Origin of the sequence: Streptomyces sp. NBC_00620, from assembly GCF_026341825.1 — a bacterium.
In the GTDB taxonomy this organism is placed as follows: domain Bacteria; phylum Actinomycetota; class Actinomycetes; order Streptomycetales; family Streptomycetaceae; genus Streptomyces.
Window position 1 is genome coordinate 1 of record NZ_JAPENY010000003.1, and the last position, 228,818, is coordinate 228,818.

The 228,818-nt window shown below is 69.7% G+C and carries 197 protein-coding genes and 7 pseudogenes (1 of these 204 running past the window's edge); 107 read left to right on the plus strand and 97 right to left on the minus strand.

Translation table 11 applies throughout. From position 1 onward, the window contains the following. The first annotated feature begins 140 nt into the window (after window positions 1–140). Window positions 141–854: an SDR family NAD(P)-dependent oxidoreductase gene (locus tag OG246_RS31330; RefSeq protein WP_266471095.1), complete on the plus strand. Its 714-nt coding sequence runs from the start codon at window positions 141–143 to the stop codon at window positions 852–854. Window positions 855–879: 25 nt separating this feature from the next. Beyond that, window positions 880–1,251 (plus strand): hypothetical protein, encoded by a 372-nt coding sequence (locus OG246_RS31335; protein ID WP_266471098.1) that lies wholly within the window; start codon window positions 880–882, stop codon window positions 1,249–1,251. Window positions 1,252–1,264: 13 nt separating this feature from the next. Here the strand turns inward: OG246_RS31335 and OG246_RS31340 are convergent, their stop codons facing one another. From OG246_RS31340 to paaA (OG246_RS42835), 6 genes are all read right to left on the minus strand, one after another. Beyond that, a complete protein-coding gene (locus OG246_RS31340; protein WP_266471100.1) occupies window positions 1,265–2,491 on the minus strand; it encodes a glycoside hydrolase family 88 protein in 1,227 nt (408 codons plus the stop codon). Between the two features lie 123 nt (window positions 2,492–2,614). Next, entirely contained in the window at window positions 2,615–3,709 is a 1,095-nt protein-coding gene (paaE, locus tag OG246_RS31345; protein WP_266471102.1) for a 1,2-phenylacetyl-CoA epoxidase subunit PaaE, read from the minus strand. Further along, window positions 3,709–4,230, minus strand: coding sequence for a 1,2-phenylacetyl-CoA epoxidase subunit PaaD (paaD, locus tag OG246_RS31350; protein WP_266471104.1), 522 nt, complete (start codon window positions 4,228–4,230; stop codon window positions 3,709–3,711). Before paaD (OG246_RS31350) ends, paaE (OG246_RS31345) begins: the two co-directional genes overlap by 1 nt. Further along, window positions 4,224–5,060, minus strand: a complete 837-nt coding sequence (gene paaC, locus OG246_RS31355; RefSeq protein ID WP_266471112.1) for a 1,2-phenylacetyl-CoA epoxidase subunit PaaC — start codon at window positions 5,058–5,060, stop codon at window positions 4,224–4,226. The genes paaD (OG246_RS31350) and paaC (OG246_RS31355) overlap by 7 nt, the downstream gene beginning before the upstream one ends. Before the next feature lie 14 nt (window positions 5,061–5,074). Continuing rightward, entirely contained in the window at window positions 5,075–5,359 is a 285-nt protein-coding gene (gene paaB / locus OG246_RS31360; protein WP_266471115.1) for a 1,2-phenylacetyl-CoA epoxidase subunit PaaB, read from the minus strand. Next, on the minus strand, window positions 5,356–7,359 hold the full coding sequence (paaA, locus tag OG246_RS42835) for a 1,2-phenylacetyl-CoA epoxidase subunit PaaA (RefSeq protein WP_323178348.1): 2,004 nt from the start codon (window positions 7,357–7,359) through the stop codon (window positions 5,356–5,358). The genes paaB (OG246_RS31360) and paaA (OG246_RS42835) overlap by 4 nt, the downstream gene beginning before the upstream one ends. 244 nt (window positions 7,360–7,603) lie before the next feature. On the opposite strand from paaA (OG246_RS42835), the gene OG246_RS31375 reads away from it, so the two are divergent. Both OG246_RS31375 and OG246_RS31380 read left to right on the plus strand, forming a co-directional pair. Further along, on the plus strand, window positions 7,604–9,595 hold the full coding sequence (locus OG246_RS31375) for a hypothetical protein (RefSeq protein ID WP_266471118.1): 1,992 nt from the start codon (window positions 7,604–7,606) through the stop codon (window positions 9,593–9,595). A 103-nt stretch (window positions 9,596–9,698) separates the two neighbouring features. Then, complete coding sequence (locus OG246_RS31380; protein WP_266471121.1) at window positions 9,699–10,319, plus strand: TetR/AcrR family transcriptional regulator; 621 nt, start codon at window positions 9,699–9,701, stop codon at window positions 10,317–10,319. Between the two features lie 52 nt (window positions 10,320–10,371). Here the strand turns inward: OG246_RS31380 and OG246_RS31385 are convergent, their stop codons facing one another. The 3 genes from OG246_RS31385 to OG246_RS31395 form a co-directional block, all read right to left on the minus strand. Then, on the minus strand, window positions 10,372–10,977 hold the full coding sequence (locus OG246_RS31385) for a GPP34 family phosphoprotein (RefSeq protein WP_266471123.1): 606 nt from the start codon (window positions 10,975–10,977) through the stop codon (window positions 10,372–10,374). Window positions 10,978–11,167: 190 nt separating this feature from the next. Beyond that, window positions 11,168–12,340, minus strand: coding sequence for a YbfB/YjiJ family MFS transporter (locus OG246_RS31390; RefSeq protein WP_266474879.1), 1,173 nt, complete (start codon window positions 12,338–12,340; stop codon window positions 11,168–11,170). Window positions 12,341–12,530: 190 nt separating this feature from the next. Next, the gene (locus tag OG246_RS31395) at window positions 12,531–12,833 is read right to left on the minus strand and encodes a muconolactone Delta-isomerase family protein (RefSeq protein WP_266471125.1); all 303 of its coding nucleotides are present in this window, start codon (window positions 12,831–12,833) and stop codon (window positions 12,531–12,533) included. Window positions 12,834–13,244: 411 nt separating this feature from the next. On the opposite strand from OG246_RS31395, the gene OG246_RS31400 reads away from it, so the two are divergent. Then, the gene (locus OG246_RS31400; RefSeq protein WP_323178349.1) at window positions 13,245–14,168 is read left to right on the plus strand and encodes a LysR family transcriptional regulator; all 924 of its coding nucleotides are present in this window, start codon (window positions 13,245–13,247) and stop codon (window positions 14,166–14,168) included. Window positions 14,169–14,657: 489 nt separating this feature from the next. On the opposite strand, the pseudogene OG246_RS31405 reads toward OG246_RS31400, so the two are convergent. Continuing rightward, a pseudogene (locus OG246_RS31405) lies at window positions 14,658–15,989 on the minus strand (glycoside hydrolase family 71/99-like protein); the annotation flags it as partial. 376 nt (window positions 15,990–16,365) lie between these two features. Between OG246_RS31405 and OG246_RS31410 the strand changes: the two are divergent. The 3 genes from OG246_RS31410 to OG246_RS31420 all read left to right on the plus strand — a co-directional run bounded on the left by OG246_RS31410 (window position 16,366) and on the right by OG246_RS31420 (window position 18,463). Beyond that, the gene (locus OG246_RS31410; protein ID WP_266471127.1) at window positions 16,366–17,031 is read left to right on the plus strand and encodes a hypothetical protein; all 666 of its coding nucleotides are present in this window, start codon (window positions 16,366–16,368) and stop codon (window positions 17,029–17,031) included. A 321-nt stretch (window positions 17,032–17,352) separates the two neighbouring features. Next, window positions 17,353–18,066, plus strand: a complete 714-nt coding sequence (locus OG246_RS31415; protein ID WP_266471095.1) for an SDR family NAD(P)-dependent oxidoreductase — start codon at window positions 17,353–17,355, stop codon at window positions 18,064–18,066. Between the two features lie 25 nt (window positions 18,067–18,091). After that, window positions 18,092–18,463, plus strand: coding sequence for a hypothetical protein (locus tag OG246_RS31420; protein ID WP_266471098.1), 372 nt, complete (start codon window positions 18,092–18,094; stop codon window positions 18,461–18,463). 13 nt (window positions 18,464–18,476) lie between these two features. On the opposite strand, the gene OG246_RS31425 is transcribed toward OG246_RS31420, so the two are convergent. The 6 genes from OG246_RS31425 to paaA (OG246_RS42840) all read right to left on the minus strand — a co-directional run bounded on the left by OG246_RS31425 (window position 18,477) and on the right by paaA (OG246_RS42840) (window position 24,571). After that, window positions 18,477–19,703, minus strand: coding sequence for a glycoside hydrolase family 88 protein (locus tag OG246_RS31425; RefSeq protein ID WP_266471100.1), 1,227 nt, complete (start codon window positions 19,701–19,703; stop codon window positions 18,477–18,479). Between the two features lie 123 nt (window positions 19,704–19,826). Then, window positions 19,827–20,921: a 1,2-phenylacetyl-CoA epoxidase subunit PaaE gene (gene paaE, locus OG246_RS31430; RefSeq protein WP_266471102.1), complete on the minus strand. Its 1,095-nt coding sequence runs from the start codon at window positions 20,919–20,921 to the stop codon at window positions 19,827–19,829. After that, window positions 20,921–21,442 (minus strand): 1,2-phenylacetyl-CoA epoxidase subunit PaaD, encoded by a 522-nt coding sequence (gene paaD / locus OG246_RS31435; protein ID WP_266471104.1) that lies wholly within the window; start codon window positions 21,440–21,442, stop codon window positions 20,921–20,923. The genes paaE (OG246_RS31430) and paaD (OG246_RS31435) overlap by 1 nt, the downstream gene beginning before the upstream one ends. Further along, window positions 21,436–22,272 carry a 1,2-phenylacetyl-CoA epoxidase subunit PaaC gene (gene paaC, locus OG246_RS31440; RefSeq protein WP_266471112.1) on the minus strand — a complete coding sequence of 279 codons (837 nt, stop codon included), beginning with the start codon at window positions 22,270–22,272 and terminating at the stop codon, window positions 21,436–21,438. Before paaC (OG246_RS31440) ends, paaD (OG246_RS31435) begins: the two co-directional genes overlap by 7 nt. A 14-nt stretch (window positions 22,273–22,286) precedes the next feature. Next, on the minus strand, window positions 22,287–22,571 hold the full coding sequence (gene paaB / locus OG246_RS31445) for a 1,2-phenylacetyl-CoA epoxidase subunit PaaB (protein WP_266471115.1): 285 nt from the start codon (window positions 22,569–22,571) through the stop codon (window positions 22,287–22,289). Next, a complete protein-coding gene (gene paaA, locus OG246_RS42840) occupies window positions 22,568–24,571 on the minus strand; it encodes a 1,2-phenylacetyl-CoA epoxidase subunit PaaA (RefSeq protein WP_323178348.1) in 2,004 nt (667 codons plus the stop codon). Before paaA (OG246_RS42840) ends, paaB (OG246_RS31445) begins: the two co-directional genes overlap by 4 nt. 244 nt (window positions 24,572–24,815) lie before the next feature. Between paaA (OG246_RS42840) and OG246_RS31460 the strand changes: the two genes are divergently transcribed. After that, on the plus strand, window positions 24,816–26,807 hold the full coding sequence (locus OG246_RS31460; RefSeq protein ID WP_266471118.1) for a hypothetical protein: 1,992 nt from the start codon (window positions 24,816–24,818) through the stop codon (window positions 26,805–26,807). Window positions 26,808–26,910: 103 nt separating this feature from the next. Then, complete coding sequence (locus OG246_RS31465) at window positions 26,911–27,531, plus strand: TetR/AcrR family transcriptional regulator (protein WP_266471121.1); 621 nt, start codon at window positions 26,911–26,913, stop codon at window positions 27,529–27,531. Window positions 27,532–27,583: 52 nt separating this feature from the next. Here OG246_RS31465 and OG246_RS31470 read toward each other — a convergent pair whose 3' ends face one another. From OG246_RS31470 to OG246_RS31480, 3 genes are all read right to left on the minus strand, one after another. Continuing rightward, window positions 27,584–28,189: a GPP34 family phosphoprotein gene (locus tag OG246_RS31470; RefSeq protein WP_266471123.1), complete on the minus strand. Its 606-nt coding sequence runs from the start codon at window positions 28,187–28,189 to the stop codon at window positions 27,584–27,586. A gap of 190 nt (window positions 28,190–28,379) precedes the next feature. Beyond that, window positions 28,380–29,552: a YbfB/YjiJ family MFS transporter gene (locus OG246_RS31475; protein ID WP_266474879.1), complete on the minus strand. Its 1,173-nt coding sequence runs from the start codon at window positions 29,550–29,552 to the stop codon at window positions 28,380–28,382. A 190-nt stretch (window positions 29,553–29,742) separates the two neighbouring features. After that, complete coding sequence (locus tag OG246_RS31480; protein WP_266471125.1) at window positions 29,743–30,045, minus strand: muconolactone Delta-isomerase family protein; 303 nt, start codon at window positions 30,043–30,045, stop codon at window positions 29,743–29,745. A 411-nt stretch (window positions 30,046–30,456) separates the two neighbouring features. Between OG246_RS31480 and OG246_RS31485 the strand changes: the two genes are divergently transcribed. Then, complete coding sequence (locus OG246_RS31485; RefSeq protein WP_323178349.1) at window positions 30,457–31,380, plus strand: LysR family transcriptional regulator; 924 nt, start codon at window positions 30,457–30,459, stop codon at window positions 31,378–31,380. Window positions 31,381–31,869: 489 nt separating this feature from the next. On the opposite strand, the pseudogene OG246_RS31490 reads toward OG246_RS31485, so the two are convergent. After that, window positions 31,870–33,201, minus strand: a pseudogene (locus OG246_RS31490) (glycoside hydrolase family 71/99-like protein); the annotation flags it as partial. A 376-nt stretch (window positions 33,202–33,577) separates the two neighbouring features. On the opposite strand from OG246_RS31490, the gene OG246_RS31495 reads away from it, so the two are divergent. The 3 genes from OG246_RS31495 (at window position 33,578) to OG246_RS31505 (ending at window position 35,675) form a co-directional block, all read left to right on the plus strand. Beyond that, complete coding sequence (locus OG246_RS31495; RefSeq protein ID WP_266471127.1) at window positions 33,578–34,243, plus strand: hypothetical protein; 666 nt, start codon at window positions 33,578–33,580, stop codon at window positions 34,241–34,243. A 321-nt stretch (window positions 34,244–34,564) separates the two neighbouring features. Next, window positions 34,565–35,278 carry an SDR family NAD(P)-dependent oxidoreductase gene (locus tag OG246_RS31500; RefSeq protein ID WP_266471095.1) on the plus strand — a complete coding sequence of 238 codons (714 nt, stop codon included), beginning with the start codon at window positions 34,565–34,567 and terminating at the stop codon, window positions 35,276–35,278. 25 nt (window positions 35,279–35,303) lie between these two features. Further along, window positions 35,304–35,675: a hypothetical protein gene (locus tag OG246_RS31505; RefSeq protein ID WP_266471098.1), complete on the plus strand. Its 372-nt coding sequence runs from the start codon at window positions 35,304–35,306 to the stop codon at window positions 35,673–35,675. A gap of 13 nt (window positions 35,676–35,688) precedes the next feature. On the opposite strand, the gene OG246_RS31510 is transcribed toward OG246_RS31505, so the two are convergent. The 10 genes from OG246_RS31510 to paaN form a co-directional block, all read right to left on the minus strand. Next, complete coding sequence (locus OG246_RS31510) at window positions 35,689–36,915, minus strand: glycoside hydrolase family 88 protein (RefSeq protein ID WP_266471100.1); 1,227 nt, start codon at window positions 36,913–36,915, stop codon at window positions 35,689–35,691. 123 nt (window positions 36,916–37,038) lie between these two features. After that, on the minus strand, window positions 37,039–38,133 hold the full coding sequence (gene paaE, locus OG246_RS31515; protein WP_266471102.1) for a 1,2-phenylacetyl-CoA epoxidase subunit PaaE: 1,095 nt from the start codon (window positions 38,131–38,133) through the stop codon (window positions 37,039–37,041). After that, window positions 38,133–38,654, minus strand: coding sequence for a 1,2-phenylacetyl-CoA epoxidase subunit PaaD (gene paaD / locus OG246_RS31520; RefSeq protein WP_266471104.1), 522 nt, complete (start codon window positions 38,652–38,654; stop codon window positions 38,133–38,135). The genes paaE (OG246_RS31515) and paaD (OG246_RS31520) overlap by 1 nt, the downstream gene beginning before the upstream one ends. Continuing rightward, window positions 38,648–39,484 (minus strand): 1,2-phenylacetyl-CoA epoxidase subunit PaaC, encoded by an 837-nt coding sequence (gene paaC, locus OG246_RS31525; protein WP_266471112.1) that lies wholly within the window; start codon window positions 39,482–39,484, stop codon window positions 38,648–38,650. Before paaC (OG246_RS31525) ends, paaD (OG246_RS31520) begins: the two co-directional genes overlap by 7 nt. A 14-nt stretch (window positions 39,485–39,498) precedes the next feature. Continuing rightward, window positions 39,499–39,783, minus strand: coding sequence for a 1,2-phenylacetyl-CoA epoxidase subunit PaaB (gene paaB / locus OG246_RS31530; protein ID WP_266471115.1), 285 nt, complete (start codon window positions 39,781–39,783; stop codon window positions 39,499–39,501). Next, window positions 39,780–40,754, minus strand: coding sequence for a 1,2-phenylacetyl-CoA epoxidase subunit PaaA (paaA, locus tag OG246_RS31535; RefSeq protein ID WP_266471130.1), 975 nt, complete (start codon window positions 40,752–40,754; stop codon window positions 39,780–39,782). The genes paaB (OG246_RS31530) and paaA (OG246_RS31535) overlap by 4 nt, the downstream gene beginning before the upstream one ends. A 123-nt stretch (window positions 40,755–40,877) precedes the next feature. Next, a complete protein-coding gene (locus tag OG246_RS31540; protein WP_266471132.1) occupies window positions 40,878–41,744 on the minus strand; it encodes a 3-hydroxyacyl-CoA dehydrogenase family protein in 867 nt (288 codons plus the stop codon). Then, on the minus strand, window positions 41,741–42,493 hold the full coding sequence (locus OG246_RS31545; RefSeq protein WP_266471134.1) for an enoyl-CoA hydratase/isomerase family protein: 753 nt from the start codon (window positions 42,491–42,493) through the stop codon (window positions 41,741–41,743). Before OG246_RS31545 ends, OG246_RS31540 begins: the two co-directional genes overlap by 4 nt. Next, a complete protein-coding gene (locus tag OG246_RS31550) occupies window positions 42,490–43,710 on the minus strand; it encodes a thiolase family protein (RefSeq protein ID WP_266471137.1) in 1,221 nt (406 codons plus the stop codon). The genes OG246_RS31545 and OG246_RS31550 overlap by 4 nt, the downstream gene beginning before the upstream one ends. Then, the gene (gene paaN / locus OG246_RS31555; RefSeq protein ID WP_266471140.1) at window positions 43,703–45,424 is read right to left on the minus strand and encodes a phenylacetic acid degradation protein PaaN; all 1,722 of its coding nucleotides are present in this window, start codon (window positions 45,422–45,424) and stop codon (window positions 43,703–43,705) included. The genes OG246_RS31550 and paaN overlap by 8 nt, the downstream gene beginning before the upstream one ends. A 243-nt stretch (window positions 45,425–45,667) precedes the next feature. On the opposite strand from paaN, the gene paaI reads away from it, so the two are divergent. From paaI to OG246_RS31570, 3 genes are all read left to right on the plus strand, one after another. Continuing rightward, window positions 45,668–46,057 carry a hydroxyphenylacetyl-CoA thioesterase PaaI gene (gene paaI, locus OG246_RS31560; RefSeq protein ID WP_266474882.1) on the plus strand — a complete coding sequence of 130 codons (390 nt, stop codon included), beginning with the start codon at window positions 45,668–45,670 and terminating at the stop codon, window positions 46,055–46,057. Then, complete coding sequence (paaK, locus tag OG246_RS31565; protein ID WP_266471143.1) at window positions 46,054–47,418, plus strand: phenylacetate--CoA ligase PaaK; 1,365 nt, start codon at window positions 46,054–46,056, stop codon at window positions 47,416–47,418. The genes paaI and paaK overlap by 4 nt, the downstream gene beginning before the upstream one ends. 82 nt (window positions 47,419–47,500) lie before the next feature. Then, window positions 47,501–48,106: a TetR/AcrR family transcriptional regulator gene (locus OG246_RS31570; protein WP_323178377.1), complete on the plus strand. Its 606-nt coding sequence runs from the start codon at window positions 47,501–47,503 to the stop codon at window positions 48,104–48,106. 9 nt (window positions 48,107–48,115) lie between these two features. Here the strand turns inward: OG246_RS31570 and pgm are convergent, their stop codons facing one another. The 7 genes from pgm to OG246_RS31605 all read right to left on the minus strand — a co-directional run bounded on the left by pgm (window position 48,116) and on the right by OG246_RS31605 (window position 56,205). Then, window positions 48,116–49,756, minus strand: coding sequence for a phosphoglucomutase (alpha-D-glucose-1,6-bisphosphate-dependent) (gene pgm, locus OG246_RS31575; RefSeq protein ID WP_266471147.1), 1,641 nt, complete (start codon window positions 49,754–49,756; stop codon window positions 48,116–48,118). A gap of 93 nt (window positions 49,757–49,849) precedes the next feature. Next, window positions 49,850–50,857, minus strand: a complete 1,008-nt coding sequence (locus OG246_RS31580) for an MASE1 domain-containing protein (RefSeq protein WP_266471149.1) — start codon at window positions 50,855–50,857, stop codon at window positions 49,850–49,852. 8 nt (window positions 50,858–50,865) lie between these two features. Beyond that, complete coding sequence (locus OG246_RS31585; RefSeq protein WP_266471151.1) at window positions 50,866–51,747, minus strand: PP2C family protein-serine/threonine phosphatase; 882 nt, start codon at window positions 51,745–51,747, stop codon at window positions 50,866–50,868. A gap of 88 nt (window positions 51,748–51,835) precedes the next feature. Then, window positions 51,836–52,207, minus strand: coding sequence for a fic family toxin-antitoxin system, toxin component (locus tag OG246_RS31590; RefSeq protein ID WP_266471152.1), 372 nt, complete (start codon window positions 52,205–52,207; stop codon window positions 51,836–51,838). Then, on the minus strand, window positions 52,204–52,461 hold the full coding sequence (locus tag OG246_RS31595; protein WP_266471154.1) for a hypothetical protein: 258 nt from the start codon (window positions 52,459–52,461) through the stop codon (window positions 52,204–52,206). Before OG246_RS31595 ends, OG246_RS31590 begins: the two co-directional genes overlap by 4 nt. Window positions 52,462–52,574: 113 nt before the next feature. Next, window positions 52,575–54,617: a DUF1996 domain-containing protein gene (locus OG246_RS31600; protein ID WP_266471160.1), complete on the minus strand. Its 2,043-nt coding sequence runs from the start codon at window positions 54,615–54,617 to the stop codon at window positions 52,575–52,577. Window positions 54,618–55,188: 571 nt separating this feature from the next. Further along, a complete protein-coding gene (locus OG246_RS31605; protein ID WP_266471163.1) occupies window positions 55,189–56,205 on the minus strand; it encodes an aldo/keto reductase in 1,017 nt (338 codons plus the stop codon). Window positions 56,206–56,347: 142 nt separating this feature from the next. On the opposite strand from OG246_RS31605, the gene OG246_RS31610 reads away from it, so the two are divergent. Continuing rightward, entirely contained in the window at window positions 56,348–57,232 is an 885-nt protein-coding gene (locus OG246_RS31610; RefSeq protein WP_266471166.1) for a helix-turn-helix domain-containing protein, read from the plus strand. Between the two features lie 258 nt (window positions 57,233–57,490). Here the strand turns inward: OG246_RS31610 and OG246_RS31615 are convergent, their stop codons facing one another. The 5 genes from OG246_RS31615 to OG246_RS31635 form a co-directional block, all read right to left on the minus strand. Next, complete coding sequence (locus tag OG246_RS31615; RefSeq protein ID WP_266471170.1) at window positions 57,491–58,936, minus strand: glyceraldehyde-3-phosphate dehydrogenase; 1,446 nt, start codon at window positions 58,934–58,936, stop codon at window positions 57,491–57,493. Between the two features lie 108 nt (window positions 58,937–59,044). Further along, window positions 59,045–61,225, minus strand: a complete 2,181-nt coding sequence (locus tag OG246_RS31620; RefSeq protein ID WP_266471172.1) for a bifunctional serine/threonine-protein kinase/ABC transporter substrate-binding protein — start codon at window positions 61,223–61,225, stop codon at window positions 59,045–59,047. Between the two features lie 2 nt (window positions 61,226–61,227). Then, a complete protein-coding gene (locus OG246_RS31625) occupies window positions 61,228–63,399 on the minus strand; it encodes a bifunctional serine/threonine-protein kinase/ABC transporter substrate-binding protein (protein ID WP_266471177.1) in 2,172 nt (723 codons plus the stop codon). Next, window positions 63,396–64,175 carry a hypothetical protein gene (locus OG246_RS31630; RefSeq protein ID WP_266471180.1) on the minus strand — a complete coding sequence of 260 codons (780 nt, stop codon included), beginning with the start codon at window positions 64,173–64,175 and terminating at the stop codon, window positions 63,396–63,398. Before OG246_RS31630 ends, OG246_RS31625 begins: the two co-directional genes overlap by 4 nt. A gap of 214 nt (window positions 64,176–64,389) precedes the next feature. Next, complete coding sequence (locus tag OG246_RS31635) at window positions 64,390–64,980, minus strand: TetR/AcrR family transcriptional regulator (protein WP_266471183.1); 591 nt, start codon at window positions 64,978–64,980, stop codon at window positions 64,390–64,392. 146 nt (window positions 64,981–65,126) lie between these two features. Between OG246_RS31635 and OG246_RS31640 the strand changes: the two genes are divergently transcribed. Together OG246_RS31640 and OG246_RS31645 are read left to right on the plus strand one after the other, a co-directional pair. Continuing rightward, window positions 65,127–65,879: an SDR family NAD(P)-dependent oxidoreductase gene (locus tag OG246_RS31640; RefSeq protein ID WP_266471186.1), complete on the plus strand. Its 753-nt coding sequence runs from the start codon at window positions 65,127–65,129 to the stop codon at window positions 65,877–65,879. Window positions 65,880–65,964: 85 nt separating this feature from the next. Beyond that, entirely contained in the window at window positions 65,965–66,354 is a 390-nt protein-coding gene (locus OG246_RS31645; protein WP_266471189.1) for a VOC family protein, read from the plus strand. Window positions 66,355–66,417: 63 nt separating this feature from the next. On the opposite strand, the gene OG246_RS31650 is transcribed toward OG246_RS31645, so the two are convergent. From OG246_RS31650 to asnB, 4 genes are all read right to left on the minus strand, one after another. Then, on the minus strand, window positions 66,418–67,755 hold the full coding sequence (locus OG246_RS31650; RefSeq protein WP_266471192.1) for an FAD-dependent oxidoreductase: 1,338 nt from the start codon (window positions 67,753–67,755) through the stop codon (window positions 66,418–66,420). A gap of 63 nt (window positions 67,756–67,818) precedes the next feature. Beyond that, window positions 67,819–68,358 carry a TetR/AcrR family transcriptional regulator gene (locus OG246_RS31655; protein ID WP_266471195.1) on the minus strand — a complete coding sequence of 180 codons (540 nt, stop codon included), beginning with the start codon at window positions 68,356–68,358 and terminating at the stop codon, window positions 67,819–67,821. Window positions 68,359–68,473: 115 nt separating this feature from the next. After that, window positions 68,474–69,691, minus strand: coding sequence for an acetyl-CoA C-acyltransferase (locus OG246_RS31660; RefSeq protein ID WP_266471199.1), 1,218 nt, complete (start codon window positions 69,689–69,691; stop codon window positions 68,474–68,476). A 65-nt stretch (window positions 69,692–69,756) separates the two neighbouring features. Next, a complete protein-coding gene (gene asnB, locus OG246_RS31665; RefSeq protein ID WP_266471201.1) occupies window positions 69,757–71,583 on the minus strand; it encodes an asparagine synthase (glutamine-hydrolyzing) in 1,827 nt (608 codons plus the stop codon). Between the two features lie 476 nt (window positions 71,584–72,059). On the opposite strand from asnB, the gene OG246_RS31670 reads away from it, so the two are divergent. Further along, window positions 72,060–72,623: a DUF4232 domain-containing protein gene (locus OG246_RS31670; protein ID WP_266471204.1), complete on the plus strand. Its 564-nt coding sequence runs from the start codon at window positions 72,060–72,062 to the stop codon at window positions 72,621–72,623. Between the two features lie 127 nt (window positions 72,624–72,750). On the opposite strand, the gene OG246_RS31675 is transcribed toward OG246_RS31670, so the two are convergent. The 4 genes from OG246_RS31675 to OG246_RS31690 form a co-directional block, all read right to left on the minus strand. Further along, window positions 72,751–74,235: a glycoside hydrolase family 30 beta sandwich domain-containing protein gene (locus OG246_RS31675; protein WP_266471208.1), complete on the minus strand. Its 1,485-nt coding sequence runs from the start codon at window positions 74,233–74,235 to the stop codon at window positions 72,751–72,753. A 139-nt stretch (window positions 74,236–74,374) separates the two neighbouring features. Continuing rightward, a complete protein-coding gene (locus OG246_RS31680; RefSeq protein ID WP_266471210.1) occupies window positions 74,375–75,478 on the minus strand; it encodes a HAMP domain-containing sensor histidine kinase in 1,104 nt (367 codons plus the stop codon). Next, window positions 75,471–76,175 carry a response regulator transcription factor gene (locus OG246_RS31685; protein ID WP_266471214.1) on the minus strand — a complete coding sequence of 235 codons (705 nt, stop codon included), beginning with the start codon at window positions 76,173–76,175 and terminating at the stop codon, window positions 75,471–75,473. The genes OG246_RS31680 and OG246_RS31685 overlap by 8 nt, the downstream gene beginning before the upstream one ends. Before the next feature lie 68 nt (window positions 76,176–76,243). Beyond that, entirely contained in the window at window positions 76,244–76,948 is a 705-nt protein-coding gene (locus tag OG246_RS31690) for a VanZ family protein (RefSeq protein WP_266471217.1), read from the minus strand. A 316-nt stretch (window positions 76,949–77,264) separates the two neighbouring features. On the opposite strand from OG246_RS31690, the gene OG246_RS31695 reads away from it, so the two are divergent. The 11 genes from OG246_RS31695 to fahA all read left to right on the plus strand — a co-directional run bounded on the left by OG246_RS31695 (window position 77,265) and on the right by fahA (window position 89,953). After that, complete coding sequence (locus tag OG246_RS31695; protein ID WP_266471220.1) at window positions 77,265–77,903, plus strand: GntR family transcriptional regulator; 639 nt, start codon at window positions 77,265–77,267, stop codon at window positions 77,901–77,903. A 554-nt stretch (window positions 77,904–78,457) separates the two neighbouring features. Continuing rightward, the gene (locus OG246_RS31700; RefSeq protein ID WP_266471223.1) at window positions 78,458–79,687 is read left to right on the plus strand and encodes an amino acid ABC transporter substrate-binding protein; all 1,230 of its coding nucleotides are present in this window, start codon (window positions 78,458–78,460) and stop codon (window positions 79,685–79,687) included. Next, a complete protein-coding gene (locus tag OG246_RS31705) occupies window positions 79,684–80,568 on the plus strand; it encodes a branched-chain amino acid ABC transporter permease (protein ID WP_266471226.1) in 885 nt (294 codons plus the stop codon). Before OG246_RS31700 ends, OG246_RS31705 begins: the two co-directional genes overlap by 4 nt. Then, window positions 80,565–82,403 carry a branched-chain amino acid ABC transporter ATP-binding protein/permease gene (locus OG246_RS31710; RefSeq protein WP_266471229.1) on the plus strand — a complete coding sequence of 613 codons (1,839 nt, stop codon included), beginning with the start codon at window positions 80,565–80,567 and terminating at the stop codon, window positions 82,401–82,403. Before OG246_RS31705 ends, OG246_RS31710 begins: the two co-directional genes overlap by 4 nt. Beyond that, window positions 82,400–83,131 carry an ABC transporter ATP-binding protein gene (locus tag OG246_RS31715; protein WP_266471232.1) on the plus strand — a complete coding sequence of 244 codons (732 nt, stop codon included), beginning with the start codon at window positions 82,400–82,402 and terminating at the stop codon, window positions 83,129–83,131. The genes OG246_RS31710 and OG246_RS31715 overlap by 4 nt, the downstream gene beginning before the upstream one ends. After that, window positions 83,128–84,228, plus strand: a complete 1,101-nt coding sequence (locus OG246_RS31720; protein ID WP_266471235.1) for a hypothetical protein — start codon at window positions 83,128–83,130, stop codon at window positions 84,226–84,228. Before OG246_RS31715 ends, OG246_RS31720 begins: the two co-directional genes overlap by 4 nt. A 76-nt stretch (window positions 84,229–84,304) precedes the next feature. Further along, on the plus strand, window positions 84,305–85,507 hold the full coding sequence (locus tag OG246_RS31725; protein WP_266471238.1) for a DUF5624 domain-containing protein: 1,203 nt from the start codon (window positions 84,305–84,307) through the stop codon (window positions 85,505–85,507). 18 nt (window positions 85,508–85,525) lie between these two features. Next, the gene (locus tag OG246_RS31730; protein WP_266471241.1) at window positions 85,526–86,323 is read left to right on the plus strand and encodes an HpcH/HpaI aldolase/citrate lyase family protein; all 798 of its coding nucleotides are present in this window, start codon (window positions 85,526–85,528) and stop codon (window positions 86,321–86,323) included. 40 nt (window positions 86,324–86,363) lie between these two features. Next, on the plus strand, window positions 86,364–87,242 hold the full coding sequence (locus OG246_RS31735; RefSeq protein WP_266471244.1) for an amidohydrolase family protein: 879 nt from the start codon (window positions 86,364–86,366) through the stop codon (window positions 87,240–87,242). 235 nt (window positions 87,243–87,477) lie between these two features. Beyond that, window positions 87,478–88,683 (plus strand): 4-hydroxyphenylpyruvate dioxygenase, encoded by a 1,206-nt coding sequence (gene hppD / locus OG246_RS31740; RefSeq protein WP_266471247.1) that lies wholly within the window; start codon window positions 87,478–87,480, stop codon window positions 88,681–88,683. 73 nt (window positions 88,684–88,756) lie between these two features. After that, window positions 88,757–89,953, plus strand: coding sequence for a fumarylacetoacetase (gene fahA / locus OG246_RS31745; protein WP_266471250.1), 1,197 nt, complete (start codon window positions 88,757–88,759; stop codon window positions 89,951–89,953). 164 nt (window positions 89,954–90,117) lie between these two features. On the opposite strand, the gene OG246_RS31750 is transcribed toward fahA, so the two are convergent. Continuing rightward, window positions 90,118–90,678, minus strand: a complete 561-nt coding sequence (locus OG246_RS31750; RefSeq protein WP_266471253.1) for a hypothetical protein — start codon at window positions 90,676–90,678, stop codon at window positions 90,118–90,120. 391 nt (window positions 90,679–91,069) lie between these two features. Here OG246_RS31750 and OG246_RS31755 point away from each other — a divergent pair, with 391 nt between their 5' ends. The 3 genes and pseudogenes from OG246_RS31755 to OG246_RS31765 all read left to right on the plus strand — a co-directional run bounded on the left by OG246_RS31755 (window position 91,070) and on the right by OG246_RS31765 (window position 93,428). Continuing rightward, window positions 91,070–91,294, plus strand: a complete 225-nt coding sequence (locus OG246_RS31755) for a hypothetical protein (RefSeq protein WP_266471256.1) — start codon at window positions 91,070–91,072, stop codon at window positions 91,292–91,294. Window positions 91,295–91,569: 275 nt separating this feature from the next. Continuing rightward, entirely contained in the window at window positions 91,570–92,295 is a 726-nt protein-coding gene (locus tag OG246_RS31760; RefSeq protein WP_266471259.1) for a DUF4839 domain-containing protein, read from the plus strand. A 473-nt stretch (window positions 92,296–92,768) separates the two neighbouring features. Beyond that, window positions 92,769–93,428 (plus strand): annotated as a pseudogene (locus OG246_RS31765) (hypothetical protein). A 1,495-nt stretch (window positions 93,429–94,923) separates the two neighbouring features. On the opposite strand, the gene OG246_RS31770 reads toward OG246_RS31765, so the two are convergent. Then, a complete protein-coding gene (locus OG246_RS31770; RefSeq protein ID WP_323178350.1) occupies window positions 94,924–96,039 on the minus strand; it encodes a WD40 repeat domain-containing protein in 1,116 nt (371 codons plus the stop codon). Between the two features lie 167 nt (window positions 96,040–96,206). Next, window positions 96,207–96,677, minus strand: a complete 471-nt coding sequence (locus OG246_RS31775; protein ID WP_266471265.1) for a hypothetical protein — start codon at window positions 96,675–96,677, stop codon at window positions 96,207–96,209. A 348-nt stretch (window positions 96,678–97,025) separates the two neighbouring features. On the opposite strand from OG246_RS31775, the gene OG246_RS31780 reads away from it, so the two are divergent. From OG246_RS31780 to OG246_RS31795, 4 genes are all read left to right on the plus strand, one after another. Then, window positions 97,026–98,360: a glycoside hydrolase family 18 protein gene (locus OG246_RS31780; RefSeq protein ID WP_266471267.1), complete on the plus strand. Its 1,335-nt coding sequence runs from the start codon at window positions 97,026–97,028 to the stop codon at window positions 98,358–98,360. Window positions 98,361–98,613: 253 nt separating this feature from the next. Next, the gene (locus OG246_RS31785) at window positions 98,614–100,587 is read left to right on the plus strand and encodes a glycosyl hydrolase family 28-related protein (RefSeq protein ID WP_266474884.1); all 1,974 of its coding nucleotides are present in this window, start codon (window positions 98,614–98,616) and stop codon (window positions 100,585–100,587) included. A 614-nt stretch (window positions 100,588–101,201) separates the two neighbouring features. Continuing rightward, complete coding sequence (locus tag OG246_RS31790; protein ID WP_266474885.1) at window positions 101,202–102,023, plus strand: DUF1996 domain-containing protein; 822 nt, start codon at window positions 101,202–101,204, stop codon at window positions 102,021–102,023. Window positions 102,024–102,093: 70 nt separating this feature from the next. Further along, on the plus strand, window positions 102,094–102,717 hold the full coding sequence (locus tag OG246_RS31795; protein ID WP_266471270.1) for a DUF305 domain-containing protein: 624 nt from the start codon (window positions 102,094–102,096) through the stop codon (window positions 102,715–102,717). Between the two features lie 16 nt (window positions 102,718–102,733). Here OG246_RS31795 and OG246_RS31800 read toward each other — a convergent pair whose 3' ends face one another. Together OG246_RS31800 and OG246_RS31805 are read right to left on the minus strand one after the other, a co-directional pair. Next, window positions 102,734–103,270, minus strand: a complete 537-nt coding sequence (locus tag OG246_RS31800; RefSeq protein WP_266471273.1) for a DUF2269 domain-containing protein — start codon at window positions 103,268–103,270, stop codon at window positions 102,734–102,736. A gap of 128 nt (window positions 103,271–103,398) precedes the next feature. Further along, window positions 103,399–103,785: a hypothetical protein gene (locus OG246_RS31805; protein WP_266471276.1), complete on the minus strand. Its 387-nt coding sequence runs from the start codon at window positions 103,783–103,785 to the stop codon at window positions 103,399–103,401. Between the two features lie 259 nt (window positions 103,786–104,044). Between OG246_RS31805 and OG246_RS31810 the strand changes: the two genes are divergently transcribed. Then, a complete protein-coding gene (locus OG246_RS31810; protein ID WP_266471279.1) occupies window positions 104,045–104,347 on the plus strand; it encodes a helix-turn-helix transcriptional regulator in 303 nt (100 codons plus the stop codon). Beyond that, window positions 104,344–104,736 (plus strand): VOC family protein, encoded by a 393-nt coding sequence (locus tag OG246_RS31815; RefSeq protein ID WP_266471281.1) that lies wholly within the window; start codon window positions 104,344–104,346, stop codon window positions 104,734–104,736. The genes OG246_RS31810 and OG246_RS31815 overlap by 4 nt, the downstream gene beginning before the upstream one ends. 102 nt (window positions 104,737–104,838) lie before the next feature. On the opposite strand, the gene OG246_RS31820 is transcribed toward OG246_RS31815, so the two are convergent. Together OG246_RS31820 and OG246_RS31825 are read right to left on the minus strand one after the other, a co-directional pair. Next, a complete protein-coding gene (locus OG246_RS31820; protein WP_266471283.1) occupies window positions 104,839–106,020 on the minus strand; it encodes a M20 family metallopeptidase in 1,182 nt (393 codons plus the stop codon). Window positions 106,021–106,073: 53 nt separating this feature from the next. After that, complete coding sequence (locus tag OG246_RS31825) at window positions 106,074–107,627, minus strand: AbgT family transporter (protein ID WP_266471286.1); 1,554 nt, start codon at window positions 107,625–107,627, stop codon at window positions 106,074–106,076. A 115-nt stretch (window positions 107,628–107,742) separates the two neighbouring features. Between OG246_RS31825 and OG246_RS31830 the strand changes: the two genes are divergently transcribed. Further along, window positions 107,743–108,768 (plus strand): Lrp/AsnC family transcriptional regulator, encoded by a 1,026-nt coding sequence (locus OG246_RS31830; RefSeq protein WP_266471289.1) that lies wholly within the window; start codon window positions 107,743–107,745, stop codon window positions 108,766–108,768. 29 nt (window positions 108,769–108,797) lie between these two features. On the opposite strand, the pseudogene OG246_RS31835 reads toward OG246_RS31830, so the two are convergent. Next, window positions 108,798–109,108, minus strand: a pseudogene (locus tag OG246_RS31835) (DUF5829 family protein); the annotation flags it as partial. A 134-nt stretch (window positions 109,109–109,242) separates the two neighbouring features. Here OG246_RS31835 and OG246_RS31840 point away from each other — a divergent pair. Further along, the gene (locus OG246_RS31840) at window positions 109,243–109,419 is read left to right on the plus strand and encodes a hypothetical protein (protein ID WP_266471293.1); all 177 of its coding nucleotides are present in this window, start codon (window positions 109,243–109,245) and stop codon (window positions 109,417–109,419) included. Window positions 109,420–109,838: 419 nt separating this feature from the next. Here the strand turns inward: OG246_RS31840 and OG246_RS31845 are convergent, their stop codons facing one another. After that, a complete protein-coding gene (locus OG246_RS31845) occupies window positions 109,839–110,594 on the minus strand; it encodes a class E sortase (RefSeq protein WP_266471296.1) in 756 nt (251 codons plus the stop codon). A gap of 261 nt (window positions 110,595–110,855) precedes the next feature. Here OG246_RS31845 and OG246_RS31850 point away from each other — a divergent pair. The 3 genes and pseudogenes from OG246_RS31850 to OG246_RS31860 all read left to right on the plus strand — a co-directional run bounded on the left by OG246_RS31850 (window position 110,856) and on the right by OG246_RS31860 (window position 114,770). Continuing rightward, a pseudogene (locus OG246_RS31850) lies at window positions 110,856–111,853 on the plus strand (LacI family DNA-binding transcriptional regulator). Window positions 111,854–112,307: 454 nt separating this feature from the next. Further along, window positions 112,308–112,871 carry a cysteine hydrolase family protein gene (locus OG246_RS31855; RefSeq protein WP_266471299.1) on the plus strand — a complete coding sequence of 188 codons (564 nt, stop codon included), beginning with the start codon at window positions 112,308–112,310 and terminating at the stop codon, window positions 112,869–112,871. 165 nt (window positions 112,872–113,036) lie between these two features. Next, window positions 113,037–114,770, plus strand: a complete 1,734-nt coding sequence (locus tag OG246_RS31860) for a GAF domain-containing protein (protein ID WP_266471300.1) — start codon at window positions 113,037–113,039, stop codon at window positions 114,768–114,770. A gap of 54 nt (window positions 114,771–114,824) precedes the next feature. On the opposite strand, the gene OG246_RS31865 is transcribed toward OG246_RS31860, so the two are convergent. Together OG246_RS31865 and OG246_RS31870 are read right to left on the minus strand one after the other, a co-directional pair. After that, window positions 114,825–115,526, minus strand: a complete 702-nt coding sequence (locus OG246_RS31865) for a response regulator transcription factor (protein WP_266471302.1) — start codon at window positions 115,524–115,526, stop codon at window positions 114,825–114,827. 155 nt (window positions 115,527–115,681) lie between these two features. Then, window positions 115,682–116,146 (minus strand): cyclic nucleotide-binding domain-containing protein, encoded by a 465-nt coding sequence (locus tag OG246_RS31870; protein WP_266471305.1) that lies wholly within the window; start codon window positions 116,144–116,146, stop codon window positions 115,682–115,684. A gap of 292 nt (window positions 116,147–116,438) precedes the next feature. Between OG246_RS31870 and OG246_RS31875 the strand changes: the two genes are divergently transcribed. From OG246_RS31875 to pflA, 4 genes are all read left to right on the plus strand, one after another. Next, window positions 116,439–117,347 carry a universal stress protein gene (locus OG246_RS31875; RefSeq protein WP_266471308.1) on the plus strand — a complete coding sequence of 303 codons (909 nt, stop codon included), beginning with the start codon at window positions 116,439–116,441 and terminating at the stop codon, window positions 117,345–117,347. Between the two features lie 53 nt (window positions 117,348–117,400). Continuing rightward, window positions 117,401–118,231 carry a universal stress protein gene (locus OG246_RS31880; RefSeq protein WP_266471312.1) on the plus strand — a complete coding sequence of 277 codons (831 nt, stop codon included), beginning with the start codon at window positions 117,401–117,403 and terminating at the stop codon, window positions 118,229–118,231. A gap of 172 nt (window positions 118,232–118,403) precedes the next feature. Continuing rightward, complete coding sequence (gene pflB / locus OG246_RS31885) at window positions 118,404–120,662, plus strand: formate C-acetyltransferase (RefSeq protein ID WP_266471314.1); 2,259 nt, start codon at window positions 118,404–118,406, stop codon at window positions 120,660–120,662. Then, window positions 120,659–121,396, plus strand: coding sequence for a pyruvate formate-lyase-activating protein (gene pflA / locus OG246_RS31890; protein WP_323178351.1), 738 nt, complete (start codon window positions 120,659–120,661; stop codon window positions 121,394–121,396). Before pflB ends, pflA begins: the two co-directional genes overlap by 4 nt. Here pflA and OG246_RS31895 read toward each other — a convergent pair. Continuing rightward, complete coding sequence (locus OG246_RS31895) at window positions 121,390–123,102, minus strand: SulP family inorganic anion transporter (protein ID WP_266471316.1); 1,713 nt, start codon at window positions 123,100–123,102, stop codon at window positions 121,390–121,392. The genes pflA and OG246_RS31895 overlap by 7 nt on opposite strands. A 276-nt stretch (window positions 123,103–123,378) precedes the next feature. Between OG246_RS31895 and OG246_RS31900 the strand changes: the two genes are divergently transcribed. The 4 genes from OG246_RS31900 (at window position 123,379) to OG246_RS31915 (ending at window position 127,010) form a co-directional block, all read left to right on the plus strand. Then, window positions 123,379–124,008: a hypothetical protein gene (locus tag OG246_RS31900; RefSeq protein ID WP_266474889.1), complete on the plus strand. Its 630-nt coding sequence runs from the start codon at window positions 123,379–123,381 to the stop codon at window positions 124,006–124,008. Between the two features lie 152 nt (window positions 124,009–124,160). Next, entirely contained in the window at window positions 124,161–125,066 is a 906-nt protein-coding gene (locus OG246_RS31905) for a universal stress protein (RefSeq protein ID WP_266471319.1), read from the plus strand. A 22-nt stretch (window positions 125,067–125,088) separates the two neighbouring features. Continuing rightward, complete coding sequence (adhP, locus tag OG246_RS31910) at window positions 125,089–126,126, plus strand: alcohol dehydrogenase AdhP (RefSeq protein ID WP_266471321.1); 1,038 nt, start codon at window positions 125,089–125,091, stop codon at window positions 126,124–126,126. A gap of 5 nt (window positions 126,127–126,131) precedes the next feature. Beyond that, a complete protein-coding gene (locus OG246_RS31915) occupies window positions 126,132–127,010 on the plus strand; it encodes a universal stress protein (protein ID WP_266471323.1) in 879 nt (292 codons plus the stop codon). A gap of 14 nt (window positions 127,011–127,024) precedes the next feature. Here the strand turns inward: OG246_RS31915 and ppk2 are convergent, their stop codons facing one another. Further along, on the minus strand, window positions 127,025–127,828 hold the full coding sequence (ppk2, locus tag OG246_RS31920; RefSeq protein WP_266471324.1) for a polyphosphate kinase 2: 804 nt from the start codon (window positions 127,826–127,828) through the stop codon (window positions 127,025–127,027). Window positions 127,829–127,903: 75 nt separating this feature from the next. Here ppk2 and OG246_RS31925 point away from each other — a divergent pair, with 75 nt between their 5' ends. The 7 genes and pseudogenes from OG246_RS31925 (at window position 127,904) to OG246_RS31955 (ending at window position 136,988) form a co-directional block, all read left to right on the plus strand. Then, window positions 127,904–130,285: a phosphoketolase gene (locus OG246_RS31925; protein WP_266471326.1), complete on the plus strand. Its 2,382-nt coding sequence runs from the start codon at window positions 127,904–127,906 to the stop codon at window positions 130,283–130,285. 47 nt (window positions 130,286–130,332) lie between these two features. Continuing rightward, window positions 130,333–131,346 carry a type I glyceraldehyde-3-phosphate dehydrogenase gene (gene gap / locus OG246_RS31930; protein ID WP_266471328.1) on the plus strand — a complete coding sequence of 338 codons (1,014 nt, stop codon included), beginning with the start codon at window positions 130,333–130,335 and terminating at the stop codon, window positions 131,344–131,346. Between the two features lie 111 nt (window positions 131,347–131,457). Next, window positions 131,458–131,748, plus strand: a pseudogene (locus OG246_RS31935) (glycosyl hydrolase family 65 protein); the annotation flags it as partial. 150 nt (window positions 131,749–131,898) lie between these two features. Then, window positions 131,899–134,592 carry a bifunctional GNAT family N-acetyltransferase/acetate--CoA ligase family protein gene (locus OG246_RS31940; RefSeq protein WP_266471330.1) on the plus strand — a complete coding sequence of 898 codons (2,694 nt, stop codon included), beginning with the start codon at window positions 131,899–131,901 and terminating at the stop codon, window positions 134,590–134,592. A 13-nt stretch (window positions 134,593–134,605) separates the two neighbouring features. Then, window positions 134,606–135,337, plus strand: a complete 732-nt coding sequence (locus OG246_RS31945) for a CBS domain-containing protein (RefSeq protein WP_266471332.1) — start codon at window positions 134,606–134,608, stop codon at window positions 135,335–135,337. 16 nt (window positions 135,338–135,353) lie between these two features. Then, entirely contained in the window at window positions 135,354–135,863 is a 510-nt protein-coding gene (locus tag OG246_RS31950; RefSeq protein WP_266471335.1) for a flavodoxin domain-containing protein, read from the plus strand. A gap of 84 nt (window positions 135,864–135,947) precedes the next feature. Next, window positions 135,948–136,988: a zinc-dependent alcohol dehydrogenase family protein gene (locus OG246_RS31955; RefSeq protein WP_266471338.1), complete on the plus strand. Its 1,041-nt coding sequence runs from the start codon at window positions 135,948–135,950 to the stop codon at window positions 136,986–136,988. 71 nt (window positions 136,989–137,059) lie between these two features. On the opposite strand, the gene OG246_RS31960 is transcribed toward OG246_RS31955, so the two are convergent. Then, window positions 137,060–137,926, minus strand: coding sequence for a universal stress protein (locus OG246_RS31960; RefSeq protein ID WP_266471340.1), 867 nt, complete (start codon window positions 137,924–137,926; stop codon window positions 137,060–137,062). A 178-nt stretch (window positions 137,927–138,104) separates the two neighbouring features. On the opposite strand from OG246_RS31960, the gene OG246_RS31965 reads away from it, so the two are divergent. Both OG246_RS31965 and ppdK read left to right on the plus strand, forming a co-directional pair. Next, a complete protein-coding gene (locus OG246_RS31965; RefSeq protein WP_266471343.1) occupies window positions 138,105–139,007 on the plus strand; it encodes a universal stress protein in 903 nt (300 codons plus the stop codon). Window positions 139,008–139,019: 12 nt separating this feature from the next. After that, window positions 139,020–141,707: a pyruvate, phosphate dikinase gene (gene ppdK, locus OG246_RS31970; protein ID WP_266471345.1), complete on the plus strand. Its 2,688-nt coding sequence runs from the start codon at window positions 139,020–139,022 to the stop codon at window positions 141,705–141,707. 32 nt (window positions 141,708–141,739) lie between these two features. Here the strand turns inward: ppdK and OG246_RS31975 are convergent, their stop codons facing one another. Next, window positions 141,740–142,180: an OsmC family protein gene (locus tag OG246_RS31975; RefSeq protein WP_266471347.1), complete on the minus strand. Its 441-nt coding sequence runs from the start codon at window positions 142,178–142,180 to the stop codon at window positions 141,740–141,742. A 469-nt stretch (window positions 142,181–142,649) separates the two neighbouring features. Between OG246_RS31975 and OG246_RS31980 the strand changes: the two genes are divergently transcribed. From OG246_RS31980 to ligA, 3 genes and pseudogenes are all read left to right on the plus strand, one after another. Then, on the plus strand, window positions 142,650–144,299 hold the full coding sequence (locus OG246_RS31980; RefSeq protein WP_266471349.1) for an alkaline phosphatase: 1,650 nt from the start codon (window positions 142,650–142,652) through the stop codon (window positions 144,297–144,299). Window positions 144,300–144,426: 127 nt separating this feature from the next. Continuing rightward, window positions 144,427–144,708: pseudogene (locus OG246_RS31985) on the plus strand (response regulator transcription factor); the annotation flags it as partial. Between the two features lie 57 nt (window positions 144,709–144,765). Continuing rightward, the gene (ligA, locus tag OG246_RS31990) at window positions 144,766–146,847 is read left to right on the plus strand and encodes an NAD-dependent DNA ligase LigA (RefSeq protein WP_266471351.1); all 2,082 of its coding nucleotides are present in this window, start codon (window positions 144,766–144,768) and stop codon (window positions 146,845–146,847) included. Here ligA and OG246_RS31995 read toward each other — a convergent pair. After that, window positions 146,835–147,377, minus strand: a complete 543-nt coding sequence (locus OG246_RS31995; RefSeq protein ID WP_266471354.1) for a hypothetical protein — start codon at window positions 147,375–147,377, stop codon at window positions 146,835–146,837. The two genes, ligA and OG246_RS31995, sit on opposite strands and share 13 nt — an antisense overlap. 435 nt (window positions 147,378–147,812) lie before the next feature. Here OG246_RS31995 and OG246_RS32000 point away from each other — a divergent pair, with 435 nt between their 5' ends. Beyond that, window positions 147,813–148,832, plus strand: coding sequence for an LLM class flavin-dependent oxidoreductase (locus OG246_RS32000; RefSeq protein WP_266471357.1), 1,020 nt, complete (start codon window positions 147,813–147,815; stop codon window positions 148,830–148,832). A 5-nt stretch (window positions 148,833–148,837) separates the two neighbouring features. Here OG246_RS32000 and OG246_RS32005 read toward each other — a convergent pair whose 3' ends face one another. Genes OG246_RS32005 through OG246_RS32015 form a run of 3 tightly spaced genes read right to left on the minus strand, consistent with a single transcriptional unit; the run spans window position 148,838 to window position 151,372 of the window. After that, window positions 148,838–149,464: a TetR/AcrR family transcriptional regulator gene (locus OG246_RS32005; protein WP_266471358.1), complete on the minus strand. Its 627-nt coding sequence runs from the start codon at window positions 149,462–149,464 to the stop codon at window positions 148,838–148,840. Next, entirely contained in the window at window positions 149,454–150,401 is a 948-nt protein-coding gene (locus OG246_RS32010; protein WP_266471364.1) for an NAD(P)-dependent oxidoreductase, read from the minus strand. The genes OG246_RS32005 and OG246_RS32010 overlap by 11 nt, the downstream gene beginning before the upstream one ends. Window positions 150,402–150,406: 5 nt before the next feature. After that, window positions 150,407–151,372, minus strand: coding sequence for an aldo/keto reductase (locus OG246_RS32015; RefSeq protein ID WP_266471366.1), 966 nt, complete (start codon window positions 151,370–151,372; stop codon window positions 150,407–150,409). A gap of 254 nt (window positions 151,373–151,626) precedes the next feature. Between OG246_RS32015 and OG246_RS32020 the strand changes: the two genes are divergently transcribed. Then, the gene (locus OG246_RS32020; protein WP_266471367.1) at window positions 151,627–152,640 is read left to right on the plus strand and encodes an endonuclease/exonuclease/phosphatase family protein; all 1,014 of its coding nucleotides are present in this window, start codon (window positions 151,627–151,629) and stop codon (window positions 152,638–152,640) included. Window positions 152,641–152,680: 40 nt separating this feature from the next. Continuing rightward, window positions 152,681–153,510, plus strand: a protein-coding gene (locus OG246_RS32025) for an IS5 family transposase (protein ID WP_266474891.1) whose coding sequence is annotated in 2 segments (ribosomal slippage) — window positions 152,681–153,020 and window positions 153,020–153,510 — 831 coding nt in all. Because the reading frame shifts where the segments join, the coding sequence is not laid out codon by codon here. A 35-nt stretch (window positions 153,511–153,545) separates the two neighbouring features. On the opposite strand, the gene OG246_RS32030 is transcribed toward OG246_RS32025, so the two are convergent. Further along, a complete protein-coding gene (locus tag OG246_RS32030; protein ID WP_266471373.1) occupies window positions 153,546–154,559 on the minus strand; it encodes an aldo/keto reductase in 1,014 nt (337 codons plus the stop codon). A gap of 87 nt (window positions 154,560–154,646) precedes the next feature. Here OG246_RS32030 and OG246_RS32035 point away from each other — a divergent pair, with 87 nt between their 5' ends. Together OG246_RS32035 and OG246_RS32040 are read left to right on the plus strand one after the other, a co-directional pair. Continuing rightward, window positions 154,647–155,522, plus strand: coding sequence for an AraC family transcriptional regulator (locus OG246_RS32035; RefSeq protein WP_266471376.1), 876 nt, complete (start codon window positions 154,647–154,649; stop codon window positions 155,520–155,522). 105 nt (window positions 155,523–155,627) lie between these two features. Further along, complete coding sequence (locus tag OG246_RS32040; protein WP_266474893.1) at window positions 155,628–156,254, plus strand: GntR family transcriptional regulator; 627 nt, start codon at window positions 155,628–155,630, stop codon at window positions 156,252–156,254. A 15-nt stretch (window positions 156,255–156,269) separates the two neighbouring features. On the opposite strand, the gene OG246_RS32045 is transcribed toward OG246_RS32040, so the two are convergent. The 3 genes from OG246_RS32045 to OG246_RS32055 are packed head-to-tail and all read right to left on the minus strand — an operon-like array spanning window position 156,270 to window position 158,819. Next, a complete protein-coding gene (locus OG246_RS32045; protein WP_266471378.1) occupies window positions 156,270–156,614 on the minus strand; it encodes a cupin domain-containing protein in 345 nt (114 codons plus the stop codon). Next, window positions 156,611–157,414, minus strand: a complete 804-nt coding sequence (locus OG246_RS32050) for a nitrilase-related carbon-nitrogen hydrolase (RefSeq protein WP_266471380.1) — start codon at window positions 157,412–157,414, stop codon at window positions 156,611–156,613. Before OG246_RS32050 ends, OG246_RS32045 begins: the two co-directional genes overlap by 4 nt. 49 nt (window positions 157,415–157,463) lie before the next feature. After that, window positions 157,464–158,819: an MFS transporter gene (locus tag OG246_RS32055; RefSeq protein ID WP_266471383.1), complete on the minus strand. Its 1,356-nt coding sequence runs from the start codon at window positions 158,817–158,819 to the stop codon at window positions 157,464–157,466. A gap of 121 nt (window positions 158,820–158,940) precedes the next feature. Between OG246_RS32055 and OG246_RS32060 the strand changes: the two genes are divergently transcribed. Beyond that, entirely contained in the window at window positions 158,941–159,627 is a 687-nt protein-coding gene (locus OG246_RS32060; protein ID WP_266471386.1) for a DUF2848 domain-containing protein, read from the plus strand. Window positions 159,628–159,664: 37 nt separating this feature from the next. Here OG246_RS32060 and OG246_RS32065 read toward each other — a convergent pair whose 3' ends face one another. Then, the gene (locus OG246_RS32065; protein ID WP_266471388.1) at window positions 159,665–160,120 is read right to left on the minus strand and encodes an RpiB/LacA/LacB family sugar-phosphate isomerase; all 456 of its coding nucleotides are present in this window, start codon (window positions 160,118–160,120) and stop codon (window positions 159,665–159,667) included. Window positions 160,121–160,275: 155 nt separating this feature from the next. Between OG246_RS32065 and OG246_RS32070 the strand changes: the two genes are divergently transcribed. After that, complete coding sequence (locus OG246_RS32070) at window positions 160,276–161,085, plus strand: SAM-dependent methyltransferase (protein ID WP_266471389.1); 810 nt, start codon at window positions 160,276–160,278, stop codon at window positions 161,083–161,085. 49 nt (window positions 161,086–161,134) lie between these two features. Here OG246_RS32070 and OG246_RS32075 read toward each other — a convergent pair whose 3' ends face one another. Continuing rightward, a complete protein-coding gene (locus OG246_RS32075) occupies window positions 161,135–161,731 on the minus strand; it encodes a ferredoxin (RefSeq protein WP_266471392.1) in 597 nt (198 codons plus the stop codon). A 393-nt stretch (window positions 161,732–162,124) separates the two neighbouring features. On the opposite strand from OG246_RS32075, the gene OG246_RS32080 reads away from it, so the two are divergent. Next, the gene (locus OG246_RS32080) at window positions 162,125–163,651 is read left to right on the plus strand and encodes a hypothetical protein (protein WP_266471394.1); all 1,527 of its coding nucleotides are present in this window, start codon (window positions 162,125–162,127) and stop codon (window positions 163,649–163,651) included. A 55-nt stretch (window positions 163,652–163,706) separates the two neighbouring features. Next, complete coding sequence (locus OG246_RS32085) at window positions 163,707–164,036, plus strand: deoxyxylulose-5-phosphate synthase (RefSeq protein WP_266471396.1); 330 nt, start codon at window positions 163,707–163,709, stop codon at window positions 164,034–164,036. Window positions 164,037–164,192: 156 nt separating this feature from the next. On the opposite strand, the gene OG246_RS32090 is transcribed toward OG246_RS32085, so the two are convergent. Then, complete coding sequence (locus OG246_RS32090; protein ID WP_266471398.1) at window positions 164,193–167,510, minus strand: S8 family peptidase; 3,318 nt, start codon at window positions 167,508–167,510, stop codon at window positions 164,193–164,195. 330 nt (window positions 167,511–167,840) lie between these two features. On the opposite strand from OG246_RS32090, the gene OG246_RS32095 reads away from it, so the two are divergent. Further along, window positions 167,841–168,314: a DUF5990 family protein gene (locus tag OG246_RS32095; RefSeq protein ID WP_266471401.1), complete on the plus strand. Its 474-nt coding sequence runs from the start codon at window positions 167,841–167,843 to the stop codon at window positions 168,312–168,314. A gap of 13 nt (window positions 168,315–168,327) precedes the next feature. Here OG246_RS32095 and OG246_RS32100 read toward each other — a convergent pair whose 3' ends face one another. Both OG246_RS32100 and sthA read right to left on the minus strand, forming a co-directional pair. Next, entirely contained in the window at window positions 168,328–169,086 is a 759-nt protein-coding gene (locus OG246_RS32100) for an SDR family oxidoreductase (protein ID WP_266471403.1), read from the minus strand. Window positions 169,087–169,148: 62 nt separating this feature from the next. Further along, on the minus strand, window positions 169,149–170,552 hold the full coding sequence (gene sthA / locus OG246_RS32105; protein WP_266471405.1) for a Si-specific NAD(P)(+) transhydrogenase: 1,404 nt from the start codon (window positions 170,550–170,552) through the stop codon (window positions 169,149–169,151). A gap of 145 nt (window positions 170,553–170,697) precedes the next feature. Here sthA and OG246_RS32110 point away from each other — a divergent pair, with 145 nt between their 5' ends. Next, window positions 170,698–171,399 carry an alpha/beta fold hydrolase gene (locus tag OG246_RS32110; RefSeq protein ID WP_266471407.1) on the plus strand — a complete coding sequence of 234 codons (702 nt, stop codon included), beginning with the start codon at window positions 170,698–170,700 and terminating at the stop codon, window positions 171,397–171,399. A 246-nt stretch (window positions 171,400–171,645) separates the two neighbouring features. Beyond that, complete coding sequence (locus tag OG246_RS32115) at window positions 171,646–173,547, plus strand: long-chain fatty acid--CoA ligase (protein ID WP_266471409.1); 1,902 nt, start codon at window positions 171,646–171,648, stop codon at window positions 173,545–173,547. A gap of 221 nt (window positions 173,548–173,768) precedes the next feature. Here the strand turns inward: OG246_RS32115 and OG246_RS32120 are convergent, their stop codons facing one another. The 3 genes from OG246_RS32120 to OG246_RS32130 all read right to left on the minus strand — a co-directional run bounded on the left by OG246_RS32120 (window position 173,769) and on the right by OG246_RS32130 (window position 176,430). After that, window positions 173,769–175,133, minus strand: a complete 1,365-nt coding sequence (locus OG246_RS32120) for a carotenoid oxygenase family protein (protein WP_266471411.1) — start codon at window positions 175,131–175,133, stop codon at window positions 173,769–173,771. Further along, window positions 175,120–175,782, minus strand: coding sequence for a hypothetical protein (locus OG246_RS32125; RefSeq protein WP_266471413.1), 663 nt, complete (start codon window positions 175,780–175,782; stop codon window positions 175,120–175,122). Before OG246_RS32125 ends, OG246_RS32120 begins: the two co-directional genes overlap by 14 nt. A gap of 117 nt (window positions 175,783–175,899) precedes the next feature. Next, complete coding sequence (locus OG246_RS32130) at window positions 175,900–176,430, minus strand: PadR family transcriptional regulator (protein WP_266471416.1); 531 nt, start codon at window positions 176,428–176,430, stop codon at window positions 175,900–175,902. A 193-nt stretch (window positions 176,431–176,623) separates the two neighbouring features. Here OG246_RS32130 and OG246_RS32135 point away from each other — a divergent pair, with 193 nt between their 5' ends. Then, window positions 176,624–177,124: a DUF6174 domain-containing protein gene (locus OG246_RS32135; RefSeq protein WP_266471419.1), complete on the plus strand. Its 501-nt coding sequence runs from the start codon at window positions 176,624–176,626 to the stop codon at window positions 177,122–177,124. A 35-nt stretch (window positions 177,125–177,159) separates the two neighbouring features. Here OG246_RS32135 and OG246_RS32140 read toward each other — a convergent pair whose 3' ends face one another. Next, the gene (locus tag OG246_RS32140) at window positions 177,160–178,098 is read right to left on the minus strand and encodes an NADP-dependent oxidoreductase (RefSeq protein ID WP_266471421.1); all 939 of its coding nucleotides are present in this window, start codon (window positions 178,096–178,098) and stop codon (window positions 177,160–177,162) included. A 94-nt stretch (window positions 178,099–178,192) separates the two neighbouring features. On the opposite strand from OG246_RS32140, the gene OG246_RS32145 reads away from it, so the two are divergent. Continuing rightward, a complete protein-coding gene (locus OG246_RS32145) occupies window positions 178,193–178,612 on the plus strand; it encodes a helix-turn-helix domain-containing protein (RefSeq protein WP_266471422.1) in 420 nt (139 codons plus the stop codon). 38 nt (window positions 178,613–178,650) lie between these two features. Here OG246_RS32145 and OG246_RS32150 read toward each other — a convergent pair whose 3' ends face one another. Continuing rightward, on the minus strand, window positions 178,651–179,265 hold the full coding sequence (locus OG246_RS32150) for a DUF6629 family protein (protein ID WP_266471424.1): 615 nt from the start codon (window positions 179,263–179,265) through the stop codon (window positions 178,651–178,653). 198 nt (window positions 179,266–179,463) lie between these two features. On the opposite strand from OG246_RS32150, the gene OG246_RS32155 reads away from it, so the two are divergent. Next, window positions 179,464–181,167 (plus strand): ATP-binding cassette domain-containing protein, encoded by a 1,704-nt coding sequence (locus OG246_RS32155; protein ID WP_266471426.1) that lies wholly within the window; start codon window positions 179,464–179,466, stop codon window positions 181,165–181,167. 38 nt (window positions 181,168–181,205) lie between these two features. On the opposite strand, the gene OG246_RS32160 is transcribed toward OG246_RS32155, so the two are convergent. Beyond that, a complete protein-coding gene (locus tag OG246_RS32160; protein WP_266471428.1) occupies window positions 181,206–182,678 on the minus strand; it encodes an aminotransferase class V-fold PLP-dependent enzyme in 1,473 nt (490 codons plus the stop codon). Window positions 182,679–182,807: 129 nt separating this feature from the next. On the opposite strand from OG246_RS32160, the gene OG246_RS32165 reads away from it, so the two are divergent. The 9 genes from OG246_RS32165 (at window position 182,808) to OG246_RS32205 (ending at window position 191,294) form a co-directional block, all read left to right on the plus strand. After that, on the plus strand, window positions 182,808–183,023 hold the full coding sequence (locus tag OG246_RS32165) for a DUF4177 domain-containing protein (RefSeq protein WP_266471430.1): 216 nt from the start codon (window positions 182,808–182,810) through the stop codon (window positions 183,021–183,023). 156 nt (window positions 183,024–183,179) lie between these two features. After that, window positions 183,180–183,980 carry a VOC family protein gene (locus tag OG246_RS32170; RefSeq protein ID WP_266471433.1) on the plus strand — a complete coding sequence of 267 codons (801 nt, stop codon included), beginning with the start codon at window positions 183,180–183,182 and terminating at the stop codon, window positions 183,978–183,980. Window positions 183,981–184,123: 143 nt separating this feature from the next. Next, on the plus strand, window positions 184,124–184,576 hold the full coding sequence (locus tag OG246_RS32175; protein ID WP_266471436.1) for a cyclic nucleotide-binding domain-containing protein: 453 nt from the start codon (window positions 184,124–184,126) through the stop codon (window positions 184,574–184,576). A 45-nt stretch (window positions 184,577–184,621) separates the two neighbouring features. After that, entirely contained in the window at window positions 184,622–185,419 is a 798-nt protein-coding gene (locus OG246_RS32180; protein WP_266471438.1) for an N-formylglutamate amidohydrolase, read from the plus strand. A 72-nt stretch (window positions 185,420–185,491) separates the two neighbouring features. After that, window positions 185,492–186,316 (plus strand): amidohydrolase family protein, encoded by an 825-nt coding sequence (locus OG246_RS32185; RefSeq protein WP_266471440.1) that lies wholly within the window; start codon window positions 185,492–185,494, stop codon window positions 186,314–186,316. A gap of 56 nt (window positions 186,317–186,372) precedes the next feature. Then, the gene (locus OG246_RS32190; RefSeq protein ID WP_266471441.1) at window positions 186,373–187,662 is read left to right on the plus strand and encodes a DUF4032 domain-containing protein; all 1,290 of its coding nucleotides are present in this window, start codon (window positions 186,373–186,375) and stop codon (window positions 187,660–187,662) included. A 118-nt stretch (window positions 187,663–187,780) separates the two neighbouring features. Continuing rightward, window positions 187,781–189,457, plus strand: coding sequence for an FAD-dependent oxidoreductase (locus OG246_RS32195; RefSeq protein WP_266471443.1), 1,677 nt, complete (start codon window positions 187,781–187,783; stop codon window positions 189,455–189,457). Further along, on the plus strand, window positions 189,454–190,947 hold the full coding sequence (locus tag OG246_RS32200; RefSeq protein WP_266471445.1) for an ATP-binding protein: 1,494 nt from the start codon (window positions 189,454–189,456) through the stop codon (window positions 190,945–190,947). The genes OG246_RS32195 and OG246_RS32200 overlap by 4 nt, the downstream gene beginning before the upstream one ends. Beyond that, entirely contained in the window at window positions 190,944–191,294 is a 351-nt protein-coding gene (locus OG246_RS32205; protein WP_266471446.1) for a UBP-type zinc finger domain-containing protein, read from the plus strand. Before OG246_RS32200 ends, OG246_RS32205 begins: the two co-directional genes overlap by 4 nt. Window positions 191,295–191,312: 18 nt before the next feature. Here OG246_RS32205 and OG246_RS32210 read toward each other — a convergent pair whose 3' ends face one another. From OG246_RS32210 to OG246_RS32220, 3 genes are all read right to left on the minus strand, one after another. Beyond that, window positions 191,313–192,107, minus strand: a complete 795-nt coding sequence (locus OG246_RS32210) for an SDR family NAD(P)-dependent oxidoreductase (protein WP_266471448.1) — start codon at window positions 192,105–192,107, stop codon at window positions 191,313–191,315. Window positions 192,108–192,276: 169 nt separating this feature from the next. After that, on the minus strand, window positions 192,277–193,416 hold the full coding sequence (locus tag OG246_RS32215; protein ID WP_266471450.1) for an NAD(P)/FAD-dependent oxidoreductase: 1,140 nt from the start codon (window positions 193,414–193,416) through the stop codon (window positions 192,277–192,279). A gap of 337 nt (window positions 193,417–193,753) precedes the next feature. Beyond that, complete coding sequence (locus tag OG246_RS32220) at window positions 193,754–194,725, minus strand: Clp protease N-terminal domain-containing protein (protein WP_266471452.1); 972 nt, start codon at window positions 194,723–194,725, stop codon at window positions 193,754–193,756. Window positions 194,726–194,793: 68 nt separating this feature from the next. Here OG246_RS32220 and OG246_RS32225 point away from each other — a divergent pair, with 68 nt between their 5' ends. After that, the gene (locus OG246_RS32225; protein WP_266471454.1) at window positions 194,794–195,153 is read left to right on the plus strand and encodes an excisionase; all 360 of its coding nucleotides are present in this window, start codon (window positions 194,794–194,796) and stop codon (window positions 195,151–195,153) included. Between the two features lie 69 nt (window positions 195,154–195,222). On the opposite strand, the gene OG246_RS32230 is transcribed toward OG246_RS32225, so the two are convergent. After that, window positions 195,223–195,984: a DeoR/GlpR family DNA-binding transcription regulator gene (locus OG246_RS32230; protein ID WP_266471456.1), complete on the minus strand. Its 762-nt coding sequence runs from the start codon at window positions 195,982–195,984 to the stop codon at window positions 195,223–195,225. Between the two features lie 89 nt (window positions 195,985–196,073). On the opposite strand from OG246_RS32230, the gene OG246_RS32235 reads away from it, so the two are divergent. The 5 genes from OG246_RS32235 to OG246_RS32255 all read left to right on the plus strand — a co-directional run bounded on the left by OG246_RS32235 (window position 196,074) and on the right by OG246_RS32255 (window position 204,475). Continuing rightward, window positions 196,074–197,276 (plus strand): MFS transporter, encoded by a 1,203-nt coding sequence (locus tag OG246_RS32235; RefSeq protein ID WP_266471459.1) that lies wholly within the window; start codon window positions 196,074–196,076, stop codon window positions 197,274–197,276. Window positions 197,277–197,358: 82 nt separating this feature from the next. Continuing rightward, window positions 197,359–197,979 (plus strand): HAD-IA family hydrolase, encoded by a 621-nt coding sequence (locus OG246_RS32240; protein WP_266471460.1) that lies wholly within the window; start codon window positions 197,359–197,361, stop codon window positions 197,977–197,979. A 142-nt stretch (window positions 197,980–198,121) separates the two neighbouring features. Next, a complete protein-coding gene (locus OG246_RS32245) occupies window positions 198,122–201,400 on the plus strand; it encodes a family 78 glycoside hydrolase catalytic domain (RefSeq protein ID WP_266471462.1) in 3,279 nt (1,092 codons plus the stop codon). Between the two features lie 65 nt (window positions 201,401–201,465). Further along, on the plus strand, window positions 201,466–202,677 hold the full coding sequence (locus OG246_RS32250) for a 4-hydroxybenzoate 3-monooxygenase (RefSeq protein ID WP_266471464.1): 1,212 nt from the start codon (window positions 201,466–201,468) through the stop codon (window positions 202,675–202,677). Window positions 202,678–202,855: 178 nt separating this feature from the next. After that, window positions 202,856–204,475, plus strand: coding sequence for a protein kinase (locus OG246_RS32255; RefSeq protein WP_266471465.1), 1,620 nt, complete (start codon window positions 202,856–202,858; stop codon window positions 204,473–204,475). A gap of 26 nt (window positions 204,476–204,501) precedes the next feature. On the opposite strand, the gene tgmB is transcribed toward OG246_RS32255, so the two are convergent. Together tgmB and tgmA are read right to left on the minus strand one after the other, a co-directional pair. Beyond that, window positions 204,502–205,458 (minus strand): ATP-grasp ribosomal peptide maturase, encoded by a 957-nt coding sequence (gene tgmB / locus OG246_RS32260; protein ID WP_266471467.1) that lies wholly within the window; start codon window positions 205,456–205,458, stop codon window positions 204,502–204,504. Window positions 205,459–205,473: 15 nt separating this feature from the next. Continuing rightward, on the minus strand, window positions 205,474–205,665 hold the full coding sequence (tgmA, locus tag OG246_RS32265) for a putative ATP-grasp-modified RiPP (RefSeq protein ID WP_266471469.1): 192 nt from the start codon (window positions 205,663–205,665) through the stop codon (window positions 205,474–205,476). 265 nt (window positions 205,666–205,930) lie between these two features. Between tgmA and OG246_RS32270 the strand changes: the two genes are divergently transcribed. Next, the gene (locus OG246_RS32270) at window positions 205,931–206,950 is read left to right on the plus strand and encodes a hypothetical protein (protein WP_266474894.1); all 1,020 of its coding nucleotides are present in this window, start codon (window positions 205,931–205,933) and stop codon (window positions 206,948–206,950) included. A gap of 48 nt (window positions 206,951–206,998) precedes the next feature. Here OG246_RS32270 and OG246_RS32275 read toward each other — a convergent pair whose 3' ends face one another. Continuing rightward, on the minus strand, window positions 206,999–209,425 hold the full coding sequence (locus tag OG246_RS32275) for a GH92 family glycosyl hydrolase (protein ID WP_266471470.1): 2,427 nt from the start codon (window positions 209,423–209,425) through the stop codon (window positions 206,999–207,001). 312 nt (window positions 209,426–209,737) lie between these two features. Between OG246_RS32275 and OG246_RS32280 the strand changes: the two genes are divergently transcribed. Further along, on the plus strand, window positions 209,738–210,406 hold the full coding sequence (locus OG246_RS32280; protein WP_266474896.1) for a DUF2238 domain-containing protein: 669 nt from the start codon (window positions 209,738–209,740) through the stop codon (window positions 210,404–210,406). Window positions 210,407–210,455: 49 nt separating this feature from the next. On the opposite strand, the gene OG246_RS32285 is transcribed toward OG246_RS32280, so the two are convergent. Further along, a complete protein-coding gene (locus OG246_RS32285) occupies window positions 210,456–211,439 on the minus strand; it encodes an aldo/keto reductase (protein ID WP_266471472.1) in 984 nt (327 codons plus the stop codon). Between the two features lie 160 nt (window positions 211,440–211,599). Between OG246_RS32285 and OG246_RS32290 the strand changes: the two genes are divergently transcribed. Beyond that, window positions 211,600–213,339, plus strand: a complete 1,740-nt coding sequence (locus tag OG246_RS32290; RefSeq protein ID WP_266471477.1) for a cholesterol oxidase substrate-binding domain-containing protein — start codon at window positions 211,600–211,602, stop codon at window positions 213,337–213,339. Here OG246_RS32290 and OG246_RS32295 read toward each other — a convergent pair. Then, on the minus strand, window positions 213,320–213,982 hold the full coding sequence (locus tag OG246_RS32295) for a TMEM175 family protein (RefSeq protein ID WP_266471478.1): 663 nt from the start codon (window positions 213,980–213,982) through the stop codon (window positions 213,320–213,322). The two genes, OG246_RS32290 and OG246_RS32295, sit on opposite strands and share 20 nt — an antisense overlap. A 387-nt stretch (window positions 213,983–214,369) precedes the next feature. On the opposite strand from OG246_RS32295, the gene OG246_RS32300 reads away from it, so the two are divergent. The 3 genes from OG246_RS32300 to OG246_RS32310 all read left to right on the plus strand — a co-directional run bounded on the left by OG246_RS32300 (window position 214,370) and on the right by OG246_RS32310 (window position 219,295). Then, entirely contained in the window at window positions 214,370–215,704 is a 1,335-nt protein-coding gene (locus OG246_RS32300) for a ricin-type beta-trefoil lectin domain protein (protein WP_266474898.1), read from the plus strand. Window positions 215,705–215,826: 122 nt separating this feature from the next. Then, the gene (locus tag OG246_RS32305) at window positions 215,827–217,965 is read left to right on the plus strand and encodes an RICIN domain-containing protein (protein ID WP_266474900.1); all 2,139 of its coding nucleotides are present in this window, start codon (window positions 215,827–215,829) and stop codon (window positions 217,963–217,965) included. Window positions 217,966–217,984: 19 nt separating this feature from the next. Further along, the gene (locus OG246_RS32310) at window positions 217,985–219,295 is read left to right on the plus strand and encodes an RICIN domain-containing protein (RefSeq protein WP_266471481.1); all 1,311 of its coding nucleotides are present in this window, start codon (window positions 217,985–217,987) and stop codon (window positions 219,293–219,295) included. Window positions 219,296–219,352: 57 nt separating this feature from the next. On the opposite strand, the gene OG246_RS32315 is transcribed toward OG246_RS32310, so the two are convergent. Both OG246_RS32315 and OG246_RS32320 read right to left on the minus strand, forming a co-directional pair. Continuing rightward, window positions 219,353–220,510, minus strand: a complete 1,158-nt coding sequence (locus tag OG246_RS32315) for a glycoside hydrolase family 88 protein (protein WP_266471483.1) — start codon at window positions 220,508–220,510, stop codon at window positions 219,353–219,355. 135 nt (window positions 220,511–220,645) lie between these two features. Next, a complete protein-coding gene (locus tag OG246_RS32320) occupies window positions 220,646–221,479 on the minus strand; it encodes a DUF1206 domain-containing protein (RefSeq protein WP_266471488.1) in 834 nt (277 codons plus the stop codon). A 164-nt stretch (window positions 221,480–221,643) separates the two neighbouring features. On the opposite strand from OG246_RS32320, the gene OG246_RS32325 reads away from it, so the two are divergent. The 5 genes from OG246_RS32325 to OG246_RS32345 all read left to right on the plus strand — a co-directional run bounded on the left by OG246_RS32325 (window position 221,644) and on the right by OG246_RS32345 (window position 226,413). Beyond that, window positions 221,644–222,567 (plus strand): MurR/RpiR family transcriptional regulator, encoded by a 924-nt coding sequence (locus tag OG246_RS32325; RefSeq protein WP_266471491.1) that lies wholly within the window; start codon window positions 221,644–221,646, stop codon window positions 222,565–222,567. Between the two features lie 227 nt (window positions 222,568–222,794). Then, window positions 222,795–223,175: a hypothetical protein gene (locus OG246_RS32330; RefSeq protein WP_266474902.1), complete on the plus strand. Its 381-nt coding sequence runs from the start codon at window positions 222,795–222,797 to the stop codon at window positions 223,173–223,175. 84 nt (window positions 223,176–223,259) lie between these two features. Next, window positions 223,260–223,571 (plus strand): DUF1232 domain-containing protein, encoded by a 312-nt coding sequence (locus tag OG246_RS32335; protein ID WP_266471493.1) that lies wholly within the window; start codon window positions 223,260–223,262, stop codon window positions 223,569–223,571. A 73-nt stretch (window positions 223,572–223,644) separates the two neighbouring features. Continuing rightward, window positions 223,645–225,000 (plus strand): CAP domain-containing protein, encoded by a 1,356-nt coding sequence (locus OG246_RS32340; RefSeq protein ID WP_266471495.1) that lies wholly within the window; start codon window positions 223,645–223,647, stop codon window positions 224,998–225,000. A gap of 168 nt (window positions 225,001–225,168) precedes the next feature. Next, window positions 225,169–226,413, plus strand: a complete 1,245-nt coding sequence (locus OG246_RS32345) for a serine hydrolase (RefSeq protein ID WP_266471498.1) — start codon at window positions 225,169–225,171, stop codon at window positions 226,411–226,413. A gap of 16 nt (window positions 226,414–226,429) precedes the next feature. Here the strand turns inward: OG246_RS32345 and OG246_RS32350 are convergent, their stop codons facing one another. Both OG246_RS32350 and OG246_RS32355 read right to left on the minus strand, forming a co-directional pair. Further along, a complete protein-coding gene (locus OG246_RS32350) occupies window positions 226,430–228,775 on the minus strand; it encodes a glycoside hydrolase family 65 protein (RefSeq protein WP_266471499.1) in 2,346 nt (781 codons plus the stop codon). After that, window positions 228,772–228,818, minus strand: the final stretch of a protein-coding gene (locus tag OG246_RS32355) for an HAD family phosphatase (protein ID WP_266471500.1). It continues 694 nt past the right edge of the window; the window shows 47 of its 741 coding nt (coding positions 695–741); its start codon lies beyond the right edge, outside the window; it ends in the stop codon at window positions 228,772–228,774. Before OG246_RS32355 ends, OG246_RS32350 begins: the two co-directional genes overlap by 4 nt.

Sequence of the window (228,818 nt, forward strand, 5' to 3'; positions counted from 1 at the left end):
GAGGAAGTCAGTCCTGGCCAGAGCCCTGTTGACCTTTGACTTCTCCACCCCGAGCGACCTACCTTCGCATTAGTCGACCGGTCGGCTAGTAGTCGAAGACCCGGTCGAGAAGCCCCACTCCCATCCCGGAAAAGGTCATCATGAGCACTCAGAACCAGAAGGTCGCAGTCATCACCGGTGCCTCGCAGGGCATCGGCGCCGGCCTCGTCGACGCCTACCGCAAGCTCGGCTACGCCGTCGTCGCCACCTCGCGCACGATCGCCCCCTCCAACGACGCGGGCGTCCTGACCGTCCAGGGCGACATCGCCGACCCCGCCACCGCCGAACGTGTCATCGCTGCCGGCGTCGAGCGGTTCGGACGTATCGACACCCTGGTCAACAACGCCGGCCTCTTCGTCGCCAAGCCCTTCACCGACTACACCGGGGACGACTACGCCGCCGTGACCGGTGTGAACCTCGCCGGCTTCTTCCGGATCACTCAGCTGGCCACCGAGCACATGCTCGCCCAGGGCGGCGGCCATATCGTCAACGTCACCACCAGCCTGGTGGACAACGCCAACTCCAACGTCCCCTCCGTGCTGGCCTCGCTGACCAAGGGCGGCCTGCAGTCCGCCACCAAGTCCCTCGCCATCGAGTACGCCACGCGTGGCATCCGCAGCAACGCCGTCTCACCGGGCACCATCAAGACCCCCATGCACCCCGAGGAGACCCACGAGGCCCTCGCCGCCCTGCATCCGGTCGGCCGGATGGGCGAGCAGAGCGACATCGTCGACGCGGTGATCTACCTGGAGAACGCCCCGTTCGTCACCGGCGAGATCCTCCATGTGGACGGCGGAATGAGCGCCGGCCACTGACCCGACTCCGGCAAGGAGAAGCCTGATGAGCAGCACGACAGACAGTGAAGCGATCCTGCGCGGCGTTCTCGACCGGTGGAAGGCGGCCGTCGACGCACACGAACCGCAGCAGGTCGCCGCACAGTTCACCGAGGACGCGATCTTCCAAGGACTGCACCCGTACAGCGTCGGAAGGCCGGGGATCGCCGCCTACTACGACTCCCAGCCCATCGGGATGGCGGCCGCGTACCGGATCCTCGAAACCAGACGCCTCGCCGACGACCTCGTACTCGGTTACCTGGACGTCGACTTCTCGTTCACCGACCGCCCCACCCTCGGCCTCAAGCTCGGCGTACTGGTGAAGCGCCTGGAGGAGGGCTGGTACATCACCCACTACCAGGTCTCCCGCCTCGGCTAGAGACCGCCGGTACTCAGAGTGCGGACAGGTCGATCGCCCGGTCGACGTCCTGCGGCTGCAGCACGCGCAGGATGCCTTCCAGCAGGTAGTAGTCGGCGTAGGGAAGCGAGATCTCGATCCCGTCCTCGGCCGGCCGGTTACGGGTGCAGCGGGCGACGACCGCTTCGGCGCGGGAGGACTTGTCCGTGAGGCAGGTCTGTGACAGTGCGGTGAGTATCCGGAGCGCGACCGAGCGGTAGTCCTGTCTGCCCGTTACGGCGGACAGGTCGAGAAGGCCGCAGGCCATGATCGCGCCGGCTGAGGCGTCCTTGATGTCGTGGGGCTGCTGCGGTGCGCGGTAGTCCCACACAGGGACGTGGTCGGCGCCCAGCGCGTCCACCGCGAAGTCGGCGAGTTTGCGTGCGGTGGCCAGGAACTGCCGGTTCCCGGTCCGGCGGTACATCGTGGTGAATCCGTACAGCCCCCATGCCTGTCCGCGCGACCAGCACGAGGTGGGGCTGTAACCCTGCACGGTGCCCGGGCCGATCTGCGCTCCGGTGGCCGGGTCGAAGTCGAATACGTGCGGGGTCGATCCGTCCGGTCTCGGGAACACCTGCTGAGCGGTCTTCGCGTGCTCCACGGCGATGTCGAGGTATTTGCCGTCGCCGGTCTGCCGGCTGGCGAATGCCAGCAGGTCGAGATTCATCATCGTGTCGATGATGACGCGGCCCGCGTTGTTCGGATCGTTCAGTGCGCCCCACGCCCGGATGAAGCGCCCGCGCGGGTTGTACCGCTGGATCAGCGAATCGGCCGCCTGTAAGGCGCCGGCCCGCCAAGTGTCGTCACCCGTCAGACGCCACGCGGTCACCCAAGACGGTGAGAACAGGAATCCGAGATCGTGCGTGCCGGTGTCGTACTGGCGGGGGGCGAGCTTTTTCGCCGAGTCGAGCGCCATTGAGCGGAAGGCGTCGTCCTTGCTGTAGAGCCACGCCATCCAGAGCGTTCCCGGCCAGAATCCGCCGACCCAGTCACCGTTCTGGGAGTAGGTCCATTTCTCGAACTTCGTCCCGACGGGAAAGGCGCTCACTCCGGGCGCGACGGCACGGATCTTGTCCACCGCGTAGTCGGCCGCCGCGCGCAATGTGCGCGCGGTCGCCGCCGGTGTCCGACCGGCCGCCGCCTGTGCGGCCTGCGGTGCGGAGGCGTACGCCGCCGTAACACCGGCCGCCGAAGCCAGCACAGTTCGCCGGGGAATGCTCACGGTCGCCTGCCTCTCCAACTGGTCAGCCCTGTAAGGGAGTTGGAGGAGTTTTACACGGCAGCCACGCCAACGTACACCCATATGACATGAGTTCAGGTCCGTGAACGCAAGCTCCCGTGTCGCTCAGCTGTCGTAGTCGACGGTCAGCGTGTCGGAGACGGGGAACGTCTGGCAGGTGAGCACATAGCCGGCGTCGACCTCGGCGGGTTCGAGGGCGTAGTTGCGGCGCATGTCCGCGGTGCCGTCGGTGACCAGTGCGCGGCAGGTGCCGCAGACACCGCCCTTGCAGGCGAAGGGCAGGTCGGGGCGGGTCTTCTGGCCGCTGTCGAGGATGACGCGGTCCCGGGGCAGGGCGGAGGTGGTGGAGCGGCCGTCGAGGGTGATGGTGACCTTGCTGACGGGGCCGTCGTAGGCGGTGTCGACATGACGGACGGGTTGTACGGGCTCGTCGTCGGCGTAGAACAGCTCCTGGTGGACGTGTCCCGCGGGAACGCCGAGTCCGGCGAGGAGCTCCTGGGCGTCGCGGACCATGCCGTGCGGGCCGCACAGCCACCAGTGGTCGGCGGCCTTCGCGTCGACCAGGGCGTCGATGAGCGTGGCGAGCCGGTCGGCGTCGAGGCGGCCGGAGAGGATCTCCGCCTCGCGCGGTTCGCGGGACAGCACGTGCGCCAGTTGGAACCGGCCCGGGTAGAGGTCCTTCAGGTCGGCGAGGTCGTCGGCGAACATCACGGTGTCGGTGCGCCGATTGCCGTAGAAGAGCGTGACGCGTGAGCGGCTGTCGGCGGCGAGGACGGACTCCGCGATGGACAGCATCGGGGTGATCCCGGAGCCCGCGGCGATCAGGACGTGGTGGCCGGGTTGCGACAGGTCGGGCGTGAAGGCACCGGTCGGTGCCATCACCTCGACGGTGTCTCCGGGGCGCACGTCGTGCACCAGCCAGGAGGAGAACAGCCCGCCGGGGACGACCCGTACGCCGATGCGCGGTCGCGCACCCACGGGAGAGCAGATGGAGTACGAGCGGCGCTCGTCGCGTCCCTCGACCTCGCGGCGGAGCGTGAGCGACTGGCCGGGCCGGTACGCGAACTCCTCGGCGAGGTGCTCGGGGATGTCGAAGCCGATGGCCGCAGCGTCCTCGCACAGCGGCTGGACCGCGGCGACCCGCAGCGCGTGGAAGGCCGGGCGGCGGCGGGCCTGGTGGGTCGGGGCCGGGGCGGTCATCAGATCTCCTTGACGTACTCGAACGGCTCGCGGCAGGCGCGGCAGCGCCACAGCGCCTTGCAGGAGGTGGCCGCGAAGCGCGAGGTCTCCTCGGTGTCGGCCGATCCGCAGCGGGGGCAGGCCACCGCGCGCCTGAGGGGGGCGAGCGTCAGTGGCACGGGCCCGGGAGCGTGCCGGGGCGCGGCGCCGGGCGGCGCGATGCCGTGCTCGGCGAGCTTGCGGCGGCCGTCGGGGGTGATCCAGTCCGTGGTCCACGCAGGGTCGAGCACGGTCCGGATCTCCACCCGGGCGAACCCGGCATCACGCAGCCGCGCGGCGACCTCGGCGCGCATCTCGGCCATGGCGGGGCAGCCGGAGTAGGTGGGCGTCAGGCTCGCGACGACGGTGCCGTCCGGGCCGACCTCGACATCACGCAGTACGCCCAGGTCGGCGAGGGTGAGCATGGGCATCTCGGGGTCGGGCACCTGCTCGGCGATGCGCCGGGCCCGCCGTGTCTCGGCCGAGGCCAGTACGGTCACCATGTCGCCTCCGGGTGGGCGCGGGCCACGCTCTGGAGCTCGGCGAGCAGCGGGGCCAGATGTTCGGTGCGGTCGCCCTCGCGGCCGTGTCCCGGCACCGGTGCCGCCTCGGGCAGGACGAGTCCGGCGGCGTCGGTGACCTGGCGAAGCACGGCCAGCACTTCGTCCCGTACCTCCGCCGCTCCCGTGAAGAGTTCGTCCGCGTAGGGGGCGACATCGGCAAGCGCGTCGCGCATCCGGCGCCGCGACTCCTCGGTGCCGTCGCCCAGCCGTACCGCCCACTCGGCGGCGTACTGCCGGTGATAGGTCAGTTCCTTGACGCCCTTGGCGGCGATGGCGGCCAGCACCGGGTCCGGCGTGGTGACGGCGAGCCGCTCGAAGACGGCCAGCCGCCAGGAGGACAGCACCAGAAGCCGGGTGATGGTGAACGCGAAGTCACCGCCCGGCAGTTCGGCGAGCCGGACGTTGCGGAAGTCGTCCGCGTCGCGGAAGTAGGCGTACGCGTCCTCGCCCCGGCCCGTGCCGTCCACCTGCCCGGCACGCGCGTACAACAGGCGGGCCTGGCCGAGCAGATCGAGCCCGATGTTGGCCAGCGCGACCTCCTCCTCCAGCTCGGGGGCGCGGGTGCACCACTGCGCCAGCCGCTGTGCGCCGACCAGCGCGTCGTCACCGAGGGCCAGGCAGTACGCGGCCAGCTCCCCGGCGTCGATCCCGTCGGGGACGGTCTGGTCGACGCCGTGCAGCGGATCCTCGAAGCCGGTGCCGAACGCCCAGCGGGCGTCGCTGTCGTCGTGTCCCTCGGCCAGGGACAGGTAGACGTGATCGTCACTCATGTCGTCTCCTGTTCCTAGATGTGCGGGACGTCGTCGGGGATGTCGTAGAACGTGGGGTGCCGGTAGACCTTGTCGGCGCTGGGGGCGAAGAACGGGTCCTTCTCGTCGCGCGTCGAGGCGGCGATGTGTTCCGAGCGCACCACCCAGATGGACACACCCTCGTTGCGCCGGGTGTACAGGTCGCGGGCGTGGGTGAGGGCCATGCGGTCGTCGGCGGCGTGCAGTGAGCCGACGTGGACGTGGTTCAGGCCGCGCTTGCCGCGTACGAAGACCTCGTACAGGGGCCAGTCCTGCGTCATGCCGCCGCTCCTTCTGCCGCTGTTGCCTGTGCGCGCGCTGCCTGCTTCGCCGCGTACGCGGTCGCCGCCTCCCGTACCCAGGCGCCCTCCTCATGGGCGGCCCGGCGCCGGCCGACCCGCTCGGTGTTGCACGGCCCGTCGCCCTTGATCACGCGCTGCAGTTCGGACCAGTCGGGGGTGCCGAAGTCGTGGTGGCCGCGTTCCTCGTTCCAGCGCAGCTCCGGGTCGGGGAGCCGCACGCCGAGCTTCTCGGCCTGCGGGACGGTCATGTCCACGAAGCGCTGGCGCAGTTCGTCGTTCGAGTGCCGCTTGATCTTCCAGGCCATGGAACGGGCCGAGTTGGGCGAGTCGTCGTCGGGCGGGCCGAACATCATCAGCGACGGCCACCACCAGCGGTCGACGGCTTCCTGGACCATCTCCCGCTGGGCCTGCGTGCCGCGCATCATCGTGAGCAACAGCTCGTACCCCTGGCGCTGGTGGAAGGACTCCTCCTTGCACACCCGCACCATGGCCCGCGCGTACGGCCCGTACGAACAGCGGCACAGCGGCACCTGGTTGCAGATCGCCGCCCCGTCCACGAACCAGCCGATCACCCCGACGTCGGCGAAGCTCGGCGTCGGGTAGTTGAAGATCGACGAGTACTTCTGCCGGCCCTCGATCAGCGCCTCCGTCAGCTCCGCCCGGTCCGCGCCCAGGGTCTCGGCGGCCGAGTACAGATAGAGCCCGTGCCCGGCCTCGTCCTGTACCTTCGCGAAGAGGATCGCCTTGCGGCGCAGCGACGGCGCCCGGGTGATCCAGTCGCCCTCCGGCTGCATGCCGATGATCTCCGAGTGGGCGTGCTGCGCGATCTGCCGGATCAGGGTCCTGCCGGGGGCGATGCCCTTGCTGCGGTAGATGGCCTCCTGCGACTCCGGCCTGGTCAGGATGTACTCGACGAAGGCCCAGGCGGCGGCCTGGTGCATGCTGGAGCCCGCGACGGCGAGATGGGTGGAGTTGACGGTCGCCGCCGTGGTGCCGCCGGGCTTCACCGCTGGTGGCAGGCGGACCTTCCACTTTCCGGATTCCTTGGGCACCAGGCCCTCGATGATGCTGCCGAACCAGGTCGGCCAGGGCAGTACGGCCGCGGTGCCGGACTTGATGGAGTTCTCCAACGCGGTCCAGCCGCCCGCCAGATCGCTGACCAGGCCGGCGTCGTTCATCTCCTTGATGAGGGTCATCGCGGTGACGGCCTCGGGAGAGCTGAGGGTGATCCGGCCCGCGGCGTCGAAGTAGAACGTGCCCTGGAGCTGGAGCAGCATCTGGAAGAAGTTGGCGGCGTCCGGCTGCGAGGCGGGCTTGTCGATGCCCAGGAGATGGACCCCGGTCGCCTTCTTGATCTTCTTCCCGGCGTCGATGGCGTCGTCCCATGTCGCCAGCGCCTCGCCGTCGACACCGGCGGCCTCGAAGAGGTCGGCCCGATAGTAGAACCCCGCCGAATTGGCCTCCCAGGGAAGGGCGTTGACCTTGCCCTTGCGGGTGACGGTCTGCCACATGCCGTCGGCGAAGGCGTCGCGGTAGCGGTCGGCGCCGAGCGGGCCGAGGTCGGCGAGACCGTCGGGGAACTTCTCGGTGTAGGCGGGGAGGTAGTCGACGCCGATGTGCAGGACGTCCGCGAGGCCTTGTCCGCCGGCTGCCATCGCTGTGGTGATCTTGTCCCAGATCGCCGGGTTCCCGATGTCCTGGACGGTGACGTCGATCCCGGGATGCTGCGTTTGGAAGGCGGGGACCAGCGCTTTCATGGCGGCTGCGGGGCCCTGCCAGCTCCAGACGGCGATCGCGGCCCGGTCCGGATCGCCGAGGCTCCCGGCCTTGGTTGCGCCGGTCACCGAGCAGGCGCCGAGCAGCGGGGTCCCTGCCCCGGCGGCGAGGAGCGAACCGCCGATCCCCAGCAGGCGCCGTCGGTCCAGACCGCCTCGTGGAGGGTCGTCCGGCGGTGGCTGATTCACGGGCGAGGCATCCATGGCTGCTCCGGGGTTCCGGCGGGTGCGCGGCTCTTGTGGCGCGGCTGGAAGCTAGCAAGCGATGGATCCGACTTGCAATAGATGCGTGAAAGCTTTCTGTCTGACATCTCGGCTGAGAGAGCATTCAGACTGCATGTCTTGCATGTTTCTTGCGCATGACCGTTGAATCTCCTCTTCGGCCCCTGCTAGCTTTCCGCCACCACTCGGCCCCCCAACCCGCCGTCACCGAAGACCGGGAGACCCGATGAAGCCCTCAAGGCTCATGCTGCTTACCGCTGTTGCCCTGCTCACTCCCATGGCCCCCGCACTGACGGCCACGGCAGCTCCGGGAGACGGCGCGGCTCCCTCGTCGGACACCACCGCCGCCCCGCCCCAACTCGCCCTCCCCGACCCGGGTTTCGAGAACGGCGGCACCGGCTGGACCTTCGGCGCGGGCACCGGGGTCGGCACCGGCAACTCCCACGGCGGCGCCCGCTTCCTCTACCTGGACGCCGGGGCCGGCAAGAGCGCGCAACTGAGCCTTGTCGCACCCCGGAACGGCAGTTACGACTTCTCCGCGTGGATCGGGAGCGCCGGCGACGGCGGCACATACACGGTCCGGCGCAACGGCGAGACCGTCGAGACGATCACCCTGCCGCAGCGTCGCGCCTACGCCCGGTACACCATCAGCCGCGTCGAGCTGAAGACCGGCGACCGGCTGGAGATCGCCTTCGGCTCCGGCAGCGCCTGGGTCAACGCCGACGATCTGATGATCTCCCCCGCCGCGCCCGCCGACCCCAAGGTCACCTCGTCCGACCCCGAGGTCGTCGAGATGTTCGGCTGGGCCAAGAAGAAGGCCAACAGCTGGGCTCAACTGCCCGGCACGACCGGCCCGATCAACGTCGACGAGTACCAGACCGGCGGCACCGGCACCGCGCAGTACGCGGCCACCTACTGGGCCGGATACGCCAACCGCAGCGCCTATTACTCCCGCGACATGACCCACCAGCTCGCCGGCGCCCACATCCTCGGCCTCGACGTCGCGAACAGGACGATGCTCCGCTCGTACGCGTCTTCGGCCACCGCCGAGCACAAGTACTTCCCGGTGTGGGCCCTCAACTTCGACGCCCAGACCTATCTGAGCATCGACTACAAGAGCCCGGACAACTACGTGCGTGAGGTGCCGGCCGTCTTCGAACTCGTCGAGAAGGCCGGACAGGCCTACCGGTGGACCGGCGACCAGAGTTACGTCGACGACCCGGCGCTGTGGGACTTCTATCTGCACTCCACCGATGAGTTCATCGACCTGCACAACGCCGCCAAGCCCAACGGCAAGGTCAAGGTCGCCGAGGGCACGGGCAACGGCATCTTCGCCGGCGCCGCCAGCTACAACGAGCAGGACGGCGACGGCCTCGCCGAGGCCGGGGACGGCATCGCCTCGCAGTACCAGGCGTATCTCGCGATGGCCACGCTCGCACGCGGCAAGGGCGACACCGCACTGGCCAAGACGTTCGACCGGCGTGCCGCAGACCTGAAGGCGTACTTCAACGACGAATGGAGCGGCAGCGGAAGCGGAGCCGACATGGTCCGCGCGTACACCACGTCCGGCGCCCCGGTCACCGGCTGGGGCAAGGAGAACAGCGTGTTCGTGCCGATGAAGCAGATCCTCGATCCCGGCCCGCGCAACGACGCCTATCTCGACTACATCCAGACGCAGGAGTTGGGTCCTGAGGGGTCGCCCAACATCGAGTCGACGACGTACCTGCCCGACATGTTCTTCAAGAACAACCGCAACGACACCGCCTGGACGTGGATGAAGAAGATCTACGGCCAGCGGGAGATCCAGCACATCAACTCCAGCCAGGGCCCCAACGGTGACTACCCCGAGGTGTCGTTCACTCTGGTCAGTCAGACCGTCGAGGGCCTGATGGGCATCACACCGGACGCGGCGAACCGCACGGTGACCACGCAGTCGCGGCTGCCGTCCGGCATGAAGTGGCTCCAGACCGCCGACATACCCATCGGCACCAGCACCATCACCGTGCGGCACGACGGCGCGACGAAGTCCACGCTGACGAACAACGCGCGCAGCGGCGCCTACCACTGGGAGGCCCGCTTCCAGGGCGTCCACAAGAAGATCACGGTCAACGGTGTCCCCCAGCGCGTACGGACCAAGACGGTCGACGGCGTGACGTACACGTACGCGACGCCGACGGTTCGGGCGGGGGCGACAGCGGTGGTGAAGGTGGCCGACTGACGCGAACGCCGCCTCTTGGTCAGCGCTCACTCGTTCTCCGGGCGGCCCGCTCGCTAGCCGACCGGTCTAGTAAGTAATAGTCGACCGGTCGTACACTCGACTCATGGGACGAACCAGCGACGCCAGGGAGAAGATCCTCAGTGCCGCGCAGACACTCATCGAGCTGCGCGGCTACTCGGCTCTGGGTGTGGCCGAGATCTGCAAGACGGCCGGTGTACCCAAGGGCAGCTTCTACTACTTCTTCGAATCGAAGGAAGCTCTCGCGCTGGCCGTGATCGACGAGCACTGGGCCGGCCAGAAGGCCGACTGGACGCGCATCCTGAATGAAGACGCAGTACCACTGGACCGGCTACGTCGGCTCTTCGAGGAGACGGAGGCCGGGCAGCGCGCCGGCCAGCAGAGCTGCGGCACCGTCTCGGGCTGCCTGTTCGGGAACCTCACTCTGGAGCTGAGCAACCAGACGGAGGCCATCCGCATGCGGCTGCAGGAGATCTTCGAGGCCCAGGTCGAGATGGTCGACTCGGTCATCGCCGAGGCTCTGGAGCGCCACGAGGTCACCGTGACCGATACCCGGGAGGCCGCGCGGTCGGTGGTGGCCCAATTGGAGGGGCAGGTCCTCTTCGCCAAGCTCTACAACAACACGCAACGCCTCGGCTCACTGTGGGGGAACTCCCTGGCGCTGCTCGGTGGCCGCGCGGCGGACGGGGTCGCGGCCAGCGTCTGATGCCGGTCCGCCGCTGACGAAGGACACAGCTCGTTGCCCGCCGGTGTCTTCGTCACGGGCCGCGCCAGATGTTGTCGAAGGCCGCGTTTTCGATGCTTCGCCGTTGCCGTACGGCTTCCAGTTCCGTCACCGCGTCGTGGACAGCGGCCAGTACGGTCACGACCGCTTCGTCGGCGAGGCCGGTGACCTCTTCCGTGGGCTCGTCGCGGATGCCCGCGGCGGCCGCGAGGCCGGCGAGGACGGGCTCGCCCGACGTCCAGCGGTCGGACGCCCGGCGACGTGCCGAGGTGTCGCCCCACACGGCCGGGCCCGTACGAATTGGATTCCAGCGGTGGCGTGGCCGGGCCACTTGCCCTTCCGCCTCCAGGGCGGCCAGGTAGGCCGCGGCCAGGTCACGGCCCCGGCGCCACAGCCAGTCCTCGATGGGCTCGTACGGCGCCTGGCGGGTGAGCGACGCCGCCGCCTCGTCCAGCAGCCGGTCACCCATGGTCCGCGGCGCTGCGGGCACGATGCCGTCGCCGTCCAGGGTGAGCGCCTGGGCGTCGATGAGGTCGATCAGTTCGGCTCCCGCGAGCGCCAGCGACAGGTTGCCCTGCTCGACGGAACGACCGGACGAGACATCCATGGTGATGATCAACAGGTCGCGCGGTGTGGTCATGACGGGCTCCACATCAGAGGCAGGTGGCGATACGCCAGAGGCATGGGTGACGATACGTCGCCGGTGCCCGACCACGCCCCGGGGGGCAAGGCCGGACGCCGCGGCGGACAAGCGGTTGCTTTGGACGGGCGCCTCGGACGGAAACCGACGACCGGACGGTGAACGGTCGGCCGACCGCGGCTCGGCTCCATCAGGCGCCGAGTCTGCCCGTGTCCGGGGCGGTTTCCGCAGGAGCCGACCGTCGTACCGGGATGGCGTGTCGCCCTTCCACCATGTCGTGCGGGAAGCCGATGCGCAGCACGGCGGCGGCTGCGGCAGCCGCGAGGACCACGACGGCGGCCAGGATCAGCGCCTGGCGGTAGCCGTGGTCGAGCAGCGGAGCGACGACCAGGGGACCGAGGATCTGGCCGACGGAGTATCCGGCGGTCAGCAGCGCGACCGAGCGCGGGACCCGGAGATGGGCCCCGGTTGCGAGGGCAAGGGTGCTGATGCCGATGAAAGTCGCGCCGAACAGGACCGCGGAGACCAGGGCGGCTGCTACTCCGCCGATCAGGGCGGGCAGGGCGATGCCGGCCGCCTGGACGAGGAGCGCGGCCAGCAGCAGATCGGGGCGGGACCAACGGCGCCCGAGCCAGGCCCACAGCGCCGAGGAAGGCACCGCCGCCAGACCGACCAACACCCAGGCGCCGCTGCCGATCCACCCCGGGGAGCTCTGCTCGATCGCGGCGACCAGGAAGGTGCCGGCGACGATGTAGCCGACGCCCTCCAGCGTGTAGGAGGCGAAGAGGGCGGTGAACCAGCGGTGCGTGCGCATCTCCGGTCCGTCGGCCGGGGCCCTGCCGGATTCGGGGGTTGGCGTGGGATATGCCTCCGGGCGGAGGTTCCACGAGACGGCGGCGAGGACCGCGGCAAGTGCGGCCGAGGCCCACCAGGCGGCCCGCCAGTCGGCAGCGGAACGAAGAACGAGGACGAGCAGGCCGGACAGTGCGATGCCTGCGCCGACGCCGCCGAAGGCCCAGCCGGGCAGGTGGGCCGGGTGCTCCCGCAGGTGGCTGAGAAGGGAACTGACCGCGATGACGAAGATCAGCGCGCTCATCACTCCGGCCAGTAGCCGCAGCGCGATCCATACGGCTGTGCTGTGTGTGGCGGGCATGGCAGCCAGACTGGCGGTCAGCACGATCAGGGCGGTGCGCAGGAGAGCGGGTGAGCGGACCAGCGCGGGGCCCGCGATGCCGGCGAGCGCGCCCACGAAGTAGCCGATGTAGTTGGCGGTGGCCAGATTCGCGCCGGCACCCGCGGACAGCCCCGCCTGAGCATGCATCAGGGGGAGGATCGGGGTGTAGACGAACCGGCCGACCCCCATGCCCGCGGCGAGCGCCGCGGCGGCTTGGACGACGTGCCCCCAGGGCGAGTGGAGCGCCGCGCTTCCTCGTGCCCGGGCGTCGCGCAGGGCTCGTACGCTCATGACGAAGTCCTTGTGAGATCGCGCGGGCCTCCGGGCGGCCACGACTCACCGCCGTGAACTCGGCGGTGAACGGACGGGGAATGTGACGTCACTGCGTGGCGTCGGTCCGGCCCGGGTCGTTGGGGTGGGACTCGAGGGCGGTGACGGTGAAAGTCATCCACGGGCTCAGTGGCAGCGTGCCGAGCACCTTCTCATGGAGCTCGTCCTCGTCGGCGGCCCGCCAGACGCCGATGCTGCGCAGCTCTCCGACCGGGCGCCACAGCCGCGCCAGGTTGCCGGTGCCGGCCAGTTCCCGGGCACGGACGGATTCGGCGGCGCGGCGCCGGTCGACCTCGTCCTGGCTGGTGCCCTCGGGGACGGTGGTGGTGATCTCGACCAGGAACTCTCGCATCGTCCTGCTCCGTTCGGTCGGGCGTCCGGCGACGGCCGGGGCGTATGGGTGGTGGGAGGCCTGTGTTTTCAGAGGGTCGGCTGCCGCGGTGTTTTCAGCGAGGCGGCCGTCGCGGTGTGATCGGACGGCGGCCGGCGTACCGGGGGGCGGCAGGTTCAGCCTGTCTGCCGGGGGCGTCGAAGGACGTCCAGCTGAGCGTCGAAGCGGGCGGCCGATCGTCGGCGAACTCCGAGCCCGTCGGTCCTGCCGGGTCGGCGACCGGCCGCACCGCTTCAACCCGCCGGATACCGGCGGGGACCACTGCGCTCGCATGCCGTCGGGTTGTCATACGCTCATCGTCCGCCTGCGGCAGGGGCGCCGCCACGACGGGCTTGCTCCCTGCTGGGAGGCGTGGCCTCTCACCGACGTAGCATGACAGGCGTGGAACTGCGCCAACTGCGGTATTTCGTTGCGGTCGCCGAGGAACTGAACTTCGGCCGGGCCGCCGCGCGGCTGCTGATCGCGGGCCCCTCCCTGTCGCAGCAGATCAAGGCGCTCGAACGCGACCTAGGGGTGCAGTTGTTCGTTCGTGACCGCCGTTCGGTGTCCCTCACCCCGGCCGGTTCGGCCCTGCTCCCGCACACCCGCGCACTGCTGGAACGGGCGGAGGACCTCCAGCGGCGCGCCAGCCGGCTGTCCGGTTCGGAACCGGTACGGCTCGGCTACGTCAACTGGCTCCCGCCCGACCTGACCACCCGCGCCGCCGGGGTGGCCCAACTCCACATCGACGCGTGGATCGCGCCCTCGCACACCCAGGCCGCCCGGGTCGCCGACGGCAGCCTGGACCTCGCCGTGTGCTGGGTACGGACCGAGGACCTGGAAAAGCGCGGCCTGCACGCCCGGCTCATCGGCGCCGACCGGCTGTACGCCGTTGCAACCGGCGACGACACGAGCGACGTGGCCGCCCGGGACACCATCGTCCTCCTCGACGACGACACCACCTCCTGGTCGTCCTGGAACATCTATGCCGAACAACTGGCCCGGGACACCGGAGCCGGCGCGGTACACATCGCCGACAATGGCATCACCGGACCCGCGTTCTTCGACCACGTCCGCCGCAGCAACCGTCCGGTCATCAACTCCCCCAAGGGCCAGACCACTCCCCTGCCGCCCGACCTGGTCCAACGCCCGATCGTCGCACCGGAGGTGCACTGGACCTGGTCCCTGGTCCGGCGCGAGAGCGAGAACCGCCCCGCGGTCCTCGCCCTCGTCGACGCCCTCTGCAACAGGGTGGGCGACCTCGGCATCCACGCCCCGGACGCCTGGCTGCCCGAGGGCGACCCGCACCGGAACTAGCCGCCTGAACCAGTGACTAGGACCCGCACCGGCACTAGCCGCCTGGGTCAGTGACTAGACCGTCGCGAGGTCGAACTGCTCCCACGTCCCGATCGCCGTGCGGTTGGCGATGAGCGGGTCGGCTCCGCCGTTGTCGGCCGTCACGTACTTGCCGTTGGCGGAGGCGAGCAGGCTGACCGTGCCGTTGGAGTTGTCCACCAGTTGGAAGGTCTCCCAGGTGCCGATGGCGGTGCGGTCCGCGATCAGGGCGGAGGCGCCCGCGTCGACCGCGCTGACGATACGGCCGTTGGCGCGGGCGCGCACGGCGATGCTGCCGTTGCCCAGGTCGATCTGGTCGAACCGTTCCCACAGGCCGACCGAGTCGCGGTTGGCGATCAGGGACTTGGCGCCGGCGCTCTCCGCGGTGACGAACCTGCTGTTGGCCCGCGCCTTGAGGGTGATCGTGACGGTGGCCGGGGTGCCGGCGGAGGTGCCGTTGACGAAGGGCTGGGTGGGGCGGGTGGCGGTCAGGGCGAGTTCACCCTTGAGCATGCGGCCGCCGTCACCGGTCAGGCGCAGGTAGTAGTCCGAGGAGCAGGCCGTGCCGTCCTCGTCGAGGGCGAGCAGTCCCGAGTCCGTGGGCACCCACTCCTGCGACTCGGCCGTCTTGGCGATCTGGTTCCCCTCGTTGTACTCGTCGTACATGGAGATGTAGATGCCCTGCGCACTCCTGCCCTGACCATGTTGTAGACCTGCCGCCACATGAAGTCCCCGTGGGCGCGCTGGCGTTCGGCGACGTCGCCGGGCAGGACGCACGGCTGCTAGTCGATGCCGTGGGCGGCGCAGTCGGCCAGGTCCGGCACGGTTGCCTGGGTGTAGAAGTTGTCGGCTTCGGAGGCGTTGCCGATCCGGCCCACCATCCACGGCGAGATCATGTTGAGGGCGTGGTAGACGTCTGAGCAGCCTGAACGCGAGTCGCCGGTGCCGGTGCGCCACCATGTCGGCACGCCGCCGATCACGTAACAGCCCTGGCCCTTGAACCAGTTGATGACGTCGAGGCAGGCCTCCGCGCTGAACGCGTGCTTGTCGTCGTTGAATCCGAAGCCCCAGATGCACACGACGGGCTTGCCGTTCTGGAGCGCGTACGCCGAACTCTACGTGTGGGCGGACATCTTGTTCGTCCAGTCGGTCTTGATCTCCGACTGCATGGCGGTCCAGCCGCTGACGTCGTACATGACGTAGAACTTCCGCCCGTACGCCTCGGCGGCGCCGCGCACCTTCTGGGCCATGGCGTCCCGCGTCGGGCCCTCGCTGTCGTTGGGGTTGAACCTCTGGAGCGCGGCGGTGTCGATGCCGTACTGCTGCATCCACAGGAAGTGGGCGTCCACGGTCTGCTGGTCGTACGAGGAGAACAGCGAGGCCGTGCGGCCGTTGCCGAGGCTGCCGAACGCCGTCGGGTACGTCTTCGTGATGTCGCGGACGTCGGGCCAGGCCTTGATGCCGTTGTTGGAAGGGGACGGGGTCTGGGCGCTGTTGGGGGCCCAGTGCCACCAGGCGTTGATCGGCGCACCGTCGCCCTTGCAGGCGAACCAGCCCTGGTAGCCGACGGTGATCTTGCCGACGACGTCGCCAGGAGCGCTGGCGGTGGCGCTCGTGGTGGCCGCCGAGGCGGCCCGCGCGACGCCGACCGCGCCGACCGCGCCGAGTGCGGCGGCCGCGGTGCCGCCGGCCGTCGCGCCGAGGACCCTGCGGCGCGTCCAGGTCGGTGTGCGGTGGGACTTGGGCATATGAGGCTCCGAGAGGCGCGGGGGGATGACCTGGGCGGGGGCCCGGGCGAGGCATCTGGGGGTGCGAGAGCGGAAATCTCAAGACGTGAGTTAAGTCGTGAGGGCGGTGGAGCGTCAAGGCGCGTGCCCTGCATGGGGGCAATGCAGGGAACGGTCGCAAAGGTGAACCGTGCGGATGGACAACTTGCCCGCCACGAGGGGCTGGTGGGGTGCGGCGGCACATTTATTAGGAGTTCTTAAGGGCTCCATGAGCGTCCTCATATGAACGGCGACCAGGCTGGGAAGCAGTTGCCCCAGCGAAGGGAACCCCCACCATGTATGACCACGACCCGACACATGACTCTTCGCCCGAGCCCACCCCCACGGTCAGGACCGGACGAGCCTCCCAGCCCTTCCCGCGGCGGATGCTGTCACGGAGAAGTGTGTGGACCATGGCTGCCGGGCTGGCGTGTGCGGTAGCCGGAGCCACCCTCGGCGGTACGTCCGCCGCCGCGGATTCCTCGTCGTCTCCTTCCATCGCGGCCACGACCTCGCCGACCCCGACGCCCACCGGGCCCGCAGGCGGCGGCCCCGCGGCCGACCCGTCCGACGGCGGTGCGACCGGCATCGTCGACACCGTGTCCACCTCGGGCTTCACCATGACGACGGCGACGGGCGTGGAGGTGACGGTGACCGAGACCTCCGCCACGAAGACCACTGGAGCCTCCGCCAAAGCCGTGAAGGAGGGTGCGAGCGTCCTCGTCATCGGGGTGGTGGACAGCGCGAACATCGCCGCGACGCAGGTCGCCGTCCAGCGCGGAGGCGACGGCGGAGCAGCGGCCGCCGAAGCGGCAGGGGTGATCGCCTTCCAGCAGGGGACCCCGTCACCGGACAAGTCGGTCGGTCAGATCCCTGACTACACCGAGGGCGAAGGGACGATCGTCAACGGTACGACCGCGTACAAGGCGGTCAAGGCCGCGCAGGCCGTCGTCCCCGGAGGCATCAGCGACCGCGTGGTCGAACTGAGCGGCGGTGAGTACGAGGTCCACAACATCAGCGTCAACTGGCCGCACCACGTCTTCGTCGACAGGAACTTCAAGGTCGTCGGCTGGGAGTAGACACCGCCGCCACCGCAAGGGGTCGCGGGATCGAATCCTGCCGCCCCTCACTCCACCGCAGGCCGAAGGCCGTCTCCTCAGGATGAGGAGACGGCCTTCGCCGTTGCCCAAGCCACGTCGGGCAGGAACACTCCGGCGCCCTACCGCTGACATGCGCTGGAAGGCTGCGCCTTCCAACTGCGAGGAAGTCAGTCCTGGCCAGAGCCCTGTTGACCTTTGACTTCTCCACCCCGAGCGACCTACCTTCGCATTAGTCGACCGGTCGGCTAGTAGTCGAAGACCCGGTCGAGAAGCCCCACTCCCATCCCGGAAAAGGTCATCATGAGCACTCAGAACCAGAAGGTCGCAGTCATCACCGGTGCCTCGCAGGGCATCGGCGCCGGCCTCGTCGACGCCTACCGCAAGCTCGGCTACGCCGTCGTCGCCACCTCGCGCACGATCGCCCCCTCCAACGACGCGGGCGTCCTGACCGTCCAGGGCGACATCGCCGACCCCGCCACCGCCGAACGTGTCATCGCTGCCGGCGTCGAGCGGTTCGGACGTATCGACACCCTGGTCAACAACGCCGGCCTCTTCGTCGCCAAGCCCTTCACCGACTACACCGGGGACGACTACGCCGCCGTGACCGGTGTGAACCTCGCCGGCTTCTTCCGGATCACTCAGCTGGCCACCGAGCACATGCTCGCCCAGGGCGGCGGCCATATCGTCAACGTCACCACCAGCCTGGTGGACAACGCCAACTCCAACGTCCCCTCCGTGCTGGCCTCGCTGACCAAGGGCGGCCTGCAGTCCGCCACCAAGTCCCTCGCCATCGAGTACGCCACGCGTGGCATCCGCAGCAACGCCGTCTCACCGGGCACCATCAAGACCCCCATGCACCCCGAGGAGACCCACGAGGCCCTCGCCGCCCTGCATCCGGTCGGCCGGATGGGCGAGCAGAGCGACATCGTCGACGCGGTGATCTACCTGGAGAACGCCCCGTTCGTCACCGGCGAGATCCTCCATGTGGACGGCGGAATGAGCGCCGGCCACTGACCCGACTCCGGCAAGGAGAAGCCTGATGAGCAGCACGACAGACAGTGAAGCGATCCTGCGCGGCGTTCTCGACCGGTGGAAGGCGGCCGTCGACGCACACGAACCGCAGCAGGTCGCCGCACAGTTCACCGAGGACGCGATCTTCCAAGGACTGCACCCGTACAGCGTCGGAAGGCCGGGGATCGCCGCCTACTACGACTCCCAGCCCATCGGGATGGCGGCCGCGTACCGGATCCTCGAAACCAGACGCCTCGCCGACGACCTCGTACTCGGTTACCTGGACGTCGACTTCTCGTTCACCGACCGCCCCACCCTCGGCCTCAAGCTCGGCGTACTGGTGAAGCGCCTGGAGGAGGGCTGGTACATCACCCACTACCAGGTCTCCCGCCTCGGCTAGAGACCGCCGGTACTCAGAGTGCGGACAGGTCGATCGCCCGGTCGACGTCCTGCGGCTGCAGCACGCGCAGGATGCCTTCCAGCAGGTAGTAGTCGGCGTAGGGAAGCGAGATCTCGATCCCGTCCTCGGCCGGCCGGTTACGGGTGCAGCGGGCGACGACCGCTTCGGCGCGGGAGGACTTGTCCGTGAGGCAGGTCTGTGACAGTGCGGTGAGTATCCGGAGCGCGACCGAGCGGTAGTCCTGTCTGCCCGTTACGGCGGACAGGTCGAGAAGGCCGCAGGCCATGATCGCGCCGGCTGAGGCGTCCTTGATGTCGTGGGGCTGCTGCGGTGCGCGGTAGTCCCACACAGGGACGTGGTCGGCGCCCAGCGCGTCCACCGCGAAGTCGGCGAGTTTGCGTGCGGTGGCCAGGAACTGCCGGTTCCCGGTCCGGCGGTACATCGTGGTGAATCCGTACAGCCCCCATGCCTGTCCGCGCGACCAGCACGAGGTGGGGCTGTAACCCTGCACGGTGCCCGGGCCGATCTGCGCTCCGGTGGCCGGGTCGAAGTCGAATACGTGCGGGGTCGATCCGTCCGGTCTCGGGAACACCTGCTGAGCGGTCTTCGCGTGCTCCACGGCGATGTCGAGGTATTTGCCGTCGCCGGTCTGCCGGCTGGCGAATGCCAGCAGGTCGAGATTCATCATCGTGTCGATGATGACGCGGCCCGCGTTGTTCGGATCGTTCAGTGCGCCCCACGCCCGGATGAAGCGCCCGCGCGGGTTGTACCGCTGGATCAGCGAATCGGCCGCCTGTAAGGCGCCGGCCCGCCAAGTGTCGTCACCCGTCAGACGCCACGCGGTCACCCAAGACGGTGAGAACAGGAATCCGAGATCGTGCGTGCCGGTGTCGTACTGGCGGGGGGCGAGCTTTTTCGCCGAGTCGAGCGCCATTGAGCGGAAGGCGTCGTCCTTGCTGTAGAGCCACGCCATCCAGAGCGTTCCCGGCCAGAATCCGCCGACCCAGTCACCGTTCTGGGAGTAGGTCCATTTCTCGAACTTCGTCCCGACGGGAAAGGCGCTCACTCCGGGCGCGACGGCACGGATCTTGTCCACCGCGTAGTCGGCCGCCGCGCGCAATGTGCGCGCGGTCGCCGCCGGTGTCCGACCGGCCGCCGCCTGTGCGGCCTGCGGTGCGGAGGCGTACGCCGCCGTAACACCGGCCGCCGAAGCCAGCACAGTTCGCCGGGGAATGCTCACGGTCGCCTGCCTCTCCAACTGGTCAGCCCTGTAAGGGAGTTGGAGGAGTTTTACACGGCAGCCACGCCAACGTACACCCATATGACATGAGTTCAGGTCCGTGAACGCAAGCTCCCGTGTCGCTCAGCTGTCGTAGTCGACGGTCAGCGTGTCGGAGACGGGGAACGTCTGGCAGGTGAGCACATAGCCGGCGTCGACCTCGGCGGGTTCGAGGGCGTAGTTGCGGCGCATGTCCGCGGTGCCGTCGGTGACCAGTGCGCGGCAGGTGCCGCAGACACCGCCCTTGCAGGCGAAGGGCAGGTCGGGGCGGGTCTTCTGGCCGCTGTCGAGGATGACGCGGTCCCGGGGCAGGGCGGAGGTGGTGGAGCGGCCGTCGAGGGTGATGGTGACCTTGCTGACGGGGCCGTCGTAGGCGGTGTCGACATGACGGACGGGTTGTACGGGCTCGTCGTCGGCGTAGAACAGCTCCTGGTGGACGTGTCCCGCGGGAACGCCGAGTCCGGCGAGGAGCTCCTGGGCGTCGCGGACCATGCCGTGCGGGCCGCACAGCCACCAGTGGTCGGCGGCCTTCGCGTCGACCAGGGCGTCGATGAGCGTGGCGAGCCGGTCGGCGTCGAGGCGGCCGGAGAGGATCTCCGCCTCGCGCGGTTCGCGGGACAGCACGTGCGCCAGTTGGAACCGGCCCGGGTAGAGGTCCTTCAGGTCGGCGAGGTCGTCGGCGAACATCACGGTGTCGGTGCGCCGATTGCCGTAGAAGAGCGTGACGCGTGAGCGGCTGTCGGCGGCGAGGACGGACTCCGCGATGGACAGCATCGGGGTGATCCCGGAGCCCGCGGCGATCAGGACGTGGTGGCCGGGTTGCGACAGGTCGGGCGTGAAGGCACCGGTCGGTGCCATCACCTCGACGGTGTCTCCGGGGCGCACGTCGTGCACCAGCCAGGAGGAGAACAGCCCGCCGGGGACGACCCGTACGCCGATGCGCGGTCGCGCACCCACGGGAGAGCAGATGGAGTACGAGCGGCGCTCGTCGCGTCCCTCGACCTCGCGGCGGAGCGTGAGCGACTGGCCGGGCCGGTACGCGAACTCCTCGGCGAGGTGCTCGGGGATGTCGAAGCCGATGGCCGCAGCGTCCTCGCACAGCGGCTGGACCGCGGCGACCCGCAGCGCGTGGAAGGCCGGGCGGCGGCGGGCCTGGTGGGTCGGGGCCGGGGCGGTCATCAGATCTCCTTGACGTACTCGAACGGCTCGCGGCAGGCGCGGCAGCGCCACAGCGCCTTGCAGGAGGTGGCCGCGAAGCGCGAGGTCTCCTCGGTGTCGGCCGATCCGCAGCGGGGGCAGGCCACCGCGCGCCTGAGGGGGGCGAGCGTCAGTGGCACGGGCCCGGGAGCGTGCCGGGGCGCGGCGCCGGGCGGCGCGATGCCGTGCTCGGCGAGCTTGCGGCGGCCGTCGGGGGTGATCCAGTCCGTGGTCCACGCAGGGTCGAGCACGGTCCGGATCTCCACCCGGGCGAACCCGGCATCACGCAGCCGCGCGGCGACCTCGGCGCGCATCTCGGCCATGGCGGGGCAGCCGGAGTAGGTGGGCGTCAGGCTCGCGACGACGGTGCCGTCCGGGCCGACCTCGACATCACGCAGTACGCCCAGGTCGGCGAGGGTGAGCATGGGCATCTCGGGGTCGGGCACCTGCTCGGCGATGCGCCGGGCCCGCCGTGTCTCGGCCGAGGCCAGTACGGTCACCATGTCGCCTCCGGGTGGGCGCGGGCCACGCTCTGGAGCTCGGCGAGCAGCGGGGCCAGATGTTCGGTGCGGTCGCCCTCGCGGCCGTGTCCCGGCACCGGTGCCGCCTCGGGCAGGACGAGTCCGGCGGCGTCGGTGACCTGGCGAAGCACGGCCAGCACTTCGTCCCGTACCTCCGCCGCTCCCGTGAAGAGTTCGTCCGCGTAGGGGGCGACATCGGCAAGCGCGTCGCGCATCCGGCGCCGCGACTCCTCGGTGCCGTCGCCCAGCCGTACCGCCCACTCGGCGGCGTACTGCCGGTGATAGGTCAGTTCCTTGACGCCCTTGGCGGCGATGGCGGCCAGCACCGGGTCCGGCGTGGTGACGGCGAGCCGCTCGAAGACGGCCAGCCGCCAGGAGGACAGCACCAGAAGCCGGGTGATGGTGAACGCGAAGTCACCGCCCGGCAGTTCGGCGAGCCGGACGTTGCGGAAGTCGTCCGCGTCGCGGAAGTAGGCGTACGCGTCCTCGCCCCGGCCCGTGCCGTCCACCTGCCCGGCACGCGCGTACAACAGGCGGGCCTGGCCGAGCAGATCGAGCCCGATGTTGGCCAGCGCGACCTCCTCCTCCAGCTCGGGGGCGCGGGTGCACCACTGCGCCAGCCGCTGTGCGCCGACCAGCGCGTCGTCACCGAGGGCCAGGCAGTACGCGGCCAGCTCCCCGGCGTCGATCCCGTCGGGGACGGTCTGGTCGACGCCGTGCAGCGGATCCTCGAAGCCGGTGCCGAACGCCCAGCGGGCGTCGCTGTCGTCGTGTCCCTCGGCCAGGGACAGGTAGACGTGATCGTCACTCATGTCGTCTCCTGTTCCTAGATGTGCGGGACGTCGTCGGGGATGTCGTAGAACGTGGGGTGCCGGTAGACCTTGTCGGCGCTGGGGGCGAAGAACGGGTCCTTCTCGTCGCGCGTCGAGGCGGCGATGTGTTCCGAGCGCACCACCCAGATGGACACACCCTCGTTGCGCCGGGTGTACAGGTCGCGGGCGTGGGTGAGGGCCATGCGGTCGTCGGCGGCGTGCAGTGAGCCGACGTGGACGTGGTTCAGGCCGCGCTTGCCGCGTACGAAGACCTCGTACAGGGGCCAGTCCTGCGTCATGCCGCCGCTCCTTCTGCCGCTGTTGCCTGTGCGCGCGCTGCCTGCTTCGCCGCGTACGCGGTCGCCGCCTCCCGTACCCAGGCGCCCTCCTCATGGGCGGCCCGGCGCCGGCCGACCCGCTCGGTGTTGCACGGCCCGTCGCCCTTGATCACGCGCTGCAGTTCGGACCAGTCGGGGGTGCCGAAGTCGTGGTGGCCGCGTTCCTCGTTCCAGCGCAGCTCCGGGTCGGGGAGCCGCACGCCGAGCTTCTCGGCCTGCGGGACGGTCATGTCCACGAAGCGCTGGCGCAGTTCGTCGTTCGAGTGCCGCTTGATCTTCCAGGCCATGGAACGGGCCGAGTTGGGCGAGTCGTCGTCGGGCGGGCCGAACATCATCAGCGACGGCCACCACCAGCGGTCGACGGCTTCCTGGACCATCTCCCGCTGGGCCTGCGTGCCGCGCATCATCGTGAGCAACAGCTCGTACCCCTGGCGCTGGTGGAAGGACTCCTCCTTGCACACCCGCACCATGGCCCGCGCGTACGGCCCGTACGAACAGCGGCACAGCGGCACCTGGTTGCAGATCGCCGCCCCGTCCACGAACCAGCCGATCACCCCGACGTCGGCGAAGCTCGGCGTCGGGTAGTTGAAGATCGACGAGTACTTCTGCCGGCCCTCGATCAGCGCCTCCGTCAGCTCCGCCCGGTCCGCGCCCAGGGTCTCGGCGGCCGAGTACAGATAGAGCCCGTGCCCGGCCTCGTCCTGTACCTTCGCGAAGAGGATCGCCTTGCGGCGCAGCGACGGCGCCCGGGTGATCCAGTCGCCCTCCGGCTGCATGCCGATGATCTCCGAGTGGGCGTGCTGCGCGATCTGCCGGATCAGGGTCCTGCCGGGGGCGATGCCCTTGCTGCGGTAGATGGCCTCCTGCGACTCCGGCCTGGTCAGGATGTACTCGACGAAGGCCCAGGCGGCGGCCTGGTGCATGCTGGAGCCCGCGACGGCGAGATGGGTGGAGTTGACGGTCGCCGCCGTGGTGCCGCCGGGCTTCACCGCTGGTGGCAGGCGGACCTTCCACTTTCCGGATTCCTTGGGCACCAGGCCCTCGATGATGCTGCCGAACCAGGTCGGCCAGGGCAGTACGGCCGCGGTGCCGGACTTGATGGAGTTCTCCAACGCGGTCCAGCCGCCCGCCAGATCGCTGACCAGGCCGGCGTCGTTCATCTCCTTGATGAGGGTCATCGCGGTGACGGCCTCGGGAGAGCTGAGGGTGATCCGGCCCGCGGCGTCGAAGTAGAACGTGCCCTGGAGCTGGAGCAGCATCTGGAAGAAGTTGGCGGCGTCCGGCTGCGAGGCGGGCTTGTCGATGCCCAGGAGATGGACCCCGGTCGCCTTCTTGATCTTCTTCCCGGCGTCGATGGCGTCGTCCCATGTCGCCAGCGCCTCGCCGTCGACACCGGCGGCCTCGAAGAGGTCGGCCCGATAGTAGAACCCCGCCGAATTGGCCTCCCAGGGAAGGGCGTTGACCTTGCCCTTGCGGGTGACGGTCTGCCACATGCCGTCGGCGAAGGCGTCGCGGTAGCGGTCGGCGCCGAGCGGGCCGAGGTCGGCGAGACCGTCGGGGAACTTCTCGGTGTAGGCGGGGAGGTAGTCGACGCCGATGTGCAGGACGTCCGCGAGGCCTTGTCCGCCGGCTGCCATCGCTGTGGTGATCTTGTCCCAGATCGCCGGGTTCCCGATGTCCTGGACGGTGACGTCGATCCCGGGATGCTGCGTTTGGAAGGCGGGGACCAGCGCTTTCATGGCGGCTGCGGGGCCCTGCCAGCTCCAGACGGCGATCGCGGCCCGGTCCGGATCGCCGAGGCTCCCGGCCTTGGTTGCGCCGGTCACCGAGCAGGCGCCGAGCAGCGGGGTCCCTGCCCCGGCGGCGAGGAGCGAACCGCCGATCCCCAGCAGGCGCCGTCGGTCCAGACCGCCTCGTGGAGGGTCGTCCGGCGGTGGCTGATTCACGGGCGAGGCATCCATGGCTGCTCCGGGGTTCCGGCGGGTGCGCGGCTCTTGTGGCGCGGCTGGAAGCTAGCAAGCGATGGATCCGACTTGCAATAGATGCGTGAAAGCTTTCTGTCTGACATCTCGGCTGAGAGAGCATTCAGACTGCATGTCTTGCATGTTTCTTGCGCATGACCGTTGAATCTCCTCTTCGGCCCCTGCTAGCTTTCCGCCACCACTCGGCCCCCCAACCCGCCGTCACCGAAGACCGGGAGACCCGATGAAGCCCTCAAGGCTCATGCTGCTTACCGCTGTTGCCCTGCTCACTCCCATGGCCCCCGCACTGACGGCCACGGCAGCTCCGGGAGACGGCGCGGCTCCCTCGTCGGACACCACCGCCGCCCCGCCCCAACTCGCCCTCCCCGACCCGGGTTTCGAGAACGGCGGCACCGGCTGGACCTTCGGCGCGGGCACCGGGGTCGGCACCGGCAACTCCCACGGCGGCGCCCGCTTCCTCTACCTGGACGCCGGGGCCGGCAAGAGCGCGCAACTGAGCCTTGTCGCACCCCGGAACGGCAGTTACGACTTCTCCGCGTGGATCGGGAGCGCCGGCGACGGCGGCACATACACGGTCCGGCGCAACGGCGAGACCGTCGAGACGATCACCCTGCCGCAGCGTCGCGCCTACGCCCGGTACACCATCAGCCGCGTCGAGCTGAAGACCGGCGACCGGCTGGAGATCGCCTTCGGCTCCGGCAGCGCCTGGGTCAACGCCGACGATCTGATGATCTCCCCCGCCGCGCCCGCCGACCCCAAGGTCACCTCGTCCGACCCCGAGGTCGTCGAGATGTTCGGCTGGGCCAAGAAGAAGGCCAACAGCTGGGCTCAACTGCCCGGCACGACCGGCCCGATCAACGTCGACGAGTACCAGACCGGCGGCACCGGCACCGCGCAGTACGCGGCCACCTACTGGGCCGGATACGCCAACCGCAGCGCCTATTACTCCCGCGACATGACCCACCAGCTCGCCGGCGCCCACATCCTCGGCCTCGACGTCGCGAACAGGACGATGCTCCGCTCGTACGCGTCTTCGGCCACCGCCGAGCACAAGTACTTCCCGGTGTGGGCCCTCAACTTCGACGCCCAGACCTATCTGAGCATCGACTACAAGAGCCCGGACAACTACGTGCGTGAGGTGCCGGCCGTCTTCGAACTCGTCGAGAAGGCCGGACAGGCCTACCGGTGGACCGGCGACCAGAGTTACGTCGACGACCCGGCGCTGTGGGACTTCTATCTGCACTCCACCGATGAGTTCATCGACCTGCACAACGCCGCCAAGCCCAACGGCAAGGTCAAGGTCGCCGAGGGCACGGGCAACGGCATCTTCGCCGGCGCCGCCAGCTACAACGAGCAGGACGGCGACGGCCTCGCCGAGGCCGGGGACGGCATCGCCTCGCAGTACCAGGCGTATCTCGCGATGGCCACGCTCGCACGCGGCAAGGGCGACACCGCACTGGCCAAGACGTTCGACCGGCGTGCCGCAGACCTGAAGGCGTACTTCAACGACGAATGGAGCGGCAGCGGAAGCGGAGCCGACATGGTCCGCGCGTACACCACGTCCGGCGCCCCGGTCACCGGCTGGGGCAAGGAGAACAGCGTGTTCGTGCCGATGAAGCAGATCCTCGATCCCGGCCCGCGCAACGACGCCTATCTCGACTACATCCAGACGCAGGAGTTGGGTCCTGAGGGGTCGCCCAACATCGAGTCGACGACGTACCTGCCCGACATGTTCTTCAAGAACAACCGCAACGACACCGCCTGGACGTGGATGAAGAAGATCTACGGCCAGCGGGAGATCCAGCACATCAACTCCAGCCAGGGCCCCAACGGTGACTACCCCGAGGTGTCGTTCACTCTGGTCAGTCAGACCGTCGAGGGCCTGATGGGCATCACACCGGACGCGGCGAACCGCACGGTGACCACGCAGTCGCGGCTGCCGTCCGGCATGAAGTGGCTCCAGACCGCCGACATACCCATCGGCACCAGCACCATCACCGTGCGGCACGACGGCGCGACGAAGTCCACGCTGACGAACAACGCGCGCAGCGGCGCCTACCACTGGGAGGCCCGCTTCCAGGGCGTCCACAAGAAGATCACGGTCAACGGTGTCCCCCAGCGCGTACGGACCAAGACGGTCGACGGCGTGACGTACACGTACGCGACGCCGACGGTTCGGGCGGGGGCGACAGCGGTGGTGAAGGTGGCCGACTGACGCGAACGCCGCCTCTTGGTCAGCGCTCACTCGTTCTCCGGGCGGCCCGCTCGCTAGCCGACCGGTCTAGTAAGTAATAGTCGACCGGTCGTACACTCGACTCATGGGACGAACCAGCGACGCCAGGGAGAAGATCCTCAGTGCCGCGCAGACACTCATCGAGCTGCGCGGCTACTCGGCTCTGGGTGTGGCCGAGATCTGCAAGACGGCCGGTGTACCCAAGGGCAGCTTCTACTACTTCTTCGAATCGAAGGAAGCTCTCGCGCTGGCCGTGATCGACGAGCACTGGGCCGGCCAGAAGGCCGACTGGACGCGCATCCTGAATGAAGACGCAGTACCACTGGACCGGCTACGTCGGCTCTTCGAGGAGACGGAGGCCGGGCAGCGCGCCGGCCAGCAGAGCTGCGGCACCGTCTCGGGCTGCCTGTTCGGGAACCTCACTCTGGAGCTGAGCAACCAGACGGAGGCCATCCGCATGCGGCTGCAGGAGATCTTCGAGGCCCAGGTCGAGATGGTCGACTCGGTCATCGCCGAGGCTCTGGAGCGCCACGAGGTCACCGTGACCGATACCCGGGAGGCCGCGCGGTCGGTGGTGGCCCAATTGGAGGGGCAGGTCCTCTTCGCCAAGCTCTACAACAACACGCAACGCCTCGGCTCACTGTGGGGGAACTCCCTGGCGCTGCTCGGTGGCCGCGCGGCGGACGGGGTCGCGGCCAGCGTCTGATGCCGGTCCGCCGCTGACGAAGGACACAGCTCGTTGCCCGCCGGTGTCTTCGTCACGGGCCGCGCCAGATGTTGTCGAAGGCCGCGTTTTCGATGCTTCGCCGTTGCCGTACGGCTTCCAGTTCCGTCACCGCGTCGTGGACAGCGGCCAGTACGGTCACGACCGCTTCGTCGGCGAGGCCGGTGACCTCTTCCGTGGGCTCGTCGCGGATGCCCGCGGCGGCCGCGAGGCCGGCGAGGACGGGCTCGCCCGACGTCCAGCGGTCGGACGCCCGGCGACGTGCCGAGGTGTCGCCCCACACGGCCGGGCCCGTACGAATTGGATTCCAGCGGTGGCGTGGCCGGGCCACTTGCCCTTCCGCCTCCAGGGCGGCCAGGTAGGCCGCGGCCAGGTCACGGCCCCGGCGCCACAGCCAGTCCTCGATGGGCTCGTACGGCGCCTGGCGGGTGAGCGACGCCGCCGCCTCGTCCAGCAGCCGGTCACCCATGGTCCGCGGCGCTGCGGGCACGATGCCGTCGCCGTCCAGGGTGAGCGCCTGGGCGTCGATGAGGTCGATCAGTTCGGCTCCCGCGAGCGCCAGCGACAGGTTGCCCTGCTCGACGGAACGACCGGACGAGACATCCATGGTGATGATCAACAGGTCGCGCGGTGTGGTCATGACGGGCTCCACATCAGAGGCAGGTGGCGATACGCCAGAGGCATGGGTGACGATACGTCGCCGGTGCCCGACCACGCCCCGGGGGGCAAGGCCGGACGCCGCGGCGGACAAGCGGTTGCTTTGGACGGGCGCCTCGGACGGAAACCGACGACCGGACGGTGAACGGTCGGCCGACCGCGGCTCGGCTCCATCAGGCGCCGAGTCTGCCCGTGTCCGGGGCGGTTTCCGCAGGAGCCGACCGTCGTACCGGGATGGCGTGTCGCCCTTCCACCATGTCGTGCGGGAAGCCGATGCGCAGCACGGCGGCGGCTGCGGCAGCCGCGAGGACCACGACGGCGGCCAGGATCAGCGCCTGGCGGTAGCCGTGGTCGAGCAGCGGAGCGACGACCAGGGGACCGAGGATCTGGCCGACGGAGTATCCGGCGGTCAGCAGCGCGACCGAGCGCGGGACCCGGAGATGGGCCCCGGTTGCGAGGGCAAGGGTGCTGATGCCGATGAAAGTCGCGCCGAACAGGACCGCGGAGACCAGGGCGGCTGCTACTCCGCCGATCAGGGCGGGCAGGGCGATGCCGGCCGCCTGGACGAGGAGCGCGGCCAGCAGCAGATCGGGGCGGGACCAACGGCGCCCGAGCCAGGCCCACAGCGCCGAGGAAGGCACCGCCGCCAGACCGACCAACACCCAGGCGCCGCTGCCGATCCACCCCGGGGAGCTCTGCTCGATCGCGGCGACCAGGAAGGTGCCGGCGACGATGTAGCCGACGCCCTCCAGCGTGTAGGAGGCGAAGAGGGCGGTGAACCAGCGGTGCGTGCGCATCTCCGGTCCGTCGGCCGGGGCCCTGCCGGATTCGGGGGTTGGCGTGGGATATGCCTCCGGGCGGAGGTTCCACGAGACGGCGGCGAGGACCGCGGCAAGTGCGGCCGAGGCCCACCAGGCGGCCCGCCAGTCGGCAGCGGAACGAAGAACGAGGACGAGCAGGCCGGACAGTGCGATGCCTGCGCCGACGCCGCCGAAGGCCCAGCCGGGCAGGTGGGCCGGGTGCTCCCGCAGGTGGCTGAGAAGGGAACTGACCGCGATGACGAAGATCAGCGCGCTCATCACTCCGGCCAGTAGCCGCAGCGCGATCCATACGGCTGTGCTGTGTGTGGCGGGCATGGCAGCCAGACTGGCGGTCAGCACGATCAGGGCGGTGCGCAGGAGAGCGGGTGAGCGGACCAGCGCGGGGCCCGCGATGCCGGCGAGCGCGCCCACGAAGTAGCCGATGTAGTTGGCGGTGGCCAGATTCGCGCCGGCACCCGCGGACAGCCCCGCCTGAGCATGCATCAGGGGGAGGATCGGGGTGTAGACGAACCGGCCGACCCCCATGCCCGCGGCGAGCGCCGCGGCGGCTTGGACGACGTGCCCCCAGGGCGAGTGGAGCGCCGCGCTTCCTCGTGCCCGGGCGTCGCGCAGGGCTCGTACGCTCATGACGAAGTCCTTGTGAGATCGCGCGGGCCTCCGGGCGGCCACGACTCACCGCCGTGAACTCGGCGGTGAACGGACGGGGAATGTGACGTCACTGCGTGGCGTCGGTCCGGCCCGGGTCGTTGGGGTGGGACTCGAGGGCGGTGACGGTGAAAGTCATCCACGGGCTCAGTGGCAGCGTGCCGAGCACCTTCTCATGGAGCTCGTCCTCGTCGGCGGCCCGCCAGACGCCGATGCTGCGCAGCTCTCCGACCGGGCGCCACAGCCGCGCCAGGTTGCCGGTGCCGGCCAGTTCCCGGGCACGGACGGATTCGGCGGCGCGGCGCCGGTCGACCTCGTCCTGGCTGGTGCCCTCGGGGACGGTGGTGGTGATCTCGACCAGGAACTCTCGCATCGTCCTGCTCCGTTCGGTCGGGCGTCCGGCGACGGCCGGGGCGTATGGGTGGTGGGAGGCCTGTGTTTTCAGAGGGTCGGCTGCCGCGGTGTTTTCAGCGAGGCGGCCGTCGCGGTGTGATCGGACGGCGGCCGGCGTACCGGGGGGCGGCAGGTTCAGCCTGTCTGCCGGGGGCGTCGAAGGACGTCCAGCTGAGCGTCGAAGCGGGCGGCCGATCGTCGGCGAACTCCGAGCCCGTCGGTCCTGCCGGGTCGGCGACCGGCCGCACCGCTTCAACCCGCCGGATACCGGCGGGGACCACTGCGCTCGCATGCCGTCGGGTTGTCATACGCTCATCGTCCGCCTGCGGCAGGGGCGCCGCCACGACGGGCTTGCTCCCTGCTGGGAGGCGTGGCCTCTCACCGACGTAGCATGACAGGCGTGGAACTGCGCCAACTGCGGTATTTCGTTGCGGTCGCCGAGGAACTGAACTTCGGCCGGGCCGCCGCGCGGCTGCTGATCGCGGGCCCCTCCCTGTCGCAGCAGATCAAGGCGCTCGAACGCGACCTAGGGGTGCAGTTGTTCGTTCGTGACCGCCGTTCGGTGTCCCTCACCCCGGCCGGTTCGGCCCTGCTCCCGCACACCCGCGCACTGCTGGAACGGGCGGAGGACCTCCAGCGGCGCGCCAGCCGGCTGTCCGGTTCGGAACCGGTACGGCTCGGCTACGTCAACTGGCTCCCGCCCGACCTGACCACCCGCGCCGCCGGGGTGGCCCAACTCCACATCGACGCGTGGATCGCGCCCTCGCACACCCAGGCCGCCCGGGTCGCCGACGGCAGCCTGGACCTCGCCGTGTGCTGGGTACGGACCGAGGACCTGGAAAAGCGCGGCCTGCACGCCCGGCTCATCGGCGCCGACCGGCTGTACGCCGTTGCAACCGGCGACGACACGAGCGACGTGGCCGCCCGGGACACCATCGTCCTCCTCGACGACGACACCACCTCCTGGTCGTCCTGGAACATCTATGCCGAACAACTGGCCCGGGACACCGGAGCCGGCGCGGTACACATCGCCGACAATGGCATCACCGGACCCGCGTTCTTCGACCACGTCCGCCGCAGCAACCGTCCGGTCATCAACTCCCCCAAGGGCCAGACCACTCCCCTGCCGCCCGACCTGGTCCAACGCCCGATCGTCGCACCGGAGGTGCACTGGACCTGGTCCCTGGTCCGGCGCGAGAGCGAGAACCGCCCCGCGGTCCTCGCCCTCGTCGACGCCCTCTGCAACAGGGTGGGCGACCTCGGCATCCACGCCCCGGACGCCTGGCTGCCCGAGGGCGACCCGCACCGGAACTAGCCGCCTGAACCAGTGACTAGGACCCGCACCGGCACTAGCCGCCTGGGTCAGTGACTAGACCGTCGCGAGGTCGAACTGCTCCCACGTCCCGATCGCCGTGCGGTTGGCGATGAGCGGGTCGGCTCCGCCGTTGTCGGCCGTCACGTACTTGCCGTTGGCGGAGGCGAGCAGGCTGACCGTGCCGTTGGAGTTGTCCACCAGTTGGAAGGTCTCCCAGGTGCCGATGGCGGTGCGGTCCGCGATCAGGGCGGAGGCGCCCGCGTCGACCGCGCTGACGATACGGCCGTTGGCGCGGGCGCGCACGGCGATGCTGCCGTTGCCCAGGTCGATCTGGTCGAACCGTTCCCACAGGCCGACCGAGTCGCGGTTGGCGATCAGGGACTTGGCGCCGGCGCTCTCCGCGGTGACGAACCTGCTGTTGGCCCGCGCCTTGAGGGTGATCGTGACGGTGGCCGGGGTGCCGGCGGAGGTGCCGTTGACGAAGGGCTGGGTGGGGCGGGTGGCGGTCAGGGCGAGTTCACCCTTGAGCATGCGGCCGCCGTCACCGGTCAGGCGCAGGTAGTAGTCCGAGGAGCAGGCCGTGCCGTCCTCGTCGAGGGCGAGCAGTCCCGAGTCCGTGGGCACCCACTCCTGCGACTCGGCCGTCTTGGCGATCTGGTTCCCCTCGTTGTACTCGTCGTACATGGAGATGTAGATGCCCTGCGCACTCCTGCCCTGACCATGTTGTAGACCTGCCGCCACATGAAGTCCCCGTGGGCGCGCTGGCGTTCGGCGACGTCGCCGGGCAGGACGCACGGCTGCTAGTCGATGCCGTGGGCGGCGCAGTCGGCCAGGTCCGGCACGGTTGCCTGGGTGTAGAAGTTGTCGGCTTCGGAGGCGTTGCCGATCCGGCCCACCATCCACGGCGAGATCATGTTGAGGGCGTGGTAGACGTCTGAGCAGCCTGAACGCGAGTCGCCGGTGCCGGTGCGCCACCATGTCGGCACGCCGCCGATCACGTAACAGCCCTGGCCCTTGAACCAGTTGATGACGTCGAGGCAGGCCTCCGCGCTGAACGCGTGCTTGTCGTCGTTGAATCCGAAGCCCCAGATGCACACGACGGGCTTGCCGTTCTGGAGCGCGTACGCCGAACTCTACGTGTGGGCGGACATCTTGTTCGTCCAGTCGGTCTTGATCTCCGACTGCATGGCGGTCCAGCCGCTGACGTCGTACATGACGTAGAACTTCCGCCCGTACGCCTCGGCGGCGCCGCGCACCTTCTGGGCCATGGCGTCCCGCGTCGGGCCCTCGCTGTCGTTGGGGTTGAACCTCTGGAGCGCGGCGGTGTCGATGCCGTACTGCTGCATCCACAGGAAGTGGGCGTCCACGGTCTGCTGGTCGTACGAGGAGAACAGCGAGGCCGTGCGGCCGTTGCCGAGGCTGCCGAACGCCGTCGGGTACGTCTTCGTGATGTCGCGGACGTCGGGCCAGGCCTTGATGCCGTTGTTGGAAGGGGACGGGGTCTGGGCGCTGTTGGGGGCCCAGTGCCACCAGGCGTTGATCGGCGCACCGTCGCCCTTGCAGGCGAACCAGCCCTGGTAGCCGACGGTGATCTTGCCGACGACGTCGCCAGGAGCGCTGGCGGTGGCGCTCGTGGTGGCCGCCGAGGCGGCCCGCGCGACGCCGACCGCGCCGACCGCGCCGAGTGCGGCGGCCGCGGTGCCGCCGGCCGTCGCGCCGAGGACCCTGCGGCGCGTCCAGGTCGGTGTGCGGTGGGACTTGGGCATATGAGGCTCCGAGAGGCGCGGGGGGATGACCTGGGCGGGGGCCCGGGCGAGGCATCTGGGGGTGCGAGAGCGGAAATCTCAAGACGTGAGTTAAGTCGTGAGGGCGGTGGAGCGTCAAGGCGCGTGCCCTGCATGGGGGCAATGCAGGGAACGGTCGCAAAGGTGAACCGTGCGGATGGACAACTTGCCCGCCACGAGGGGCTGGTGGGGTGCGGCGGCACATTTATTAGGAGTTCTTAAGGGCTCCATGAGCGTCCTCATATGAACGGCGACCAGGCTGGGAAGCAGTTGCCCCAGCGAAGGGAACCCCCACCATGTATGACCACGACCCGACACATGACTCTTCGCCCGAGCCCACCCCCACGGTCAGGACCGGACGAGCCTCCCAGCCCTTCCCGCGGCGGATGCTGTCACGGAGAAGTGTGTGGACCATGGCTGCCGGGCTGGCGTGTGCGGTAGCCGGAGCCACCCTCGGCGGTACGTCCGCCGCCGCGGATTCCTCGTCGTCTCCTTCCATCGCGGCCACGACCTCGCCGACCCCGACGCCCACCGGGCCCGCAGGCGGCGGCCCCGCGGCCGACCCGTCCGACGGCGGTGCGACCGGCATCGTCGACACCGTGTCCACCTCGGGCTTCACCATGACGACGGCGACGGGCGTGGAGGTGACGGTGACCGAGACCTCCGCCACGAAGACCACTGGAGCCTCCGCCAAAGCCGTGAAGGAGGGTGCGAGCGTCCTCGTCATCGGGGTGGTGGACAGCGCGAACATCGCCGCGACGCAGGTCGCCGTCCAGCGCGGAGGCGACGGCGGAGCAGCGGCCGCCGAAGCGGCAGGGGTGATCGCCTTCCAGCAGGGGACCCCGTCACCGGACAAGTCGGTCGGTCAGATCCCTGACTACACCGAGGGCGAAGGGACGATCGTCAACGGTACGACCGCGTACAAGGCGGTCAAGGCCGCGCAGGCCGTCGTCCCCGGAGGCATCAGCGACCGCGTGGTCGAACTGAGCGGCGGTGAGTACGAGGTCCACAACATCAGCGTCAACTGGCCGCACCACGTCTTCGTCGACAGGAACTTCAAGGTCGTCGGCTGGGAGTAGACACCGCCGCCACCGCAAGGGGTCGCGGGATCGAATCCTGCCGCCCCTCACTCCACCGCAGGCCGAAGGCCGTCTCCTCAGGATGAGGAGACGGCCTTCGCCGTTGCCCAAGCCACGTCGGGCAGGAACACTCCGGCGCCCTACCGCTGACATGCGCTGGAAGGCTGCGCCTTCCAACTGCGAGGAAGTCAGTCCTGGCCAGAGCCCTGTTGACCTTTGACTTCTCCACCCCGAGCGACCTACCTTCGCATTAGTCGACCGGTCGGCTAGTAGTCGAAGACCCGGTCGAGAAGCCCCACTCCCATCCCGGAAAAGGTCATCATGAGCACTCAGAACCAGAAGGTCGCAGTCATCACCGGTGCCTCGCAGGGCATCGGCGCCGGCCTCGTCGACGCCTACCGCAAGCTCGGCTACGCCGTCGTCGCCACCTCGCGCACGATCGCCCCCTCCAACGACGCGGGCGTCCTGACCGTCCAGGGCGACATCGCCGACCCCGCCACCGCCGAACGTGTCATCGCTGCCGGCGTCGAGCGGTTCGGACGTATCGACACCCTGGTCAACAACGCCGGCCTCTTCGTCGCCAAGCCCTTCACCGACTACACCGGGGACGACTACGCCGCCGTGACCGGTGTGAACCTCGCCGGCTTCTTCCGGATCACTCAGCTGGCCACCGAGCACATGCTCGCCCAGGGCGGCGGCCATATCGTCAACGTCACCACCAGCCTGGTGGACAACGCCAACTCCAACGTCCCCTCCGTGCTGGCCTCGCTGACCAAGGGCGGCCTGCAGTCCGCCACCAAGTCCCTCGCCATCGAGTACGCCACGCGTGGCATCCGCAGCAACGCCGTCTCACCGGGCACCATCAAGACCCCCATGCACCCCGAGGAGACCCACGAGGCCCTCGCCGCCCTGCATCCGGTCGGCCGGATGGGCGAGCAGAGCGACATCGTCGACGCGGTGATCTACCTGGAGAACGCCCCGTTCGTCACCGGCGAGATCCTCCATGTGGACGGCGGAATGAGCGCCGGCCACTGACCCGACTCCGGCAAGGAGAAGCCTGATGAGCAGCACGACAGACAGTGAAGCGATCCTGCGCGGCGTTCTCGACCGGTGGAAGGCGGCCGTCGACGCACACGAACCGCAGCAGGTCGCCGCACAGTTCACCGAGGACGCGATCTTCCAAGGACTGCACCCGTACAGCGTCGGAAGGCCGGGGATCGCCGCCTACTACGACTCCCAGCCCATCGGGATGGCGGCCGCGTACCGGATCCTCGAAACCAGACGCCTCGCCGACGACCTCGTACTCGGTTACCTGGACGTCGACTTCTCGTTCACCGACCGCCCCACCCTCGGCCTCAAGCTCGGCGTACTGGTGAAGCGCCTGGAGGAGGGCTGGTACATCACCCACTACCAGGTCTCCCGCCTCGGCTAGAGACCGCCGGTACTCAGAGTGCGGACAGGTCGATCGCCCGGTCGACGTCCTGCGGCTGCAGCACGCGCAGGATGCCTTCCAGCAGGTAGTAGTCGGCGTAGGGAAGCGAGATCTCGATCCCGTCCTCGGCCGGCCGGTTACGGGTGCAGCGGGCGACGACCGCTTCGGCGCGGGAGGACTTGTCCGTGAGGCAGGTCTGTGACAGTGCGGTGAGTATCCGGAGCGCGACCGAGCGGTAGTCCTGTCTGCCCGTTACGGCGGACAGGTCGAGAAGGCCGCAGGCCATGATCGCGCCGGCTGAGGCGTCCTTGATGTCGTGGGGCTGCTGCGGTGCGCGGTAGTCCCACACAGGGACGTGGTCGGCGCCCAGCGCGTCCACCGCGAAGTCGGCGAGTTTGCGTGCGGTGGCCAGGAACTGCCGGTTCCCGGTCCGGCGGTACATCGTGGTGAATCCGTACAGCCCCCATGCCTGTCCGCGCGACCAGCACGAGGTGGGGCTGTAACCCTGCACGGTGCCCGGGCCGATCTGCGCTCCGGTGGCCGGGTCGAAGTCGAATACGTGCGGGGTCGATCCGTCCGGTCTCGGGAACACCTGCTGAGCGGTCTTCGCGTGCTCCACGGCGATGTCGAGGTATTTGCCGTCGCCGGTCTGCCGGCTGGCGAATGCCAGCAGGTCGAGATTCATCATCGTGTCGATGATGACGCGGCCCGCGTTGTTCGGATCGTTCAGTGCGCCCCACGCCCGGATGAAGCGCCCGCGCGGGTTGTACCGCTGGATCAGCGAATCGGCCGCCTGTAAGGCGCCGGCCCGCCAAGTGTCGTCACCCGTCAGACGCCACGCGGTCACCCAAGACGGTGAGAACAGGAATCCGAGATCGTGCGTGCCGGTGTCGTACTGGCGGGGGGCGAGCTTTTTCGCCGAGTCGAGCGCCATTGAGCGGAAGGCGTCGTCCTTGCTGTAGAGCCACGCCATCCAGAGCGTTCCCGGCCAGAATCCGCCGACCCAGTCACCGTTCTGGGAGTAGGTCCATTTCTCGAACTTCGTCCCGACGGGAAAGGCGCTCACTCCGGGCGCGACGGCACGGATCTTGTCCACCGCGTAGTCGGCCGCCGCGCGCAATGTGCGCGCGGTCGCCGCCGGTGTCCGACCGGCCGCCGCCTGTGCGGCCTGCGGTGCGGAGGCGTACGCCGCCGTAACACCGGCCGCCGAAGCCAGCACAGTTCGCCGGGGAATGCTCACGGTCGCCTGCCTCTCCAACTGGTCAGCCCTGTAAGGGAGTTGGAGGAGTTTTACACGGCAGCCACGCCAACGTACACCCATATGACATGAGTTCAGGTCCGTGAACGCAAGCTCCCGTGTCGCTCAGCTGTCGTAGTCGACGGTCAGCGTGTCGGAGACGGGGAACGTCTGGCAGGTGAGCACATAGCCGGCGTCGACCTCGGCGGGTTCGAGGGCGTAGTTGCGGCGCATGTCCGCGGTGCCGTCGGTGACCAGTGCGCGGCAGGTGCCGCAGACACCGCCCTTGCAGGCGAAGGGCAGGTCGGGGCGGGTCTTCTGGCCGCTGTCGAGGATGACGCGGTCCCGGGGCAGGGCGGAGGTGGTGGAGCGGCCGTCGAGGGTGATGGTGACCTTGCTGACGGGGCCGTCGTAGGCGGTGTCGACATGACGGACGGGTTGTACGGGCTCGTCGTCGGCGTAGAACAGCTCCTGGTGGACGTGTCCCGCGGGAACGCCGAGTCCGGCGAGGAGCTCCTGGGCGTCGCGGACCATGCCGTGCGGGCCGCACAGCCACCAGTGGTCGGCGGCCTTCGCGTCGACCAGGGCGTCGATGAGCGTGGCGAGCCGGTCGGCGTCGAGGCGGCCGGAGAGGATCTCCGCCTCGCGCGGTTCGCGGGACAGCACGTGCGCCAGTTGGAACCGGCCCGGGTAGAGGTCCTTCAGGTCGGCGAGGTCGTCGGCGAACATCACGGTGTCGGTGCGCCGATTGCCGTAGAAGAGCGTGACGCGTGAGCGGCTGTCGGCGGCGAGGACGGACTCCGCGATGGACAGCATCGGGGTGATCCCGGAGCCCGCGGCGATCAGGACGTGGTGGCCGGGTTGCGACAGGTCGGGCGTGAAGGCACCGGTCGGTGCCATCACCTCGACGGTGTCTCCGGGGCGCACGTCGTGCACCAGCCAGGAGGAGAACAGCCCGCCGGGGACGACCCGTACGCCGATGCGCGGTCGCGCACCCACGGGAGAGCAGATGGAGTACGAGCGGCGCTCGTCGCGTCCCTCGACCTCGCGGCGGAGCGTGAGCGACTGGCCGGGCCGGTACGCGAACTCCTCGGCGAGGTGCTCGGGGATGTCGAAGCCGATGGCCGCAGCGTCCTCGCACAGCGGCTGGACCGCGGCGACCCGCAGCGCGTGGAAGGCCGGGCGGCGGCGGGCCTGGTGGGTCGGGGCCGGGGCGGTCATCAGATCTCCTTGACGTACTCGAACGGCTCGCGGCAGGCGCGGCAGCGCCACAGCGCCTTGCAGGAGGTGGCCGCGAAGCGCGAGGTCTCCTCGGTGTCGGCCGATCCGCAGCGGGGGCAGGCCACCGCGCGCCTGAGGGGGGCGAGCGTCAGTGGCACGGGCCCGGGAGCGTGCCGGGGCGCGGCGCCGGGCGGCGCGATGCCGTGCTCGGCGAGCTTGCGGCGGCCGTCGGGGGTGATCCAGTCCGTGGTCCACGCAGGGTCGAGCACGGTCCGGATCTCCACCCGGGCGAACCCGGCATCACGCAGCCGCGCGGCGACCTCGGCGCGCATCTCGGCCATGGCGGGGCAGCCGGAGTAGGTGGGCGTCAGGCTCGCGACGACGGTGCCGTCCGGGCCGACCTCGACATCACGCAGTACGCCCAGGTCGGCGAGGGTGAGCATGGGCATCTCGGGGTCGGGCACCTGCTCGGCGATGCGCCGGGCCCGCCGTGTCTCGGCCGAGGCCAGTACGGTCACCATGTCGCCTCCGGGTGGGCGCGGGCCACGCTCTGGAGCTCGGCGAGCAGCGGGGCCAGATGTTCGGTGCGGTCGCCCTCGCGGCCGTGTCCCGGCACCGGTGCCGCCTCGGGCAGGACGAGTCCGGCGGCGTCGGTGACCTGGCGAAGCACGGCCAGCACTTCGTCCCGTACCTCCGCCGCTCCCGTGAAGAGTTCGTCCGCGTAGGGGGCGACATCGGCAAGCGCGTCGCGCATCCGGCGCCGCGACTCCTCGGTGCCGTCGCCCAGCCGTACCGCCCACTCGGCGGCGTACTGCCGGTGATAGGTCAGTTCCTTGACGCCCTTGGCGGCGATGGCGGCCAGCACCGGGTCCGGCGTGGTGACGGCGAGCCGCTCGAAGACGGCCAGCCGCCAGGAGGACAGCACCAGAAGCCGGGTGATGGTGAACGCGAAGTCACCGCCCGGCAGTTCGGCGAGCCGGACGTTGCGGAAGTCGTCCGCGTCGCGGAAGTAGGCGTACGCGTCCTCGCCCCGGCCCGTGCCGTCCACCTGCCCGGCACGCGCGTACAACAGGCGGGCCTGGCCGAGCAGATCGAGCCCGATGTTGGCCAGCGCGACCTCCTCCTCCAGCTCGGGGGCGCGGGTGCACCACTGCGCCAGCCGCTGTGCGCCGACCAGCGCGTCGTCACCGAGGGCCAGGCAGTACGCGGCCAGCTCCCCGGCGTCGATCCCGTCGGGGACGGTCTGGTCGACGCCGTGCAGCGGATCCTCGAAGCCGGTGCCGAACGCCCAGCGGGCGTCGCTGTCGTCGTGTCCCTCGGCCAGGGACAGGTAGACGTGATCGTCACTCATGTCGTCTCCTGTTCCTAGATGTGCGGGACGTCGTCGGGGATGTCGTAGAACGTGGGGTGCCGGTAGACCTTGTCGGCGCTGGGGGCGAAGAACGGGTCCTTCTCGTCGCGCGTCGAGGCGGCGATGTGTTCCGAGCGCACCACCCAGATGGACACACCCTCGTTGCGCCGGGTGTACAGGTCGCGGGCGTGGGTGAGGGCCATGCGGTCGTCGGCGGCGTGCAGTGAGCCGACGTGGACGTGGTTCAGGCCGCGCTTGCCGCGTACGAAGACCTCGTACAGGGGCCAGTCCTGCGTCATGCCGCCGCTCCTTCTGCCGCTGTTGCCTGTGCGCGCGCTGCCTGCTTCGCCGCGTACGCGGTCGCCGCCTCCCGTACCCAGGCGCCCTCCTCATGGGCGGCCCGGCGCCGGCCGACCCGCTCGGTGTTGCACGGCCCGTCGCCCTTGATCACGCGCTGCAGTTCGGACCAGTCGGGGGTGCCGAAGTCGTGGTGGCCGCGTTCCTCGTTCCAGCGCAGCTCCGGGTCGGGGAGCCGCACGCCGAGCTTCTCGGCCTGCGGGACGGTCATGTCCACGAAGCGCTGGCGCAGTTCGTCGTTCGAGTGCCGCTTGATCTTCCAGGCCATGGAACGGGCCGAGTTGGGCGAGTCGTCGTCGGGCGGGCCGAACATCATCAGCGACGGCCACCACCAGCGGTCGACGGCTTCCTGGACCATCTCCCGCTGGGCCTGCGTGCCGCGCATCATCGTGAGCAACAGCTCGTACCCCTGGCGCTGGTGGAAGGACTCCTCCTTGCACACCCGCACCATGGCCCGCGCGTACGGCCCGTACGAACAGCGGCACAGCGGCACCTGGTTGCAGATCGCCGCCCCGTCCACGAACCAGCCGATCACCCCGACGTCGGCGAAGCTCGGCGTCGGGTAGTTGAAGATCGACGAGTACTTCTGCCGGCCCTCGATCAGCGCCTCCGTCAGCTCCGCCCGGTCCGCGCCCAGGGTCTCGGCGGCCGAGTACAGATAGAGCCCGTGCCCGGCCTCGTCCTGTACCTTCGCGAAGAGGATCGCCTTGCGGCGCAGCGACGGCGCCCGGGTGATCCAGTCGCCCTCCGGCTGCATGCCGATGATCTCCGAGTGGGCGTGCTGCGCGATCTGCCGGATCAGGGTCCTGCGGTAGCCGTCGGGCATCCAGTCACGGGGCTCGATCCGCTGGTCCTTCTCGATCGTGGCGTCGAATTCTTCTTCCAGGCTCGTCGCCTGTGTGCTGCTGGTCATCGACATCCCCACTCCCCTACCGACCATTCGTTCGGTTCCTAGTCTGATGCCTTTTCCCCTGCTGGGCAAGCCCTCTCATCGCCATGGTCTCCTCATGGCCCTTCCCGATGCCTTGTCCGTCGGTCAATCCCACGTGTAGAACCCCTGCCCCGTCTTGCGGCCCAGCTCGCCGCGGGCGACCTTGTCGCGCAGCAGCCGGGGCGGTGCGAAGCGTTCGCCGAGGGTGCTGTGCAGGTACTCGGCGATGGCCAGGCGGACATCGAGTCCGACCAGGTCGGTGAGCCGCAGTGGTCCCATCGGGTGCTTGTAGCCGAGGCGCATGGCGTCGTCGATGGCCTCCGGCTCGGCGACACCCTCCTCGACCATGCGGATCGCCTCCAGGCCAAGGGCCAGGCCGAGGCGGCTGCTGGCGAAGCCGGGTGAGTCGTTGACGACGACGTCCTTCTTGCCGAGGGCGTGGGTCCAGTCCAGGGCGGCGCGGACGACGCCGGCCTCGGTCTGCGGTGCGACGACGATCTCGACCAGTTCGGAGGCGGGCACCGGGTTGAAGAAGTGCATGCCCAGGAAGCGTCCGGGCCGGGTGAGGACGGAGGCGAGTTCGGCAACCGACAGGGAACTGGTGTTGGTGGCCAGCACGGTCGTCGGGCTCACCGCCTTTTCGGCCAGGGCGAGGAGCCGGGCCTTGAGCGCGGGGTCCTCGGGAACGGCCTCGATGACCAGCTCTGCCCCTGCGGGCAGGCCCTCCACCGAGTCAGCCGTCGTCACGCGGGCGAGTATCTCCTCGGCGGGCTCTGCGAGCTTTCCCCGCTCGGCGGCCCGTTTCAGGCCGGTGGCGACACGGTCCAGCGCGGCGGCCGCGGCTGGCCCGCCGCTCTCCACGACGGTCACGGACGACCCGGCCGCGGCGAAGGACTGCGCGATACCCGCGCCCATGCGGCCGCCGCCGATGACGCCGACGACCGCGGGTGCGGAAGGGGGTGCGGTGGTCATGCCCGGCTCCTCTTCTCGATGAAGCGTGTCATCCGGTCCTTCTTGTCCTGGCCCTCGAAGAGCACGGCCTGCGCGAGGTCGTCGGCCACCGGGTGGGCGCCGGGCGAGTCGACGACCAGCTTGGTCAGCCGCAGGGCCGTGGCCGATGAGCGGGCCATGCGGTCGAGCAGCGCGTGCGCCTCGTCCAGCAGCCTGTCCGCCGGTACGACATCGATGACCAGCCCTGCGGCCAGTGCCGCCGGTGCGTCGAGGTTCCGTCCGGCGAGCAGCACCTGCTTGGCGACCGACTCGCCGACCAGTTCGGGCAGCCGCCAGCAGGCGCCTGCCGCGGCGAGGATGCCGAGCCCGGGTTCCGGGTTGCCGAAGACGGCGTCCGGTCCGGCGATACGGATGTCGCAGGCGTACGACAGTTCCGCACCGCCGCCCAGCGCCCAGCCGTCGACGGCGGCGAGGGTGGGCATCGGCAGTCGGCGTACCCGCTCGAACAGGCGGCTGTTGATGCCCTGCAGTGCCTCGTCCCGTCCGCGCCGCAGCAGCTCCGCGATGTCGGCGCCGCCTGCGAAGACGCCGCCGTGGCCGGTGAGCAGCAGCAGTTTCGGGTGCTGCTCCAACAGGTCGCAGACGGTGTGCAGTTCGCGGATCATCAGGCCGCTGATCGCGTTGCGGGCCTCGGGGCGGTGCAGGGTGACGACGACGCGGTCCTCGCGGTCCTCGACGATGAGCGTCTCGTACTCGTACGTGGTGGTCATACGCGTTCCACCAGCATCGCGACGCCCTGTCCGACGCCGACGCACAGCGTGGCCAGGCCCCTTCGGGCGTCTTCGCGCTCCAGCCGCCCGAGCAGGGTGAGCAGGATGCGGGCGCCGGAGCAGCCCAGCGGATGGCCCAGGGCGATGGCGCCGCCGTCGGCGTTGACCTTTGCCTCGTCGAGCTTGAGGCGGCGGACGACCGCCAGTGCCTGGGCGGCGAAGGCTTCGTTCAGCTCGACCGCGTCCAGGTCACCGGTCCCCCATCCGGCGCGGGCGAGCGCCTTCTCGGTGGCGGGCACCGGGCCCAGGCCCATGACGTGGGGCTGCACCCCGGCCGAGGCGGAGGTGACGATCCGGGCCCGTGGGGTGAGCCCGTACCGCTCGACGGCCGCCGCGCTCGCCACCACCAGGGCGGCGGCGCCGTCGGACAGCGGCGAGGCGGAGCCTGCGGTGACGATGCCGTCCTTGCGGAAGATCGTGCGCAGGGAGCCGAGCTTCTCCAGTGTCGTGGAGGGGCGCGGGCCCTCGTCACGGGTCACCTCGCCGTCCTTCACCGGCACCGGCACGATCTCGCGGTCGAAGCGGCCCGCATCCTGAGCGGCGACCGCCCGTTGATGGCTGCGCAGCGCGAAGGCGTCGGACTCGGCGCGGGTGATGCCGTCGAGCGCGGCGACCTCCTCGGCCGTCTCGCCCATCGACAGGGTCGTCTTCCCCGCCTCCCCTGTGGAGAGCTTGTCCGCGGCGGTGAAGCGCGGATTGGTGAAGCGCCAGCCCAGCGAGGTGTCGTGCACCTCCCCCGGCTTCGCCCACGGAGTGCCGGGCTTGGCCATCACCCAGGGCGCGCGGGTCATCGACTCCACGCCGCCCGCGACGACCAGGTCGGCCTCCCCGGCCCGTATCGCCTGGGCGGCCGAGGCCACGGCGGTGAGTCCCGAGGCGCACAGCCGGTTGACGGTGTAGCCGGGCACGGTGTGCGGCAGTCCGGCCAGCAGCACGGCCATCCGCGCCACGTCCCGGTTGTCCTCACCGGCCTGGTTGGCGGCACCGAGGATCACCTCGTCCACCGCCTCCCCGGGAATTCCGGCGCGGCGGACCGCCTCACCGACCACCAGGGCCGCCAGGTCGTCGGGGCGTACGGAGGCCAGGGCGCCGCCGTAGCGGCCCTGGGGGGTGCGGGCGCCGTCGATCAGATAGACCGCGTCACGGAGTTCAGGCATCGGCGCTCTCCTCGGCAGCGACCGGGGCGACGGGCCGGCGCGACTGAAGCGTCGCGAAGCGGCCCGTCACGAACGCGGGATCGGACAGGGTGGCACTGGCCGCCGGGTTGGCGGCGCTGCCGTGGAAGTCGCTGAACGCGGCGGACTGGTTGACGAAGACACCGCCGGTGAGGTTCTCCGAGAGATGCACTCCGGCGTCCAGGGCCGCCAGCTCGGCGTCGTCCAGCACCTCTTCGCTGGTGGAGTGGACGGCGGCGGTCAGCGCACCATGGGCGCTCACCGTCTCGCGCAGGATTCGCAGACTGTGCTCGGTGGAGTCGGTGCCGATGACGAAGGAGACAGGGCCGAACCACTCACGGGTGTACGTCTCCCGGTCGGCCTCCGCGTCCAGCCGGGCCACCAGCGGCGTACGGATGACGGCCTTGGGGTGCTCGGGGTGTTCGACGGGCGCCGACGCACGCACCGTACGGCCGACCGCCGCGGCCCGGTCCAGGCGCTCGCGTACGCCGTCGTTGACGATCGCGCCGAGGGTACCGGCGGCGCGGGCCGGGTCGCCGAGCAGCTTGTCCAGTGCGGCGGAAAGGTCAGCGGCGAACTCGTCGGCGGTCCGTACGCCCTGGTCGGTGGTGATGCCGTCGCGCGGGATCAGGAGGTTCTGCGGGGTGGTGCACATCTGCCCGCTGTAGAGAGACAGCGAGAAGGCCAGGTTGCCCAGCAGCCCGCGGTAGTCGTCGGTGGAGTCCAGGACGACGGTGTTGAGGCCTGCCTTCTCGGTGTACACGGCGGCCTGGCGGGCGTTGCTCTCCAGCCAGTCGCCGAACTCCGTCGAGCCGGTGAAGTCGATGATCCGGACGTCGGGGTGCAGCGCGAGGCAGCCGGCGCTCCGGTCCCCGGCCTCCTCGGCGGCGAGGAGCACCACGTTCGGGTCGAAGCCCGCCTCGCCCAGCACCTCGCGGGCGATCCGCACGGTGACGGCGAGCGGCAGGACGGCGCCCGGGTGGGGCTTGACCACGACCGGGTTGCCGGTGACCAGGCTGGCGAAGAGGCCCGGATAGCCGTTCCAGGTCGGGAAGGTGTTGCAGGCGATCAGCACCGCCACCCCACGCCCCACCGGCGTGAACTTCTTGTCCAGCACGAGGGGGCCGCCCTTGCGCTGCGGCTTGCTCCAGCGGGCCGCGCCCGGGTGCCGCTTCTGTTCCGCCCAGGCGTACGCGACCGCTTCCAGACCGCGGTCCTGGGCGTGCGGGCCACCTGCCTGGAAGGCCATGACGAAGGCCTGGCCGGTGGTGTGCTGCACGGCGTGCGCGATCTCGAAGCTCGCCGCGTTCAGCCGGGCGAGGATCTCGGCGGCGACACCGGCACGGGTGTCGGGGTCCGCCGCGCGCCAGGGGCCGGAGGCCGCCTTCCCCGCGGCCACGGCCTCGTCGACCGTGACACGGGGGTAGGTGATGCCGAGAGCGAAGCCGTACGGAGAGGTCTCGGTGGCCGGCACGCGCCTCTCGCCGGGGTGGCCGGCCAGCTCGAAGTGCCCGTCGAGCTGGTCCTGGAAGGCGGCTTCCCCGTTCTTCGCGGCGTCCTCGCCGTAGACCGACTTGCTGGGTGACTCCGGATAGGGCGTCCAGTGGTCCCGGGCCGCCGTCGCGGCGACCGCCTCTTCCAGCAGCGCGCGGTGGCGTGCGAAGAAGTCGGGGCGCTCGGGGCTGTTCTGGGGCATGCGTTCCACCTCTTGACAGGCAGTGGTGATGCTGGATTACTTGGCCGTGCCGAACGCTAACCGAATGTTCGGTCGGTCCACAAGGTGGTGGAAAAGGTGACGCAGACCACTGAGACGGCTTCGAGCCCGACGGAGGGTCCGCCGACGAAGGCCTCAAGCACGGCGGAGGCTTCAGATCCCTCGGCGGCCTCAAGTCCCGCGGAGGCTTCAGGACCCGCGGAGGCTTCGAGCCCGACCGAGAAGATGTTCGCCGCGGACGAGGCGTCCAGGGCTCTCGGCATCGAGCTCCTCGAGCACGGCGAAGGGACCGCCGTACTCCGGATGACCGTGACCCCGTCGATGGTCAACGGGCACAGGATCGCTCACGGCGGTTATCTGTTCCTGTTCGCCGACACCGCCTTCGCCTGTGCCTGCAACAGCCACGGCCCGGTCACCGTCGCGGCCGGGGCCGACATCGACTTCGTCGCCCCGGCGCACGAGGGCGACGTACTGGTGGCGACCGCACGGGAGCGGACCCGGTTCGGCCGCAGCGGCATCTACGACGTGAGCGTTCTGCGCGGCGACGAGGTGATCGCGGAGTTCCGCGGGCGCAGCCGCAGTATCAGAAGCACGAAGACGAAGGAGTCTCCATGAGCAGCGAACAGACGGCTTCGGCGGCCCCGCCGGTTTCGGCGCCCGTAGGAGTGCGCCTGGGAGAGCCGCTCCCCGAAGAGCTGCTGGACGCCGCCGAGCGGCTGACCCGCGAGGAGCTTCGGGAGCATCAACTCCGGTTGCTCCAGGGCACATTGCGGCATGCGTACGACAATGTCGAGCTGTACCGGAAGAAGTTCGACGCGGCCGGGGTCAAGCCCGGGGACTGTCACACCCTTGCGGACCTGGCCCGGTTCCCCTTCACCACCAAGGCGGATCTGCGGGACACCTACCCCTTCGGCATGTTCGCCGTCCCCATGGACCAGGTCCGCCGCATCCACGCCTCCAGCGGCACCACCGGCCGCCCCACCGTCGTCGGTTACACCGAGAACGACGTGTCGATGTGGGCCGATGTCGTCGCCCGCTCCATCCGTGCCGCCGGCGGCCGCCCGGGCCACAAGGTCCATATCTCGTACGGCTACGGCCTGTTCACCGGCGGCCTTGGTGCGCACTACGGCGCCGAGCGCGCGGGATGCACAGTGATTCCCGCCTCCGGTGGCATGACCGCCCGCCAGGTGCAGATCATCCAGGACTTCAAGCCCGAGATCATCATGGTCACCCCCTCGTACATGCTCACCCTCCTCGACGAGTTCGAACGGCAGGGCATCGACCCGCGCACCAGCTCCCTCAAGGTGGGCATCTTCGGCGCCGAGCCGTGGACGGAGGAGATGCGCCGCGAGATCGAGGAGCGCATGGACATCCACGCCGTCGACATCTACGGCCTGTCCGAGGTGATCGGCCCCGGCGTGGCCCAGGAGTGTGTGGAGACCAAGGACGGCCTGCACGTGTGGGAGGACCACTTCTACCCGGAGGTCGTCGACCCGTTCACCGCCGAGGTGCTTGCGGACGGAGAGGAGGGCGAACTCGTCTTCACCTCCCTCACGAAGGAGGCGCTGCCGATCATCCGCTATCGCACCCGCGACCTGACCCGGCTGCTGCCCGGCACCGCCCGCCCCGCCTTCCGCCGCATCGAGAAGATCACCGGCCGCAGCGACGACATGATCATCCTGCGCGGGGTGAACGTCTTCCCCAGCCAGATCGAGGAGATCCTGCTGCGCACTCCCGGTGTCGCCCCGCACTTCCAGATCGAGCTCAGCCGGCGCGGGCGGATGGATCACATGACCGTCCGCGCCGAGGCCCGCCCCGGCGCCGGTACCGAGCAACGGGATGCCGCCTCCGCGGCGATCGGCAAGGGCATCAAGGACGGTGTGGGGGTGACCGTCGACGTGACGATCGTCGATCCGGAGACGCTGGAGCGCTCCGTCGGCAAGATCCGCCGGGTCAGGGATCTGAGGGAGCAGTGATTCCCGTGAGGAGCACCATGATTTCCGTCATTGGCACCACGATCTCCGTCGTTGTCACAATGGCCGAGTGACCAGGACACCCGTGCAGAGCCCAGCCGGCCGCAACGGCCGCCCCGCCTACGACCGCGACTCTCTCCTTGAGGTCGCCGTCGTGGTCTTCAACGAGCGCGGCTACGACGGCACCGGCATGGAAGAGCTGGCCAGGCGCCTGGGCCTCAGCAAGTCGAGCATCTACCACCATGTGTCCGGCAAGGAGGAACTGCTCGAGCTCGCGGTCGGCCGGGCCCTGGACGCCCTCTTCGCCGTACTCGACGAGGACCAGGCCCCGGGCACGACGGCGACCGACCGGATGAAGCGCATCGTGCACCGCAGCGTCGAAGTCCTCGCCGCCGAGCTGCCCTACGTCACCCTGCTGCTGCGCCTGCACGGCAACAGCGAGGTCGAACAGCGGGCGCTCGCGAGACGCCGCGAGTTCGACCACCGGGTCGCCGAGCTGATGGCCCGAGCGGCAGCCGAAGGCGGCATACGGGCCGACATCGACCCGCACCTCGCCAGTCGGCTGCTGTTCGGCACCGTCAACTCCCTCGTGGAGTGGTACCGCCCCGACCGCGGCCTGTCGGTGAAGACGCTGGCCGACGCGCTGACCGCCATCCTCTTCGACGGACTGCACGGTCGGCCCGCGAGCTGACCGGCGGTGTCAGCCGCCCAACGCCGCCGACACCACGGCCTTCGCCTCCTCCTGAACCTGGCGGAGGTGATCGGTGCCGAGGAACGACTCGGCGTAGATCTTGTAGACGTCCTCGGTGCCCGACGGACGGGCCGCGAACCAGGCGTTGGCGGTGGTCACCTTGATGCCGCCGATGGGCGCACCGTTGCCCGGTGCTTCGGTGAGTACCGCGGTGACCGCCTCTCCGGCCAAGGTGTCCGCGCTGACCTGTGCGGGCGAGAGCTTGGCGAGGAGGGCCTTCTCCTCGCGGGTCGCCGGGGCGTCGATGCGCTCGTACGCGGGCTCACCGAAACGTGCGGTGAGTGCGGCGTAGTGCTCCGACGGAGTCTTCCCGGTCACCGCCGTGATCTCGGAGGCGAGCAGGGCCAGGATGATGCCGTCCTTGTCGGTGGTCCACACCGAGCCGTCGCGGCGCAGGAAGGACGCGCCGGCCGACTCCTCCCCGCCGAACCCGAGCGAGCCGCTGACCAGCCCGTCCACGAACCACTTGAACCCCACCGGCACCTCGACCAGTTGACGGCCCAGGTCGGCGGCGACCCGGTCGATCATCCCGGACGACACCAGCGTCTTGCCGATCCCCGCGTCCGCGGGCCACTGCTCACGGTGGGAGTACAGGTAGAGGATCGCGGCGGTGAGGTAGTGGTTGGGGTTCATGAGTCCGGCGTCCGGGGTGACGATCCCGTGACGGTCGGCGTCGGCGTCGTTGCCCGTGGCGATCTGGAAGCGGTCGCGCTGCTCGATGAGCGAGGCCATGGCGTAGGGCGACGAGCAGTCCATGCGGATCTTGCCGTCCCAGTCCAGCGTCATGAATCGCCAGGTGGGGTCGGTGAGCGGGTTGACCACGGTGAGGTCGAGCGCGTGCTGTTCGGCGATGCGTCCCCAGTAGGCGACCGAGGCCCCGCCCAGCGGGTCCGCGCCGATGCGCACGCCGGCCGCCCGGATCGCGTCGAGGTCCAGCACCTGCGGCAGGTCTGCCACGTAGGTGCCGAGGAAGTCGTAGCGGCCGGTGCCGGGGGCGGCCAGCGCCCTGGCGTACGGGATGCGCCGTACGCCCTTCAGGCCTTCCGCGATGAGTTCGTTGGCCCGGTCCTGGATCCAGGCGGTCGCCTCGGAAGCCGCCGGGCCGCCGTTCGGGGGGTTGTACTTGAAGCCGCCGTCGGCGGGCGGATTGTGCGAGGGGGTGACCACGACCCCGTCCGCGAAGCCCGCGGACCGGCCGCGGTTGTGGGTGAGAATGGCGTGCGAGACCGCCGGTGTGGGCGTGTAGCCGTCCGCACTGTCGAGGAGCACCGACACCTCGTTGGCCGCGAACACCTCCAGGGCGGTGACCTTGGCGGGCTCCGACAGCGCGTGGGAGTCGGCGCCCAGGAAGAGCGGACCGTCGGTTCCCTGGCTCTCGCGGTACTCGCAGATCGCCTGGCTCGTCGCGGCGATGTGGTCCTCGTTGAACGCGGTCGTCAGTGAGGACCCGCGGTGCCCGGACGTGCCGAACGCGACGCGCTGGCCGGGCTCCGCGGGGTCGGGGTGCAGCGAGTAGTACGCGGTGACCAACCGGGCCACGTCGACGAGGTCCTCGGGGCCGGCCGGATCGCCCGCTCGCTCGTGCAGCATGGGCCCGCACCTCCACATCGGTAGTTCTCCGTTGGTGGTCCCATCTTTCCTCACCGGACTGCGCGGTCGCACCGTGCTGCGACGACCGGTGGCTCACGGGGCTCCCAGCTGTCGGCCATCGCCGTCCGCCGTCGGCGGCCTGGGCGAGGAGTTCCCGGCGGTGAGGTGTTCCAGTACTTGCACCAGTTCCTGGCAGGCCAGTTCCACGGACCGTCTCGTGTTGCGCTGCTCAGTGATCACGGCGGACAGCAGCAGAGCGGTCAGGGCCATGGATCCGTTGAACGCCTGGAGCTTGATCATCAGCTCGGTGTCACTCAGGCCTGCGAACGGGCCGACCCCGTCGGTGGCCGCGACGGTGGCCATGACGGAGGCGAAGAGGGCGCACAGCACGCTGCCCCCGTGCTGGAAACGCAGCGCCGCCCAGACCAGCAGCGGATAGACGAGGAACAGCAGGCTGATTGGGCTGTGCGTGGCGAGCGGCACGAGGACGCAGGCGGCGAGAACCAGTAGCGCGGCTTCCTTCCATCGCATCGGGCGCAGGGGCGGGCGAATCCCGTACAGCATGAGAAGGACCGGGGTGACGATCAGGACACCCATCGCGTCGCCCACCCACCACGCCAGCCAGACCTGCCCGAAGCTGTCAGCGGCGATCTTGTCCGTGAGGACCAGAAGGCCGACGTCGACAGTCGCGCTGATCAGCATGGAGCCGAGGGCCGCCAGAAACACCAGCGCGAGGCCGTCGCGCAAACGGCTGACGTCGATCCGGAAACCCAGTCTGCGCAGCATGAGGTACGCGCAGACCGGGGCGACGGTGTTGCCCACCACGATGCCGAAGGCAGAGGGCTGGAAGGAGGAGAAGGAAGAGATGGACAGGACGACCAGGAGGGCGCCGAGCGCGATCCCGAGCCAGGCACGGATCCCGAAGATCAACAGGCCGGCCACCGCCACACCCGTGGGCGGCCAGATGGGCGTGAAGATCGCGCCCTCGACAGTGAGCCGCCGCACGAGCCCCAGCCGTCCTGCCCCGAAGTAGCAGGCAGCCACTGCCAGCGTCTGGAGAGCGACGACGACCGGTCGACGCAGCTCGCGTGTACCCACCACAGCAGCTATCAGACACCGCCGCCGCCCCGTCGGCGAGGCGAGGCAGTGGCGCCGCGTCCCATGGACGTAGCGGCGGGCGCCTCGTGGCCGACCACCAGTACGGCCGCGTCGTCCTCGTGCCCCACGCGCTCGGCACCCTTGATCACCGCGGCGGCGAGCGAACCGGCCGACAGGCCGGCGACGGCGGCGATGCCCGCGAGCCGTACGACCTGATCGAGCCCCTCGTCGACGCTCATCGACGGGCCCTCGACGACACCGTCGGTCAGCAGCACGAACACTCCGCCGGTAGTGAGCCGGTACCGGGTCACCGGGTACTCCGTGCCCACCTGTATGCCGAGCGGTGGGCCCCCTTCGTCCTCGGTGACGCCGGATTTTCCGTCCGCCGTCGCCCAGACGCACGGTATGTGCCCGGCGCGTGCGCTCTCCAGTACTCCGGTGGACGGGTCGAGCCGCATGAATGTGCAGGTGGCGAAGAGGTCGGCGCCGATGGACAGGAGGAGGTCGTTCGTCCGGGCGAGGAGTTCTCCCGGCTCGCTGGTGACGGAGGCGAGCGCCCGCAGACCGACCCGGACCTGGCCCATGAACGCGGCCGCCTCGATGTTGTGACCCTGAACGTCACCGATGGAGAGCCCGATGCGGTCGTCGGGCAAGGTGAAGGCGTCGTACCAGTCTCCGCCCACGTTGAGGCCGTAGCAGGCGGGCGCGTACTCGACTGCCACGTCGAATCCGGGGGCGGTCGGCATGTCTCCCGGGAGCATGCCGCGTTGCAGCGCGATGGCCAGCTCGACCTGTGAGCGCTGGAACTCCGCGCGTTCACGCGCCTGGGCGGTCAGCGACCCGAGTCTGGTAAGCAGCTCGTCGCTGTCGTCCGTTGGTCGCTTGCGGGACATCGACCACCCCAGGAGGGAGCTGCGCCATCAAGACAAAAGGCCGTATTGCCAATCTATCGGATGATAACGACACAGCTGACCTGGCACCTCAGGGTTTCCAGGTGCGCAGGAACGCGGCGATCCTGGCTGCCGTGCAGCGCGGATCGTTCAGTTCGTGCGCGAGCGCGGTGAGCTGCTCGCGGGTGGGGTCGACGGGGATGTTGCTCGCCTCGAGGTACATGACGGCGACCGCGCAGGCGACGGTGAGGTTCGAGCGCTCCAGCCAGCGACAGCGGCCCAGCGTGTGCACCAGGGCGGCCGCCCGGGCATAGGGGCCGTCGTAGACGGGGTGGTCGAGGAGTTCGCCACGGTGGCGGGCGACGGCGGCGACGGGCACGCCGTAGTCGTCCACGCCCGGGTCACGGCGGCCCGCCCGCTCGGCGACCTCCAGGATCCACGACTCGTCGATGTGCACGATCACGCGGCAGCGCCCGGCTCCGACCGGGCGTACGGCGCGTCGAACTGTCGCTCCAGATCGTCGAGGAAGCCGCCGTGTTCCTCGATGAAGCGCTGCGCGGCAGCCATACCGGCGGCGCGGGCACCCGTGGTGTCCTCGACGATGAGGCGCTCGACGTACCGGTTGAAGTCGAGTCCACGGGCGGCCGCGGCGTCCTTGCCCGCGGCGAGCACGTCGGGTTCCAGTCGGACCTGCGTCTGCTTCTTCGCGGTAGCCATGCGCCAAAGGTAGCAGGGTGGTAGCACCGATGGGGGCAGAACGCCCATGGAAACGGTGGCGGGGCCTGCCTGGGCAGACCCCGCCACCGTCCTTACGCCCTCCTGGGGCTGTGTCAGTACTGCCTGCGCCTCATGCGGAGAAGAAGTACGACACCTGCGAGCACGAAGACGCCGCCCAGCGCTGCCGGCCACAGTTGCGTGCCTGTGGCAGCCAGGCCGCCCTGGCCGCCCGCCTGAGGTTCGGTCTGCGAGGCTGCGGACGGGTCGTTCCCGGCGGTCGGCGGTGTCTGCACGGGGCTGCCGACCTCACTGCCGTGCTCGTTGTCCGAGCCGGAGTGGGACGACGGTGCCGCGGAAGGCGTCTCGACCTTGGGTTCCGCGTTGACGGGGGCGTCGGACGAGGCTTCGTCGGCCGGCTCCGAGCCCTGGTCACCGCCGTTGTCGCCGCCGCTGTTGTCACCGCCGTTGTTGCCGGGCTCCTCGTTCCCCTGCCCGTCGGACGGGTCGTCCGCGCTGGGCGTCGGGGACTGCGGGGGTTCTTCGGAGGCGGGGGGCTGCTGCGGCTCCTCGGAGGCCGGGGGTTCCTGCGGCTCCTCGGAGGCGGGGGGCTCCTGCGGCTCCTCGGAACCGTTGCCCGGGTCGGCACCCGCACCGCACTGACGGCCGCTGTTGATGCAGTCGACCATCTCCTGCATGAGGCCCTCGTCGAAGACGTTGATGAAGTCGCCGTGGTCGGTGACCGGCTTGTGCTGCTGCTCGGGGAAGGAGTCCAGCGCGAACAACGGTGTCGTCCGGCCCCCGTCGTCCAGACTCGGCGCGTCGACGTCGTAGACGATGCGCTGCACCAGCTGCGGAATGGCACGGAACCCGCTGGGGCAGTTGCCCTGGGCGTCCGCGAAGGCCACGTGGGTGCGGTGGTTGGCGCTGTCGATGTTCGCGCCGTCCCAGCAGCTCTGGAACTTGAAGGTGCGGACCACATCGCTGCCCTGCGGGCAGATCGGGTACTTGTCCTTCAGCTGCCGGTCCTCGAACCCGGTGCAGCTCCATGACGCGTTGGCGTTGGCGTTGCCGTTGACGAACGCCTTGGCGTCACCGGTGATGATGCGCAGCAGCCGCGGCATGGCGGTGACCTCGCCCTGCGGGCTGCCGACGAACGTCAGCGTGACCTGCTTGGGCGTGACGATCTCACCGGCGTTGCCTTCGATCCCGCCCCCGGGGGTGGCGGCGTCCTGTTCCTGAGTTCCGTTCTGCAGCCTCACCACGGGCCAGTAGTAGGTCGACTTGTCGCCCGGGTCCTCACAGGTCGTGTCGCCGTTGGCCAGGTCGTCATCGCTGGCGAAGGCGTTGTTGGCCTGGTTGCCGACGTAGTCGTGCATGTGGTGGGCGCCGTTGGTGACGCCGGGGGCCACGATCACGTTGTCCGAGTTGAACAGGCCGTTGGCATTCACGCCGCAGCTGGTGACGAACTCGCCGCGGGAGGCGTTGTCCTGGTCCTGCGGGCTCTGCCCGCTCGGCTGGACCGAGTTGATGTCCGCGAAGTCCGCGGCCACGGGCCCGTTGCCGATCTGGCCGCCGTTGCCGCCCTGTTGGTCGCCCGCTCCGGCGTCGCCACCCTGGTTCTGGTCCTCACCGCCCTGACCGTCGCCGCCCGCGTCACCGTTCTCACCGCTGCCGGTCTCGTTGGCGGGAGCGAGCAGTGTGCAGGTCGCAAGGGCTTCGAGTCCTTCCGGACGTTCCCCCGCGGCATCGATGGCGACCACGATGCGGTCGATCACCGCCGTCCGCTTCTCCGCCAGCGGATTCAGAATCTCGCTGTCGGCGACGTCGGCACCCTGCTCGACGGCCTGCGCCTGGCCCTGCAGTTGCTGATAGGCCTCGGTGATCTGCTGGTCCAGGAGAGCGAGTTCCTTGTCGACGCTTTCCCTGGCCGCGTCCGGAACGGTGGTCAACTGACTGCCGACGTCAGGGCAGTCGATCGTGGCACCCGCCGAGGAGAGGACCTGATTGTTCTGGTCCGGCTCGCTGCCCGAACCGCTTTCGGTCGCCGAGGCGTAGACGTTGACCGTTACCAGCCCGGCTCCCCCCAGTATCAGCGCGACTGCGGCAGAGGTCGCGCGCCGTGCGCCTGTCGGGCGTCTGCGCGTGTTGCGTCTCAAGGAAGGGCTCCTACGCGTGATGGTCGGATCGGTATGGAAATCCCCCGCCCCAATACGCAGCCGCGCCCCGGTGTGTTCAAACAACTCATGGATTCATAGAAATCTCGTAGGGAGCAGCCGAAACCCCTGTCCCTGGCGCCACCGGCGGCGGACGGCGGGTGGCAGTGGGAGAGCAACTCGACGCCGATCGGCATCGGTTGGCGACCCACTGCCCCCGCGCCCGCCGGGACGCCGGATCGGACAGTCCGCCGGGAACAGCGGCATGGTGGCGGGACGGGGCTTCTGAGGTGCGGAAATGTTCCCAACGACCAGCCGCGGTGCACATCCCGTACACATCAGCCGGGACAAGGCTCGGCTCCATGGCGACAGATGTGCCGCGGTCAGTGATGGTTCGGTCGGGCCAATCGGGCTGCCGTTTGATGCCGGCTCAGGTCGCTTCATCGCGTCCCCCCATAGGTCGGCGCCCCCTCCGGACCGGCACCTGCCATGAGCGCGACAGATCATTCAGAAGGACGCGCACGCTATAGGAGCGGGGCCGGCTTGTGCCTGCGGGCATGGAGGCGAGCGGGCTTCAGCGGCGGCGCAGGCGTTTGTCGGTGATCGGCGGGGTGGGGTCGATGTAGAAGTCGCCGGGATTCACGTCGACGCCGGGCGGGACGATCTCGTCGATGCGGTCGAGGATGTCGTCGCCGAGTTCTACGTCCGCCGCGGCGAGGAGGTCGGTCAGCTGTTCGGGCCGGCGCGGGCCGATGAGTACGGCGGTGACCGCCGGATGGGCGCGGACGAAAGCAGTGGCCAGATGAGGCAGCGGCAGCCCGGCCTCGGCGGCCAGCGCGGTCAGTTCGCGCACGGCGTCGGCCTTGGCCTTTACGCCTGGCTGGGTCAGGTCGAACATCTTCGCCCCCGCGCCGGCGCTGCGGTGCCCGGTGGTGGGATCCGCGCGGCCCGAGAGCCAGCCGGAGTTGAGCGGGCCGAAGGTCAGCACGCCCATGCCGTAGCGCTGGGCGGTGGGCAGCACCCGGCTCTCCACACCGCGAGTGAGGATCGAGTACGGCGGCTGCTCGGTGCGCAAACGGTGGTGGCCGCGGCGTTCGGCCGTCCACTGGGCCTCGACGATCTCCTCGGGGGAGAAGAACGAGCCGCCGATGGCACGGACCTTCCCGGCCCGGACCAGGTCCGACAGGGCGCCGAGGGTCTCGTCGATGTCGGTGTGCGGGTCCGGGCGGTGCATCTGGTACAGGTCGATGTGGTCGGTGTCCAGGCGGCGCAGGCTGTCCTCCACCGCGCGGCGGATCCAGCGGGCCGAGCCGCCACCCCGGTTGGGGTCCTGGCCCATCGCCAGCCCGAACTTGGTGGCCAGGACGATGTCGTCGCGGCGGCCCTTCAGTGCCTTGCCCACAATCAGCTCCGACTCGCCGCCGGAGTACACGTCGGCGGTGTCGACGAGGTTGATCCCGGCGTCCAGCGCCGTGTGGATCATGCGGACCGACTCCTCGTGGTCGGTGTTGCCCATCGCGCCGAACATCATCGTGCCGAGTGCGTACTCGCTCACCGACATGCCGGTGCCGCCGAGAATCCTGCGCTTCATGAGGGGTACCTCCAGGTGCGTGCTTGCCTTCCACCAGACGAGCACCGCTCACGGCCGGGGTGGGAGACCCGCTCTGACCGGAGGTCCAGCAAACCCCCTTTGGCGCAGCCACTCACCAGGTCACCCGGTCTACGGTGGTGACATGGCGCAGGAACCGAACAGCGAGCTGCGGGACTTTCTCCGCTCGCGCCGCGCGAGGATCACCCCCGAGGAGGCGGGCCTGGCACCCCACCCCGGCACCCGCCGCGTTCCGGGCCTACGGCGCGAGGAGGTCGCCCAGCTCGCCGGCGTCAGCGTCGACTACTACGTCCGCCTGGAGCGCGGACGCCACCTCAACGTCTCCGCGTCCGTCCTGGACGCGATCGCCCGCGCCCTGCGCCTCGACGATCTGGAGCGCGGCCACCTGTTCCGGATCGCCAAACCGGCCCGCACCCGTCCTCGCCCGCTGCCCCTGCAGCGCGTCCGCCCCGGTCTGCGCCTGCTGCTCGACAGCCTCACCGACGTCCCCGCCCTCGTCTACGGCCGCCGCATGGACGTCCTGGCCGCCAACGACCTCGCCCGCGCCCTGTACACGGACTTCGAGGCCCTGCCCGCCCGCGGCCGCAACATGGCCCGCCTGGTCTTCCTCGACGACCACTTCCGGACCCTGTACGCCGATTGGGAAGACGCCGCCCGCTCCATCGTCGCCTCACTCCGCCTGTACGCGGGACGTCACCCGCACGACCCCGCCCTGGCCGAGCTCATCGGCGAACTCTCCGTCCAGGACGCCGATTTCCGCCACTGGTGGGCCGACCACGACGTGTTCCAGCGCACCCACGGCACGAAGCACTACCACCATCCCGTGGTCGGCGAACTCGTCCTGGGCTACGAAGCCTTCTCCCCCGCCGACGACCCCGAGCAGACCCTGGGCGTCTCCACCGCCGAACCAGGGTCCCCCTCCGCGGAACGCCTGAAGCTGCTGGCCAGCTGGTCCCGGTCCCCGGAGCACCCGGCACCAGCCGCACAACCGGACGCCCCACGGCCCTGAAGCCGCTCGCCGCATACCGGGCCCAGGACCGCGCCGAGCAGGGCCCGGGTACCGGTCTCGACCAGGGCCATGACCGACAACAGCCGCTACGTCTTTGGTTCATTCGCCCGATTACGGCGACCATGGCCAGGAGCAGGAGCCCGTCCACGGACAGCGGCCACGACGAGAGCGCACAGAGGCCGAGCCCAAAGGGCTCCAACCGGCCAATAAGGCCAGGTCAGAGCCCTACCGGCAGACGAGTCGGGCGGTACGCCGAGATCAGGCCACCGGAACCGGATAGGTCGGGTACTCCACCCCGGACACGTGCTGGACGACGCGGATGACCTGGCAGGAGTAGCCGAACTCGTTGTCGTACCAGAGGTAGAGGATCGCGTCGTCGCCCTCGACCTTGAGTGCCCCGGCGTCGATGATCGAGGAGTGGCGCGAGCCGATGAAGTCGCTCGAGACCGCGTCGGGGGCGCTGATGAAGTCGATCTGGCGCTTGAGCGGCGAGGTCAGCGACACGTCACGGAGGTAGTCGAGGACCTCCTCGCGGGTGGTCTCGCGCGCGAGCCGCAGGTTGAGGATCGCGATCGAGACGTTGGGCACCGGGACGCGGATGGAGCTGCCGGTGATCCTTGCCTCGAGGTCGGGCAGCGCCTTGGCGACAGCGGAGGCGGCACCGGTCTCCGTGATGACCATGTTGAGCGGCGCCGAGCGGCCGCGCCGGTCGGAATCATGGTAATTGTCCAGCAGGTTCTGGTCGTTGGTGAACGAGTGGACGGTCTCCACGTGGCCACGCAGGACGCCGTACTCGTCCGCCATCGCCTTCAGCGGCGGGACGATCGCGTTGGTGGTGCACGACGCGCAGGACAGGATCTGCTCGTCCGGCTTGATCATGTCGTGGTTCACGCCATGGACGACGTTGGGGACATCACCCTTGCCCGGCGCGGTCAGGACGACCTTGGCGATTCCGGGGCGGAGGTGCTTCGACAGGCCCTCGCGGTCGCGCCACCTGCCGGTGTTGTCGATGAGGATGGCGTCGTTGATGCCGTACGCCGTGTAGTCCACCGACGTCGGGTCGTCGGAGTAGATCACCTTGATCTCGTTGCCATTGGCGATGATCTTGCTGTTGGCCTCGTCGACGGTGATCGTGCCGTGGAACTGGCCATGGATGGAGTCACGGCGCAGCAGTGAGGCGCGCTTGACGATGTCCTGGCCGCCACCCTTGCGGACGACGATGGCGCGCAGCCGCAGGCCGTTGCCGGAGCCGGCCTTCTCGATGAGCAGGCGGGCAAGGAGGCGGCCGATGCGGCCGAAGCCGTAGAGGACGACGTCGCGCGGCTCGCAGCGGTCGGTCTTGTTGGCACCGGTGGCGCCGGCGACGGCCTGCGCGGTGAACTCCTCCACCGAGAGGCCGCTGTCGTCGGTCCGGTAGGTCGCGGCGAGCATGCCGATGTCGATCTGGGAAGGGCCGAGATCGAGCGTGGTGAGAGCCTGCAGGAACGGCAGCGTCTCGGTGACCGAGAGCTCCTCACCGGCGATCTGCCGGGCGAATCGGTGGGTCTTGAGGATGCTGACCACCGACCTGTTCACCAAGGAGCGGCTGTGCAGCAGGACCGTGACGTCCCGCTCCCGGTGCAGCTTCCCGATGACGGGGATCATCGATTCCGCGATCTCCTCGCGGTTTTTCCAGTTGGTGAACGAGTCGTCATTGACAGTCACAGGTTCATCTTTCGAGCTAGGAGGCGCTCATATGCTAATCCCCCGCCGCTTCGAACTTTCAGGCGGTGTCACCTGAGCGGTACGCCGCGAGCTGCGCCTTTGCCGGGATCAGGTCTTCTTGACCTTGTCGTAGCGGCCGAGGAAGCGTGGGGTGCCGTTCTCCACACGGTGGAGGAACAGGCCGTCGATCCAGTGGAACGCACCGGTCACCGCCTCGAATTGGATGGTCTTGGCGAGCCCCTTGTAGGTGGTCGCACGGAGCCTGCGCACCATGGCGCCCCGCTCGGCCTCGACGCTGCCCAGCTCGCGCAGGCCCTGAGCGACGAAGAGCAGTGCGTCGTACGCCTCCACCGCGAAACGCCCGACGGTGCTCACCCCGAAGCGCTTCCGGTAGGCCGTCACAAAACGCGCCGCGGCCGGCAGCGCGGCCGGGTCGACGTAGGTCGTGCTGATGATCCAGCCCTCGGCCGCCGGGCCCGCCTCCGTGAGGAACGCCGCCTCCAGGACCGGTTCCGGCGCCATGCGCGTGCCCCGGAAACCGGCCTCTTCCAACGCGCGGGCGCACCGGGCGGCCCGGTGCGGTGAGACTCCCCCGTACACCACTGCCTCCGCCTCGGCGGCGAGCACGGCGGCGGCGACCGGGCCGAAGTCCTCGCTGTCCGCGGGGACGACATGGGTGGTGGTGGTGCCATCGGCGGGCGGGAACGCGGCCAGGTCCTTGACGATCTGCCAACTCGTGCGGCTTGCCGCCCTGTCGTCGATGAGGGCGGTCCTACGGCTCTTCTCGACGTGGGTGAGGTAGTGGATGAAGGGCGTGGACAGAACACTGTCGCCGGCCCTGATCTGGAAGAACGCGCGGGTGGAGGTCTTGGAGTACACATCGTTGCCGGACGACACGGTCACGATGGGCAGCAGGGCCTTCTCATAGCGGGCAATGGTCGCCTCCATCGCGGCATCGCCGGTCGGGCCGATGACGGCGCACACGTCGTGGTCCGCAACGAACCTTGCGGCCACGTCCTCGGCCCGCTTCGCCTCCCCCGCGTCGTCAAGGACCTTCAGCGCCAGGTCGAACGTGCGGCCGTCACGGGAGCGGGAGTTGAAGTCCTCCACGGCCAGCCGCGCTCCCCGCTCCTGTGCCCGGCCGATCGCCTTGCCCGTTCCCGACAGGTCCGCGTGCAGCCCGATGACGTACCGGGGCAGTGGTCCGGAGCCCGTCGCACCTTCGCTGCCGGTCGTGGGCCTGGAGGCGGCCCAGGCCGCCAGTCCTCCGCCGGTCAGGACCACTCCCGCCGCCGAGCTCAGCATCAGCAGGCGCCGCCGTGAGAGGGCGGGCCGCTCCGGCGGCAGCATGAGCGTGACCGGCCCGGGGTCGGGCAGGGCAAGGACGGCGGCCGAGCGTTCCGCGATCAGCCGGGGCAGCGTGGCCGGCAGCCAGTCGCCGTCGGGTTCGCCCCCACCGGCAAGGGTGTCTCCCACCTCCTGCGCGGTGGGTCTGGCCCGCGGGTCCTTGGCCAGGCAGTCGGTCAGCAGCGGGACCAGGGCCCACGGTACGGCGTCCAGGTCCGGTTCCTCGTGGACCGTACGGAAGATGATGGCGGCCGGAGTGCCGGTCCCGAACGGGCGGCGGCCGGTCGCCGCGTACGCCAGGACACAGCCCAGCGAGAAGATGTCGCTCGGCGGGCCGATGTCACGGCCCTGCCCCCGCGCCTGCTCAGGCGAGAGATAGCCGGGCGAGCCGATCACCACGTCACTCGCGGTCAGCGCTGTGGCACCGGTGGAACGAGCGATACCGAAATCGATCAACCGAGGCCCGTCCAGGGCGAGTAGAACGTTGCCCGGCTTGACGTCCCGGTGCACCAGGCCCGCGGCGTGCACCTCGGTCAGCGCCTCGGCCAGCCGGGCTCCCAGGGCGCATACCGAGTGGTGCGGCAACGGCCCGTGCAGCGTGACGGCCTCGGCCAGCGACGGGCCCGGCACGAAGGCGGTCGCCAGCCAGGGCTCGCGGGCCGCCGGTTCCGCCGCGGTGACCGGTACCACCCACCGGCCGGTGAGCCCGCTCGCCGCCTCGGCCTCGCGCCGGAACCGGGTCCGGAAGTTATGGTCGGCCGCGTACTCGGCGCGGATCACCTTCAGCGCGACCAGCGCCCCGCCCGTCGAACGGGCCAGGTAGACCACGCCCATGCCGCCCGCGCCGAGCCGGCCGAGCAGCCGGTAGCCGCCGACGAAGGGCGGGTCGCCCGGCTTGAGCGCGTGCACTGCTGCGTGCCCCTCCGAGTGGATCCCGCTCACAGTCAGACCTCGGAGGGGGCTTCACCGAGGAAGCGGAACCGGCCGCCCTCGACCTGGTGGAGAAATATGCCCCAGCCGCTGAACTGGCCATCCGTCGCCCTGAAGGCGAACTGCTTGGTGATGCCTTTGTAGGTGCTCTTGCGCAGCAGGCCCACCAACTCACTGCGCCCCGGCGGACGTCCGCCCTTCGTGGCCTTCACCAGCTCCTGGACGACAAGGTTGACGGTGTCGTACGCCTCGGCGGCGTAGTAGCCGGGCGCGGCACCGTAGCGCTTGCGGAAGGCGGCGGTGAAGGCCGCCGCCGCGGGCACGGCGGAGGGGTCGACGAAGGAGGCGGTCAGCACCCATCCCTCGGCCGCGTCCCCGGCCAGCTCCAGGAACTCCGGGTCGACAACGGCCTGCGAGGCGAGTCTCGGCCTGTCGAAGCCGACCGCCGCAAGTTCCCGGGCCACCCGGGCCGCTCCCTGGGCGTAGCCGGCGTAGACGAAGGAGCCGATCCCCGCCCTCAGCATGTCGGCGATGACGGGTCCCACGTCGTCCGTGCCCGCCGGGATCACCCGGGGGTAGGCCGGCCGGCCCAGGTGGCGCAGCATGGTGGCGGTGATCGAGGCGGACTCCTGGGCGTACGTCTGCGCGGTGCGGTCCTGGAGCAGGCCGGCGCGCTGCGTCCCTTTCTGTCCCATCAGGTAGATGCCGACCGGGAGGGCGAGGGCGGCGTCGCTGGGGCGGCAGTGCACGAAGGACCGGTACTCCTCCGAACTCAGGATCAGGCCTCCGGCCGAGACGTTCAGCAGCGGCAGCAAGGCCTCGTCGTACGCGCCGAGGACCGCGTAGGCCGTCTCGTCGTTGGTCGGGCCGAGTACGGCGAGGACATCGGCGTCCTGGATCAGCTTCTTGGCCGCGGCCGGTGCCTTCGCCGCGCTGCCGCCGTCGTCCACGGTCTTCAGAGTGAGCTCGAAGGGCTTGTCCTTGCGGGAGTTGAACTGCTCGACCGCCAGCCGTGCGCCCCGCTCCTGTGCCTCTCCCGCCGTCCGCTGCGCGCCGCTCAGATCGGCCTGCACTCCGAGGGCCCAGCGGCGGGCCTGCGGCGCGGAGGTTCCCGAGTCGTCCTCGTCACGCAGTGCGGCCCAGGCCGCGGCTCCGCCGGCCGCCATGAGTACCGCCGCGCCGGAGGCCAGTACGAGCAGGCGTCGCCGGCTCGGCTTTGCCTGCTCCGTGTCCTCGGGTGTTCCGGCCGCGGTCGGCTCGATGTCCGGGAGCGCGAGCATTTCGGCGGAGCGGTCGGCGATTGCCCGTACGACGTCCTCGGGCAGCCAGTCGAGCTGTCCGCCTTGCGGGACGGCGTCCTCGACCAGCAGCACCGCGCCGATCTGGTCGGCCGTCGGACGGTCCGCCGGGTCCTTCGCGAGGCACAGGCGCAGCAGTGTCAGCAGCTCGGTGCCTTCAGTGTCCTCCTCGACTTCGATACCGTCCAGGTCGGGTTCGTCGTGGACCGTGCGGTAGAGCAGCGCGTCCGCCGTGCCGATGCCGAACGGCGGACGGCCACTCGCCGCGTACGCCAGCAGGCAGCCCAGCGAGAAGATGTCACTCGCCGGGCCGACGGCCGCGCCGCGTGCCTCGGCCTGCTCGGGTGAGAGGAAGCCGGGCGTGCCGACGACCAGGTCGGGCGAGGTGATCGCGGTCTCGTCGGTCGCGCGGGCGATCCCGAAGTCGATCAGGCGCGGACCGTCCACGGCGAGCAGGACGTTGGCGGGCTTGACGTCGCGGTGGACCAGCCCGGCGGCGTGCACCTCGCGCAGTGCGGCGGCGAGCATCCTGGCCAGGACTTCCACGCTCCGGGTAGGCAGCGGGCCGTGACCGGTGACCGCTTCCTCAAGGGAGGGGCCGGGCACGAAGGCGGTGGCCAGCCAGGGCGCCGCCGCGTCCGGGTCCGCGCCGGTGACCGGCACCGCCCAGGGGCTGGTCACCCGGCGGGCCGTCTCGACCTCACGGCGGAACCGGGCGCGGAAGTCCGGCTCGTCCGCGTACTCGGCCTGGATGACCTTGACGGCGGCCAGCGTCCCGGCCTCCGTACGGCCGAGGTAGACCACGCCCATGCCGCCCGCGCCGAGCCGGGCCAGCAGCCGGTGTCCACCGATCGATGCGGGGTCGGTGGGGAGCAGCGGCCCGCTCATTCCGGCGCCTCCAGTTCGCTCTCGACGAGGCTCAGCATCTGGCCCGTTCCCTGGTTCAAGGCGGCGTCGACCTCGTCCTCGGTCCTGCCCTCGGCGCCCCTGCCGACGACGGCCACGGTGACCTGGGCCACCCGGCTCTGCACCCAGTAGTAGTAGTGGGGGCCGCCGAGTTCGTCGCTGTAGTACTTGCCGCTCTCTGTGAGCGTGTCCTCGGAGTTGAAGTTGCCCAGCGCGCCGTAGCCCGCCCCCTGGGAGAGTAGATCGCTGATTCGCTCGCCCTGGCGCAGCTGCTGGTCGGGGCAGCGCAGCGCCTCTTCGAGGGTCTCGGCCATCTCCCAGTCGGCGTCCTTCGCGGTGCGGTGCACGGTGACGACGGCGGCGACGCGGATCGGGCCCTTGCCGTCCTCCGCGGGCAGTTCGCTGTAGCGGGTGAGGGTCGCGAGCACCGTCGCGGGCAGCGGCTCACGCTCCCAGACGCAGTTCGCGTCGAGCACGGGCCACTTGCCGGGTTCACTCTCGTACGGGCTGCGTCTGACGAAGCCGGGGCCCCAGTTGACAGGCGCCGCCGCGACGGCTCGGGCCAGGCGCAGGGCCTCCGCGGGGGTTTTCGGCGCACGGCCGGGATCGGGGGTGAAGTCCAGACCTGTGGGGCTGGGGCTCGGGGCCGGGCTGGAGCGTGTGCTACTGCTCGCGGTCGGGTCCTTGGAACCGTCGGATCCGGCGGTCCCCCCGTCCCCCGTCCCCGAACAGCCCGCCAGCAACAGCGCGCCGGTCAAAGCGCCGCAGCATAACCACACGGGTCTCCCGTTCACCATCAACTCCCCCCACCCGTACGCCAGTTCCCCCGCAGGGAGCGTATCGACTATGCCGCTGGCGCACTACGACGATGGCGGAGTCCGTCACCCTTGAACGGGCTTGGGCGGGAGCTATTGACTCGGTGTATGACCTGCGCGCCTTCCCCGACCCGACCTCTTGCGGACCCTGGCCGTCCTACGGCACGGGCAGGAGAGCCAAAGCCGTTTCGGCGATCGCGCGCAGCGACTCGGGGCTGCTTCCACCTTTGCCCAGTGCTTCGATCCCGCGCAGCACGGCCAGGAGGAGTCCGGCGAGCCGGGTGGGGTCCGCGTCCTGCTTGATGTCGCCCGCCCGCTGCGCTGCCGCGATGCAGGAGGAGAACAGTTCCTCGATGGCCCCGAACGTCCGGCGGGCCGTCGCCGCGATGGCCGGATCCTGCTCCGACAGCTCGGCCGTGCCCTTGGCGAGCAGACAGCCGCGCAGGCAGACATCGGAGGCGGTGGCGTCCGCCACCTTCAGCACATGCGCCCGCAGCCGTTCGTAGGCGCCGTCGTCCGGGCCGTCGAGCGCCCGCCGCACGGCCACGATCAACCCGGCGCAGTAGTCGTCGAAGGTGCGCAGGAAGAGTTGGCGCTTGTCGCCGAAGGCGCCGTAGAGGCTGCCCTTGCCCAGACCGGTGGCCGCGGCGATGTCGTCGATCCTCGTCGCCGCGTAACCGGTCGACCAGAACTGGTCCCTGGCGGCGCGCAGGACCTCACCTTCATCGAAGCTTCGGGGTCGTGCCATGACCTCACGATACCCATTCTTGACCGACCCGTCCAGAATGCACTAGGTTCTGGACGAGGCGGTCAAGAATGCGTCGACCGCCGTCCGGTCGTGCAGCGGATACGAACAGCGCAAGCGACAGAGCGATCTCGAAAGGAATGGGTGCCATGCGCCCCATGAACGGAAAGACAGCACTGGTGACCGGCGCCTCCAGCGGCATCGGTCGGGCGATCGCCCAGCGCTTCGCCGATGACGGCGCCCGCGTCTACCTGACCGGCCGACGCAAGGACGAACTCGAAGCCGCGGCCAAGGACATCGGCCCCGACGCGATCCCCGTGCCCTGCGACGTCTCACAGGCCGCGGACCTCGACCATGTCATGGACGTCATCCGCGGCGACGGGCGGCAGTTGGACATCGTCGTGGCCAATGCCGGACTGGGCGACGGGTCCCGCCTCCAGGACGTCACGGAGGAGCAGTTCGACTTCGTCTTCGGCGTGAACACCAAGGGCAGCCTGCTGACCGTGCAGAAATCACTGCCGCTGCTCGCCCAGCCCGCGTCGGTGATCCTGCTGGCCTCCTCCACCATCCACCAAGGCGCCGACCGCATGGGCGTCTACGCCGCGTCCAAGGCCGCCGTACGCAGCCTGGGCCGCACCTGGGCCGCGGAGCTGGCCCCGCGCGGCGTCCGCGTCAACGTCATCACCCCGGGCCCCATCGCCACACCCGCGATCGCCAACCTGGCCGACCGGCTCGGCCAGAGCACCGAAGCCTTCCACCAAGCCCTGTCCTCGCAACTCCCGCTCGGGCGCGTGGGCCGTCCCGAGGAGGTCGCCGCCCTGGCCGCCTTCCTTGCCGGGCCGGAGAGTTCGTTCATCACCGGCGCCGAGCACTTCGTCGACGGCGGACAGGTCCAGGTCTGATCGGCCGTGCGGAGGTGTCACTCGCGCCACAAGAGGCCTTTGAATTCTGGTGACACCGCCTCCCTTCGCGGCGCACGATGAGCGAATGGCGCGCCTTCGTGACATCGTCGTCGACTCGGCCCACCCCGCTACGGCGGCCCGTTTCTGGGCTGCCGTGCTCGACGGGTACGCCGTCGCACCGTACGACGATGCCGAACTCGCGCGCCTCCGTGCGCTGGGGATCGCCGGCCCTGAGGACGACCCGACCGTGCTCCTCGAGCCGCAGGACGGCGGCCCCCGTCTGTTCTTCCAATTGGTGCCGGAGCCCAAGCGCGTGAAGAACCGCGTGCACATGGACTTGGTCGCCGACGACTTGGATGCCGAGACCGCCCGCCTTGCCGAACTCGGCGCAGTGCTTCTCGCACGTCACGAGAAGCACATCCTGTTCGCCGATCCCGAAGGCAACGAGTTCTGCCTGGCCCAGCTCGGCTCGTAGCGAGCGTCCGAGCGAACGCACATCTCGCCCGCCGTCGACGAAGGCTCGTCAGTGGTGGTGGGGTCAGGCGTGCATGCGGCGCAGCGCGTCCATGGCGCTGTCCACGACTTGGCGGTCGGTGAGGTGGGCGTGGTCGTGAGCGGGGCGGCCTGCGTTGAAGCCGAGGAGGACGGGCTTGCCGAAGGCCCGGTGTCCGTTGACCCACAAGGACCAGCGGCCGGGGTCGGTGGGGTCGAACCATTCGATGGCGTCGGCCTTCTTGTCCCAGAAGACGGACGGGAATTGGAGCCAGAGCTTGTCGAGGAGTCCGGATCCGAGGTCTTCGACGGCCTCGCGTTTCCGGGTGGGCAGAGCGGGTTCGAAGGTGATCTTCCCGGCTTTGAGAACACCGATCGGGACGGTGACGACACACCGGTCCGCGCGCAGGATCTCACCGCTGTCGAGGGTGACTGCCACGCCGTCGGCGTCGCGGGCGATGCGGGTGACGACGGCGCCGGTCCGTACGGGGATGCTGCCGCGGACGTGGGCGAGAAGGCGGTCGTAGCCGTCGGGCAGGAGGAAGTCACTGCCTTCGCCGGCGGTGCCTTCCTCGTCGGCGGAGACGGCGAGGTCCTCGGGTTCCGCGCCGTACTCCTGCACCAGGACGGAGTTGACCGCATAGCGCAGCGCCGGTGACATCTTGCGGGGCAGAAGGGCGGAGTAAGAGGTGGTGTCGGGGGCTTCCACGTCCTCGGCCTTCGCCAGGTACGTGTCGAGTTCGGCCACCGCGTTCTCGTCACCGCCGACGACGTTGTCGTAGTCGAACGAGTAGGAGCGTCCGCCCGTTTCGCGCAGGAGTGTGGTGAGGGGGTTCCCCTGGTGCCCGTGGATCCAGGAGGCGCCCATCTCGGCCGGGATGCCGTCGAGGCGTTCCGTCCAGGTCCGGCCTCCGACGCGTTCGCGGCCCTCCAGGACGGTGACACGCAGGCCGGCGTCGGTCAGGTCGCGTGCGCAGCCGAGGCCGGAGAACCCGGAGCCGACCACGATCACTTGTTCGCCGGGGCGTGCCGCCTCGATGATCTCGGCGGCTGCCCTCCGGCCGCTGAGCAGGGCCCCGGCCTGAGTGGCCGGCGCTTCGCCGGAGGTTGCCTCTCCGGCGAAGTGCAGGCGCCCGACGGGGGCGGCGAGTATCTCGCGTACGGACACACCGAGCGGGCTGGGGGCGAGATAGGAGTAGGAGCCGAGCGCGAACGGGTCGGTCGACCAGGAGGTGCGCAGGAACGCGACCGGCTCGGGCAGGGAGCTCGCGTGCGGCATCGTCGGGCTGCTTCCGGTGGCGGTTGTGTCGCAGGCGGATGCCGCGCCGGCCGCCGCGACCGCGCCGGTGGCGGTCAGGAACCAGCGCCTGGTCATTCCGGTCATGTCCTGCACTCCTTCGGGGGCGTCGGTGGTGGTGTACGTCGCAGTCGGCGGGTCGGCCGGAAGTCAGGGGCGTGCACCGTCGAGGAGCAGCTTGGTGAGGTAGTCCGGGGCCTGGCGTTCGCCCATGCCGCCCTCGCCGACGAGTTCCCAGGCGCACTCGGCCAGGGAGCACAGGGTGGAGGCGAGCCACATCGCGGGCATGTCCGTGCGGAACAGGCCCTCTCGCTGGCCGCGTACGACGAAGGCGGTGATCCGTTCCACCACCGCGTCGGCGGCATCACTCAGCTCGGCCACGCCGAGCACGTCCGCCTCCACGTAGACCACGCTCCACAGCTGCGCGAGCACGTCGTAGTTCCGCACCAGCACGGCCAGGGCCTCGTCGACCGGCGCCTCGTCGAGGCGGGCCTCTTCGAGGACCTCCTCGCAGTGGGCGAGGATCCTGCGGCCCATCGCGTCGATCATCCCCTCGCGGGTCGAGAACAGGCGCGTCAGAGTCGCCCGCGACACCCCCACCCGCGCGGCGATGTCCCCCATGGACGCCCCCCGGTCCTCCGCGATCACCCGGATCGCCCGCTCCAGCACCGCATCCATGTCTGTACGCACCGGCACACCACCTCTTCCACTGACGCAATCATGCATCAGTTGACGCAAAAATGCATCAGCAAAGGGTGGTGCGGTCATGTGGGGCAACGCGGCCGTATGACCGAGCCTGCGTCTACTAGGTGCGTTCGAGGACCATCGCCATGCCCTGTCCGCCGGCTGCGACCACGGTGACCAGGGCGGCGGTGAGGTCGTCGTGGCGCAGGGTGCTGAGGGCTGTGGTGGTGAGGCGGGCGCCGGCGGCTCCGTAGGGTTCGCCGAGGGCGATGGAGCCGCCGTGGGGATTCATGCGGTCGGGGTCCAGGCCCAATTCGGCGCAGTAGGCGAGAACTTGGGCGGCGAAGGGTTCATTGCCGGCGACCGTGTCGATGTCCGCCAGCGTCAGGCCGGCCCGGGTGAGGGCGCTGCGGGTCGCGGAGACGGGGACCGGGCCTTCTGTTTCGGGGGTGCCCGCCGAGACGGCGGTGGCCAGGACGCGGGCCAGCGGCGTGTGGCCGTGGGCGCGGGCGTGGCTTTCGGACATGACGACGACCGCTGCGGCCCCGTCGGACAGTGGGGCGCTGTTGCCCGCGGTGACCCGGCCGTCGGGACGGAAGCGCGGGGGCAGGGCGGCGAGGCTCTGCACCGTGACTCCCGTACGCGGGCAGTCGTCGGAGGTGACGGTGGTGCCGTCGGGGACCTTCACCGGGACGATGTCGCCGAAGTGGAAGCCCTCGGCGAGGGCGGCTTGGGTGAGGCGGTGGGAGCGGGCGGCGTACGCGTCCATGGCGGTGCGGGTGATGCCGTAGAGGTCGGCGGTGTTCTCGGCGGCCAGGCCGACCGGGATGTAGGGGTCGGGCAGGGCATTGCCGGTGCGCGGGTCGCTCCAGGGCCCGGCCGCCGGCCCCGAACGCCGGGCGGTGCGCCGCCTGGCCTCCCGGAAGGACGGGTTCTCGGTGTCGGGCCAGCTGTCGGAACTGCCGTGGGCCAGCCGGGACTGCGACTCGACGCCCGCCGCGACGACGACATCGGCGTCGCCGCAGCGCACCGCTTGGGCGGCCATCCGGATGGCCTGCAGGGAGGAGGTGCAGAAGCGGTTGACGGTGACGCCCGGCACGCGGTCCCAGCCGAGCAGCACGGCGGCGATCCGGGCGATGTTGAAGCCCTGTTCGCCGCCGGGCAGGGCGCAGCCGACGATCAGGTCGTCCACTCGGCCGGATTCGAGGCCGGGGACGCGGGCGAGGGCCTCGGCGACGGTGCCCGCGAGCAGATCGTCGGGGCGCAGCGTGGCCAGGGCGCCTTTGTGGGCGCGGCCGATGGGGGTGCGGACGGCGGAGGTGATCACGGCATGCTGCATGGCGGGTTCTGTCCTGTGCGGTCTGGTGACGGTGACGGGTGGTCGCGAAGGGCGGAGGCGGGCTGTCAGAGGTCGAGGGTGGGGCGGTGGGTGCGCAGCCATTGGTCGAGGTCCAGGACCAGTTCCAGACCCTCGCGCGGGAAGCGGTCCGTGCCGGAGGATTCCAGCAGCAGACTGCGTACGGCCCGCAGGTCGAGGAGGTCGGCGGCGGGGCTGCCGGTGGTGATCAGGTGGTCGGCCTGGCGAGTGAGGGCGGTCCGGTAGGCGGGGTCGCGGGTCATCGGGTAGGGGCTCTTGCGGCGGTCCCGTACCGGTTCGGGAAGCAGGTCGGCGACGGCGGCGCGCAGCAGGCTCTTCTCCCGGCCGTCGAAAGTCTTGAAATCCCAGGGGGTGTTGAAGACGTACTCGACGAGGCGGTGGTCCAGGAAGGGCACGCGGACTTCCAGGCCGACGCCCATGCTGAGGCGGTCGGCGCGGTCGAGCAGGCAGGGCAGGAAGCGGGTCAGGTTGAGGTAGCTGTCCAGGCGCAGCGCCGCCTCGGCGGGCGCGGTTCCCGGCAGGTGCTCGATCTCGGCGGCCGCGACGGCGTGGAGGTCGGCGCGGTGCGCGGGCAGGTCCAGTGCGGCGGCCAGGGCGGGGTCCAGGAGCCGGGTGAGATCGGCGCGGTCCAGCACGGTGTCCCAGGGAAAGGATTCGGCTGCCGCGGCTTGGGGCGTGAACCAGCGGTATCCGCCGAACAGTTCGTCGGAGCCGTCGCCGGCCAGGGTGACCGGGAAGTGCTCGCGTACCGCGCGGAACAGCTGGAGCAGTGAGGTGTCGAAGTCCCCCATGGTCAGTCCGTCTCGCAGGCGCCCGGCCTGGGCGCGAAGGGCGGGGTCGGCCAGGCTTCGGGCGTCCAGTCGTACCCGGCGGTGCGAAGAGCCCAGGTGGCGCACCATCAGCTCGGCGTAGGGGCCGTCCAGATCGCGTCCCATGGCGTCGTCCTGCCCGGGGGCGCTCGTGCCCAGGTCCACCGAGAGCGTGTGCAGCGTCTCGGCCGCGGGGCGGGCCAGGGCTGCGATGGCGCTCGAGTCGAGTCCGCCCGACAGCAGGACGCTCACCGGGACGTCAGCCGCGAGCTGCCCGGTGACGGCCTCCTCCAGCAGGGAGCGCACCCGCGCCACCGTGGTGGGCAGATCGTCGTGGTGTTCCGTCGGGGGGAGCGACCAGTAGCGGTGACTGCGCACACCTGCGGGGGTGAAAACGGTGAGTGTGCCGGGCTCGACCTCGTGCAGTCCGGCGAAGGCGCTGCGTCCCGGTGTCTTGATCATCGGGTGGGCGGACAGCAGGAGTTCCCGCAGGCCGTCCAGGTCCAGCCGGGCTTCCACCGCGGGGTGGGCCAGCACCGCCTTGGGCTCGGAGCCGAACACCACCCCGTCACCGCCCCGCGCGTAGCACAGCGGTTTGATCCCGAGCCGGTCCCGCACCAGCGTGAGCCGTTGGGCTCCGGGTTCCCACGCCGCGTAGGCGAACATGCCCTCCAGTCGTGCGGGCGCCTGCTCGCCCCAGGCGTCGACGGCCCGCAGCACCACCTCGCCGTCGCCGCGGGTCGCGAACCGGTGCCCGCGGGCGGTCAGTTCCGTCCGCAACTGGGCGTGGTTGTAGACCTCTCCGGTGAAGACCACCGCCAGGTCGGTACGTCCGCCGCGTGTCACCACCATCGGCTGGCGTCCTCCTGCCGGGTCCACGACGGCCAGACGCGTGTGTCCCAAACCCGCCGAGTCCTCGTGCCAGGTCGCGGAAGCGTCCGGCCCCCGGCACGCGAGCGTCCCGGTCATCTCCTTGAGGGAGGTGTCCTCGGTCCCCTGTGGCACGTAGCCCGTGAACCCCGCATAGCCGGCCAGCCCACACATCGTCGAAACTCCCCAGCCCCGGCACGCGGGGCACACGACACGCTCCAGGACCCCCTCGCACATCAGGCGCCGTACACCGGGTGGAGGCCCGCGGCCGGACTCAATGCGCCGACCGCCAAGACTGAAACGATCACACCTCGACCGGGTCACCGCTCCGCGCACGGAAACCCCGGATCAATCCCCCGGTCGGCACCGCACGGCCCTTCCCGAACCCGGGCGAGCCCTCAGCTCCGAGACCATTGCGGCAGGACGTTTTTCGAACCGCTCCCGAATTCAGACGTTCTCCGGGGTTCGTCGAAATAGCGCTCCCGGAGTGAGCGACGCCACTGCTTCACCATGCAAGAAAGCATCAATCAAGAGTCAACAGAGCATCCCGCACGGTAAAGATCGTGAATTCCGCGAACCGCCCACTCCTCGCCGCACTCCTATTCCATAGCGGTGCCCCAAACGAGGAGGCACCCAGAAGGGGAACGATCATGCGAAACAACAAGCGAATCGGGCGCCGTGTCACCGGTGGTGCGATCGCCGCGGTGTCCACCCTGGCTCTTGTCGGGCTGACCGCCGGTACCTCCCAAGCGGCCGCGGTGTCACCATCACGGACCGCGGCGGCTCGGCCCGCATGGGCGGACACCAACTCCCTGAGCGTCCGGATCCACGCCCTCAGCCCCGGGGCGGGCCAGCGCTACGCGTCGGTCGTACTCACCAACAAGACCCACAAGACCGTACGCACCCAGGGGTACACCGGCCTTCAGCTCCTCAACTCCCACGGCAAGAACGTCACCACCCACGTCGTCCGCGACCCCGGCCACACCCCCTTGCTCACTCTCAAGCCGGGGCAGAGCGTCCACACCACGCTGCACTGGACCGTCGTCGGCGCCAAGGGCGAGCCCACCAAGGCCGAGAAGAACCCGACCGCACTCGAGGTGACCCCGCCCGATTCCCGTCACCATCTGACGACAGCCTGGAAGCTCGGCGACGTCCTACAGAAGGGCCGGATCGACATCACTCCGCTGGCCAAGGGCACCGGACCCAAGAACTGACAAGCCCTGGTACGCCGCCTGCCTGCGCGACGTATGGCCCACTGAGGCCAGGCACGTCACGCAGGCAGCCTGTGAACGCTTGCGCTCTGCGACGCCGACTGGTCGCCGGCGCAGGGGTCGTGTGCGTCTACCAGGTGAAGGTCGCGGTGGTTCGGGCCGGCAGCGTGTAGACGAAGGACTGGCTGCCCCAGTTGACGCGCACGGACTGGGTGCTGGTGCCGCCGTTGTGCGCGATGAGCGCCTTGGAGCCGTCGGGGTTGCGCCAGGCGACGTTCTGCACGGTGCTGTTGGCCGTGGAGGCGATGCGGTACGCACCCGGCTTGACGAACTTGGTGAGGTGGCCGGTGGTGTAGTACTCGATGGTGTAGTCGACCTGGCCGGCCCGCGAGCCGCCCTCCTGCACGGTGATCAGTCCGGTGCAGGTGCCGCAACCGCCGTTGTGCGGCCCCATGTTCTGGTTCAGCGCCAGGCTCCACTTGACCAGGCTGCTGCTCCAGTTGCGGGCGTAGTTGACGATGTCGGCGAGGTCCTCGTTGTGCTGGTTGGAGATCCAGGTGCCGCCCGAGTGCTCCGTGCTGAACTGCTTGACGGTCGGGTACTGGTTGTGGACCTGGGTGCCGACCGCAGGGTCACCGAAATAGCCGTGCCAGGCGATTCCGCCGAACAACGGGTCATTGCGGACGCCGGAGTCGGCGAGGACCGCGGAGCCGAAGTTGGCGTAGTCACCATAGTTCCAGTCGTGGACGAGGACCTTGGTGGTGATACCGGCGGCGCGGAAGGCCGGATAGACGTGGTTCTTGGTGAACTCCACGAGTCCCGAGGGATTCCAGCTCATGCCCGGGTAGTTCATCGCCGTCGGATTGCTCGCCTGACAGCAGTTGGGCTCGTTCTGCACCGAGATGTAATTCACGGGAATTCCGGCGGCCTGATAGCTCTGGATGTACTTGACCAAGTACTGGGCGTACATGGGGTAGTACTCCCACTTCAGCCAGCCCATCTGGTCCATGCGCCCGTTGTCCTTCATCCAGCCCGGCGAGCTCCACGGCACGCCCTTCACCCGCAGCGCCGGGTTGAGCTGCTTGGCCTGGCCGGTCAGGAGGCGGACGTTGGTGTCGTATCCGTTGGCCCCGAAGTCGTTGAGGTTGCAGCACGTGTCGTCGAGCGAGACATTGCCCGGCCGGGACAGGTCGGAGGCTCCGATGGGGTTGCGGACGAAGGACAGCCCGATGCCCGCAGTCGGGGAGAACAGCTTCTGCATGACCGTGTCGCGGGTGGCAGCACTGATCGGGCCGCCGCGCAGCAGGTAGGCGGTGGTGTCCGTGATCGAGGCGCCACCGCCCTCGAACTGCTGGTACGTCGTGTTCTCGTCGATGTTGATCGTGTGCTGGGCGGTTCCGCCGGCCGGGCCGAAGCGCAGCGCCGTCTGCTGCGCCAGACCACGCGTCACGTTACGTCCGGCGGAGTCGGATGTGGTCGTCAGCCAGACGTTGACCGGCTCGTTCACCGCCTCAGCGGTGCCACTGGTCGCGGCGAGCGTCGCCGCCGCGACAACACCGGCGAGAAGGAAGCGAGTTGCCCGGGACAGACGGGTTAAGGAACGGATTGGTCTCATGCTGTCGCCCTTCGCAATGGTGGGGGCAGTGCAAGGCATTCAGATACGTGACCAGACGGCCAGTGTGGGATTAATTCACGGGAAAAGTAAAGGTCTGAACCAGACACGTCAAGAGCTCGAACACGCTCGGGGACGATGCCTACGCCGTGCCGGGGAGCCGCACCGTGACGAGGAGACCGCCGGCGGGGCCGGGGATGAGGTCGAGCGTCCCGTCGTGGGCGCGGACGATGCTGTGCACGATGGCCAGGCCGAGGCCGGCGCCGGCGTGCTCGTCGGTGCGTACGCGTTCCATTCCTCGCTGGAAGGGTTCGGTGAGGGTCGGTACCTGTTCCGGTGGGAGCCGACGGCCCGTGTTCTCGACCCGCAGCACGCTCGTGTCGCCGTACGCCTCGGTGTGGACCGTCACGGTGCCACCGGCCGGGAGATTGTGGACGACGGCGTTCTGGACGAGGTTCGTCACCATCCGCAACAGAAGCTCCGCGGAGCCGCTGGTCCGGGCCGCCTCACCGGTGACGTCGAGCGTGATCCGGCGCTGTTCGGCGAGAGGAAGCAGCGTTTCGGCGGCTTCTTCGGCGAGGAGGGAGAGGTCGACGCTCTCGCGGGTGAAGTTCCCGGAGTCGCCGCGGCTGAGCAGCAGCAGGGCCTCGGTGAGGTCGATCGCCCGCGCATTGACAGTGTGCAGGCGTTCGATGAGTTCGTCCCGGTCGCGCGTGGGGTCCTTGCGGGCGACGTCGAGGAGTGTCCGCGAGATGGCCAGGGGCGTGCGCAGTTCGTGGGAGGCGTTCGCGGCGAACCGCTGCTGCTCGGCGACATGGGACTCGAGTTGTTCGAGCATCGAGTCGAACACGTCGGAGAGTTCACGGAATTCGTCCTGGCGGCCCTTCATGCGGATCCGGTGGGACAGCGATCCGTTCCCGGCCATCCGTGCCGCATCCGTGATCCGTGTGAGGGGTGCGAGCATCCGGCCGGCGAGGATCCACCCTCCCAGGAGGCCGAACACGAGGAGGGAGCCCAGCGCTGTGGCCGCGGCGGGTGCGAAGCCGCGCAGGAGGTCGGAGCGGTTGGGCCCGACGATGATCACGGCGCCGAACGTCTCCTGGAGGGCTCTGGGGTCGTTGGCCGGTAGCCAGCGCAGCACGAACACCCACATGACGGCCAGCAGGAGAGTGCCGGCGACGAAGAGGAATCCGGCGTAGCTGAGGGTGAGTTTCAGGCGGGCGCTGCGCCCTGGGCGTCTATTCATGAGTGCCGCCGGGGTCTGTCGTGCCCCTCGTGTCCCTGCCGGTGTCGATCCGGTAGCCGACGCCGGGCACCGTGGTGATGATCCACGGTTCGCCAAGTCGTTTGCGCAGTGCGGAGACGGTGATGCGCACGGCGTTGGTGAGGGGGTCGGCGTTCTCGTCCCAGGCCCGTTCCAGCAGCTGTTCGGCGCTGACGACTCCGCCCTCCGCGGCGACGAGGACTTCAAGGACGGCGAACTGCTTGCGGGTCAGCGCGACATAGCGTCCGTCGCGGAAGACCTCCCGGCGGAAGGGGTCGAGCCGCAGGCCCGCGATCTCGCGGACCGGGGGCCGGGCGTACGCGCGTCGGCGGTCGAGCGCCCTCAGCCGCAGGACGAGCTCCCGCAGCTCGAACGGTTTGGTGAGGTAGTCGTCGGCGCCCAGCCCGAACCCGGAAGCCTTGTCGTCGATACGGTCGGCCGCGGTGAGCATGAGGATCGGGATGCCACTGCCGGAGGCGACGATGCGCCGGGCGACCTCGTCGCCGGAGGGGCCGGGAATGTCTCGGTCGAGGACCGCGAGGTCGTAGGAGTTGACGCTGAGCAGTTCCAGGGCGGAGTCGCCGTCGCCGGCGATGTCGGCCGCGATCGCCTCGAGGCGCAGACCGTCACGGACGGCTTCGGCCAGGTAGGGCTCGTCCTCCACGATCAGTACGCGCATGTCTGAAGCCTAAGCAGCACAACTTATCGCCGGCGTATGCAAAGACGTGTGCGCACCGGACACGCGGCTCAGCCTGCCGGTGCCGGCACGGGGCGAGGCTGGTCCGACGGCGCTTCCACCGTAGTGCGCCACCATCGGCGCGAAGCCAGCCCGGCCAGCATGGCGCCGGTGGCGTTGACCAGTACGTCGTCCACGGAGGACACCCGGTCGAGGCGCAGGACGTACTGTGCGGTTTCGACCAGGACCGAGCAGCCCGCCCCGAGCGCCAGGATCCGCGGCACGGATGCCAGCGCCGCGAACCGCATCGGGGCGAAGAACCCCAGCGACGCGAAGACCAACAGGTTGCCGACGATGCCGAGCGGCCCCATCGTGACCAGGTCCCGAAGCGGTACGAGGCTCACCACGCCAGAGACGGTGCCGGGCGCGGCGCCCGGCATCATGGTCAGCCACAGGAACGGCACCGTCCCGTGGACCATGCCCACCTCGGCCAGCGATGTCCGCCACGCCGATGTGACACCGGCGGCACGCCGCCGCCACGCCAGAGCCCACGTCACCAGCGCGGCCAGCGGCAGCGCGACCAACGTCATGAGCACCACACCGTTGAACGTGTCGAAGCAGCCGTGCCACCGCCCCGCCATGCACCTCGGAGCCGACATCATGAGCGGCCCCCGCACGAGGAACACGGCGCTCGCCATCCCGAGGATCACCAGGCAGAGGAGCACGATCCTGTGCGTGCGGAGGAGCGGTGCCACCGGAGATGCATTGCGGTTCATGCCCTCATTGGAGACGGCGGACCGTTGCGGCGGCGTATGCGATTTTCGATACACCCGCGATACCCGGAATCCCCGGGATCAAGGGGCTGCTCGACGCGGGCGCGTGCTTTGCAGGAAACCTTGTTCTCGCCGTCGCCGCGCGTCACGTGGCCCGGCCGGAGGGGGCGGTCGTCAGCGGGCCCGTTCCCCGGAGCGGGGAGTCGCAGGGGGCGTAACATCCGGGCAGGAGCCAGGTCAGGCATTGCACTCGGTCTTGAATGCAATGTATACGTTGTGCATGCTTTCATCCGGTGACCGTTCCGAAGAACGTCCAGGGATGCACAACCAGGCCGAAATCGCCTACCGGCGGCTGCGCGAGCGGCTGTTGGACGGGCATTACACCCCCGGTGTCCGGCTCACCGAGCTCGGTATCTGCGAGGACCTGGGCATGAGCCGGACCCCGGTCCGCGAGGCGCTGCGCCGACTGCAGAGCGACGGTCTGGTGAGTTCAACAGGCCGGGGTGTGGTGGTCAGTTCGCTGTCCCCCCAGGAGATGCTGCACGCCATGCAGCTGCACGGCGCCCTGGACGCGCTGGCCGCCAAGCTCGCCGCGACCGCGCAGCGCGAGGGGCAGCTGTCCCCCGCGCAGCTCAGCGGGCTGAAGGAGGCTTCTCGCCATGTCGAGGAGCGGGCCGAGGCGGGCGATCCGGCAGGGGCCTGGCGCGCGAATCTCGACTTCCACATGATGCTGGCGCGCCTCTCGGGCAATCCTCTGCTGGAGGACGCGCTCGACCGCATCTGGGCCCGGTTCGCCATCGTGAGCCTGAGCAACATCAACCGCCGCAGCGACCTGACGCCTCGCCAGCACGACGCGATCGTGAGCGCCATCGTCGACGGCGACCCTCAACGGGCCGAGGCCGCGGCGGCCGATCACGTCCGGGAAGCGGCGGCTATGTACGGAGAAGGCCGCCACTGACCAAGCGGTCAGCCGCCTGCGGATCCAGCTCACCCGGGCGGGTGTCCGCATGCTCGATTCCTTCTGCCGCACCCGGCCCCTGACCTGAGTGCCGCCGGCCGCGGCAAGGCGCCGCCGACGCCCCGGCCGATCTCATCAGCTCGGGCATCCTGCCGCCGCGGCATGGCCCCCTCGCGCGCCCTGGAGCGGCGCTCACACCAGGCGGCCCATACAGCCGGGCCATAGCGCTACCCGCGAGTAGCACCTTTTTGCCGCAAGCCTTGTCCGATCCCTTGTCGAGCCTTGATGTGCAATGTATACATTGCACATCAACGGCAAGGGCGCCCGCGGACGCCCCGGCCGACACCACTCACCACCGGGCGTTCCACACGCCCGGGGAGACGTTCCACGCGCAAGGGACAAGCGCCAACGGTCGCCTCCGGAACCGCATTTGACGAGCCGTCACCACTTCCGGTCGCCGCCTTCCACCCCGGTCCGAGCCACCCGGCACGGCACCGGTCCGCGGGGCTGTCCCTACGAACCGCCATCACGATCACCAACTTGAGGTGAATCTCATGCCAGGATTCGGCCGAAGCGGACGACACACGGCCCTGCTCAGTGCGACAGCGGCAGTGCTGCTGGTCGCCACAGCGTGCGGCTCGGGGTCGGGTTCGAGCAGCAGCGGAGCAATCAAGATCGGCGCCTCGCTGCCGCTGTCGGGCCCGGTCGCCGACGCCTCCAAGCCCGCCTACGAGGGCTACAAGGTGTGGCTCGACCAGCTGAACAAGAACGGCGGGCTGCTGGGCCGCGAGGTCGAGCTGAAGGTGCTCGACGACGGCTTCGACCAGAACACCGTCGTCACCAACTACAACCGCCTCATCAGCCAGGAGCGCTCCGACCTGCTGCTCGGCACCTTCTCCTCCAGGCTCAACCTGCCCGCCTCGGCCGTGGCCGAGCGCAACAAGATGCTCTACGTCGAACCCTCCGGCGGCGCCGAGGAGATATTCAGCCGCGGTTACGACTACCTGTTCTTCGCCCAGCCCAGCACCTCGCTGGACCTCCCGGAGCAGTTCGTCCAGTACATCAAGTCGCTGCCGGCCGACCAGCGGCCGAAGACCGCCGCCTATCCCACGCAGGACGACCCCAACACCGACGTCACCATCAACGAGTTCCGCAAGGAACTCACCGAGCTCGGCGTGAAGACGGTCTACAGCGAGAAGTACGCCCCGGACACCGTCAACTTCGACCCCATCGCCAGCGCCGTCGCCCGCGCCAAGCCCGACCTGGTCATCCACGGCGCGGTCGCCGCCAACGACGGCGCGGGCCTCGTCAAGGCGCTGCAGAAGCAGCAGTTCAGCCCCAAGATGATGTTCCAGACGAACGCCCCGAGCCTCATCGGCTCCTATCCCAAGGCGATCGGCGCGAAGAACACCGAGGGCATCTTCACCTCGGCCGCCTGGAGTCCGAACGCCGACTACAAGGGCAACGCCGAGTTCGTGAAGGCGTACACGCAGGCCTACGGATCGGCGCCCGGCGACGACGCCGCCAACGCGTACACCGCGGGCCAGGTGCTGGAGGCCGCCGTCAAGGGCGTGGGCAGCCTCGACCAGGACAAGCTCGCGGACTGGCTGCACTCGCACACCGTGCAGACCATCGTGGGCCCGCTGAAGTGGGACTCTCGCGGGGTCCCGGACGGCGACATGCTGCTCGCGCAGTGGCAGAGCGGGAAGTTCGAGTTCGTCGCCCCGGCCGCGCAGAAGACCGTCGACAAGGCGGTCAACCCCAAGCCCGGGTGGTCGTCGTGAGCCAGTTTCTGCAGACCGTGATCCTGGGGCTCCTGGTCGGCGGCGTGTACGCCCTGGTCGCCTCCGGGATGAACCTCATCTTCGGCGTGATGAAGATCGTCAACCTCGCCCAGGGCGGCATGCTCATCCTCAGCGCGTATCTGACGTACACGCTGTGGAACGCCACCGGCATCGACCCGCTGCTCCTGGTGTTCATCACGACGCCCTGTCTGCTGGTCGTCGGCTGGGCCACGTACTACGTCTTCATCGAGCGCTCGCGGACCACCGATCCCTCGATGGCGCTGGTGACGACCTTCGGGCTCACCCTCGTCACCAAAGGTGTCATCGCGCTGGTCTGGGGCAATGAACCGCAGGCGGTCACCCCCGGCTACGCGAACCGCTCCTTCTCGGTGCTCGGGCTGCGCTTCCCGCAGGCCCAGGTGTACGCCTGCCTCGTCGCCGCGGTGGTTCTCACCGGCCTGTATCTGCTGCTGCGCCACACCTGGCTCGGCCGGTCCATCCAGGCCACGGCGTCCAGTTCGGAGGGCGCCCGGCTCATCGGCATCGAGGTGCGTTCCGTCTGGGCGGCCGCGTACGCCCTCGGGGTGGCGGCGGCCGGCGCGGGAGGAACGCTGCTGAGCGTCCTGTACCCGTTCATGCCGAGCTCGGCCGACCACTGGATCGGGCTGATGCTCTCGATCATCGTGCTCGGCGGCATGGGGAGTCTGCCCGGCAGTGTGCTCGGCGCGCTGGTCATCGCCCTCGCCGAGTCCCTGACCTCGACGTACATCGCCCCCGACTGGGCCGCCGCGGTCCCGTATCTGGCCATCATCCTGGTGCTCGTGGCCCGCCCGCAGGGCCTGCTCGGCGCCCGGCTGCGAGAGGACATGAGCCGCGCATGAGCATTGCGAGCCTGAGCAACAGCCGACTACGGGCGTACGGCATCGGCCTGGCCGCCGTCGCCCTCGCCGTCCTGCCGCTCGTCAACGACAACGCCTATCTGCAGAACATGGCGATCATGGCGTTCCTGCTCGCCGTCATGGCCTCCGGCTGGAACATCATCTCCGGCTACACCGGCTACGTCTCCCTCGGGCAGAGCGCCTTCCTCGGCGTCGGTGCCTACACCACCGCGCTGATCTCGATCCACACCGGCGTCTCCCCACTGCTCGCCGCCCCCGCCGGGGGTGTCGTCGCCGCGGCCTCCGCCGTCGTACTGGGGCTCGTCGGACGGCGTACGCGCGGTATCGCCTTCGTCATCGTCAGCTTCGCCTTTCTGGAGTTCACCGCCCTGCTGGTGTCCAACTGGGGGTCACTGACGAACGGCAACCACGGGCTCGCGCTGCCGCTGCCCACCTGGGACCGTGCGTATCTCAACTGGCCGTTCTACTACTATCTGTTGGTCCTGCTCGCGCTGACCGTGTGGGGTTCGTGGGCGATCCGCCGCTCCAAGTTCGGCATCGGGCTGATGGCGATCCGGGACGACGAGTCGAAGGCCGAGGGCATCGGGCTGCGCACCGACCGCTACAAGATGCTCGCGTTCGCGGCGAGCGCCTTCCCGATCGGCATCGCCGGCGGCGTCTACGCGTACTACATCGCCTACCTCGAGCCGGCCTCGATGTTCGACATCGTCATCGCCATGCAGATCGTGCTCGCCGCGCACCTCGGCGGCGTGGGCACGCTGTGGGGGCCGGTTCTGGGCGCCTTCCTCCTCGAGCCGCTCAACCAGTTCACCAACCAGAACCTCAGCGGGCCCGACGCCGGTTCATGGCGGATGATCATCTACGGAGCGCTGCTTGCCGCGATCGTGCTGTTCTTCCCCAAGGGCGTGCTCACCGAGGGCGCGGCCTGGCTGGCACGCCGGCGCCGCACCGAGCCTCAAGCGACGGCCGGCATCCGCCTGACCGAGGTTCCCGACCAGCTGCCCCCTGTCTCGCCGGCCCGTGAGCGCGCATCGGGCGGACCGCTGCTGCGGGTGGACGGGCTGGCCAAGTCGTTCGGCGGGGTACGTGCGGTCGACGGCTGCTCGTTCACCGTCGAGCGGGGTTCGATCACCGGGCTCATCGGGCCCAACGGGTCGGGCAAGACAACGGTGTTCAACCTCCTCGACGGCAGTCTCACCGCCGACGGCGGCAGCGTCCACCTCGGCGAGCGGCGCATCGACCACCTGCCGCGCTGGCAGCGGGCGCACTCCGGGCTGGCCCGCACCTTCCAGTCCACCAGGGTCTTCCCGCAGCTCACCGCGCTGGAGAACCTCGCCGTGCCCAGCCGCTCGTTCTCCACGGCGGGGCTGAGGACCTCCGCGATCAGTGGCAAGGAAGCGGCACAGGCTCGCGAATGGCTCGCCTTCGTCGGCATGGACGCCTACGCCGACCACCACGCGGGCGGGCTGTCGTACGGGCAGCAGAAGCTCATCGAACTCGCGCAGGCGCTGATGCTGGAGCCGGAGATCCTGCTGCTCGACGAACCGGCCGCGGGCATCAACCCGACGCTCGTGGAACGGCTCGCGGGCATCGTCCGCAGGCTCAACGAGGCCGGCACGACCGTGGTCGTCGTCGAGCACAACATGCCGCTGGTGCTGTCGCTCTGCGACCACATCCACGTCCTGGCCCAGGGCCGCGTCATCGCGAGCGGACCGCCCGGACGGATCGAGCACGACCCCGCCGTGCTGGACGCCTACCTCGGTGACCACACGCCGAGCCCGGGCAACGACCCGGCGACCTCGGGAGCCACCGCATGATCACCTTCCAGAACCTGGTGGCCGGATACGGCCGCGCCGGAGACATCCTGCGCGGCGTCGACTTCAGCGCCGCCGAAGCCGCGATCACCTGCATAGTCGGCCCCAACGGCGCGGGCAAGTCCACGGTGCTCAAGGCGTGCAGCGGGCTCCTGCGCCCACGCGGCGGACAGGTGATGCTCGGCGACGAGGACATCGGCGGGCGCTCCCCGGCGCAGATCCTGCGCCGCGGGGTGGTCCAAGTACCCCAGCACAACGGGCTGTTCCCGTCCCTGACGGTGCGCGAGAACGTCATGCTCGGCGCGTACGTCAACCGCCGGGAGCGCGAGCGCAACCGACGCCGCTACACGGAGATCGCCGAGCTGTACCCGCTGATCGCCGAGCGCGCCGACGACAAGGCCGCATCCCTGTCCGGCGGGCAGCGGCGCACCGTCGAGTTCGCGCGCGCCCTGATGCTGACCCCGCGCGTCGTACTCCTCGACGAGCCGACGCTCGGCCTGGACCCCAAGGCGAGCAAGCAGCTCGCCGACTCCATCACCACCCTCAAGCAGGAGGGGGTGACCGTCCTGATGGTCGAGCAGAACGTCCGTTTCGGCCTCACCCTCGCCGACCACGCCGTCGTCATGGAAGGCGGCCGCGTCCTGCACACCGGCTCCGCCGGCGCCCTGCTCGCCGACCCGGACATGGGCCGGCTCTTCTTCGGCGCCGCTCCCCCACAGGAGACATCATGAACAGCGCATATCTGAGCCTGGTCCAGGCACTTCCGGGTTCGGGTGCCAGGGCCGCCGAGCCGTTCCTCGTCGGCGGTCTGGAACTGCTCGCGATCCCGCAACTCGCTTACGACATCCCCGGTCGGCCCGCCCATATGAACGGCGGCGACAGCGAGACCGAGGTGCTGCTGCTGCGCCGGGACGGGGACCGGTTCGAGCCCTGGGGAAGCCTTGCGGCGCCGGGCGGCGAGGACGCCGAGTTCTTCCGCATCGGGGAGCGGGCGTTCCTGGCGGTGGCGAGCATTCGTACCGGCGCAGGCCCGTACGAATACGCCATCCCCTCCACGCTCTTCGAATGGGACGGCACACGGTTCGTGCCCTTCCAGGCCTTCGACGGCTTCGCCGCGAAGGAGTGGCGGCACTTCACCGTCGACGGCCGGCACTTCCTCGCACTCGCCCAGGGGGTGGCCCTCCCCGGACTCGCCGAACAGAACCGGCCCTCCGTCATCCACGCCTGGGACGGCACACGCTTCGCCCGCTTCCAGGACATCCCCTCCCAATGGGCGTACAACTGGCACGCGTTCACGGTGGGCGGGCACGAGTGGCTCGCCCATGCAGACCATGCCGGGCCCAGCGTCCTGTACCGGTGGCACGGGGGACGGTTCGTCCCGCACCAGGAGCTGGCCACGGCAGCGGGCCGGGCCTTCGCCACGTTCGACGACCCGGACGGCAGCGGTACGTACCTGATGATCGCCTGCATCGACGACGGTTCACGGGTGCTGCGCTGGGACGCGACGGCCGACCGGTTCGTCGAGCACCAGAAGCTCATCGGGGCGGGCGCGCGCGAACTCGCCGTCGTACGCACCGACCGCGGGCTCTACGTGATCCGGGTCAACTTCATCGAGGGCACTCCGGCCCATCCCACGGCCGCGCTGATGTCGCAGGTCTACCGGTGGGACGAGGGCCGGCTCGATGTCGTCGACGAGTTCCCGACGACGGGCGGCACCGACATCGCCGTCCTGGACAGCGCGGCGGGCCCACTGATCGTGCAGACCAACGCGCTGAGCGCCGACCTGCGGTTCGCCGCCGAGAGCCGCGTCTACCGCTTCCTGGGCTGAAGCCTCGATCCGGTACGGCCACACGCGGTTCGAGCGGTTGCCGTACCGACCCATGCCTTGTGAAAGAGAGATCCACGTGTCCGAGCACGAAAGTCCCGAGCTCATCGACCTGTTCACCGCGTACACCGCCGGGCCGGGCTCCATCGGCGCGCATCTGCGCGTCTCGGCCGCCCGGGCACACGCCCGCGACCCCCTTCTGGTGGTGACCGGGGCCGACATGGCGCTCTATCCGGGCGACGGGCGGCCGCTGACGGTCCTCCCCTACCGGCTGAGCAATCGCGGCTTCAAGGAACTGGCCGCCGTCTCTCATCTGGGTACGGCACTTGCCTCGCTCGTCGAGTTGTACCGCCACGACCCCGGCGGTGTGTGGCGGGCCGATGCCGAGAACCTGCTGCTCCAGGTGCGGCGTTCCCGTGCGGCGAACAGCACGGCTCTGTGGCGTGACCGGATCGCGGCCGTCTCCCACCGGGGCCGGGAGGAGGCCATCGCGACGATGGTCGACTACGCCTGCGCCGTGACCGAGCGGTATCTCCTGCGCGCGCTGGCCGACACCTCCCTCCTCAACCACCGGACGCTGCGCGAGGAGTACCTGGAGGACGGTCATCCGGACCTTCCGGTGTCCTTCAACCGGATCATGGTCGCCACGTTCTTCCTCGTCGGAATGGACAACGCGCACCGGCTCATCGCCTGGTGCGACGCCCAGGACATCGACTGGGCACGCGCCATGGTGGTGGTCGTCGGGCAGATAGGGCGCCCCACCGCCGGGGTGACCTGGCGTACGAACGGTGTCGCCGGCACCGTACTGGCCGCCTCGCGGCACACCCTGCCGCTGGACCGCCTCTACATCGCCCCGCACGCACGGGGATTCGCCACGCCCGTCGGCGGAGACCTCAGCGAGGTCGAGGAACTGGAGCCGGTGCTGCGGCAGTTGTGGGCGGGCACCAGGGTCACGGTCGAGCTCGGCGGGGCGATGTTCGAGGGCTATCCGGCGTTCTCCCCCGGCGACGACCGCCCCGGGCTCCTGGGCGAGCGGACGGTCACCCGGGCCGACGAGGTCATCACCGAACAGCCCCGCATCCGCTCACCCAAGGACTGGTTCACGCTCGTCACCCGGCTGCGCCTGGTCATGGAGGACCCCCGCCAACTGCTGTCCGGCGCCGTCACCGACTACGCGGCCCAGCAGCTCATCGAGCACGGCAACGATCCACTCGCCGTGACCGTCCCCGGCCTCGATGACGAGCCCTACCCCGCCTACGGCTCCATCTCCGCCGCGGCCTGACCCGAAAGCGACTCCGCCATGACCCAACACCCCTTCTCCGGCGGGTTCCTGGAGCGTCTGCACTCAGGCGAACCCACCCTCATGCTCACCGTCCGCACCAGCCGCACCACGGACGTCGTCCACATCGCCCGCTCGACCGGCCACCACAGCATCCTCGTCGACCTCGAACACTCCACCATGTCGACCGATGTCGCCGCCCAGCTGTGCGCGGCGGCCGACAGCCTCGGGCTCACGGCGCTGGTGCGCGTCCCCGAGCGCGAGTACGGGATGATCGGCCGGATGCTGGACGGCGGCGCCCACGGGATCATCGCGCCGCGCATCGAAACGGTGGAGGAGGCGCGCGACATCGCCCGCGCCTGCCGCTTCGCACCACGCGGCCAGCGTTCCCAGACCAACATGGTCCCCCAGCTCGGGATGCGCCCCATCGCCGCACAGGAGCTCAACCCCGCCCTGGACGACGCCACGATCGTGCAGATCCTCCTGGAGACACCCGCCGGCATCGCGAACGCGGACGAGATCGCCGCCCTGGACGGCGTGGACATGCTGTCCCTCGGCGCGAACGACTTCACCGCGGAACTCGGTGTGCCAGGGCAGTTCGGCGATCCGCGTGTCCGCGACGCCGTCGAGAGGCTGGCGGACGCCTGCCACAAGCACGGAAAACTCATGGTCCTCGGCGGCATCGGCGACCCGGCGATCCTCGACACGCTCGTCCCCCTGGGGGTGTGCCCGCTGCGCATCACCGGAACCGACAGCGCCTTTCTCTTCGAGGGCGCGCAGGCACGCGCCCGGCAGGCGCTCTCCACCTGCCTCCCCTAGCCCCCACCCGGATGCGCAGTTGCGCCAAGAATCAGGACGGATGATGACCGCAGACCTTCCCCAGCCGACCCCCATGCGCCCCGCGGAGAGCAACACCAAGCCTCGCTTCGAGGTGCCCCCGGGCAGTTGCGACACCCACTTCCACGTCTTCGAGCCCGGTTTCACCGCGGTGCCGAACCCGCTGTACGGGTTCCCCGACGGCACTCTCCAGCAGTATCTGCGGATGACCGAATGGCTCGGCATCGAGCGCATGGTCCTCGTGCAGCCCACGTACTACGGCACCGACAACAGCCTGCTCACCGACGTCCTGAGGAAGGCCGGCCCGCGCTGCCGTGGCGTCGTACGCATCGAGGAGGACACCCCCGACAAGGAGCTCGACGAGTTCCACGAGCTGGGTGTGCGGGCGATCCGCCTGGACCTGTTCGCCCGGGCGTCCCAGCCGACCGCCGACATCATCGCGTACGTCCGCAGGATGGCGGACCGTGCCCGTCCGCGCGGCTGGCACCTGCAGTTCTACACGCCGGGGACCGTCGTACGGGATCTGCTGCCGTTCTTCGCTGACCTCGAGGACACCTTCGTCATCGACCACATGGGATACATGAAGGAATCGGACGGGCTGACGCAGGCGGACTTCGACCGTCTGGTGCGGGTCCTCGACGGAGGCAGCTGCCACATCAAGCTCTCCGGGGCTTACCGCATCGCGAAGGACAAACCGCTGTCCACCGTCGAGCCCCTGGGCCGGGCGCTGGTCGCGGCCCGGCCCGACCGCCTCGTGTGGGGATCGGACTGGCCGCATCTGACCGACGGTCAGCGGGACACCGGCGAACTGCTCAACCTGCTGGCCGACTGGGCTCCCGACGCGTCCGACCGCCACCGGATCCTGGTCGACTCCCCCGCCAGGCTGTTCTACACGGACTGACCGCTGTCGGGAGAAGCGCCGCGGAAATCGCCGTACAAATTGCGCAACGTATTCGGGGTATTGCTGAGCAGATTGAACAGTCTGCTCAGATTTCACTGGACCTCTTGCACAGGCCGCGTCGAGCGTCTGTGCTGGTCCTGGCCAGGCGCTGCGGCAGCGGCGCGTTCCGGCCCACTTCACGTTCCTCCGTGGCGGCTCGCGCCATGGGCCTGATCCATGCAAGGAGAACTCCGTCATGAGCATCGAGCAGACCCTCACCAGCCAGGAGCGCCTGGCCGAGCTCGACCTGACGCAGCTGCAGCAGCTGGTCGGCCTGGTGGACTACGACCCCTCCAGCGACCCATTTCCGGTGACCGGCTGGGACGCGGTGGAGTGGGTGGTCGGCAACGCCACGCAGACCGCGCACTTCTACCAGTCGGCGTTCGGCATGCAGTTGATCGCCTACTCCGGGCCGGAGACGGGCAACCGCGACCACCAGGCGTACGTCCTGCGCAGCGGTGCGATCCGCTTCGTCTTCAAGGGTGCGGTGGATCCGAGCAGTCCTCTGACCGACGCCCATCGCGAGCACGGCGACGGAGTGATCGACATCGCGCTGGAGGTACCGGACGTCGACCGGTGCGTCGCGCACGCGCGGGCGCAGGGAGCCACCGTGGTGGAGGAGCCGCACGATGTCGGCGACGAGCACGGCACCGTCCGCCGGGCGGCGATCGCCGCGTACGGCAAGACCCGGCACACGCTGATCGACCGCTCCCGCTACAACGGGCCCTACCTGCCCGGATATGTGGCTCGCACGTCCTCGTACGTGAAGCGGCCCGGCGCACCGCGGCGCATCTTCCAGGCTCTGGACCACGTGGTGGGCAATGTCGAGCTCGGCAAGATGGACGAGTGGGTGGACTTCTACAACCGGGTCATGGGCTTCACGAACATGGCCGAGTTCATCGGGGACGACATCGCCACCGAGTACTCGGCGCTGATGAGCAAGGTGGTGGCCAACGGCAACCACCGGGTGAAGTTCCCGCTGAACGAGCCGGCGGTGGCGAAGAAGAAGTCGCAGATCGACGAGTTCCTGGAGTTCTACCAGGGCCCCGGAGCACAGCATCTGGCGCTGGCCACCAACGACATCATCGCCTCGGTCGACGCCCTGCGCGCCGAGGGAGTGGACTTTCTGGCGACCCCCGATTCGTACTACGAGGACCCGGAGTTGCGTGCCCGGATCGGCGAAGTGCGGGTCCCGGTGGAGGAGTTGCAGCGGCGGGGCATCCTCGTCGACCGGGACGAAGACGGCTATCTGCTGCAGATCTTCACCAAGCCGCTCGGCGACCGCCCGACCGTCTTCTTCGAACTCATCGAGCGGCACGGCTCGCTCGGGTTCGGCAAGGGCAACTTCCAGGCCCTGTTCGAGGCGATCGAGCGCGAGCAGGCCAAGCGCGGCAACTTCTGAAGCCGGGAGCACCGACCCTGGCCCACCATCGACAAGTAGGCCAAGTGCCTTACTCTGCAACGGAGTTGACTCCATGACCTGGCTCGACCTGCCACCCGACAACCTGTTCGGAATCGACAATCTGCCCTACGGAGTGTTCTCACCAGCCGGTGGCGCGCCCCGTGTCGGAGTCCGGGTCGGCGAGCAGGTGCTCGATCTGGCGGCCGCCCTCGACGATCCGGTCTTCGCCAGGCCGTCGCTGAACGCCTTCATGGCACAGGGCCGCACGCGCTGGACGCAGGTCCGGGCACGGGTGACCGAATTGTTGAGGGACAACCGCCACCAGCGGGCCACCGCTCCGCATCTGCACCGGCTCGAGGACATACGGCTGCATCTGCCCTTCCAGGTGGCCGATTACGTCGACTTCTACGCGAGCGAGCACCACGCGACGAACCTGGGACGCCTCTTCCGTCCTGGAAGCGACCCGCTCACCCCCAACTGGAAGCATCTGCCCATCGGTTACCACGGCCGGGCCGGCACGGTCGTCGTGTCGGGTACCCCGGTCGTGCGCCCGCGGGGACAGCGCAAGAGCCCCGAGGCGGCCTCGCCGGAATTCGGTCCCACCCGGCGCCTGGACATCGAGGCCGAGGTGGGATTCGTCGTCGGCACCGGCTCACGGCAGGGAGAGCCGGTGTCCGTGGCCGACTTCCGCGAACGGGTCTTCGGGGTCTGCCTCGTCAACGACTGGTCCGCGCGTGACCTGCAGGCATGGGAGTACGTTCCTCTCGGACCGTTTCTGGGCAAGTCGTTCGCGACCTCCGTCTCGCCCTGGGTCGTTCCCCTGGACGCTCTGGACGCCGCCTGGACCAGCCCGCCCGAGCGAGACCCCGAACCGCTTCCCTATCTCACCGACACCGGCAAGCAGGGCCTGGACCTGAACCTGGACGTCCACCTCAACGGCCACCTCATCTCCTCGCCCCCGTTCGCCTCGATGTACTGGACCGGCGCGCAGATGCTGGCCCACATGACGGCCAACGGAGCCTCCACCCGCACCGGTGACCTCTACGCCTCGGGCACCGTCAGCGGACCCCATGCCGACGAGTGCGGGTCCCTCATCGAACTCACGGCCGCAGGCGCCAACCCGCTGGTCTTGCCGGACGGATCGACCCGCGCCTTCCTGCAGGACGGTGACGAGGTGACCGTCAGCGGAACCGCGCCCGGCCCGCGAGGCGGACGGATCGGACTTGGGGACGTCACCGGCCGGATCCTGCCCGTCGGAGACGAATCCTGACGGCCCAGGTCAGCGTGAGCGCTGCCGAGAGGGAGGACGTGTCGTTTCTCCTCTTCGACCGCCGCAGCGGCCGGGGCAGCGAGAAAGGCGTGAGCAAGCATGGCCGGGGCGATGTGGCGATACCAGGCGGTACAGCGGCAGACCTCGTACTCGTCCAGGCCGGGTCAGCTCCTTTCGAGCTTCCCTTCAACCGTTGGCGAATCGACCAAATACGCTAGACCGTCACCCTCGACGGTAACCGTAACGGATACGTCCAAACACCCGTCACCGGGTTCAATAATCTCATCTACGGTCAGCGAATCCTCCGTCGAAGTATAGAGACGCCAGGTCCCTCTGCATTTCAAATCCACATACTCAACCTGAGCCACGGTGTCCCCGACATCGCCCTGGTTGATCACAAGTTCCACGATGTAGTGCTGTCCGCCTTGCGTAAGCAGTCCACGCCAGGAACCAATGAACGGCTGAGGAATTTCCCCCTCAACCGTCTCGGGCGAGATTTTCGCATCCACTGGGGAAGAAGCCGTTCCAGTGAGTCCCGCCGAACTCGCTGAAGCTGAGGCCGCACCCGAAGGGGCAATCGGCGATGGAACCACCGTCACGCCATTGGGACTTGGAGAGATAACCTTGTTACCCTCTGTAGATTTTTCACCATCCCGTGGGAATAGATACGGAAGCAATGCAACTATCAATCCAAGGACGGGCAAAACGATGCTACCGATTATCACAGCTCTTGAGTGACCGCCACTTGATCCAGGGCCACCACTGGCTCCTCCTGTCACACCCCACCCCCGTGTCACACATTTGCCCTACGCGAATCTTCACCTCACGGCATGCGCCCTGCCACGTGAAATCGCTACTCCCACCACGACGAGCAGACAGCAGGGTACGAACGTAGCCCCCCTGTCCTTATTTCAGGGCACTACATGCGAAACACGCCCACCCCGCATGACTTCGGCTACTCTCAGGGGATCTCGCAACGCGCCGGGGGCATTCCGCGGTGGTCCCAGGCGGACAAGGTGTACCGCGCCATCTGCCCCATGGGCAGCGGAAAGACCCTGCGGTTCTTCGCGTCGACCGTCCACAACTGGGCAGGCCCGGTCGCTGCTACCTCGCCCAATGCCCGACGACATCGCGATCCCGTCGGAAGCGATTGCCCAGGCCACCGTGTTCGCCGTCGAAGATGAGCCGGCCGACCTGCGGGCCGCAGAGAAGGACGCACGGCGAGTTCTTCGCCGACTTGCCTCGAAGGCCTTGCTGGTGAAGACCGATCCGGTCCGGGCCATCTACAGATCAGCCGTCCAAGGCGGAGAGCCAACGGCCGGACGCTCTGACCGTGCGTAACGAGACCTCACGACCCTGCTCCCCGGGCCAAGGTCGAAGCAGTGCCAACCAGCGCCAACCCGGTTGGGTGGCGAGTGCGGGATCGACGGTGTCCGGCGCCACGACCGTCGCACATTAGCGTTCGACCTGGCGAGCCCCCTTGCCTCCGACGTCCTCCTTAGTCCGGATCGAGCTTGAGACCGAGGGGGAAATCGGTGAAGCCGAGTTCCTCGCGAAGTCCCATATGCTCACGGGGCAGTTGGTATGAACAGTCCATTCAGGGGGCGCGGAACCACATGGCCGACGAGATCAAGTACGAGTACAAGATCGTGCGGACAGTTCGCGGCACCGACGGCTTGGTGATTTCGAAGATGCAGAAGGATGGGTGGGAGCTTGCGGATCAGGCCCAGGGCACGCTTCGCTCCACCCTCAGCTTCCGTCGGCCGAAGAAGCCGCAGCCGTGGCTCCTGATCGGCGCGGCGGCGGCCGTCCTTGTGATCCTGGCCATCGTCATCGGCGTTGCCTCCGCACTCAGCGGCGGAGGCGAGAAGAAGGACGAGTCAGACAAGTCGACGACCGCTGCGAGCAAGAAGCCTTCCGCTACGCCGACTCCGACCGCAGCCGAGTCGGCTGCCACTGAGGTGATCACGCCTCAGAACAGCCCGGAGTTCGCGGCGCTGCTGCAGGCGGACTACTGCGACGACGCGAACCTGGACTTCGCGACCAGGCACAAGGGCGAGACGGTCGCGTTCAACGGCTCCATCGTGAACATGGCGCCCCACGGTGACGACGACACCCGCTACGACTTCCTCCTGGGTCCAGGCGACAAGGGACCGAACACGACGGTCGGCCCGGCCTTCAAGTACGAGGACGTCAACGTCTTTGATCTGAAACTGACCGGCAAGAAGATCCCCGTCGCCGTCGACGCAGGCGACAAGTTCCGCTTCGTCGCCGAGGTGCGCGATTTCAACGCGGACTCGTGCCTCTTCTTCCTCGACCCGGTCTCGACGGAAGTCCGGTAGTCAGATGGGCAGCCGCGGACAGTAGCACCCGTCGATCCACAGGTCTTGATTATCCGAGACCCGGACCGTTAGGTGAACTGGCGATTTCGTGTCATTCGTGCCCCACGTCGGCCGTCCACGAGCCTTTTCCAGGCCGCCATTGGCGCGGGGCCGACGAGGCGGACCTCGTTGGCGTTCCACACGCCGCTCCTGTCGAGCCCGTTGAGCGCTGCCGACTACATCAGAGGAAGGGGCGGATTCGGAAGACATCTACCCTCCAACGGTCAGCGTCAGCGGAGAGGACCCGTAACAACAGCCAGCGCGGATTCCCCAGTTGCGGTCGAGGGTCCAGGGCCGGCGCACACGGCTTTGGACGCACTCCCTGCGAGCCGTGGCCGTGCTGCACAGTCCGGGACAGAACCCGCGCTGAAGGCCGCGGTGGACCGGGGGCATCTTTGGGGCCGGCTTGCCAGGGCGTGGATCATGGTCCCGTGATGAAGTGGACGAAGGAGACGCCCCCGGTCGGGCAGTCCGAGCATGAGCCGGAACTCTCGGCCTACCAGCGGGCAATGCGGAAGCGGCTTCTCGCGGCCCCTGTGGTGCCCGCGCCCGGACCCTGGCGGCCCATCTTCGAGTACGAGTATGGCGTCCCTGTCGGCGGGCTGCTCGGGATCGGCTTCGCGACGGACCCCGATACCGGCCACGATCTGGTGATGGTCGTCTCGCACGACGGGCACGGTCTCTTCGACGCCGTCACCGGCGAGAAGATCGCCAGGAACCGCGACCCCGCTCCCGAGGACAGCACCCCCGACGCAGTCGCCGACCTGTCCTGCCCCGGGCTGGGGCCGATCGCTGGAAGCCGCGTACGCATCGCCGGACTCTTCGGCGGCGGGCTGCACACCACCACCGAGGACGGCTGGACCCTGGAAGTCGTCACCCCGGCCTGGCTGAACGAACAAGTGCTGCTGTCCAGCGACGGCGGGCTCCCGCATTCGGGCCCGCACGGAGCGGAATGATGGCACATCTTCCACTCGAACTACTCCACATTCCGTACAGCCGGCTTCTCACCCTCCGGCCGAACGATCGCCGTAGCAACGAGCAGCGACCTCTCCCTGTGGACCCGCAGTACGGACGACCGTCACGCCGACGTCTGAGACATGGCCGAGTTCGGTGGAAGAACGAAAGGAGGCGGAGTTGAGCGGCACAGGTGTGTGGATCGTCGGCTCGTTGCCTGACCAGGAGGTACGGAATCTGCAGAGCGCTTCGGTTCAGAACTCGGCGCCGGCACCGGTCCGCTGTAACGAGCCTCGGGAGCTGGCCTGGTGGCGAAGCAAGGCGCAGGCGGCGTCCATGTTCACTCCGTCGACGAGTTCCCCCGGCGATTGGAGCGCCGACGAGGACGCCGTCCGGCTGAGCGCATTCCTGGACGCCTGCCGCGACGACTCCGCCCGACGGCCGAATCCCGCGTCGGTGCCGCTACCTCATCGGAAACAAGGATGCGCCGACAGCGCTTGGCGGCTACAACGGCATGTATGACGGTCTTCTACTGCACGAAGTGCGGAGTTGAACTCACGCCGGACTTGGTGAAGCAGCCCTCCGTCCCGGAAGTCTCGGACCGTGACAAAGATCGGGACAAGGAAACGGGACTGGGCCCCTCCACTGTGCCGCGAGGGCTCTATGCCGTTGATCCCGAGCCGTGGGGCGCACCGTTCACCCCGCCGGCCGACGAACCTCGGCCACACCATCCGCGGCAACTACTCATGCCACCCGCGCTTACCGACTGGGCCCCGGCCGGTCCGAGGAACAGCTTCGTCGTGCATCCACAAGACGTACCCGCTCTGAGGCTGCTGGATCAGGTTGGCTCGCACGGGGGTTGTTGCGGCCCGCTCGGCACCGGGGGCCGCAACATGTCCTGTGGATGCGGGGTCCTTGTCGCCACCCTCGCTGCCGACTGCATGGGTCCGTACGAACTCCACCTGGATCCTGCGCAAGTGTGGGCGTTCGATACCAAAGGGTCGGAGGGATGAACGGCCGTCCTGTGGCAGCGCATGCTGCTGAACTGGAACCACTCAGGTGTCACCTCCGTCACTCCTCGTTCGACTTCGATGTGGGGCCCGGGTGGCGTGCCCTTGTACTGCGGTGCCACGAGGCGGTTGTCGCGGCGTTTCCCGAGTACGAGCTTCTGGCGGTGAAGCAGAAGTGGGCGGCCCTAGCCTTCCAGGCATTTCCTCGACCGTGGAAGCCGGGTGGAAACTGGACGTCCGACGAGGCGGCCAGGCTCGACTCACTGGTGGCCGAGTTCACGGCCGCCAGCGAGCACATCTGCGAGCGTTGCGGCAACGCTGGAACGCTGCGCGAAACCCGGCCGATCGAGTTGACTCTCTGTGATGCGTGCGAGTCCTGCGTGGGACCGGACGGCCGCATATAGGCGAATCTTGCTTCAAGCCAACCAAAGGTTTGTGAGCGCGGCTTGACATGGGTCATCAAGCAGCGTTCGCAGACCCTAGGGGCACGCATGTGACGCTTTGTCTGGCCAACTGCCTTGGGCGTCCGCTGGAGTGTGGATCGTGGTCATGAACCCTTGGCAGAGTGCCGGTCGGGCCACAAGTCCTGCTCTGGCCCTCGAGGCACGGGAAACGGCGCGCACCGTCAGCTCGTTTCCCACAGCCTCACCGTTGTGTCGACGCCGCAGCCGGCGAGCATCCGTCCGTCCGGGCTGAACGCCAGACCCCGTACGGCCTTGCGGTGGCCGGCGAGATGGGCGGCCGGGGTCAGGTGCGTGGGGTCGGTGACATCCCACAGGGTCACGGCCGCGTTCTCGCACCCGGAGGCCAGCAACCGGCCGCCCGGACTGAACGCCACCGCATACATCTGCCCCGTGTCCCCAAGTCTGGCCAGGGGGAGGGTGCCTGTGCCCGTCTTCACGGGATGTGCCGGGTCGGTGGCGTCCCACACCGTGACGGCTCCTTGCCGCCACGACCCGTAGGTGCCGGAGACAACACCCAGATCCCCGCTGCCGGTGGCCAGTAGCCGCCCGTCATGACTGAATCCCACCGAATGGACGGCAGGCGCCCCGCCCGAGGACAACGCCTTGGGCCAATCGCGGGCCTGCGGTCGGACGACGGCGGTTCGGACCGGATGCGTCGGCTCGTTGACATCCCACAGGACCCCGGTGTTCTTGTCGCCGTCGGAACCCGAGGCCAGTAACCGTCCGTCGGGGCTGAACATCACCGATACGACGGGACCTGACCGCCAGACATGCCGATGGTGGGTGACACGGGCGCACCGGCTCGGCCGTGCCGGGTCGGAGACATCCCAGACGATCACGGCGCGGTCGCTGGCACAGGCGATGAACCGTCCGTCCGGGCTGAAACTCACCGCGTGGACACCACCTTGCCGCCAGCCGTCGCGAAACAACCAACCGGGGCGTTCATGGACAAGGACCGCCGACCGGGTCGGGTTCGCCAGGTCCGTGACGTCCCAGAGAATCACGCTCCAGTCGGTGCTCCCGGACGCCAGTAGCCGTCCGTCAGGGCTGAACGCCACCGCGTTCACCGCTCTGTGATGGCCGGTGAGGCCGACGGCCCGGGTCGGGTGGGATGCATCCGTGACATGCCAGAGAACCACGGTCCTGTCGCTGCTCCCGGACGCCAGCAGCCGTCCGTCAGGGCTGAACGCCACCGCGTTCACCGCTCTGCCGTGCCCGCTGAGGGTAGCGGCCGGTCCCCGCGGCGGAGGTGGCGACGGCCGTCCCAGGAATGCCATGGTGCAGTCTCGCGCGACCCGGCATCCCGCGGAAGGCGGAGCGCTGGCTTCCGCTGCCCGGCCGTGCAACGGTGCCGACGGATCTGCGCGCCCGGCCCGTGAACACAACGATGTCCGTGTGTGTCGCCGACAGGAGCGCCCTGGGAGGCGAGCCTGCGCTGAACGGGTCAGAACGGAGGCTCATCCATGAAGCCCCCGGTCCAGTCGCCGCCACGGACATGTTGCGTCCGCGCGGCAATGTCGGCGGCGGTCTCCAGTGCGGTGGTCTCGTATCTCCAGTTCCTGAGTGCGTCCAGGCAGCGGCTACGGCTGTAGCGGTCGGTGCTGTCAGTCAGGAGGCGACGGACGTGGCGTCCAACTTCGTCCCGGAGGCAGGTGAGGTCGGGATGCTCGATCAAGGGGACGGCGGCAGTGACGGCGGCATCACGCACGTCTGTGTCTTCGTCACCCAGGAAGGAGGAAACGGCCCGATAGAACGCGGGGCGGTGGTCCCGAAAGGCGCGCATTTCGGGATAGTCGGCGAGGCAGTCGCCGTTGAAGCCGCGTCCGCCGATGGCAAGGCACTCGTCATCGGCATCGTAGGCAAGCGATCCGAGCCAGTTCAACGCGAGACAGGGCGGCGGGGAGGAATCCGCCATCACCTCTGGCCGTGCCGAGTGACGCCCAATCCGTGCCGTCCAACAACGCCTGGTGGTGGGGTAGTCCATCGGAGGTGTAGCCGCCACTCTCCGGATTCTCGCTGGTCACGAGGCAAAGATTACGACGCTTGGCGCATCGCCCGGGCGTGCCTTGCGGCCGGCCACTGGGCAGTCTGGGCTCTGGTGCAAATGGTCTGTGAGCGCGCCTTGACGTGAGTCATCAATCCGCATTGGCAGGCTCTTACCCCTCGCCCATGGGTGAGGCTGCGGACGGGTGGGCGCACCACCGACGGACCAACCCCAGCCTCACCCTTGACCACAGATGGTACAGACCAATAGCTTCCGGGCATGCGTCGAAGACTCCTCAGCAGGCTGGCACTTGTCGCCTGCGCCGCGTCCCTTCCGGTCACTCTCCTCGCCACGGCGCCCGCGTCGGCCGATGGCCCTCGGACTTCCCACTCCCCCGCGTACAAGAGCGTCGGCTACTTCACCCAATGGGGTGTCTACGGCCGCGACTTCCAGGTCGCCGACCTCGAGGCGAGCGGAGCGGCGTCTCGTCTCACTCACATCAACTACGCGTTCGGCAACGTCAGTTCGGACGGCAAGTGCTTCACGGGGAACATCCCCGGGGAGGCCGACGCCTGGGCGGACTACGTGCGCCCGCTGGACGCCGAGAACTCCGTGGACGGCGTCGCCGACACCGACACGCAGCCGCTGGCGGGCAACTTCAACCAGCTTCGGGAGCTCAAGGCGGAAAATCCCGGACTGAAGGTGATGATCTCCCTCGGCGGCTGGAGCTGGTCCACCCACTTCTCCGACGCGGCGCGAACGGCCGCCTCCCGCAAGGCTTTTGTGGCCTCGTGCCTCGACCTGTACATCAAGGGCAACCTTCCTGTCGACGGAGCACGCGGCGGCCAGGGCGCCGCCGCCGGACTGTTCGACGGTGTGGATCTGGACTGGGAGTGGCCGGGCTCCGCCGGTGACACCGACACCGTCTACCGCCCCGAAGACAAGCAGAACTTCACCGCGCTCGTACGCGAGTTCCGGCGGCAGCTCGACGCCTACGCGACCACCCAGAAGAAGGGCAGGCACTACGAGCTCTCGGCGTTCGTACCGACCGCCCCCGCGAAGATCGACGCAGGATTCGAGGTACCCCGCATCATGCGGGACCTGGACTTCGTCAACCTTCAGGGCTACGACTTCCACGTCTCCGGCGAGGCGACCACGAACCAGCAGTCCGCGCTGTACGCCAAGGACGACTTCAGCGTCGACCAGACCGTCGACGCATGGCTCCAACGGGGCGCACCGGCCCGCAAGTTGGTCGTGGGCATGCCCTTCTACGGGCAGGGCTGGACCGGCGTGACCGGGGGCGGCGACGGCCTCAACCAGCCCGCGACGGCCCCCGCGCCGGCGACCTGGCAGGCGGGGTACGAGGACTACGAGGCGCTCAAGAAGCTCGCGGACTCGGGGACGTACACCGTTCATCGGGACCGCAGAAACGGCCATGCCTGGCTCTTCGACGGCACGACCCTGTGGACCTACGACGATCCGCAGGTCCTCAAGACCAAAACCGCCTACATCCGCCACCACCGACTCGGCGGGGCGATGTTCTGGTCGCTCGACGGGGACACCCCTGACGGCGAGTTGATCCGCGCCGTGGACACGGGGCTCACCCAGCGCTGAGCCGCGCTCTTCCCAACTACGCAGTCAACTCCGGGCTCCGAGGGTGAGGCGGTGGCAGACCACCGCCTCACCCTTGCGCGGGGCGGGGTGAGTTCGGATCTGTTGGGTGCCGGGGCACGGGCGCGGCCTGGAGTCCGTAAAACTTTTGAAAGTGGGGGAAGCTGTTCTGTTTCGTGGGTTCCTGCGGCAGGATGACGCCAACACGCCCCCCAGCGTGTCCATGCCAGTACAAGGAGCCGCAACCTTGAACACCGTGCAGCGACACTGGACTCCCAGCAGATCTCGCCCCCTTGTCGGACTACTGGTTCTCGCCGTTCTCTCCGCCTGCCTCGGCCTGCTCGGCGCACCGGCCGCAACCGCGCAGGCGGTGGGCGCGGCGAGATCCACGGTCGTGGACGTCACGGACTTCGGCGCCGATCCCGGCGGGCACTCCGACTCGGCGCCCGCGGTGAAGGCGGCACTCCGGCACGCCAAGACCATGAAGGGGCCGGTCAGAGTGGTGTTCCCGCGGGGCACCTACCAGGTGTACCCGGAGAGCGCCGAGGTGCGCGAGCTGTATGTGTCGAACACCGTCGGCGCGGATCAGCGGTACCGCGACAAGTCGATCGGGCTGCTCATCGAGGACATGCGCGATGTGGTGGTGGACGGCCGCGGGTCGACACTGCTGTTCCACGGACTGCAGACGGCGTTCGCGAGCATCCGCTCGCACAACGTCACCTTCACCGGCTTCACCTTCGACTACGTCGCGCCGAAGGTCATCGACGCCACGGTCCGCACGGCCGGGGTGGAGAACGGACACGCCTACCGGATCCTGAGCGTGCCGGCCGACAGCCCGTACACCGTGGCGGACAACAAGGTGACCTGGCTCGGAGAGACCAGCCCGGTGACCGGACAGCCGTACTGGTCCGGCGTGAACGGCCTTGAGTACACCCAGATCACGGATCCGGTCGCGCAGCGGTCCTGGCGGGGTGACAACCCGCTGTTCAGCGACGTGACATCGATGTCCGACCTGGGCGGGCAGCGCATACGGATCGACTACGCGACCTCCTCCAAGCCCTCGGACCAGGGGCTGGTGTACCAGATGCGGCAGATCGAGCGGGAGCAGCCCGGAGCGTTCATCTGGGAGTCCTCCAACGTCACGGTCCGCAATCTGGTCGCCCGCGAGCTCCAGACCTTCGGCCTGGTCGGGCAGTTCAGCGAGAACATCACCATCGACCGGGTCGACTTCTCGCCGGACCCGGACTCCGGGCGTGCCACCGCCGGGTTCGCCGACTTCATCCAGATGTCCGGGATCAAGGGCAAGGTGTCGATCACCAATTGCGTCTTCGACGGTCCGCACGACGACCCGATCAATATCCACGGCACCTATCTGCAGGTCGCGGCGCAGCCCTCGGCGAACAGTCTGACGGTGAGTTACAAGCATCCGCAGACTGCCGGGTTCCCGCAGTTCTACGTCGGTGACACGGTCGAGCTGGTCGACAGCGCGACGATGCGCCCGGTTCCCGGCGGCACGGCGAAGGTGACCGCCGTCGACGGGCCGAGCGGGCAGGACCACGACACCTCGCTGACGGACATGACGATCACTCTGGACCGGCCGGTGCCCGACGGGGTCAAGATCGGCGGCACGGTCGTGGAGAACACGACGTACACGCCGAGCGTACGAATCGCCGGCAACATTTTCCGCAACGTGCCGACGCGCGGGATCCTCGTGACCACCCGCAAGCCCGTCGTGATCGAGAACAACCGCTTCGAGCGGACGACGATGGCGGCCATCTACATCTCCGCCGACGCCTACCAGTGGTACGAGTCGGGAGCGGTCTCGGATGTCCTCATCCGCCGCAACACCTTTGTGAGTTCGACCGGTCCGGTCATCTTCGTGGAGCCGACCAATCAGGTGCTGAACGCCGCGGAGCCGGTGCACCGCGGCATCCGGATCGAGCGGAACACGTTCGAAGTCGGCGATGTCACCGTGGTCGACGCCAAGAGCGTCGGCGGGCTGTCGTTCACGGACAACGTGATCCGGCGCGCCGCGGGCGCCACGACGCCGTACTCCTCCCGGCTGTACGTCTTCCGGGGCTCGGACGACGTGCTCATCGAGGGCAACAGGTACGCCGGTGGGCTCAACGCGCGTGCCGACACGGTGTCCATGGACGCCTCGTCGGTGACCGTTCGCGCGGACGCGGCCCGGGTCAACGCGGACAACGTGCTGCCGGTGCGCGACCGCTAGCGGACCCTGCTCGTCACGTTCGGCCGGGACGGCGGTTCGGGCAGCGGACGGCGGAGCTCGATGTCGATCGAGCTCCGCCGCTCGTGCTCACCGCCGTCCCTTGGCGTATCCAGCCGCGCCGGCCTGTCTCAGCGTGGCGTAAAGATGCTTCAACCTCCTGAAGCCGTGGCGCAGTTCGCGACAGCTGCGGCAGGCCCTTCCATCCCGCACCGAGCGCCGCTGCCCTTCGCGTCACGACGGAGCAAGTCGGGCGCGTAGTCCCTGTGCAGGCCGTTCCCCAACGTCTCGCGGCGACACCAGGGGAGACCCTCCGCGGGCGAGACTGAAAGCCCTTTCCCCCTCCGGCGGTCTTGAAGTCTTGAAGCCAACAGGGCGCGCGGGCGTACTAATGCCGACGAGAACCATTGACATCGCCATGACATGTGGCTTCACTCCCGAGGCAGGATCCCGGAACCGGTACCGGAACCGCTACCGGTACCGGTTCCGCTCACCCCCACCACTCCCCAAGGAGGAGTGCCGTGTTAGCAGATTTCCCCCGCACCACCGCAGACCGAGGGCGCATACGCCCTGGCTGGACGGCCGTGTTGGCGGCGTTCACCCTGGTCATCGCCGCGCTGTACGCCGCTTCGACACCGACCGGCGCGGACCGTTCGTCCCCCGCAGGAGCCCAAGTCGTCCGTGTGGCGGAGTTCCTGGCCGAGTGCCCCTACAGCCACCGTCTCCCGGACGATCCGATCGTCGCCCCCGGGCTGCCCGGCGCTTCCCACATGCACAGCTTCTTCGGCAGCCGGGTGACCAACGCCCACACCACGGTGACGAATCTGCTGGGTTCGGCCAGCACCTGCAGCCCGACCGTCGACACCTCGGCCTACTGGGTGCCGACCCTGTACCGCAACGACCAGGCGGTCGAGCCCACCGGAACCACTTTCTACTACCTCGGCGAGGGCGTGCGCGACGACATCATCCAGCGCACCCAGCCCCTCCCCCAGGGTCTGCGGATCGTCGCCGGCAACGCGAAGGCGACGGGTACGACCGACCCCACGTCCATCGCCCGCTGGTCGTGCCTGCACCACGGCGAGGTCAATCCTTCCAAGGACTTCGTGACCTGCCCGGCAGACTCGATGCTGGAGTCCTATCTCGACTTCCCGCAGTGCTGGAACGGCAGGGATCTGGACTCCGCGGACCACAAGAGCCACATGGCCTACCCGGTGAACGCCGAGTGCCCCGCCAGCCACCCGGTCCCCGTGCCGAAGCTGCGCCAGGTACTGCGCTACCCCGTCACAGGCAGCACCACCGGACTCCGTCTGGCATCCGGAGCCGGCTTCACCATGCACGCGGACTTCTTCAACGCCTGGCCCACGGCCGAGATGGCACGCAGGACCACGAACTGCATCAACGCCATCGTCAAGTGCGGTGCTGACGGCAATCCCTCCTGATCGGCGCGACCCACCTGCTCCGCACACGCGGGACACCTCACGCGTCACGGCCCCGAGACGGGAGACGAGCATGGCGGAACCCTCAGCACAGACGGGCCGTGGGGGCAGGGCACAGTTCGTAGCGACACTGCTGTGCGTTCTGTTGATCGTGTCCGGGTGTGCCGGCTCCCAGCAACGGGCCGGCACACCCGCCGAACCGACCATCACCAACAGCTCCCCAACGGGCGCTTCCGGAACGGCAGTCGGAGGCACGGGCACCTTCAGCACCACGGACATCGCATGGCTCCAGCTGCTGATAGCCATGGACGACCAGACCCAGTACGTCCTCGAACTCGCGCCACGCCACGGCGGCGAACCCGCGCTCCAGCACTGGGCCGCCGGTGTCGCCCGCGACAACCGGACCCACCTGACAGCCCTTCGCAAGCTCCTCACCACCACCGGCGTCCCGGACAACAACCCGCACGAGGGCCATGACATGCCGGGAATGGTCAACGCCGAGGAACTGCAGGCGCTCAGCAATGCGACGGGTTCGCCATTCGACCGACTGCTGCGATCCGCACTGCGCGAGCACTTCACCCACGCCGAGCAACTGTCGGACGAGCTGCGGAAGAACGGGGCCGACCCGCGGGTGAAGAAGCTCGCGACCACCGTGAAGAACTCGGCCGCGGCGCACCGGCAGAGCATGCCGTTGTAGGTGCCTCCCAGCGGGGTCAGGCAGCCTGACGGGCGCGCCCGGCATCCACCGGCTTGCGGGCTGCCGCGCGCAGATTCCGGCCTCGCCGGGTCAGTCCCCAGGGCTTGACGACCGAGATCACCGTCATGAAGAGGTAGGCGGACAGGGAGACGACCGGCCCGAACAGGACGTCTCCGGCGTCGGGCAGTGGATTGCCCGCGGCAACGGCGGTGACCGCGGAGTTCACCGCCGGGCGCAGCGCGAAGACGGTTGCGGTGGTGGTGGCCAGGGTCAGCCAGAACTTCGCATAGACCCATCGGTACCTCGCCAGTCCCCACGGCGTACCCAGGGACAGCAGCAGCCCGCTGAGGAGCGTAAGGAACGCGACCGGGAGCAGAAGCCAGTCGGCGAAGAGCTTCATGGCTCGGACGGATGCCTCCACCGTCACCGCGGACCCGGTGGTGGCCGCGGTGATCCCGAGCGCGAGCAGCCCGAGCGTGAGCCCGAGCCAGCTCGCGGAAGCGACTACGTGGACGACCAGGGAAGCCCGGCGTGCGGGGCGGCTCAGTTTCACCTGACACACGGTGCCGGGCGGAGGCGGCGAGCACGTCTGACAGCGGGAGTAACCCCGCGTACTGGCCTCGGCGTACGGGGCGGGACCGCAACTGGTCTGCTACGTCATGGAGCCCAGCGGGCCGCAGGTCAGTCGGTGATGGTGACGCACGGGAGGCCGACGCTGGCGCCCCCGCGGAAGCCTTCCGCGCAGAGCCGGGTGCCCGCAGGGAAGTGCCGTTGCGGGTAGGCCTGATCCCGGTACGTCCTGAACGCGGCGACGTCCTCGACCTTGGTGTTCGCGCTCCAGCCGTTGGTGGTCCACACCCGGGCGCTGATGCGGTGCGGCTGGTTGGTGTTGGTGACCGACACCTCGACCCTGCCCAGGTAGGTGCCGATGTCGTAGGTCTCGATACAGACCGAGTTGTTGCACCACTTGCCGGCAGCCGCCGCGGGCGGTCCTGCGGCGATGACGCAGCCGAGAGTCGCGGCTGCCACGCCGATTCCCGAGGCGATCTTCTTGGTGATGGAGTGCATGGAGAGCGACCTCAGCATTCTGTCCGGCCCGTGACGGAGCACGAGTCCTGTCGGCACATGTTCCGGGGGGCCGGTCGGATCGGCGTCGGCAGATGCGTGAGGCCCGAGCGGACCAACGCCGGACAAGATCATGAGTTACGCCGGTCCACTCCCCCTGCGCCACGTCCTCGCTGCCCGCCAGCCCGCGGACGGCAGACCGACTGAGGGCGCGCCGCACCCCGACTTGATAGGCAAGTCATTACTTGCCTATCCTGTGGTCGTGGCCGACGACCTCTTCAAAGCCTTGGCCGACCCCACCCGCCGTACCATCCTCGACGAGCTCACGGAGAAGTCCGGACAGACACTGTTCGAGATCTGCGCGCGACTGAGCATGAAGCATCAGCTCGGCATCTCACGCCAGGGGGTCTCCCAGCACCTCGCCGTACTGGAGGCCGCCGGGCTCGTCGAGACCAGGCGGGAGGGCCGCTACAAGTTCCACGACCTGAACACGGCCCCGCTGCGGCAGATAACCGAGCGATGGCCCGCGCCCGACCCATCCGGACCAACGGAGAGCACCCCATGAAGATCCATCTGACCAGCGTCTTCGTCGACGACCAGGCCAAGGCTCTGCACTTCTACACCGAGATCCTCGGCTTCGTGAAGAAGTACGACGTCCCGGTGGGCGAGAAGGACCGGTGGCTGACCGTCGTCTCACCCGACGAGCCCGGCGGCACCGAGCTCCTCCTGGAGCCCGCCGGCCACCCGGCCGTCAAGCCCTACCGCGACGCACTCGTCCAGGACGGCATCCCGCTCGCCCAGTTCGCCGTCGACGACGTGCAGGCGGAGTACGAGCGCCTGCGCGGCCTCGGCGTCCGCTTCACCCAGGAGCCCCTGGAGATGGGCCCCGTCACCACCGCCGTCTTCGACGACACCTGCGGCAACCTGATCCAGATCGCGACACAGCCGCAGTAGACGGTCGGCCGCGTACGGAGCTCGGCCTCGCCGGCGACTGATCCCTCGCCCTGGAATTCGCCGACGGCGTGGCCACGCGTGTTCAGGACAGGACACCACGGCTCAGCCCCGCAGCGGTTCCGCCAGTCGCACCAGCAGACCCGCGACCAGGGCGGTCTGGGCGGGCACGGTGTCCGGGTAGATGAACTCGCCCTGGGCATGGGCGCCGTCGCCGACAGCGCCCATGCCGCACAGCACGGGCAGGCCGAGGGCGGAGACGAAGTTGGCATCGCTGGCACCGCCGACGGCGGCGTCGGGCAACTCGTCGCGGCCCTGCTCGCGGGCGACCTCGCGAGCGAGGCCGAGGAGAGGGGCGGAGGCGGCGTTGAGGGTCATCGGCGGCCGGTTCCAGGCGTGGTCGATCTCGATGCGGACGCGCGGGTCGCCGACCTTGATGGCGTCCAACTCGGCGTCGACCCGGGCCTGTTCGGCCTCGCTGCTGACCCGGATGTCGACGCCCGCGGTGGCCTGCCCGGCGACGACGTTGATGGCGGAACCGCCCTTGATGAGCCCGGGGTTGATCGTGGTGCCCTTGTCGGGGGCGGCGACCGCCGCGGCGGCAACCACGAACTCGCAGAGCGCGGTGATCGCGCTCGCCCCGTCCTGAGGCGCGAGCCCGGCATGCGCCTTGATGCCGGTGGCCGTGACCCGGAAGATCCCGGAGCCCTTGCGGGCGGTCTTGACCGCGCCGTGGGCGGTCGGCTCCAGCACCAGGGTGACGTCGACCTTCTGCGCGACCTCCTCGATCACCCGCCGCGAGGACAGGGAGCCGATCTCCTCGTCGCCGTTGAAGAGGAAGGTGACGGTGGGCACGGGTACGCCGCTCTCCCGGGCCAGCTTCAGGGCCCAAATGCCTTGCGCAAGGCCGGTCTTCATGTCGAAGATGCCCGGCCCGCCGAGCTTGTCCCGACCGTCGCCCGACGGCTGCGGCTGCTCCCATCCGGCAAGGGTGCCGGTCGGCCATACGGTGTCGTAGTGGCCGACGAGCGCGACGTGCCCGGCGCCCGTGCCGGTGTAGGTCAACGTGAGCGTGTCGCCGCACTCGCCACCGGGGTGACGCTCTTCGCGGTCGGGTCGGCCGAGGTGGCGGACGGTCAGCTCGCGCAGGAGGTCCAGGCCCGCCGCGAGGCCGGGCAGATCGTAGCTGCCGGTCTCCTGGCGGACGAGGGTCAGGATGTCGGTGACGATCTCCGACGAGACGTCCTGGGCGCGGGCGGTGAGGGCGGCGGCGGGCGATGCGGTCATGGTCTGCTTTCTCGTACGAAGCCGGGGTGGCGCTTCTTGGCGGAGGGGCGGGCTCAGCCGATGCCGAACGGGATGCCCAGCAGGTACCAGGCCACGAAGAACGCGACCCAGACGACCCAGAGGACGGCGGCGATCGGGATGGTGAAGGAGGCCAGGGTGCCGATGCCCGCGGACTTGCGGTACTGCTGGATGAAGCCCAGGGCCATCACGAAGTACGGGCTCATCGGGGTGACGCAGTTGGTGACCGAGTCGGCGACGCGGTAGACGGCCTGGGTGGTCTCGGGCTCGATGCCGATGAGCATCAGCATGGGTACGAGCACCGGCGCGGCAAGCGCCCACAGCGCGGAGCCGCTGGTGATGAGGAGGTTCATGAACGTGATCAGTACAGCGATGCCGACCAGCACGGTCCAGCCGCTCATGTCCAGGTCGCGCAGCGTCTCGGCGCCCTTGACGGCGAGGATGTCGCCGATGTTCGTCCACTTGAAGTAGGCGAGGAACTGGGCGATCGCGAAGAACAGGACGAGGATCGGCGCCATCGAACGGGTGCCGTCGACCATCGCGGCGATGCTGTCGCGGGCGGCGGAGAAGGTGCCGGTCATCCGGCCGTAGACGGTGCCGAGTACGGCGAAGAACACGCCCAGGACGAGCGCCATCCCGCTGATCAGCGGGGAGTTGACGATGCCGCCTCCCTCGCCGCGCAGCGGTGAGGACGAGGGGACCATGGCCACCACCAGGAACGCGAGGAAGCCGATGGCGACCAGCCCGGTGGCACGCAGCGCACGCTGCTGCTGCTCGGTGACCTCGATCTCCGCCAGCTCAGCGGCGTTCGGCGCGGCGACCGGCTCGTCGGGCTCCAGGTCCGAGCGGCGGGCAAGGACCTTGTCGACGACGAGAGTGATCACGAGGGCCACCAGGACCGAGGAGCCGAGCCCGAAGAAGTAGTTGGCCACCGGCGTGACGACGTAGTCCGCGTCGATGGTGTGGGCGGCGGCGGTCGAGATCCCCGACAGCAGGACGTCGGTGGTGGTGAGCGACGGGGAGGCGTCGTAGCCGGCGGCGATCGAGACGTAGGCGACGACGCAGCCGAGCACCGGGCTGCGGCCGGCCGCGCGGAAGACCAGTGCGCCGAGCGGGATGAGGGTGACGTACGCGGCGTCGCCGGCGACATGGCTGACCATGGCCGTCATCGACAGGACGAAGGTGAGGTACCTGCCCGGCACCCGCGCGACCATGCGGCGCAGCAGGGCGGAGAACAGTCCGCTCTTCTCGGCGACGGCGATGCCGAACATCACGGTGAGGATGGTGGCCAGCGGCGGGAAGGCCGCGTAGTTGTCGACGGCCCCCTCGACGGCCATGGTGAGGCCGTCCTTGCTGAGCAGGTTCCGCACCTCGATGGTCTCGTGCGTGCCGGGGTGCAAGGCGCTGGCGCCGACCGCCGCCAACACCGCGCTGAGGACGGCGACGATCCCCGCGAGGATCCAGAACAGCCAGAAGGGGTTGGGGAGTTTGTTACCGACCTTCTCGATCGCCGTCAGACTCCGGAACGCGGTGCGCAGGGCCCTCGACTGTGGCTCGGTCGGCTGAGGCTGAGCGGAGGTGACACTCATCGGTACCTCTTGATGCATTGGGGGGACGTTCCTGCGAACAATGGCATCCGAGTGAGAGATTCTCTATCCCCTGGATGTAACATTGGGATTAATCGGCAGTCTAAGGTGGGGCACCATGACCCGTCCTCTCCTCGACGAGCTCGACCGGCGCCTCATCGGCGCGCTGCACCTGGCACCCCGGGCCACCTGGGACGACATCGGCGAGATCCTCGCCGCCGACGCCAGCACGCTCAAACGCCGGTACGACCGGTTGCACGAGGCGCGGATGGTCCGCGTGATCGGGCAGTCCGACTGGGGCATGCACTCCACGGCGATGCCCGTCCACGTCTTCCTGGACATCACCGGCGAGACCCCGCTCGCCGTCCTCCACCGCCTCCGCGACCTGCCCCACCTCCAGCTCCTGGCACAGATCTCCGGCGACTACCCGCTCTACGCCGTCGTGCACGCCCCGTCCGAGGCCGCCACCAGCGAGGCGATCGACCGGATGTTCTCCGTCCCCGGCGTCCGCCGCGTCAACGCCCTGCCCGCCCTCAGCACCCTGCGCCGGGGTATCAACTGGGACCCCCAGTTCCTCACCGACACCGAACGCGCCGGCCTGCTGAAACTCACCGGCGCCCGCCCCGAGGGCACCGCGACCGCGACACCCCCCGCGAAACCACTCAGCGAGGCTGAACGCACCGTCGTCGCCCAGCTGATCCAGGACAGCCGCGCATCAGCGGCGAGCATCGCCCGAGCCGCCGGCCTGGCCACCTCCACCGCGCATCGCGTCGTCCGCCGGGTCCTCGACGAGGGATGGGTCAAACCGCGCCTGGAGATCGTGTCCGAATGGCTCGGCTTCCGGACCGCATTCATCCTCCGCCTGCGCGTGGCTCCGGGTGAAACCCCCGACGTCATGCGCCGTATCGACCAGCTCCCCCAGACCCGGCTCGCCGCCCACGTGGCCAGCGACATGTCCGTCCTCGCCACCGGCCTGGTCGCCGACCGCTCCGCCCTGGCGCTCTTCGTCGACAACGAACTGGCCCGGATCCCCGGCCTCATGGCTGTCAGCGTCGACGTCATGCTCGCCGAACCGCGCCGCTACTGGCTGGACCGGGACCTGGCCTCCGGTCTCGGCGAATTCCACGCGCCGACGCTGCTGTAGGTCCCGATGACGCCGGCCATCATGGCCCCTTACTCCGTGGCGTCGAAGTTCCAGACAGCTCGGGCGCCCGGGCCCACGGTGAGCGTCGACCGGCCGATCCGTTCCTCGTGCCGGTACTCCACGGGCCGGTTGAGCGACAGTCCGATCTGCCGCAGGCCGGCTCGGTGTTGCTGCACGGGTCGGCGATGCCCTGGTCCCGCAGCCGCTCCGTCACCGTCACGAGGTCGCCGGCACGCTCGGCCGAGATCCCCATCCCGGTGGAGCCGAAGGTGCCGTCCTGGCCGGGCAAATCACCGACGCCGAACAGTTCGAGGTAGGTCTCGCGGCCCATCAGATAGCGCAATCGCCCCGATAAGGCACTCCTGCCTCCATCGCCCACCTTGGGCGGCACCGGCCGGGCCGCGGTGTCGAGGGTCTGACGACGGGATTCGGGGGCACTCGTAGCGCACCACAACGAAAAGAGGGAGCGTCTCCATGCTTGGTATAGCGGCGGCAGTGCTGTTCTTCATCGCCTTTTTGATCAACGCTGCCGAGATCGACACGAACGACACGTTCACGTCGGTGAATGTCATGCTCCTCGGCCTCACCGTACTGGCGCTGCATGTGGCGGGTATCGGCAGCGGGTGGGGCAGCCGGGCACGCAGGCGCTGACGGACCCCGGGGCCGCCAATTGCCCGTCTGAGCACCGTGGTTCGTTGGAGAGACCGCGCGGGGGTACCTAGTACAGAACTCCGATTGCGCGAGGGCTGGCCAGAAGCCCGTGCATGAGGCCACTATCTGGCTTGATACCGCGGAGCGGACCGCGCACTCAAGTCGAGCGTGTCCGCCCGCCATTGACCACAACGTCCAGCCCGTCCGCCCCACATCGGCACAGCGCAGAGAGAAAGACCACCATGGCCGAGACCACGCCTTCAAGCGTCTCGTCTCCCGTCGGGGGCGCCCAGTGACGGCCGCCCGAATCCCCGGCCTGATCCTGCCGGTCGCCTTTCTCCTCGCTGCTGTGATCGGCGCCGTGTGGTACTGGCGGCACCGGGGCGAGTAGGCCGGTTTCGGACACCGGCTCCCCCGGCCTAACCCAGCGTCGGCTGCTGTGTTGAAGTCGAAGTCAGGACGCCGATTTTGTCGATGCGGTGCTCGGGGTTCCCTCTGTCGTCGCGCCAGTGGTTTCCGGCCGCGTTGTCCTCGAGTGTCGCGCAGGTGGAGATGGTGATCATGGCTTGAGCGGGGCGCTTGCCCGGGAAGCCCGGGACCGCTGCCCGCTGTTCGGCGAGCGAGCGGTCGGAGCGGAAGGAGGTGGTTCTGCTCTCGGTGATCTCGTACTCGTAGACCGTGCCGCCCGAGGTGACGAAGACCGAGTCGCCTTCATCCAGGGCGGGGAGCTCGCGCAGCGGACCGCCGGCGGAGAGGCGGTGGGCCGTGACGAGGTAGTTGCCGACCTCGCCGGGGCCGACACCGCCACGGCTGCCGTACGGGCTGGCGGCGACGCCGCGGTTCTGGATCCGCGTGCCTGGCCAGTCGTCGGTCGTCCCCTCGTAGGAGACGACGCGCAGGTCCTCGAGGGCGATCGCGGGTATGGCGAGCAAGGCGGTCCGGGCCTGGGTGTTGGTCCCGCCGGGGGCCGGCTTCGCAGTAGTGGTGGCGGGGGTCGGCTCGACGGTCGACGCTGCCGGGGAGGTGTCCGAGGAGGGCGTGGCGGGCGTGGCCGCCGACGTGGTCCTGGTGGCCGCGGCGGTTTCCTCGGCGGCGCCATCGGTGGAGCAGCCCAGGAGTACGAGGATGATGCCGCCACTGCTGAGCGCGGCGGGAAAAGCTCCGGAACGGGGCATGGCACTCGGGATCGGTAGCCGGGGTCGTGTCGCGCCACACTGCGTGGAGAGTGGCTGCCTCAAGAAGAAGAACGGCATGCTCAGGTCGGGAGTTCCCGTACCGGGCACTGACGGAAGCCCCGTGCCACCTCCCACCGGCGGAGGGCCGCCCTCACAACCCGGCCTGGCCAGTGGATCATCTCGCGCCGCAGAACCCGGCACAGGCATACTCGGACCTCGCAGGCGCACCGGCATCCACCGGTATCGGAGGTACGTGTAGTGGTGTCGCCGGGAGCGGAGCCTCGGAGGGTGACGATCCACGATGTCGCCCGTTCCGCGGGTGTGTCCCGGCAGACCGTGTCGCGGGCACTCAACGACCAGGACGGGATCGACGGCTCCACCAAACAGCGCGTACTGGACGCCGCTCTCGAACTCGGCTACCGGCCGAGCAGGTCCGCCCGCGGGCTGGTCCGGCAGGACACCACCACCGTCGGCCTTGTGATCCCGGACCTGCTCAACCCGTACTTCTCCGAGAGCGCCGCGGCCGCCCTGGAAGCGGCGCGGGCCCGCGGCTGACACGTGGTCGTCTACGACACCGCGGACAGCGCCGAGGAGGAGCTCGCACGCTGCAGGTGATCGGTTCCCAAGTCGACGCGGTCGTCGGCTACTTCAGTCGGCCCGAGCAGGAGATCGACTTACTCACCCGCGGCATCCCGGTGGTACTCATCGGGCGTGCGCACAAGACCGCGCGGTTCAGCTCGATCCGGATAGACGGGCGGGACGGCGTCCACGCGGCGGTCGCGCACCTCGTCGCGCGCGGGCATGAGCGGATCGGCATGCTCGACCACGACGGCCCCGTCGAACCGAGCGTCCGGCGCGAGTGGTTCGGGGCGGCCGCCGAGGCCCTCGGGATCGAGGCCGACGCGGTGCTCGGTTCGACCCAGTCGGCCGACGGTGGCGGGGAGGCGCTCGAGGCCTTGCTCACCCTCCGTCCCGACATCACCGCGGTGTTCACCTTCAACGACATCATCGCGATGGGCGCGCTGCGCGAGTCGCGCCGCCTGGGCAGGCGCGTCCCGGAGGACCTCGCGGTGATCGGCTTCGACGGTCTGCAACTGGGCAAGATGGTTGAGCCTCCGCTCTCCACGGTCGCCCTCGACACGCGCAGAGTGGGCGCACTGGCCCTCGAGCAGGCCGCCCGGCTGCTGACCGGGGCCGACCTGCTCGATGGCGAAGACCTCGTCGTCCGGGCGGAGTTGCTGCTGCGCGGATCCGCGTAGCCGGCTCCGACTCCCTCGTCGCCAGGGCTGAACTGCCGCTGCGCGCGGCCCGGTCGAGCCGCCGTCGGACGGCTCCGCCGAACCGGATCCGAGCGTCTCCGCCGTACGAATGGCTTCACACCGAAAACCCCGGCGGCGCAGACTTCCCGCCAACCCCGTCATCGCAGGTCGAAAGGCACTTCTTCGTTTTCGGAGAAACTATCCACAGGCATCAGGTCTGTGGATCCGGGCTCGGGTTGCGGCCCGCTCGGTGTCAGCCGCCACAGCAGCAACGGGGTCACCCGCCGATAGGCCGCGGGATTGACCGCGCCCAGCCAGTGCGAGGCTCGGACCGTGGCGCCGTGTCCGTGGGCACCGCGGCCCGACGCCGATGAAGATCTCCGAAACCTCCACCGCGGATCGGTCGATCACCCAGACTTCGTCTTGTTTCCCCAGTGACGAAGGGACGGTGAGCATGGCGAACAGCGCTCTTCTCGTGATGGACGTCCAACGGGACATCGTGGGCATCGCCGACGACGGCTCCGGATACCTGCCGCGCCTGCGCAGGGCGATCGACGGCGCCCGCGTGGCGGGCATTCCCGTGATCTACGTGGTCATCGCGTTACGGCCGGGCGATCCGGAAGTCAGCCCCCGCAACAGGGTGATCACCAACGCCGTGCGGGCCGGCCTCTTCACCGAGGGCGCCCCCGGCACCGGGATCCACCCCGACATCGCGCCCCAGCAGGGCGACGTCGTGGTCACCAAGAGACGGGGAAGCGCGTTCTCCGGCAGCGACTTCGACCTGGTCCTCAGGGCTCGCGACATCGACAGCCTTGTCCTCACCGGGATCGCCACCAGCGGCGTGGTGCTGTCCACCCTGTGCCGCGCCATCGACCTGGATTTCGGCCTCACCGTCCTGCCGGACGCCTGCCTCGACACCGACCCCGAGGTGCACCGGTTCCTGACCGAGAAGCTGTTCCCGCAGTGGGCAGATGTCATCGCCGTCGAGGACTGGCTCAAAGCCATCGCACCGCAATAGCGGGAGGCTGTCCGGGGACAGGCCCTGATACTCGACCCCTCACGTCCTGGCCATGACGTCACTGTCTGCACGTACGGCCTCGACATGCGTCCTCTGCCAGTACGGTGAAGGCGAGGTCTATCGGTTGAGGTGCACCTTGTCTGCGCGAGTCGGTCGGAGGAAGCGATGAGCGGGGAAGGTCGCGGGGGCTCCAAGCAGCATCTGCCCAAGCTGCGGCTGGATGAGCTGCTGGATGAGTTGCAGGCGCGGATCGACGCGGCGCGGGGGACGCAGGACCGGGTGCACAACCTGCTGGAGGCGGTGCTGTCGGTCGGCGGGGAGCTGGATCTGCCGCAGGTGCTGCGGCGCATCGTCGAGGCCGCAGTAGTGCTGGTGGACGCCGAGTACGGGGCGCTGGGCGTGATCGGTGACGACCTTCGGCTGTCGGAGTTCCTGACGGTGGGCATGGGCGATGAACAACGCGCGGAGATCGGTGACCTGCCCAGCGGCCACGGCATCCTCGGCGAGCTGATCCGGCACCCCGAGCCGCTGCGGCTCCCGGAACTCTCCCAGCACCCGTCCTCGTACGGCTTTCCGGCCCATCACCCGCCGATGCACTCGTTCCTGGGTGTGCCCATCCGGGTGCGCGACAGGGTGTTCGGGAACATCTACCTCACCGAGAAGCGCGGTGCTGAAGAGTTCGACGCCGAGGACGAGTCGGTGCTTTCCACGCTCGCCGTGGCGGCCGGGGTGGCCATCGAGAACGCGCGGCTGTACGAGGAGACCCGGCTGCGTGAGCGCTGGATGCGGGCCAGTGGCGAGGTCACGAGCACGCTGCTGTCGGGCGCTCCCAGTGCCGAGGTACTTGAACTGATCGTCGAGCAGGCCCGGGAGATCGCCTCGGCCGACATCGGGATGATCGCGGAATACGTGTCCGGAGCGGCGGAGCTGCGGCCGGTGCTCGCGGTCGGGTCGGACGCCGAGCGGCGCAGCGGGCTGGTCCTTTCCGCCGAGGAGGGTTTCGTCGGGGCCGCGCTCACTGCGGCGGAGCCGGTGGTCAGCGCCGACATCGAGCACGACGTCCGCACCGGTGAGGGAGAGTCGCACTGGGCCGGGCTCGGCCCAGTGGTCGCGGTGCCCCTCGGCGCCGGAGGGAAAGCCCGCGGGGTGTTGCTGCTGGGGCGTCTGGCGGGCCGTACGCCGTTCTCGGACGACGACACCGGGCCGCTGCTCGGCTTCGCCGGCCAGGCGGCGCTGGCACTGGAGCTGGCTGAACGCCGCCGGGACGCGGAACAGATCACGCTGCTCCAGGACCGCGACCGGATCGCGCGCGATCTGCACGACCTGGCGATCCAGCGGCTCTTCGCGGCCGGCATGACCCTGCAGAGCACCCAGCGGTTCATGGACCACCCCGAGGGCACGGAACGGCTGTCGCGGACCGTCGACGACCTCGACGACACCATCAAGATCATTCGGTCCACCATCTTCGGGCTGCGTGCGCACGGCGGCCGGACCAAGGAGGACAGCGGTCTGCGCGCCCGGGTGTCCGACGCCGTGAAGGCCGCCGCCACGTCGTTCGGCTTCACTCCCGCGTTGCGGATCGAGGGCCTTGTCGACACCGATGTCCCCGGCGGCGTAGCGGATCACGCGCTCGCCGTGCTCGGCGAGGCGCTCAGCAACGCGGCTCGGCACTCGGGCGCGCGCTCCGTCGACGTCCATCTGCGGTACGCCAAGGGCGAGTTGGCACTCACGGTGACGGACGACGGCTGCGGAGTACCCGACGGGGTGACGCGCAGCGGGCTGAAGAACATCGAGGAACGGGCTCGCGCACTTGGCGGCACGCTCACACTCGGCGAACGGCCGCAGGGCGGCGGTACCCAGCTGGTGTGGCGCGTGCCGACGGGCTCACAAGGGGGCTGAGGTGACCAGGGGGCTCGTACGGCCCCATGCCATCCCCGACGACCCGGGTGTGCGTCACCTCGCAGGGCGTCCACCGGAGTCGGGATGTTCGAGGTGGGAGGCGAGGACCGCTGCCTGGACCCGGCGTTGGACGCCCAGTTTGGCCAGCAGGCGGGAGATGTGGTTCTTGACGGTCTTCTCCGAGAGATAGAGCTTCTTGCCGATCTCACGGTTGGTGAGCCCGTCCCCGATGAGCGCGAGGATGTCCCGCTCGCGCGGCGAGAGGCTGGCCAGTTCGGGGGCGATGGCCGGGGTGTCTGCGGGGTCCGCACGCAGGGAGCGCATCAGCCGGGCGGTCGTCGCGGGGTCGAGCATGGACTGGCCCGAGGCGACGGTGCGTACCGCCGAGACCAGGTCGGAGCCCCTGATCTGCTTGAGCACGTAGCCCGAGGCCCCGGCCATGATCGCGTCGAGCAGCGCGTCCTCGTCGTCGAACGACGTCAGCATCAGCACGGCCAGCTCCGGCATCTGGCTGCGCAGCTCGCGGCAGACGGTGATCCCGTCGCCGTCGGGGAGGCGTACGTCGAGGACGGCGACGTCCGGACGAAGGGCCGGGCCGCGCAGGAGTGCATGCTCGACGTTCTCGGCGTCGCCGACCACCGAGATGTCCGGTTCGGCGTCCAGGAGGTCGGACAGGCCGCGTCGTACGACCTCGTGGTCGTCCAGCAGGAAGACACGGATCGGGTTCTGCTCCGTGAAGGTGCGTGCCTCGGCCATGACGACCCCTTGTTCCCCGGTGACTGACGGACTGCGGGCTGTCCGTCAGGACGATCATCACTCGCCGGGACCGGATGCACTAGGGCCGACCGGCCCCACTCGTACCCACATTGCGCCCTCGCCGGCCCGGGGTCGCGTCGGATTCGGGGGTGCGCTCACAGGCGGCTGCCGCTGCCGTACGGCGCGTACAGGTCCAGCAGCCGGGTACGGGCCGAGCGCAGGCGATGGGCGAGGATGTCACCCACCCATTGGGCGACCGTGCGGCCCAGGACTGGGTCGTCCTGGCACATGGCCCGTACGGCCACGGCGTCGAACTCGTACGCCCGTACAGGCGTCGTGGTCTCGGCACCAAGATGCCAGGCGTGCGGCGCGAACAGCCAGGACCATCCGACCAGTTCGTTGTGTCCGAGGGTCTCGATGACGGCCGCCCGGCGGCCGGGCACGTGCATGTCGAGGTCGATCGTGCCGGTGCGGATGATCCAGAACCGGTCGGCGCGGCGGCCCTCCTCGAAGAGGCGGATTCCCTGGGGGAACGACACCTCGCGGGCAATGCGCATGAGCCGTTCCCGGTGCTCGGCGGGCAGTGCCCGCAGCATGCTGGAAGTGGGCGAAGCGTTCATGACGGGCCTCCAAGACGGGCGTACTCACCTGCCGCTTCCAGCGTGTGCCGGTGCCGCGGTGCGAACCATGGGCCACCCGGCCCCACGACCGGGCCACCCGGCACCACACGAGAGGCCTTCGGCTCCCTTTGCCGCCCCCTGCCCCGATCCGATCGTTGGACCGCGCGGGTGACCAACGGGTCCTGGGCCGAAGGGTCCCCTGCAGGGGCTGTACGGCCCCTGCGCACGGGCGCGTTCCTGCATAAGGCTCAGTACGAGATCGGGCAGGACCGGACACAGGAGGTTGCCCACCATGCTTCGGCACATCACCACGGGAATCGACGGATCCGCCGAGAGTCTCGCCGCCGCGCACTGGGCGGCCCGTGCGGCCGCGCGTCGCGGCGTCTCGCTGAGTCTCGTGCACGCCTGGAAGTGGCACCCACGTCCCGCCCCCTCCGTCCCCGCGGACCGGAGCGAGCGTGACTGGGCCGAAGAGACCCTGGACCGGGCCGCGAGCAGCATCCGTGCGGCGCACCCCGGGCTACGGGTCGTCGAGCGGCTGGTGCCCGACTCTGCGGCAGCCGCCCTCCTTGCGGCGGCCGGGGACGCGGAGCTGCTGGTGCTCGGGTCGCGCGGTCTGAGCGGCGTCGCGGGATTCATGGTCGGCTCGGTGTCCCAGCGGGTCGTCGCCAGGTCCTCCCGCCCCGTGGTGCTCGTACGCGCGGGCGAAAGCTCCGCCGACGAACACCTCCCCGCCCTGGACGGCATCTCGCCCGAGGAGATACCCGAGACCCCGTATCGCGATGTCGTCCTCGGCCTGGACACCCAGCGCCCCTGTGACGAGCTGATCGAATTCGCCTTCGAGTCCGCTCGGCGCTGTGGCGCCACGCTGCACGTGATCCACGCCTTCGGTACGGCGCGGGTAGAGCCGGCCGACGGACCGTGGGCCCCGGTGTCCGGGCCGGAGCTGCTTGCGGCACGGGAACGCACCGTGGCCGCGACGCTGCGCCCGTGGTGCGAGAAGTTCCCGGGAGTCTCCGTGATCGAGACCGTCTCCGAAGGGCGGGCCGCCACCGCGCTGGTACGCGCGTCGGCCGGAGCCTCCCTCGTCGTCGTGGGGCGCCGGACACGGGAGGGCCACCTCGGCACGCACGTCGGCGCCGTCACTCACGCGGTGCTGCACCACGTCGGCTGTCCCGTGGCCGTCGTCCCGCACGACTGAACCAACGCCGTGACGGTGCTCCGGGCACCCAACGGCCCCAGGGAGGAAAAGTCATGACCACGCGTCACGTCATCGTCGGTGTGGACGGCTCAGTCATCGCCGTACGAGCACTGGACCTGGCCGCCGACGAGGCGGCCCTGCACGCGACCGCTCTGGAGATCGTGTACGCCGTGCCCGACCTCGACGAGGCCGGACCGGTGCTGGCATCCGCCGCCTCGCGGGTGGGCTACCGCCACCCGGACCTGCCGGTCGTCACCGTCCCTGTCGAGGGACACTCGGCGGCCGTACTGGCGGAACGCGGACGGGAGGCCGCGCTGACCGTCGTCGGCTGCCGGAGCCTCGGCGGGTTCGCTGGCACGCTGTTCGGCTCGGTGAGCCGGCGCCTGGCCGCGCACGCTCATGGCCCGCTGCTGGTCGTACGAGGCGACTCTCCGCCGCACCTGCACAACGAGGTCCTGCTCGTCCTCGACGCCGAGGACGACGTGGACACGGCCGCGTACGCCATGCAGGAAGCGGAACGCCGCAGCGCCGGACTGCGAATCCTTCGGTCCTCGGCGCATCGGCACCCCGCTCCGGCGCCGGTGCCGCAGCGCCGACGCGAAGGGACCGCGTCGCACTTCCGGACCGCCGGCGACGTTCTGGTGGAACTGGGCGAGCAGCACCCTCGCGTCCACGTGGAGACCCAGGACACCGCCCCCGCTTCGACGCAGACGCTGCTGGAGGCCACACGTACGGCCGACCTCGTAGTGATCGGTTGCCGAGCCAGTCTGGGCGGGTATGGCCGCCAACTCGGTTCAGTGGCTCGTACGTTGCTGCATCGCGCGCACTGCCCGGTGCTGGTCGTTCCCGCCGGGCAGGAGAGCGGCACGCCCTCCCCCTCGTGAAGGGATGCGCACCGGCTTCACCGGGCGCACGTACCGACATGGGCCGAACGGCCCCACGGACCGGGTCGGACGGCGAGGTCTCTGTGCGCTGACCGGCCCTCCCGGCGCCCGGCGCGCGTCACGAGTATCGGAAGCGAGGCATTCCAGTGCGGAGCAAGGGAGAGAACCGGCGATGACTGCAACGGTGACAGCTGGGACCCGGGCGCCCCAGGCATGGCATGGCTTCGCCGGGACGCGGTGGCGCGAGCGCATCGACGTACGCGACTTCATCCAGGCCAACTACACGCCGTACGAGGGCGATTCCGCCTTCCTGACGGGTCCGACGGACCGCACCCGAGCCGTGTGGGAGAAGGTCAGCGCCCTGTTCCCGGAGGAGCGGCGCAGGGGCATCCTCGACGTCGACACCGCGACTCCGTCGACGATCACTTCGCACGCACCCGGATACATCGACCGCGAGAGGGAGTTGATCGTCGGCCTGCAGACCGACGCCCCGCTGAAACGCGCGATCATGCCGAACGGCGGCCTGCGGATGGTCGAGAGCGGGCTGAAGGCGTACGGGTACGAGCCCGACCCCTTTGTCACGCGCGTGTTCGGGACCTACCGAAAGACCCACAACGACGGTGTCTTCGACGCATACACCCACGAAATGCGGGCCGCCCGCAAGGCCGGGATCATCACCGGACTGCCGGATGCCTACGGACGCGGCCGGATCATCGGCGACTACCGGAGGGTGGCGCTGTACGGAACCGCCCGGCTCATGGAGGCCAAGCGGGCCGAACGTGCCCTGCTGGATGCTCAGTCCTCGACGGAGCACATCATCCGGGACCGCGAGGAACTCGCCGAGCAGATACGTGCGTTGGGTGAGCTGACCGAGATGGCGGCCTCGTACGGCTGCGATGTCTCCCGCCCGGCCACCAACGCCCACGAGGCCGTGCAGTGGCTCTACCTCGGCTACCTCGCCGCCGTGAAGGAGCAGAACGGTGCCGCGATGTCGCTGGGCCGCACCTCCACCTTCCTGGACGTCTACCTCCAGCGGGACCTGGACGAGGGGGTCCTCGACGAGTCCCGTGCCCAGGAGCTGATCGACGACTTCGTGATCAAGCTGCGGATCGTACGGTTCCTGCGCACCCCCGAGTACGACGCGCTGTTCTCCGGCGACCCGACCTGGGTGACGGAGTCCATCGGCGGCATCGGCGAGGACGGCCGATCGCTGGTCACCCGCACCTCCTTCCGCTTCCTCCAGACGCTCTACAACCTCGGCCCCGCGCCGGAACCCAACCTGACCGTGCTGTGGTCGCCCCGACTGCCGCCGGGCTTCAAGGAGTTCTGCGCCCAGGTGTCGATCGACACCAGCGCCGTCCAGTACGAGTCCGACGACCTGATGCGTCCGAACACCGGCGACGACACCGCGATCGCCTGCTGTGTGTCGGCGATGGCGGTCGGGAAGCAGATGCAGTTCTTCGGCGCCCGGGTCAACCTCGCCAAAGCGCTGCTCTACGCGATCAACGGCGGCCGGGACGAGATGAACGGCGAGCAGATCGCGCCCAACACGCCCGCGCTGACCGGCGAGTACCTGGAGTACGAGGAGCTGACGGCGGCGTACGACCGGGTGCTCGACTGGCTGGCGGCGACGTACGTCAACACGCTCAACGTCATCCACTTCATGCACGACAAGTACGCCTACGAGCGTGTGGAGATGGCGCTGCACGACCACCCCGTCCACCGCTTCATGGCCTGCGGCATCGCCGGTCTGTCCGTCGCCGCCGACAGCCTTTCCGCGGTCAAGTACGCACGGGTGAAGGTGATCCGGGACGAGACGGGGCTGGCGGTGGACTTCGAGACCGAGGGCGGCTGGCCGGCGTACGGCAACAACGACGACCGGGCGGACGACATCGCGGTCGGCCTGGTCGAGTCCTTCATGGCCAAGGTTCGCGAGCACCCCACCCACCGGGACGCGGAGCACACGCAGTCGGTGCTGACGATCACGTCCAACGTCGTCTACGGCAAGCACACCGGCAACACGCCCGACGGCCGGCGCGCCGGACAGCCCTTCGCGCCCGGCGCCAACCCCATGAACGGCCGTGACCGCCACGGGGTGGCCGCCTCCGCGCTCTCGGTCGCCAAGCTGCCGTACGAGCAGGCCCGCGACGGCATCTCACTGACCACGACGATCACACCCGAGGGTCTGGGCCACCACCCGAGCGAACGCGCGGGCAACCTGGTCGGCATCCTCGACGCGTACACGGCCTCCGGCGGCTTCCACATGAACGTCAACGTGCTGGACCGGGCCACGCTGGAGGACGCGATGGAACACCCGGAGAAATACCCGGAGTTGACCATCCGGGTCTCCGGATACGCCGTCAACTTCGTCCGCCTGACCCGCGAGCAGCAGCTCGACGTGATCAGCCGCACCTTCCACGGATCGCTGTGAAGACCACGGTGGCGGGCCGGATCCACTCCTGGGACCTGTCCACCGGCGTGGACGGTCCCGGGACCCGGTTCGTCCTCTTCGTCAGCGGCTGCCCGCTGCGCTGCCTGTACTGCGCCAACCCTGACACCTGGCACATGCGGGACGGGCGGGACGTCACGGTCGACGAGGTGATGGCGGAGATCGAGAAGTGCCAGGGCTTCGTCACCACGGCCGGCGGAGGGGTGACGCTCACGGGCGGCGAGCCGCTGCTCCAACCCGCCTTCAGCGCCGAGATCCTGCGCCGTTGCAAGGAAGCCGGACTGCACACGGCGCTCGACACCTCCGGCTTCCTGGGCACCCGCGCGACCGACGAACTCCTCGCCGACACCGACCTGGTGCTCCTGGACATCAAGTCCTTCGACGTCAACACGTATCGGAAACTGACCGGCGGCGAACTGGCGCCCACCCTCAAATTCGCCACCCGCCTCGATCGCCTGGGTACTGCGGTGTGGATTCGCTATGTCCTCGTCCCCGGCTGGACCGACGACCGGGAGGCCGTCGACGGCCTGGCCCGGTTCGTCGCCGGCCTCGGCAATGTCGAGCGGGTCGACGTCCTGCCCTTCCACAAACTCGGTGCCGCCAAGTACGAGGCTCTCGGCCTTCCCTTCCCGCTGCGGGACAACCCGGGTCCCGACCCGAGGCTGATCGAGCGGGTCCGCGACCAGTTCGGTGCGTACGGGCTGGCGGCCTACTGAGCGCGGCTCCACTCGCGGTAGGCGGCCAGGGCGGTCGGCAGGGTGGGGAAGATCAGGTCGGGGCCGACCGACTTCGTCAGGCCGTACGCCTCCAGGTCGTCCATGAGGTCCTGCTTCACCCGGGCGAGGGCGAAGACCACGCCCCGCCGGGTCAGTTCGTGGCGCAGGGCGTCCACGGCGTCCAGGGCGGTGATGTCGACCTCCACATTGGCCTCGGTGTTGAGGACGAACCAGCGGACCGGTTCGGTCTGTTCCTCGACGGCGGCCAGGGCCCGGCGGTGGAAGTTCTCCGCGTTGGCGAAGAAGAGCGGCGAGTCGTAGCGGTAGACCACCAGGCCGGGGATCGTACGGGCCTGGGGGTAGTCGTCCACGTCGTGCATGCCGGCCACGCCGGGCACCACCCCCTCGACGGCGTCGTGCGGGCGGGCCACGCGGGTCAGCAACTCCGCGACGGACAGGCCGACGGCGACGATCACGCCGTACAGGATGTCCAGGGCCAGGACGCCGACCAGGCAGCCGAGCGCCAGCAGCAGCTCCCGGCGGCGGAAGGATGCCAGTCGTCGGAAGCCCGCCAGGTCGATCATGCGGACGGCGGCGTACACGACGAGCGCGCCCAGGACGGCCGACGGGGTGCGGGACAGCAGTGGGCTGAGGAAGAGCAGGACGGCGAGGATCGCCGCGCCGGCGACCAGCGAGTACGCCTGGCTGCGGGCGCCCGCCGAAGCAGCGAGCGCGGTCCGGCTGGCGCTGCTGCTCACGGGAAAGCCGTGCACGGTGCCCGCGCCGAGGTTGGCCGCGCCCAGGGCCAGCAGTTCCTGATTGGGGTCCAGCGCTGTGCCCTCCTCCTCGCGGTCACGGAAGGCCCGCGCGGTGAGGATGAAGTCGGTGTAGCCGACGAGGAGAACACCGAGGGCGGGCAACAGCAGGTGCGACAGCTCGGTCAGGTCCGGCACGGCGAAGCCGGGCAGCCCCGACGGGACCTCGCCGATCACCTTGATGCCGTGCCGGTCGTCGAGGTCGAAGACGGCCACGGCCGCGGTGCCCAGCACCACTGCCAGCAGGGGGCCGGGCACCGCGGGGAAGAATCGCGCCACCGTGAACAGGAACGCGAGTACGGCGGCGGCGAACACCAGCGTGGGCGCATGGGTCTCCGACAGGTGTCGTACGAAGGACCAGAGCTTGGAGAAGAAGGCCGAGCCCGTCGTCGCTACGCCGGTGAGCTTGGGCAACTGGTCCACCATCATGATCAGCGCTACGCCCGCGAGATAGCCGATCAGCACCGGCCGGGAGAGCAGGTCCGCGACGAAGCCCAGCCGCACCGCCCACGCCAACAGGCACAGCAGCCCGACGGTCACCGCGAGGGCGGCCGCCAGCACGGCGTACCGGTCCGGATCCCCGGCGGCGAGCGGCCCCACCACGGTGGCCGTCATGAGCGCGGTCGTCGACTCGGGGCCCACCGACAGCAGGCGCGAGGAACCGAGCACGGCGTACAGCGCGAGTGCGGGCAGGATCGCCCAGAGCCCGGCGACCGGCGGCAGGCCTGCCACGCCCGCGTACGCCATGACCTGCGGCACGAGATACGCGGCCACCGTCACGCCGGCCAGCAGGTCGCCCTTCAGCCATGAGCGCCGGTAGCCCAGGAGAGTGGCGAGTCCGGGCGTCAGGTGGCGCCACCCCGGAACGTGTCCGCCCGAGCTCTGGGACATGAGCCTCCTTCTGCCGAGTGACCTCGGGATCAACCGGCCGGACGACGTGTGTGCGACCTCAGGATCCACCGGCCGGCCGACGTCCGCGAGACGCCGGCCGGTACGGGGAAGGACCGTACGCCGCCCCGCCCCCGTACCGGCGGCCCAACAGGCCCTACCGAAAGGGCCGTTCAGCCCCATGGTCACGGACCTTCGGCATCCGGCGACACCTGCCCGGCGCGACAAGAGTGTGCGGTGTCAGGCATCGACCGGATCGTTCCCGAAGGGATCACCACCATGGCCGTACACGAGCACCCTCACCGGAGCCCGGGGTTCCACCTGCCGTCGCTCCGCAGGAACTGGAACACCTCCGCCCCGGAGTCCGCCGTGTCGGCTCGCACCGGCACGCACACCGCGCGGGCCTACGCCTTCGCCTCTCTGCGCCTGCTCACCGGGTTCGCCTTCCTGTGGGCCTTCCTCGACAAGACCTTCGGCTTCGGCTACGCCACTCCGTCGGGCAAGGGCTGGATCGACGGCGGTTCGCCGACCATGGGGTTCCTCAGCGGCGTGGCCGCCGGGCCGATGGAGTCGACCTTCCACTCCTGGGCCGGTGACACCTGGGCGAACTGGCTGTTCATGGCCGGACTGCTCGGCGTCGGCCTGGCCCTCGTCGGCGGTTTCGCGCTCCGGCTCGCGGCCGTCGCGGGCACCGCTCTGATGGCGCTGATGTGGATCGCCGAGTGGCCGCCCGCCAGGCACCTCTCCGACGGCTCGGCAAGCATGTCCTCGAACCCCTTCGTCGACTACCACCTGATCTACGCCATCGTCCTGATCGCCCTCGCGCTGGCCTCCGCCGGCGACACCCTCGGTGCCGGGAAGCTCTGGGCCAAGCTGCCGTTCGTCCGCACCAACGGCTGGCTCCGCTGACCACGGCAGGACGCGGCGGGACCCGACACGGGCCCGCCGCGTCCGCCGGGCATAGGGCCGAACGGCCCCGGCCGGGTACCTCCGGCCCCTGCACCACGCTTCCATTCGACACGACGCTGGAATCGGAAACCCCGATTCAGGAGGTGGAGACCATGGCACGCACCGTCATCGTGGGCCTCGACGGCTCGCCCGAGAGCCGGGCGGCCGCGGAATGGGCGGCACGTGAGGCCAAGCTGCGCGGACTGCCGCTGAAGCTGGTCCACGTCTGGGAGCCCGTTCCGGAGCCCATGGCGCAGGCGCCGCTCCTCGGTGCCGAGACGCAGCAGCACTGGAGCGAGCGGATTCCGCGCGAGTCCGCCGAGGGTCTCCGGCTGCGGCACCCCGGTGTGGAGATCACCGCCGAGCAGTTCTCCGGCCGGCCCGCCGACGTGCTGACCAGCCAGGCGAAGGACGCCGCACTGCTCGTCCTGGGCTCCCGCGGGATGAGCGGGATCGGCGGGTTCCTGGTGGGTTCGGTCGGCCAGGGCGTCCTGGCGCACGCGGAGCGGCCCGTGGTCCTGGTCCGCGCCGGGGAACAGGCCGCGGACGAGCACCTGGCGGACCCGGCGGGCATCGCGTCCGCCGCCGGCCCGTACCGGCCGGTGGTCCTGGGGCTGGCCACCGACGACCCGGATCCCTCGCTCGTCGAGTTCGCCTTCGATGCGGCGGACCGCCGCGCCACCTCCCTGCGGGTCGTCCACGGCTGGAACCCGCCGCCCTACTACGCGTACGGCCTCGCCGCAGACATCGAACTCCACGACCAGCTGTCCCGGCAGGAGGCCACCACCCTGAGCGACGTCCTGCGCCCGTGGCGGCAGAAGTTCCCCTCGGTCGAGGTCGTCGAGGAGCCCCGGTACGGAACGGCCGCGAACCACCTGGTCGACGCCTCTCGCGAAGCCTCCCTGGTCGTGGTGGGCCGTCGGATCCGGCGCAATCCCCTGGGCTCCCACATCGGCCCGGTCACGCACGCCGTCCTGCACCACTCCACCGCCCCCGTCGCCGTCGTCGCGCACGGCTGACGTGCCCTGAGGAGAGAACATCATGAAGGCAGCGGTCGTACGGGCGTTCGGTGAGCCCCTGGTCATCGAGGAACGCCCCGACCCCGAACCCGGCCCCGGCCAGGTCCGTGTCCGCGTCGAGGCATGCGGGCTGTGCCACACCGACATCCACGCCGCCCGCGGCGACTGGCCCGTCAAACCCACTCCGCCGTTCGTCCCCGGCCACGAGGGCGTCGGCCTCGTCGAGAAGCTCGGCGACGGCGTCACCCACCTCGCCCTCGGCCAGCGGGTCGCCGTGCCCTGGCTGGGCAAGGCCTGCGGTCGGTGCGAGCACTGCCTGTCCGGCTGGGAGACGCTGTGCGAGCAGCAGATCAACACCGGGTACGGCTGCGACGGCGGGTACGCCGAGAAGATGCTGGCCTGGGCCGACTTCGCCCAGCCGGTGCCCCAGGGCATCAGCGCACTTGAGGCCGCCCCGCTGACCTGCGCCGGCGTCACCACGTACAAGGCCCTCAAGGTCGCGGACGTCCGGCCCACCCAGCTCGTCGCCATCTCCGGTGTCGGCGGACTCGGCCACCTGGCGGTGCAGTACGCGAAGATCGCCGGGGCGCAGGTGGCGGCGATCGACGTCACGGACGAGAAGCTCGAACTCGCCGCGGAACTCGGCGCCGACCTCGTCATCGACGCCCGCAAACACGATGTGGGCGAGGTGCTCCAGCGGTACGGCGGCGCGCACGCGGCCATCGCGCTCGCGGTGAACGAGGCCGCGTTCGCCGCGGCCAACTCCGGGCTGCGGCGCGGCGGCAAACTGGTGATGGTGGCCCTACCGGCGCACGGCACCGTCCAGGTCCCGATCTTCGACACCGTTCTCAGAGGCACCTCGGTGATCGGCTCGATCGTGGGTACCCGGCAGGACCTGGCCGAGGTCTTCCAGCTCCACGCGGCCGGCCGTACCAAGGTCATCTACGAGTCGCGGCCCCTCGCGACGGTCAACGAGTCCATCGACGACGTGCTGCGCGGCGAGATCAAGGCCAGGATCGTCTTCGATCTCGGTGCAGGAAGGTTCGGTGCAGGAGGGTGAGGACGATGGAGCTTCCGCTGGTCGTGGGCGTCGACGGTTCCGAGCCCGGCATGCGTGCCGTCGACTGGGCGGCGGACGAGGCCGCCCTGCGCGGGGTGCCGCTGCGGCTGGTGTACGCCTCGCTGTGGGAGCGGTACGAAGGTGCCGCGCTCGCCCCCGACCTCGGCAGGTCCTCGGAACAGGTGATGGCCGACAAGATCGTCGAGGCTGCCGCCAAGCGTGCACACCGCCGCCAGACGGACGTGAAGATCTCCACCGAGGTACTCCCCGAGGAGCCGGTGCCCGCCCTGCTGCGCGAGGGCCGCAACGCTTGCGCACTGGTCATGGGCTCGCACGGCCGCAGCGGAATCGCCGAGCTGCTGCTCGGCTCGGTCAGCCTCGCGGTCGCCGCCCGCGCCCACTGCCCGGTGATCGTGCTGCGCGGCAACCACGACAACCAGGCCAGGCCGGGGATCGATCAGCGCATCGTACTGGGCGTCGGCGAGGAGCCGGCGGACTCGGAGGTCGTGCGCTTCGCCTTCGAGGAGGCGGCGGACCACTACGCCACTCTGCACGCCGTACGAGCCTGGAGATGTCCCGCGCACGAGACCATCGAGCATCCGCTACTGGCCGGAGACCCCGCCCACCACCACGAGCAGCGGGCCACGGAGATCCTGGAAGCCGCGCTGCGTGACGCCGCTCGGGATCACCCCTCGGTGCAGGTGCGCCGGCGGACCGTCGAGGGTCCCGCCCGCAAGGTGCTGCTGGAGGCCTCGGCCACCGCCGACCTGCTCGTCGTCGGCGCCCGGCGGCACGGGCACTCCGGACTCCAGCTCGGCCGGGTCGCGCACGCGGTCCTGCACCACTCCGCCTGCCCGGTCGCCGTCGTCCCGCAGCGGGCGTGAGCACCGTGACCGGCTCAGAGGCTCGCCGCGTGGTCGGGGACGTATGTCTGCAGGTCACGCGGCGGGCGCTGGTAACCGGTCGACGGCGGCCGGGGCGGCAGCTCCAGCACCGGCGGTGGCACCTCGTGATACGGAAGGGAGCCGAGCAGGTGAGCGATCATGTTCAGCCGGGCCCGGCGCTTGTCGTCACTCTCGACGACGAACCACGGCGCCTCCGAGATGTCGGTGTGCACCAGCATCTCGTCCTTCGCCCGGGAGTACGCCTCCCAGCGGGTGATCGACTCCAGGTCCATCGGCGAGAGCTTCCAGCGCCGCGTCGGATCCTTCAACCGGCGCCGGAACCGTTCCTGCTGTACCGCGTCGCTCACCGAGAACCAGTACTTGCGCAGCAGGATGCCTTCCTCCACGAGCATCCGCTCGAAGATCGGGCACTGGCGCAGGAACAGCTGATGCTCCTCCTTCGTGCAGAAGCCCATGACGTGCTCGACACCGGCCCGGTTGTACCAGGAGCGGTCGAAGAGCGCGATCTCCCCGGCCGCCGGCAGATGCTCGACGTACCGCTGGAAGTACCACTGGGTGCGCTCACGCTCGGTCGGCTTGGGCAGCGCCACGGTCCGCGCGACACGCGGGTTCAGGTGCTCCGAGACCCGCTTGATCGTGCCGCCCTTACCCGCCGCGTCCCGTCCCTCGAACACCACGACCAGCCGCTTGCCCTCGGTCCGCACCCACTCCTGGACCTTCACCAGTTCGGTCTGCAGACGCAGCAGCTCCCGCTCGTACGCCGCACGCGGCAGCGTTGCCGACTTCTTCTCGGCCATGCCACCTCCTCCGCTCGATGACGTAACTCGAATGACGTACCTCAATGACGTGCCTCGATGACTTACGGAGTCACCATGACCAAGGTCGAACACCAGGACAGCACCGTACTGACCGACGAGGAACTGCGCACCCTGGACGCCCACTGGCGAGCCGCCAACTACCTTGCGGTGGGCCAGATCTACCTGCTGGCCAACCCGCTGCTGACCGAGCCCCTGGCGCCCGAGCACATCAAGCCGCGGCTGCTCGGCCACTGGGGCACCTCGCCCGGCCTCAACCTCGTGTACACCCACCTCAACCGGGTGATCAAGGCCCGGGGTCTGGACGCGCTGTGCGTGTGGGGGCCGGGCCACGGCGGCCCCGCGGTGCTCGCGAACTCCTGGCTGGAGGGCAGCTACAGCGACACCTACCCGGACGTCTCACGTGACCTGGCGGGCATGGACCGGCTCTTCCGGCAGTTCTCGTTCCCGGGCGGAGTGCCCAGCCATGTCGCGCCCGAGACGCCGGGCTCGATCCACGAGGGCGGCGAGCTCGGCTACTCGCTCGCACACGCGTACGGCGCCGCCTTCGACAACCCGGACCTGCTCGTCGCCTGTGTGATCGGCGACGGCGAGGCGGAGACCGGGCCGCTGGCCGCCTCCTGGCACTCGAACAAGTTCCTCGACCCGGTCCACGACGGCGCGGTCCTGCCGATCCTGCACCTCAACGGCTACAAGATCGCCAACCCGACGGTGCTGTCCCGGCTCCCGGAGTCCGAACTCGACGAACTGCTGCGCGGATACGGGCACGAGCCGATCCACGTCACCAGCGATGACCCGCACCAGGTCCACCGCGCCATGGCCGACGCCTTCGACCAGGCCCTGGACCGCATCGCGGTGATGCAGCGCACGGCCCGCGAGGACGGTGTGAGCGAGCGCGTGCACTGGCCGATGATCGTGCTGCGCACGCCGAAGGGCTGGACGGGCCCCGCCGAGGTCGACGGCGTCCCGGTCGCGGGCACCTGGCGCGCCCACCAGGTCCCCCTGTCCGGCGTACGCGAAAACCCGGACCACCTGCGCCAGTTGGAGACCTGGCTGCGCTCGTACCGTCCCGAGGAACTCTTCGACGCCGACGGCCGGCCCAGCGCCGACGTCCTCGCCTGTCTGCCCGAAGGCGCCAAGCGTCTGGGCTCCAGCCCGTACGCCAACGGCGGCCTCCTCGTACACGATCTGCCGATCCCGTCCCTGGACCGCTTCGCCGTGCCCGTCGACAAGCCGGGCGCGACCCTGCACGAGCCCACCCGGATCCTCGGCGACCTTCTCGAACAGGTCATGAAGGACACGTCGGAACGCCGCGACTTCCGCCTCGTGGGCCCCGACGAGACGGCCTCCAACCGGCTGGAAGCCGTCTTCAACGCCAGCGGCAAGGCCTGGCAGGCCCAGACCCTCCAGGTGGACGAGCACCTGGACCGGCACGGCCGGGTCATGGAGATCCTCTCCGAACACCTCTGCCAGGGCTGGCTGGAGGGCTATCTCCTCACCGGCAGGCACGGACTGTTCTCCTGCTACGAGGCGTTCGTGCACATCGTCGACTCGATGGTCAACCAGCACATCAAGTGGCTGAAGACCTCGAGGGAGTTGCCGTGGCGGGCCCCCATCGCCTCCCTCAACTACCTGCTCACCTCGCACGTCTGGCGCCAGGACCACAACGGCTTCTCGCACCAGGACCCCGGCTTCGTCGACCACGTCCTCAACAAGAGCCCCGAGGTCGTACGGGTCTACCTGCCGCCGGACGCCAACACCCTGCTGTCCGTGGCGGACCACGCCCTGCGCAGCCGCGACTATGTCAACGTGATCGTCGCGGGCAAGCAGCCCTGCTTCGACTGGCTGTCCATGGACCAGGCCCGCGCCCACTGCGCACGCGGCGCCGGGATCTGGGAGTGGGCGGGCAGCGAGAACGGCGTCGAGCCCGATGTGGTGCTCGCCTGCGCGGGAGACGTGCCGACACTGGAGATCCTCGCCGCCTCGGCCCTACTCAGGCGCCATCTGCCGGAGCTGGCCGTGCGGGTCGTCAACGTCGTCGACATGACCCGGCTGCTGCCCCGTGAGGAACACCCGCACGGAATGAGCGACTTCGAGTACGACGGCCTCTTCACCACCGACAAGCCGGTGATCTTCGCCTACCACGGCTATCCCTGGCTGATCCACCGCCTCGCCTACCGCCGTACCGGCCACGCCAATCTCCATGTCCGCGGCTACAAGGAGATGGGCACCACGACCACACCGTTCGACATGGTCGTCCGCAACGACCTCGACCGCTACCGCCTCGTCATGGACGTCATCGACCGCGTACCCGGCCTCGCTGTCCGCGCCGCCGCCGTACGCCAGCAGATGGCCGACGCCCGCACCCGGCACCACGCCTGGATCCGCGAACACGGCACCGACCTGCCCGAAGTCGCCGACTGGACCTGGAACGCCTGAACGCCCCGACCCTGCAAGTCCCCTGCGCTGCAAAGGAGTTCGCCGCCATGACCGTACGCGTCGGCATCAACGGCTTCGGCCGGATAGGCCGCACCTATCTGCGCGCGGCACTCGACCGCGCCGAAGCGGGCACCCAGGACGTCGAGGTCGTCGCCGTCAACGACATCGCGCCGCCCGCCACCCTGGCCCACCTGCTGGAGTACGACTCGACCTTCGGCCGTATCGGCCGGGAGGTCAGCCACGACGACAGCTCGATCACCGTCGACGGCCGGCGCATCGCCGTCACCGCCGAGCGCGACCCGGCGGCCCTGCACTGGGCGGACTACGGCGCCGGCATCGTGATCGAGTCCACCGGCCGCTTCCGCGACCGCGACGCCGCCGCCCTGCACCTGAAGGCCGGCGCGCACACGGTCCTGCTGTCCGCGCCCGGCAAGAACGCGGACGCCACCATCGTGATGGGCGTCAACGACACGACGTACGACCGCAGGCAGGACCGGATCGTGTCGGCCGCCTCCTGCACCACCAACTGTGTCGCCCCCATGGTCAAGGTGCTGAACGACGCCTTCGGCATCGAGCGCGGCATGATGACCACCATCCACGGCTACACCAACGACCAGTCCCTGCTGGACGGCCCGCACAAGGACCTGCGCCGGGCACGCTCGGCGGCGCTGAGCATCATCCCCACCAGCACCGGGGCCGCCCGCGCCGTCGGTCTGGTGCTGCCGGAGATGGCGGGTGCGCTGGACGGCATCGCGGTACGCGTCCCCGTCGAGGACGGCTCGCTCACCGACCTCGCGGTCGTGTTGCGGCGCGAGGCAACGGTGGAGGAAGTCAACGCGGTCTTCGACGAGGCCGCGGAGGGCCCGTTGAACGGCATCCTCCGCGTCTCGAAGGCGCCCATCGTCTCCCGCGACGTCATCGGCGACCCCGCGTCCTGCATCTTCGACCCGGCCCTCACCCAGGCGAACGGCACGCTGGTCAAGGTCTTCGGCTGGTACGACAACGAGTGGGGCTACACCAACCGGCTCCTGGACCTCACGGCGCTGGTGGCCGACGACTGACGAGCACCGACCGGAGCGGCACACGGCGCTTCGGCGTGGACCGGGCCCGCACCCCGGGTACCCGTGCTGCAGGGTGCACAGGGACTCGCGCAGGCGCTCCTGTGCCGGGTCGTACCCCTGGGTGCCATGGCGGGCACGCTCGATCTCGTACAGCGGGGCCTGACGGGCCTGGAGACCCGGGGCGGTGCGCTGCGGTTCGACCCCGTACCGCTGCCGGAGCTGGCCGAGTACGGGTTCTCGATCCGCTGTCCGGGCCACTGAGGTGTACAACTGCGCCTGCAGTCCCGGCAGTTGCACATCATCGTGCCTGACTCCGGTCGCGATCCGATCTCTGTCGCCTTCGCCGACCGCACGGTGTCGGTGACTCCCGGGGAGTCCTGCACGCTCGCCCTGCCGAGCTGACCGACCACCGACGCCGAGGGGCACACCGGCCCCCATCACGGGCATCGGGCTTAGGGCCGACCGGCCCCCATGTAGCCCCGGACAGCCCATGGGATCACCCTCCGATCCGCTGGATGCTCGAAGTATCAAGAGGCATGGAGGAGACCCGCGATGACGGACGACACGCTCAGTCGACCCACAGTCCACGCCCTGCTCTCGGACGGCACCACCGTGTGCATCCGTCCGACCACGCCAGGCGATCACAAGCAGTTGCGGGGGTTCTACGAGGGGATGTCCCCGGAGAACCTCCGGCTGCGGTTCTTCGCGGCGAGCCGCCGTTCCGCCGCGATGGCCGCCGACCGGGCCTGCGCGCCGCCGCGACCCGGATACCGTGCCCTCCTCGCCGAGACGAAGGACCACGTGATCGGCCTGGCCGAGTACGAGACCGGCGAGGACACCAAATCGGCCGAGATCTCCATCGCCGTGGCCGACGGGCTGCATCACCGGGGCGTCGGCACACTCCTTCTCGAACACCTGGTCTCGGCCGCCCGCGCTGCGGGCATCACCACGTTCAGCGCCGACGCGCTCAGCGAGAACCACGAGATCCTGCGGCTCTTCGCCGACCTGGGACTGCGTACGGCTCGCCGCTTCGAGGGCCCGGAGGTGCGCTGCACCGTCGAACTCGGCGAGGACGACACCTATCTGACGGCCGTCGAGGCACGCGGCCGGGCCGCCGGCGTGGCCAGCCTGGAGCCGCTGCTGCGACCGGACGCGATCGCCGTGATCGGCGCCGGACGCAGGCCCGGGTCGGTGGGGCGGGCCATCCTGCACCATCTGCACACGGGAGGCTTCACCCGGCGCCTCTTCGCGGTGAACCCGAGCGTCACCTCGATACTCGGGGTGCCCTCCTACCCGTCGGTCGGCGCCCTGCCCAAGATCCCCGACCTCGCGGTCGTCGCCGTGCCCGCCGCCGCGGTCCCCGCCATCGCCGAGGAGTGCGGCAAGGCCGGTGTGCGGGCACTCCTCGTCGTGTCCGCCGGACTCGACAGCGCTCAGGCGGAGTCCTTGATGGCGGCGTGCCGGACGTACGGTATGCGGCTCGTCGGTCCCAACTGCCTCGGCATCTCCAACACCGACCCGCACTTCTCCCTCGACGCCACCTTCGCCGCCGACCACCCGCGCCCCGGCACGGCGGGCGTCGCGGTGCAGTCGGGAGGCGTCGGCATCGCCCTGCTGGACGGGCTGTCCCGGCTCGGCATCGGTGTCTCGTCCTTCGCATCGCTGGGCGACAAGTACGACGTCAGCGGCAACGACATGCTCCAGTGGTGGGAGAGTGACGGCCGCACCGAACTCGCCCTGTTGCATCTGGAGTCGTTCGGCAACCCGCGGGCGTTCTCCCGCACCGCTCGGCGCGTGACCCGCCGTATGCCCGTCCTGACCGTCGACGCGGGGCGCACCGACGCGGGCCGCCGCGCGGCTGCCTCGCACACCGCAGCAGCGGCGACGCGCACCATGACCCGGCAGGCACTGTTCACCCAGGCGGGGATCACCGCGACCCGGTCGGTGGGCGAACTCCTGGAAACCGCGGCTCTGTTGCACTCCCAGCCACTCCCGACGGGCACCCGCGTCGCGATCGTCACCAACGCGGGCGGTGCGGGTGTGCTCAGCGCCGACGCCTGCGCGGAGGCGGGACTCTCCCTCCCGCCGCTCACCCCGGAGGTGGTCGACGACCTGCTCGCCGTGCTGCCCGACGGTGCCGCGGTCGGCAACCCGATCGACGCCACCGCCGCCGTCACGGAGGAGCAGCTCAGGGACTGTGTGGACCGGATCATGCGGTATCAGGGCATCGATGCCGTACTGCTGGCCCTCGTCCCCACCGCGGTCGCCGCGGCTACCGGCGACGACCTGATCCGGTCCCTCACCCGCGCTCCCGGACGCCGGGAACGGCCGGTCGCCGCGGTGCGACTCGAGCAGGATCTGCCGGTCCGGCTGCTGCCCGCCACGGACGGCAGCACCGTCCCCTCGTACGCGGAACCCCAGGCGGCGGCACGGGCGTTGGCCCACGCGGCCCGGCGTGCGGCGTGGCTGAGCCGACCCGACGGGACGATCCCTGAGCTCGCCGGAGTCGACACCCCTCGCGCCCAGGCCGTCGCCGAAACCTACCTCGCCGCGCACCCGAACGGCGGCTGGCTCGACCCGCGCACCTGCGCCGAACTCCTCGCCTGCTACGGCATTCCCCAGCTCCCATGGGCCTGGGCGGAGACCGAGGACGAAGCCGTCATCGCCGCCGAACGGCTGCGCGGCGCCGACGGCCGGGTGGTCATGAAGGCCCACTGGCCGGGCCTGTTGCACAAGAGTCAACAGCACGCCGTCCACCTCGATCTCCAAGGCGACTCCCAAGTGCGCGCGGCCTTCCGGGACTTCGAGACCCGGTTCGCGGGGCTGCTCACCGGCGTGGTGGTGCAGCCACTCGCCGCCCGCGGTACGGAACTGTTCGCCGGAGTGGTCCAGGACGAGGTCTTCGGCCCGCTCGTCCTGTTCGGGCTCGGCGGTACGGCGACGGAGGTACTGGCCGACCACGCGGCCCGGCTCGCCCCACTGACCGACCACGACGTACACGACCTGATCACCGCCCCGCGCTGCGCACCGCTCCTGTTCGGCTCGGAGGGCGGCGGGCCCGTCGACCTCCAGGGTCTGGAGCAACTACTGCTGCGGCTGTCCCGCATGGCGGGCGACCTGCCGCAACTCGCCGAGGCCGACTTCAACCCCGTTCTCGCGACACCGGGCGGAGTCTCCGTCCTCGATGCGCGCGTACGCCTGCTGCCCCGCAGGCCCCAGGACCCGTATCTGCGCCGACTCCGCTGAGGAAGGAACACTCATGAAGCACAACAAGGTCGGCTCCGTGATGACCACGGAGGTCGTCCGCGCCGAGTACGGCACCCCGTTCAAGGAGGTGGCGCGGCTGCTCGCCGGCCACCGGATCAGCGGGCTGCCGGTGGTCGACGACGACGAGAAGGTCGTCGGGGTGATCTCCGAGACCGACCTGCTGGTCCGGCAGGCAGAGACGCCTGACCCGTACGCGCCGAGGCGCCGCCTCCGGCTCGCCGCGCTGACCCGTGGCGCCAGGAAGCAGGCCGCGAAGGCGAAGGCCCGCACCGCCGGCCGGCTGATGACCGAACCGCCCGTCACCGTGCATGCCGACGACACCATCGTCGAGGCCGCCCGGGCCATGGCACAGCACCGCGTGGAGCGGCTGCCCGTCCTCGACGAGGAGGAACGGCTCGTCGGCATCGTCACGCGCCGCGATCTGCTCCAGGTCTTTCTGCGGCCCGACGCGGACATCCGTGACGAGGTGATCGCGGAAGTGCTGGTGCGCACGTTGTGGCTGGCGCCCAGGACCGTCGAGGTCTCCGTGATCGAAGGCGTCGTCACGCTCGACGGACACATGGAGCGCAGGAGCGAGACGGAGATCGCCGTCTCCATGACGCGTCAGATCGACGGCGTCGTCGCGGTGGTCGCCAAGCTCACCCACCGGCTGGACGACTCACGCCTCCAGCCGGACGGGCAGGCACTGCACGGCGTCACCGACGACTGGCTGCGAAAGCTGTGAGAGGAGGCGGACCGCCATGCCCAGGAGCGTGTTGGTCGCTTACGGAACGACGAACGGATCAACCGCGCGGATCGCCGAGACCATCGCCGAGGTGCTGCGCAAGGAGGGAATGCCGGCCGAGGCGGTGCCCGCCCGGTCCGTGACGGATGTGAGCTCGTACGACGCCGTGGTGGTGGGCGGCGGACTGTACGCCGGGCGCTGGCACAAGGATGCCCGTCGCTTCGTCCGTCGTCATGGCCGCGAGTTGGCCGAGCGACCGCTGTGGTTGTTCAGCAGCGGTCCGCTCGACGCCTCGGCCTCGGAGCGGAACCTCCCGCCCGTACCCGGCGTGAAGCGGGCCATGGTCCGGCTCGACGTCACTGAACACGTCACGTTCGGGGGGTGCCTCGAAGAGGGTGCGAAGGGCTTCATCGCCCGGAAGATCGTTTCCTCCGGCAAGGGCGGAGACTTCCGCGATTTCGCGGAGATCGAGGCGTGGGCAGGTCGGATCGCGACCGGCTTGACGGGCGAACCGAAATCAGGCTGAACCGTCCGCATCGTGTGGCGGGCGGGCAAGCCGTCCGCCACACGATGCGGGGCAGAAGCAGCGCAACGCCTCAAGGAGGCAGTCATGAAGGCTCTGATCTTCCACGGCCCCGGCAAGCGATCCTGGGACGACGTTCCCGACCCGGCCATCCAGGACCCGGGCGACGCGATCGTGCGGATCGACGCGGTCACCATCTGCGGCACCGATCTGCACATCCTGAAGGGTGACGTGCCTGCCGTCGAGTCGGGCCGGGTCCTCGGGCACGAAGCCGTCGGCACCGTGCACGAGGTCGGACCGTCCGTCACCACGGTGCGTCCCGGCGATCGGGTACTGATCTCCTGCATCAGCGCCTGCGGCCGCTGCCGCTTCTGCCGGGAATCCCAGTACGGCCAGTGCCTGGGCGGCGGAGGCTGGATCCTGGGCCACCGGATCGACGGCGTCCAGGCCGAGTACGCCCGCGTGCCCTTCGCCGACACCTCGACGCACGTGCTGCCCGAGCAGGTCGGCAACGAGGCGGCGCTCATGCTCGCGGACATCCTGCCGACGTCGTACGAAGTGGGCGTCCTCAACGGTGAGGTGACGCCGGGCGATGTGGTGGTCGTCGTGGGCGCCGGCCCGATCGGCCTGGCCGCGATCCTCACGGCCCGGCTCTTCAGCCCCAGCCGCGTCATCGCCGTCGATCCCGCTCCGCGGCGACGCGAAATGGCCGCGCTTTACGGCGCGCACCTGACACTCGACCCGGCGTCCGACGTCGTCGGCCGGATCACCGAGCTCACCGACGGACTCGGCGCGGACGTGGCGATCGAAGCGGTTGGCCTTCCGGACACCTTCGAACTCTGCACCCGCCTGATCCGCCCCGGCGGACGAGTCGCCAACGTCGGCGTGCACGGCCGCCCCGCCACGCTCCACCTGGAGGACCTCTGGATCCGCAACATCAAGATCACCACCGGCCTCGTGGACACGTACTCCACACCGACGCTGCTGCGGATGGTGGCCGCGAAGCAGCTGGACGTCGACGGGTTCGTCACCCACCGCTTCGGCCTGCAGGAGATGCAGGAGGCGTACGACGTCTTCAGCCGGCCGGAGGAGAGCGGCGCGCTCAAGGTGGCGCTGTTCGCCTCGTGACGTACGCCCTTGCCCGAGCGGGTCTGCCGGTCGACGGAACGGCGGACCCGCTCGGGCAATTCGCCTGTGGATCAGGAAGGCACCACGGCCACGGGGCACTTGGTGTGCCGGAGGAGAGCGTGCGCGACAGAGCCCAGACCGGAGCTGTCGACCCCGTCGGCCCTGTCGTCACCACTGGCTTGTCGCCCGAGCACGATCAGTTCGGCGTTGCCGGAGGATCGGATCAGACCCTCGGCAGGGGTGAACAGGACGACGTCCTCCAGAACGCGGACGTCCGGGTACTTCTCGCGCCACGGCCGCAGCGCGTCGGACAGCAGCTGCACCTCGTGGTCCTCCCAGGTGGCACGCTCCTCCCCCGGCACGCCAAAGGGCCACTCGGCGGCGCTGGGGGGAAGCTTCCAGGCATGTAACGCGTGCAGCCGCACGCCGCGGCGGCCTGCCGCGTCAAAGGCGAAGTCGATGGCCGCGTCCGCCGGGTCGCGGGCGTCGACACCGAGTGTGACCTTGTCGGGTCGGCTCACCGGGCCGTCGCAGGCGAGCCCGCTGGGCACCAGCACCACCGGGCAGGCGGCGGCCCCGGCGACCGCCAGAGCGGTCGATCCCAGGGGGAGCCCGGCGTGGCCTCCCTCCCCGCGCAGGCCGAGCACAATCATCTCCGCTTCCCTGCTCTGCGAGTGCAGCGCCCGTGAGGCCGTTCCGGTGAGCCGGACGCTCTCGGCCCGCAGAGCCGGGTGCCGGGCCATGACCCGGTCCAGTCCTTGGTCCGCCACGATCTCCGGCCGGTACGGCCATCGTTCCGCCGCATCCAACCCGTTCAGGGGCGAGACGTGGACCACGTGCAGTGAGCACCCGCGCAGTAGCGCCTCGTGTGCGGCCCAGTCGGCTGCGACACGGCTGCGCGCCGACCGGTCGACGCCAGCAACGATCACTCGCTCCATGACAGTCCGCCTCCCCTGGAGGGAGAAGAAGCCCTCCGAGTCTCCACCCTGGCCGCGGATCGGGGGCGCGTGCATGGGCCGGATGGACCTGGGCGGGTGCCGTACGGCCTCTCCAACCCGCGCCGTCGCGGACGGACTCTGGAATGGAGGAGCAGACCTAGCGCAGGAGGTGCGCATCATGCTCGCGCCCGTCATTTCCGGAGTCGATGGATCCGCCGAGAGCCTGGCCGCCGCCGAGTGGGCGGCCCGCGAGGCCGTCCGCCGTGAGCGTCCGCTGCGTCTCGTGCACGCCTGGAACGGACACCCCCGCAAGGCGGAAGGCGAGCCGGCGAACGCCACTCAGCGGCATCTGGCCCGGCGTGCCCTGCGCCAGGCGGAAGCCCGTGTCCGCGGCGCCTGCCGTGGCGTAGGCCTTGACGACAAGCAGGTGGAGGGCCCCGCGACCGCCGCGCTGCTCCACGCTGCCGAGCAGGCCGACCTGCTGGTGCTGGGCTCGCGAGGGCTGAGCGGCTTCACCGGATTCCTGGTGGGTTCCGTCGCCCTGGGCGTGGTGGCGAAGGCGACTCGTCCCGTCGTCCTCGTACGCGCGGGTGAGGAAGCGGAGGACGAGCATCTCCCGGCGGAGGACGGCAGCGCGTCCACGCGCACCGGATACCGGGACGTGGTGCTGGGCATCGACCTGAGCGATGCGCACGACGAGGTGATCGAGTTCGCCTTCGAGGCCGCCCGGCTGCGTGGCGCCCGCCTGCGGGTCGTCCACGCGTGGCAGCCGCCTTCCGCCCTCGACCTCGGCCCCGGGGACATCGCTCTGGTGAGTGAACCGAGGCGTGCGGAGGAGTGGCAGGGATTCCTGTCCGCCGTACTCCAGTTGTGGCGCGACAAGTACCCGGACGTCGATGTCCTGGAGTCGGTGGTGGCGGACAAGGCCTCGACCGCGCTGCTCCGGGCCGCCTCCGGGGCGAGCCTGCTCGTCATCGGACACCGTCTGGCCGATCGGCCGGTGGGCCCGCGCACCGGTCCCGTCACCCATGCCGCCATCCACCACGCCGGCTGCCCCGTGGCCGTCGTCCCCCACGAGTGAAAGGCCTCAGCCATGACCAGCGCACCCACGCAGTACGTGTACGGATTCGCTGAAGGCAACCGCGAGATGGCCGGCCTGCTCGGCGGCAAGGGGGCCGGCCTCGCGGAGATGACCCGGCTCGGGCTGCCCGTACCGCCGGGCTTCACGGTCACGACCGAGGCCTGCAAGGTCTACCTGGCGACCGGTGACGAACCGTCCGAGCTGGGCATCGAGACGGCCCGGGCCCTGGCCGCGCTGGAGCGCACCATGGGCCGCACGCTCGGTCAACCGGACGACCCGCTGCTCGTGTCGGTTCGGTCGGGTGCCCGGTTCTCGATGCCCGGGATGATGGAGACGATCCTCGACATCGGCCTGAACGACGACTCGGTCATCGGACTCGCCAAGACGTCCGGGCAGGAGAGGTTCGCCTGGGACTCCTACCGGCGGCTCGTGCAGATGTTCGGCCGGACCGTGCTGGGCGTGGACGGCGACCTGTTCGAGCAGGCCATCGCCGAGCACCGGGCCCAGCGGGCGGTGACCGACGACCACGGCCTCGACGCGAGCGAACTCGCCCTCCTCACCGAGGAGTTCAAAGCAATCATCCACCGCGAAACGGGCGAGGAATTCCCACAGGACCCCGTCGAGCAGTTGTACCGCGCGATCCGGGCGGTCTTCGACTCCTGGAACGGCGACCGGGCCCGGATCTACCGCCACCGCGAGCGCATCCCCGACGACCTCGGCACCGCCGTCAACATCCAGGCGATGGTCTTCGGAAACCTCGGCCCCGACTCCGGCACCGGCGTCGCCTTCACCCGCGATCCGGCCACCGGCGCCCCCGGCATCTATGGCGACTATCTGTCCGACGCCCAGGGCGAGGACGTCGTCGCCGGCGTGCGCGACGCCGAACCCCTGGACCGGCTGAAGATCCTCGACCCCCGCTCGTACGACCGACTCGGCGAGCACCTGCGCACCCTGGAGGGCCACTACCGCGACCTGTGCGACGTCGAATTCACCGTCGAGCGTGGCCGGTTGTGGATCCTCCAGACCAGGGTCGGCCAGCGCACCGCAGAGGCCGCCTTCCGCATTGCCCACGACCTGCGTGAGGAGCGAGCGATCACGGCGGACGAGGCGCTGATACGCGTGGACGGCACCGAGCTGACCAGACTGATGTTCCCCCGCTTCGAGGCACACCCCACAGATGTGCCCCTCGCACTGGGCGTCCCCGCCTCGCCGGGCGCTGCGGTCGGCGCCGTCGTATTCGACTCGGAAACGGCCGTACGGCGGGCCGCGACCGGCGAGAGCGTCGTCCTCGTACGCCGTGAGACCACCCCCGACGACTTGCCCGGCATGATCGCCGCACAGGCGGTCCTGACCAGCCGCGGAGGCAAGACCAGCCACGCCGCAGTCGTCGCGCGCGGTATGGGCAAGGTCTGCGTCTGCGGTTCCGAGTCGCTCACCGTCGACACCGTCGCGCGCCAGCTCACCGCCTCCTCGGGTGTCGTGGTCCGCGAGGGTGACACGGTCTCGGTCGACGGCACCGCGGGCACCGTCCACCTGGGCGCGCTGCCGCTCACGGCATCCGACGTGGGATGTGCGCTGGAGACCGGAACGGGCACCGCACCGCTGATTGAAGCAGTGCTGGGCGCTCTCGCTCAGGCCGACTCCGTGCGCCGCCTCGAAGTTCGGGCCAACGCAGACACGCCCGAGGACGCCGAACGCGCCCGCAGGCTCGGCGCGCAGGGCATCGGCCTGTGCCGGACGGAGCACATGTTCCTCGGCACACGCAGGGTGCTCGTCGAGGCGATGATCCTGGCCCGCGACGACACCGCCCGCGCGCAGGCCCTGGATGCCCTGCTGCCGCCTCAGCGGACGGACTTCACCGGCATCCTCAAGGCAATGGACGGGCTGCCGGTGACGATCCGGCTCCTGGACCCGCCGCTGCATGAGTTCCTGCCCGACCGGACGGAACTGGCCGTCCGGGTCGCGAGCGCCGTGCACCCGGACGTGCACGACCGCGAACTGCTCGCCGCCGTCGAGCGGATGCACGAGCAGAACCCGATGCTCGGCCTGCGCGGCGTGCGCCTGGGCCTGGCCGTGCCCGGGCTGGTCGCCATGCAGGTACGGGCCGTCGCCGAAGCGGTCGTCCAGCGGCTGCGGGACGGCGGCCGGCCGCGTGCCGAGATCATGATCCCCCTGGTCGGCACGGTCGAGGAACTGCGGCTGGCCCGCGCGGAGGCGGAGCGCGTGCTCGCCGACGTCGCCACGGAGTCGGGCCAAGTCGTGGACTGCCCGATAGGCACGATGATCGAGCTGCCGCGGGCGGCGCTCACCGCCGGACGCATCGCCGAAGTCGCGGACTTCTTCTCCTTCGGCACCAACGACCTAACGCAAACAACCTGGGGACTGTCCCGGGACGACGCGGAGGCGTCCTTCTTCCCGCTGTACCTGAAGAAGGGAATCTTCGCCGTGTCGCCCTTCGAAACCCTCGACCAGGAGGGCGTCGGCAGGCTCGTGGAGCTCGCTGTCGAAGCAGGACGTGCCGTCAAGCCGCAACTGGAGACCGGGGTGTGCGGCGAACACGGCGGCGACCCCGAGTCCATCCACTTCTTCCACCGGGCGGGCCTCGACTACGTCTCCTGCTCGCCCTTCAGGATCCCGGCCGCCCGGTTGGAGGCGGGGCGAGCGGCCCTCACCGCCACCGAGACCAGCGACAGCAGATGACCACGAGGGCTTGAGCCCAAGTCTCCGAGGGGTCAGGCGTCCGCCACCGTCGCGGTGACGGGCGTACCGATCTCGACCGTGCGGCTGACCGTGCAGAGCCGGTCGTGGGAGGTCTTGACCGCACGAGGGAGGATCGCGCGAGCACGGTCGCCGGTTTCACCGTCCGGGAAGGCTACGGAGAAGGTGACCGCGAGGTCCGTCATTCGGTTGCCGAGCGCGTCACTGATCTTGTTGCCGGTCACCGTGACGGTGAACCCGGTGGGCTCCGCGTGACGGGCGGTGGCGACATCGACGTCGGCCGCGGTGCAGCCCCCGATCGCGGCGAGCAGCAGCTCGACCGGGGTGAAGTCCGTGCCGCCGTCGGGGTCGGAGCTGGTGCCGAAGCTGATCGTGCCGCCTCGCGCGTTCGTGGCCTTGAAGTGCCCGGTGGCGGTCCGCTCGATGGTGACGGTGCGCAGGGTGTTATCGGTCATACCGACGACATTAGTGTCGCGCTGCGCCGACCGCCCGGGATGCCGGCCCCGCAACGGCGCGCACGCTAGATCTTCCCTTCGACCACGCGTCCGGTGCCCAAGCACGCGGCCCACTTCGGAGATGGGCGAGCTGTCGAAACCCAGCGGGCCGAAGAACGCGGTACGGCCGGTGACCACGGCCGGCCCGTCGGACTCCAGGTAGCGTCGCTCGCGCGTCACCTGTGACCATCGCGCCCCCGGCAAGTACACCGGCCGCCCTCCGTACCTGCAGTCCACGCGCTCTGCGAGCACGATCCCCTCGGCGACCAGCCACGCCACCGTGTGCTCCGATCGCGCTCCGGCGTCCTCGGCCGTCGCCCCCCCAACTGCCGCTCACAAGTCGGCACTTGTTCTTGGCTGGTCCTTCACAATGTGCTTGGCTCACCCCGATCCTTGGCTCGGCCCATGTATCGGCATACGGAGGCCTGTGGTGTCACCTACGAACGAACCGTCCTCGTCCCCCGCCAGACCCCGGCCCCGCCCCGCCGCCCTCAGTCGGCGCGGTCTGCTGGTCGGCTCCGCGGTCGTCGCGGGTGCGCAGGCGCTGAATATCCGTACCGCGCACGCGGAGCCGGTGCACCAGGATCCCTTCAAGCTCGGTGTGGCCAGCGGCGATCCGCTGCCGGACGGGGTCGTTCTGTGGACCCGTCTGGTGGCCGACCCCTACGACGCCGCGTCCATGGGGACGCGTCCGGTGCGCGTGGAGTGGGAGGTCGCCACCGACGAGCGGTTCCGCAAGGTCGTCCGGCGCGGCACGGAGACCGCCGTGGCCGCGCACGCGCACAGCGTCCACGCGGATGTACGGGGCCTGGCGCCGGGCCGCGACTACTGGTTCCGGTTCCGTACGGGCCGTCAGATCGGCCCGGCGGCCCGGACCCGTACCGCCCCCGCGCCCCACTCCCGCCCCCGCGGGCTGCGGATCGGTCTGGTCAACTGCCAGGACTGGCAGAACGGTTACTGGCCCGCGTACACCGCGCTGGCCGAGGAGGACCTCGATGTGGTCGTGCACGTGGGCGACTACATCTACGAGTACGACCCCAGCAGCGTCTACGCGGACCGATTGCACACCGCCCCACAGACTTCCGGCCTCGACCAGCTGGCCACGCTCGCCGACTACCGTGCCCGGCACGCCCAGTACAAGACGGATCCGGCTCTGCAGGCGGCCCATGCCGCCTTCCCCTGGATCGTCACCTGGGACGACCACGAGGTGGAGAACAACTACGCCGGTGTCATCGACGAGATCGACGACACCGGCGCGCGACACCAGGACCCCGCCGCCTTCGCCCGCCAGCGCTCCGCCGGTTACCAGGCCTACTACGAGCACATGCCGCTGCGGCGCAGGTTCGTCAACGGCTCCTCGGACTACCGGCTCTACCGCCGCTTCGACTTCGGCGACCTGCTCCGGCTGAACGTCCTCGACACCCGCCAGTACCGCACCGACCAGCCCGGCGGCTTCTTCTCCGACTTCGGCACCGTCGCGGCGGGACTCGGCAACACCGACGGCACCCTCACCGGCGCGACGCAGGAGAAGTGGCTGCGGCAGGGGCTGAGCCGCTCCCCGGCGCGCTGGAACGTCATCGCCCAGCAGGTGATGATGAGCCAGATCAGGTTCCCCAACTTCCTCGACCCGACGCACCCGCTGCCGCCCATCGCGAACCTCGACCAGTGGGACGGCTACGACCCGGCCCGGGCCCGCTTCCTGCGCTTCCTGCGGGACGCCCAGGTGGCCAATCCGGTCGTGCTCGCCGGGGACATCCACTCGTCGTGGTTCAGCGATCTGCGGATCGACCGCGACGACCTGGACAGCGACCCGGTAGCCGTCGAGTTCACCGCGACCAGCGTCAGTTCCGACTTCCCCATCGCCTTCGACGCCCCGCTGAAGGCCTACAACCCGATCCTCAATCCGCACGTCCGCTACTTCGACGGCTCGCGCCGCGGATACCTTCGACTCAACGTCGACCGGCAGCAGTTGACCACCGACGCCCGGACCGTCGACAGCATCGCGGTCCGCCAGTCACCGGTGAGCACCACCGCTTCCTGGGCGGTGGCGGCGGGCGAGCCGGGGCTCACCGCCGTGTGACCCACCGGAACCGGCAGGAGCCGGACAGCAGCAACAACATGGTGGAGAGCGCCCCAGGAGGCCGAGGGGCGCTCTCTGCTCGCTTTCTCGTTCAACCGTTGGGTTGAACGCGGCGTCCACCTCCTGCCTCCGCGCCGCGGCCACCGGCTCGGTGGGGCTGGCTGCGGAGATCGTCGGTGAACTCGTCGGCCAAGTGGTCAGCCCCGACCATGAGTTGAGCGGGCGTGAGATCGAGGTCGTCCGGCTGTTGACCGAGGGCCGCAGCAACCGGGCGATCGCCGAGGCCCTGTTCCTCAGCGAGGCCACGGTCAAGACCCACCTCGTCCGCATCTATCGCAAGCTGAGGGTGTCCAACAGGCCGGCGGCCGTCTCGGAAGCCGTTCGCAGAGGGCTTCTCGAACTCACCTGACCCGCGCTCGGATCAAGCTCACGGCCATTGTCAGTGGTGGCGGGCAAGATGACGGACATGACCACACCAGTTGCAGTGATCGTGGATGCCACCGCCTATGCGCAGGCAGTCGAGGACGCAGTGAAAGCGTCGGCCGCCTATTACACGGGCGGCACGTCGGTGCTGGACGACGACGCGTACGACCGGCTGGTGCGTGGCATCGCGGCGTGGGAGGCCGACCATCCCGATCAGGTGCTGCCGGACTCGCCGACCGGGAAGGTCGCGGGCGGCGCCGTTGAGGGGGATGTGCCGCACACGGTGGCGATGCTGAGCCTGGACAACGTGTTCTCGCCGGAGGAGTTCACCGCCTGGACGGCGTCACTGGCCCGGCGGATCGGCCACGACGTCGGACAGTTCAGCGTCGAGCCGAAGCTGGACGGGCTCGCGATCGCCGCCCGCTACACCGGTGGTCGCCTGACCCGGCTGATCACGCGCGGCGACGGGACGGCAGGGGAGGACGTCTCGCACGCGATCGGCACCATCGAAGGCCTGCCGGACGTACTGGCCGAGCCGGTCACGGTGGAGGTGCGCGGCGAAATCCTGATGACCACCGCGCAGTTCGAGCACGCCAACGAGGTACGGACCGTGCACGGCGGGCAGCCGTTCGCGAACCCGCGCGGTGCCTCGGCGGGCTCCCTGCGCGCCAAGGAGCGTGCCTACACCGTGCCGATGACGTTCTTTTGCTACGGCCTGCTGCCGCTGCCCGAGACGGAGCCGGCGCTCGCGGCCCGGCTGGGTGAGCTCGCTCACAGCGAACTCATGGCCCAGGCCGCCGGGTTCGGGGTGAACACCACGGCGACCACCGCCGTGCCCGGCACCACCACCGACACGGTCGAGCAGGTCCTGGCCCGGGTCCAGGAGATCGCCGCGCTGCGCGCCCAGTTGCCCTTCGGGATCGACGGGATCGTCATCAAGGCCGATCTGGCCGCCGACCAGCAGGCCGCGGGATCAGGTTCACGCGCCCCGCGCTGGGCGATCGCGTACAAGCTGCCGGCCGTGGAGAAGATCACCCGGCTGCTGGCGGTGGAGTGGAACGTGGGCCGCACCGGCATCATCGCCCCGCGCGGCGTCCTGGAACCCGTCGAGATCGACGGGGCCACCATCACGTACGCCACCCTGCACAACCCGGCCGACATCACCCGCCGCGACCTCCGCCTGGGCGACCACGTCATGGTCCACCGGGCCGGCGATGTCATCCCTCGCATCGAAGCCCCCGTCGCCCATCTGCGCACCGGCGAGGAACAGCCCATCGAGTTCCCCGAGGTGTGCCCGCGGTGCGGATCCGCCATCGACACCACCGAACAGCGCTGGCGCTGTGAGAACGGCCGCAACTGCCACCTGGTCGCCGCTCTCTCCTACGCCGTCGGCCGCGACCAGCTCGACATCGAGGGCCTCGGCACGACGCGCGTCGTCCAGCTCGTCGAAGCCGGCCTGGTCGCCGACCTGGCCGACCTGTTCGCCCTCACCCGCGAGCAGTTGCTGAGCCTGGAGCGGATGGGCGAGACCAGCACCGACAACCTCCTCGCGGCGATCGCCACGGCGAAGACGCGGCCACTGTCGCGGGTGCTGTGCGCGCTCGGCGTCCGCGGCACCGGCCGCTCCATGTCCCGTCGGATCGCCCGGTATTTCGCCACCATGGACAACCTCCGTGCCGCCGATGCCGAAACGATGGAGCAGGTCGAGGGCATCGGCACCGAGAAGGCCCCCTCCATCGTCGCCGAACTCGTCGAACTGGCCCCACTCATCGACAAACTCACCGAGGCCGGGGTGAACATGACCGAGCCGGGCGCCACCCCTCCCGACCCTGCCGCCGTCGACGCGGAAAGCGACTCCGCGGAGCCGTCGGGCGGACCGCTGGCCGGGATGACGGTCGTCGTCACCGGTGCGATGACCGGCCCACTGGAGAAGCTCAGCCGCAACCAGATGAACGAACTGATCGAGCGCGCCGGCGGCCGCTCCTCCTCCACCGTCTCCAAGAAGACCAGCCTGGTCGTCGCCGGGGACAACGCGGGCTCCAAACGCGCCAAGGCCGAGTCCCTCGGCATCCAACTGACCGCCCCCGACGAATTCGCGACCCTCATCGCCGACTACCTCGACTGATCCCGCCCCACGAGGCGGAAGCCGTTCCTCACCAGCCGACGGATGATCTCCGAGTCCAACGCCGGGTTCGCGGCGGCCGCATGGGCCAGTTCGTCGTCGTCGAGGAGTTCCGCCAGTCGGGACCGCGGAAGATTCGGGTGACGCGCCAGCGCGGCCCGTACGGCAGGGTCCGGGTCCCGGGTGAGCCGCTCCGCGGTTGCCGGTTCGGTCCCGGGGTCACGGGCGGCCAATGCCCGGACCTCGGGATCCTCGTGGTCGGCGAAGGCGGCCAGCCCGGCGGTGGGGAAGTTCGGGCGCGTGATGAGGTGCGCGCGTTCGCGGCCGGTGTACTCCAGGAAGCTGCGGAGCAGGAGCGGCGCCGGAGCGTGCGGATGGTTCTGGGCCAGCAGGACGCGTACGCCGAGGTCGTCGTCGACGGCAAGGAGTCCCACGAGCTCCGGTGGCAGAGCATGGTCGACGGCCGCCTCCCGGCGCAGCAGCGGATGGCCGGAGTGTGCGTGCCGGCGGACGGTCTCGGGGTCGCGGGGCACCTCGGGCGCGTACCGGAGGACGAAGTCCTGGGCCGTACCCGCTGGGCCGGATCGGCATGAGGATTACGCGCGAAGAAGCTGCGGGTGTACCTGTCGGGGTGCTCGACCACGGCGTCGACGACAGCGTCGGGGAGAACCCGATCCCGGCACAGCACCATGCGTACCGCCAAAGGCCCGTCGGCGAGCAGCCGCAACAGGGCATCCTCCGGGGCGGACGGATTGAGAGCCAGCCCCGCAAGGCGACGCGTGGGCAGATCGGCGTCAGCCCAGATGTCCTCAGGTGTAGGCATGCGTCGCGCCCCCGTGTATCAACCGGCCCCCATGGAGCACCCGGTCGACGACCCTAGCCGAACCGTCGCCTCACGATGCCCGCCTGCGACAATGGCGTTAGCGCTGGTGTTCGGCGGAACCCGCCGTGGACGATGGAGGAGCCCTGTGCCACTGCCCTCAAACCCGTTGCGGAAGCTGGGCTTCCTGACCATCGGGCTGTTCGACGGGGAGAACCCCGGCCAAGGCCACGAGTCGACGCTCGAAATCATCGAGCTGGGTGAGCGGCTCGGATTCGACAGCGCGTGGGTGCGGCACCGCCATCTGCAGTACGGCATCTCCTCCCCGGTCGCCGTGCTGGCGGCGGCCTCACAGCGCACCAGCCGCATCGAGCTGGGCACCGCGGTCATCCCCCTGGGCTGGGAGAATCCGCTCCGGCTGGCCGAAGACCTGGCGACGGTCGACATCCTGTCCCGGGGCCGCCTCAATCCCGGCCTCAGCGTCGGCCCGCCGATGCACTACGACCGGGTCAAGAGCGCGCTCTACCCCGACACCGCCGAGGTGGAGGACTTCAGCTACGACCGCATGGAACGGCTGCTGGACTTCGTGCGCGGCGAACCGGCCACGGACTCCAGCCGCATCGAGGGCTTCGAGGTGTTCTCCGACCGCGTCCAGCCCCACTCCCCCGGCCTGGGCCGACGCATGTGGTACGGCGGCGGAAGCCTGCGGTCGGCCCAGTGGGCCGGCGAGCACGGCATGAACTTCCTGACCAGCAGTGTGGTGAAGGCGGAGGAGTCCGAGGACTTCGCGGAGATCCAGCTCTCGCACATCCGGGCCTTCCGCGCCCGCCATCCCGACGGGGACCGTGCCCGCGTCTCCCAGGGTCTCGTCGTCATCCCCACGGACAGTGCCACGGAGGAGCAGCGCACGAAGTACGAGGAGTACGCCCGCAAGCGGACGCCGCGTACCGCCACTCCGCAGGGACCCGCGCGCATGATGTTCGCCCCCGATCTCGTCGGCACCTGCGACCAGATCGCCGAACAGCTCTACGCGCACGCGGCGTTCCGGGAGATCGACGAGGTCGCGTTCGCGCTGCCCTTCACCTTCGACCACGCCGACTACGTCCAGATCCTCACCGACATCGCCACCAAGCTCGGCCCCCGACTCGGCTGGCAGGCGGCCGTCTGAACCGATCAGTCCGCGGGGGCCGCCGGAGGCCGGGGTGGCGCTACGCCGTCCAGGACGGCGTCGATGACATCGCAGACGAACCGGTCGCTGAGCGGGGCATGGCCGTGCAGGAGCCGGTGGTAGACCGGGCCGTAGAGCAGGTCGAGTACGACTTCGATTTTGGTGTCCGCGGAGATCTCGCCGCGTTCGATCGCGCGCTGGAAGATCGCGCGGGCCTGCTCACGGCGGGGCTCGACAAAGCGTGTGCGGTATTCCTCGGCGAACTGCGGATCCGTCTGCGCCTGGGTGAGCAGCGCGGCAATCACGCGCCCGTACGGACGCCGGTCGGCGAGCCGTACCCAGGGGCGCAGGAGGCTGCGCAGGTCGCCGCGGAGCGATCGGGTGTCGCGGGCCGGCGGGACATCTGCCCATTCGTGATAGAGCGCGTCCGCCGCGAGGGTCTCCTTGGTGGGCCACCAGCGGTAGATCGTCGCCTTGCTGACGCCGGCCCGAGCGGCGACGGTATCCATGCTCACGGCGGACAGGCCGCGCTCGAGGAGGAGTTCCGCCGCCGCGTCGAGGATTGCCTCCCGCGCCTTCTCGCTGCGCGGCCGTCCGCGCTGGGGGGCGGCCTCCGGCTGGTCAGGGTTCACGCACGGCTCCCGCTGGTGCTCGCTTCGGCACGCCGACGGGGCTCCGACCTGCCGGACCCTGGTGGGGTGTCGCGGCCGTGTGGTCGAGGACCTCGTAGAGGGAGGCGATGTCGCGGTGCGCGTATCCCAGCTGTTCCGCCCTGGTCAGCATGGTGTCGATGACCGAGGCCGAGGGGACCGGGAGGCCCAGGTCGTCGGCGGCTTCCAGGGCGAGCCCGATGTCTTTGTGCATGAGCTGCACATCGAACCATGCCTGGTCGGGCAGATCGAGTATGAGCGGGGCGCGTGCCTGCAGGGTCGGCGATCCGATGGCGCTGGTGACCATCACCTGCGCTGCCAGTGCCGGGTCGATTCCGCCGCGTTCGGCCAGCAGTACGCCCTCGCTGAAGGCCAGGATCTGCGACGCGAGGCTGATGTTGATGGCCAGCTTGAGCAGCAGTGCCTGACCGTTCGCGCCGACATGCGTGACCGTACGGCCGAACTGGCGCAGCAGCGGCTCGACCGCGCGGAAGGCGGCCTCCGGGCCGCCGACCATGACGGCGAGAGTGCCGTCCGCCGCGGCGGTGACGCTGCCGGAGACGGGGGCGTCGAGCAGGGTGGCGCCGAGCGCCTGCACACGATGTGCCAGCTCGCGGCTGGCCTGCGGGCTGACCGTGCTCATGTCGACGTAGACGGTGCCCGGGGCCAGTCCGGCGAGAATCCCGTCCGGGCCGGAGGTGACCGCCCGCAGCGCCGCGTCGTCGGTGACCATACTGAAGATCACCTCGGCCTCCGCGGCGGCCTCGCGCGGTGTTGCGCGCCAGGCCATTCCCCGGCCGATCAGTTCACTGGCCCTCGCCGCGGTGCGGTTCGTGCCGTACACCTGGTTGTCGTCCAGCAGGCGGCCCGCGATCCGGCTGCCCATGGCGCCCAGTCCGACGAATCCGATCGTGGTCATGGCCGTCACCTTCCTTCGCTTGCTTCGATCTCGCTGATGTCCTGCTCGGTGAGTTCCAGGCCCGCCGCGGCGACGACTGGGTCCACCTGGGCGGGCCGACGGAATCCGGTGATCGCGCCGTCCACCGCGCGGTTGTGCAAGGTCCACGCGACCGCGACGGCCCCCGGCGTCACGCCGTACCGGTCCGCGACCGCCTGCAGCCGCGCGACCAGCGCCAGGTGCTTCGACAGCTGCGGCTCGGCGAAGCGCGGGTCGCGGGCGCGCCAGTCGTCCGCCGGAAGCCGCTCGATCCGCTCGCGTGTCATCGCGCCGGTCAGCAGGCCGGAGCCCATCGGGGAGTAGACGATGACGCCGATCCCCTCGTGTTCGGCGAAGGGCAGGATCTCCTCCTCCACGCCACGGTCGACCAGCGAGTACGGCGGCTGGAGAGTCTCCACGGGCGCGATCGCCTGGATCCGGCGCAGTTGCCCGGCGTCGAAGTTGGACACGCCGATGTGCCGGACCAGCCCCTGCTCCTTCAGCTCGGCCAGGGCCGACCAGCCCTCCTCGATGTCCTCCTCGGGGATCGGCCAGTGGATCTGATAGAGGTCGATCGCCTCGACGCCGAGCCGCGTCAGGCTCGCCTCGGCCTCCCGCAGGATCGAGTCCCGCTTGAGGCTGTGGCGGACGCGGCCGGTGCCGTCGTCGAGGAGCGACGCCTTGGTGAACACGTACGGCCGCCGCGCCAGGCCCGCTATCGCCCGGCCGACCACCTGCTCGGACCGGCCGAAGCCGTACGCGGCAGCGGTGTCGATCCAGTTGATCCCGACCTCCAGCGCCCGCTGGATCGCCGCGACCGACTCCTCGTCCTCCTGCGGCCCCCACCCGAACTCCCAGCCGCCTCCGCCGATCGCCCACGCGCCGACACCGACCCGGGTGATCTCCATGCCGGTGGCGCCCAGCTTGCTTGTCCTGAGTTGCGTCGAGTACATCGCTCCTCCAGTACGCCGGGGAGACCGGACCCCTACGGGTCCTGGGCAACCTCCCCACATAACAAAACTAAACGACCAGTTTCGAAACTGCAAGACGAAGTCGGACATTTCTCCTTTCCGGCCGATCCACTGCGGCCCATTGCGGCACCCGCGGCCGTCGGCAGCCGGAACCGTACGCACCCGTACTGTCGTCCCCGTCCCGGGAGACCGGTGATCACCACCGTCTCGCCGGCACGACTCCAAGGTGGAGACGGATGACAGGCACGGTGACCGGCGCCCCGCGCGCCGCCGACCGGCGGCGCACAGGCAGTCGGCGCGTGCGCAGGTGGGGGCTGCTGGGCTGCGGGCTCACGCTGGCCGCACCCGCCGCGCTGCTTCTCGTACGGCTGACGGGACTTGACGCGGGAACGCCTCTCGCGGTGCCCATGGTGCTCTTCCCCTACTCAGCCGTTCTCAGCGTGCTGGTGCTGGGCGTCGTGGTCGCCGTTCCCGCTCTGCGCTCGCGATGGACGGTGGCCGTCGTCGCGGTTCTGGTGGCCGTCCAGGTGGGGGCGCTGATACCGCGGTTCGTGCCCGCGGGCCGGCATGTTCCGTCGGGATCAGCGGAGTTGCGTGTCGCCACCCTCAACACCGATGTCGGCGGTGCCGATCCGCGCGCCGTGGTGGAGTTGGTCCGCACGGAGCGGATCGACGTGCTGGCCCTGGAGCAGCTGCCGCCCGCCGGGGTGGCCGCGCTGGACAAGGCGGGTCTGGGCGCGCTGATGCCGTACCAGGAGCTCCACCCGGAGTACGACTCCTCGATCTACTCGCGGCGCCCGCTGTCCCACGGCGGTACGACGGACTCCGGCACCGCGTGGCCCCAGACCACCGCCGAGATCAGCGTCGGTGGACGCACGGTGAAGCTCGTGGCCGTGCACACCTACTACCCCCTCGGAGACGCGGAGCGCTGGACGCGGGACATGACCGCCCTCGCCTCACTGGCCCGGCGCAGCGGCTCCGACGCCGTGTTCCTGGGCGACTTCAACGCCACTCTCGACCACACACCGATGCGCAGGCTGCTGGCGGCCGGGCTCACCGACACCCACGCCGAACTCGGCCAGGGATGGGCCCGCACCTGGCCGGTCGGCCTTCCGCTCCTGCCGCCGATGGTCCAGCTGGACCACGTCCTGCACGGCTCCGGCCTGGCGGCGGTCTCCGTGGGCGAGCGCACCTTGCCGGGTACGGACCATCGGGCTGTCGTGGCGGTACTGGCGGTGCTGCCGACCTAGGTCGTGTCCGCAGAGTGGGTTGGTCGTTGGTCTGTTCGTGGTGCGTCGTCATGAGTTGACTGATGAGTCGTGGGCGGTGATCGGGCCGTTGCTCGCTCCGCCGCGGATGGGCCGTCCGGTGCGGGACCGCCGTCAGGTGGTCAACGGCATCCTGTGGAAGCTGTCGACCGGGGCGGCCTGGCGGGACCTGCCCGAACGGTACGGGCCGTGGAAAACGGTCTACGAACGCTTCCGCCGCTGGTCCGCCGACGGCACATGGGACCGGCTGCTGGCTCACGTCCAGCAGCATTCCGACGCCGTCGGCGCGGTCGACTGGACGATCGTGTGCCTGGACTCCACGACCGTGCGGGCCCACCAGCACGCCGCCGGGGCCCGAAAAGGGGGCCGTGGCCGGGCGAGGCGATCGGCCGTTCCCGCGGCGGACTGACCACGAAGATCCACCTGGCCTGCGACGGCCGGGGCCGGCCGCTGGCCTTCACCCTCACCGGCGGGAACGTCAACGACTGCACCCAGTTCGAAGCAGTGATGGCCCGGATCCGGGTGCCGGGATGCGGGCCGGGGCGACCCCGGACCCGGCCCGAGCGGGTCGCCGCCGACAAGGGCTACTCGTCCACGAAGATCCGCACCTACCTGCGCCGACGCGGGATCAAGGCAGCGATCCCGGAACGCATCGACCAGATCAACGGCCGCATCCGCCGCGGCGAGAGCCTCTGCCGGCTCGACAAAGCGGCCTACCGGCGCCGCAACCTCGTCGAACGCTGCTTCAACAAGCTCAAGCACAACAAAGCCCTCGCCACCCGCTACGACAAACGCGCCCGCCACTACCAAGCCCTGGTCACCATCGCCTGCCTACGACTCTGGCTCCCCTGACATTGCGGACACGACCTAGGGCCGGCCGACCGCGGTCACCAGGCCGGCATCATGGCCTCGGGATAGCGGGAGCCGGCGGCGCCCTGCGGCAGGATCCGCTGGATGTCGGCGAGGTCCTCGGGGGTGAGCCTGACCTGCGCAGACGCTGCGTTCAGGGCGACGCGGTCGGGGCTGCGGGTGCCGGGGATGGGCACGATGTCGTCGCCCTGGGCGAGCAGCCAGGCCAGGGCCAGCTGTGTGACGGCGATGCCTTTGGAGTCCGCGAGCTCGGTCAGCCGCCGCACGGCGGCGAGGTTTTTCTCGTAGTTCCCGGGCTGCCAGCGGTCGTCCCAGCTGCGCATGTCGTCGGCGGCGTACTCGGCGGCGGGTCGCACCGCTCCGGTGAGGAAGCCGCGGCCCAGCGGCGAGTACGGCACGAAGCCGATGCCCAGCTCGCGCACCACCGGCAGCACGTCCGCCTCCACGGCACGCTCGAACACCGAGTACTCGGTCTGCAGTACGGAGACCGGGTGGACGGCGTGGGCGCGCCGGATGACGTCGGGGCCGGCCTCGCTGAGGCCGAAGTAGCGCACCTTGCCTGCGGCGATCAGCTCGCCGACCGCGCCTGCCACATCCTCGATGGGGACGTCCGGGTCGACACGGTGCTGGTAGAGCACGTCGATGTGGTCGGTGCCAAGGTGGCGCAGGCTGTTCTCGGTGACCTCGCGGATGTGCTCGGGCCAGCTGTTCAGCGCGGTTCCGATCTTGTTCGGGTCGGTCAGGTCGAAGCCGAACTTGGTGGCGATGACGATGTCGTCGCGGAAGGTGCGCACGGCGCGGCCCAGCAGCTGCTCGTTGCTGCCGGTACCCATGCCGTACAGCTCTGCCGTGTCGAAGAGGGTGACGCCCAGTTCGTGGGCTCGGCGGATGGTGGCGATGCCACCCGGCTCGTCGGCGGCGCCGTAGGCCATGGTCATGCCCATCGTGCCGAGGCCGATTGCACCGGCCCGGAGCCCCTGGGTGCCGAGTTCGCGCTGGGGCAGGCCCTTGTTCGTGTCGTCCTGAGTCATGCCGTCCACGCTAGGCGGGCGGCCACCGCGGGTCATGTGGCGCTGATCGCATAGGATTGCCCAATCCTCTCACCAAGGGAGTGCGTCGTGCTTGACCAGCTTGCCGCCGCCATCGCCCGGCACACGGACGGCTGGTGGTCCGCCACCTCGGTGCCCCGCCTGACGGTGGTCGCACTCGACGAACTCATCTCCGCCACCGACCTGTTGTACGAGCCGATGATCTGCTTCGTCGCCGACGGTGCCAAGCGCACCCTCGCGGGCGACCGGAGCTGGGTGGCCGGCCGTGGGGAGATGTTCCTGAGCTCGGTCGTGCTACCGGTCACCGCCACCTTCGAGCGGGCGCCGTACCGTTCAGCGGTACTGCACCTCGACAGCCGGGTGCTGACGGACCTGTTGCTGGAACTGGACGAAACAAGCCCGCGCGCCCTTCCCGGCCCAGGCGGGCAGATCACCGCGCCGATGACGCCGGAACTCGTCGACGTGGTCACTCGGTGGGTGCGGCTGCTCGACACCCCGGAGGACATCCGCCCCCTGGCGGCCCGCACCGAGAGCGAGATCCTCTACCGGCTCCTCAGCAGTCCGCTCGGCCCGGTCCTGCGCCAGTTCGCGATGGTCGACTCCGGCGCGTCCCGGATCCGGGACGCCGCCGCATGGATCAGCACGCACTACAGCGCACCGCTCACCGTGGAGGAGATCGCGGCGGCGGCGCACATGAGCACGGCCACCCTGCATCGCCATTTCAAGGCCGCGACCGGCATGAGCCCGATGCGCTTCCAAAAGCACCTCCGCCTGCAGGAGGCACGGCGCCTACTGGTCGGCGGGGACACCACCGCGGCCCAGGCCGCCGAAGCCGTCGGATACGCGAGCGCCACCCAGTTCAACAGGGAGTACCGACGCGCCTACGGCCTCCCGCCGGCCCAGGACGCGGCCCGCCTGCGCGGCTGGCTGACGACTGCCGGGTGAGGGATCGGCGCGAGGCTTCGGATCGGGTGTAGCGAGGCCGCCGCGCTGCCGGGGACCGCGTGGTAGCTTCCGTATACAAGGTGTATGCGATCTCTGGGGGTAGTGGTGGCGTCCGGTCGGGAGAAGGCGTACGCGTACCTCAAGGACACGGTGCTGACGGATCCGGCGATGCAGGGAGAGTTTCTCTCGGAGCAGGACATCGCCGACCGGATCGGGGTGTCGCGCACGCCCATCCGAGAAGCACTGCTGCTGCTCGCGGCCGAGGATCTCGTCGAGCTGGTGCCCAAGCGCGGCGCGCGTGTGTCGCCGCTGACGGGCCGGGAGATCTCCGAGCTGATGGAGCTGCGCGGGATCGTCGAACGGTACGCGGCCCAGCAGGTCATCGGAGCGGAGCGGGCTCCACTGCGGGAGCTGGGCGAACTCCTGCAGCGGCAGCGGGAGTTGAACGGCCCCGACCAGGCCAAGGAGTTCATCGCCGTTGATCACCTCTTCCACTCCACCCTCGTGTCCGCCGTGGGCAACAGGCTGCTCGAACGGCACTACGACGGGCTGCGCAGCCGTCAGGTCAGGGCAGGGGTGGTGGCGCTCTACAACCAGCACGGCCGCCAGGAGGCGGTGCTCCACGAACACCAGGACATCCTCACCGCGCTCGCGGCCGGTGACGCGACGGCCGCGTGCGCCGCGATCGACAGTCATCTGCAATCGACACTGAAGGTGCTGCTCGCCGGTTAGGCAGAGGCGACCGAGTCACCCCTGCGGGTAGGTGAAGACGAGCATGGTGACGCCTTCGGCCGTCGTCCAGGGGCCATGGGGCATTCCAGGTGGGCGGCAGGCGTACGAGCCCTGCGGGAACGTCTCGTCAAGGGTGAGGTCGTGCAGATCGCCCTGGAGGATCCAGACCTCTTCCCAGAAGTCGTGCCGGGTCACGCCGTCGGCGGACGTGTCGGTGCCCGGCGCCCACCGGACGAGCGTGGTGCGGTGTGCGCCGGTCGGGTCCTCGGCGAGGACGCGCTCTTCGATCCCCTCGGCGGCCCGGGCCGGCGCTGTCCAGGGCCCCGCGGGCAGGTGGAACTCGAGCTCCGGTTTGTTCATGAGTCCCGCCCCAGGCGACGGTTGGCCAGCACCGACGTCTTCTTGCGGACCGCCGCGACCTCGTCGACATCGAGGTCGGCGATCAGCAGGCCCGGCTCCGCATCCAAGCCCGCGCGTACGGTCCCGTCCGGGCCGACCACCAAGCTGTGCCCGATGCCTGTCGGCGCCGAGGAGTGCGCTGCCACTCCCCCGGCCGCCGGGTCGGCCTGGTCCACGGCCGCGACCCAGAGCGTGGCGTCGAGGGCGCGGGCACGGACCAGCAGTTCCCACTGTTCACGCTTGCCCGGCCCGGCTCCCCAGGACGCGGCAAGGAGCGTCGCTACGGCACCCGCGTCGGCGTGCGCCCGGAACAGTTCGGGGAAGCGGACGTCGTAGCAGGTGGCCAGTCCCATGCGTACGCCGTCGATGTCGATCGTGACGATCCGCGAGCCCGCGGCGACCGTGTCCGACTCGGCGTAGCCGAAGGCGTCGTACAGATGGATCTTGTCGTACGCCGCCTCGACACCCGGGCCGGTGGCCAGCAGGGTGTTGGCCACCCGTCCGCGCGGAGCCGGGGTGAACATGCCCGCCACCACGACGGTGCCGGCCGCGGCTGCGATGGCGCGCACCGCATCCGCCCAGGGGCCGTCGAGGGGCTGTGCGATCGGCGCCAAGGGGGTATCGAAGCAGGCCATCGACGCCTCGGGGAACACGACGACGCGCGCTCCGGCCGCCGCGGCGCGATGGGTGTCGTCCTCGATGAGTGCGAGGTTCTTGTCGGGTTCGGGTCCGCTGGTGAACTGGCTCAGGGCGATACGCACGGGCGGCCTTTCTGCGTCGGGATGGATGCGGGCGGGGATCGGCGCGGGATCAGGAAACCTCGGCGGCGGGTTCGGAGGAGTGTGCGACGCGTGGCATCTCCTCGTCCGTGGCGTCGTCCGCGTCCCGGCCCAGCGACAGGCCGGCGATGGTGACGGCCGCGGCGACGGCGATGTACAGCGCCAGCGGAACCCAGCTGTCGTACGAGCTCAGCAGAGCGGTGAACAGCAGCGGTGCGACCGCGCCGCCGATGAGGCCGGCGAGCGTGTAGGCGAGCGAGGAGCCCGTGTAGCGCAGCCGTGGCGAGAACTGCTCGGCGATGAAGGCCGCCTGCGGCCCGTACATGACGGAGTGGATGGCCAGGCCCACGACGACGCCGAACGCGAGAAGAGGCCAGCTGCCGCCGTCGGCCATCAGGAAGAACACGAACGGCCATACGCCCGCCGCCACGGCCGCACAGCCGTACAGCAGACGCCGGTTGACCCGGTCGGACAGGGCTCCGGCGAGCGGGATGAGGAAGACCTGGAGCGAGGAGCCGATGAGTACGGCGGCCAGGGCGGAGCCGCGCGCCATGCCCAGTTCGCCGGTGGCGTAGGTGAGGACGAAGACGGTGAACATCGCGTAGAGCACGTCGGGTCCGACGCGGCACAGGATGGCCGCGCACAGGGCGCGGGGCTGGGTGGTGAACACCTCGCGGATCGGCGCCTCGGGCCGACTCTGTTCGGCCTGCATCGCCTTGAACACCGGTGTCTCCTCCAGCTTGGCCCGGATCCACAGGCCGAAGCCGACCAGCACGCCGGACAGCAGGAACGCCACGCGCCAGCCCCAGGACAGGAACTGATCCTCCGTCAAGAGTGCGCCGAGGGCGGCCAGGACGCCGTTCGCGAGGAGGTTGCCCGCGGGCGGGCCGACCTGTGCGGCGGAGGCGTAGAAGCCGCGGCGGCGCGGGTCGCCGAACTCGCTGGACAGCAGGACTGCGCCGCCCCACTCGCCGCCCACGCCGACGCCCTGGGCGAAGCGCAGCACGACCAGGGCGATGGGAGCGGCGACACCGACAGTGCCGTACGAGGGCAGCAGGCCGATGAGGAAGGTGGCCACGCCGATGAGGATCAGCGTGGCGATGAGGACCTTCTTGCGGCCGATGACATCGCCGAGCCTGCCGAAGACGAAGCCGCCGAGCGGACGGGAGAGATAGCCCACCGCGTAGGTGGAGAACGCCAGGAGCGTGCCGGTGAGGGGGTCCTCGGAGGGGAAGAAGAGGTCGCCGAAGACCAGGGCGGCGGCGGCCGAGTAGACCGCGAAGTCGTACCACTCCAGGGCGGTGCCGGTGAGGCTGGCGAAGAAGGCGCGGCGGATGCCGGAGCGGCCCGGCGGCGGCGCCTCCGTGGCCTGCTGGGTGTGCTGCATGCTGCCTGTTCCTTGCGTCGGGGGACGTCGACCTTTCGGCATACTTCTTGTATACAGGTCGTATGCGCAACCCCTGCGCCGGAAGTTAACCGCTTCGAAACCGATCCCTCCAGGAGTTCCCGTGGCCGTGCTGACCTTCGAACTGCCCGACGGTTCTGTCCGTGACGTCGATGTACGGCAGGTACTCAACGCCGGATACGCCGGGCGCAGCCAGCAGGATGTCGCCGCGCACGTCGCCGAGCTGGCCGAACTCGGCGTGCCCGCGCCGTCGGTGACCCCGGCGCTCTATCCCGTCTCCCCCTATCTCGCCCAGCAGACCGACACGGTCGCCGCCCAGCACGCCCGCACCTCCGGCGAGGCCGAGTGGGCCCTGATCGTCGCCGCGGACGGAGAACTGCTGCTCACCGCCGCCTGCGACCACACCGACCGGGATCTCGAGGTGCACGGGGTCGCCTGGAGCAAGAACGCGGGCCCGGACGTCCTCGCCCGCCGCGCCTGGCGGCTGGCCGACGTCGAGGCGCGCCTCGACGAGCTCACCCTGCGGGCCTGGGTCACCCACGACGGCAAGGAGTCCGAGATCCAGAGCGGCACGCTCGCCGAGTTGCTCACTCCGGGCTACTGGGCCGAAGTCCTGCGCTCCCGGGGCGACTTGGTCCCCGGCACCGTCCTCATCTCCGGGACCATCCCGATGGCCGAGGACGTGGACCAGTTCGCCGAGACCTGGCGCGTGGAGCTGGGCGACCCGGCGACCGGAGACACGATCCGCCTGGCCTACGACGTGATTCCGATGCCCGAACCGATCGGCTGAGGGCGCCGGAGGTCCCCGTAGCGGTGGCTGGGCTCCGCTACGGGCCGGTCCTGCCGAGGTCCAGGCGTCCGACGTGTGCCACGTTCTTCTGGTCGTCGGCGTCGTCGCCGGCCTGGGCGGCGAACCAGGCGTCGAGGATCTCCCTGAGCAGCGGCTCGGAGGTCAACCGCAGGCTCAGCGCCAGCACATTGGCGTCGTTCCAGCGGCGTGCGCCGTCCGCCGTGTACGCGTCCGTGCACAGGGCCGCTCGTACCCCCGCCACCTTGTTCGCGGCGATCGACGCGCCCGTGCCGGTCCAGCAGCAGACGACCGCCTGGTCCGAGGTCCCGGCGGCGACCTCTCGGGCCGCCGCCTCCGAGCAGAACGCCCACTGGGTGTTGTCGCCGGGCTTGAGCGCTCCGTGCGTCAGCACTTCGTGTCCGCGGCTGCGCAACTCCGTGACGAGGGAGCGGGCCACGGGTTCGTCCATGTCCGAGGAAACGGAGATCCGCATGCCTCGAAGACTACGCAGCGGATGAGCCGGATGTCTTCGGGCCTCTGCCGCCGACGCTCCTCGGCGTGATCAACTGGCAGCACAGCGGCGGCGACGGCCCGCTGCCGCCGCAGGTTCGCCAAGAGCACTTCGCGGGTGTACGGAGAGGGGAAAGCGTGAGTGAGAGCCAGCGCCCGGACGGATCGGCAAGGCTGAACACCTCGGTGGCACACAATGCCCGGGTCTGGAACTACTGGATCGGCGGCAAGGACAATTACGAGGTCGACCAGCGGGTGGGCGACCAGGTCGCCGCCATGTTCCCGGTCATCCGGGACGTGGCCCGCGCCGACCGCGAGTTCCTGGGGCGTGCGGTCACGTACCTGGCCGCCGACTGCGGGGTACGGCAGTTCCTCGACATCGGCACCGGACTGCCGACGATGGACAACACCCACCAGATCGCCCAGCGCATCGCGCCCGAGTCGCGGATCGTGTACGTCGACAACGACCCCATCGTGCTCGTCCACGCCCGTTCCCTGCTCACCGGCACCCTGGAGGGCACCACCGACTACATCGACGCCGACGTCCACCAACCGGACACCATCGTCCAGGGCGCCGCGGCGGCCCTCGACCTCGACCGGCCCGTCGCGGTCATGATGCTCGGCATCCTGAACTTCGTCCTCGACACCGGCCAGGCCCAGGACATCGTGCGCCGTGTCATGGCCGCGGTGCCCTCCGGCAGCTACCTCGCGCTGACCCACCCCACCACGCACGCCGACCTGGGCGGCGAGGGCAACGTCGAGGCCATGGCCTTCTGGAACAAGAACGCCACCCCGCCGATCACCGCCCGCAGCCGAGCGGAGATCACCGCCTTCTTCGACGGCCTGGACCTGATCACCCCGGGAATCGTCTCCTGCTCGCAATGGCACGCCGAGACCGAATCCCCCGCCGCGCTCCCGCAGTTCGGCGCCGTCGCCCGGAAGCCCTGACCGACGAGGGTGGAACCCACGCGTCGGATGTGGAAGCAAGCCTCCGCGGCTAGAGGACCGGGAGAGCCTCCCACCGGCGCGGTGCGCGGCGTTTGTCCAACCAGAAGACATAGCCGCGGAGGTACGTCTCCAGCCCGTCGTCGATGTAGGCGACGAAGTCCAAGTGGCCCTGGGCGGCGTCGTGGTAGTGGGGGCGGTACTGGGCGGAGCCGTTGATGCCCCAGTCGAGGTGGGTGTCGGCGCCCCAGTCGGCCGCGATGGCCAGGGCCCAGTCGCGGACCCGTCCCCGGTCGCGCCACCAGGCGCGGACGGTGGCAGGGGTCCAGTGGTCGTCGCCGTCCCAGCCGTATCCGCTGTACAGCTCCAGTTGAGCGGCCCCGACCATGGCCTCGGTCTCCGCGTCGCTCCCGGGCTGGCGGTAGACGAACTCCGTTCCGAAGCCGTCGCCGAGGTCGTCGTCGTAGGCGATGTGGTGCGGCGCATCCACCCTGCCCAGCATCATGGAGTCGGTGGCCGCGCCGTAGAACGGGCCCGGGACGTTGCGCCAGTTCCGTTCCGCCCATACGCCCGAGAAGACTTCCCTCGTCGACTCCACAGCGGCGACGAGCCGCCGGGCCGTGGGCAGAGAGTCCCAGTAACCGCGCACAGCGAGTCCTCCCTCGTTCGATGACACCGGAGAGGATCATCCTCGACGCGGCCATGAGTCCCCGGCGGGGGGACCTTCAGCTCCCCGCCTGGACGTACGCCGCCCAGACATAAGGGCGGGCCGATATCCGGCGCCGTAGCTCTCGGACGGTGGTGGAGGGCGTGGGCGGAGGTGTCGGCGGTGTCGCCCGAGGTGCGGCGGTAGAAGTCCCGGGTGACGTGGTCGGCGTGGGTGCTGTCGATCTCCCAGAGTGTTCCGACCGCTGGGGGGGAACCCGGCGAGGAGGAAGGCGCTGGTGATGTGGGTGATCCCCGACAAGCCCTCAACTCGGCGTTCGCCTGCCCGCCCCATAATCCAGGGGCGGTTCGACCAGGTCCCGGGCAGGATGCCTCTGTGCACCCTGTCCTGTGCGGGCTCGCCGCCAATGCCTCCCTTCCCTCCCTGCTGATCGACCAGTTGATCGCGCTCGCGGACGACGCCGTCGACTCGAAGCTCGCTCTTCGCCCGGATCTCAGCCACGCGCAGGTGGTTGCGCTTGCCTCGCAGACCGACGCGACCGCTGTGCAACTCGTTTACGAGGGGCGGCTGACCGCCTCCGACATCGACCCGGTGACACAGCCTCGAGCCGCGCTCGCTCTGCTCGACGAGCAGGCCGGAAGGCCGGAGTGGGCACGCCTCTTCGCCGCCGATCCCGTCGTCGAGCACCGGGAGAAGCTGGCCGCGTGCCCCGGCCTTCCGCCCGATGTGGTGGACACACTCGCCGCCGACCCGGACGTACGAGTCGTCGCCGAACTCGCGCTGTGGACCACGCCGGAGATGGCGACCGGGCTTGCGCGCCATCCGCATGCCGAGGTCCGCCGTGCGGTGGCCGCGAACGAGGCGACGCCACCGGCCGTACTGGCGATGCTGGTCACCGGCGAGGGGCTGCCTCCGGCTCAGTGGTGCCTGGTCTGCGACCGTGAACGGACGCCGTTCGTGCACGATCCGCGCTGCCCGCAGCCCGACTGCGACCTGCTGCCGGGTGCCTCCTGCGACGGCTCCCACGAGTCCACCGTGCACGACATGCGGGCGTTGGCGCTGCGGAACCCGGCCACGCCCGTCGAAGCCGTCGTCGGCTTGGCCGACCATCCCTCGATGGTGCTGCGCTGGCAACTTGCCGCCCGACCCGACCTGCCACCGGATCTCTGGGAACGGCTCGCCCGCGACCCCGCTCCGGGTGTACGAGCCGACCTCGCCGAGAACCCTACGATCGGCGATGCTCAGATCCGCGCGCTGGCCACCGACCTCGACCAAGGCGTACGGCGCAGTCTCGCGCACAACCCGAGTGTGCCGCTCGACGTGCTCGGCCGGTTGGCCGCCGTGACCAAGACCGGTCCAACCCTGCTGCCCCGGATCGCCGCCGCGTCTCCGGCCGAGGTCGAGGACATGGCCAGGTCGACGAATCCGGCCCTGCGGATGCTCGTCGCGCAACGACGCGACCTGCCGGCCGGGATCCGCGATCAGCTGGCCCTCGACCCCGACGCGAAGGTGGTCAAGTCCGTCGCACCGCATCCGGGCCTCTCCGAAGCCCAACTGCGGGCCATGGTCGACCGGCACGGAGTCCGCGTCCTCGCCAAGGTGGCAACCAACCCCGCCGCGTCACCGGCACTGCTTGAGTACCTGGCCCGGCACGAACCGCCGGTTCAGAAGGCCTTCCGCGAGATCGCCCGGCACCCCAACGCCACGGCCCCGTCCCTCCTCGCCTGCCTGACGGACGACCAAGCCCGGCCCATAGCCGCCGGCCACCCCGCCCTGCCTCCGCACGTCATGGTCGAACTGCTCTCGGACGACAACTGGCAAGTGGCGGAAGCCGCGGCGGCCAATCCGTCTCTGCCACAGGCCGTCATGCCGGAGCTGATCCCTGCCGGATCGGAGCCATAGGTCCGGTCACGAAATTCTGTCGAATTCGTCCTGGGGGCATGCGTACGCTCCCCACATGGCCCATGCGAAGACCTCGTACGTCTGCCTGCCTTGCCGGGCCTCCTACAAGCAGCCTTTCGGCGCGGAGCGGCAGCGGGTCTGTCCGCGCTGCGCGGAGCCGTTGATTCATGTCGGCTCGGCCTTCGCCGCGCCCCGGCGGCGGGACGTCGCGGCATGGCGGACGCTCACCGTTCTCCTCAACGCGGGCGTGCGCTTCCACAAAAGCTGCTGCGGTGGCCCCGGATTCCGGCCCCGCACGCTGCGCGAGGTCCGCGAGCGGATGAATTACGCGCGGCGCACCGGAGAGCCCATCGCGAGAGCGCTCGTACGGCCCGATGTGCCCTGACAGTTCACGAGATCGCCGCACACGGGGCATCCGTCCCGCCTTGGGAAACGGTCACGCAGGAGGAGAGGCCGACTCGACTGTCGGCTCATCGAACCCAGCTGCTCAAGGCCGCTCCCGCGCAGGCCGCAGCACTGCGCGGGAGCGGCTGGCAGTGGGCTACCGGGCGGTGTACGCGCGGACGATCGTCTGATCGACCGCGTTGCCCCGGTTGTCGACCGCTTTGGCACGCAGCGACACGCTGCCGCCCGCCTCCGGGGTCTTGACCGTGACCTTGCCGGCGACGACGGGCCGCAGAGTCCAGTGCAGGCCCTCGTCGTACGAGACGTACACGCGCAGCGCGGCGAGACGCTTCCCGGCGGCCGCGCCCTGCACGGTCACCGGGATCTTCAGAGTCGAGCCCGCGGTGGCCGTACTGTCCGCCGCCAGCCCCGGGGCGAAGCGGACCACCGACACCGGCAGCGCCGTCTTCTCGGCAACGTTCTGCGAGCGGAACGTCCAGCTGGCGGTGACCTTGCTGGAGACGGGGGTGCCTGCGGCCCTGGTGGCCGTAGTGGTCAGCCGGTATGCGGCGGGCCGGGCCGGGACCGTGAAGGAGGCGGTGCCGGTGAGCGGATCGTCGCTCGTGCCGACCTCGGTGCCGTTCCTGGCGAGCGAGGTCCGCGCCGAGGTGTACGTCAGCGGGATGGAGTTGCCGTCGCTGTCGGCGAACAGCGGAACCGTGCCGGTGATCGTGTCACCGGTGCGTGAGAGCCCCTGCCCGGTGCCGAGGTTCGGCCCGAACACACCGATGCCGAAGGCTCGTTGATAACTCTTGCCCGGCTCGTACGCCGTGTACGGAGCCAGGTACTGGGCTTCGAAAAGGTTGGTCGCGATGTCGTACCGCCGGAAGTCCAACTGCCATCTGGTGGCGTTGTCGGTGTTGACGTAGACCGTGGGCTCGTACGGCAGGTTGCGGCTGACGATGTACTCGGCCCCGGTCGGCCCCTTGCCGGTGTCGGCCTGGATCAGCAGATAGCCGCGCTTGTTCGGGACGGCCGAGCCGAGCCGGGTGGAGATCTTCGCCAGTTCCTCGGACCGGGGGCTGCGGACGAAGCCGTCGGTGTATCGGGTACCCGCCGCCTGGTACGCCAGGTGGTACTCGGACGCGGTCGCGTCGTGCAGGAAGGTCGCCTGGATGCGCTGCTGGAGCTCGCCGGGGGCGGCGTCGGGCCCGAGGTGCGCGGTGCCGAACGTGAAGGTCTTGAAGCTGCTGAGCAGCCAGGAGGCACTGGTCCAGTACTCGGACGTGGTGATCTCCGCGCCGACATAGCCGGAGAGCGGTGTCGCCTGCGGATCTGGCGGGGTGATGTCGACGGGCTTTGCGGTGCGTTCGTCGATGGTCGCCTTCGTGTCGTGGTCGAGCTGCAGGTTGGACTGGTTGATGACGTCCACGCCTGTCCAGGTGGAGCCGGTGAAGACGTAGAAGGAGGTGCTGACGAAGTAGCGCCCCTTGGGCAGCCGGATGGTGTCGGTGCCGGTCACGTTGCCCAGATCGCCCCAACGGCCCTTGCCGAGTCCGCCGACGCCCACGAAGTGGCTCTTGTAGCTGGTGGCGGGCGCGCCGTTCCGGGCGATGTGCTCGAAGGTCAGGTCGTACGACTCGATCTCGCGCTCCACGACTGCCGCCGTACGTATGGTCTGGCCGCCGCCGCTCGCCGTGACGTACGCGCTGTAGATGCCGTCGAGCGTGCCCGCGCGGGTGTCGGCGCTGACGGTGGTGGACGCCTCGCCGCCTGCGGGGACGGTCAGTTGCGGGTGTTCCACGGTGAACACGCCTGCCGGCGCGGGCTTTCCGTCGGGTCCGGTGGCCGTCAGGGCCAGGTCGAGGGTGACCGGTTCGGTGCCGTCGTTCCGGTAGGTGAGGCGCTCGGTGAGGAGTTCGTCGTCGGTGTGCGGCCACGCCTGCCTGCCGAAGGAGAGCGAGTTCGGCTCGGCGCTGACGGTCTGGTCGACGGCCCGGGCGAGGTCGATGCGGCCGGAGCCCTGCTGGTACGGCGTGTAGCCGCCGGAGACCGTGGAGCCGGTGAGCGTGGACTTGATCCGCTCTCCGGTCCAGTCCGGGTGTTCCTGGGCCAGGATGGCGGCGGCGCCTGCGACATGCGGCGTGGCCATGGACGTACCGGAGATGGCCACATAGCCGTCCGCGACGGGCGTACCGATCCGCGCGATGTAGCTGTCGGCTGCCGCGGCGGCACCGATGTTCACGCCGGGCGCGGTCACGTCGGGCTTGATCGCGCCGTCGCCGGTCCGTGGGCCACGGCTGGACAGGCCGGCGAGCTTGTCGCTCTTGTCGACGGCACCGACGGTCAGGGCGGCGTCGGCGCTGCCGGGCGAGTTGATCGTGCCCGCGCCGGCACCGATACCGGAGTTTCCGGCGGCGATGACGAACAGGGTGTCGGTCTCGGCCGAGAGCCGGTTGACCGCCTCCTCCAGCGGGTCGATGCCCGGGGTGTCGAGGCCGCCCAGGCTCAGGTTGACAACGTTGGCACCCTGCGCGACGGCCCACTCCATACCGGCGATGATCGCGGAGGTGGTGCCCGAGCCGCTGTCGTTGAGGACCTTGCCGTCGAGGATCTTCGCGCCCGGTGCGACGCCTGTGTACTTGCCCGCGGACTTGGCTCCCGTACCGGCGGCGATGGACGCGACGTGGGTGCCGTGGCCGAAGCGGTCCTTGGCGTCCGCGGAGGTGGTGAAGTTCTTCTCGGCGATCTCCTGACCGGCCAGGTCGGGGTGGCTCTGGTCCACTCCGGTGTCCAGGACGGCGATGGTCGTGTCGGTGCCGTCGTAGCCTGCTGCCCAGGCCGTGGGGGCGCCGATCTGCGGCACGCTCGTGTCCAGGTCGGCCTTGCGAATGTCGTCCAGCCAGACGGTGTCGACGCCGGAGGCGGCCGTACGGTACGGGGCGGCGCCGGCGGGATCACTGGTGAGCGCGTCCCAGGTGGCCGTGGCGTCCGCGCGCAGGGTGGTCACCGCGTCGGCGTCCAGTGAGCCGAAGGAACGCCGCAGTTCGTTGTCGCCCGCGGTGCGTACGTCCTGCCGTGCTGCGGGGCGGGCGCCCTGGTAGGTGACGATGAGCTGGAGGCCGTCGCGCTGCTGGGCCAGATACGCGGGCTCGCTGAGCGTGGTGAGGTCGAAGAGCCGCCGGTCGACGCGGCCTTCCTGAACCAGGCGCTCGGCGTCGACGGGCACGGCGTAGGTGTGGCCCTCGACCTGCTGGATCTGGATGGGGATGTCCTCGCGGCCTGCCGGGCGCTCCACGGAGACAGGCTCGCCCTCGTCGTCGACCGCGATGCGGTCACCGGTGACAAGGGTGATCCAGTTCCGCGCGGTGCTCGCGTCCGTCGCGGCCGGTGTGGACGAAGCACCACTCCCCGCCGCGGCGGCCGGGGTCACGGCAAGTCCGGCGACGAGTGCCGTGACCGAAGCCGCGGCCACCGAAATGACCCATAAACGGCGCGGTCCGCTGCTCGACTGTCTATTCAATTCGGTTCCCCTGACAACGTCAAAGCGAAAGAAAACTCCAATTGAGCTCCCAGCCAAACAGTATGGACATGACAAGGGCTTTCCCTCAACAGGCCTCTGACCATGGGCAGTTGAGATCAACGGTCGCTTTCAGTAAACCTCTTGAAGCGTTTCCAGTGTGTGAAAGAATTCCGCCGCCGATAAAGGCGATCGCTTTCTTCGCGAAGAAGCAGAAAAGGGCCATGTCGGCGAGTACCTGATCCCGTGCACCGCGTTGCGGGCGTGGGGAGGAATGATGGGGCCATGCGCATCCGTATCGAGGCTGTCGATCTGCCCGGCCTGAACTGCTCCCCCGGGGCCTCCGCCGACGGCAAGGCGGTGACCTACGGCAATGTCCACGTCGCCGTGCAGCGCCGCGACAGACCGGCCGAACTCCTCGACCCGCAGCCCGGCGACGCCGCTTCGGCGACCTGGACGCTGGAGTGCACAACGGCCGACTCGCCGACCGGCACCGAGGTGAAGGGCCCCTACGTGCAGGACCGTCTGGGGCGCCGGTTCATCTACCTGTCCTGGGGCACGGTCGACGAGTCCGGCGTCTTCTCGATGTTCCGCCGCGCCAAGCTGATGATCGACGCCATCCCCGCCGAAGTGCTCGCCACCGCCGCACGTGATGGCCGGCTGGTCGGACGCCTCGGCCTGACGGATGCGCAAGGCGCACCCGTGTGCGCGCGGGTCGAGCCCCCACGCATCACCTGGACCGCCGAGCCGGCTGCCTAGGAGTGGCGGCTGTCTAGGAGTGGCGGCTGCCCGCCCCGGCGGACAGCCGGGCGTTGAGTCGGCGGGGCAGCAGGCGGCCGAGCCCGGCGAGGGCCTTGTAGCGCGCGTCGGGGATGCTCACCGGAACGCCGCGGCGGAAGTCGCGGATCGCGGCGGCAACCAGGTCGTCCGCGTCCAGCCACAGGGAGTCGGGGATGCCCGAGGTGTCCATCCGCGACCGCTCGTGGAACTCGGTACGCACCCAGCCCGGGCAAAGGGCCATCACATGGGCCCCGCTGCCACTCACCTCCTGGCGGAGGCTCTCGCTGAAGGTGACGACCCACGCCTTGGAGGCGCTGTAGGTGCCGCGGGGGAAGAACGCCGCCACGGACGCCACGTTCACCACACCCCCGCGCCCCTGCTCCACCATGCCGGGCAGTGCGGCACGCGTCAGGCGCAGTACGGCTTCGCAGTGCACCCGCAGCATCGCGAGTTCCTCGGACAGATCGGTGCCGAGGAAGGCGCCGCGCTGCCCGAAGCCGGCGTTGTTGACGAGCAGGTCGACGCCCTGACCGGCCCGTTGCTCCGCCACGGCGAGTCCGTCCTCGGTGGCGAGGTCGGCGGAGAGGATCTCCACGACGACCCCGTGGGCGGCGCGGTACTCCTCCGCCGCCCGCTGGAGCCGTTCGGTGTCACGGGCGAGCAGGACAAGACCGAAGCCGTCCGCGGCCAGCCGCCGGGCGAAGGCCGCGCCGATTCCCGCTGTCGCTCCTGTGACCATGGCTGTAGGCATGCCCACGAGCCTAGCCACTAGCCGCGCTCTCCTCCCGCCGACCCCTTCACGGTGCTACCGGTTCAGTCCCTGAGCCGGTCGATCTGCCGGATCTTGTTGGTCGCGTCCAGGGCGGCGACCTTGTACGACTCCGCCAGCGTCGGGTAGTTGAACACCGCGTCGACCAGGTAGTCGACCGTGCCGCCGCAGCCCATGACGGACTGCCCGATGTGGATGAGCTCGGTGGCGCCGGTGCCGAAGCAGTGCACGCCCAGCAGTTTGCGGTCGTCCGGGGAGACCAGCAGTTTGAGCATGCCGTGCGAGTCGCCGATGATCTGGCCCCGGGCCAGTTCGCGGTAGCGGGAGATGCCGACCTCGAACGGCACGCAGTCCTCGGTGAGTTGGTCCTCGGTCTTGCCGATGAAGCTGATCTCCGGAATGGTGTAGATGCCGATCGGCTGAAGGTCATGCATCCGGTTCACCGGCTCGCCACAGGCGTGGTAGGCCGCCGTACGGCCCTGCTCCATCGAGGTCGCGGCCAGCGCGGGGAAGCCGATGACATCGCCCACGGCGTAGATGTGCGGCACCTCGGTGCGGTAGTGCTCGTCGACCGTGATCCGGCCGCGCCGGTCGGCCGACAAGCCCGCCTTGTCCAGGTCGAGTTCGTCGGTGAGGCCCTGCCGGCCCGCCGAGTACATCACCGCGTCCGCGGGGATCTTCTTGCCGCTCTCCAGGATCGTGAGGGTGCCCCGGGGGTGACGCTCGACCGCGGCGACGGTCTCCCCGAACCGGAACGTGACGGCCAGGTCCCGCAGGTGGTACTTCAGCGACTCGATCACCTCGACGTCGCAGAAGTCGAGCATCCCGGGCCGCTGTTCCACCACCGTGATCTTGCTGCCGAGGGCGGCGAACATGGAGGCGTACTCCATGCCGATCACACCGGCCCCGACGATGACCATGGAACGCGGGACCCGTTCCAGGTTCAGGACGTTGTCGGAGTCCAGGATGGTCTGCTCGTCGAACTCGACGGTCGCCGGCCGGGCCGGACGCGTACCCGTGGCGATCACGATGTGCTCGGCGGTCAACTCCCGTTCATGGCCGTTCACTTCGCGCAGGCCGATGGTGTGGTCGTCCAGGAAGCGGCCGGTGCCCGCGAAGAGGGACACGTGGTTGCGGGACAGCTGGCTGCGGATGACATCGACCTCGCGGCTGACCACGTGCTGGGTGCGCGCGGTCAGGTCGGCGACGGTGATGTCCTCCTTGAGGCGGTAGCTCTGGCCGTACAAATCGCGCTGGGTCAGTCCCGTGAGGTACAGGACCGCCTCGCGCAGCGTCTTGGAGGGGATGGTTCCGGTATGGATGGAAACCCCGCCGACCATGTCCGGACGGTCGATGACGGCGGCCCTGCGGCCGAGTTTGGCGGCGGCGATGGCAGCCTTCTGGCCGCCCGGACCGGAACCGATGACAAGCATGTCGAAGTCAGGCACCCTCCGGAGTCTGACAGCCCGAAGCCCTCTCCCGAAAGGGTGAACGAGTGACGGTTCACCGAGCGTGCGAGTAACTCCGGCTCCCGCTGAGGCCCCACACCGTCTCCGGGACGGATTGTCAGACCCCTCGGCTACGTTGCCGAGCATGACTGAATTCGTACTCGTGGCGGGCGCGTGGCTGGGATCGTGGGCGTGGGACGAGGTGGTGCCGGAGCTGCGTGCGGCGGGGCACGGCACTCACGCGGTGACGCTTTCCGGGCTCGCCGACAGACAGAACGTCCGGGTCGGCCGGCAGACGCACGTGGAAGACATCGTGAACGAGGTCGAACGCCTCGGTCTGCGAGACGTCGTCCTGGTCGGGCACAGCTACGCCGGCATCCCGGTGGGGCAGGCCGCCGAGCGGATCGGAGACCGGCTGTCCCACGTGGTCTTCGTGGACTCCGAAGTCCCGCTGAACGGCGGGTCGTTCGCCTCCGGCTGGTGGCAGGGCCAGGCCGCGTTCGAGGCGGCACTCGCCGGGAACGGCGGCTTCTGGGCGCCGCTCACCGCGGCGGACTGCGAGGGCCAGGGGCTCACCGACGAGCAGATCGCACGGTTCGTGGGCGGCTCCACCCCGCACCCGGGAGCCACGCTGACCGACCCGGCAGTGCTGACGCGCCCACTCGGCGAGCTTCCGGCGACGTACATCAAGTGCCTGCTCGACGGCCCGGAGCCGAACGACGTCGTGGCCGGACTGCTGAAGAGCGAGCACTGGCGGCTGGTCGAGCTGGACACCGGCCACTGGCCGATGTTCTCCCGGCCGCGCGAACTGGCACGGATTCTGCACGAGACAACCGGGGGGTCCTGAGCGGCGGTTCACCCCGTGGAACCGCTCTGCCCCGGCGGCTTCGACGCCGCCGCGAAGGCGGTTCGCGGCGGCTCCGCCCCGGCCGGACTGCCTGCGAGAACCCCCGCCCACCACACGGAAACCCGGCGGCGGACGGACTGCTCTGTGAATCCCGGCACGATGGTCGTCCGGGTGGGCTAGATTCGGGAATCCTCGGCCCCAGCGCCTCTCGGTGAGGCCGTGTCGAGGAGAATCCCGGAGCGGCGAATGCACCAGTCCGAACTTCCTCCACCGGCTGCGGCCGTGATGCAGGGAGGACTCGCCGACAGCCTCTTCGAAACGGCTCGCCACAACCCGGGGCTCGCGCAGATCGCGCGCCGTCCTGATGCCTCGTCCTCGACGTGGACACCGGTGACGGCCGCCGAGCTGTGGGACGAAGTGGTCGATCTGGCAAGGGGACTCGTCACCTCCGGAATCCGCCCGGGCGACCGCGTGGCCATCATGGCGCGCACGCGTTACGAGTGGACCGTGCTCGGTTATGCGCTGTGGTCGGTGGGCGCCGAAGTGGTGCCGATCTACCCGACTTCCTCGCACGAGCAGGTCGAGTGGATCCTCAAGGACGCCCACTGCGTCGGCGTGGTGGTCGAGGACGAACAGGGTGTGATGACCGTCGGCTCGGCGTGTGCCGCGCTCCCGTTCCTGCGCCACGTCTGGCAGTTGGACACGGGGGCACTGTCACAGCTGGTCGAGCGGGGCCGCGGGATACCGGCGACGACGGTCGACTCGCTGCGCCGGATCGTGCTGCCCGACTCCACGGCGGTCGTCGCCTACACCTCCGGCACGACGGGACGCCCCAGGGGCTGCGCCCTGACGCATCGCAGCCTGGCGAGCACCGCCGACACACTGCTCGCGGGCTGGAAACACACGACGGCTCCTCCCGGACAGCAGACCGCCGTCCTCGCCTTCCTCCCGCTCTCCCACGTGTACGGCCTCATGATCCAGGGGCTCTGCATGCGCGGTGGCCTCCTGATGGGCCATGAACCCGATCTGCACGAGGAAGCCCTCTCCGCGGCGATCCTTTCCTTCCGGCCCACCTACCTGTACGCGGTCCCCTTCATCTTCGAGAAGATCTACAAGAACTTCATGCACTCGGCCCAACGGGCGGGCCGCGGAGCGCTGTTCGAGCGGGCCGTCCGCACCGCGCAGGACTTCGCCAAGGCCGAGGAACGCCAACGGCTGGGCACAGGCCCAGGCCCCGGTTTCGACCTGAAACTGCAACACTCCCTCTACGACAAGGCGGTGTACAGAAAGCTGCGGACCGCGCTGGGCGGAAGGGTGTGCGGCGGGGTCTCCGCCGGCTCGCCCCTGAACCGTGAACTGGCCCTCTTCTACGCCGGAATCGGCATCTTCATCCACGACGGATACGGACTCACCGAGACCAGCGGCGGCATCACCGCGCAGCCGGTGGGACGGGAGAAGTTCGGAACCGTGGGGCGTCCGCTGCCGGGCACGGACATCCACGTGGCCGAGGACGGCGAGATTCTGGTGTGGGGGCCCTCGGTGTTCCAGGGTTACATCAACGACGCCCAGGCCACCGAGTCCACGTTCCAGAACGGCTGGCTGGCCACCGGCGACATCGGCCGTCTCGACAGCGAGGGCTATCTGACCATCACCGGGCGCAAGAAGGACATCATCATCACGAGCGGCGGCAAGAGCGTTGCTCCTGCCGCCCTCGAGGAGCGTCTGCGCGTGCATCCGCTGATCCATCAGGCGGTGGTCGTGGGTGACAACCGGCCTTGCGTGGGGGCTCTGATCACGCTGGATCCCGAATTCGTCACGCACTGGCGGGCGGCCCGGGCCAAGGGTGAGACCCCGGTCCGGGACGCCCGCGAGGAGAACGAACTGCGCGAGGAGGTGAGACGTGCCGTCGCCGCCGCCAACACCACGGTGTCCCGTTCGGAATCGATCCGGGTGTTCCGCGTTCTCCCGGAATCCTTCGACATGACCAACGGGTTGCTGACACCCTCGATGAAACTGCGCCGGGATGCGATCACACGGCGTTTCGCCGCCGAGATCGACGCGATGTATCAGACGTCCTCGCGCGTTCCACGGGAGTACACGCAGGGCGAGCCGTCGACCTGGGACGACTCCGACAACGTATTCCGGTGAACCGGACGTGCGCCGCCCCGGCGCGGGACGTAGGTGCTTCCCAGAAGTGACCGCAGTGGGGTCACGCGGCTCCTGAATTCCGGCTGCCTGATCGTGGTGTTCATGGGACAACTCTGCGCCGAGGGACGCAAGGTAACCAGGTCCCTCCGGTTCACAGGACTACTGGTCCTGGTACTGATTCCACCACTGTCGGCGGGAATGCGCCGACGTGCCGGTCGCGGTCAGGCGTCGGCCAGCCAGTTGCCGTGGAATCCGGCGGGGACGCGCCTGGGCAGATGGACGGTGGCGACCGGCGGGCGGGAGAGGTCGTCGGCGTCCAGGATCACCAGGTCGCTGCGGTCGGTGGCCGAGTCGTAAACGTACGTCATCAGCCAGCCGGGGCCGCCGGGCCGGTCGTCGGCGGGGACGAACGCCGCCTCGCCCGGGAAGCGTCCGGTCGCGAAGTAGTGGCTGTCCACCGATCCGTCGCGGAGGTCGTAGCGGTGCAGGGCCGCGCGCTGCCGGGTGTCCTCGGGGCCGTCCGCCGAGGGCAGCGGCGCCGAGGTGGCGTGCCCCAGACGGGCGGGGAGTCCAGCGAGGCGGTCGTCGATACGGGGGAACTCGGCCTGCCTGTCGTCGAGTTGCTCCTCTTTCACCACACCCGTGGCGAGGTCGAGCGCCCAGCGCCACAGCGTGGACGGCTTGTCGACCAACACGCCGTCACCCAGCGAGGGGTAGCGCATGCCGTGCAGGACGATGCGCTGTCCCTCGTTCTCCTCATGGGCGTTGAGGGTGTGGAGCACGTAGCAGGGGTCGATGTCGAACCAGCGCACCGTGCCGTACGGGTCGTCCCGTCGCAGCACACCGAGACGGGCACCGTTCTCGGGCCGCCAGGAGTACGGCATGCCTCCGCGGGGATCGACGGCCCGGGCGAGGTCGAAGACGGCCGGCAGGTCCATGAAGACGACATGACCGGCCGTCAGGAAGAAGTCGTGCATCATCGTGTGCGCGGGCACATCGACCGGCCGGCTCACCGTCAACTCGCCTTGTGCGTCGGCACGGTGGTAGGTGAGGTACGGCGCCGACAGGCCTCCGTATCCGAAGAAGTGCAGCTCGCCCGTGACGGGGCAGGTCTTCGGGTGCGCCGTCATGGCGGTGTGGAGCCTGCCCGCGAAGTCGAAGGGGCCCACGGTGTCCAGCTCATGGCCCGGGGCGCAGCTCAGCTCGTAGGGGAACGACGTCTCCACGAGGGCGAGCGTGCGTCCCGCGTGCCGGACCACATGGGTGTTGGCGACGCCCGCGGTGTGGTCGACGCCCGACTCGCCGTAGACGGGCGAGTGGTCGGTGAAGGTCTTGGTACGGACCCAGCGGTTGCGGTACGACACGGCCCGGCCGCCCTCGATACGGACGCCGTGGACCATGCCGTCGCCGATGAACCAGTGGGCGGAGTCGGCCTCTTGAGGGTTGGGGCCGTTGCGCAGGTACCAGCCGGTCAGTTCCGGGGGTATGGCGCCGGTGACATCGAGCGCGTGGGCGGTGATCTCGTCAGGAACCGGGGCGAAGTTGCCGGCCAGGTGAGGTGCGGAGGTGTCGCTAGTGCTGTGCATGACGGCCTCGGGGGGTGGCTTGCGGGAGGAGCGAGTCAGGAGACTGCGCAGCGGCGGCGGCTTCCATGCGGGCCTGGACGCGGGCGGGGTAGCGGGAGGTGAAGATCATGGGGGCGACGAGGCCGACGACATGCGCCGTGATGCCCACCCAGGCGGGCGCCTCGGTGAAGTGGGCGATGAGCAGGGCGGCGAAGATGAACGTGAATCCGGCTCCCCACGCAGCCGTGATGGCGGCGTTGACCTGGTAGAACCCGGGGAGGTTCCAGACTTCCGGCGGGGTCTGGCGGCGCGCGATGCCCAGCGTGAAGGGCCGACGGATCGCGAGTGTCCCCCAGGCGGTCATGGCGAGCCAGGTGAAGGAGATCGCGTCCTGGTAGGTCTCAAGGGCCGAGTGCGGGAAGAGGACCGCGAGGACGCCCACCACCGCGAAGTAGCAGATGCTGCTGATCTCCAGGATCAGCGAGTCCGCCTCGACGCGCCTGCGAAGGTCCTGCACCAGCAGTAACACTCCGGTCAGGAAGCCCGCGAGGGCACCCCAGCGCAGGTCGAAGGATGAAACGACGCCCGATGCGATCCAGGGGATGAATCCGCGCAAGTAGCCCACGATTGAGTCACTCTCCATGACGTACTGACACTCGAGATCCGACATGTCGAAACTAGAAGGTCTGCTCGCGACATGTCAATCGTGGAATGTGAAAGTCTCGGAGATGGCGGGACGCCCCGGGCAGAGACACTTCCGCGGTTCGTCCGGAGGCACCTCCACGATTCATTCGCTGGTCGTGGCGGCGATCTGCTGGGCCGCCCACTTGGCCCACTCCTCCTGCATGGCGAAGAAGCGAAGGCCGTATTCGAGGGCGATCCGGCCGTTGGCGGTGAGCATGCCCTCCTCGCTCCAGTCGACCGAGTCCTGCACCTCCACCAGCTGGGCATGGTCGGCCGCGGCCTGCCGGGTCACCTTGCCGAGGCTTTCCAGTGCCTCTTCAGGAGTGAGCACGCCCATGAAGAACACCCTCAGCAGGGCTTCGCTGTGTCGCACCTGCTTGGGCTCGACCTCGGTCAGCCAGTGGCGCAGTTCCGCCAGGCCCGCGTCCGTGAGCGCGTATTCCTTGCGTCCGCGCGGGCCTTCGGCGGAGACGTCGATCAGCCCGCCGGTGGTGAGGCGGGCGAGTTCTCCGTAGACCTGGCTCTGGTTGGCGGGCCATACGTTGGCCAGCGATGTGTTGAACAGTTTCATCAGGTCGTAGCCGCTGGCGGGCTTGCCGACGAGGAGGCCCAGAACTGCGTGACGAAGGCTCATGCCACCCATCCTATGATCCATAATTGACAGGTCACTCCGCGATGGTCCTTGCACAACCTGTCGTTCCCGTCACGTCTGCCGCGGCCCTCGCGGAGCGGGTACGGGAGTAACGCCTCGCCCGACCACAGTCCACCCGAACGTTCCCCGCCGGGCCGACGTCATAGCAGTAGCCGCCTTCGAAGGGACTGCCGCCATGACCCACCTGCGCATCACCCCGCGCTCCCTGCCCGCCGCCGCACTGATCGGGGGGCTCTTGCTCGCGACCGCCGCCTGCGGCACCGAGGCGTCGACATCCTCCGGTTCCGGCGGGAAGGCCGCGGCCAAGTCCTCCCCCGAGCTGACCACGACCACCTGGGAGGAGCCCGCCTCGTACGTCTACACCCTGACGTCGAGCGAAGGGGAACGAAGTCTGATCGGAAAGTTCCGGGTTACGGTCCGTTTCGGCAAGGTGGCAAAGGCCGTTGGCCTCGACGACAACGCTCGGCGGGTGGTTCGGCAGTCACTCGACCAAATACCCACCATCGGCGGGCTGCTGGAGGAACTCGAGCAGGCCCGCCGTGACAACGCGGACGAGGCCGAAGCGGAGTACGCGCCGGACGGACACCCGGTCCGGATCTCCCTCGACTGGGAGAAGAACGCAATCGACGACGAAGCTCTGTACGTCATCAGCGCCTACGCCCCGGCCGGCGGCTAGGCCGTTGAGCAGCCGGGAGCTGGACCGCCCCGGGGTCACGGAACCAGGATGATCTTTCCGGTGGTGCGCTTCTCCTCGATCGCCCGGTGGGCCGCGGCGGCTTCGGCCAGCGGGTAGGTGCGTTGGACGGTGACCCTCAGCCGGCCCGTCTCGATGCGTTCGGTGATCCGCTCCAGGACTTCCCCGGAGGGCTCGGCCGTGACCCAGACATAGCGCAGGCCTCGGGCGGCGGCCTGCTGCTCGTCCGTTCCCGGGTCGATCGACGCGCCGATGAGCAGACCGCCCGGCCGGAGCACATCGAGGGAGCGTGGCCCGTAGGAACCGCCGACCAGGTCCAGCACGGTGTCCACCGGGGTCACGGCGATCCGGAAGTCGGTGGCGGTGTAGTCGATCAGTTCGTCGGCGCCCATGTCGCGCAGGAAGTCGTGGTTGGCCGCCCGGGCGGTGCCGATGACGTGTGCCCCGAGTTCCTTGGCGAGCTGCACCGCGACGTGTCCGACGCCGCCTGCCGCCGCATGGACGAGTACCCGGTCGCCGGGGCGGACCCGGGCCAGGACGGTCAACGCCTGCCAGGCGGTGAAAGCGACCAGGGGCACGGCCGCGGCGCTCACCAGGTCGAGATTCTTGGGCTTGAGGGCCAGCGCGGCGGCTGGAACCGCGGTGTATTCCGCGTACGCGCCGCGCCGGGTGACTGCGAGCATGCCGTACACCTCGTCGCCCGGCGCGAACCGCGTCACGCCCTGGCCGAGCCGCTCGACGACGCCGGCCACGTCGTTGCCCGGCGTCCACGGCAGGGTGACCAGCCCCGGCACGCGGCCGGACCGGAGAACCGCGTCACCCGGATTGACTCCGGCACCGGCGACCCGCAGCAGCACCTCCCCCGGGCCCGGTTCCGGGACATCGGCCTCCTGGTAGGTGAGGACCTCCGGACCGCCGAACGCGGATTGGACAATGGCGTGCATACGGGCGGACATCAGGACTCCTCGTCGGCGGGTCTCGGTGCCTCCCATGATCCGCCCGGGCAATAACCGTGCGGAAGAAGGCACTTGTCTGATATCGAGGTTCCTCATGGATACCGGCTTCGACCTGAGGAAACACGGTGGCGTGGACGTCTTTCTGCGCGACTGCCCCACCCGTGCCGTGCTGGAGCTGATCGCCGGCAAGTGGACCATGCTGGTGCTCGTGGCGCTGGAGGACGGCAGGCCCATGCGGTTCGGCGAGCTGCGCCGGCGGCTGGACGGCGTGACACCGAAGGTGCTGACGCAGACTCTGCGCGCACTGGAGCGCGAGGGACTGCTGACCCGCATCGTGTACCCGACCGTGCCGCCACGCGTGGAGTACCGGCTCACCGGGCTGGGCCAGGAGGTGGGCGGGCTGGTGCAGCGCATCACCGACTGGTCGCAGGCGAACATCACCGCGATCCGGGCCGCACGGGAGGAGTTCGACGAGCGCGCCGCCTGCCAACCCCCGGAGGCCGCCTCCCGGTAGCTCCTCCGACGCACGCGTACGAGGAACTCGTCGGCAGGTCAGGGCGGCGGGCGTCGGCGCACCCACCCGAACAGGACCACCGAACACAGCGCCGCGAACGCGCACCAGGTCGAGACGAACTCTATCTGCCACATCGCCCAGGTGATCAGCGCGCCCACGGCGACCAGGACACCGAACAGCGTCAGTCCTCGATCGCCGGAGAGCAGCAGGGATCCGATGGTGGCGAGGAGGTAGCCGGCGATGAGGAGTTCCGGCTGGGACAGGTCGACGAAGTAGCCGACGGTGTGGCCACGGATCTCGGCTCTGACGGGACGAGCGGCGAGCGCGTACGCGAGCGCGGTGGCGGTCACGAGGCCGACGGCCAGCGGGATCAGCAACCGGCGTCTGGCGTGTCGCGGCGCGGCGCACAGCACGCCCACCGGCACCCACACCGCCAGCAGCGGAAGTGCGATGACGGCCCAGGCGACGGTGGCGGGGCCCGTTCCTCCGCCGGCGTCCCACACCGCGGCCTCGACGATCTGGTGAGCCCCGAGGAGCAACGGCAGTGCGGCCAGCGGGAGATCACCGGGCCTGCGCACACGTGCCACGCAGGCCACGCCGACCGCGGCGATACCGGCACCGGCCACCAGGTCGGCCGTCGCACTCCAACACATCGCGTCACCATCGGTCCGCCGTCACAGGAACCCGCCTTTACGGTGCGTAACGCTACGGTGCGTTGACCGGTGTGCCTCGCTGACACGACAGCCCCGCGGGGTTTCCTTCCTCGCGCGTCCCACCCGGCGAGCGAGCCGCGCACCGGGAGCATGGGGCCGAGGGCACGCAGGCAGACACTCCCCTGGCATGCTGCATCCATGTCGACGCCCATGCACCCACGCGCCTCCATCGATGCTCGCGTCCCGTCGGTCAACGGCCTGCGTATCCAGGCGCGTCGGGTGGGCCGGCAGGTACGCGGGGCAGGGCAGGTGCTGCGTGACGTGTCGTTCGACGTCACTCCCGGGCGGCTCACCGTGATCGCCGGGAGCAGCGGTGCGGGCAAGACGGTTCTGTTGCAGACCCTGGCGGGGCTGAGCGCGCCGAGCGAGGGCGAGGTGCTGCACGACGGGGCTCAACCCGGGCCCCCGGGGCCTGAGTTCGGGTTCGTGCCGCAGGAGGACATCATCCACCGCGAGCTGCCGCTGCACCGGACGCTGGTCTACGCGGCGGGTCTGCGCATGCCCCCGGGCACACCGACCGAGACCGTCACGGCGAGTGTGGACCGCGTCCTGGACGCCCTCGGCCTCTCGCACCGGGCCGCGACGCCGGTGCGCGCGCTGAGTGGCGGTGAACGCAAACGGGCCTGTATCGCGGCCGAGTTGCTCACCCGGCCGAGGGTGCTCTTCCTCGACGAGCCGACCTCCGGCCTCGACCCGGTCACCGGGGCCGCCCTGCTGCGGACCTTGCGCGGGCTGGCCGAGGACGGCACCACCGTCGTGCTCACCACCCATGTCCTCGCCGATCTGCTCCGCTGCGACCAGGTCGTGTTCCTCTCCCCCGGCGGCGAGGTCGCGTACACGGGTGAACCGGCCGCTCTGTGCGGGGCGTTCGGGGTCGGCACGGTCGAGGAGGTGTACGAGGCGGTGGCCGACGGTGCACGCGTCGAGCGCGCCGCTCCCGAGGACGTCCACCAGCCTGAGTCCCCGTCACCGTCCCCCAAAGTGCCGCGTGTTGGTGCCGTGCGGCAGTGGGCGCTGCTGACGCGTCGCGGTACCGCGCTGCTGCTGCACAACCGGCTCTCGGTCGCGGTCCTGGCGGGGTCGCCGGTGATGATCGTGGCGATGTTCGCGGTGCTGTTCCGCTCGGGGGCGTTCGATCCCGCGTCGTCCGATCCGGGGTCCACGGCCATGATCATGTTCTGGATCGCGTTCGGCGCGTTCTTCTTCGGGCTGACCTACGGGCTGCTGCAGATCTGCACCGAGCTGCCCGTACTGCGTCGCGAATGGCTGGCCGGGCTGCGGATCGGCCCGTATGTCGCCTCGAAGCTCACGACCATGCTTCCCGTGCTCGCGGTGGCGGACGCGCTGCTGCTGGTCGCCCTGCGCGCCCTGGACCGGCTGCCCGCGGCGGGATGGGGCACCTACGGATCGCTGTTCGCGTCGAGCGTGCTGGCCTCGGCGGCCGCGCTCGCGCTGGGACTGCTCGCGTCGGCCGCGGTGTCGGAGCCCGCGCAGGCGACGCTGATGCTGCCGCTGCTGTGCTTTCCCCAGGTGCTGTTCTCGGGCGCCTTCGTGCCGGTCCCGAGGATGACGGAGGCCGGGGAGGCGATCAGCTGGGCGATGACCAATCGCTGGGCGTTCGAGGCGCTCGGCAGCGGGGTCGGCCTGGAGTCGCTGTGGCGCGGGGGCGGCTCTCCGCTGGGGCCGCCGCTGCTCGATTCGTACGGCGACTCCTTCGGGCATCCGGCGAGCCGGGGGTGGTTCATCCTGGCGGGCTTCGCCCTGCTGTTCATGGCGGCGACGTGGGTGGTTCTGGTGCGCAAGTGCCGGGAGGGGGCGGCGCGGAGCCGGGCGGGGCGATGAACCCCCTCCCGGAAAGCTCCCCTTGGACACCCGCGGGCTCAGCAGCCCACCCGCGCCGCCAGCCCCGCCGCCCCCGGCACCCGGTCCCGATAGGTCTGCTTCACGAACGTCAGGAACGTCTCGATGTCCCTTGCCTGTGACGACACCCCCAGCGAGATACGGACGGCGCCGGCGGACGGCAACTGGAGGAGCTCCAAGTAGTCCTCCAGGGAACCGAGTTGCTTGCCCGCCGCCGAGCGCAGCCGGCGCAGCGGCAGGGCGAAGGCCGCCTCTCCGGCGCCCGGGTTGCAGAAGCAGCCCGTGCGCAGGGAGATACCGCGCGAGGCGCTGTCGCGGGTGACGATCCGTTCGTCGACGATCCGGCTGTCCGCTCCGAGCAGGTTCAGCGCGACGGTGCCGCCACGGGCCGCGTCGGCGCGGTCGGGGCCGTACACCCGGACCATCGGGGAGCCGTCACTGTGCTGCAACGCCCGTAGGCCCGCGAGCAGTTGGCCGGTCAGTTCGGTGACGTGGGCGTGCACGCGGTCGATGCCGATGCGGTCGATCCACGCGAGTCCGGCGGTGATGTCCGGTATGGACAGGAAGTTCACCGTGCCGTCCTCGAAGGCGGCCTCGTCGTCAGCGAGGACGTGCCACTGCGCCTGGGCGCTGACCGCGTAGATCGTGCCGCCGGAGAACCAGGGGCGGCGCAGCTTCGCGAGGGCGTCCCGGCGGGCGATCAGGCTGCCGATGCCGGTGGGGTGGCCGAAGACCTTGTACCAGCTGACAACGGTGAAGTCGGGGTGGTACCGGCTCAGGTCCAGCGGGTTGGCCGGTACGAAGGCCGCCGCGTCGAGGAGTACGTCGTAGCCGTAGGCCTGGGCGCCCGCTATCCACTCCAGCGGGTGCTGTACGCCGGTGAAGTTGCTCTGCGCCGGGTAGGCCAGCAGTCCGCGCGAGCGGCCACCGCCGTCACGCCTCCCCGGCAGACCGATTCCCCGGCCGCGCGCGGACAGCGCGGACCGCAGCCGCTTCTCGTCGATATGCAGTCCGGGCCCGCTCACGGGTACGTACGCCGTCGTGGCTCCGCGTGCCCGCGCGTACTCCCGCAGGCCGTTGACCGAGTTGTGGTTGTCGAGCGACATCACGAGTCTGCCGCCGCGGGCGAAGGGATACGCCTCGCCGACCAGTCGCAGGGCGCCCGTCGCATTGGGGGTGAAGATCACGGCGTACTCGTCGGGATCGGCGTTGAAGTGCCGCAGGACCGCTTGGCGCGCCTCGCTGAGCAGGAGTCCGGAGGCGCGGGAGGCCGGGCTCTCGGAGTGCGGGTTGCCGAATAACCCTCCGGTGATCCGCTGCGCGCTGCCCGTGACGAGCGAACGCGGGGGAAGCCCGGCGCCCGTGTGGTCGAGGTAGGTGTGCCCGCCCTCGTCGAGATAGCCGAACTCGCGCGCCCGCAGGTCCGCGAACTCTCCGGAACCGCCCGTTCCGTCGGCGTGTATGTGATCGGTGGTCTCTGCTGCCTTTTCCATCAGGTCCCCTCCGTATGAAACTTCAACAAAGGTATCCGTGCGAGGCGGGCCCTCCCCTGTGCCCCGCCGTCGAACAGTGATTGGCTGGCCCCGGCCACGCCAACCGACGCGCAGGAGAACCACGTAGTCATGAGCAACCCCTATACGTACGAGTACAAGGTCGTCACCTTCCGGGAATCGCTGATCGGCGACGCCCTGGACAGCGGCAAGCTGGAGAAGGTCCTGAACAAGCACGCCGAGGACGGATGGGCGCTCAAGGCGATCACCTCCGCCGACGTCAAGGGGCGGATAGGCCCCGGCGCCGTGGAAGGGCTGCTCCTGACCCTGGAGCGTCCGCGCCAGTAGCCCCTGGCGGGGTGCGCGCTGCGCCGAGCCGGGGGATGCTGGAGCTGATGGGACAGCGGATCCGCAGGTACTACTGATGCCGTCGTAGGCCTTCCGGCACGGGAGGCCTACGACTGCTGGGCGGATACCGGCCGGTTACGTCAGAACGGTACGGCGATGAAGAGCGACAGCACACTCCCCGGAGAGGTCGTCTCCAGTCAGTCGGTGTTCGGTGCGCCGTGCTGGGTCAGTCTGACCACGCGCGATCTGGCGGCCGCGGAGCGCTTCTACCAGGCCGTACTGGGCTGGGAGTGGCACGCGAGCAAGCTGGACGACGGGTACAGGATCGCCGTGGTCGACGGGGTGCCGGTCGCCGGAATCTCCGCGGTGACCTCCCTGTGGCGGACGGCCGTGGCGTGGATCCCGTACTTCGCGGTGTCCAGCGCGGACGAGACCGTGGCCCGGAGCCATGAGCGCGGCGGTACGACCGCGGTGGGGCCGATCTCGTTCCCGCCGGGGCGGGCAGCGCTGCTTGCCGACCGGGACGGAGCGGTCTTCGGTATCTGGGAGGGCGAGCTCGTGGCCGGCTGGGAGACCTGGCGCCGCGCGGCGCCGGCCTTCATACGGCTGCACACCCGCGACGCCTTCGACGCCGCGATCTTCTACGGAGAGGTCCTGGGCTGGGCGTCCTCGGCCTCGGGAGTCTGCGAAGTCCACTACGAGGAGAGCGAGGTCGTACTGCGCAGCCAGGGCGACGTCGTCGCCCGGATCTACTCGGGCGCGGTGGGATCCGCACCCGATCCCGAACTCAGGCCGCACTGGCAGATCCATTTCGCCGTCCCCGACGTGGAGGCCTGCGCCCGGGCCGCGCGAGCCCATGGCGGCACCGCCAATCAGGAGGGCCTCGGCTCTACGGAGGCGATCCTCAGCGATCCCGACGGAGCGCACTTCACGGTGACGTCGAAGGCCGTCGTGTAGCGGACTGTGTCCGCAGAAAGTCTCCTCGCCCACGACGCGACGGAACCGGCGGATCAGGCTCCAATAGAGGGTGACGGGATACAACCGGTACGACCGGCGCCGCCGGACCCTTCAGCCCCGCGGCGGCGCGATGGAGGTCCGCGATGCCCACTGCTCTCCGGCTCCTGCCCGCCCTCGCCCCCGACCATCGCGAACGGCTGATGAGCCTGGCCCGGGAGGTTTCGTTCCCAGCGGACGGAAGGATCTTCGAAGCAGGCGGTACCGCCGACCGTTTCTGGGTGGTGCGCTCCGGAACGGTCTCCCTGTACCAGCGGGTCGTCGCGGAAAGACGCATCTCCGTTGCGACGCTGGGACCCGGTGATCTGCTCGGCTGGTCATGGCTGTTCCCGCCGCACCGGTGGGACTTCGGCGCCGAGGCATTCAGTCCCGTACGCGCCTATGAATTCGATGCCGGGGACGTGCGTACCCTCTGCGACGCCGATCCGACGCTGGAGCTGTCCCTGACGCGGACGATCGCCGCCATCCTGGCCCACCGGCTCGAAACGACCCGGGCCGCGCTGATCGAGCACTACGCGCGCCACGGCGGTAGCAGGTGAGCTGACGCGCCACCGTCCACAAGCGCCACCGTGTAGGAATCTCGTATGACCGAGACCCCGGACTCCTTCGAACTCCTCCCCGGCGCCGCCGGCTCCCCCGTGATCCTTCATGTGCCTCACTCCTCACGGGAGATTCCGGCGCAGGTACGCGAGGGCATCGTGCTCGACGACGCGGCGCTGGAGCGCGAGTTGGACCACATCACGGACGCGCACACCGCGGAACTGGCCGCGGTGGTGGCGAAGGCCGCCGACGTCACGCCCTGGCGGTTCGTCAACCGGCTGTCCCGGCTGGTGATCGACCCCGAGCGCTTCCCCGACGAACGGGAGGAGATGCGGGCCGTCGGCATGGGCGCGGTCTACACGCGGACCACGCATCGGGCGCCGCTCCGGCCCGCCGAGGCCGACCCGCGACCGCTGATCGACCGTTACTTCCACCCGTACGCAGGGGCGATGACGGCGGCGGTGGCCGACCGGCTGGCCGCCACCGGGCGGGCCGTGGTCGTCGACGTCCACTCGTATCCGAGTGCCCGCCTGCCTTACGAACTGCACGGCGACGGTCCCCGGCCGCCCGTCTGCCTGGGCACCGACGGCTTTCACACACCGCCCGAACTCCTCGCCCTGGCGGAGAAGGCGTTCGCGGGCGTCGGCGGTGTGGGGATCGACAGCCCGTTCTCCGGTACGTACGTCCCGCTGCGGTACTACGAGCGGGAGCCGCGGGTCACGGCTCTGATGGTGGAGATCCGGCGGGATACGTACATGAGCGAGCCGGGTGGCCCGGCGGGCCCGGGGCTCGCACGTCTGGCCGTCGCGCTGGGGGCTCTCGTGGATGCCGTATCGCAGTAGCCAGGTGGCCGGGCTCCCCCTAGGGTCAGGGTAAGCAATCGCTTAGCCGCTGGCTCGGGGAGGCACGGGATCATGCCGGTCGTCGACGCGTGGATGCAGCACCCCACACTCCGTCACTCCAACCACGAGATGTTCGAGTCGCTGCGCCGCTGGACGGGCCAGGGGCTCCTGGAGGAGCAGCTGCCGGTCAAGGCGACGGTGGCCGCGCTGGCCGCCGCCGATGTGGAGACCGGGCTGTGCGCCGCCTGGTACGGACCGCAGGGGCCGCTCATCAGCAACGACGAGGTCGCGGACTTCGTCGCTCAGTCCGAGGGGCGGTTGCGCGGCGTCGCGGGAGTGGACCTGAGCAAGCCGGTCGCGGCCGTGCGGGAGCTGCGGCGGGCCGTCGGGGAGCTGGGCTTCGTGGCGCTCAGGATCGTGCCGTGGCTGTGGCAGCTGCCGCCCACCGACCGGCTCTACTACCCGTTGTACGCCGCCTGCGTCGAGCTCGGCGTCCCCTTCTGCACGCAGGTCGGTCACACCGGACCACTGCGCCCCTCCGAGACCGGCCGGCCCATCCCGTACATCGACCAGGTCGCACTCGACTTCCCCGAACTGACCATCGTCTGCGGGCACATCGGCTACCCGTGGACCACCGAGATGATCGCGGTGGCCGACAAGCACGCAGGGGTCTACATCGACACCAGCGCCTACACGGCGCGCCGCTATCCGCCCGAGCTGGTGGAGTACCTGCGCGGCCGGGGACGCCGCAAGGTCCTCTTCGGCAGCAACTACCCGATGATCACTCCTGCTCAGGCGCTGGAACACCTCGCCGACCTGCGCCTCGACGACGACGCCACCGAGCTGTTCCTGGCAGGCAACGCCCGATCCGTCTTCCGCCTCGGGGATCATTCGTAGATGCTTGGGCCGGACCGTGTTCGACTCCGAGGTCCCTGAGTGAGGGCAGCACGTCGATGGCTTTGCAGATCAGCGCCACCAACCCGGAGCATCCCGCGCTCCTGCTCGAACTGCCCTGGCAGCTGCCCCTGGAGGAGTGGCCCGAGCACTATCTCGTCCCGCTGCCGCGCGGCATCTCACGGCACGTGGTGCGCTATGCGCGCGCCGGGGCCGAGGTCGTGGCGGTCAAGGAGCTGGCCGAGCGGCCCGCGGTGCGCGAGTACGAGCTGCTGCGCAGCCTGGACCGGCTCGGTATCCCGGCGGTGGACCCGCTCGCCGTGGTCACCGAGCGCACGGACGAGAAGGGCGAGCCACTGGAGCCCGTGCTGATCACCCGGCATCTGGGCGGCTCGATGCCGTACCGGTCGATGTTCGAGACGACGATGCGGCCCGCCACCATGCACCGGCTGATGGACGCCCTCGCCGTGCTTCTGGTCCGGCTGCATCTGGCGGGGTTCGCCTGGGGCGACTGCTCGCTGTCCAACACGCTGTTCCGGCGGGACGCCGGGGCGTACGCGGCCTACCTCGTGGACGCCGAGACCGGGGATCTGCACCCCCAGCTCAGCAGCGGGCAGCGGGAGTACGACCTCGATCTCGCCCGCGTCAACATCAGCGGCGAACTGCTGGACCTGGAGGCGGCCGGAGCCCTGCATCCCTCCGTGGACCCGATCGAGTTCGGTGCGGAGATCTGCGCGCGCTACCAGGGACTGTGGGACGAGCTGACCCGTACGTCGGTGTACCCGGCGGGCAAGCACCACTACATCGACCGGCGCATCCGCCGCCTCAACGACCTCGGATTCGACGTCGCCGAGATGCAGATAGCGCACTCCTCGAACGGTGACACGGTCACCTTCGTCCCCAAGGTCGTCGACGCGGGCCACCACCAGCGCCAGCTGCTGCGGCTGACCGGGCTCGACACCGAGGAGAACCAGGCACGCCGGCTGCTGAACGACCTGGAGAGCTGGATGGCCACCCAGGACGACTACGCGCCGGGCGACCCTCCCCCAGGCTCTCGGCTTCGCTCGAGCAGGGGGCACCCCCATGCCGCCCGCCCCGAGGTGCTCGCACACCGCTGGGTCCGGGACGTGTTCCGGCCGACGGTCCGTGCCGTGCCGCTGGACCTGCGCGGATCCATGGACGCGGCCGAGCTGTACCACGAGCTCCTCGAACACCGCTGGTACCTGTCCGAGCACGCTCAGCACGACATCGGCCTGGACACGGTCGTGGACGACTACGTCACGAACATTCTCCCCAAGGTCCGGGAGACCCTGCCGCCACGGGCGGACACCCCCGCCCCGCCCGCCTGAGTACCCGCTTCCAGAGCAAAGCCGACCGATCGTACATACGATTGGCCCTGTACCTGCCGCGCGGCCGCCCGTGGGCGTACGGCCGGGACGACACTTACCTGCTCGGGGTGGGAGACGTATGGCACAGGCCGCCAGTCCAACGCGGACCGTCATTCTGACCGTGGATGACGATCCCGGAGTGTCGCGCGCCGTGGCCCGCGACCTCCGGCGCCGCTACGGCGAGTCGCACCGCATCGTGCGCGCCGAGTCCGGGGAGGCCGCGCTGGACGCGCTGCGCGAGCTGAAGCTGCGCGGCGACCAGGTGGCGGTGATCCTGGCGGACTACCGGATGCCGCAGATGAACGGCATCGAGTTCCTCGAGCAGGCGATCGACGTCTATCCGGGCGCGCGTCGAGTGCTGCTGACCGCGTACGCGGACACGAACGCGGCGATCGACGCGATCAATGTGATCGACCTCGACCACTACCTGCTCAAGCCGTGGGATCCCCCGGAGGAGAAGCTCTATCCGGTCCTGGACGACCTCCTCGACGCGTGGCGGGCGAGCGACTACCGGCCCGTGGGCATCTGCAAGGTGGTCGGCCACCGGTGGTCGGCGCGCTCCTCAGGCGTACGGGAGTTCCTGGCCCGCAATCAGGTGCCGTACCGCTGGTACTCGTCCGACACACCCGAGGGTGTACGGCTGCTCGCTGCCGCCGGGCAGGACGGGGAGCGGCTGCCGCTGGTGATCACTCCGGACGGTACGCCGCTGGTGGAGCCCGATGATCCGGATCTGGCGGCCCAGGTGGGGCTGGCCACGACGCCGACGGCCGAGTTCTACGACCTCGTCGTCATCGGCGGTGGTCCCGCCGGGCTCGGGGCGGCCGTGTACGGCGCATCGGAGGGGCTGCGGACCGTCCTCGTCGAGCGGTCGGCGACCGGGGGCCAGGCGGGGCAGAGCTCGCGGATCGAGAACTACCTCGGCTTCCCGGACGGGGTGTCCGGGGCGCAGCTCACCGACCGGGCACGGCGGCAGGCGGCGAAGTTCGGTGCCGAGATCCTCACCGCGCGGGAGGTCACCGGGCTCGAGGTCACCGGGGCCTCGCGCACGATCCACTTCTCGGACGGTTCCGCGATCGCCGCGCACTCCGTGATCCTGGCGACCGGAGTGTCCTACCGGCAGCTGGAGGCGCCCGGGCTGGCGGATCTCACCGGCTGCGGGGTCTTCTACGGTTCGGCGCTCACGGAGGCGGCCGCCTGCCAGGGCCATGACGTGTACATCGTGGGCGGGGCGAACTCGGCCGGGCAGGCCGCCATGTTCCTGGCGCGCGGCGCCAAGTCCGTCACCATCCTGATTCGCGGCTCGTCCCTGTCCGCCTCGATGTCGGCCTACCTGGTCCAGCAGATCTCGGACGCGCCCAACATCACTGTGCGCGCCGGCACGGTCGTCGAGGCCGCGCACGGTTCGGACCACCTGGAACAGCTGACGCTGCGGGATGTGGCGAGCGGGCACACCGAACTCGTCGACGCGCAGTGGATGTTCGTGTTCATCGGGGCGGCCCCGCTCACCGACTGGCTGGAGGGGACCGTGCTCAGGGACGCGCGCGGATTCATCATGGCCGGGCCCGACATGACCCTGGACGGGCAGCCGCCCGAGGACTGGGAGCTGGACCGGCCGCCGTACCACCTGGAGACCAATGTGCCCGGCGTGTTCGTGGCCGGGGACGCGCGTGCCGAGTCCGCGAAGCGGGTCGCGTCCGCCGTCGGAGAGGGAGCCATGGCCGTGATGCTCGTACACCGTTATCTGGAGCAGTCGTGAGCGGACAGCCGATGCCGTGCAGTATCGAAGAGCTCTCGAAGCTGTTCCTGTTCGAGAAGCTCGACGGGGACCAGCTCGACCGGCTGTGCCGCGAGGGCCGCGTGGAGTTGTTCGAGCCCGGTTACGTGTACCGCGAGGGCGAGCCGGCCACCTGCTTCTTCGTGCTCCTCGAAGGCAACCTCGTAATGTCGCGCCGGGTCGGCGGTGACGACGTGGAGATCAACCGCAGCTCGCAGGTCGGGGTCTACGCGGGGGCCATGCAGGCCTATCTGGGCGGAGGTCCGGACGAGAAGAGCTACAAGGGTTCCCTGCGGGTCACCGAGCCCTCGCGGTTCTTCATCCTGCCCGCCGAGGTGTTCGCCGCGGTCCTCCGCGAGTGGTTCCCGATGGCCGTCCATCTGCTGGAGGGTCTGTTCTTCGGCAGCCAGAACACCCAGCGGACCATCAGTCAGCGCGAGCGGCTGCTGGCGCTCGGCTCGCTGTCCGCGGGACTGACGCACGAGCTCAACAATCCGGCCGCGGCGGCGGTTCGGGCCACGTCCGCGCTGCGGGACCGGGTCGCCGGGATGCGGCACAAGCTCGGCGTGATCGCGACCGGTCCGTACAAGCGCGTCACGCTCGAAACGCTCGTCGAGATCCAGGAGCGGACTGCCGACCAGGTCGCCAAGGCCACCCCGCTCAGCCCGCTCGAAGCCTCCGACCGGGAGGACGCTCTCGCCGACTGGTTCGACGAGCACGACATCGCGGGCGGCTGGCAGCTAGCGCCGACGTTCGTGCAGGCGGGTCTCGACACGGACTGGCTCGACCAGGTCGCCGCGGCCGTGGACGAGCAGACCCTCGAAGGCGCGGTGCGGTGGCTCAACTACACCGTGGAGACCGAGCTCCTCATGAACGAGATCGAGGACTCCACGACCCGCATCTCGCACCTCGTCGACGCCGCCAAGCAGTACTCGCAGATCGACCGCGCGCCCTACCAGGTCGCCGATGTGCACGAACTGCTGGACAGCACCCTGATGATGCTCTCCGGGAAGATCGGATCCGGCATCAGGGTCGTCAAGGAGTACGACCGTACGCTGCCGAACATCCCGGCCTATCCGAGCGAGTTGAACCAGGTGTGGACGAACCTGATCGACAACGCGGTCTCGGCGATGGGCGGCGAGGGCGAGCTCACCGTGCGCACCGCACTCGACGGCGACCAAATGCTCGTCGAGTTCCGCGACACCGGGCCCGGGGTGCCCGCGGAGATCCGCGACCGCATCTTCGACCCCTTCTTCACGACCAAGCCGGTGGGAGAGGGCACGGGACTCGGCCTGGACATCTCCTGGCGGATCGTCGTGAACAAGCACCACGGGAGCCTCCATGTGGAGTCCGTCCCGGGTGACACACGTTTCCAGGTACGTCTTCCGCTGACCGCCGTGGACCCGGATGCCGACGCGGAGGGCGACCCCGACGCGTCAACAGCCCCCGACACCTCCCAGGAGCCGTCATGACCCTGCCTGCCGGAATCGACCCGAGCGTCCCGCCGAGCGGTACGGGGTGCGTCGAATGCGATGCCGTCGAGGGATGGTGGGTGCATCTGCGGCGCTGCGCCCAGTGCGGTCACATCGGCTGTTGCGACAGCTCGCCCGCCAAGCACGCCACCGCACACGCGAAGAGCAGCGGCCATCCCGTCGTCCGCAGCTTCGAACCCGGCGAGAACTGGTTCTGGAACTACGACTCCTCCGAGATGTACGAGTCGGGTCCGGACCTCGCTCCCCCGCTGAGCCATCCCCTGGACCAGCCGGCGCCGGGGCCCGCGGGGCGGGTTCCGGCGAACTGGGCGCAAACACTGGGCTGAGCCGGCGAAGGACGTCTCCTACGGGAGGATCGAGTCGACGTAACCGCCGTCGACCCGTACGGCTCCCCCGGTCGTCGCCGATGCCTGGTCCGAGCTGAGATAGACGACGAGGTTCGCGATCTCCTCGGGTTCGATCAGCCGCTGCAGGAGCGACTGCGGACGGTACTCGCGCATGAAGGTGCGCTGCGCCTCGTCCCAGGGCAGGGAGCGGTCCACGAGTTCGTAGACGAAGTCCTCCACTCCGCCCGTGTGCGTGGGCCCTGCGATAACGGAGTTGACGGTGACGCCCGTGCCCGCGGCCTCCTTCGCGAAACCCCGGCTCACGGCGAGCAGCGCGGTCTTGGACATGCCGTAGTGGATCATCTCGGCCGGGACCGCGATGGCGGAGTCGCTCGCGATGTACTGGATGCGTCCCCAGCCGCGGGCCGTCATTCCCGGCAGACAGGCGCGGGTGAGGCGGACGGCCGAGAGGACGTTCACCTCGAAGTAGCGCCGCCACTCGTCGTCGGTGATCTCCAGCGCCGGTTTGGCTCCGAAGATGCCGAGGTTGTTGACGAGGATGTCCACCTCGGGCAGGACCTCCATGGCCGTGGCCGCTCCTTCCTCGGTGCCAAGGTCGGCGGCCACGGGAACGAACTCCGCCTGTGGTGCCTGCGCCGCGAACCGCTTGATGGCCTCCCGCACACGGTCCGGATCCCTGCCGCTGACGCCGACACGGGCACCCGCCCCTGCCAGGCCCTGGGCGATCGCCGCGCCGATGCCCTGCGTCGAGCCGGTGACGAGCGCGGTCCGTCCTTCGAGATTCAGCTGCATCAGCACACTCCACTGCGGTGTCGGCGGGCCGGGGCACGTACTCCCCGTACGATCATCGGCGATTACCCATGCATCGGCATGCGATGCGCCCGGCGCCGGACGAACACGGCCCGGACGCCACCGTGAGCCGTGAAGGTGCGGCCGGTTGCCTGGTCGTGTTCGGTTGCCTTCAGCCCGGTTGGAAGAACGCGAGCATTTTCCGGCCGGCGTCCGGCGACGTCAGGATTTCCTGGACGTGCGCGGACTGCCGGCCCGCAGCGCTGGTGCGTTCGAACATCTCGCGTTCGTATTCTTTGACGGCGACGGGAAAGTCGTCCGGGTGCGCGGCCAGCGCGAGGCCGAGCAGAGCGCCGTCGAGCAGCGCCATGTTGGCGCCCTGCCCCACCGGCGGCATCAGGTGCGCGGCATCGCCGAGCAGCGTGACGTCCGGCCTCGACGGCCAGGTCAGGTCGACCGGGAGAGTGGTGATCGACCGTGGCAGGACCGTGTCGTCGCAGGCCGCGATCAGCGCGGTGAACCGTGAGTCCCAGCCGGGGAGCAGGTCGATCAGCCGGACCCGGGCGGCGACTGGGTCGCCGAACGGGATGCTGCTGGTCGCGAACCAGTCCTCGGCGGTGTCGTAGAAGCTGAGGTAGATGCGTACGCGGCCGTCGCCGTTGCGCTGCGCCGACAGGGATTGTCCGTTGCCGAGCACCCAGTAGTTCCCACGCCCCACCATCGCCGCGAGGTCGGGGTGGGTGCGGTCGATATCTGGAATGCCGAGCTCGACGACGTTCTGGCCGGTGTGCGCCGGGCGGGCGTCGGTGAGCAGCGCGCGGACCCGGGAGGCCGCGCCGTCGGCGCCGACCAGCAGGTCGTACGTCGCACTGCTGCCGTCGGCCAAGTACAGCAGGCCATTGTCGGCGGACTCGAACGCGCGCCCCCAGCGCACCGTGTGTTCGGGGAGAGAGTCCAGCAGCAGGTTGCGCAGATCGGCACGGTCGACCTCGGGTCGCTCGAGCGGGGCGTCATCGGGCGTCTCCTCCTGCAGCAGCAGGGTGCCGTCCGGCTCGAGAAGGCGCATGTCCTGGCCTTCACCGCGGGCAATCGCGTGGAACCGGTCGATCAGGCCGGCCTCGCGCAACGCCCGCTGCCCGGTTCCTGAGTGCAGATCAAGCATGCCGCCCTGTCCGCGCGCGTCGCGTGACGATTCCCGTTCGTACACGACGGCGTCGATGCCGTTCACGTGCAGCACGCGGGCAAGGGCCAGGCCGCCCAGTCCGGCTCCGACGATGGCGATGGTGGCGGCGGTGGCGGTGGCGGTGGTCACGGTCGCCTCCGATTCGCCGTATTGCCTGCTCGCGGGAGATCGACCCGTAGTGCGCGCGGGCCATCGCCGGTGGGGCGCAGAACGCGATCCCGGACTCGCCGATCGCCTCGGCCGGGAGCGTCGTCAGCCGGGCGGTCCCGGGCGGCTCGGCGAGGCGTGACCATCAGCGCGTGCCGGCCAACGGCGACGGCCTGCCGGGCGCCGCACTGCGCGTCGGTGGACGCGCCTGTGAACCACGCCCTGGTCGCCGGCGAGAACCACGCCGGCGCATCGTCGCTCACCACGCCCCCGGCCTCGCCTGCCCCACCGACGAGTTCCGGCCCGCTGATCAGCCGATTCACCGGCGGAGCCGGGGCGCGAGGACCGTTCGCACGACCTTGGCCACGCCGCTCGCGGCAGATCCATCCTCTTCTTCGGGTTCCGGTTCCAGGACGCTCTGGATCTGCAGCAGCAGCTGGTTGGTCGACCGCCAGAGCGGGACGAACATGCCGGCCACCGGTCCGACGCCCTGGATCGGGCCGTTGGACAGCTCGGTGACCTTCTTGGCAAGCGTGACCGTTGTCGGGTCCCGCAGGATCACGTGCACCTCATCGTCGACCAGCCGGATTTCCATCCTGCGCGCGGCGGCCTCCTCCGGGTTCGCGTCCGTGGTCGACTCCGGATCCAGTTCGTCGATCTTGGCGGCGACCGCCTCCGGGTCGACCCCGAGTTCGCGCAGAACCTTGGCCGCCATACTGTTCTCCGTCCGCAGCATCGCCTCAAGCAGGTGATGACTGCCGACCGGTGCGCCACCGGCCAGCGCGCTGGCGGCGGACACGGTGTCCTCGGTGGCGGATGTGCCGACCGGCCATGGGCCGACCGCGACGTCCTGCGATCCCTCCACTGACGCCAGCACCGCGGCACGGATCTTGCTGATCGGACTGATCCGCTCGGCAAGCACCTTCGCGCCGACGCCCTCACCCTCCCTGACCAGGGCGAGCAGGATGTGTTCCGTACCGATGTAGGTGTGGTGCAGGTGCAGCGCCTCGCGCAGGGCGAGTTCCAGCGTCTTCTTCGCGCTCGGCGCGAACGGGATGTGGCCGCTCAGCTCCTGCGTGCCGGGCTCGACCAGCGCGGCGATGTCGACCTGCGCCGTCTCCTTGTCGTACCCGAGCCGGTGCAGAACTTTGGCCGCCATGCTGTCCGGCGCATCGAGCAGCCCCAACAGGATGTGCTCCGTGCCGATGTGGTTGTGCTTGAGCAGCCTCGCCTCCTCCTGAGCCGTCACGACCACCTTGCGGGCTTCCACCGTGAACCTTTCAAAAGTCATGGCTTCAGGGTCTCAACCCTGTCAATACACTGCTATTGATAGGGTCACCGTGCTGAAGGGAGGGTGTGATGGAGACACCGTCGGACTGGGAGGACCGGCTCACGCGCTGGCAGAACGAGCTGGAGCTGTTCGAGCGGCTGGACGAGACGCCCTGGGTCACGCTGGCCAGGGCGGAAGCCGAGACGGGGGTTTCCCGCTCGGCCCTGCGGTCCTGGTACCGCAATGGCGAGATCCAGTCCCGGCTGGCGGACGGCCCGAACGGGCCGCAGCGCCTGGTCCAGCTGGACGCGGTGATCGAGCGCGCCGCCGCGTCACCGCGCATTCAACGCAGGGCGGAACGGGAAGTCAGCCTGGAAGCCCAGGTCACCCTGCTACGACACCGGGTCGACCAGCTTGAGCTGCGGCTGGCCGCACTGGAACGGAAGTGACCGGCACGAGCAGCAGCGTGCCGGCAGCGCCCGCGGGGCACGATCACCTCGCCCTCCGGGACGGTCTTGTCATACGGCCTTGACGACGGTGCCGGTGCCTTCGAGCGCGGTGATCTCGTCGGCTGGTGCCGTGGTGTCGGTGACGAGGGTGTGCAGGAGTGTGGCGGGGCCGACGTGGGCGTAGGCGGTGTGGCCGAGCTTGCTGCCGTCCGCGGCGACGATGATGCGGCGTGTGGAGGCGATGCCGGCCTTCTTCACGGCCGCGTCATCGAGGTCGTAGGCGGTCAGGCCGTCGGCTGCGCTCAGACCGCAGCAGCCCATGACGGCAGTGTCGAAGCGCAGTGCCGCCAGGGACGCGAGGGTGAGGGGGCCGGTGAGGGCTCCCTCGGCGGCCCGAGGCTGCCCGCCTGGAACCATCAGCGTGGCCGGGCCCGGGCCCTCGCCAAATACATGGATGGCCTGCAATGACAGGGGCATCACCGTGACCGGCCGCCGGCGCAGCAGGTGGGCGACCTCCAGGCATGTGGTGCCGCTGTCGAGGAGGACGGTCTCACCGTCGGCGATGAGCGAGGAGACCTCCGCCGCGATGCGGCGCTTGGCATCGACGGCCTCGTGAGCACGCAGCACGAAGGGCGGCTCCTCGCCCCTGAGCAGCAGGGTGCGCGCCCCGCCACGGACACGCTCGAGGACGCCTTGCGCCGCCAGCGTGTCGAGGTCGCGCCGGATGGTCATCTCGGAGGCGCCGGTCAGTTCGGCGAGCTCCTGGACCGTGATCCTTCCCGACTCCCTGACGGCCTGCGCGATCATCCCGTGCCGGTCTGCGTTGCTCATACCGCGATTGAACACCACACGAAACGAACATTCAATGTGTGCGAAGTGACAGTATTCAACCGCCCAGAATGTTCGTTACGGTGGCTGTCATGAATGATTCGCTTCGAGCCGCCCGAGTAGCGACCTTTGTCTACTTCACCCTCTGCGGCACTCTGATGGGCACCTGGGTGGTGAACATCCCCGCTGTCGAGGAGCGCGTGGGCATCAGTCACTCGACGCTCGGGGGACTGCTGGTGCTCCTTGGGCTGGGGGCCTTCATCGGTATGCAGGTGGCCGGGCGTCTCACCGACGGTCTCGGGGCGCGCATAGTCGTCCCCGCCACCGGCGTGCTGTCCAGCGTGGCCCTGGTGCTGCCCGGTCTTCCCCGGGAGCCGTGGACGCTGGCAGGTGCCCTGCTGGTCTTCGGATTCTGCAACGGCTGCCTGGACGTGAGCATGAACGCCCACGCCGTGCACGTGGAGAAGGCGTACGGCCGGCCCGTCATGTCGGCCTTCCACGCCACGTTCTCGGTCGGCGGTGTCCTCGCCGCGCTGGTCGGAGCGGCCACGGCGAGCGCCGGACTGAGCCCCGCCATAGGTATGAGCGCCATGGGAGCCCTGGGCATCGTGATCGCCCTGGTGTCGGCACGCGCCCTGCTGCCGGCCGCACCCGCCGCTGTCGACACCACTTCTGAGCGGGAGGCCGAGCAAGCCCCGGCCGCCAAGCGCAGCAGCACCAGCGGGCGCATCTGGATGCTCGCCACTCTGGCGCTGATGGTCATGCTGTGCGAGGGAGCCGCCAACGACTGGAGCGCGCTGCACCTGAAGGACGTCCTCGGCGCACCCGCGAGCACTGCCGCCTTCGCGTACGGCACCTTCGCGGCGACCATGACCATCGGCCGGCTGCTCGCCGACCGCCTCGTCGCCCGGTTCGGTTCCATGGCGATCCTGCGCTACGGCGCGGCGACCGCTGCCGTCGGCATCACGATCGTGACCGTCTCCCCCTGGATCTGGGCCGCGTTCGCGGGGTGGGCGCTGTTCGGTCTGGGGCTGTCCGGCTGTGTCCCGCAGTTGTTCAGCGCGGCCGGGCACGCCGACCCCTCCGCCGCGGGGGCCAATGTCTCCCGCGTCGCCGGGCTCGGCTACGTCGGCATGCTCGCCGGCCCCGCCGTCATCGGCTGGCTGACCCACCTCGTCGCCCTGAACCACGCCTTCGTACTGCTGATCCTGCTGTGTGCGATCACCGCTGTGGCCGCCCGGATCCTGCGCACCGGATCCGACCGCACGCTCGAGATGGCACACGGCAGCCACTGAGCGCCTGTGCGGCACGGCTCACTCCGTGCCGCACAGGCTTCCCCTCCCGCCCCGGCCGTCAGAACCCGGAGGAACCCTCACCATGCCCAGCGACCGACGCATCGTGCTGTTCGACCTCTTCGGGGTCATCGCCCGTCACCAACGCCCGGGCGCCCTGGAGAAGATGGCCGCCCGCTGCCACGCACCCACCGAAGCCTTCACCACGGCGTACTGGGCCTGCCGCCCGCCGTACGACGCCGGTCAGCAGTCCGCGTCCGAGTACTGGACCGCCGTACTGCGATGGCTGTCCCGGCCCGTCGACGCCAACACGATCGAGGAACTGCGCCTCACCGACATCGACAGTTGGTCACGCGTCGACGGCCGGATGGTCGCCTATGCACAGTCCCTCCGCCGCGTCGCCGAGGTCGCCCTGCTGTCCAACATCCCCTCGGACCACGCGGACGCCTTCCTCGCCGCGCAGCCCTGGCTGCACAATCTGGACCACATCGCCTTCTCCGGGAAGATCAAAGCGGCGAAGCCGGACCCGGCAGCCTTCCATCACTGCGTCGTCGCCATGCGGGCCGCCCCGACCGACTTCCTCTTCGTCGACGACCGCGAGGAGAACGTCCGCGCCGCGCAGGCCACCGGTATGAACGGGCACGTCTTCACCGACCGCGACGAGCTGGCAGCCGTCATCGACACGTGGCTGCCGACAGGCCGCTGAAGCCGAGGTCGCGGCCCGCCGGGCGTTGCAGCGGCGACCCTCCCGTTCATGAGTTGCCTGCACACCTCTTGAGGCCCAACAGTCGCTCCTCATAGGATCGTTGAGATCTGAATGAAACGTTTCAATCACTGAGGGGCGACACATGGCCAAGGATTGGAACCGCCGCGTCTTCCTGCGCGGCTCCGTCGCCGGAGCAGGCACCTCCATCGCGCTCGGGTCCGGCGGCGGCACCGCGTCCGCGTCGCCGGAGGCAGGCGCCGGCGTCCCGCTCGAGGACGGGCTGCGCATAGCGCGTACGACCGTCGAGTACGCCGACACGCTTCTCGGCACCGAGGTCGAACACCCCCGACTCACCTGGGAGTTGAACGCCCGCGGACGAGGCGCCCGGCAGTCCGCGTACCGGGTGAGAGTGGCGCTCACCGAGAAGGACCTGGTCCGGGGGCGACACCTGGTCTGGGACTCGGGCCGGGTCGAGTCGGATCGAACTGTCGGCATCGTCTACGCGGGTCCCGCGCTGCGGCCCCGTACCCGCTACCACTGGCAGGTCAGGGTCTGGGACGGCGAGGGCCGCGCGTCCGCGTGGAGTGCGCCGCGCTGGTGGGAGACAACGTTGCCAAAGGACGCGTGGCAGGGGTTCTGGATCGGTGCCGCGGCCGCGCCCGAGCCGCCGGGCTTCGAGGGGGCGTCCTGGATCTGGTCGCCCGGCTCGACCGCCAACTCGGCTCCCGCCGGGCCCCGTTGGTTCCGAGGGGCGGTCACCCTCCCCGCGGGCACGGAGATCCGCAAGGCGACCCTGGTGGCCACGGCCGACGACGACTTCACCCTGTACCTCGACGGGCAGCAGGTGCTGCACCAGCCCGAGCGGACGGACGCCTGGCGCACCGGACATCTCGCCGATGTCACCGAGCAGGTGCGCGGGGCGATCGGTGGCCGGATCGTGGTCGCCGCACTGGCGACCAACCGCGGCAGTGCGTCCGTCAATCCGGGCGGGCTCCTCGTCCGTCTGATCGTCGAGACCGCCTCCGACGGCACGGTCGAGCTGGTCACAGGAACGGGATGGCGTTCCGCCGAGAGTGAGCAACAGGGCTGGCAGCAGCCCGACTTCGAGGACGCCGGCTGGCCCGATGCGGTCGTGCTCGCGCCGTACGGGCAGGGTCCCTGGGGCGGCGGAGTGTCGATCGCGGTGCCCGAGCAGCCCGCTCCCCTGCTGCGGCGCGAGTTCACCGTCCCGCGGGAGGTGGTGCGCGCCCGGCTCCACATCAGCGGGCTCGCGTACTACGACGCCGAGATCAACGGCGTACGCATCGGCCGCCAGGTGCTCGATCCAGGCTTCACGGACTACGACGAGACGGTGCTGTACGCGGTGCACGACGTGACGGACCGGATCCGGCGGGGCGTCAACGCGATCGGAGTGACGCTCGGCCGCGGCTTCTTCGGCATGACCACACCCAATGTGTGGAACTGGCACCAACCGCCCTGGCACGATGAACCGCGCCTGCTGGCCCAGTTGGAGGTCGACCATCCGGACGGCTCACGCACCCTCGTCGCAACGGACGGGCAATGGCGCATCACCGAGGGTCCGACCCGCTCCAACTCCTTGTACGCCGGCGAGAGTTACGACGCACGCAAGGCACCCGCGGGCTGGACGCGCCCCGGGTTCGACGACCGCGGCTGGCAGGAGGCACAGCGACAGGCCGCGCCGCGGGGGACCCTGCGCGCCCAGGCGCACGATCCGATCGAGGTCATCGAGACCGTACGCCCGGTCGCCATCAGCGAGTTGAGTGAGGGTGTGTACGTCGTCGACATGGGCCGGACTCTGGCCGGCTGGTCGAGGCTGACCGTGCGGGCCGAGGCAGGGACCACGGTTCGCCTGATACACGGCGAGAAGCTGAAGTCCGACGGCAGTGTGTCCGCGGAGACCGGGCATGTGCCGGGCCGCTTCCAGACGGACGAGTACGTGTGCGCGGGCGGCGGTGCCGACGAGGTGTGGGAGCCCAAGTTCTCGTACAAGGGCTTCCGTTATGTGCAGATCAGTGGACTGTCCGAGAAGCCCGACCCCTCCCAGGTGCTGGGCCGCGTCGTGCATACGCGGGTGGCGGCGACGAGCACGTTCGCCTGTTCCGAGCCGTTCTACGAGCAGTTGGAGCGGGCCATGCGGCGCACCCTCCTCAACAATCTGCACGGCATCCCGACGGACACGCCGATGTACGAGAAGAACGGCTGGACCGGTGACGCCCAGTTGGGTGCGCCCGTCATGGCGTACGCGTTCGGGGTGCACCGCTTCCTGTCGAAGTGGCTCGGCGACCTGAGGGACAGTCAGAACACCGATGGGCAGCTGCCGGTGATCGTGCCGAGCGGCGGCTGGGGCTACGGCGACCTCGGCCCGTCCCCCGAGTGGACGACCGTATACCCCTTCCTCGTACGCGAGATGTACCGCGTGTACGGCGACGAGCGGCTGGCCCGGGACCACTGGGCGCCGCTCACCCGCTACCTGGACTGGGAGATCTCGCGTCTCAGGGACGGGCTCGCGGTGACCGCTCTCGGCGACTATCTGCCGCCGGGCTACGGCGGCAACCCGCCGGAGGATACCCGGCTGACAGCGACCGCGTATCTGCATCGCGCGCTGACCGGGACGGCGGAACTCGCCGACCTCCTGGGCGACGACGAGGTCGCGACGCGCTACCGCGAGGTCGCGGGCGGCCTCAAGGAGGCGTTCAACGCGGCGTTCCTCGGCCCTGACGGGCACTACCGCACCGCGAAGGACCCCGGTTACCGCCAGACGAACAACTGCGTTCCGCTCGCCTTCGGACTGGTCCCGCCGGGCGCACGGGCGAGCGTCGTCGACTCGCTCCTCGCCGATATCGCCCAGCGCGGCAACCATCTCAACACCGGGGCACTGGGCACGAGCGTGCTGCTGCGCGAACTGTCCGCGCAGGGGCACCCCGAAGTGGCACACGCAATCGCCACCCAGCGCTCGTACCCGAGTTGGGGGTACTGGTTCGACCACGGCGCCGACACCATGTGGGAGATGTGGCCCCTCGACTCCCGCTCCCGGGACCACTACTTCCAGGGCACCGTCGTGCAGTGGCTCTACGAGAGCGTGGCAGGGATGCGTCCCGGCGACGCGGGCTACCGCACCTTCACGGTCCGTCCGGACGGCCGCACGGGCGTGAACTGGGCCCGCACGTCGGTGCACACGGTGCGCGGGGAGGCGGCAGCCGCGTGGTCCCTCGTCGACGGGACGACCCGGCTGTCGGTACGGGTGCCGGTCGGGGCGACGGCCGAGGTGCATGTACCGGCGGCCGCCCGCTCGGCGGTGACGGCTCCGGGCGGGGCGGTGTTTCTCCGTTCGGACCGGGGATTCATCGTGTACCAAGTGCCGCACGGAGGCTGGGAGTTCGTGGCGCGGGGCGACGGGTAGAGCGTGCTCCGGCGGCCGCCCTGCTGGAGTGTCCGGCGCTGACGGAGCACCGTCATAATGTTCGGGTGACCTCCCCCACCCCCACCCCTGTGCAGCGCGTCCCCGTCGTCATCGTCGGCGCGGGACCGGCCGGTCTCACCATCGGCAACATCCTGCGGGCAGCGTCCGTCGACTGCGTGGTCCTGGAGACCGAGAGCCGCGAGTTCATCGAACAGCGGCCCCGGGCGGGGTTCATCGAGGAGTGGGCGGTGCGCGCGCTGCGGGAGCGGGGTCTTGCCGACCGGCTCGTGGAGCGCGCGCAGGCGCACAGCGAGTGCGAGTTCCGGACCGGCGGCGAGCGCCACCGGTTCCGGTACGCCGAGCTGACCGGGGACCGGCACTTCGTCTATCCGCAGCCGCTCCTGGTGACCGACCTGGTGCGCGAGTACGCGGACGTGCGGGGCGGCGACATCCGTTTCGGCGTACGCGATGTGGCGCTGCACGGCATCGACGGGGACCGGCCCTCGGTGCTGTACACGGACCCCGCGACGGGCGAGCGTCGCCGTATCGACTGCGAGATCATCGCGGGCTGCGACGGCGCGCGCGGCGTGACGCGCACCTATGTGACCCCGGATCAGGGCACCGTCGCCCGGTACGACTACGGGGTGGGCTGGCTGGCGCTCCTCGCCGAGGCGCCGCCGTCCTCCGACTGCGTCGTCTTCGGTGTCAGCCCGCGCGGATTCGCCGCCCATATGGCGCGGAGCCCTCAAGTCACCCGGTACTACCTGGAGGTCGCGCCCGGCGAGGACCCGGAGAACTGGCCGCACGAGCGCGTGTGGTCGGAACTCCACGCCCGCCTCGCGGTGAATGGCGCCCCGCCGCTCACCGAGGGCCCGCTGATCGAGAAGCGGGTGCTCGACATGCACAGCTACGTCGTGGAGCCGATGACGTACGGGCGGCTGTTCCTGGCGGGCGATTCCGCCCACCTCGTGGCGCCGATAGCGGCGAAGGGCATGAACCTCGCGCTGCACGACGCGCTGCTCCTGGCCGACGGGCTGATCGCTTACTACGGGACGGGCGACGGCAGTGCATTGCGCGGTTACTCGGCGGCCTGCCTCGCGCGTGTCTGGGAGTACCAGGAGTTCTCGCGGTGGTTCGCGGAGTTGCTGCACGGGCCGTCGTCGGGCGAACCCTTCCGGGCCGGATCCGCGGGTGCCCGGCTGCGGCGGATACTCGGATCGCCCGCCGCGGCGGCCGCTTTCGCCGACTCCTACATAGGCCGGAACATCGTGGGGTGAGCGCGGCCGCATGGACGAAGAGACCGTGCGACGAGACCGGCGGCACGGGCGGAAACACCGTGCGGTGAACCCTGCGCGAAAAAAGCGTGTGCCCGATCCGTCTTCCTTTGAACACTCAACGTCACATCCTCCGTACTTCCGGGAAAGGTGAGAGCCCGGTGCGCAGCGAGGGATGAGCATGGTCAAGGTGCAAGACCCCACGGACGAGTTGGTCGCCGGAAGATACCGCCTCCTGGAGGTCGTCCACCGGGAAGAGGGCCGCGTCGGCTGGCACGGCCAGGACGTCGAGTTCGAGCGTCCGGTCACCTTGACCAGGTCGCGGCTCCCGGATCATCTGCGCGAGCAGGCGGAGCACCGTACCGCTGCCCGGATCCTGCGCGAGTCCGAGCGCATGGGACTGATCTGCCCCGGCAAGGTGTCCACCGTCGTCGACGTGATCGAGGACAACGATTTCCTGTGGACGGTCACGGAGCGGTCCCCCGGTGTCCCGCTGAGCGCGCTCCTCGGGAACGGTCCGGTGAACTACATCCGGACGGCCCGCATCGGCCTCGGTCTCCTCGATGTCATCGCCGCGGCTCATCGCCACGGGCAGACGCACGGCGATCTCAGCCCGGGGCAGATCTGCGTGGACGACCAGGGCTCGGTCACGGTGAGCGGCTTCGGCCTGATGGGGGCCACCTCCTCGGCACGTGTGACCGCGCCGTCGTACGCGTCCCCGGAGCAGGCGCGCGGCGAAAGCACCGGACCGGCGGCGGACCTGTGGGCGCTCGGCGCGATGATGTACGCGATGGTCGAGGGGCGGCCGCCCATCCGGGACCGTGGACGGCTCGATGCCACGCTCCGCGCCGTGGACCGGCTGCCCATCCGGCAGCCGGCGAAGGCGGGCCCGCTCAGCCCCGCCATTCTGGGACTTCTGCGCAGGGACCCGCTCGAGCGGGTGCCCGAGCCGGTCGTACGCGAGGCGCTGACGCGCATCCTCAAGCAGGAACTCGACGACTCGACGCCCACTGCGCAACTGCCCGTCTTCCGGGACAGTTACAGCGCCGCACGGCGGTCGGGGCGGACCTTCGGCGGACGCACTGTCGGCCGGCCGGTTCTGGTGGGTGGGGCGCTGGTCGTCACCGTCGTCTGCTTCGCCGTACTCACCGCGGCCGGCGGGCTGCCCGACGGGGACACCTCCGCGTCCGGCTCAGCACCTTCGCCGACCGCTTCCGGGTCCCCGCCGGCCGCTTCCGGCAGCCCGTCCTCGACGCCCACCAACACGGGCACCGCCTCCGGGCAGCCACCGGCGACCCCGACCCCGGCGTCTTCCTCACCCACCGTCGAAGAGTCACCGTCGGCCACCTTCTCCACCTACAACGCGCCCGAGGGCTTCTCCATCGACCTGCCCGAGAGCTGGAAACCCCTGCAGACCAACGGGACCTCCGCCGACCTCTCCTACCGCGTCACCTTCGGCGCGAGCGGGGATCCGCGCACACTGGCCGTCACCTACAGCACGCGGCTCGGCCCCGACCCCGTCGAGATCTGGGCGGCGCTGGAGCCATCACTGCGGAGCGAGTCCACCGATTACGAGCGGGTGGGTGACATCCGCGCCGTGGACTATCGCGGCTTCAAGGGTGCCGACATGGAGTGGATCTCCGTGTCCGACGGGGTCCGTGAACGCACGCTGGGCCGGGGTTTCCTCATCGGCGACAGCCGGGGCTTCTCGCTGCGCTGGACGACCCCGGCCGACGATTGGAACGACTCCGCCAACCAGGAGGCGCTGGACGTCTTCTTCCAGTCCTTCCAGCCGGAGTGATCCGGTGAGCTGCCGCAGGGCGTGACTCATCTCCGCCCTGCGGGGACACGGCCATCGGGTCTTCGCTGCGCCAGCCACAGGGCGACCGCTTCGGCGATGGGCTGGCCCGTCTCCAGTTCGACGAAGCCGAACTGGCCGCCCTGGTTGCCCTCCAGGAACCACCAGACGCCCTCCTTGTCCTCCGCGAAGTCGAAGGCGGCGTACGCCAGTCCGGTGAAGGTCAGGTACTCGTGGACGGAGCGGGCGATGCGGCCGGGCACCTCGATGGGCTCCCAGGTGTGTCCGGTGTCGCCGAAACGCCCGTCGACCTGCTCGGGCTCGGCGGTCTTGCGGGCGGCGAACAGGCGCGAGCCGATGGCGGTGAGCCGGATGTCGGCGCACTTGGGAATGTACTGCTGGAGCAACGCGGGGCCGACCGCGACGCCGGAGAAGTCCGTGTCGGGTCCGATGAGCGTGGTGGGCAGGGCCACCGGGGGCTCGCCCGGCGGTGGCCCCGAGGCCGACTTCACGACCACGTCGCGGTACTCCTCGACGAACTGCTTGGCGACCCGTGGAGCGGTCGTGATGACGGTGGGCGGCACCGCGAAGCCGCTGCTGTGCGCGACCCGCAGCTGCCAGGGCTTGTGCCGGGCCTGCTCGGCGCTGCGCGGGTGGTTCATCCAGCGGGTCGCGGCGGAGTAGAGCATTCCGAACAGGGCCTGCCGGGTCTCAGCGGTGAGCCAAGGCGAGGGATCGGCGGCGTGCGCCGCCGGTTCGCCCGGCCTGCGCACCCACACGGAGCGCAGGCCACCCATGCTGAGCACATGGCCGTTGACCGACAGATAGCCGTCGAAGTCGCCATGGGCGTAGTCGGCGGACAGCACGGCCTTGCCGGGCACGTCGGCGGGGTCCAGGCGCACCATGGGCACGCCCTGTTGATGCAGTTTGGCCACCACCATGTCGGCGGTGACGTCCTGCTCGGCTGTGAGAATGAGTACCGTCATGCGCGCGAGCTGCCGTCAGTCGTCGAAGTGCGTCTGGGAGCCGGCCGTGGACGTCGTGGTTCCGGAGGCCAGGAGGAGCGCACGATCACTGACGGCCGGTCGGCCGTCGGGCAGCACGTTCAGTTGGAGTGAGACGTCGAATTGGTACGCGGCTGTCACGGCCGACTGCCCTGTGGGCAAGGCGTAGTTGAGAGTGAACGGTCGCACGAAAGATCCTCCTGCGGTCTCACGATGCTCTACGCCCACCCGTACGTCTCACGACCGTAAGGAATTCATCACTTTCCGCCACATCGGGGTGAAGGTCATCACATCGCGTCGTTTCCGGCTTGCTCGTTTCGGTTTTACTTGTGTGTCCGCTTGTTTCCGTTTTACTCGTGGCTCTGCTCGCTGAGGGCTGAAGCTTCGGCCAAAGCTTCATCCTCCGTGATCTGAACGCCGCACCGACCCAGGAGAGTTCCCGGTGACCGTAGCCATTGCTCCGTCCCATGAATCAGACGCGGATTTCGGCGCGTTGGATCCCGAAGTGTCGCGTGACGCACGCGACTTCGGGGCCTACGCACGGACCGGCGGCTGGAGCTTCGCTCTGAAGGTGGCGCGCAGCGTGCGGCCCGGCGGGCAGTCCGCGGACGAGACACCGAAGATCTCCGCGAAGGACTTCGCCGAGCTGGCCGGATGCTCGCCCGAGCGGGTCATGCGCTACTACAAGGCGTGGGACAAGGCGGCCGACGACGGTCTCGTCCCGCAGTTCGAAGGGCTGGCCCCGGGCCAGGACATCGAGCTGCCGGACGCCGAGGTGTGGCACACGTACTACGTCTCCCGCTCCAGCGCCGCCTCCGAGCGCGGCACCGCCATCGCGGAGGCCGCCCAGGCCGAGGGCATCCGGCCCACCAAGGCCCTTGAGGTCGCCGAGAACCCCACCGCACTGCGGGCCGCGATCCTCGCCGACCCCTCCACCGCCCAGGCCGCGCGGCACGCGCTCCTGGACCGGCTGAAGGAGGACCCGGCGCTCCAGACCGAGCTGGCCCGGGACATCGCCCGCACCGACGATCTCAAGAAGGCGGTGGCCACCGAGACCAGGGCCGCCGACCGGATCGGCTATGTGCGCCAGATCGCGGAGAAGGGCCAGATCAAGACCCCGGCCGGGCAGACCCTGGACGCCCCGGCCGAACTGCGCTCCGAGGCCGAACGGCACCTGTCCCTCCTCGACGAGCTGGACGAGGGCGAGGACACCGGCGAGTGGGCGTCCGAGGCGTACGACACCATGAAGAACATGGTGGTCGAGACCGTCCAGGCCGACCCCGAACTACGCGTCCAGGAACGCCGGACGAAGTTCTACAGCAGCCTGCAGAAGGCCACGAAGGTGTTCGAGGAGCTCACCTTCGACGACGCCGACGACATCTACGAGGACGACATGGTGCAGCGTCTGGAGGAGCTCCAGCAGGCGATCGGCACCTGCATCGCGGCTCTGCGGAGCGCCGCTCCCCAGCAGTGACCGCCTGCCCGCGGCCCCGCGAGAACGCTTCTCGCGGGGCCGCGGGGATCACTGAGGCAGGTTTGCCGGGTCGGTCGCCCACTGGGTGTTGGGCTGTTCGGCGAGGCGGAACGTGAGAGTGCCGCCCTTCGTCGTCAGTCCGGCGCCGGTCCACGAGCGCTGCGTGGTACGCCCGTTGACCCGTACGGCGTCGATGTACGGGTGCGTCGCGTCGGCGGCAGGCGCGCTGATGGTGATGTCGGTTCCGCCCGGCCGGTCCACGACCGCGCTCGGGAAGAGCGGAGCGCTCAGCAGCATGGAGGCGCTGCCCGGGGTCTGGGGATACAGACCGAGGGCGGAGAAGACGTACCAGGCGGACATCGTGCCGAGGTCGTCGTTGCCCGGCAGACCCGAAGGGCCGGTGCCGTAGACCGTGTTGAGGATCTCGCGGACGGTCTCCTGCGTCTTCCAGGGCTGCCCCAGGGCGTTGTAGAGCCAGGGCGCGTGGATGCCGGGTTCGTTGGTCGGGTCGTAGCGCAGCGGGTCGCCGCCCCGTACCGACCAGGAACCGTCCGCCTTGTGGAAGAAGCCGTCGAGCCGGACAGCGGCTGCGTCGCGGCCGCCCATCGCGGCGGCTAGCCCCTGCACGTCCTGCGGAACCATCCAGGTGTACGTCGCGCTGGTGCCCTGCGCGAACCCGAGATCGCTTCCCGGGCTGAAAGGCGTCACCCAGGACCCGTCGAGCCTGCGTGCCTGGATGTAGCCGGCGCCTGCCGTGGCGGCGGGGTTGAAGACGTTGCCCCAGTAGGCACCCCGCTCGGTGAAGGCGGCGGCCTCCTGGTCCCGGCCCAGCAGCTCGGCCCACTTCGCAAGGGCGGAGTCGGCGACAGCGTCCTCCAGGGTCTCGGCGGCGCCGCCCCAGCAGTGGCACACGTCCTGCGCCGCGTAGTGCGAGGTCAAGTACTGGGCGAGGTTGGGGCGTTGGCCCACGCACTGTCCCGGGCAGCCCGCGTCGGAGAGTCCTTCGTCACGCGGCACGGTGGCCTGTCGTACGAGCGAGTCGAAGGCTCCCTCGTAGTCGAAGTTGCGTACGCCCATGGCGTAGAAGGTGGCCAGCGTCGCCGCCGAGGGGTCGCCCGTCATCACGTGGGTGGCGCCGCTGATGTGCACCCAGCGGTCCCAGACTCCATTGTTCTGCCGCGCGAAGTTGTAGAGGGACTGCGCGAAGTCGCCCGCGATCCTCGGTTTCAGCAGGGCGAGGAGTTGTATCTGCGCTCTGTACTGGTCCCAGCCCGAGAAGTTGCTGTACTGCGCCTGCTGGCCGCGGGCCAGGCGGTGCACCGCGCCGTCCATGCCGTAGTACCGGCCGTCGCCGTCGCTGATCAGGTTGGGCTGCATGAGCGAGTGGTAGAGCGCCGTGTAGAAGGCGGTGCGCTGGGCCGGACTGCCGCCGCCCACACGGACGGTGCTCAGTTCCCGGTCCCAGGCGCGGGCCCCGGCGTCGGCCACCACGGCGACGCTCGCGTGCGGTGCGATCTCCCCGCGGAGGTTGGCCTCGGCGCCGTCGAGACTCACGTACGAGATGCCGACCCGCATCCGGACATCGTTGTCGGAGCTCGTGTCGAAGCCGACATATCCGCCGGAACCGCGTCCCGCGCGGTCTGCCCCGGTGGCGTACCCCTCCCCGCCCGAGGCGGAGGTCGAGCCCGCGGAGAGCGTGCCGTCCTTCCAGGTGCCGACCGAGGAGAAGCCACGGTCGAAGGACGCGCTGAAGTACAGCTTGTAGTAGCTCTTGCGGTTGTTCGTGCCGCCGTTGGCGCGGCGGCCGCAGAACGCGCCGGTGAGCACCCAGCCGGTCACCTTGCGCTGCGCGGCGTCGATCTCGACGTGGGAGTCCTCGCTGCCATTGAGGGAGTTGGAGACCCGGAAGAGCAGGTTGGCCGGACGGTCGCTCGGGAAGGTGAAGTCTGCGACGCCCGCCCGCTTGCTGACCGCCAGGTCTGCGGTGGCACCGGACTTGAGACCGAGCGTGTAGCGCCCTGGTACGGCCTTCTCCTGGGCGTGAGTGAAGTCGGCGGCGTAGACCGCGTCCTTGGTGTCCGCCGAGGGCGAGGAGGTGACGTCGCCGACGAACGGCATGACCGGTACGTCGCCCGCCGCGCCGGGGTTGCAGCCGGCGCCGTTGACGTGGGTGAGGCTCAGCCCTCGTATGCGTGTCGTGTCGTACTGGTAGCCGTTGGCGGCGCCCGTGCTGGTCTGGTCGCCGGTGGTGCTGGTCGGGGACCAGGCGATCATCCCCTGCGGGAGGGTGGCACCGGGGTAGGTGTTGCCGCCGTTGGACGAACCGATCAGCGGGTCGACGTAGGAGACCGGCCGCTCGGTGAGAACGGCTGAATCGGCCGGGAACGGGATGGTCAGGGCCAGGGCGCTGGTCGCGACCACGGCGGCGGACCGGGTGCCGAACCGTCTTGCTCTGCGCAGCCATTGGGGGCGCATACGAGGGTCACCTTCCGACAGGTAGGGGCGGGCCGGGATGGGCGCGAGGATAGGTGGCTGTCGGGAGGGCGGGAAGTGACCCGCGCGTCCGGGTGGTGAAGGCAGGGTGAATGCGTTGCGGGCCCGGAGGACATCGGGTCGCCTTCCAGGGGACGGCCCTCCGCGAAGTGAGTAGGCGTACTCATGTCCCCGGTCGCGTGCTCCAGCAGCATGGGGCCACCTGGACCAAGGAGACCGCCGATGACCGGAGTTCACCTCGCCTCGCTCATGCGTCGCCCGATGAACGACGCCTTGCCGACGCTCGACGACCCCATGCCGGAACGCGCCCCGCGGAGGATTCTCCCGGTCGCGCTCGTAGTGACCGTCGTCGCAGGACTGGCCGTATCCGCCTGGCACCCGCACGACGGCATGACCTGGTTCCTGGAGACCGTGTGGGTGCTGATCGGGCTGCCGCTGGCCGTCCTGTACCGGCGGCGCTTTCCCCTCACGAATCTGCTGTACTGCCTGCTCGCGGCGCATGCGCTGGTGCTCGCCGTGGGCGGGCACTACACCTACGCGCAGGTGCCGTTGGGCGACTGGGTGCGGGACGGGCTGGGCCTCGACCGCAATCCCTACGACCGGTTCGGGCACCTCATGCAGGGCTTCGTTCCTGCCGTCCTGGTCCGGGAGTTGCTGAGCCGGACCTCACCGCTGCGCGGCAGTCGCTGGCTGGCGCCCCTGACCGTGTGCGCCTGTCTCGCGTTCAGCGCGGTCTTCGAGATGTTCGAATGGGCGGCCGCGGTGATCGGCGGACACGCCGCGGACGACTTCCTGGCCACCCAGGGGGATGTCTGGGACACCCAGTGGGACATGTTCTGCGCCCTGATCGGGGCGACCGTCTCGGTGCTGGTGCTGAGCCGCCTGCATGACAGGCAACTGGGCGCGCTCTCGGGGGCCGGGGCTCTCCGAGGGCGGGGGGATCACTCCGGTGGCGGCCAATAGCTGCCCAGGATCGGCCGCCGCCTTCACCTCTCAGCCCCTGCACCAGCGGCTACCAGCGCCCCTCCACCTGCTCCTTGATCCGCCGCTCGTAGAGGTCCTCGACCGCGTCGAGGGTCTTCTGCGACAGCTCGGGGAGCTTTGCCGCCGCCGCGTTGGCGCGGGCCTGCTCCGGGGAACGGGCGCCCGGGATCACCGTGGTCACGCCGGGCTGCTGGACGATCCAGCGCAGCGCCAGCTGGGCGGGGGTGGCGCCTTCCGGGGCGAGGGCGGAGAACTCGGCCGCCGCCTCCACGCCGGTCGCGTAGTCGACGCCGGAGAAGGTCTCGCCCTGGTCGAAGGACTCGCCGTGGCGGTTGAACGTGCGGTGGTCGTCCGCCGCGAAGACCGTGTCCTTGGTGTACTTGCCGGAGAGCAGGCCGGAGGCCAGCGGGACACGGGCGATGATGGCGACGCCCGCCTCCTGCGCCGCCGGGAGCACCTGCCGCAGGGGCTTCATGCGGAACGCGTTGAGGATGATCTGGACGCTCGCCACATGGGGGCGGGCGATCGCCGTCAGCGCCTCCTCGCACGTCTCGACGCTCACGCCGTACGCGGCGATCCGCTCCTCCTCGACGAGGGCGTCGAGGGCGTCGAACACCTCACCGGAGGAGTAGACCGGCGTCGGCGGGCAGTGCAGCTGCACGAGGTCGAGGCGGTCGACGCCGAGGTTGCGGCGGGAACGGTCGTTCCAGGCGCGGAAGTTGTCGAGGACGTAGTTCTCCGGGATCTGGTCGACGCGGCGGCCCATCTTGGTGGCGACCAGCACATGCAGGTCCGGCCTGCCGCGCAGGAAGGTCGAGATCGTCTGCTCGCTCCGCCCGTCGCCGTACACGTCGGCCGTGTCGAAGAAGGTCACCCCCGACTCGGCTGCCGCCTCGAGCACAGCCAGGGCGTCCTGATCACTCACGTCGCCCCAGTCCGCCCCCAACTGCCACGTGCCGAGACCGATGACCGAAGCCTGCTGACCTGACCTGCCGAATACGCGCTCGTCCATGCCGTCAGTCTGGCACCTCCCCGCCCTCGTGAAGGACGCCACCCCAACCGGTCATACCTGTGCGTCCGCAAAGAACCTCCTATGAGGGTTTGTCACTCGAATGAGTGAAGCGCTTCGACAGTGGACTGATTCGTGTCAACCGCTGCCTAGCGTGGAACACATGACCGAATCTTCAAGAGGTGAAGAGCCCTCCGCATGGTCGCGCCGAGGGTTCCTGCTGACCGCCGCCGCGCTCGCCGCCGGTTCCCAAGTCGTGCTCCAGGGCCGGGCCGAGGCGGCCGCCGAACTGCCCGGGTTCCCCGAGGACGTCGACGTCTACCGGTCGGCGTACCGCAACTGGGACGGGGAGATCACCGCCGTCGGACTGTGGGCCTGTGCGCCCGGCGACGCGGACCAGGTCGTCCAGGTGGTCAACTGGGCCCGGCAGCAGGGCTGGACGGTGCGCGCACGGGGCTCCTCCCACGGCTGGTCGCCCTTGACCATCCCAGCGGGGACCGAGGCGGACGCTCCCGTGCTGCTGGTCGACACCGTCCCCGGCCTGACCGGTCTTTCGCTGGAGTCCACCACCCCCGCCGCCGCCGTCCGGGCCGGCACGGGCGTCACACTCGAGACGCTGCTCGGCTTCCTGGAAGACCGCGGTCTCGGCCTCACCGCGACCCCTGCCCCCGGTGACCTGACGCTCGGCGGCGCGCTGGCCATCGACGCCCACGGCACCGCGGTTCCCGCCGACGGCGAGAGCAGGCTGCCCGGACACACGTACGGCTCGCTCAGCAACCTTGTGCTGTCGCTGACGGCGGTGGTCTGGGACGCGGACAGCGACGCCTATGTGCTGCGCACCTTCGGGCGGGACGACGCTGACTGCGCTGCGCTCCTCACCCATCTGGGCCGCGCCCTGATCACCGAGGTCGTGCTGCGCGCGGGCGCGAACACCAACCTGCGCTGTGTCAGCCGTACCGACATCCCCGCCGCCGAGCTCTTCGCGGCGCCGGGCGGCGACAGCGGCAGACGTACCTTCGCGAGTTTCCTGGACGAGGCGGGGCGCGCGGAGGCGATCTGGTTCGCGTTCACCGAGTTCCCCTGGCTGAAGATCTGGAGCGTCACCCCCAGCAAGCCGCTGACCTCGCGCCGCGTGACCTCGCCGTACAACTATCCCTTCTCTGACAACGTCCCCACGGTCGTGGCCGACCTCGCCGGACGGATCGTGTCCGACGCGGCCTGGTACCTGGCTCCGGTCCTGGGCAACGCGCAGTTCACCGCGGCCGCCGTGGGACTGACCGCCACGCTGTCCGCGGACATCTGGGGGCCGTCCAAGAACACGCTGCTCTACATCAAGCCCACCACCCTGCGGGTGACCGCCAACGGCTATGCCGTGCACACCTCGCGAGCCGAAGTGCAGCGTGTCGTCGCCGAGTTCACCGCGTTCTACCGGGAACTGCTCACCACCTACGCCGCCCGCGGGAGCTATCCCGTCAACGGATCGGTCGAGATCCGGGTGACCGGCCTCGACGAGCCGTCCGACGCCGACTCGACGGACGCCCGCGCACCTCTGCTGTCGGCGTTGCGGCCCCGGGCCGACCATCCCGAGTGGGACACGGCCGTCTGGCTGGACGTGCTCACCCTGCCGGGCACCGCCGACGCGGCCGCGTTCTACCGGGAGTTGGAGCGCTTCCTTCTCACCACGTACGACGGCGGGCACGCCCTCACCCGCGTCGAGTGGTCCAAGGGCTGGGCCTACACCGACGAGGCCGCGTGGTCGGACCAGGAAGTCATCGGCTCCGCCGTCCCCGCCTCCTTCGACGACGGCGAAGGACCGGACTGGGAGCAGACGGCTGGCGTACTGGACCGGCTCGACCCGCACCGGGTGTACGACAACGCCTTCCTCAGGCAGTTGTTCCCGTGACCCCCGGCGCCTGCTGCTCAGGCGTCTTCGGACCTCGGAGCAGCGGGCGCGCCGCGACCGCCAGGAGCCACCAGTACTTGCCGGCCGTGGGCGAGGCGAAGGCCACCGGAATCGAGGTGGCGAAAACGCCGAGGAGCAACAGGCTTCGCCGGAGGGCATCCTTGATGCGCCCGGGCTCCACGGACGCCACGGCGAGGGACGGCCGCACCAGCAGACGGGCGGCCATTGCGGCGAGCAGCGCGATGCCGAGTGTGATCGTCGCGGCGTAGAAAACGGTGGCCGCGGCAGTATCGCCGTACTCATTGAGGAGCCGCGTGGGGAACGGGAGCGCGGCAACCACGGCGAGCAGGGCGAGATAGAGGTAGAGCAACCAGCGGTCGAGCGTGGCGACCAGGTGGAACAGCGCGTGCTGTGCCAGCCAGAGCGCACCGATCACGGCGAAGCTCAGCAGGTACGAGCCCATCTTGGGCACGGCGTCCCGCAACGCCGCACCGACCTCGGAGTCGGCGAGCCCTTCGGGAACGGTGATGTCCAACGCCAGCAGCGTGATGGCGATCGCGAACACCGCGTCACCGAAGAAGAGGAGGCGTTCCACGCCGATCACGGTTTCGCGGCGCGGGAGTCGGAGCGTGCGGTTGTTCATGGGGCAGCACCACTGGGAGTCGTGGGGGTGGGTGAGCCGGTTCGAGCGGAGCGTTGTCGAACCGGGCGCGAGGCTGAAGTCGTGGGACGCCTCGTTGAGCTCATGAAATACCACGAGCGGCTGTGAATCCTTCAACTCCTGGCGCGGGCCCCCCGTTTCAAGGTCCACTTCACTTTCAAGGCCCCCTTAATTCACATCTTGAGTTTACGTCTTGACGTGCCTGGTTCAGACCAATAGGTTCACCGATCACCAGCGTCCCATGCATGCGTTCATCGCTCACGGACGTGAACCCCCCACTTCAGCCACGTGTGAAGGGCTGTGATCATCTTGATCGCCAGACAATCCCTTGCGCGCTCCGCCGCCCTGCGCGGCACGCTCGCCACGATCATGCTCACTCTCTCCGTCGGCGCCCTCAGCGCCTCACCCGCCGCGGCCGCCACCGGCACGATCACCGGCCTCGCCGGCAAGTGCCTGGACGTCGCCGGGGCGAGCTCCGCGAACGGCACGGCCGTACAGCTCTACGACTGCAACGGCACCGCCGCCCAGCAGTGGACGGTCGGCTCCGACGGGACCATCCGCGCCCTGGGCAAATGCCTTGACGTCACCGGCAATTCGACCGCGGACGGGGCCAGGCTCCAACTGTGGGACTGCGCCGGCAGCGCCAACCAGAAGTGGACGGTCTCCGCGGCCCGCGACCTCGTCGGTACGCAGTCCAACAAGTGTGCCGACGTCACGGGCAACACTTCGGCCAACGGCACCCCCATCCAGATCTGGACCTGTGGCGGCGCCGCGAACCAGAAGTGGACCACGCCCGCCGCGGACACGACCCCGCCTCCCACCACCTCCGCGCCGATGGCGGTGGCCCCGTACATCTACAACGGCTGGGGCAGCCCGCCCAGCCCCACCACCGTCATGAACGCCACCGGCGTCAAGTGGTTCACCCTTGCGTTCGTCCTCAGCAACGGCTACTGCAACCCGCAGTGGGACGGCAGCCGCGCGCTGACCGGCGGGGTCGACCAGACGACCGTGAACACCGTGCGCGCCAACGGCGGTGACGTCATCCCGTCGTTCGGCGGCTACAGCGGCAACAAGCTGGAGAGCTCCTGCTCCAGCGCCGGTGAACTGGCGGCCGCGTACCAGAAGGTCATCAACGCCTACGGGCTCAAGGCCATTGACATCGATATCGAGGCCGACGCCTACAGCAACGCGACGGTCCAGCAGCGCACCGTGGACGCCCTCAAGACGATCAAGGCCAACAACCCGGGCATCAAGGTGTACGTCACCATCGGCACCGGGCAGAGCGGACCCGACACCAGCCTCATCAACCGGGCCGCGGCCTCCGGGCTCACCGTCGACGGCTGGACGATCATGCCGTTCGACTTCGGCGGGGCCGGCCAGAACATGGGCACGCTCACCATCCAGGCGGCCGAGGGCCTCAAGACGGCGCTCAAGAACGCGTACGGATACACCGACGACCAGGCGTACCGGGGCATGGGCATCTCGTCCATGAACGGGATCACCGACGTCAACGAGACGGTCACCCCCGCCAACTTCGAGACCATCCTCAGCTACGCGCAGCAGCACCACCTGGCGCGGCTGACGTTCTGGTCGGTCAACCGCGACCGCCCCTGCTCCGGCGCCTACCCGAACGACGACACGTGCTCCGGCGTGGCCCAGACCGCCTGGCAGTTCACCAGCATCTTCGCCAGGTACACCGGCTGACGGACACAGCCCGCACCCCCCTCTTTTCCACCCCCCATCCACACAGGAGAAAAGCCGTGCCCAGACCAAAGAGAGAGTCCGGTCGCCACCGGACAGCGAAACTCCTGACCGTGGTCGCCGTCATGGCGAGCACGGTGACCGGACTCACGATCGCCTCGCCGCAGGAGGCGGCCGCCGCGCTGCCCACCGGATTCGCCACCATGGTCAACGCGGGCAGCGGCAAGTGTCTGGACGCCAGGTCCGCGGCAACGGCCAACGGCACCGCGGTGCAGCAGTACACCTGCAACAGTTCCACGGCCCAGCAGTGGAGTCTCACCACCACCAGCGACGGCTACGTACGGATCAACAACGGCAACAACACCAACCAGGTCGTGGACGTGAGCGACGTGTCCACGGCCGACAACGCCCTCGTCCACCTGTGGGCGTACGGCGGCGGCAACAACCAGCAGTGGCTGCCCGTGGACGAGGGCGCCGGCAACTACCACTTCGTCAACCGGAACAGCGGCAAGTGCCTGGACGTGCCCAGCGCGTCGACCGCCGACAGCGTGCAGTTGGTCCAGTACACCTGCAACGGGTCCGCGGCCCAGCGGTTCCAGGTGGCGGCCGTGACCCAGCCGCCGTCCAACGGAGTCGACCTCGGCCCGAACGTGGTCGTGTTCGACCCGTCGATGTCGGCGTCGACCATCCAGACCCGGCTGAACAGCATCTTCCAGCAGCAGCAGACCAACCAGTTCGGCTCCCAGCGCTACGCCGTGATGTTCAAGCCGGGCACCTACAGCGCCGACGTCAACGTCGGCTTCTACACACAGGTCCTCGGCCTGGGCCAGTCCCCGGACTCGGTGACGATCAACGGCGCGGTGCACGCCGAGGCCGACTGGTTCCAGGGCAACGCCACCCAGAACTTCTGGCGCGGCGCCGAGAACCTCTCGGTCAACCCGACGAGCGGCGGCGACCGTTGGGCCGTTTCCCAGGCCTCGTCCTACCGGCGGATGCACGTACGCGGCAACCTCGCCCTGGACGACGGCGGCTGGTCCAGCGGCGGTTACATGGCCGACACCAAGATCGACGGCCAGGTGAACTCCGGCAGCCAGCAGCAGTGGCTGACGCGCAACTCCCAGCTCGGCAGCTGGACCGGCTCCAACTGGAACATGGTCTTCGTCGGCAGCCAGGGTGTGCCGGCCAACAGCTTCCCCAGCCCGCCGTACACCACGGTGGCGCAGAGCCCGGTCACGCGTGAGAAGCCGTACCTGTACGTCGACAGCGCCGGCGCCTACCAGGTGTTCGTGCCGAGCCTGCGGTCGAACTCCACCGGAACCAGCTGGGCGAGCGGCACCACCGCCGGGAGCTCGCTCCCGATCGACCAGTTCTACATCGTCAAGGCCGGCTCGACCGCTTCGCAGATCAACGCCGCGCTGGCCGAGGGCAAGAACCTCCTGGTCACGCCCGGTGTCTACCACCTGGACCAGACGCTGCAGGTGAACCGTGCGGACACGGTCATCCTCGGCCTGGGCCTCGCCACCTTCATCCCGGACAACGGCGTCACCGCGATGAAGGTCGCCGACGTCGACGGAGTCAAGATCGCGGGCGTTCTCTTCGACGCGGGCACGACCAACTCGCAGACGCTGGTCGAGATCGGCCCGGCCGGCGCCACCGCCACCCACACCGCCAACCCGACGTCCCTGCACGACGTGTACTTCCGCGTCGGCGGCGCGGCCGTGGGCAAGGCGACCACCAGCCTCGTGGTCAACAGTGACAACGTCATCGCCGACCACATGTGGATCTGGCGCGCCGACCACGGCACCGGCGTCGGATGGACCACCAACACCGCGGACACCGGGCTCATCGTCAACGGCGACAACGTGACGGCGTACGGGCTGTTCGTGGAGCACTACCAGAAGTACCAGACGATCTGGAACGGCAACGGCGGCAAGACGTACTTCTACCAGAACGAGATGCCGTACGACCCGCCCAACCAGGCCGCCTGGATGAACGGCTCCACGCAGGGCTACGCCGCCTACAAGGTCGCCGACTCCGTCACCAGCCATCAGGCCTGGGGGCTCGGCAGCTACTGCTACTTCAACGTCAACCCGGCCGTCGCGGCCGAGCGTGCCTACGAGGTACCGAGCAACGGCGGCACCCGTCTGACGAACATGGTGACCGTCTCCCTGGGCGGCGTGGGCACGATCCGGCATGTCGCCAACAACAACGGCGGCCCGTCCAACTCCTCCACCAACGTCGCCAACCTCGTCAGCTACCCCTGACATACGGGAAGGATCGTCCATGCGCATCAGCAGTTCCGGTCCGGCACGTGCGGCATTGAAGGTACTTGTCCTGCTGGCGACGTTGCTCGGCCTGGCGGCACCACCCGCCGCCCAGGCGAGCACCGCCGCCCAGACCAGCACCGCCGCCGCCCCGTTCAAGGTGCTCGCCCTCTACAGCGGCACCTGGGACGCCGCGCACATCGACTTCGTCAAGGACGCGAACGACTGGTTCCCCAAGCAGGCCGCGGCCAACGGCTTCACCTACACGGCCAGCAACAACTGGGACCTGCTCAGCAACGGTGGCGTCAACGCGTACCAAGTCGTGCTGTTCCTCGACGACTTGCCGCAGACGTCCGCCCAGCGGGCGGGGTTCGAGACGTACATGCGAGGTGGCGGCGCCTGGCTGGGCTTCCATGTCTCGGCGTTCACGACCAATGCGTCGGCCTGGTCGTGGTACCACAACACGCTGCTGGGCTCCGGTAACTTCTCGACGAACACCTGGGGTCCCACGGCAACGGTCCTGAAGGTCGAGGACCGTACGCACGCGTCCACCAAGAACCTGCCGGCCACGTTCACCTCGTCGGTCAGCGAGTGGTACAGCTGGTCCAACGATCTGCGGCAGAACCCGAACATCAAGATCCTGGCCTCGATCGACGCCAGCGGCTTCCCGGTGGGCACGGATCCCAACCAGACGTGGTACAGCGGCTATTACCCGATCGTGTGGACCAACACGCAGTACAAGATGCTGTACGCGAACTTCGGCCACAACGCGATGAACTACACGACCAACACGCGTCTGTCGTCGACGTTCGCGAGCGCGACTCAGAACCAGTTCCTGCTGGACGGTCTCAAGTGGCTGGGCGGGGCCGACACCACGACCCCGCCGGAGGACTCGATCTCCGAGACCTCCTGGTACTCACTGACGAACGCCGGCAACGGGACCTGCGTGGACGCCCGTTCGGCCGCCACGGCGAACGGAACCGCGATCCAGCAGTACGCCTGCAACGGCACGCAGGCGCAGCAGTTCCAGTTCCGCTCGACCGACAGCGGTTACCGGCAGGCCGGTATCCGCACTAGCCCGCAGCAGGTCATCGACGTGGCCGGCGTCTCCACAGCCGACAACGCGGTGCTCCAGCTGTGGACCTACGGGGGCGGACAGAACCAGCAGTGGCTTCCGGTGAAGGAGAGCACCGGGCGCTACCACTTCACGGCCCGCCACAGCGGCAAGTGCCTGAGTGCGGCGAGTGCTGCCACGAACAGCGTTCAGCTCACTCAGCGAGCGTGCGACGGCTCCGCCGCGCAGAGTTTCACGCTCACTGCACAGCCCTGACCGGTCCGTGCGCAAGGTGCCCCCGCCGCGATCCAGCGGCGGGGGCACCGTCATGAACTAGCGTGGCAGCAGGGCGAGTTCGGTGCCGCCGAGCAGGAAGGCGCCGACGCCGAAGTTCGCGGTGGTGTCGTAGGTGACGGGCTGGCTGGACTCCGGCCGGTCGCCGACGTTCTGGACGTAGCCCAGGAAGCCGTCGGTGTGAACGGCGGTGCTCACCATGCCGTTCCAGGCTCGGGCGGCAACAGGGAGATAGGTGTTCCGGTCGACCAGGCCGGCGGCGATCGCGTACGACGTGCCGTAGAGGAAGAAGGACGTGCCGCTGGTCTCGGGGCCGGGCAGATGGGCGGCGTCGGCGAGGTTGACGTTCCAGAAGCCGTCGGTGCGCTGCACGCCGGCCAAGGCTCTCACCAGGCGGGTCAGGGCGTCGCGGTACTCGGCGGTGTGCCGCTCGGTGGATGGGAGGGCCTTGAGCGTCTTGACGTGTCCGCCCGCCACCCATCCGTTGCCGCGCGACCACACGACCGGTTTGCCGGAGGGGGACAGGATGCCGCCGGGCAGGAAGCGTTTGTCGCGGTACCACAGGCCCGTCGTGGCGGAGTACAGGCCGGGGCCGCCCTCGATGCGCTTGGTGTGGTTGTAGAGGGAGTACAGCTTCTCCCAGAACTGGGGGTCCTGACGGAGGGCGCCCAGGCGGGCGAAGGGCGGCATGGCCATGTGGAGGGCGTCGTCCCACCACCAGTCGTCGTTCTTGGCGGGCTGGTCCGTGTAGACCATGCGGCGCAGGGACGTCTCGATGGCGGTGAGCTTCTGCGCGTCGGGCTCGAGCGCGTACAGATCGAGGTAGGCCTGTCCGGCGTTGTGGTTGTCCGCGTGGCGGGTGGTCACTCCGCCGCTGAGTCCGTAGGCGTGCTTCTCCGCCCAGCTCCGGGCGTAGTTGAGGTAGCGGGCGCTGCCGGTCAGGCGCTGGAGGGCGAGCAGCCCGCTGAAGAAGGTGGCGTTGGCCCAGCCGTTGTCGCCGGAGTTCGTATGGGTGGCGATCCACTGGTCGGCCACGCGCCGCAGGACGGTGGTGATCTCGGCCGGGGTCGGCAGCACGGGTGAGGCGGCGCGCGGGGCGGCTTGGGGCGCGGCTTGCGCGGTGCCCGTCAGCGAGGGCGCGAGGGCGGCGGAGCCGGTGAGGGCGGCCGCGCCGGAGAGCAGGCGTCGTCTATGCATGTGAACAACTCCTACGGATGGGGACTCCATCCTCAACTCCCGCGCCACACGGTGTCCATGACTCGTCGTCAAGTCATCGCGAACCGAGGTGAGTTCAGGCCGTCGGAACAGAACCGGCCCGCGGACATGCCGTTCTCACACCTTGCGCCACCGCGCCATCGCGCAGGAGAACGCTCCGAACAGGGCCAGGCCCACGGCGACGCATGCCAGCAACCAGGGGCCCATCGGGGTTTCGGTGAAGGATCGGAGTGTGTCGTCCACGCCCTTGGCCTTGTCGGGCTCGTAGTCGACGGCGGCCCGCACGGCGAAGGCCCCGAGCGCCGCGAACACCGCTCCGCGCGCCACGCCGCCGGCCACCCCCGCCGTGTCGACCGCGCGGCGGGTCCGGGGCGACATCTCGCCGAGCTTCAGATGCTTGCGGTACTTGCGCCGCACGGCCCGGACGGCGATCCACACACCCGCCACGACAAGGCCGGCTCCGGCGGCGCCCACGATCCACTGGCCCGCGGGTATCCCCATCGCCTTCGCCGTCACGTCCCGGGACTGTTCGTCGCTGGAGCCCGAGCCTCCCGAGCCCGCGGCGAAGGAGAGGACCGAGTAAGCGACGAAGCCGTAGAAGACACAGCGCACGGTGGACATGAGCCGCTTCCGGGCTTTGCCGCCATCGGGCCCGACCGCGCCGAAGAGCGCCTCGGACAGCCGCCACAGCGACATACCGACGAGTCCGGCACCCAGGGCCCACAGCAGGACGGCCCCGAAGGGCTTCGAGGAGATCTCCTCCAGCGCACCGCTCCGGTCCGCCTCGCGCCCGCCGTCTCCGAAGGCGATCCGCAGCGCCAGGACGCCCACCAGCAGATAGATCACACCCCGCGCGACCAGCCCGGCCCTGGCTGCGCCCTCCCGCGCCGTGCCCGTCGCCGCCCGACGGACACGGCGCCGACCGCTGCGGACCATCGCTCCATCACTCATCCGGGAATTCCGCCTTCGAGCAGGCAACTTGTGGTGCTGTCGCGGGTACCCCGCAGGCGCGGGCGAAACGGGAACCGCGCATGTCACGCCCGGTGCCACCCACCGGGGCCAACACTGTCCGTGAGCTATGTTGAGTGCTTGTGGGACACGAAGGAGGCACATCTGTGCCATCGCCGCAGCAGGCACGTGCGCAGGCATCTGCGATCACCTCGGGGAAGACGGCCCCTGAGGTGGGCGTGGCTCCCACGTCCCAGCTCAGGGAACTGTTCGACGGGCCCCGGCTCTCCCCTGGTCAGCGACGCATCGCCCAGTACCTGATCGAGCACATCACCGAGGCGGCGTTCCTGTCGATCACCGACCTCGCCGAGCGCGTGGGGGTGAGCCAGCCCTCGGTGACCCGTTTCGCCGCGGCGGTCGGCTTCAGTGGTTACCCCGCGCTACGGGAGAAGCTCCAGTCGATCGCGCTCAGCACCCTCGGCAGCACGCCGGGCACACCGGCGGAGGCCACGAGCAACGAGTTGCAGGCGGCGGTGGACGCCGAGATCCAGAATCTGGAGAACCTGCGCCGGGACTTCGCCGACCCCGACGAGGTGATCCGCATCGGCCGGGCGCTGTCGAAGTCGGCGCCACTGACCGTCCTCGGGCTGCGGATCTCCGTCTCGCTGGCCGAGTACTTCGCGTACGCCGCACGGCGGATCCACCCGGATGTGCGGCTGGTGACCCGGGGCGGCAGTGTCGCCTACGACGCGCTGCTCCAGTCCCGCGAGGCGGGCGGCACCTGGGTGCTCGCCTTCGACATGCCCCGGCACGCCCAGGAGACGCTCACCGCCGTACGGGTGGCACGCAGCGCGGGCCTACGGGTGGCGCTGATCACCGACCTGGCGCTCGGCCCGGTGGCGGACGAGGCCGACGTCACCTTCGCCACGGGCACCGGGTCGCGCCTCGTGTTCGACTCCTACGCGGCGCCCGTCGTGATGTCGGCGGCGCTGCTCCAGGCCATGACCGACGACGATCCGGAGCGGACGCAGGCCCGCCTGGAGGAGTACGAGCAGGTCGCCGAGCAGCACCAGTTCTTCCTCAAGGACTGAGAATCCCACGAAACCATCACATCTCCGGATCTTTCACACCGAATCACGCATGAAAATTTTCATGTTCTTGCGTAACCGGCGGTATATATAAATACTGCTCGCGTCCACCCGGGGCTCTCCGCTCCTACCCGCCCTGGGGCCCGGGTGGCCGTGGTGGCGGCCCCGGCCATCCCCTAGACCGGGGCCGCCCCAGACTCCCCCGCCGACGTAACCCGGAAGCGATGAACATGGCCCTGACGACGTACTCACCGATCACCTCGGACTGGCCGTGCCAGGTCAAGACCCCAGGCAGCTTCGACTGGGAGCGATCCGCGGTCAGGTGGCTGCGCGAGCTGGTGCCGTCTCGCTACGCGAGCTACCCCGCGCTGATCAAGCACCCCGTGCTCCTGGCCCGCCACGCACAGATCCAGGTGCAGCACGAGATACGGGTCGCCCGCACCGCCCTGCAGACCGCGCGTGCCGAACTGCCCGCCCTCGGCCTGCACGAGGGGGTCATCGAGCACACCATCAAGCTGTACGCGGCCGAGGTGCTGCAGCTTCAGCACATCGCCCGCAGCATCCGTGCCGTCAGCCAGGCTCTGGTGGACGGCAACGTGCCGCGGACCTGAGTTCGGAGCGGTCCGGCGCGATAGGAAGGGCACGAGCGGGAAGACGTAGGGAGCAACTTCCCGCCGAGAGCCCTGGACGGACGCATGGAATCCACGACCTGGACAGTCATCCTCATCGTCGCGATCCTGGGTGCCGTCCTGCTCGGGGTGGCGATCGCGCTCCTGGTCCGGCTCGTCCGTGCCCGCCGCGACCTGCGCCGTGCCGGGCTTCCGTCCGGCCCCCGCTGGGTCTTCTGGGGCGCCGTCGCCTATCTCCTGCTCCCGGCCGATCTGCTGCCCGACCCCATCTACCTGGACGACATCGGCGTACTCCTGATGGCTCTGCGCTCGATGCGCCCGGCAGCGGGTGACCGCCCGAGCATCGACGGGAACCCCGGAGCGCCGACGGACCGTTGACCATCCGACGGCCTGTGACGTGAACTCCCTCGTCGCAGGCCGGTACGGATCACTACGTCGACGGGGCGGCACCATGACCGAGCTGGTTCCCGGGGGCAACGTGCCCCTGCCGGGCGGCATCCTGACCCTCCGGGTGCCGGGCCCCTTCGACGTCTGCGCGCTGATCACCGACGACAGCGGAAAGGTGCGCGGCGACGGCGACTTCGTGTTCTACAACCAGCCGGCCGCGCCCGGCACCCGGCTCCAGGGAGAGCGGCTCACCATCGATCCCCTCCGACTGCGGGCCGGGGCCAGCCGCGTCACGGTGGTCATCAGCTCCGCCGACCCCTCGACGCCCCTGGCTCGGCTGCCCGCGCCCACCCTGCATGTCGGCGGACCGGGCCCTCGCACCCTCGCCCGCTTCACCCCGCCGCGTCCGCAGCGGGAGACCGTGCTGCTACTCGCCGAGATCTACCGCCGTGGCGGAGGGTGGAAGCTGCGCGCGCTGGGCCAGGGGTACGCGGACGGACTGGCAGGCCTGGCACGGGACTTCGGGGTCGATGTCGCCGAGGACGAAGCGCCGCGGGGCGGGGCTCCTCACCTGGGCAGGTCCGCCGGCCGGGGGAACACCGGGGCCCACAGCGGCGGACCGAACGGCCGGGGGAACGCCGTGCCCGACACGGACGGATTCCTCGGCCTGGTGAACTCCGCCCGTGCCAGGGCCGGTTCCCCGCCCGTGTCCCTCGACGCACGGCTGGCGGCAGCGGCGCGCGCCCACGCCTCCGACATGGCCGCCCGCGGGGTGCTCAGCTCCGAGAGCCCGGACGGCACCTCCTTGTACCAGCGCGTCACCTCGACCGGATACGCGTATCTCACCGTCGGCGAACATCTGGTCTCCGGCCCCCGCACACCACGTGAGTTCGTGGAGTACTGCCTCTCGGCCGAGCAGTCCCGGACCACGCTGTGCGAGCGCGTGTTCAGCCAGGTCGGTCTGGCGTACGTCCCCGACCGCTCCGGCGACCTGTACTGGACGGCCCTGTGGGCACGGCCCTTCAGCCCCGGCGACCTGGTGCGGACGGAGAACAAGGTCGTCGCGCTCACCAACGCCGAACGGACCGCAGCCGGTCTACGGCCCCTGTCGGTCGACCCGCTGCTCACCAACGCGGCGCAGGCGCACAGTTCCGACATGGTGGCCCGTGCCTTCTACTCCCACACCTCCCCCGGCGGCAGCCAGCCCTGGGACCGGGCGGCCGCCGCGGGCAGCAGGCGCCGCACCATCGGCGAGAACATCGCCTGCGGCCAGCGCTCCCCCGCCGAGGTCGTCCTCGGCTGGATGAACAGCCCCGGCCATCGCGCCAACATCCTCAAGCCCGCCTTCACCCACATAGGGATAGGCCTGGCCGGCGGCGGCAAGGCGGGCACGTACTGGACGCAGCTCTTCGGCGCCTGACACGCCGCCGTCCCAACTCACCTTCACCTTTCGCTGTTTCTGATTCCTCCACGGGCAATGCAACCCACAAGCCCCTCCTGCGCGTAGAGATGGTGAATACGCCCGCATCCGCGGCGCGGCTCGGGCCGGGAATCCGCACCGGCAGAAGCAACTCGGGAGAAGAATCAGATGGTCTCAGGAACGGTGGGCACGGGTACGGCGCTTGGCGCGGTTCTGCTGTCCCTCCTGGCAGTCCCCGCACATGCGGCGACTCCTTCGGGCACCGTGCGTGAAGCAAGCGTCGCCGCCGGGGAGTTGGCGGCGCCCGATGACGCGGGGCTGCGCGAGGTGCTGCGTACGGCTCTGTCGCAGGGGGCGCCCGGCGCGATGGTGAGAGTCGACGACAACGGCACGGTCCACCGGCTGTCGGAGGGAGACGCCGACCGGGTCACCGGGCGCGCCCTCACCACGTACGACCGGTTCCGTGTCGGCAGTGTCAGCAAGTCCTTCACCGCCGTGGTGCTGCTGCAACTGGTCGACGAGGGCAAGCTCAACCTGGACACATCCGTGAACAGCTATCTCCCGGGGCTGCTGCCCGACGACCGGATCACCGTGCGCCATCTGCTGAGCCACCGCAGCGGCCTGTACGACTACACCAACGACATGTTCGAGCAGACGGTCCCGGGCTTCGAGGCCGTCCGCAACAAGGTGTTCAGCTACCAGGACCTGGTGGACCTGTCCCTGGCGAAGCCGCTCACCAACGCGCCGGGCGCGGCCTACTCGTACTCGAACACCAATTTCGTCGTGGGGGGCATGCTCATCGAGAAGCTCACCGGGCAGTCCGTCCGCACGGAGTACCAGAAGCGCATCATCAAGCCGCTGAAGCTGACCGGCACCTCCTACGTCCACCCGAACACCGCGATCGCGGGCCGCCACGCCAACGGTTACCTCCCGCCCGACGAAGGCGGCACCCCGGTCGACTCCACCGAGCAGACCGTCTCCTGGGCACAGAGCGCGGGCGCGATCATCTCCACCACCCACGACCTGAACACCTTCTTCTCCGCGCTGCTCGGCGGAAGGCTCATGTCCGCCGCCCAGCTCGCTCAGATGCAGCAGTGGACGCCGGTGAACAGCACCCAGGGCTACGGTCTCGGCCTGCGCCGCCGCGACCTGTCGTGCGGTGTCTCCGTGTACGGGCACACGGGCACCGTCCAGGGCTACTACACGTACGCGTTCACCTCGAAGGACGGCAAGCGCAGCGTCACCGCGCTCGCCAACACCTCGAACAACGGCACCGTGCTCACCACCCTCAGCCGCACGCTGGAATCCGCCTTCTGCGGCAAGCCGCAGACCACGGCCGCCGCGCGCAGCTCGGCGACCGTGAACCAGGTGGAGCGCTACGAGGACATCGCGCCGAACATCGCCCGCGACTGATCTCCCTGGCTGCGCCTCACCCGTGACTGTTCGGCCGCCGGTGCGGTGGCTGTTCGGGGGCGGGGCGCAGCCTGGGGGCCGGGATCCGCAGGCCCTGGGGCTTGTCGGCTTCGACGGTGACCGGTTCGTGGTAGTGGCGGATCTCCAGGGGTTCGCCGCTCACGAGCGTGTAGGTGGCGGTGGCCGGTCCGATCTCCACACGCAGCCGGCGGCCGAGGAGTTCCAGGTTGAAGGCGAGGCGGTGGAAGCGTTCCGGCAGCCGGGGCTTGAACTCCAGGGTGTCGCCGTGGTGGCGCAGACCGCCGAAGCCCGCGACCAGGGCCATCCAGGTTCCGGCCAGGGAGGCGATGTGCAGGCCGTCCCGGGTGTTGTTCTCCAGGTCGCGCAGATCCATCAGCGCGGCCTCCACCAAGTAGTCGTAGGCGAGACCCGGATGGCCCGCCTCGGCCGCGATCACGGCCTGGCAGCAGGCGGACAGGGAGGAGTCGCGGACGGTGAGGGGCTCGTAGTAGGCGAAGTTGCGGGCCTTGTGCTCGTCGTCGAAGTAGGGGCTGCACTTGTACATGGCCAGCACCAGGTCGGCCTGCTTGACGACCTGCTTGCGGTAGATGTCGAAGTACGGGAAGTGCAGCATCAGCGGGTACTGGTCGGGGCGGGTGGTGGCGAAGTCCCAGCGCTGGTAGCTGGTGAACCCGGCGTGCTGTTCATGGACGCCTAGTTCGTGGTTGTAGGGGATGTGCATGGCGCCGGCGGAGTCGCGCCAGGCGGCGCTCTCCTCGTCGTCGACCCCGAGGGCCTCGGCCTGCCGCGGGTGGCGCTCGACGACGTCCGCGGCCGCCAGCAGGTTCGTACGGGCCATCAGGTTGGTGTACGTGTTGTCGTCCGCGACGGCGCTGTACTCGTCGGGGCCCGTCACCCCGTCGATGTGGAACCCTCCCTGGTGGTCGTGGTGGCCCAGCGACCGCCACAGGCGCGCCGTCTCCACGAGCAGTTCGACCCCGGTGTCGCGTTCGAACGGCTTGTCGCCGGTGACGGCCGTGTAGTGCACGACGGCGTCGGCGATGTCGGCGTTGACGTGGAACGCGGCGGTCCCGGCAGGCCAGTACGCCGAGCCTTCCTCGCCCGCTATGGTCCGCCAGGGGAACGCCGCGCCGCTCAGGCCGAGTTGGGCCGCCCTCTCGCGGGCGGCGGGCAGTGTGTTCTGGCGCCAGCGCAGCGCCTCGGCCACGGCACCGGGCGCGGTGTAGGTGAGCAGCGGCAGTACGAAGGTCTCGGTGTCCCAGAAGGCGTGGCCGTCGTATCCGGATCCGGTGAGCCCCTTCGCGGGTATCGCGCGCTGTTCGGCGCGGGCACCGGCCTGCAGGACGTGGAACAGCGCGAACCGTACGGCCTGCTGGATCTCCTCGTCGCCGTCCACCTCGACGTCCGCGCGGGCCCAGAAGTCGTCGAGATAGGTCCGCTGTTCGTCGACGAGGCCCTGCCAGCCGCCGTGCTGGGCCGACGCGAGCGCCGCGTCGGCCTGAGCGCGCAGAGCGGGCAGGGACCGGGTGCTCGACCAGCCGTAGGAGACGAGCTTCTCCACGTGCAGCTTCTGTCCGGGCTCCAGGACGGAGGTGACGGTGAGGCGGGCGACGTCGGCGGTGCTCTCGCCGCTCGTCGTGGTCGGTTCGGGGCCGGTGACGGCGTGGTCGGCGGCGGTGGCGACGCGCAGCCCGCTGCGCCGGGTGCGGTGCACCAGTCGCAGCCGCCCGCCCTGGGCAAAGTGCTCCTCACCTTCGAGCGGCGACTCCAGGACGATCGCGGCCCGGGGGTCTCCGTTGCGGCCCGGCAGTTGCTCGTTGGCGACGAGTTCCGACTGGACGACGACACGGACCCGGGAGTCGACGGCCTCCACCTCGTAACTGACAGCGGCTATCGCGCGCTGGGTGAAGGACACCAGCCGGGTGGAGCGCACACGGACCGTGTCGCCCGCCGGTGAGGTCCATTCGCAGCTCCGGGTGAGCAGACCGGTGCGCAGGTCGAGGACGCGCTCGTGGGAGCGCAGCCGTCCGTAGCGCAGGTCGAACGGCTCGTCGTCGACCAGCAGCCGGATCACCTTGCCGTTGGTGACGTTGATGACCGTCTGCCCGGACTCCGGGTAGCCGTATCCGGCTTCGGCGTAGGGCAGTGGGTGGACTTCGTGGACGCCGTTCAGGTAGGAGCCCGGAAGGCCGTGCGGTTCGCCTTCGTCGAGGTTGCCGCGCCAGCCGACATGGCCGTTGGACAGGGCGAACACGGACTCGCTCTGCGGCAGTACGTCGAGGTTGAGGACGTGCTCACGCAGGGCCCACGGCTCGACGGCGTACGACGTGTGAGTGATCACGCGCTCTCCCCCAGTTCCGCGAGATCCCGTACGACGATGTCCG

Excerpts from the sequence above, each read along its gene's own strand:
- OG246_RS31330 (WP_266471095.1), top strand. The coding sequence starts at position 141 with ATGAGCACTCAGAACCAGAAGGTCGCAGTCATCACCGGTGCCTCGCAG.
- OG246_RS31335 (WP_266471098.1), top strand. The coding sequence starts at position 880 with ATGAGCAGCACGACAGACAGTGAAGCGATCCTGCGCGGCGTTCTCGAC.
- paaE (WP_266471102.1), bottom strand. The coding sequence starts at position 3,709 with ATGACCGCCCCGGCCCCGACCCACCAGGCCCGCCGCCGCCCGGCCTTC.
- paaD (WP_266471104.1), bottom strand. The coding sequence starts at position 4,230 with ATGGTGACCGTACTGGCCTCGGCCGAGACACGGCGGGCCCGGCGCATC.
- paaC (WP_266471112.1), bottom strand. The coding sequence starts at position 5,060 with ATGAGTGACGATCACGTCTACCTGTCCCTGGCCGAGGGACACGACGAC.
- paaB (WP_266471115.1), bottom strand. The coding sequence starts at position 5,359 with ATGACGCAGGACTGGCCCCTGTACGAGGTCTTCGTACGCGGCAAGCGC.
- paaA (WP_323178348.1), bottom strand. The coding sequence starts at position 7,359 with ATGGATGCCTCGCCCGTGAATCAGCCACCGCCGGACGACCCTCCACGA.
- OG246_RS31375 (WP_266471118.1), top strand. The coding sequence starts at position 7,604 with ATGAAGCCCTCAAGGCTCATGCTGCTTACCGCTGTTGCCCTGCTCACT.
- OG246_RS31380 (WP_266471121.1), top strand. The coding sequence starts at position 9,699 with ATGGGACGAACCAGCGACGCCAGGGAGAAGATCCTCAGTGCCGCGCAG.
- OG246_RS31385 (WP_266471123.1), bottom strand. The coding sequence starts at position 10,977 with ATGACCACACCGCGCGACCTGTTGATCATCACCATGGATGTCTCGTCC.
- OG246_RS31390 (WP_266474879.1), bottom strand. The coding sequence starts at position 12,340 with ATGGGGGTCGGCCGGTTCGTCTACACCCCGATCCTCCCCCTGATGCAT.
- OG246_RS31395 (WP_266471125.1), bottom strand. The coding sequence starts at position 12,833 with ATGCGAGAGTTCCTGGTCGAGATCACCACCACCGTCCCCGAGGGCACC.
- OG246_RS31400 (WP_323178349.1), top strand. The coding sequence starts at position 13,245 with ATGACAGGCGTGGAACTGCGCCAACTGCGGTATTTCGTTGCGGTCGCC.
- OG246_RS31410 (WP_266471127.1), top strand. The coding sequence starts at position 16,366 with ATGGCTGCCGGGCTGGCGTGTGCGGTAGCCGGAGCCACCCTCGGCGGT.
- OG246_RS31415 (WP_266471095.1), top strand. The coding sequence starts at position 17,353 with ATGAGCACTCAGAACCAGAAGGTCGCAGTCATCACCGGTGCCTCGCAG.
- OG246_RS31420 (WP_266471098.1), top strand. The coding sequence starts at position 18,092 with ATGAGCAGCACGACAGACAGTGAAGCGATCCTGCGCGGCGTTCTCGAC.
- paaE (WP_266471102.1), bottom strand. The coding sequence starts at position 20,921 with ATGACCGCCCCGGCCCCGACCCACCAGGCCCGCCGCCGCCCGGCCTTC.
- paaD (WP_266471104.1), bottom strand. The coding sequence starts at position 21,442 with ATGGTGACCGTACTGGCCTCGGCCGAGACACGGCGGGCCCGGCGCATC.
- paaC (WP_266471112.1), bottom strand. The coding sequence starts at position 22,272 with ATGAGTGACGATCACGTCTACCTGTCCCTGGCCGAGGGACACGACGAC.
- paaB (WP_266471115.1), bottom strand. The coding sequence starts at position 22,571 with ATGACGCAGGACTGGCCCCTGTACGAGGTCTTCGTACGCGGCAAGCGC.
- paaA (WP_323178348.1), bottom strand. The coding sequence starts at position 24,571 with ATGGATGCCTCGCCCGTGAATCAGCCACCGCCGGACGACCCTCCACGA.
- OG246_RS31460 (WP_266471118.1), top strand. The coding sequence starts at position 24,816 with ATGAAGCCCTCAAGGCTCATGCTGCTTACCGCTGTTGCCCTGCTCACT.
- OG246_RS31465 (WP_266471121.1), top strand. The coding sequence starts at position 26,911 with ATGGGACGAACCAGCGACGCCAGGGAGAAGATCCTCAGTGCCGCGCAG.
- OG246_RS31470 (WP_266471123.1), bottom strand. The coding sequence starts at position 28,189 with ATGACCACACCGCGCGACCTGTTGATCATCACCATGGATGTCTCGTCC.
- OG246_RS31475 (WP_266474879.1), bottom strand. The coding sequence starts at position 29,552 with ATGGGGGTCGGCCGGTTCGTCTACACCCCGATCCTCCCCCTGATGCAT.
- OG246_RS31480 (WP_266471125.1), bottom strand. The coding sequence starts at position 30,045 with ATGCGAGAGTTCCTGGTCGAGATCACCACCACCGTCCCCGAGGGCACC.
- OG246_RS31485 (WP_323178349.1), top strand. The coding sequence starts at position 30,457 with ATGACAGGCGTGGAACTGCGCCAACTGCGGTATTTCGTTGCGGTCGCC.
- OG246_RS31495 (WP_266471127.1), top strand. The coding sequence starts at position 33,578 with ATGGCTGCCGGGCTGGCGTGTGCGGTAGCCGGAGCCACCCTCGGCGGT.
- OG246_RS31500 (WP_266471095.1), top strand. The coding sequence starts at position 34,565 with ATGAGCACTCAGAACCAGAAGGTCGCAGTCATCACCGGTGCCTCGCAG.
- OG246_RS31505 (WP_266471098.1), top strand. The coding sequence starts at position 35,304 with ATGAGCAGCACGACAGACAGTGAAGCGATCCTGCGCGGCGTTCTCGAC.
- paaE (WP_266471102.1), bottom strand. The coding sequence starts at position 38,133 with ATGACCGCCCCGGCCCCGACCCACCAGGCCCGCCGCCGCCCGGCCTTC.
- paaD (WP_266471104.1), bottom strand. The coding sequence starts at position 38,654 with ATGGTGACCGTACTGGCCTCGGCCGAGACACGGCGGGCCCGGCGCATC.
- paaC (WP_266471112.1), bottom strand. The coding sequence starts at position 39,484 with ATGAGTGACGATCACGTCTACCTGTCCCTGGCCGAGGGACACGACGAC.
- paaB (WP_266471115.1), bottom strand. The coding sequence starts at position 39,783 with ATGACGCAGGACTGGCCCCTGTACGAGGTCTTCGTACGCGGCAAGCGC.
- paaA (WP_266471130.1), bottom strand. The coding sequence starts at position 40,754 with ATGACCAGCAGCACACAGGCGACGAGCCTGGAAGAAGAATTCGACGCC.
- OG246_RS31540 (WP_266471132.1), bottom strand. The coding sequence starts at position 41,744 with ATGACCACCGCACCCCCTTCCGCACCCGCGGTCGTCGGCGTCATCGGC.
- OG246_RS31545 (WP_266471134.1), bottom strand. The coding sequence starts at position 42,493 with ATGACCACCACGTACGAGTACGAGACGCTCATCGTCGAGGACCGCGAG.
- OG246_RS31550 (WP_266471137.1), bottom strand. The coding sequence starts at position 43,710 with ATGCCTGAACTCCGTGACGCGGTCTATCTGATCGACGGCGCCCGCACC.
- paaN (WP_266471140.1), bottom strand. The coding sequence starts at position 45,424 with ATGCCCCAGAACAGCCCCGAGCGCCCCGACTTCTTCGCACGCCACCGC.
- paaI (WP_266474882.1), top strand. The coding sequence starts at position 45,668 with ATGTTCGCCGCGGACGAGGCGTCCAGGGCTCTCGGCATCGAGCTCCTC.
- paaK (WP_266471143.1), top strand. The coding sequence starts at position 46,054 with ATGAGCAGCGAACAGACGGCTTCGGCGGCCCCGCCGGTTTCGGCGCCC.
- pgm (WP_266471147.1), bottom strand. The coding sequence starts at position 49,756 with ATGCTGCACGAGCGAGCGGGCGATCCGGCCGGCCCCGAGGACCTCGTC.
- OG246_RS31585 (WP_266471151.1), bottom strand. The coding sequence starts at position 51,747 with ATGTCCCGCAAGCGACCAACGGACGACAGCGACGAGCTGCTTACCAGA.
- OG246_RS31595 (WP_266471154.1), bottom strand. The coding sequence starts at position 52,461 with ATGGCTACCGCGAAGAAGCAGACGCAGGTCCGACTGGAACCCGACGTG.
- OG246_RS31605 (WP_266471163.1), bottom strand. The coding sequence starts at position 56,205 with ATGAAGCGCAGGATTCTCGGCGGCACCGGCATGTCGGTGAGCGAGTAC.
- OG246_RS31610 (WP_266471166.1), top strand. The coding sequence starts at position 56,348 with ATGGCGCAGGAACCGAACAGCGAGCTGCGGGACTTTCTCCGCTCGCGC.
- OG246_RS31625 (WP_266471177.1), bottom strand. The coding sequence starts at position 63,399 with ATGAGCGGGCCGCTGCTCCCCACCGACCCCGCATCGATCGGTGGACAC.
- OG246_RS31635 (WP_266471183.1), bottom strand. The coding sequence starts at position 64,980 with ATGGCACGACCCCGAAGCTTCGATGAAGGTGAGGTCCTGCGCGCCGCC.
- OG246_RS31640 (WP_266471186.1), top strand. The coding sequence starts at position 65,127 with ATGCGCCCCATGAACGGAAAGACAGCACTGGTGACCGGCGCCTCCAGC.
- OG246_RS31645 (WP_266471189.1), top strand. The coding sequence starts at position 65,965 with ATGGCGCGCCTTCGTGACATCGTCGTCGACTCGGCCCACCCCGCTACG.
- OG246_RS31650 (WP_266471192.1), bottom strand. The coding sequence starts at position 67,755 with ATGACCGGAATGACCAGGCGCTGGTTCCTGACCGCCACCGGCGCGGTC.
- OG246_RS31660 (WP_266471199.1), bottom strand. The coding sequence starts at position 69,691 with ATGCAGCATGCCGTGATCACCTCCGCCGTCCGCACCCCCATCGGCCGC.
- asnB (WP_266471201.1), bottom strand. The coding sequence starts at position 71,583 with ATGTGTGGGCTGGCCGGCTATGCGGGGTTCACGGGCTACGTGCCACAG.
- OG246_RS31670 (WP_266471204.1), top strand. The coding sequence starts at position 72,060 with ATGCGAAACAACAAGCGAATCGGGCGCCGTGTCACCGGTGGTGCGATC.
- OG246_RS31675 (WP_266471208.1), bottom strand. The coding sequence starts at position 74,235 with ATGAGACCAATCCGTTCCTTAACCCGTCTGTCCCGGGCAACTCGCTTC.
- OG246_RS31680 (WP_266471210.1), bottom strand. The coding sequence starts at position 75,478 with ATGAATAGACGCCCAGGGCGCAGCGCCCGCCTGAAACTCACCCTCAGC.
- OG246_RS31685 (WP_266471214.1), bottom strand. The coding sequence starts at position 76,175 with ATGCGCGTACTGATCGTGGAGGACGAGCCCTACCTGGCCGAAGCCGTC.
- OG246_RS31690 (WP_266471217.1), bottom strand. The coding sequence starts at position 76,948 with ATGAACCGCAATGCATCTCCGGTGGCACCGCTCCTCCGCACGCACAGG.
- OG246_RS31695 (WP_266471220.1), top strand. The coding sequence starts at position 77,265 with ATGCACAACCAGGCCGAAATCGCCTACCGGCGGCTGCGCGAGCGGCTG.
- OG246_RS31700 (WP_266471223.1), top strand. The coding sequence starts at position 78,458 with ATGCCAGGATTCGGCCGAAGCGGACGACACACGGCCCTGCTCAGTGCG.
- OG246_RS31710 (WP_266471229.1), top strand. The coding sequence starts at position 80,565 with ATGAGCATTGCGAGCCTGAGCAACAGCCGACTACGGGCGTACGGCATC.
- OG246_RS31715 (WP_266471232.1), top strand. The coding sequence starts at position 82,400 with ATGATCACCTTCCAGAACCTGGTGGCCGGATACGGCCGCGCCGGAGAC.
- OG246_RS31720 (WP_266471235.1), top strand. The coding sequence starts at position 83,128 with ATGAACAGCGCATATCTGAGCCTGGTCCAGGCACTTCCGGGTTCGGGT.
- OG246_RS31730 (WP_266471241.1), top strand. The coding sequence starts at position 85,526 with ATGACCCAACACCCCTTCTCCGGCGGGTTCCTGGAGCGTCTGCACTCA.
- OG246_RS31735 (WP_266471244.1), top strand. The coding sequence starts at position 86,364 with ATGATGACCGCAGACCTTCCCCAGCCGACCCCCATGCGCCCCGCGGAG.
- hppD (WP_266471247.1), top strand. The coding sequence starts at position 87,478 with ATGAGCATCGAGCAGACCCTCACCAGCCAGGAGCGCCTGGCCGAGCTC.
- fahA (WP_266471250.1), top strand. The coding sequence starts at position 88,757 with ATGACCTGGCTCGACCTGCCACCCGACAACCTGTTCGGAATCGACAAT.
- OG246_RS31755 (WP_266471256.1), top strand. The coding sequence starts at position 91,070 with ATGCCCGACGACATCGCGATCCCGTCGGAAGCGATTGCCCAGGCCACC.
- OG246_RS31760 (WP_266471259.1), top strand. The coding sequence starts at position 91,570 with ATGGCCGACGAGATCAAGTACGAGTACAAGATCGTGCGGACAGTTCGC.
- OG246_RS31770 (WP_323178350.1), bottom strand. The coding sequence starts at position 96,039 with ATGGCATTCCTGGGACGGCCGTCGCCACCTCCGCCGCGGGGACCGGCC.
- OG246_RS31775 (WP_266471265.1), bottom strand. The coding sequence starts at position 96,677 with ATGGCGGATTCCTCCCCGCCGCCCTGTCTCGCGTTGAACTGGCTCGGA.
- OG246_RS31780 (WP_266471267.1), top strand. The coding sequence starts at position 97,026 with ATGCGTCGAAGACTCCTCAGCAGGCTGGCACTTGTCGCCTGCGCCGCG.
- OG246_RS31795 (WP_266471270.1), top strand. The coding sequence starts at position 102,094 with ATGGCGGAACCCTCAGCACAGACGGGCCGTGGGGGCAGGGCACAGTTC.
- OG246_RS31805 (WP_266471276.1), bottom strand. The coding sequence starts at position 103,785 with ATGCACTCCATCACCAAGAAGATCGCCTCGGGAATCGGCGTGGCAGCC.
- OG246_RS31815 (WP_266471281.1), top strand. The coding sequence starts at position 104,344 with ATGAAGATCCATCTGACCAGCGTCTTCGTCGACGACCAGGCCAAGGCT.
- OG246_RS31820 (WP_266471283.1), bottom strand. The coding sequence starts at position 106,020 with ATGACCGCATCGCCCGCCGCCGCCCTCACCGCCCGCGCCCAGGACGTC.
- OG246_RS31825 (WP_266471286.1), bottom strand. The coding sequence starts at position 107,627 with ATGAGTGTCACCTCCGCTCAGCCTCAGCCGACCGAGCCACAGTCGAGG.
- OG246_RS31830 (WP_266471289.1), top strand. The coding sequence starts at position 107,743 with ATGACCCGTCCTCTCCTCGACGAGCTCGACCGGCGCCTCATCGGCGCG.
- OG246_RS31840 (WP_266471293.1), top strand. The coding sequence starts at position 109,243 with ATGCTTGGTATAGCGGCGGCAGTGCTGTTCTTCATCGCCTTTTTGATC.
- OG246_RS31845 (WP_266471296.1), bottom strand. The coding sequence starts at position 110,594 with ATGCCCCGTTCCGGAGCTTTTCCCGCCGCGCTCAGCAGTGGCGGCATC.
- OG246_RS31855 (WP_266471299.1), top strand. The coding sequence starts at position 112,308 with ATGGCGAACAGCGCTCTTCTCGTGATGGACGTCCAACGGGACATCGTG.
- OG246_RS31860 (WP_266471300.1), top strand. The coding sequence starts at position 113,037 with ATGAGCGGGGAAGGTCGCGGGGGCTCCAAGCAGCATCTGCCCAAGCTG.
- OG246_RS31865 (WP_266471302.1), bottom strand. The coding sequence starts at position 115,526 with ATGGCCGAGGCACGCACCTTCACGGAGCAGAACCCGATCCGTGTCTTC.
- OG246_RS31870 (WP_266471305.1), bottom strand. The coding sequence starts at position 116,146 with ATGAACGCTTCGCCCACTTCCAGCATGCTGCGGGCACTGCCCGCCGAG.
- OG246_RS31875 (WP_266471308.1), top strand. The coding sequence starts at position 116,439 with ATGCTTCGGCACATCACCACGGGAATCGACGGATCCGCCGAGAGTCTC.
- OG246_RS31880 (WP_266471312.1), top strand. The coding sequence starts at position 117,401 with ATGACCACGCGTCACGTCATCGTCGGTGTGGACGGCTCAGTCATCGCC.
- pflB (WP_266471314.1), top strand. The coding sequence starts at position 118,404 with ATGACTGCAACGGTGACAGCTGGGACCCGGGCGCCCCAGGCATGGCAT.
- OG246_RS31895 (WP_266471316.1), bottom strand. The coding sequence starts at position 123,102 with ATGTCCCAGAGCTCGGGCGGACACGTTCCGGGGTGGCGCCACCTGACG.
- OG246_RS31900 (WP_266474889.1), top strand. The coding sequence starts at position 123,379 with ATGGCCGTACACGAGCACCCTCACCGGAGCCCGGGGTTCCACCTGCCG.
- OG246_RS31905 (WP_266471319.1), top strand. The coding sequence starts at position 124,161 with ATGGCACGCACCGTCATCGTGGGCCTCGACGGCTCGCCCGAGAGCCGG.
- adhP (WP_266471321.1), top strand. The coding sequence starts at position 125,089 with ATGAAGGCAGCGGTCGTACGGGCGTTCGGTGAGCCCCTGGTCATCGAG.
- OG246_RS31915 (WP_266471323.1), top strand. The coding sequence starts at position 126,132 with ATGGAGCTTCCGCTGGTCGTGGGCGTCGACGGTTCCGAGCCCGGCATG.
- ppk2 (WP_266471324.1), bottom strand. The coding sequence starts at position 127,828 with ATGGCCGAGAAGAAGTCGGCAACGCTGCCGCGTGCGGCGTACGAGCGG.
- OG246_RS31925 (WP_266471326.1), top strand. The coding sequence starts at position 127,904 with ATGACCAAGGTCGAACACCAGGACAGCACCGTACTGACCGACGAGGAA.
- gap (WP_266471328.1), top strand. The coding sequence starts at position 130,333 with ATGACCGTACGCGTCGGCATCAACGGCTTCGGCCGGATAGGCCGCACC.
- OG246_RS31940 (WP_266471330.1), top strand. The coding sequence starts at position 131,899 with ATGACGGACGACACGCTCAGTCGACCCACAGTCCACGCCCTGCTCTCG.
- OG246_RS31945 (WP_266471332.1), top strand. The coding sequence starts at position 134,606 with ATGAAGCACAACAAGGTCGGCTCCGTGATGACCACGGAGGTCGTCCGC.
- OG246_RS31950 (WP_266471335.1), top strand. The coding sequence starts at position 135,354 with ATGCCCAGGAGCGTGTTGGTCGCTTACGGAACGACGAACGGATCAACC.
- OG246_RS31955 (WP_266471338.1), top strand. The coding sequence starts at position 135,948 with ATGAAGGCTCTGATCTTCCACGGCCCCGGCAAGCGATCCTGGGACGAC.
- OG246_RS31960 (WP_266471340.1), bottom strand. The coding sequence starts at position 137,926 with ATGGAGCGAGTGATCGTTGCTGGCGTCGACCGGTCGGCGCGCAGCCGT.
- OG246_RS31965 (WP_266471343.1), top strand. The coding sequence starts at position 138,105 with ATGCTCGCGCCCGTCATTTCCGGAGTCGATGGATCCGCCGAGAGCCTG.
- ppdK (WP_266471345.1), top strand. The coding sequence starts at position 139,020 with ATGACCAGCGCACCCACGCAGTACGTGTACGGATTCGCTGAAGGCAAC.
- OG246_RS31975 (WP_266471347.1), bottom strand. The coding sequence starts at position 142,180 with ATGACCGATAACACCCTGCGCACCGTCACCATCGAGCGGACCGCCACC.
- ligA (WP_266471351.1), top strand. The coding sequence starts at position 144,766 with ATGACCACACCAGTTGCAGTGATCGTGGATGCCACCGCCTATGCGCAG.
- OG246_RS32010 (WP_266471364.1), bottom strand. The coding sequence starts at position 150,401 with ATGACCACGATCGGATTCGTCGGACTGGGCGCCATGGGCAGCCGGATC.
- OG246_RS32015 (WP_266471366.1), bottom strand. The coding sequence starts at position 151,372 with ATGTACTCGACGCAACTCAGGACAAGCAAGCTGGGCGCCACCGGCATG.
- OG246_RS32020 (WP_266471367.1), top strand. The coding sequence starts at position 151,627 with ATGACAGGCACGGTGACCGGCGCCCCGCGCGCCGCCGACCGGCGGCGC.
- OG246_RS32030 (WP_266471373.1), bottom strand. The coding sequence starts at position 154,559 with ATGACTCAGGACGACACGAACAAGGGCCTGCCCCAGCGCGAACTCGGC.
- OG246_RS32045 (WP_266471378.1), bottom strand. The coding sequence starts at position 156,614 with ATGAACAAACCGGAGCTCGAGTTCCACCTGCCCGCGGGGCCCTGGACA.
- OG246_RS32055 (WP_266471383.1), bottom strand. The coding sequence starts at position 158,819 with ATGCAGCACACCCAGCAGGCCACGGAGGCGCCGCCGCCGGGCCGCTCC.
- OG246_RS32065 (WP_266471388.1), bottom strand. The coding sequence starts at position 160,120 with ATGCGGATCTCCGTTTCCTCGGACATGGACGAACCCGTGGCCCGCTCC.
- OG246_RS32085 (WP_266471396.1), top strand. The coding sequence starts at position 163,707 with ATGGCCCATGCGAAGACCTCGTACGTCTGCCTGCCTTGCCGGGCCTCC.
- OG246_RS32095 (WP_266471401.1), top strand. The coding sequence starts at position 167,841 with ATGCGCATCCGTATCGAGGCTGTCGATCTGCCCGGCCTGAACTGCTCC.
- OG246_RS32100 (WP_266471403.1), bottom strand. The coding sequence starts at position 169,086 with ATGCCTACAGCCATGGTCACAGGAGCGACAGCGGGAATCGGCGCGGCC.
- OG246_RS32110 (WP_266471407.1), top strand. The coding sequence starts at position 170,698 with ATGACTGAATTCGTACTCGTGGCGGGCGCGTGGCTGGGATCGTGGGCG.
- OG246_RS32115 (WP_266471409.1), top strand. The coding sequence starts at position 171,646 with ATGCACCAGTCCGAACTTCCTCCACCGGCTGCGGCCGTGATGCAGGGA.
- OG246_RS32120 (WP_266471411.1), bottom strand. The coding sequence starts at position 175,133 with ATGCACAGCACTAGCGACACCTCCGCACCTCACCTGGCCGGCAACTTC.
- OG246_RS32125 (WP_266471413.1), bottom strand. The coding sequence starts at position 175,782 with ATGTCGGATCTCGAGTGTCAGTACGTCATGGAGAGTGACTCAATCGTG.
- OG246_RS32130 (WP_266471416.1), bottom strand. The coding sequence starts at position 176,430 with ATGAGCCTTCGTCACGCAGTTCTGGGCCTCCTCGTCGGCAAGCCCGCC.
- OG246_RS32135 (WP_266471419.1), top strand. The coding sequence starts at position 176,624 with ATGACCCACCTGCGCATCACCCCGCGCTCCCTGCCCGCCGCCGCACTG.
- OG246_RS32140 (WP_266471421.1), bottom strand. The coding sequence starts at position 178,098 with ATGTCCGCCCGTATGCACGCCATTGTCCAATCCGCGTTCGGCGGTCCG.
- OG246_RS32145 (WP_266471422.1), top strand. The coding sequence starts at position 178,193 with ATGGATACCGGCTTCGACCTGAGGAAACACGGTGGCGTGGACGTCTTT.
- OG246_RS32150 (WP_266471424.1), bottom strand. The coding sequence starts at position 179,265 with ATGTGTTGGAGTGCGACGGCCGACCTGGTGGCCGGTGCCGGTATCGCC.
- OG246_RS32155 (WP_266471426.1), top strand. The coding sequence starts at position 179,464 with ATGTCGACGCCCATGCACCCACGCGCCTCCATCGATGCTCGCGTCCCG.
- OG246_RS32160 (WP_266471428.1), bottom strand. The coding sequence starts at position 182,678 with ATGGAAAAGGCAGCAGAGACCACCGATCACATACACGCCGACGGAACG.
- OG246_RS32165 (WP_266471430.1), top strand. The coding sequence starts at position 182,808 with ATGAGCAACCCCTATACGTACGAGTACAAGGTCGTCACCTTCCGGGAA.
- OG246_RS32170 (WP_266471433.1), top strand. The coding sequence starts at position 183,180 with ATGAAGAGCGACAGCACACTCCCCGGAGAGGTCGTCTCCAGTCAGTCG.
- OG246_RS32175 (WP_266471436.1), top strand. The coding sequence starts at position 184,124 with ATGCCCACTGCTCTCCGGCTCCTGCCCGCCCTCGCCCCCGACCATCGC.
- OG246_RS32180 (WP_266471438.1), top strand. The coding sequence starts at position 184,622 with ATGACCGAGACCCCGGACTCCTTCGAACTCCTCCCCGGCGCCGCCGGC.
- OG246_RS32185 (WP_266471440.1), top strand. The coding sequence starts at position 185,492 with ATGCCGGTCGTCGACGCGTGGATGCAGCACCCCACACTCCGTCACTCC.
- OG246_RS32190 (WP_266471441.1), top strand. The coding sequence starts at position 186,373 with ATGGCTTTGCAGATCAGCGCCACCAACCCGGAGCATCCCGCGCTCCTG.
- OG246_RS32195 (WP_266471443.1), top strand. The coding sequence starts at position 187,781 with ATGGCACAGGCCGCCAGTCCAACGCGGACCGTCATTCTGACCGTGGAT.
- OG246_RS32205 (WP_266471446.1), top strand. The coding sequence starts at position 190,944 with ATGACCCTGCCTGCCGGAATCGACCCGAGCGTCCCGCCGAGCGGTACG.
- OG246_RS32210 (WP_266471448.1), bottom strand. The coding sequence starts at position 192,107 with ATGCAGCTGAATCTCGAAGGACGGACCGCGCTCGTCACCGGCTCGACG.
- OG246_RS32220 (WP_266471452.1), bottom strand. The coding sequence starts at position 194,725 with ATGACTTTTGAAAGGTTCACGGTGGAAGCCCGCAAGGTGGTCGTGACG.
- OG246_RS32225 (WP_266471454.1), top strand. The coding sequence starts at position 194,794 with ATGGAGACACCGTCGGACTGGGAGGACCGGCTCACGCGCTGGCAGAAC.
- OG246_RS32230 (WP_266471456.1), bottom strand. The coding sequence starts at position 195,984 with ATGAGCAACGCAGACCGGCACGGGATGATCGCGCAGGCCGTCAGGGAG.
- OG246_RS32235 (WP_266471459.1), top strand. The coding sequence starts at position 196,074 with ATGAATGATTCGCTTCGAGCCGCCCGAGTAGCGACCTTTGTCTACTTC.
- OG246_RS32240 (WP_266471460.1), top strand. The coding sequence starts at position 197,359 with ATGCCCAGCGACCGACGCATCGTGCTGTTCGACCTCTTCGGGGTCATC.
- OG246_RS32245 (WP_266471462.1), top strand. The coding sequence starts at position 198,122 with ATGGCCAAGGATTGGAACCGCCGCGTCTTCCTGCGCGGCTCCGTCGCC.
- OG246_RS32255 (WP_266471465.1), top strand. The coding sequence starts at position 202,856 with ATGGTCAAGGTGCAAGACCCCACGGACGAGTTGGTCGCCGGAAGATAC.
- tgmB (WP_266471467.1), bottom strand. The coding sequence starts at position 205,458 with ATGACGGTACTCATTCTCACAGCCGAGCAGGACGTCACCGCCGACATG.
- OG246_RS32275 (WP_266471470.1), bottom strand. The coding sequence starts at position 209,425 with ATGCGCCCCCAATGGCTGCGCAGAGCAAGACGGTTCGGCACCCGGTCC.
- OG246_RS32280 (WP_266474896.1), top strand. The coding sequence starts at position 209,738 with ATGCCGGAACGCGCCCCGCGGAGGATTCTCCCGGTCGCGCTCGTAGTG.
- OG246_RS32285 (WP_266471472.1), bottom strand. The coding sequence starts at position 211,439 with ATGGACGAGCGCGTATTCGGCAGGTCAGGTCAGCAGGCTTCGGTCATC.
- OG246_RS32290 (WP_266471477.1), top strand. The coding sequence starts at position 211,600 with ATGACCGAATCTTCAAGAGGTGAAGAGCCCTCCGCATGGTCGCGCCGA.
- OG246_RS32295 (WP_266471478.1), bottom strand. The coding sequence starts at position 213,982 with ATGAACAACCGCACGCTCCGACTCCCGCGCCGCGAAACCGTGATCGGC.
- OG246_RS32300 (WP_266474898.1), top strand. The coding sequence starts at position 214,370 with ATGCTCACTCTCTCCGTCGGCGCCCTCAGCGCCTCACCCGCCGCGGCC.
- OG246_RS32305 (WP_266474900.1), top strand. The coding sequence starts at position 215,827 with ATGGCGAGCACGGTGACCGGACTCACGATCGCCTCGCCGCAGGAGGCG.
- OG246_RS32310 (WP_266471481.1), top strand. The coding sequence starts at position 217,985 with ATGCGCATCAGCAGTTCCGGTCCGGCACGTGCGGCATTGAAGGTACTT.
- OG246_RS32315 (WP_266471483.1), bottom strand. The coding sequence starts at position 220,510 with ATGCATAGACGACGCCTGCTCTCCGGCGCGGCCGCCCTCACCGGCTCC.
- OG246_RS32320 (WP_266471488.1), bottom strand. The coding sequence starts at position 221,479 with ATGAGTGATGGAGCGATGGTCCGCAGCGGTCGGCGCCGTGTCCGTCGG.
- OG246_RS32330 (WP_266474902.1), top strand. The coding sequence starts at position 222,795 with ATGGCCCTGACGACGTACTCACCGATCACCTCGGACTGGCCGTGCCAG.
- OG246_RS32335 (WP_266471493.1), top strand. The coding sequence starts at position 223,260 with ATGGAATCCACGACCTGGACAGTCATCCTCATCGTCGCGATCCTGGGT.
- OG246_RS32340 (WP_266471495.1), top strand. The coding sequence starts at position 223,645 with ATGACCGAGCTGGTTCCCGGGGGCAACGTGCCCCTGCCGGGCGGCATC.
- OG246_RS32345 (WP_266471498.1), top strand. The coding sequence starts at position 225,169 with ATGGTCTCAGGAACGGTGGGCACGGGTACGGCGCTTGGCGCGGTTCTG.